The sequence below is a fragment of the Kribbella sp. NPDC050241 genome, from assembly GCF_044459685.1.
Classification (GTDB): Bacteria; Actinomycetota; Actinomycetes; order Propionibacteriales; family Kribbellaceae; genus Kribbella.
On record NZ_JBITJE010000002.1, the window covers coordinates 503,931 to 734,616 of the forward strand.

The window sequence follows — 230,686 nt, forward strand, 5'->3', positions numbered from 1 at the left end:
CATGAGCGCCCGGATCCGCGCGGTCTTCGAGGACGCCGGCGTTCGCGGCTGGATGCACGCTGTCGCGCTCGACTCGCCGGATTCGACGGTCGAGGTCGACGCGGACACCGTCGTACCGATGGCGTCGGTCTACAAGGTGCCGTTGCTCGCGGGATTCTGCCGGCTGGTCGATCTGGGCGAGGTCGATCCGCGGCGGCAACTGACACTGGACCCGTCGACGCGGACGGCCGGACCGACCGGGCTGTCGATCCTGGCGGACCCGGTGACCATGTCGCTGCGGGACCTGGCGGTGTCGATGATGACCGTGTCCGACAACGCCTCCGCGGATGCGCTGCTGGACGTGGTCGGTTTGCAACGGCTGGCGGAGCTACTGGAGTCCTTCGGTTTGCAACGGACCTGGGTACGACGGGGGACCGCGGGCAACCTGCGTGACCTGCAGCGCCGCACCGGGGTGGACGATCCGGACGCGGCACTCGCCGTACTGGCCGACAACGATCAGACCGATCCGGCCGGCGTCTATGAGGCGGCGAACGCGTCGGCGAGCAGCCCGCGCGACCTGACGACACTGCTGCGGCGGTTGTGGACGGGGGAGTTGCTCTCGGAGGAGCAGACGGCGTTCGTCCGGGCGACGATGCATCGGCAACTGTTCATGCACCGGCTGGCGTCCGGCTTCCCGCACGACGGCGTACGCGTCGCGGGGAAGACCGGGACGTTCGGAGCCTTGCGGCATGAGGTTGGGGTCGTGACGCTGCCGGGCGGCGCTACCTTTGCGATCGCCGTGTTCACGCTCGCTGCTCGCGGCGACTTCCGCCAGCCCAGGGTCGACGCCGCGATCGGCGAGGCCGCTCGGGTCGCCGTTGACCTTTTGCGTTAGTGCCCTGAGTCGGACTCAGGACACTAGACGATCGCGTAGGCCTCGACCTCGAGCATGGCGTCGGGGCTGAAGAGTGCGACCACCTGGACCGCGGTGCTCGCGGGCGGGTTGGTGGTGTCGACGTACGCGTCGCGGGCAGCGCGGATCGCCGGCAGGTAGGCGATGTCGGTGACGAAGAAGTTCAGCTTGATCACGTCGGCGAAGGTGGCACCGGCGGCCTTCAGGCACGCGTCCAGATTCGCGAACACCTGCCGCGCCTGGGCGGCCGGGTCGCCGACGCCGACGAACGCGCCGTCGGCGTCCAGTGCGACCTGCCCGGCGATCGCCACCCACTGTCCGGGGCCGGTCACGACATGGCTGTAACCGTTGCCTGGGGCAACACCTTCCGGTTGCGGGTGTGAGAGCTTGCTCAAGAGTTCCTCCAGAGTCGGGTCGTCCGCACTCAGGTATACAACGCCTTGGTGAGGAAGTCGCCGACGAGTCGCTGCATCCCGGCGTCGAAGCGGTGCCGGCCGGGGAGCCAGACGCCTTCGTAGCTGCCGGGGCCGTAGTGGAAGTGTTCGGTGAGTTCACGGTCGGCGTCGTGCATGCCGGCCGGGCTGAACAGTTCGTCGTCCTCGGCGTACACGACGAGTTGCTGGTGGCGGGCGCGGCCGGCGGCGAGGGTCGGGTGATCGAGGTGCCGGGCCAGGCCGGGAGTCGAGAACAGCCACGAGTGGACGTCGACGTACGACGGAATGAGCCCGGCGAAGGTGGTCATCATGCAGACCACGGCCGACGCCTCGATGCCGGGATCGAGCGCGGTGAGGATCGCGGCGCGGCCACCACCGCCGGACAAACCGAAGACGCCGACCTTCTCCACGCCGTCGATTCCGCGCAACACGCTGAGCGCGGTCAGGTCGTCGTACGCGACCATGCCGGCCAGCGACGTACCGAGAATCCCGGCCGCCTTCGCCACCGTGTGCTCGTGAACGGCCGCGGCGACGTCGTACGACTCGTCGTCCTCGGCCGGCAGCTCGAAGCGGCGGGAACCCCAGGCGAAGGTGTCATGACACAGCACCACGAAGCCCGCGCGGGCGAGCACACCGGCGGCGGCCTGGCCCTCGTACAGGTCCTCGCGGACCCTGATCGCGACCCGGCTGGGCCGCGGTACGTCGACCAGCCGCTCGGCACCGATCGACTTCACCCCGGCATGGCAGTGCAGGCCGAGCAGGCCCGCCCGCGGCGCTCGCCCGGCCGGCCGGAGCAACCACGCACGCGTCGGCGGTCCGAACGGCGTGGTCCACTGGAGTTCACTGGTGTGGACGCCATCGGCCTGCCACTCGTCCATGGTGCGCACGGCAGGCGCGGCGCCGGGCTCCGGTACGCCGAGCAGTCCGGCGACCTTGGTGGTCAGTTCGTCCCCGGTCAGTGGCAGGGTGTCCCGGACGAAGTCCGGCCAGTCGTCGTACCCGCCCAGTGCGCTGGGTCTCACGCCACCTCACAGGGGTTGAGAAACCGGTTTCTTTCCTGAGAAGGTAACACAGTGGCCGAGGCTCGAATAGGCTTCGGAAGGCGGTTTCCCAACCGGGCTGGGTACGAACGGAAGACGGCGCATGGGCAGGACACCGAAGGACTCGATCACGATCGCCGATGTCGCGCGGGCGGCGGAGGTGTCCAGGGCGACCGTCTCGCGGGTGATGAACGGGCGCCTGACCGTCGCTCCGGACATCGCCGAACGCGTTCGCGCCGCCGCCGACCGGTTGAACTACCGGCCCAGCGATCTGGCCCGCAGCCTGTCGCTCGGCCGCACCAACATGGTCGCGCTGGTCGTCCCGGATCTGGCCAACCCGCTGTTCCAGCAGGTCCTGCGCGGCATCACGAACGCCTCGGCCGCGGCCGGCTACCGGGTGCTGGTCGCCGAGACCGACGAGGACCCGGCCGCCGAGGCGGGGATCGCCCTGGCGGCGCGTCGACGCTGCGATGCGTTGATCATGGTGTCGCCGCGGCTCGACGAGGAGAGCCTGCTCGAACTGCTGCCGCAGGTCCAGCCGGTGATTCTGGTCAATCGGCCAGGCCCGGCCGAGATCGCCAGCGTCGCGGTCGACTACGGCCGCGCGGTGCGGATCGTGGTGAACCACCTGGTCGGTCTCGGGCACCGTCGGCTCGCGTTCCTGGCCGGTCCGCCGGCCAGTGCGTCCAACCAGGCGCGGCTGCGGTCGCTGGACATCGCGCAGCGGGAGATCCCGGATCTCGAGCTCGTCCGGCTGGACTGCGGCTGGTCGATCGAGGACGGGTACGCCGCGGTCGAGCGGGTGCTGGAGTCCCGCGTGACGGCCGTTGTCGCGTTCAACGATCTGGTCGCGTTCGGGTTGCTTGCCCGGCTCAACGAAGTGGGCGTCGCCGTACCGGCCGATGTGTCGGTCGCCGGGATGGACGACATCGGGTTGTCGCGGTTCGCCGTACCTTCGCTGACGACGGTGCGGGTTCCGCAGCAGGAGCTGGGGGAGCTGGCCTGGCGTCGGTTGTACGCCGCGATCTCCGGTGCGGATGCCGAAGTGGACGGCGTACCGGATCTTCGGCTGGCGGTGCGGGCGAGCACCGGTCCGGTGCCGCAGGCAACGCAGCCGACCGGGGATGCTCCGGGTGAGCGGGTCGGGTGGCAGCAGCAGGGGGACAGGTTCGTGCTCGGCGGCGATTCCTTGCCGCTCGCGCATTACGAGTTCGGGCGGCGAATGCCGCAGGTGCATTCGCCTCGGCCCTACCTGCACCCCGTGCGGACGCTCGGCGGTCACCCACTCACTGAGGTCAGCCCGGTCGATCACCGGCACCACTACGGTGTCTCGCTGGCCGTTGCCGGAGTCAACGGTACGTCGCATTGGGGCGGACGGACCTTCCTTCCGGACCGCGGACCGACGCTGCTCCCGAACCACGGTCAGCAACGCAGCCGTGGCGTCAGCGTCGACGGCAACACCCTGACCGACGAGGTCACCTGGTACGACGAACAGGGCCGCCCGCAACTCGCGGAGCGCAGGCTCCTCCGCGGAGCGCTGGCCGAAGGCGGCTGGCGCCTCGACTGGGAGAGCGTCTTCACCGCCCGCTACGGCCCGGTGCGCATCGACAGCCCGGCCACCACGGGCCGCGCCGGTGCCGGGTACGGCGGTATCTTCTGGCGCCTTCCAACGGTCGAAACCACAACTGTCCTCAGCGATTCCGGCGAGGGGACCGACGCGGCCTACGGATCGACCAGCCGTTGGCTGGCCTTCATCCAGCAACGTGCCGACGCTTTCACCACGCTGCTTCTGTTCCAGCCGGGTGATGTCCGCCCGTGGTTCCTACGCTCCGAGGACTACGTCGGTGCCGGTCCTGCCCTGGCCTGGGACGGCCCCCTGGATCTGCAGCCAGAGCAGGCGGTCTCGTTCTCCCTGAGCGCACTGCTCCTCGACCACCCGCTGGACTTGTCCCAAGCCCGCACCCTGATGGGTCGCCTGCTCTAGCCGAGAGACGCGATGCCCGTCGCTGGGGAGGACGCGAGGGCGGAGTGCCAGCGGCGGGGGACCCGGCCGGCCAGGCGGGCGGCGCGGCCGGCGGCGACCGCGTCGCGCATCGCGGCCGCCATCAGGGCAGGCTTCTCCGCGCGCGTGACCGGGGTGGCGAGCATGACCGCGTCACACCCGAGCTCCATCGCCAGCGCCGCGTCGCTCGCCGTACCGATTCCGGCGTCGACGATCACCGGGACGTTCGCGGCCTCGGCGATCAGCGCGAGGTTGTGGGGGTTGCGGATCCCGAGCGCGGAACCGATGGGCGCCGCCAACGGCATCACCGCCGCAGATCCCGCCTGCTCGAGGCGGCGGGCGAGGATCGGGTCGTCGTTCGTGTACGGGAGCACGGTGAACCCGTCGGCCACCAAGGTGTCCACGGCATCCAGCAACTCGACCGGGTCGGGCATGAGCAAGTGGTCGTCGGCAACGACCTCGACCTTGATCAGGTCGGTCTGCAAGGCCTCCCGGGCCATCCGCGCGGTGAGCACCGCCTCCGCGGCGGTGTGACAACCGGCTGTGTTCGGCAGCACTTCGATACCGTGCTTCACCAGTACGTCGAGGACTGAGCCCTCGTGGCCGGTGCCGAGCCGGCGCATCGCGACCGTGGTCAGTTGGGTGCCGGAGGCAAGCAATGCCTCCTCCATCACTTCCAGGTTGGCCGAACCGCCCGTACCCATGATGAGACGCGAGGTGTACGTCCGGCCGCCGAGCTCCAGTGGGTCGTCCATGTCAGCCGCCCTGTACCGCGCTGACGATCTCGACCCGGTCGCCCGGTTTGAGCGTGGTACCGGCCCACTCGCTGCGCGTGAGCACGGTCTGGTTGACCGCGACCGCGATCCCGGTGGTGCGGTCGGAGTACTCCTGGATCAGGTCGGCAACGGACTTCCCCGGTGCGACCGTGGTCTCTGTACCGTTCACCCAGACGGATTCCTGCATCGCTTCCTCCCTACGCCGGAATTACCCGATTCAGGTTCAGCGGTCGGCGACGCCGTACACAGTCGCCCTCTCAGCCCGCTCCGGTGCGAGCTCCCGCGGCAGTTCGACACTAACCACCAGAGGCGATCGAGACAACCCAGGCTCAGGCGATGCGGTTGGCCGTGAGCTCAAGGTGGAGGTCCAGTTTCTGGGCGACCATGAGGTTGACGGCCGCGTTCCAGCTCACCGACCAGCGCTTGCGCAGCAGCGGAAGCGACCCTGTGAACGCGACCCCATCGTCGGTGCCCGTCAGCTCCAGCGGTATGACGACCGGCCGCGTGGCGCCACGGATCGTGAGATTCCCCGTCACCGTGAACGTCGTCACACCGGTCTGGCTCACCTTCGTGGACCTGAACCTGATCGACGGATACGTCTCCGCGTCGAGGAAGTGCTCACGCAGCGCGGCATCCCGCCGCCGGTCGCCGGTCTGGATGCTGTCCGCCTGAATCGTCAGATCCGCCGTCGACCGGCTCGGATCCTCCCCATCCAGCCGAAGCACCCCATTGAACACCTCGAACTGCCCAGGAACCCGAGGCCCAACCGTGTGCCGCGCCGTAAACCCCAACCTCGACCGCGCCGCATCCACCGCGTAGTCCCCAGTCAATTCCTTCAACATCGTCGTCGTAGTCATACACGTACGACGAGACCGCCATCCGAACTGTCAGGCCTCAGGACCAGGCGGAGAAGGGCGAGGCTCGCAAGGGCGGCGACGAAGGTCGGGACCGTCCACCAGCCGAGGGCGTGGTAGAAGCGTACGGCGGTCCAGGAGCCGAGGCTGCCGGCGGAGTAGGCGCAGACCATGTACGCCGTGTTCATGGCGCTGCGCCGGCCGGGGTCGAGTTGGTACATCCGGGTGACGTTCGCGACCATCCCCGACTGCATCGAGACATCGAGGACGAGTACGCCGGCCACGAGGAGCGTGAGTCCCAGCGCACCACCGGCGTACGCACCCAGCATGAGTACGGCGGCGAGAACAGTTCCGACCAGGATCCAGGCCGTCACGGCATCCGGCGTACGGCGATCGACGATGCGACCGGTCCACGGGACGACGGCCATGGTGGCGATCGCGACCAGACTGATCCAGCCGAGTGCGCCGGCTCCGAGGCCGAAGGAATCCTGCAGGACGAGGACCAAGGTCGCCCAGGTGCCGGTGAAGCCCGCGAACGTACAGGCCTGGTAGAACGCCGATCGACGCAGACCGCTGCGCAACCTCAGCTGGTCGAAGGGCCGGCGCAGGTACTGCGGGAACTCCGCCGGCTCGACGTGCACCGGCACGGGCAGTCGAGTCCACGCGACCGCGGCGCACACCAGCGCCAGTACGGCGGCACCCAGGTAGGCGTACCGCCATGAATACTCCTCGCCCAGGAACCCGGCGATCGCGCGCGACAGGATCATCCCGGGGATGCCCACGCTGAGCAGGATGCTGTTGATGCTGCCCAATCGCCGCGAACCGGTCATGCCCGCGACGTACGGACCGATCACCGGCGATGCCACCGTCGCACAGCCCATCAGGAACGACGCGATCACCAGGACCGGCAACGACGGTGCCGCCGCGGCTGCGATCGCAAAGACCGCGACACCGGCGAACAGGATGGTCAGCAGCCGCCGCTGCGCCCCGGTGTCACCCAGCGGTACGACGGTCAGGATGCCAACGGCGTACCCGGCCTGCGGCGCGGTCACGACCAGCGCCGCGTCCGACAGCGGTACGTGCAGCGACGCGGCGACGGATGGCAGCAACGCCTGCGGGAAGTAGACAGTCCCGACGCCGACCGCCGAGCACACGGCCAGTACGCCGAGCAACGTCGTGCGCGGTCGCGCGTCGACGGCAATCTCGATACTCATGCCCCCGACTGTCGCGGGGCGTCGCAGCGGCCCGCGAACGATTTAGGATTGGGCTACATCGACAAGGGGGCAGGCGTGCTCACGTATGAGTTGACCTCGCGGGACCTTGAGGATGTCCGGTTCGCGGTCTCGCCGGCGGCCGAGACTGTGCTGTCGCTGCGGGCGTTGCAGGATCCGGGACGCTTCCCGCTTCAGCTGCCCTGGGTCCGGGCGGTTCAGCCACTGCTCGGGCCGTTGGACTTCAGCGTGTTGCGCCGGCTGGTCAACGACACGATGGGCAGTCCGGACTTCCTGACTCCGCGTCCGACGTCACCGCTCACCCAGATCGGCGACGAGCTCGACCTCATCGCCTCGGTCGATCGCGAGACCTTTGAACGCCAGCTCGTTGCGGTCAACGGTGAGGTTCCCGCCGAGCTGGCCGGGCCCGACGGCGTGACGAAGGTGGTCGACGCTCTCCGCGAGTACTGGCAGACCGCGATAGCGCCGTACTGGAATCGGATGCGCACGCTGCTGACCGCCGACATCAGCTATCGCGGGCATGTCGTCACCCAGCGAGGCACGGGCGTGATGCTGAACGAACTCGGGCCGGCGATCAGCTACGGCGACGGCCTGCTTCGCGTCGACCGCGTGAGCTACGTCAGCCGCACCGAAAGTGTCGACGGCCGTGGCCTCGTCCTCCAGCCGACCCTCTTCGGCCCGCACGCCGTGATCCCGATGGACGTCGGCGCCGATCCGATCCTCGGCTACCCGCCCCGCGGCCAGGCCACCCTCTGGTCGGTCGTCGACCCGCCGTCGCGCCGCGACCTGGCCCAACTCATCGGCACCGCCCGAGCCCGCATCCTCGAACTCCTCACCCACCCGCGCACCACCACCGACGTCGCCGCCGAACTCAAGGTCACCCCCTCCGCGGTCAGTCAGCAGCTCCAGCTCCTCCGCCGTACCGGCCTGGTCGAACCCCAACGCACCGGCAAACAAGTCCTCTACAAACCCACCCAACTAGCAGCCCTCCTCACCGGCACCGAAGCCGACTGACCCGGTCAGGTGACGGGTGGCGGGTTGTGTGCCGGCTGGCGGGTTGTTACGCGCCAGCGGTGAAACAACCCGCCACTGGGTCCGGCTATCGCTTCGAGCGGCAGACCTCGCCCTTGATCTCGGTGACGAAGTGGTCCACCTCCCAGTGCTGGCCGAGGTAGGCGTAGCCGGTCGCGCCTTCGTAGCGGCCGGTGCCGCCGGTGAACTGCTGGGTGCCGCCGGCGTGACCGGAGCCGGTGGTTGTGTTGACGTTCCCGATGCTCGTCTCGAGTGCGGTGAGCATCGCCCCGTCCTCGAAGGTGTAGGTGAGCGTGCCGGTGACCGGCCGCTGGTCGGGTGCCGTCGCCGGCGGCTCGCCGCGGGAGCCGAGGATGAACACGGTCGTCCCGTCGAATCCGTGGTCTCCGCGGACGAAGCCGGCCACGCACACCTGGGTCGGCGCCGGGCACCCCACGTCGACGACCTTGTCGTAGATCGTCGCTTCGACCTGCTCGCAGCGAGGGGACGCGTTGGCCAGGGATGTGCCGGCGATGACGCCGGCACAGGCGATGGCGATTGCAGCGATGCGCAGGGATCTCATCAGGCCTCCTGTGATGGATGTCCGCGGCAGCCTAGGAACGGTGCCGGTCCGGTGGCGGGGCCGATTCGAGCTGTTCTGCGCCAGTCCAATCTCGATCAGATAACGCGGCGCAGCGCGGCCAGCGCCTCCGGGATCAGGTCGGCCGGGACAGCGCCGTACCCGAAGACGAAACCGTTCGGTCCGGGACGATCGATACCCCAGCGCGAGATCGTCCCGAGGTTCACTCCCGCGGTGAGGGCGCGGGCGGCGAGCACGGTGTCACTCGGTTGTCCGGATGTCAGCAACGCGGCCATGTGCGTCCCACCGCTGGACTCGATCGGCTCGAGGACATCGGCGAAATCCTCGCGCAGAGTTCCGGTCAGCAGGTCGTGAAGACGTTCGTACGAGCGCCGCATCCGCCGGATGTAGCGGACCAGGTCGCCCTCCTCGATGAAGGCTGCGAGCGCCGCCTGCACGTGGCCGGCGGTGCCGTAGTCGGCGACGAACTTCGCGCGGCGGGCGGCTTCACCCAGCGTGCCCGGTACGCCGAGGAACCCGACCCGGAGCGCCGGCAACAGAGTCTTGGAGAAGGAACCGACGTACAGGACGCGACCCACCGCGTCGGTCGCCTGCAGGGGAGTGAGCGGACGTCCGGTGAAGCGGAACTCCGAGTCGTAGTCGTCCTCGACGATCGCCGCGTCGTGCTCGGCAGCCCACGCGAGCAGCGCAGTACGGCGTGACTCGGACAGCGGCATGCCGAGCGGAAACTGGTGCGACGGCGTCACGTACACCAACCGCGTCTCGGCCGGAAGCCGATCGACAACCAGCCCCTCGCTGTCGACAGGAACCCCGACGACACGCGCTCCATGCGCGAGGAATCCGCGGTACGCCGGCAGGTAGCCGGGATCCTCGATGGCCACCGTGTCGCCCGGTTCGAGCAGCACGCGCGCGGCGATGTCGAACGCCTGCTGCGCACCCGTCGTGATGACCAGTTGCTCCGGCGCGATCCGGACACCGCGGCTGACGACCAGATGTCGCGCGAGCGCATCACGCAGCCGGGCCGAGCCCGCCGGGTCTGCGTAGTTCACGTCGGTTCGAGTGCGCAGCTGATCATTGATCAACGCTCGCCACCGCGCGAACGGGAACTGGGTCCGCCCGGGGATACCAGGCGCGAAGTCGAACTCGGCATCCACGGTGAGACCCGGTACGGCGAACTGCTCGGCGCTCCAGAGCGACCGTGGCCGCAGCGGAGACGCGGGTGGCGCGGGTGTGGCGGGGACACGTTCCCCGGTGACGAACGTTCCGATCCCGGCCCGCGAGCGGATCAGGCCGTGCGCGGCGAGCCGCTCGTACGCCGCAACCACCGTCGCCCGCGACACCGACAACCGCTCCGCGAGCTCCCGCGACGACGGCAACACAGTCCCCGCTGGTAAGGCGTTGGTTCGGATCCGCTCGTGTAACTGTGCATAGATCTGCTCGGCCAATCCGCCCTCCCTGCCCAGATGCAGATGCAGATCCATGTCCGCATTCTCGCCATTGCCCGGCTCAACGGCTAACCTCTCGCCACCGGCAGCAGGCGCTCGACGAGGAGACCTCATGGCAACCTTCACCCAGTCCGACGACCTGAGGGGCGCGAAGTTCGTCGGGGCGGATCTGCGCGGTGCTCGGTTCGTGGAGTCTGACCTGTCCGGCGTGGTGATGCGCGGTGTGGACGTGGGGAAGGCGGACATCGACGCGCCGTGGCTCGCCGACGGTGAGAGCTTCTTCCGCGTCAACGGTGTCGACGTGATCCCGTACGTCGAGGCCGAGCTCGACCGTCGCTTCCCCGGCCGCGAGCTCCGGCGTGCCGAGGATCCGGACGGTCTGCGCGAGGCCTGGGATGCACTCGAGCGCACTTGGGCGGCGACAGTGGACCGCGCCGCGGCGATGCCGGCCGGCACGGTCGACGTGTCGGTGGACGGCGAGTGGTCGTTCGCCCAGACCCTTCGCCACCTGGTTCACGCCACCGACGTGTGGCTCGGTCGGGCGATCCTCGAGCTCGCACAACCGTTCCATCCCATCGGTCAGATGGACACCGCCACCAAGAACGATGGCGCGGACACGTCGGCCCTCACGACGATCGAACCGACGTACGCCGAGGTCCTCGAGGTCCGCGCGGGGCACGTCGCGATGGTGCGCGACTTCGTGGCCGCGGTGACACCGGACTCGCTGGCGGAGGCGCGCAAGAACCCGCACGCCCCCGAATACCCCGAGACCGTCCTCTCCTGCCTGCACGTAATCCTCCAAGAGGAATGGGAACACCACCGCTACGCCGTCCGCGACCTCAACACGATCGAGGCCGGCAGCTGAGGCCGGCAGCTGAGGAAGGCGCTGGCTGTTCAGGTGCGGTAGTACCGTGAGCAGGTGCTGTACGGCCGCGAGCGGGAGCGGGCCGAGCTTGCAACGCTCGTGGAGCGGGCGCGGGCGGGACGCGCAGGGGTGCTGGTTGTGCTGGGGGAGCCGGGGGTCGGCAAGTCCGCCCTGATGCACGATCTCGTCTTGGCGCAGCGAGCGGTTCCGGATGCTGACGCGCTACGGGTGCTGCGTACCACCGGTGTGGAATCCGAGTCGCCGATGCCGTTCGCTGCGTTGCACCGATTGCTGCGCCCTGTGGTCGATTACGAGCGGCTACCGGTTCCTCAGGCACGCGCGTTGCGGTTGGCGTTCGGGCTTGAAGACGGGCCGCCGGTCGAACCGTTCCTGGTCGGGATGGCGACTCTGTCAGTCCTGACCGACGCAGCCGAGGGCGGCACTCTCCTGTGCGTGATCGACGACGCGCAGTGGCTCGATTCGGCGTCGGCGGACGCGCTGTTGTTCGCGGCCCGTCAACTGGACGCTGACCCGGTCGTGATGGTGTTCGCCGCCCGCTACAGCGCCGGCGACGCGGATTTCAGTCCGCAGGGCCTGTCTGTGCTCGAGCTCGGTGGTCTCGAGGAGAGAGCAGCCCGTCAACTGCTGGGCCAGCGCAGCCCGGACGTTCTGCCAGACGAGGTCGCCGATCGGCTGGTTCGCGACAGTGGCGGGAACCCGCTCGCGTTGTTGGAGCTGCCAACCACTCTGAGTCCGGCCCAGTTGTACGGCGCGGCGCCGCTGCCGCAGCGAGTGACACTGACCGCGGGCCTGGAGCGCGCCTTCCTCGACCGGTGCCGCCGCCTGAGCAACGAGGTACAGACTCTGCTGTTGGTGGCGGCGGCAGACGACACCGGCCGGGCTGACACCGTGCGGGCAGCGGCGAGCCGTCTGGGTGCGCAGATCGACGCGTGGGAGGACGCCGAGCGGGCCGGTCTGCTGACAGTCACCGGTGACGCTGTTGCCGTGCGGCACCCGCTGGTTCGCTCTGCGGTGTACCAGGCGGCCACCAGCTTCGCGTGCCGTCGTGCGCACCTGGCACTGTCGGATGCGCTGCGCGACGATGACCCCGACCGGGCGACCTGGCATGCTGCCGCGGCGGCCGAAGGGCCTGACGAAAGGCTGGCCGAGGCTCTGTACCAGGTCGGGGGCCGCGCTGAGCAGCGTGGCGGGTACGTCGCGGCTGCTGCGGCGTTCGAGCGAGCTGCCGCGTTGACGGTCGACGGGCAGGCGCACGCGATGCGCTTGTTCGCGGCCGCCCGCAACGCGTGGGCCTCCGGGCAGGCGGTTCGTGCCCGGGCGCTGTGTGCCTCGGCCCGGCAGCTCGCTGGCGACGGTTTGCTGCGAGCCGACATCGACCGGCTGCGAGCGCGCATCGAGGTCAACGTTGGCTCTGCGAGCGATGCGCATCGCATCTTTGTCCAGGCAGCGCGCGCCGCCGCGGACCTGGACCTGAGCAGGGCCTTGGAGATGGCGGTCGCCGCCGCACTCACGCGCGCGTACGGCGGGGACAGCGGGGCAACCCTTGCCGACGGCACCGAAACCCGCTTGCTGGCCGCGACCTTGGCTGACCTGCCGCGCACTCGGTGCCTGCAACTACTCCTTGGCGCCCTCAGCGCCTCGGCTGCCGGTGATTGGTCGGAGGCGGCGGCCACCCTCGAGCGGGCCGTGCAAGCCGGGCGCCAGATCGACGACCTCGACGTACTGGGCAACCTCGGCAACACCGCCCTCAGCCTCGGCGACGACGAGGCAGCGCACTTCTTCTACGCAACCATGGTGTCCAGCGCTCGCGAAAGCGGTGCGGGCATGGCGGTGATCTACGGGCTGGAACGGCTCGCGTTCGCCCAACTCCTCGCCGGCCAATGGGCTGCGCTGCGCAGTTCGGTCGACGAAGCACTCACCTTGGCGCGCGGTGTCGGTCAACCCACGCTGACTGCCGCACCGCTGGCGTGGTTGACGCTGCTCGCTGCGTTGGCCGGAACCGACGACTACGACCACCACCTCGGACAACTCGACGCAGTGGTCGCGGCGCACTCGTTGGGGATCCTGACCGACCCCGTGCACGACCTCATGCGTTGGGCCAAGGGCACGAGGGCCACTGCCGGGGGAGACTCTGCCGCGGCACTGCACCACTTGGGCGCGATGCGTCTACCGGTGCTCCAGCGGATGGCCGCGGTGGACCGCGTTGGAGCGGCGACGCGAGCTGGCGATCTTGTGCTGGCACGGGCGTGGGTGGACGAACTCGCGCCGTTCGCCACCGCGACACACCGTCCTTGGGCACAGGCCGCTGTGGACCTCGGGCTGGCGCGCTGCGCGGACGCCGTACCGGCAGCAGAGCTTTACGAGCAAGCCCTCGGCCACTACCGGCATGCGGTCCGGCCCTACGACCACGCCAGAACACACCTGCTGTACGGCGAGTTCCTGCGTCGCACCAATCGTCGCGTCGACGCACGCAACCACCTGCGGTCCGCGTTGGAAACCTTCACCGACCTGGGCGCGCAGCCGCTGGCCGCCCGCGCCGCGCAGGAGCTGCGCGCGTCGGGGGAGACCGCTCGCAAACGCGACCCATCCACACTGCTGCGGCTCACACCCATGGAGACGAAGATCGCCCAACTGGTCAGCACGGGACTGTCGAACAAGGACGTCGCCGCTCAGTGCTGGGTCTCCCCACGCACAGTGGCCTTCCACCTGCGGAACGTCTTCGCCAAAGTGGGGGTCAGCTCGCGCGGAGAGCTTGCTCAACTCGGGCTCAGTTGATCGAACCCGGTCATTTGGCCGGCGCGAGGCCCTGGCCTGACGAGGACGGTGGAGACACCACCGAACCTCACTCAGGAGCTCGACATCATGACTACACAGACCCACCCGCATCACCCGGCGTCACAGTCCACCGGCCCTCGCAGGCGAAGGGCAAGCGTTGGTTGGATCGTGGCCGGCTCGTTGGCCGCCGGACTCCTCGCTGCCTTACTCCTCGTCGCTGCGCCATTCATCGCGCCAGAGCAAAGCGAGATCACCGGCGCAGTCCTGTGCGGATTCGCACTCGGCTGGGCCGTATTGGCCGTGCTGTCGGTGCGCTTCACCGATCAGCCACAACGCTGGGCCTCGGCTCCCGCACTGTTCATGGGACTGGGTGGTCTCGTCCTAGTCACGTTCGGCTCCCCGGCGTACGACGTACTCCGCTGGATCTGGCCTCCCACGCTGTTGGCGTTGGCGGTCTGGATGATCGTTCGCATCCGTCGACAGCTTCGTAGCCCGAGCAGACGCTGGCTGCTCTACCCCGTGATCGCAATGCTGGCTCTTGCCTCGATCGGCGGCGGCTACGAGACCCTGCGGGAAGCCGCGGATGTCACGGCGTACCCGATGCCCGGTCAGTTGATCGACGTTGGCGGACACAGCCTGCACCTGAGCTGCACCGGCTCGGGCACTCCCACGGTCGTGCTCGAAGCGGGCGGTGGCGAGATGTCTTCGAATCTCGGGTGGATCGCGCCGGCCGTCGCACGTGATACCCGGGTCTGCGTCTACGACCGTGCGGGCCGCGGATGGAGCGAGCCTGCTGACACGGCCCAGGACGGCTTGCAGGTAGCGACCGACCTGCACACGTTGCTTCAGCGTGGACACGTCCCAGGTCCCTACGTGCTGGCGGGCCATTCGTTCGGCGGCCTCTACGTGCTCACCTTCGCTGCTCGCTACCCCGCCGACGTCTCCGGAATGGTGCTGGTCGACTCCACCGCACCCGCGACGGCGGCGAAACCTCGGGCAGCATCGTCCGGGGACGTCATGGGTCGTGTCTCCGCACTGGTCTCGGTCTCGGCTCGAGTTGGTCTTGCCCGGCTGTACGGCCAGGGTTCCTTCGGCAGCCTGCCACGGCGTTCCCGGGACGAGGTACGCGCCAGCGGCGCGACCGAAGGCACTCTTCGCAGCACGATCGACGAGTACGTCCAGGCGGCCGCCTCGGTGCAGCAGGCAGCATCTCTGCGTGACTTCGCAGGCAAGCCCTTGGTCGTCCTGACCGCCGGTACCGGATCCGATGCCGCCTGGTCAGCAGCACAGGACCACCTGGCCACCTTGTCGACCAACAGCGTGCACCGCGTCATCGATGGTGCTACCCACGAGGCACTGGTCGCGGACGAACAGTACGCCGCCACCACCACACAAGCGATCCTCGATGTCGTCTCATCGGTCCGCGCGAAATGATCATGAATTGTCAGGACGATCGTGCCAGGATGCTCGGCATGTCTGGTCGCGCGTTGAGCTTCGGAGCAATGGCGGAAGCGTACGAGCGGTTCCGGCCGGGATATCCCGTCGAGCTTTTCGACCGGGTGATGACGTACGCCGGTCAGCCGGTCCGGACTGCCCTCGAGATTGGTGCTGGGACCGGAAAGGCAACCCGCCTGTTTGCCGAACGAGGGGTCGCGGTCACCGCGACCGAGCCCGACAATGCCATGCTCGCCGAGTTGCGTCAGCATGTGCCGGCGAACGTCACGCCACTGCGAGCCGCGTTCGAGGACCTGCGACCAGGCGAGCGCTACGGGTTGGTCTATGCGGCCGCGGCGCTGCACTGGACGAACCCGGAGGGCCGGTGGTCGCGGATGGCCGCGCTGTTGGAGCCGGGTGGCGTCTTCGCGTCGTTCGGTGGACCGGTCGGTCTGGCTGATCCGGCGGTGGAGGAGGCGGTTCGCGTGGCCCGGGCGCCGTTCTTGGAGAGCGACGACATTCCGTCTCCCGATGGGACGCCGCCGGAGCATGCCATGCAGTGGCCGGGTACGGAGCTCCAACGGTCTGAGTGGTTCAGCGACGTTCAGCAGCTGGTGATCGAGCGGCGCTGGACGATGAGTGCGCGCGACTACGTCGGCCTCCTGTCGACGATCTCGGCGTACCTCGAACTGCCGGCCGCAGTCCAGGAACAAGCCTTTCGCCACATCCTGCAGGTCCTGCCAGAGACGGTCGAGATCGCCGCCGACCTGACCATCCATCTCGCGCGGGCGGCAACTGTCCGTTAGGTGCGTCAGAGTGGGGAGATGAGAACCGCGAAAGATGGAGCAGGCCGATGAGCCGCGAATTCCAGGTCACCTTCGACGCCCACGATCCGCGGGCGCTGTCGTTCTTCTGGCGCGACGTGCTGGGCTACGTTCACCCCGGCCCGCCCGGTGTCGAACTGCCCGAGGGCGCCGACCCGCTGGCGGCGTGGGACGAGTTCCTCGAGCGCGTCGGCGTACCGGTGGATCAGCGCAACACGCGTTCGGCCCTCGAAGACCCCGATGGTGACGGTCCACGGTTGTTCTTCCAGCAGGTGCCCGAGGGCAAGGTCGCCAAGAATCGCGTCCACCTCGACGTCCGCGTGGCCCCCGGTCTCGAGGGCGACGAACGGATGGCAGCCCTGGAGTCCGAATGCACCCGCCTGGTCGCCCTGGGAGCCCACCGAGTACGCCGCTTCGACCCCCAGCCACCACTGGCCCTCGGCACCATCACCATGACCGATCCCGAAGGCAACGAATTCTGCCTCGACTGATCCAGTCAACGGGGACACAGTCCTAGCCGCCGCCGGCCGCGGGTGGTAGTTCCATCGAGGCTCGTAGTTCTGTCAGTGGTGTGTAGGGGACGGTGATGATGCCGCGGGTGGGTCGGTCGAGGTCGAAGGTGACCAGCAGCAGGAGGGAGACGAAGACGGCGGCGAGCATGATGGGTAGCAGGCCACGGCCGAGCACGGTGAGGTAGAGGCCGAGCAGTCCGAGTGCTACTGATGCGCCAACGACTTCGAGGATCAGGACCGATGTGGGGACGCGGTTGCCGAGTGCTGCGACGCGTGAGGTTTGGCTGTCGATCATCGAGTTCAGGCTGTCGACGTACAGGCGTGGGGCGCTCGCGACGGGGGCGTCTCGCAGCGCGTCGTCGGCCAGTGCCCACAGTTGACGCTGGATGGCCCCGCCGGCGGCGACGACGCGTTGGGCCTCGGCAGAGCCCGGCCGGGTGGTCGACAGGCGGATTTCCAGGTCGGTGTAGCGCTTGAGCAGTTCCAGTGATTCGCTGCGGACGGGCTCTGACAAGGTCTGTGCCCGGAGGTAGGTGGTGCCGATCGCGTTCGTCTCGGTGACCAGTTCGACCCGCCGGGTCTCGTAGCGGCCTACCGCCATCGTCAATCCGAAGGCGAGGATGAGCGCGACGAACCCGAGCAGTGCCGCTTGGGTGACTCCGATCGGCTCTCGCCAGGACTCGTGGTGACCGCGCAACCGCCGCCCTACGAGCACACCGATGGCGCATGATCCCAGCACGATCAGGAACAGGATGAGAGCGAGCAGCGGGCTGGGAAGGGTGAAGAACATCCGTACCCCCAAACAAGGCGGCCTCGCTGGACGCGCGCCTTGAGTGTGGCCTCGGCGAGCGCGCCGTCACATCCTCCAGGCCGGATGACCGGGAACAGCTTCAGATGCCCTCAGCGAACGCGCTCCGGATGCTGTCCCCTCACGAATGGTCGCGTACGCGGTCGAGTCGGGCGGGCTGGTCATACGGGTCCCATGAACGAGAGATGTGACGGGATGTCGAGACCGGCGGGCCGGCTCCGTCTCAGAGGTAAATGCGGTCAGCGTGACCGCAGCATCGCACGGGACGGAAGGACAGTCATGCGAACGCTCATAGTCCAGCAGTGGGTTACCGTCGACAACATCGCCGCGGAGGAGGACGGTGGCCTCAGCTTCGTGTCGGGGGAACCGTTCGGCGACGAGATCACCGAAGACCCCTTCAGGGACAGCCTGATGGGCTTCATCGACTCGGTCGACACGATGATTCTCGGCGCGAACACCTACGCCCAGTCCAAGGACTACTGGCCGTACGCCGGGGATCAGGGCGTGTACGGCGAGAAGCTCAACAACCTCACCAAGTTCGTCGTGTCGTCGAAGCTGGATGACGCGCCCTGGGGCGACTTTCCCGCCGCGACCGTGACGCGGGCCCCGGTCGCCACCATCGGGGAGCTCAAAGAGCAGACCGGCAAGGACATCTGGCTGTGGGGGAGCCTGAGGCTCATGCACTCCCTGCTGGAGACCGGCGTCGTCGACGAAATCCGGATGCTGGTCTGCCCGGCGACCCGCGGCAAGGGAACGCGCGTTTTCGAGGATCGTCAGAACCTGAGGCTGGTCGAGGCCACCTCGTTCGACAACGGCGTGGCGCTTCTGCGCTACGACATCAAGAAATAGGCGGAAAGTCCGCACTGTCGAAGAGTCGGCCGCCGGCGATGCCGCTCGTTCGGGCATCGGCCGGCGTCCACTCTTCAGCTACCGAATACCGGTAAACGGAGTCAGACGTGATTTCGTGGCACGAACCATGGCAAGCGGGTGCCGCCCGGGCGCGCGTGAGCGATCCCGCTGGTTCGCTGTGAGCCGTTACCTGCGGCGGGACACACGCCGCGCTGTGCGGCGCCCGGTCCGGCGCGCGACCCTGCGTGATCCAAGCATCGGGTTCTCCTCCTCCCTGTGCGATGGCGAACGACGGCCGCCCGGTCAGCCGGCGGCGCCCGCGGTTTCCATCTCGTGCAGTTCCTTGGCTTCTTCAGCCGATACCAGCCCGATCTCGACGAGGTCCAGTGGGCTGATGAAACCGTCGCCGATGCGGAAGCCTCCGGCCCGAGCGATGGCATCCCGCAGCGGCACGGCCCAGTGGTGCTCCAGCAGGATGAGCGCCGCGGCGGAGTCGTTCGGGATGTCCTCGAGCACATCCCAGGCGTCCTCCTCGCTGAACACGCCCATACCGCCCTGCTCGGCAACCGCTTCCGCGCCGGCTTCGGCGCCGGCCTCCATGCCCTCTTCGCCCTCGAAGCCCAAGCCGATGAGCGCCCCGATCTTGCTGCCCAGCTCGATCGCTTCCTGCTCGGTCAGGTTGCTGAGATGCTCGGCCTCGATGTCGCCGTCCGCGGTCTTGTAGACCGCCAGCGAGTCGATCACGCGGACGGTGTCGCTCGCCCGGAGCCGTTCGAGTTCGGCGATGACCTCACCATGGAAGTCTGGGTGCTGGAACCCCAGCACGATGAGCTGTACTGGCCCGATTGCCATGTTCCACTCTCCCTCTCCTCTCCTGAGCACCCGCTCACAGCCGCAAAGCCAGCTCGGGTAGCGGTCCATGAGCACTGTCAGGAGGAATCCATTGGCTCCACCCCACACTGGTGCGCGCGTCACCATTGCGCGTCATCCAGGACGGATGAGCGGCCTCGCCACTGTTCCGGACACACCCCAGCCGCGGCCGCACCGACTGCACCGGAGTCGTCACGCTCAGACTCTCCGGCTCAACCATCGGTGGGGCCTACGTGGTGCAGACGGGGGCTGGTGTGGACTGTTTGGTGAGGAGGAACTGGTCCGTCGCGTCCCGGGCGCAGTCGGAGCTGTAGTAGGAGGTGTGCCCGTCGCCGAGGCGGGAGAGGACGCTGCTGCCGTGGATCTGGGCGGCCAGGCCGAACGCCCACTGGTAGGAGACGGACGGGTCGTGCGTTGCGTGGACGATGAGGGTGGGCACGCCCTTCACGTTCAGGCTGCGCACCGGGTTGGCGACCTTGAAGGGGTAGCCGATGCACAGGCCGCCCTGCCAGAACTCCGAGGCGCCCTGCAGGTGCGGCGCCAACTGCCGGCCCATCTCGATGCGCTGCTGCATCTCGGCGAAGGTGTGGATGTCGGACACGTAGTCACCGCAGTGATTCGCTATCCGGGAGAACAGGAAGTCGGTCGGTCCCGCAGGTGGCGGGAAGGCGAAGAACTGCGCGTCGCCGGCGACGGCTCGCCTGAGGACCTCCGAGAAGACGGGCCAGGACAGCTCGCCCGCGAGTACGTTGGGTGTCTTCGCGGCGAGCCAGCCGGGGGTGTTCATTCGGATGTCGTCACCGGTGACGGGGCGCAGGGCTCCTTCGACCGGGATCGGATTCCGGTCCGCGCTCCGGACGAGGTTGTCGTAGACCGCGCGGACGTCTTGACCCCGCAAGACGCAGTCGTCGGCGGTGTCACACCAGTCGGCGAACCGTTCGAACGCCTCCTCCACGGTCTTGGCCGCATCGGCGATCAGTTGCACGTCCGGGCTGCTGTGGTCGAGAGCAGCGTCCAGGACCATTGCTCGCGTGCGCTTCGGGAACAACTGGGCGTACTGCGCTCCGACCTGCGTGCCGTAGGACAGCCCCAGCCAGTTCACCTTCGAGACGCCGAGCGCGATGCGGACCGCCTCGTGGTCGCGTGCGACGCTCACGGTGTCTGCGTGCAGGAACAGTGGTCCGGTCTGCTGCAGGCAGCTCTTCGCGAGCGCGCGATTGTGTGCGACCATCGCGTCGAACTCTCCCTGCGTGCGCGGGAAAAACGCGTAGTCAGGGGTCAGCGCCGGTACGCCGCAGCGGATCGGCGTACTTCCACCGACGCCTCTCGGATCGACGCCGACGATGTCGAAGCGAGCCCGCAGCGTCGCGGAGAAGAACGTCTCGGCGGCAATGACGTTGTCGACAGCGCCGTCGCCCGGGCCACCGGGGTTGTAGAACAGCGTGCCGATCCGGTGCGCAGGATCATCCGCGGGACGGCGAGCCACCGCCACAGTGATCTTCGGACCCTTCGGAGCCGCCCAGTCCGCAGGCACTCGCAGCGTGCCGCACCGGACCACAGCCGATCCCGGACAAGGCTTGAAATCGATGTGGTACGGCGACGTCGCGGTATCGGACTGTGCCGCCGACACGAACGTCGTCGAAAGAAGTAGCCCTGAACCCAGGACGGCCAGCATTTTGCGAATTCGTCGGATATCCATTGGAATCCCCACCCCCGTTTCGACCCTCCTCGCCACCCACGACAGAGTCAAGACGAAGGTGCAGTCTGGTTATTGCCCCGACATTTGAACCAAGGAGCTCTCATGGATGTTGGTATCGGTCTGCCGTCCACGATTCCGGGTATTCGCGCCCGGCTGATCCTGGATTGGGCGCAGGCTGCCGAGCAGGCCGGGTTTTCCACCCTGGGGACGCTCGACCGGTTGGTGTACGGGAATCTGGACGCAATACCGGCGCTGGCCGCCGCGGCGGCGGTGACCAGCCGGATCGGTCTGACGACGGCCATCATGATCGGCCCGTTCCGGGGCAACGGCGCCTTGCTGGCCAAGCAACTGGCCACCGTGGATCGGCTCTCCGACGGCCGGTTGACGGTCGGTATCGCGGTCGGAGCACGGCCGGACGACTTCGAGGCGACGGCGTCGCCGTACGAGAAGCGTGGAAGGGCGTTCGACTCGCAACTTGCGGAGATGCGGGCGGTGTGGGCCGGTGAGCCGCGGGGGTACGCCGGTGCGATCGGGCCGGCCCCGGCACAACCAGGCGGTCCGCCGCTGCTCATCGGTGGTGGCTCGCCCGCCGCCTTCCGCCGGATGACGCAGTACGGCGCCGGCTGGATCCTCGGCGCCGGCGGTCCGGACGCCTTCGCGGCGGCAGCTGACACGGCCAGGGGCGCTTGGCGCGAGGCGGGACGGGAAGGCGAGCCGCGCCTGGTCGCCATCGGCTACGTGAGCCTCGGCGACGACGCCGAGGAGCACGCACGGCGCTACCTCGGCGACTACTACAGCTTCGCCGGCCCGTACGCCGAGCGGATCATCGCCAACGCCCTCACCACCCGGCAAGCAGTCGCCGACGCCGTCACCGGCTTCGCCGCCGCAGGCTGCGAAGAGCTGATCCTGTTCCCCGCCAACCCCGACCTCCACCAGATCGACCTGATCGCCGCCGCAACCGGCCTGACCTGAAGGCCGGCCGGGATCAGCGGGTTCGGGCTACCTTGCGGGAGGCAACGGCCAGGTAGGGGCTCACGACCTCGCGGAACAGGTCGCTCGGTGGGAGGCCCAGTTCGCGGTCGAGCATGTCCCGGAATCGTTGGTAATGGTTGATGGCCTCAACAAGGTCGCCGTTGTCCAGGTGGATCTCGACGATGGTGCGGTGCGCGCTCTCGTGCAGCGGCTCGATGCTGATCGCGGCCCGCGCGGCCTGGAGGGCCTCGTGGGTACGCCGTTGCCGTCGGCGCCGGTTCGCGAGGGCGTCGAGCGCGCCCAGCCGCAGGTACTGCAGTCGCTCGCGGGCGGCCAGCACCCAGTCGTCGTACCACCCAGGGAGCAGTTCCGAGGAGTGCAGTACGACGAGAGCGGCGTCTTCCGCCTCGTCGGTGCCGCGGTCCGGGTCGTCGCGGATCAGCAACTCGGCGCCGTCGAGGAAACGGTCGACGTCCACGACGACGTCGACCGCCAGAGACAGCGACGAGTCGCCGATCTCGAGCACCGGCGGTACGCCGGCATGCCGGTGCCGCAACCGCCACAGGACCGCGCGAAGGCGGGCGGCCGCGACCATGTCGGTGCAGTCCGGCCACAGCGTCGCGGCCGTGTGGGTCCGTGCGCAGCGGCCGTTGAGGGCCAGGAGCGCGATGAGGTGCTGCGGACCGGCCGGCAGATCGATCGGTTCCACCGTCTCGGCCGGCTGGTCGGCAACGGTCAGGAGCCAGTCGCCGAGCAACTGAAGTCGAAGATCACTCTCTAACAACGTCCGCACCGCACGGCCTCCCCTTCGGGGTGCGACGGCGCGCGTCAAACGAGCCTGCCCCCCGGCTGTGTTGCTCGCAGATGTCCCCGCTGTGGGTGACGGCTGAACCACCAACCGCTACGCACTCCCTGAAACATGGGACAGGAATGGCCAGATGTCAAGACTCGCCGCCCGTTCGGCTGACGAACTCTTCGAGCCAGGCGCGGACCTCGCGGTAGACAGCCTCCGGTGAGGCCACCACCGACGTCGTCTCGGCGTCGGCGCTCAGATCGGGCCGCTGGGTGATGCGCGCCTTGATTCCGGCCTCGTCGGCCGGCTCCCGCCAGACCCGGATCACCAGTGCCGCCGCGTCGGGCACGGGCTCGGACTGCGCGTGATCGGTCATGATCCACCCCCCCGGGAGTCATCCGACCGGCTGTCTGGTGTCGTGCGTGCACGGACCACCGGGAGACTCACGATGAACCCAACGATCCCCGAAGTGGGCCGTTACGTCGACCACTGTCTTCCTGACAACGCTGTGACAACGCCGGGACAACGCTGTGACAACACCCTGAGCATGCTGCCAGGCATCCACTGGCCCTGAGCACCGAACACGGCGGAGGGGGTGACTCATGAACGAGAAACTGACGGCGGTCGAACTCGACCTGGAGGAGATCCAGGTACTGCCGGAGCGGGAGGCGTTGGGTGGTTTCAACTACGCCAACATCTACGCGTCCAACACGGCGGTCGCGCTGAACGCGGCGTCGTACTGGTCGGTGGCGAAGGCCGCGGCCATTCAGACGATTGTGGTCAACCAGCGCTAGGCCGACCGAATCGGGTGTGCGGGCGGTGATGACCGAGTGCGCCGCTCGCACGCCTTAGGAACGAGGGGGTATCGATGACGGATCTCGGCAGGATCTCGGGTACGGACGTGGCCGGCCAATCGGCCGAACTGCTGCCCACGCGCGAGGCACTGGCACTGATCAACATCACCAACATCACGGCCGTCAACCTGGCGATCGCGGTGAATGCGGGGACGATCGGCTCGACTGCCACGGCCGCCGCACTGCAGCACCTGGCTGCGTTCCAGCGTTAGCTCCATCGGCGCACGGAACTGGCGGGGGGCCTGCGCCCCCCGCACTGGGGGGACGACCGCATCGTGACAACGACAGAAGACCACCTCCGCGCGGTCCCGGTGCGCGGCGGACCCAGGCCGAGCCGGGTGGGCGGCGTACGCCTGCTCGGACGGTACGAGGGGTCCGGGTTCCGGGAAGAGCGCTATCTGGTCGAACGGGCCGACCGACAGATGGTCCTGCTGACCAAGCTGCTCTATCTGATCGTGGACAACGCCGACGGGCGCTCGTCGACCGATCTGCTGGCCGACCGGGTGAGCCGCGCGTACGGTCACCGTCTCGATCCCGACGACCTGGTCCGCCTGATCAACGACAAGCTCGGTCCGTCCGGATTGGTCGCCCTCTGGAACGGCGCGCCGGTGGGACAGGAGAAGGCGGATCCCCTGCTCGCGTTGAGCCTGCGCGGCGTGCTGCTGCCGGCCCGTGCCGTCCGGACGATCGCACGGATCTTCGCACCGCTGTTCCACCGGCCCGTGATCGTGGCGGTCCTGGCGGCCGTGATCGCCTTCGACATCTGGGTGCTGGTCACCCGGTCCGCCTCGGACGTCTTCTCCGCCCTGGTCGATCCGGCCGGGGTGCTGGCCGTCCTGATTTTGCTGCTCATGGCAACGGTCTTCCACGAGTTCGGCCATGCGGCCGGCTGCCGGTACGGCGGCGCCAAGCCCGGACAGATCGGCGTCGGGCTCTATCTCTGGATCCCTGCCTTCTACACGAACGTGACCAGCGCCTACCGGCTCAACCGGGCCGGCCGGCTGCGGACCGATCTGGGTGGCGTCTACTTCAACGCGGTCTACATCGTGGTCGCGGCCGGGATGTACCTGTGGACCGGATGGTCCCCCCTGCTCGCGGTGATCGCGCTGTCCCACCTGGAGATCATCCAGCAGCTGCTGCCGGTGGTCCGGTTCGACGGGTACTACATTCTCGGCGACCTGGCCGGCGTACCGAATCTCTTCGGGCACGTCCGGCCCATCCTGCGGAGCCTTCTGCCTGGCCGCCGGAACGATCCCGGTGTGGCGACGCTGCGGTTCCGTACCCGGATCGTGGTCACGACCTGGGTACTGGTCACCGTCCCCGCGCTGCTCATCGGTCTGGGACTCCTGACCTGGAACGCCCCTGGCTACCTCGCCGGGTTCTGGGATCGCTCGAGTGAGTTGTGGGGCGGCGTACGAACACTCGTCGCGGCAGGGCAGATCGGCGCAGCGGCGCTCGCGCTGCTGTCTCTGCTGGCGATCGCTCTCCCGATCGTCGGGCTGAGCGTCGTACTCGTCCGATCCGTGCTCCACCTCGTACGCGCGGTTCGAACCCGGCAGACCCCGCCGTCGCCGGCCGAGGAGGAACCGATGGACCACATCAGCGGGGCGACCGGTGCTGCCCTGTTCACCGAGGACAAGATGCTCCGCCGGCGGCTGACGCCGCCTCGGAACGGATGGCGGCACGGCCTGTACTTCGTCTCGAGTGGCCGGATCAACGTCGGCCCCAGCCTCGCCGAGCAGCGCGAACGGGAGCGGATCGACCGAGTCCGTGCGACCGTGCGAGGCCCGCGCAGAGTGGTCACCTTGAGCCGTAAGGGCGGCGCCGGGAAAACCACGACCACCCTGATGCTGGGTCATACGCTCGCGATGCACCGCGGCGATCGAGTGGTCGCGCTCGACGCGAACCCTGACGCGGGCTCGCTCATCTATCGGGTCCGCCGGGAGTCCCCGGCCACGGTGACCAACCTTCTCGGCGAGCGCGATCTGATCACGAAGTACGCCGATCTGCGCGAGTACACCTCGCAGGCACCGAGCCGGCTCGAGGTGATCGCGTCCGACGACGACCCGACCATCAGCCAGGCGCTCGGCGACCGGGACTACCGCACTGTGCTCGACCTGCTCACCCAGCACTACAACCTGATCCTGGTCGACACCGGCACCGGCATCCTGGACGGCGCCATTCAGGGCATCCTGCGTGAGGCCGACCAGATCGTCGTCGTGATGCCACCGGCACTCGACGGCGCCCGGGTCGCGGCGGGGACGCTGGACTGGCTGGACCAGCACGGACACGCCGATCTGGTGTCGTCCGCGGTCGCCGTGATCAACACGACCAGAGGCAAGCCGCGCTGGCTCCAGCTCGACGAGATCGAGAACCACTTCAACAGTCGCTGCGCCGGCACGGTCCGCATCCCGTGGGACCCGGCGCTGGACAGCGGAGCAGCGGTCGACCTCGACGACTTGCGCTCCGCGACCCGCGATGCCTACCTGGAACTGGCCGAACTGGTCGCCGGCGGCTTCACCACGAACCGCTGGAGTCCCGTCTCGGTGGTTGATCCGTCCCTCACAGGCGAAGGAGCCTCATGACCATCAGCCGGCGACTCACAACGATCACGATGATCGCGTCCCTCGTCCTGGGCGCGACCGGCACCGCGAGCGTCCTCACGTTCCGGAGCGGCCAGGACTTCGACCTGGTCGCGTCCGCCAACCCTTCGACGCCAGGCAGTTCGGACACCGACCGGACCGCCATGTTCGAACGTGCCCGGGGCAAGCGAGCCCAGGCTGATGCCGTGGCCACCGCATCGGCCACCTGCGACTCGTGCAGTGCCAACGCTTCGGCAGTGCAGGTCATCTACGTGAACAAGGCAAAGAAGCGTACGGCGGACAACGTCGCGAACGCCTGGTCGAGTTGCAGCAACTGCCGAGCGACCAGCGTGTCCGTGCAGGTCGTCGTGGTCCGGCCCGGTACGACGGTCACCGCTCGAAACCGTGCCTTCGCGGTCAACGCGGCCTGTTCCGGCTGCTCGACCTCGGCCGTCGCAGTGCAGATCGTAGTTGTCACCAGCAAGCATCGCGCGTTCTCGCGTCACGGCCGGCAACAGCTCGAGGCGATGGCTCGAGAACTCGAGGATCAGCTGTCGACCCGCAGCAACGCAGCACGCCTCGCGGCGACGAAGAACAGCAGCGGGCTGGCCGATATCGAAGCGCTGGTTCGCAAGGAGCTGAAGCCGACCAGCCTGAAGCCACAACTGACCGTCAAGACCGGATGACCGGAGGCCCCCGATGTCTGCCCGCCGATGGACCGCCCTCGCGGTCGCCCTTGTGGTCCCGCTGGTGCTGACCGGCTGCGAACCGATCAAGACCACGCCCGGCACCGGCACCGGCGCCGGCGGCAGCAGCAGCGGGAGCGGGAGCGGCAAGGGCAAGACCACCACGCAGTCGGGTGCCACCGTCCGGATCACCGCGTCGAAGAAGACCTGCTGGGCGGGCCGGGTCGGCGCGACGAGCAAGAAGGGCTGTGGATCCGCCACGTTCCAGGTCAAGGCCTCGAACGGCTCCTACACCGTCAACCTGCACAAGACGAAGGGCTCCGACGGTCTCAGCGTCGTACTGGTGGTCAACGGCAAGAAGGTCGACAGCGGCAAGATCAGCAGTAGCTCGACCGTCGTCTCGATCAGCTACGCCGGCAACTGATCCGTGGCCGGCGCCGCCGGCGTCGGCTGCGGTGGGGCAGTAACGGTGGTGAGTGCGTCGGCGAGCGAGCCGCGCCAGCAGACGTAGTCATGGCCGCCGTTGTACTCCGTGTACGTCACGTCGTAGCCCTTGCTGCGCAGGATGGTCCGGAAGTGGCGGTTCGCGACCACCATGGATGGGCCGTCGTCGGGGGTCGGACCGCGTTCTTGCAGGCCGACCTCGAGGTAGAACCGCACGGGCTGTCGCTCGGCCTCGGCGTACTGGCGGGTCAGCCACTCGTGTTCGTCGTCGTCGTCCGGGCTCCACCAGAACGATCCCGACTGCGAGATCACGGTGCCGAAGAGGTCCGGGCGATTGAGCCCCGCGAACGCGGCGGCCTGACCGCCATGGCTCTGACCCGCCACGATCGTCCGCGCGGGATCGGTCGTGATCCGGTACCGCTCGCGGACCCAGGGCAGCAGTTCGTCGGACAGGTACTCCAGGAAGGGTCCGCCGCAGGGGAGTTCGCGGTTGCGGACTTCCTGGCTCAGGCTGTCGACGAGGACGGCCACCATCGGCGGGATGCGGCGGTCGTCGATGAGGTTGTCCAGGATCGTGGGGAAGGGGATCGGGCCGCGTACGACGTCGCCGTCGAACAGCACGAGCAGCGGATACGGCTCGTCGTCCGGTCGATAACCGGGCGGGGTGTAGACCCAGATGCGACGCTCGTTGCCGAGGATCTCACTACGGTGCAGCTGCCGGACGAGCTCGCCTGGGTTGCCGTCGGACCGCGGAGCGAGCCAAGGCTGCGCTGGCGCGGCCGGTAACTCGATCAACGACACCACGGTCTCGTCAGTGCCAAGGAATTCGTCCTCGGGATAGACGAATGTCGCCGGGTTGAGCGGATCGGTGAACCAGTGCGCCGTACGTTCCTGCCAGTCCTCCGCCTTCGCCGCGGCACTGTCCACGTCATCGACGGCCAGACGGTAGGTGCAGCGCAGATCGGCGCGGACCCGGCAGGTGAGATACCAGACGTCGGTGCCGTCCAGGTGGTGCATCTGGTTGTCTGGTGCGTCCCATCCTGGTGGGCCGCCGAACACCGAGGCGCCGGCGATAGGTTCGCTCGACCGGTAGAGAAAAGTCAGCCAGACATCGTGGTCGTCATCCAGCACGGGCTCCACCAGTGGCGCACCCTGCTCGGTGACTTCGGCCCAGAACTCGTCAGTTCCGGCCGGATCAAGTTTCTGCAGACGTGGGCTGTTGATCTCTTCGGCCATGCATCATCCCTTCGGCGTCGTCCTACCGTAGGACAATCCCGGACCACTGGCGCCCCGACCGAGCGTCGCCCTCGGTTCACAACACTGGATTGAGGGTTATGCGCCGCGGACCAGGCGGTCGCCGAGGTCTGAGCGTCGGTAAAGGACCGAGCGGCCGTGCCGTGCGGAGATGAGGAGACCGGCCGCGCGCAGTGCACGTAGATGCTGGTTGACCGCGGTCGGCGTGACGTCCAGGCGCACAGCGAGTTCGGTCGACGACGTCGGCGTCTCGAGGAGTCCCATCAGCCGGGCGCGGACGCGGCCGATCAGGCCCACCAGGGCAGTGGCCGGCGTGTTCGTCTCGGTCTCCCAGAGCGTGGCGAGGCCGCGTGCCGGGTACATGATGTGCGGTGGCTCGTCGGGGGAGATGGGCGCCGTCGCGCGCCTGCTGAACAGCGAGGGGGCGAGCGTGAGGCCGCGGCCGGCGGTGGAGGTGCGGTACGAGAGGTCGCTGCGCAGGCGCACGTACACAACGCTGTCCTCGAGGCGAACATGCCGGTCGAGGTCGGCGAACATCACTGCGAGGCCAGATTGCGCTGTGACCCGGCCGCGGTGGACGACGTCGGCCTCGAGCACGGTCCGCATGCGTTGCCAGTGCGGCTCGAAACATGCCTCCCAGTAGTCTCGGAGCGCCGCCAGGACGCGGCTGAGTACCCTGTCCGGCCGGCCTCGAAGTACCGGGGGCAGCGCGGCCGGGTGGACCTCCGCCAGATCCGCGCGTACGACGCCGCCCGGTGTGCCGGTCAGGGCCGCGAACTCGTCGTCGATCCTGCCGAGCGGGGTGTACGGCCGCGGAGTGAGGAAGTCCGGCGTCCACAGCGACTCGTTCGTCAAGGCGCGGAGCAGCTCCAGGTCGAGCCGGGCGCGCGCCGCCTCGGTGGCCCGCAGCCAGGGCAGCTGCAGCGGGAACCGGCCCGGATCGCGCAGTGTCCGCAGTGACAGGACCAGCTCGTTCAGCGGCGAGATCGCGAAGCGCACCTCGCCGAGGTCGTTGCCGACGAGCTCGTACTCGATCATGAAGCAATATGCTATATCGATGGTGTCGCCGAGCACCTGGATGCGACAACTGACGCGTGCCTGCACTCCTCCACGATCCCGTCGAACGCGCGCTCGCCTCCGCCGTGGCCGCGTTGTCCCTGTCCCGTGGGATGTTCTTCGCGGTCAGCGCGCTGTACTTCACCCGCGGAGTAGGACTGTCTGCGGCCACCGTCGGGATCGGCCTGGCCATCGCCGGAGGAGTCGGCGTCCTGGCGTCGTACGCCGGTGGGTGGCTGAGTGACCGGTGCGGTGCCGATCGGCTGCAGCAATGGGCCCTCGCCGCGAACGGCGTCGCGCTGCTGGGATACGCCCTGGCCCGCGACGTCGGCACCTTCGTACTCGTCGCGGCCTGCGTCTCCGGCTCCCGCGGCCTGCAGAGCACCGCCCAGATGACGCTGCTCGCCCGATGGTTCGTCGGCCCGGAGCGGGTTGCTGTCCGCGCCCGGCTGCGCGTGGTGATGAACGTCGGTATCGGCATCGGCACCCTGCTTGCGGGACTGGCCCTGGTCGCCGACACGGCAACGGCGTACCGCCTGACCGTGGTAGTGGTCGGCGCCATCACCATCCTCGGCACGGTCCCACTGGCCGGCCTGCGCCGGAGAGTATCCGGGCTGGCGGAGCGAATGGACGCCTCCGCCGGCCCTGAGGCGCCACGGGGACCTTCGCCTCTCAAAGATCGGACGTACGTCGTCTCGACCGCTCTCAACGCCCTACTCGCAATCCACTTCGGGCTGACGTCGGTTGGCATCCCGCTGTGGGTGGCGGATCACACCGAGGCTCCGACCGTCGTGGTATCGGCGCTCCTCGTGGTCAACACCGCCTACGTGGCGCTCTTCCAGGTCCGCGCGTCCCGCGGCACCCAGGACCTGCGCACGGCCGGACGCTCGGCGCGCCGAGCAGGCCTGCTCCTCCTCATCGCCTGCTTGCTCTTCGCCGTCGCAGGTCACCTCGGCGCCGCTGCGGCGACCGGCGTCCTCTTGCTCGGCGCGCTCGCCTCCTCCGCAGGCGAGACGCGCGGCGAAGCCGGCAGCTGGGGTATGGCGTTCGAGCTCGCCGACCCGGCCCGCGCCGGCGCCTACCAGGGGCTCAGCCAGACTGGCCTCGCGCTGGCACTGATGCTCGGCCCGGCAGTCGTCACCACAACCGCCATCGACCACGGCACAGCGGGCTGGGTCGCGCTCGGTGCGCTCTTCGCGGCCACCGGCACCACAATCGCGGTCGTCGCGAACCGCGCTGCAGCGAGCAGAACCAGGACCGCCGTCACCCCGGCCGCGATGTAGGGTCATGCCAGTTCGGCGGGCCTCGGTGCCTTGAACCGCGTGACCGGAGGGGTCGATGCTGGGATGACGGCAGGGCGACCGATGCCCACACAGGACGACGTACTCGGGTACTTCGACACGCTGTCGAACTGGGGACGGTGGAGCGACGACGACGAGCTCGGCACTCTGAACCTCATCACCGACGACGTCCGGCTGGCGGCGGCGCGGGCCGTGCGCCACGGCAGGAGCGTGTCGTGCGGATGGGAGGTCGCCGTACCGGACGAAATGGAGCGGTCGACGACGGCGTGCCCGTGCGCCGCCGAGATGCCGGGCGCCGAGCACATGCCGGCGCACTTCCGCAACGACCGGCGCTGGGGTTTCTCGAACGAGCGTCTCGGCATCATGTTCCACGGCAACACGATCACTCACCTGGACTCGCCGTGCCACATCTTCTGGGACGGCACGATGTACAACGGGCGGTCGCATTCGCTGGTCGACGCCGCGACGGGATCGGCGTGGGCGGCCGTCACGGCGGCGGCGAACGGGATCATCACGCGGGGTGTCCTGCTGGACATTGCGAGGGTCCGCGATGTGCCGTGGCTGGAACCGGGTGAGGGTGTGTTTCCCGACGATCTCGAGGAGGCCGAGCGTCGCCAGGGTGTGCGGGTGCGATCCGGCGACGCCGTACTCCTGCGGACCGGCTATGGCCGCAGTCGGCACGAGACCGGTGCGGGCGGCGGTTTCACGCAGGCGGGCTGGCACGCGTCCTGCCTGCCGTGGCTGCATGAACGGGGGGTCGCGCTGATCGGCGCTGACACCCCCCAGGACGTTCAGCCGTCGGGGTACGACGACGTGTTGATGCCGGTACACGCCGTGAGCCTCGTCGCGATGGGTCTGTGGATGCTCGACAACTGCGACCTGGAGGAATGCGCGACGACGGCCGCCGAGCTCGGCCAGTGGGACTTCCAACTCGCAGTCGCACCAGTCCGTTTCGCCAACACGTCCGGCAGCCCGGTCAACCCCATCGCCACCTTCTGACCGGGGCGCTCACGGTTGGCGGTCTGGCGCGTTGATCGGCGGGCCCGCCGCGGGCGCGCTGGTGGCGGCATGTCGTGCGTGGCGCCAGCTGAGGATGACCCAGACGACACCGATGAGGGCAACGACGGCGAGCGTGCCGTCGTACGTCCCCTGGAAGACCCACTGCTCTCGTTGGGTCGGGGAACCCTCCCAGTAGGTGCCGTCCGGCCAGTCGGCGATCCATCCGTTGCCGGTGACTCCCTGGGTGATCCAGATGCCCCAGCCGTACGACGCGTCCCACGCTCCATGGAGCGCCGAGACCCCCAGGAACGTCCAGATCACTCGCCGAGTGACACGGAACCCGCCCTTGGGTGGCGCGGCAGCGGCGAAGAGGGCACCGCCGAGCAGCGCGGTCCAGGTCAGGTGGCCGAAGGGTGCGAGCATGGCTCGCGACACCTCGGTTTGCAGAATGCTCAGCTCGGGGTGGTCATTGGTGTGCTGAATGTAGGCCCAGAAGGCGTACCCCGTGCTCTCGAAGGCGGCGAAGCCGGCACCGACCGTGGCCCCCAGGACCATTCCACCGTGCACCGTGCGTTGGGGGACCCGCCAAGCGACGGCCACCAGCACCGCACCCTTGGAGACTTCCTCGATCGCGCCGACGCCGAAGAAGCCGAGCGCGTTCCCCACCGGCCCGGCTCCGGTCGGCAGCAGGTAGATCTCCGTCACGGCGGACACGACTACCCCGATCGTCCCGGCCGCGAGGAACCCCTTGAGGACCACGTTGGTGGTCAGGCGACAGTCGTCCAGACGAGCCAGCGCGAAGGTCACGACCGTGACCGGCACCAGAAAGCTTCCGATCAGGAACAGGGTCGGAATCAGGATCGCGTCCCCGGTGAGCGCTGTCACGCCGGCCGCCAGCACCCAGACCAGCGCGCCGGTCGCCAGCACCGCGATCCACGCGCGCTTCCCAGCAGCGATCGGCAACCTCAAGGATTGATCGGCCACGGTAGGACGCTGACACGCAAACAGCCACGCCGCCTCCTCCCACGAGGGTGATTCCTCCGCGCCCCGCCTCGCGGCCGAGCGAGCCGGCTTTGCGATCCATTTCCGGACGTCGCGCTGCTGATCGTTCACCGGGCGGTGGTCGAGCCGGCCTTCGATGTTCCTGCAGTGGTAGCGGCGGAGTTCGGCCACTCGTCACCCAGCAGGGGTGATGCCGCGCGTCCCTCTCGGCTTCAGGGTAGGAGCGTGGTCCAGGGAACGACCCCCACGCTCCCCAGTCCTCCGGGCACTCTGCGTGCCCGCTGCTCTTGTTGGTCCAAGAACTCCACGGCCCGTTCGAGCTGGTTCGGCACTTCTCGACGGCGTGGGCGGAAGGGGAGCTATGACTGTGACGACTGGGGGCGGCAGATCGGCGAGCCCTGCCACGCGGGCGTTCCGTAGAGATTCGAAGCGGGCTGGGACACACGGGCAGCTCAGCCATGCGGACCGGGTCGCTCTGGGGAAGGACGCCCGCAGGGTCACTCCGCGGGAGTCGCAGGCGGAGTTCCAGGCCGACGGGCCGCGGGATCCGGTGGGGCTCTTGCTGGAGCAGTCGAAGTCGCGGGTGCCGGAGCTGGTGCCGATCCGGCACGGGCGGATGCTGGTGTCGGCGTTCACGTTCTACCGCGGGGCTGCTTTGCCGATGGCGGCTGACCTGGCCACGACGCCTACGTCGGGGCTGCAGGTGCAGTTGTGCGGAGATGCACATCTGTCCAATTTCGGCGCGTACGCCTCTCCGGAGCGGGAGTTGGTCTTCGACGTCAACGACTTCGACGAGACGCTGCCCGGCCCGTTCGAATGGGACGTCAAACGGCTGGCGGCGAGCCTGGCAGTGGCGGGACGGGACAACGGGTTCCGAGGCAAGCACCGCCGCAAGATCGTCCTCGCGGCGGTGAAGGCGTACCGAAAGGCGATGCGCGGGTTCGCGGAGCAGACATTCCTGGAGGTGTGGTACGCACACCTGGACATCGAAGAGGCCATCTGGCAATTCCGGTCCCAGATGAAGGCCAAAGGGTTCAAGGCCACGGAGAAGATGCTGGCCAAGGCCCACACCCGCGACAGCACCCAGGCGCTGCGCAAGTTGACCAGGGTGGTCGAGGGCCGTCGGCGAATCATCAGTGACCCTCCGATGGTCGTTCCCGTCGAGGAAGTCTTCCCCGACGTGCAGGCCAGTGCGGTGTATGAGGAGATCCGCGCGGTACTGGGCAAGTACCGGCGTACCTTGCAGTCGGACCGGCGGCACATGCTCGAACAGTTCACGCTGGTCCAAGCGGCTCGCAAGGTCGTAGGCGTGGGCAGCGTCGGCACCCGCGCCTGGATCGTGCTGATGGACAGCGGGGACGGAGTCGAACCGGTGTTCCTCCAGGCCAAGGAGGCGCAGCCATCGGTTCTGGCGGAGTACTGCGGGCGCAGCAAGTACACCAACGAGGGCGAGCGCGTGGTCGCCGGACAGCACTTGATGCAGGCCGAAAGCGACATCTTCCTCGGCTGGACCCACATGCCGAGCTCGGACGGAGTGGACCGCGACTATTACGTCCGCCAACTCAAGGACTGGAAGTTCTCCGTCCCGATCGAGCAGAGTGCCCCCTCGGGCATGGCCGTCTATGCCCGCGTCTGCGGCCGGACCCTGGCCCGGGCTCATGCTCGCTCCGGCGACCGCGTCGCACTGGCCGCCTACCTCGGCGGATCGGACGCCTTCGACCAGGCAATCGCCGACTTCGCCGAAACCTATGCCGACCAGAACGAACGCGACTACACCGCGTTCCAGAGCGCCGTCGAAGACGGTCGAGCCCAAGCGACCACCGACATCTGACAACCGAACCCCGGCCGTCCAGCCCGGGCGGCCGAGAAGGAAAGGGTTGCGCCATGGCAGAACCCGCCATCGATCCCGATGCTGAGCAGAGGGCGTCACTCGGGCGCCGGTACTTCATCCGATTCGAAGAAGACACCCTGCGGCAACGGCCGTTGTGGATCCGGCTGATCATCGAGTTCCTGGGCACCTTCGTCCTGGTGACGGTGGCGGCCGGATCAGGGGTGATCAACCAGTACGTCGGCAACGAGCCGATCAGCAGGACCGCGGCGGTGATCGCGCCCGGGGCGGTGGTCATGGCGATGATCTACGCCTGGGGCCCGCTGTCAGGACTCCACATCAATCCCGCGGTGACTTTCGCCTTTGCCGCCCGGGGAGTCTTTCCGACCAAATGGGTGCTGCCGTACTGGGTGGTCCAGATGGCCGGGTCAATCTGCGCCGCGCTGTTCCTGCAGTTGATGTTCGTCAACGCCAGCGCGGGCGGGAACTACCCGATCAAGACTCCCGGCGGGGAGTGGAAGTCGATGGTGATGGAACTCGTCCTGACCGCGATCTTGGCCAGCGTCATCCTCAACACCGCGACCGGCGGCCGCAGCATCGGCCACAACGCGGCGATCGCGGTCGGCTCGACAGTCGCCCTGCTCGGTTTGTTCGCCAGCCCGATCAGCGGCGCGTCGATGAACCCGGCCCGTACTCTCGGACCCGACATCATCGGCAACGACTACACGGGCTGGTGGGTCTATATCGCGGGCCCATTGATCGGGGCCGCCATCGCCGTGGCGATCATCGGAGCGGTGCGCGGACTGCCCGACAAGGACGAGCGTGACGCCGCCGAAGGCGACGCCCTGCCGATGACCAGCACCTCGGAGTAGGCAGCTTTCGCATCCGGCCAGGGTCAGGAGCGTGTGTCGATGACGGCTGAACCGCGTGAGGGCCGGCCCGGCGAGGCAGAGCGCAGCCTGGAGGTGCGCTGGATCTTCCCGGGCCGGCTGGAGACCGCTGTGACCGAATGGTTCGGGCGGTTCCCGATCGAGACAGAGTCACGCGAGGACAGCTACCTGCTGGAACCGCAGTTGCCCGGCCTGTCGGTGAAGGTCCGCGGCGGCATGGCACTGGAGGTCAAGAAGTACCACGGGAGCCCGGGAATCCTGGAGGTCGCCGACTGCGCCCGCGGACGCCTGGAGTCCTGGCAGAAGTGGTCCTTTCCGTTCAGCCGGGCCGGCCAGAACAGCGACCGCCAGGCCGGCTGGCGGCCGGTAGGCAAGAGGCGACGCATCAGCCGTTTCTCACTGGACGGAGGACAGCTCGTCGCGCGCGCCGCGATGCTCCACCAGGAGCCGCAGTGCGACGTGGAACTCACCGAGGTCCGCACCATCGGCCAGGACTGGTGGACCCTGGGGTTCGAGGCGAGCGGTCCCGCCGATCTGCTCCCAAGCACACTCGAGGCCACCGCCCGGCTCGTGTTCAGCCGCCCCCTGCCCGGTGATCCGGACCCCGATCTCGACCAATCCAAGTCCTACCAACGCTGGCTCTCCCCGCCCCAATAGTCAGCGTGGGCAGCTTGGACACGCCTTCTATTGCCGTGCGAACGCGGCCCGTGCCTCGAGAGCGAGATCCTCGAAAGACTCGCCGCTGACGTCGATGACGACCCGCTTGATGGTTGCGCCAACGAATGGCCAGGGCCGTTCGCCCGGAAGGTCGTCGGTGACCGGTTCGGCGCCCGATCGGCCGACGACGAGCCCTCCGCCGCCGAGGCCGAACTTTCCGGGTTGAGTCCGGATCCGTCCCTCGCCCACCTTGCGATCCCGGATGTAGAGACTGAGCGCGCCCTCGGTGGGCATGGATTTGCCCTCCCTCTCGAACGACGCCGAGACGACGACGTGACCGGTTGGGATCGTCTCGTCGGATTCGACGACCTGCACCAGCTCACCCACCCAGTTGTAGACGTAGCGGAGTTTTCCTTCGTTGATGTACAGGGCGTGACCACCGAACCTCGAACCTTGAGAGAAGATCGCGCCGCCGACGTCCGGCGTCTCGATCTCGAGCTCCGCGGCGATGGTGTACGAGCGGTTGCGGATGTTCGGGGCGACCGACTCGGGGATTTCCGCGCCACCCGCGTAGTAGACATAGCGGGTCCGCGGTTTCGACAGCTGGGGGCGCTCGGTGGTGAGAATCTCCACGGCGCCGCGAGACTCGAGCGGGAGGGCCTGGAGGCGTCCGGCTTCGGCCCACCACAGTGCGATCAGCTGCTGCAACTTCTCCGGGTGCTTGTCGGCAAGATCCTCGCATTCGCTCGGATCCGCCTCGGTGTCGAACAGCTCCCACTTCTGCTGGTGGAAGTCGCCCCACGACTCGGGCGCGGCCGGCACCGCGGTGGCGGCCTTCCAGCCCTGGTGCCAGATGGCCCGCGTCCCGAGCATGGAGTAGAACTGCGTGTCCTTCTGGGTCGCCGCGGTCGCGTCGTCGAAGGTGTACCGGAAGCTGGTTCCTTCCAACGGCGTCTGCGTGTAGCCGTTGACGACGTCGGGAAGCTCGAGTCCGAGGCATTCGTACAGGGTCGGCACGATGTCGACGGCGTGGGTGTACTGGTGACGCGTCTCGGCGGTCGCGGTGAAACCACGCGGCCACGAGACGATCAGCGGGTCGGCCGTGCCACCCTCGTAGTTCGCGTAGCGCTTCCACATCTTGAACGGGGTGTTGAAGGCCCAGGCCCAACCCGTCGGATAGTGGTTGTACGTCTCCGTCCCACCGAGCTTGTCCAGCGCCTTCAGGTTCTCCTCGATCGTGTCGGGGACGCCGTTGAAGAACTTGTTCTCGTTGACCGAGCCGTTCGGGCCGCCCTCGCCAGAGGCGCCGTTGTCGGAGACGAGTACGACGATGGTGTTGTCGAGCTGGCCGGTGTCGTCCAGGTAGTCGAGCAGCCTGCCCAGCTCGTGGTCGGCGTGGCTCAGGAATCCGGCGTACACCTCCGCCATCCGGGCGAACAGCCGCTGCTCCGCGTCGGACAGCGAGTCCCACGGCCGGACCCGGTCGACCGTCGACCAGGGCTTGCCGTCGTGGCTCGTCGTTTCCGCGTACGGGTCGATCGGCGACAGCTCACCGCTCTCGGGCAGGATGCCCATGGCCTTCTGCCGCTCGAACACTCCCTCCCGGTACGCCTCGTATCCCATGTCGAACCGGCCGCGGTACTTGTCGGCCCACTCCTTCGGCACGTGATGCGGTGCGTGGGCCGCGCCGGGGCAGTAGTAGAGGAAGAACGGCTTGTCCGGCGCGATCGCCTTCGCATCCTGAACGAACTCGATCGCCTTGTCCGTCAGGTCGACCGTCAGGTGATAGCCGTCCTCCGGCAACGCCGGCTGCGGCACCGGGTGGTTGTCGTAGACCAGGTCGGGATACCACTGGTTCGTCTCGCCGCCGAGGAACCCGTAGTACCGCTCGAACCCCCGGCCGAGCGGCCATTGCCGCTTCGACGAGGCCAGGTTCATCTCGTCCTCGGCACACAGGTGCCACTTACCGACCATCAACGTGTTCCAGCCGTTCTCGCCCAGTACCTCGGCGACATTGGCGCACTCGAACGGGATGTGACCGTTCGCGTTCGGGAACCCGGACGTCGCTTCCGTGATGCAGCCCATCCCGTTGGTGGTGTGGTTACGTCCCGTCATCAAGCAGGACCGCGTAGGGGAGCAGAGCGCCGTCGTGTGGAAGTTCGTGTACGTCAGCCCCTGCTGAGCGATCCGCCCGACATTCGGCGTCTCGATCAGACCTCCGAACGGCTCCATCGCGGAGAAACCCACGTCGTCCAGAACGACGTACAACACATTCGGGGCATCATCCGCCGCGATCGGCTGGGTGTACGGCTCCCAATCGGGAACCGAATCCTTGATGTCAATGTCGATCTTCCCTCGGAACGGCTTGCTCACGCCGGCCCTCTCCCCTCGCACAACGCCTGCTGACGACGCCGAAAGCCCCGGCGCGGGCCACCGCGTCCTGCCGCCGCCAGTCTCGTTGCAGCCCAACCACCCGTCCTCATCCTTCGGGGGTGAGCCCACCAACCCCCCGCCCAGCGCCTCGCCCACGCCGCCACACACGCGCTTCCCGAGTCCGTCCGCCCGCAGCCGACTACTGCCTGTCGTCTCAATTGCGCTTGGGCTCAGGGCAGCCAGGAGGCATAGAAGATCCCGAGCCCGGTCGCGACGAAGATCCCGGCGACGACCCAGAAGCGGATCACCACGGTGACCTCGTCCCATCCCAGGTGTTCGAAATGATGGTGAATGGGAGCGATTCGGAAGATGCGACGGCCGGTGCCCGTGAGTCGCTTGGTCAGCTTGAAGGAGATCATCTGCAGCAGCACGGACATGGTCTCGAGCACGAACAGTCCGGCGATGACGGCCATCAGGAGCTCGGTTCGAGACATGATTGCCAGCCCGGCCAAGGCGCCACCGATGGCGAGGGAGCCGACATCGCCCATGATGATCCGTGCGGGCTTGGCGTTCCACCAGAGGAAGCCGACACAAGCTGCAGCGATGGCGGCCGCGAAGACCGCGAGGTCGAGAGGGTCGCGCACCTGGTAGCACTGTGACACCACCACAGTGGGCCGCGCGGAGTCGCACAGCTGGTTGTTCTGCCAGACATTCACGATGGTGTACGCGCCGAAGATCAATGCCGTGGCGCCGGCGAGCAGCCCGTCGGCGCCATCAGTGAGGTTGGCGCCGTTGGAGGTCGCGGTGACGAGGAACCAGATCAAGAGCAGGACCACGATCAGGGGCAGCTTGATCCCCCAGTCATGAGTGGTGGAGATGTACTGCGACGCCGGCCTGACACCGCGCTCGTCGGCGAAGAACTGCGTGGACAGGACCCCGAAGACGAGTGCGACCAGCGTCTGACCCGCCATCTTGGCCCGACTACTCAGACCCTGGTTGTTCTGGGTGTAGACCTTGATGAAGTCGTCGAGGAACCCCACCACCCCGCAGCCGAAGAACAGCAACATCAGGAGCCAAGCGCTCGCACTCGGCCACCCGCCGGTCAAGATCGTTGCCACCAAATATGCCGCACTGGCACTCAGCAGGATCACGAGACCGCCCATGGTCGGCGTACCCCGCTTGACATGGTGTGTCCTCGGTCCGTCCTGCCTGATCGGCTGTCCGAAGCCGCGACGGGCGAACCATCCGATCGCGATTCGGGTCCCCAGCAGCGAGCAGACCGTCGCCAGCGCGCCGCTCAGGAGTATTGCCCGCACAACATCCAGCCCCCCTCGGCCATTCGGGTGGTCGATCCCTTCGAACCAAGAGGGACTCGTCCCGCCGATTCTGCAGTACGAGAACCGGCAAGCCGGTCAAACATAGCGAACAGTCAGGTCCCAGCAGACCCCGCCATAGATCGATCCACCCCAGACCCCGGCCCCCGACCAGCGAACGCCAACCGGAGAGCCCGCGCCGACTCGCCGGCCGCGACCGCGCTGCAGCACGTGGTGCGAACCCCCTGGAAACTCGAGTGTGGTGCGCCGCGCCGCGCCGCGTTCGCGCCTCTTCCCGGCCTTGCCATGGGCGTCAGTGCAGCGAACTCGCACCACGTTTGATCCCACGGCACCGAAAGTGGTAACGGCACCCGCTCTCAGGAAGATCAGAATCACCTTGCTAGACGTGATTCAGGCTCGGTAGGCCCCGTGGGACTCGAACCCACAACCCGCGGATTCCCCCCGCTTCCGTCGCGACGTTCCCCGTTGCTTCCCGACCTGGCTGCTGACCTGCAGGTATGCGCAACGAGGCCTGCCATCAGATCTCAACAGTTCCGATCACTTCCTGTCGAAAACCATGGGGTAAGCCATGGTTCATGTCCCGGCAGTACGAGCCGAGTGGAAGCCTGAGCAAGAACCGTCGCAGTGCGTCCCAATCGTCGAGATCCTGGGCGATTTCAAGCTCGGCCAGATCGACGGCGATCTGTGCTGCCCTCCCGACGTCCGCGAGCCGGCATAGCCTCGGGCTTCGCCGTAGGTGCCTCTGCCTGAACGCCAACGGATCCGGACGATGGGTATGTGACTAAGGCTCAGCATGAGTGACTTAGGCAAATCCACCCACAGACGACCGCTCGCAGGGGCCGAACGCCGTGCGCAGCCCGACCGGGGCATGTGTCGACGGCTACGCCGTTGCACGCAACGTGGCAATTGCCATGGCGACCTGCAGGCGCGCGACAAACGTATCGCCCCAGCCGCTGTTGATGCCGAGGTGCGTGTCGCCACCACCATTTGTTGTGACCATGAAGCCCAAAGCGGCATGCACGTTAGCGATCTGCGTTAGATCCCAGGCGAGGACTTGCGGCAGCGGGTTGATGAACAACAAGCGAAGGTCGGTCACGACCAATGCACAGTTCTCCAGAGTTCTCAAGGGCTCAACACCGGCACTGATGATGTGGTGAACACGCTCACCCTGTGGCAGATGCTCATCTAGGAACTTAAGGGCGCCGAGCCCGGAGCTTCCAAGCGTGGCCTGCACGTTGGCGGGGGCCGCCTCGACAGCTGCGGTGATGTCGTCTCGCACGACAGGTCCTTTCTGGTGCCCTGATCGGGTCATGTCATTGGCGTGTGACGCAGATCGGTCCGAGAGCAGGGGGCGAGCGTCATCGCTTGCCTCAGCTCGCAGTGAAGCGGAAGGCAAACGCGCCGGGCCTTCTGCCAGGCGGGAACTCGAAGACTCCGCTTCGGCCTCCCGACTTGGACGTGATGGGGCCGGCTTGGGAATTGGTGGCTTCGGCGCGAGGTAGGTGTCCCAGTCCCGGGTTGATTGCGGAGGTGGTACGTGCCTGTATTCCGGTCGCATGGCTCGTCGGACCAGAGACAAACCCGCATAGGCTCCGGCGATGACCAGGGCCCAACAGACGAGTGCTTGCACTTGATGTGTTGCCGTGGCGGCGGCCACCACCAGTCGCGCCGTGACCAGCCAGCAAAAAACGCCCAGTCCTATCAGCGTTCCCCTCACGTGTCCCCCCAAGTACTACCCCTGCATTACATTGAACCCTTGACCGCTGCGCTTGAACAGGGGTGATCCGGTATCGCCCATGAGCTACGAACACAGCTGTGGTTGAGCGTGGTCGACCGGATGCCGTATGAGACATCTGCCCAGGGGATGCTTCGACACGACGCCTTTGTTGGCACCCGGCGGAAGCCGAGCGCGTCGCCCAGCCAACGCGCTCGCCGGCGCCTGTAGGTTCACTCTGTGGGCGCCTCTGAGGTGACTAGCGCAGGTGCCGCTCGTCAGGTTCCGCGGCCCGACTGGTGCGGCCGAGAGTCCGTCCCGGTCCCGACGCAGAAGCCGCAGACCTTGGCGACGCGGCGAAGCCGGTTCGAGCCCTTCGAGCGCGCGCTGTTCCCGGTTCTGAACGAAACGGTTATCTAGGCCACGTACCCGGATGAACAGACGCTGATGGAGGTTGGGCGTGCGACCAGTAAGGGGTTCCTCCGTCGGGTGATGTGCGACAGTCGAATGCACGGATCGCGGCGGATCCGTGCGTTCAGTGGGCACCGCTGACAAGATCGATCCATGGTCGAGTTCGCAGGCACGATGACTCGGAGCAGGCTCCACCGCATCCTGGCTAACCACGGGTTCGACCCGAGCGCCTACTGCCTCCTCGGAGGGCACCCTCCTGAGGCGTATGTGTTGGACGACCGGGGATCTGAGCGGGTCGTGTACTACTCGGAGCGCGGCCTCGAGTCCGGCATTGCATCGTTCCCTACGGAAGACCTGGCGTGCCGCAAGCTGGCCGACCTTCTGTGGCGGGACGCCACGACACGAGCGCCGTAGTAGATGGGCCTCGGGCGACGCACGCTCACATCAGCGCGCGGATCGCGGCAGGTCCGGTCGTTCTGAGACGTCACCTAGCGATGTCTGGAAGAGACTCGGCTCGGAGGGTGCTGCCGTACTCGTAAACCAGGCGGAGGCGACCGATGGCGTCCGCCGCCTGTGGGAGGACTGGATGCGACCCCACCTTGTCCACCGCCATCGATCGAATGGCGCGATTCAACCGGCCTGAAGCCCGGGTTACCGCCGCCCAATCCCAGTCGTCGGGAATCCCGAGTTCCGGGTACACATCCGCCCACTTCTCTGCCCGCTTCTGGGTGTTGTGGTTCGTGTGGCAGCGGCCAAGCTGGCCATCCTTGACGAGGCCCTCGATCTGTAGCTGGATCAGGCCCCACCCCCGGCACGAGAATCGGAAGGACGCAGGGGCGCCCAGGTGAGGACGCAGCTCGATCCGATCGATCACCGGCGCCGGACCAGAGTCCTCAGCGAACAGCATGAGTTGCGAAGCCGTGCGCTGCCCTGACATCAGGACTTCACCAGGTCCTGCGAACTCCCTCAGTTCCGTACCTTCGTCGGAGTACGCCTCGAACACTCGAAAGTCGAGCCTGAACACGGCATCGAGCACCGCCGTGTGGTCCTCGTCGACGGCGTAGAAGTCAAGGTTGGGCACGCGCTAACTATGCCCACCCTGACGTCGACCAGCCAATGATCTCTCATCGGCATGACCGCGCCTTACTATCTGCGGCATGTTCGAGCGTTTGTCAGCCGTCCCAGGGCAAGCGGTGCATCAGTTCGTCGTACGTCGGTGTCATCCCTCGGGCTGCCATGACGCGCACCTTCTTGAGGTTCGAAAGTGACAGGAGCGGCATGTAGTCCAGGTCGTCGACGATCAGGGTGTGGAGTAGAAGACGTTCGAGTTGGGGTATCTGGGCGAGGAAGGCGACCGACTGAAGACGGACGTTCCGTGGAGTCATCCAGTCTCCACCGAGTTCCAAGTCTTTGACTGCTCGCATTTCCCCGACAGGACTGGCATCGACGAGACCCTGTAGGCCGTCGACCTGAAGGGTTTCCACGCGTTGGAGATCTGCAAGATGAGCTAGGTTTCGGACCTTGGAGGCCCCGGCGAGGCGCAAGGTGTGCAGCTGAGACATGCTGCTGAGAACGGAAAGGTCGTCGTAGTCGCCCCACTTGACTTGGAGCGAAGTCAACTGGTGCTGATCGGACAAGGCGTCGAAGAGCCGCTTAGGTGTCCGAGTCGTGAAGCGGAGCGACCGGATTGGAGTCGGCCCCGATCTGAAGAACTCGACCCATTCGTCGACGATCTGGCGCTTGCGCCGCTCTGGGTAGGCAGAACCAAGCTGAGTCGCCGCAATCATGACCGAAACCTCGGCGGAGTACTCGCCAACCTCAACGAGCTGCCGCCCGTCAGCCGCCCGATCCCGTGACATGGCGACATTCTTGCACCGGGCAACAGGGATAGCCGCGCCAACCAGGCATCCCGCACATCGGCGTGTGCGTGGGTTGGCCGGCGTCCCAGGTGATCGCCAAGCTCCTAGCCTGTCGCGAATCAGTTGGCGGACGAGTGTCGCGGATCTGTTGGCTGTCACAGATGAAGGCGTTCCTGCAGGATACGTGCGCCGCATCCCTATCGCGCAGGATCGGACACATGGATGTAGTACGACCGGTCCGGGGCCTCTTCAAAAGTGGTGGGTAAGTGGTGGGCCAAGGATGGCCACCATGGTCACGTGCGCTCTGACCTGTGGTTTTGGTAGGCCCCGTGGTAGGCCCCGTGGGACTCGAACCCACAACCCGCGGACTCTGACAAAAATGCACTCATCGTTCGTCATCAATTGCCAAACCTACCCGTGACCTGCGGATTCACAGCACCAGGCTTCTCATCGGTCAGCATGCTCAGTCAGCGTCTTCCATTGATTTTGCTGAGTAAAGACGGACTGTCCGGACCCATCGGTTGTCTGCGAACGTATTCGATCGATCGCGGGGCGTGCGGCGGCAAGGCAAACAGGTGGAGCGATGGCATCAGTAGAGCAAGAGGTTCGGCCCGAGCCGTCTGGGCTTCCGAGGATCTCCCACGAGCACAATTTCGCCAGCACCAACGGCTTCGGCTGGACGGAGAAGCGTTGTAGCCGGACATCGAGCTCGAGACAGCGACGTGAGCGGGATCGTCCACCTGTCACCGGACGTCGTGCACCTCTAGGTGCTTCCTCGCCACTTCGATCCATGGACCAGCTTGTACACCGATGACCTGCGCAGCAGTTGCGGGATCGCTGACCGTCGCCTTATGCCGGTACAGGAGGGTGAGTACCGCATCTGGGTTGTCATCGAGGATCGTAATCGGGAGCACCGTCCCAAGGCTGCCCGACATATCCCGACGGCATGATGCGCAATAGACGAGCAAACGCCCGGCCACCTGAGATTCGTCGTAGCGGGCGGTAACGAGCCATTCTGCAGAGGCTCCACAACGGGAACATGGCCGTTCTCGCATAGCGCGGGCTCGTTCCCTGGCAACCAGGTCGCCCTCCGACATCACGGAAGGGGCCGCCTGCCACCGGCGTGGTACTGCGTTCCAATGTGTCCAATCGCGGCTTGTCGGAAGCCCTTCTTCGTCACAGCGTTGTACGGCGAAGCGCATACCGGGATCGCTGATGGAGAGAAAGTGCGTGTGGGCACCCGGCCGGGTCCAATCGGGCCAGTCGTCGACGTTCAAACCCTTGGCGGGTGCTGGCCCCGCGAGAAAGAGATGGACGTCGACCTGGTCTCGAAGCTCCTCCGTGAAGATTGCACCAAGACGCGTAGTCTTCCGCTTCATCTGTGCGTTGCTCCAGCCAGTAAAACCTTTGGCCTCGATGAGGACGAGGTGAGGGCCCCGCAGGTCTTCCCAAGCGATCAGCAGATCAACGTCCTCTTGTGACGCGGCGAGCTCGCCGTGGGCGGGCCACGGGTGTGGCTGAACCCGGTTGTCGTCCAGGGCCCCGTGGACAGCTGCGTATAACCAGTCCAAGGTGTAATCCATCGCGACGAAGGCGTCCTTCGGCGGCTGGGTACCTATGGCCTGCAACACAGCCGAGCCTAAGGCTGCACCGAGCTGAAACGGTCGATCGGCAGCCCACTGAAGAAGCAGCCCGCGCTCGTGGCTGTCGAAGCTGCGAAGACTCTCAACAAACCTGGACGCCCCCATGGCTACACCGCCCTCGTTCGACCTTAATGCGTGCACATCGTGGCATGGCCCGCCAGCACCTCGAAGCAGATGGATCTATCATGTCGGAAAGAGCGAACGATATGGTCACTCGCAGCGGCGTCCGCCTGCGCTAGGCCGAACAGCGTAGATGTCGAGGCCTGCCGATCGCCAGACCAACGCCTGGATTCTGGTCGACAAGTGGCGATACGAGGCTCTCGGGGGTCTCGCTTGCCGAGGCCTCCTGGCAGCATGCTCAGTCGGCCTCGTCCGCGTCGTCGTCGGCATCGTCGACTTCGACCTCCTCAACCTGTAGATCTGCGGCATATCGTTCGCGAAGCTCCGTAAGTCGGGTACCGTCCACGGTCGCCCAAAAATGCCAGCCATTTGTGGCTCGTTTGCGGACTGATCGCCCGGCGCCGGAAGGCGTTTCGAAGACCCGCTCGCCAACCTGAAGGCTTCCGTCTTGAAGCACCGTCGCTCGACCATCGGCAAACTTGCCCTGCCGAGCTCGCAGCTCCTGGCCTGCCTCGAGCAAGCCCTCGCGCAGAAGGTCGGCCACGGTCACGGTCACGGAGCTCGCCCCTCGATCTGCGCCCAACGGCAGCGCGCCGACGTGTCCCGCGGGAACCGGCCAGATGGCCAGGATGGCGTCGGCCATCTCGCGAGTGCGGGCTCCGATTCGCGGCTCGTCCCAAGGTCCGTCGAGTGCTTTCACCGACTGATTCATCAGCATCACATCGTGCGCCTTGAGGTGGTTGAGCTTGCCTGTTGCGCCCAGCCACGGTCCGTTGGACACCTTGCTGTTGAGCTGGCTTGTGAGCAGAGTCAGGTTTCCCATCAGGTGGACCGAGCCGGCGCGAGCAGTTCGGGCCGTCAGATCAGTGCCGACGCTCCAATTGCTCTCCCACTGTTGCGGGAGGAGATGCTCGATGTGATGGGTGTCCCGTGCAACACGTTGGCCGGTCAGGCTGGGCTTGCCGGAGTCGTATCCGCGCGTGTGGTCCTCGATGGCCTCGAGAATCATCCGCAGGCGCCCGCGACGCATCCGCTTGTACACGGGCATGATCTCAAGAGCACGCCGCAGTTCTTCGTCGCCAGGCCAGTACGTTCCGGGTGCATCGAGCTCGCGGAGGAAGCGGGTGACCACGTCGACGCAATCAGTCCGAGGGTGTGCGTTGAGCTCGTCGAGCATCTGGGCGACGGCACTACCCAGGCTTTGCGTCGAGAGCCGAAGCAGCGCCCGTCGTACGAGCCAGCTCTCCAGGCAGGCGAGGACAGCGCCGATCTTGATTTCGGGTATGGGATCTCGGGCTGGGTCGGTCAGCCACAGCAGCACCGACTTGGTGATCTCGGAATCGAGTGCACCTGTCCGGTAGACGAAGAGCTGAATCCGATCAAGAGCACCGTCCTTGAGCGCGGCGGCTTGACTCCATCCCTGGTAGCGAACCGCAGACTCATGGATCATTGGCAACAGCTCGTTCATCGCCGGAAGCACACCGTGCTCACTCAACGCCTTGAACGTGCCGAACAGCTCACGCGTACCGATCTCCCGGCTGGTCTGCGCGACCAACCATTGGTTCAAGAACAGGGAGCTCCGCGCGATCGCATTACGTCCCGTGCCTACCTCCCGCTCCCAGAACGCCGTCTCGAAAAGGTGCCAGTAGTGCTGGTACGCCTCCTCGGCCGCTGAATCCTCAAGAGACAGACGCTGGAACACAAAGTTCTTGATGAGGTCGGCGGCGGTGAGAGGGGTACCCCGCGCGTTGAGGGTCTCGAAGATCTCCTGGGAATCCTCATTAGCCTCCAGTTGGATCACCACCAACTGAAGTGCAGTTAGCAGGATGTGGGCGAGAACTTCGCCGCGGTTCGGCTCGGATCCACCCTCCAACCACGAGCTCATCTCCGCAGCGAAGAATTGGTGGCAGCTGACCATGCGGCTTGCCCGATTGGTGAGCTGGTCGTAGTCGACCGGCAGCTCAGCAGCCATGACCTCATTGAACGCGGGACGGTCACGGTTGGTGGGCCAGACTTTGAACCGGTCTTGTTGCGACTTGCAGAAGTGAGCAGGATTTACGACGAGGTCCTCAACCTGCTTGGCGGGTATGACGTCGCCGGCAAGCGTCAACACCTGGTGGGCGGCGTCGTACGCCAATTGGAGGGTCGTCAGACGTTGCTGGCCGTCGATAATGGTCCACTGCGGCAGGTTGCCGATCGTCACCGGCTGGGTTTGGATGACGACCGCGCCCAAGAAGTGGGGCGTCGGTGGAAGACCCGTAGCAACCATGCGGTCGGCCTGCCTGCGGATATCGTCCCAAAGCATCTGCCACTGGCCTTCCTTCGACCACACATATGGCCGTTGGAACAGCGGAACGAGAAGTCGCTGCGGGGCGAAAAACACATCGTGCGGGGTCCGGACCCTGGTCTCCAATGGTGCTCCTCGCTCGGATCTATATCTGGCGCGCCTACACGCTCACGAACTTACTTTGCACCACTGCTGGCACCTGCACACCCTTCCAATCGGCCTTCACCGGTGCCGTCGAGCCACGCGGGATGTGACACAGATGGCGCCGAGCCGACGAGTCAGCGACGCTCAAAGGAACCGACGCCGCCGGCGCGCCAGGCGACGATGTCGAGTGCGCGTAACAAGCTGATCCTTGGGCTGGTGGCGACATTCGCGATCTCGGTCCAGATGTCAAGCTGATCGACCAGATCCTTACGCATAGCCATCGCGAGGACGACGAAGAACTCGCCCCACGGCCGACCGCGTCTGACGGGAAGCGGCGCTCCCTGACCGACTTGGTAACAGCGCCGAACACGTTCGTCGTAAAGCGGGATCAAGCCCGGCCGTTTGCGATGCAGGACCTTGGCCAGAATCGTTCCCTGCACACCTGGAATTCCGGGGTCATCAAGCACACCGAACAGGAGCCGGATCGGCTCCAGGTCGTCGTCTCCGGCTGATGTCAGCTCCGCATCCTCGGGGATTGCAGCAAGGCACTCCTGCAGTCGGGCCCTCTGCTCCTGCAAGCCGTAGTAGGCCTCCAGAGTCAGACGGTTGACGTTCAGAAGCACAGGTGCCAGGAGATCAGAATCGTCGATCCTGTTCGGGGCGGACCGAGCATCGTACGCGTCATACGCGGGATATGCCCAGGCCGATGCTCCGGTCAGGTATTCGCGAGCCCATTCGATCGCCTGCTCCCGCCCAACAACCACACCACCCACCCGAACGCAGTTCGGATCGATGGCAGGCACATCCATGATTGCCGTCTTTCCGCGGGTCTCAGGGTGCGCTCGCTCGAGCGCGCTGACCAGCAGTGTCGCCACCTGCTGCACGGTGACATCGAGCGGAACGGCGACCTCGTACTGCATCGCCGAGCGCCGCCCGACGTGGGTCAGCATCATGCTGAGCCGGCCGAGCCCATCCGGCACCACCGTGGCCTCGATATCTTCGACTCGAGCCCGCATCGCTCCGAACTGACCGCTCGGTCTGAACCCGGCCGTCTCGAAAGTACTCTGCCAGCTCGGCCCCGAGTCAGCATGGCTCATGAGTTTGTCCTTCCAGATGACTTTGCATTCCAATCCTCCGCAGCGTCACCGAAGACTTTGCGCGCAGAGGCAATGACACCCCGACCGATCGCATGGTTGCCGACACGCCTTAGTACTGCGCCAACTCCTAGTGTCGCGTAAACGAAACTCATCCAGGCGACACGACTTGTCATTGGCTCAGGCCTCGGGCTCGGCCGACGCAGCCGGCTTGTCAGGGGACGTCTCCATGGCGTTCGACTTGGTACGGCGGGGCACCCGGGCGCTCACGGCGCGTCCGATCCGATCGCCGCCGGTACGGATGATCGCGGAACCTTCCCGCGACGCAACTCCACCCAACGCGCGGGCCACTTGAGCAGCCTCGACCGTCCGGGTCAGCGCCGCGTCCCGTGCGTCTGCAAGGGTTGGGTCACCGGCCGCCGTCAGTTCTTGCGGCGGTGTCGACCTGGTGGCTGACGCGAATTCGCGTATCAGTCCGTGGAAGATGGTTGCCTGCTTGTCAAGACCGTTCTTGCTGAGGACCCGATGGATTTCCAGCGGGTCGATTCCACGGCCCCGCTCGACCGCGGCCACCAGCGCCTCAATCAGCTCCTCATCGAGAACATGCTGCGCAACCAACGACGCGCGCGCGTCGGCGAGCGCTGAGCTGATGTGCTCGGGCTCCCGTTGCCGAACCTGCTGCAAGCGTAGGTACTCGTAGAGATGCACCGACTGTTCCGCGATGAGGATCAGCTCGAGCAGGTCGCGGACGTTCCCCGTCTCATCGTTGAACTGCCGGAATCTCGCCCTGCGATCCGGGACGTTCAGCTCGCGGGTAACCTCCCCCGCCTTCATCCTGACGAACGCGCGCAACGTGTCGAGGTCTCGAGCAGTCAGGGCGCGCGTTCCCGAGACACTGTCCCAGTCGGCGTCCAGCAAGTGGCCCCTGTCCCGTGTTGCAGCCACGACGGCTGTGAGATGTCGGTAGATCCCGATGATGTCGCCACGCAGCCGGCTGTCCAGGTGACGGTTGATCTTGTCGACCTTGCCTTCAACGCGCTCAACGGCCTTCTGCACGTTCGCGATCGCGGAGCGCAGAGCCAGGGACACAGCTGCAGTTTGCAGAGCCAAAGCCTGCTCAGCCACCAAGGACACCGGTTCGAAGGTCAGTTGGCCGGCGAACCTCCCACCGTCGAGCACGTATCCGCGCAGCGCGCCCGACCCGTCGAATTGCGCGCCGAGCGCCTTGACCTTCGCCAGGCTGTCCGCTGTGAACCGGAGGTACTCGCCGGAGGTGGCAGCCAGCGCGGCGCCAGTGGCGCCTACCGCCGCCAGATCGGACAAGGACAGACGCATTCGCGAAGCCGGCGCGACGTCGGCCTCGCCCAGCAACCGGTCTATCGCGCGCTCCACCACGTCCTGCTGTCCCTGGACGAAGATCCCGAATTCGTCGATGTTCACGAGGATGGCGTCATCCTCTTCGGGCTGCGCTCCAGGCGACAACTCGGTCATGCGGTCCTGCCTCTCTGAACTCCACGAGATCGCGCGCGCCGCTGTCGTAGCGCACCAGTCGTGTCTATTGCGGCCCGCGGCGGTCAGTCAATGACCTCGACGATGTCCGCCTCCTGGGTGCCTGATGCCGTGTCGTAACGAATGCTGTCGCCGAGTTGCGCATGCTCGAGCGCCTTGCTGAGTTCTGTCATCGGACTCAGAGGTGTTGCACCGACGGGGATCCAGGCGCCGTGCCGAAGAGCAGAGACGATCAGTCGCTCGATGTCCGACTCACCGCGGTAGCGAAGTCCAATGATGCAGCCCGGCGTCACCCACCGACTGCCCTGGTTCAGCTGCTCCACGACCGACTGCGCCAGCACCCAGCCGAGATAGTCCAGACGGTCTTCCAGTTCTTCACGGTGCTGCTCCTGCCTTGCCAGTTCGACGGCATGAGACCGCGAGTCGACCGCGTGGACCGATGGTGGATCGGCCAGCCATTGCCTGACCGCCTCGGCCTCCTGCCGTACTCGGTCCCGCGCAGTAGCGGACAACAGCATCTTCCCGTTGCGGAATCGCTGCTCCCCGGGCATCACCGGTTCTTCGACAACCGATGCTGCCGACGCAGACGTCACGGGCACAGCTGCGGTCGGCGCATCGGAACGCGGGGAGTCGAGGTCCAGATCGAGTGGAACTGCCAGCGCCGCGACTTCCGAAACTGAGTCGGTCTCGGCAGCCGGGTCGTACACCAAGGGCTGGATATCGAGCGCTTCGAGTAGTTGCCACAGCGGCTCGAGTGCCTGCTCCGGATCACGGAAGAAGGTACTGCCGCGGACGCGCCAGAACGTCCAGCCGACCCGTTCGAGGTCCCGCTGCCGGGCTGCGTCGCTGTCCGCGGTCTCGGTGTCATGGAACGCATCGCCGTCGCATTCGACCGCGAGGCGTTTCGTTCCACCCTCGACAACCAGATCGATCCGGTAGCCGCCAACCTTGACCTGCGGCCGGACACGGAACCCGCGTTCGCGCAGGGCTATGAACACCCTCTGCTCGAAGAGACTGTCGAATGCGGAGTGCCGGCGATCCGGCATGACCTCGCCGATGTCGAGGGCATCCTGCTCGACCGGTGGCTTGAGGAGATACTGCAGGTAGCGCTGTCGCAGATCCTTCCCGGACAGGTCGCCGGGCTGCACACTGTGGAAGAGCCAGACCTGGTCCCGTGCCCTGGATGCAGCCACGTTGAGCCGTTGCTGGTCCGACTCCTTGCTGAGAGTACCGATCCGGACAGGACCGGTTGTGGACTGCAGACTCGACACCATCGACATGAAGATGACATCTCGCTCGTCGCCCTGGAACGCTTCCGCGTTGCCGGCACGCAACCTGCGTTCCTCGACGACCCGGACGCCGAGCACGTCCACCAGTCGCTGAATGATCAGCCGATCCTGGCTGTGCCCCAGTAGCGTGATGACCCCCATGGTCTTGCCGTCGTACGCCGGGTCTGCGCAGCATTTCTCGATCTGGCTGACGATCTCGTCGGCCTCGCGCTCATTGACATAGTCACGCGATCCCGAGACCACTGCACCGTTGATGTACGTCGTCCGCAGCGGAGGCAGCCGCTCGGCACCGTATTGACGCAACGGCACGAGCTCCCCGCGGTAGCACAAGTCGTTCGAGAAGCCGATGATCTCCGGCATGCAGCGGAAGTGCTCCCGCAACATGATCCGAGATCCGGACATGCCGACTGCCTGATCGAAGAAGCTGCTTCGCGGACCGTACAACGAACGGTGCTCCAGCGGACCCAGATAGCTGTCCAGCAAGGTGAACACGGCCTCGAGATCCAGACCGACGTTCGACGGACTGACCTGCTTGTCGTCGCCAACAACCACCATCCGGGGCGCGAGCCAGGACAACAGGAGCCCTTCGGGGCCGGACTGGCTCGCTTCGTCGACGATGACCACGTCGAAGATGTTCGGCCGGTCGACCGGGACCGTATCGAAGACCCGATGCATCGGCATGATCCAGGCAGGCACCGCGCTCTGGCACTCCTGGAGGTGCTTGCGCGCATCCTCGCGATACCTGTTGGCGTACTTGCCGGTGGCCTTCCCGATCTTGCGCACCGCCTGCGAGTACATCTTCAGGTGGGTCGACTCCCGTGATGTCATCCGTTGCAGCGCATAGACCCAGCCACGGTTGGTCGCAAGCCGCTTCAGTGCGACCTGAACGTCGTCCGTCGCAACGTCGAGGCGGTCCCGCCACCGCTGCTCGGCCTCGGGGTCGTTCTTGTCACGCAGCCGCTTGTCCCAGACCGACCATGCCCACGCCTCGATCAGCTTCGGAAGCCGTTCGTCCCAGATCGGGTCGGACGCTGTCTCCTCGATCCTTACGGCGAGGACCGGGGCAGCCTGTGCCACGCGATTGCGTGCGCGATCAAGCTGGTCGAGAACTGTATTTGCCGCGTGTGCGGTCTCGAACGCGTGGAATGCCGCACGATATTCAGCCGTATCCCAGTGCCCGAGCGCCCCGGCCGCCTGACTCACCGCCGGTACGGCACCGACTGCTGCTCCGAGGTCGGCCAGCGATTCCTTGGTGCGCTCTGTCCTGGCTTGCACATCGTCGTGCAAGGACTGCAGGTCCACTGCCTCCAGCGCCTTCTGCAAACGAATGAGTCCGTTGCCTTCGCGCAGATCGATGGCCGGCATCGCGGCGACCGATCTCAGTCGTTGGTCGAGTGCCGACACTACGTCGGCATACGTCAACACCTGTTCCAGGACGATGTTCTCGTCGGTCAGGACGGCAAGTCGCTGTTCCTGCGGCCCGAACGGAGTATGGCTGTACCCCCAGAGATCTTCCAGGCGAGAGAGTTCGAGCTCGGCCATCACCCGACCACGCGCTGGTTGCAACTGTTCCAGGCCTTCGATCGTACGACCGTTCACCCGGACAGATTCGAGGAACAGCGCTGCAGTCTTCGCAACCTTGGAGCGGCCGAGCAGACCCTTGATCTTCCCGCCGTTGGCGAGGTGTTCCTCCAGCATGGTCACCTGTCCGACGGCATCGGCGAGTTCCAGGCGCTCAATCCCTGTAACGAGCGATCCACCGACAGCCTGGAGCCAGGACTGTGCTCCACCGATACCTGCAGCAGTCGCCTCCGACCGCTGCCGCCAAGAACGCTCGCGTCCACCGGTCACATCGCGGACGGCGTCTGCAATCCAGGGCTCAGGTCGGCGGCCGAGATCCTGCCGTCTACGAGTCAGGTCCGTGACACCGAAACGGATCTGGTCACGTTGTGCAGGATCACATCTCATCAGCGCGGCGAACTCGTCCGTACGGCGTGCATCCGCCAGCTCTTGCGCCCGCACCGTCAGCTCGGCACGACGCTCTGCCAGGTGTTGGAAGTCGGCCGGCTGAACGATCTCGCTCAGGTCAGGTACGCGGCCACTGAGCGCACGCAGCTCCGGTGTTGCCCGTCGGAGAAGCTGCAGGTACGTCGCTACGTCAGCAACGGTCAGTGAGAGCGTCTCGTCCGGGTCCTTGTCGAACCATCCCAGGGCGTCCTGCTCCTCGGCCAGTCTCTGGGCGATCTGTTGCAGCGTTCCTGAGTAGTCGCCGATGTCCCGCCCGTAGACGTACGTCTCCCGCTCGCGGATGCTGCGGAGCTCGGTTAGGGCTTCGTGCTCCCGGGCTCGGGCATCGTCGAGCTGCCCTCGTAGTCGTGATTCCTCGCGTCCTGACGCCTTCGGGTTCGCGCGATCTGCCTCAGTCAGAATGGTACTCACAGATCGCTCGAGATCTGCTTGGCCCTTGCCTGCGTCGTCGGTGACGCTGACGCAGAGGTCCCTGATTTCGTCTGGGAGCTGCTCTTTCAGGACCGTCAGCGCTCGTGTCGTCGTGCTGGTCACCAGTACCCGTTGCCCGTGAGCCAGCAAGTCGCTGATGAGATTGGCGATCGTATGCGTCTTTCCGGTTCCCGGTGGGCCCTGGACCACGACGGTCTGATGGTCGGCCAGTCGCTGCCGGATCTGCCGCTGCTCGTCGTTCGCCAGCTTCGGGAAGTACACCTCGGTATCGGCGTACGCCGTGTTCCACAGACCGTCCTCCGCCTCTGAGACGCGGCCATCGGTGATTTCCGCGAACTGCCTTACCCCGGACGGCACGTCTGCACCGGCTCGCAGCTGCGCGATGATCTGCTCGCACGCCGCGACCAACGATCTCTTCGTGCGTTCACGGAGGATCAGCGCCGGCGCGAACCTGACCGTCGGCTGGCTGTCGGTGCGGGTGGCTTCGAACGACGGCTGCATTCCGGGATTGAAGGCAGCATCCGGACCGGCGCCGTTCACCCAGGTGCGCAGCACCGCAGCAATTCCGTCCGGCTCGGGCGCCCACGGGTCGTCGAGGCTGTTCAGGCTGGCGCGGATCGCCTGGCGTACCTCATCCGAGGCCGTGTCGGCGGGGGTCAACATGTCTTCCTCGAGCACCGGCGCTCTGCCGTCCGGGGACGGTAGTACAGTCAATCGCCCCGAATCGAGATCGAGCTCGATCGTGGCAGGCACGGTGATCAGATGACGCGTCACGTCCTGGCCACCCGATCTCGACATCAGGCAGCCGAATCCGACGACGACCTCGTACGTCTCTGCGAGCGCTTTCGCGTCCTGGTAGATCTCGTAGAGGTCGTGATAGGCCTCCCCCACAGCGGCACGCGGCCGGTCATCCGCGGCCCAGGCCTGCCACTCTGGAGCCCATTCGCGCAGCGCAGACTCGACCTCGGGGTGGTCCTCGAGCAGCAGTTCCTCGGTCTGCGTCTCGTGGTCACCCTCAGGCGTTACAACCTGGACAGCCCGAGCCGCCCTACGGCTCAGCGTTGGCAAGGTCTGGGACGACTCACGAAGTGAGCGCTCGGTAAGCCAAGGCCGGACAATATCCGGCGGGACCGGTGGAGCGATCCGCTCGACCCGGTCGATCGCGAGCCAGACTCCAGGCTCATCGGTCTCGACCCCGAATCGAAGCGCGTGGGACGTCGGTAGCTTCCCCAGCCACATCACCGCGCGATAGGCATCCACCGAACGCACCACACGAGTACGAAGCTGCTGCACCTTCACCAAGTACTCGAAGATCCGAGCCGCCCGATCGTTCAACGACCCGTCGGCTACGGTTCCCAGCGACGCACCGATATTCAATGATCCCACCGTCTCTCCCCCCGAGAACAACCCGCTCCCTGAATCGTCGATGCCGTAAGCCCGCCGACAACGTCAGCACGACCCTCCTCACCGACCACACAGGAGAGGGGCAATCCCCCTTGTTGATCGCTATCGGGTCCAGACCGTTACATCAGCCCGGACATCGTGGGCGAGTGATGAGGCCCGAGCCGTCCAGCGGCCAGCAGACCACCTTCGGCTGTGCGCCCTTACTTGCGCTCGCTCGACCGTCTGATTGACTCCGGATCGTCGAGGGCATGTTGCACCGCGTCGTGCAGCTCCTGGATCGTCTTGTTCACGTCCCCGTAGTACGTCGCCGTCTCCGGATCCAGGTCCTGCTCCTCGTTCTCCGGCTTCTGGGAGTACAGCAGCTCGCTCAGGACCAGCTCCTCGGCCCGAGCCCGGGCGGCGTTCAGCCGACCGGTCTTTGCCATAAAGCCCTCACCCGGTTGATCCGGCCCGGCGAGCTGGGGCGTCAAGTCGACTACTTGGTCTTGAATCTGCTCACCCAGGTCCCGGAAGTACTCGGCGGGGCCGTCCAACTCGGCATACCAGGTCGGCAGGTAGTCGCGGTAATAGGCCATCGCCGTCGTCGTGTACCGGTTCATCGTTGCGCTCCAGATCCAGCGAGAGTTGATCAGGATTGTTGCAGTCCGCAGGAGACCGGATCCCTCCCTCCGCGAAGCCGGTCTCCTGGCCATGGACATCAGCTCGACAACCTGCCCTCGAAGTGGCTGCCCTCGTAGTCCCAGCCGGGCGCGACTTCGACCTGAAGCATCGAGTTGACGTGCGTCTTCGGAATCGCGAAGCCGTACTTGGCTGTCTTCTTCTTGCCCGGCAGGATCGAGCCCTCGAACCCGCCGCCCAGGTTCTGTTCGGAGTCGAAGACCGACTCGGCCTGGTCCCCGTTGGGTCCGCTGGCGAGCTTGACGTCGACGAGGCCGGTGTCGAACGTGTTCGAGGACCCGTTCTGGAGCGTGATCGTGACGACGACTCCCACGTCGCCTGGCTTGCCGCCGGCGGCGTACTGGCTGATCCGGAACCGCTTGACACTGGTGACCTGGACCTTCATTCCGTCGCTGTAGTCAAACCACTGCGTCGCCCCGACCTTCGCCACCCGGTCCTCCTCAGTCGGCGTCTCAGACGGTTCGGCGCTGGCCGGCGGCTCACTCGCCGGTTCGGACGGCTGGGTCGCCGGCGACGAGACGACCGGCGCCTCGGCCTTGGTGGCCGTGCTGTCCTTCGCGGCTTCGTTCACCCCGTTCGCCAGCACGGCGACGCAACCGCCGGCAAGCAGTACGAAGCCGACGGACAGCGCGATCATCGCGTTGCGGACGATGTGACGCTTCTTGACCGGCTGCGGCGGCAGACCGGGCTGGTACTGCGGATTCTGCGGATGGTGCGACATTTCGTGATTCCCCCACCGGTTCTAGCTGAATGGATTGGTCGTGAGTTGTCAGGCCGCGCCGGACGCGATGCCGGTCAACGGAGCGGGCGTGGCGGATGATCCGGCGAGAGCGACGAGAGCCTCGTCTAGCAGGCGGCGGATGGAGGCGTTCAGGCCGGTGCACTCGCTGTCGATGGTTCCGGCGTTCTTCTGGATGCCGTTCGCAAGCTTCTTGACCTTCGCGATCCTGTCCAGCTGTGTGAGTGCCTCGCCGATCTTCTCCTCGGCGGTGGCGACCTCGCTGCTACCGGTACGCGAGGTCGCAGCGAGTGCGACCGTGCGGATCAGCAGTACGACGGTGCGCAGCAGCTCGGGGTCGTCGCCGTCCGGGTCGAACGCCAGGACGATGCGCCGCGGCCCGAGTACGCGGATCGACTGGCCGTCGTTCTGCTCCGGCCAACGGACGATACCGACGGCCGCGACCGCGCCGCGATTCCGCTCGGCCTCGTCGAAGTACTCGCCCCAGCCTGTCCGAGGCGAATCGGTCATCTCGAGTACGACGTGAGCACTGCCGGCCGCTGTGAGGACGCCGTCGCCCTTCTTGCACCGCGGAATGTGACCGACCTTCGCTGTCGTGTCGACGTACTCGTCGCCGAGCGCCGCGGCCATGCCGCGCAGCAGGTCATGGATCTGCTCCTCGAATGAGTCGCCCTTGATCGGGGTGACGTTGATCAGCTTCGTCTTAGCCTGCTGGACCTTGAGCATGGTCGTCAGCTCGTCCACCTTTGTCGCGAGCTCTCCGTGGTTCTTCTCGAGCTGCAGAGTCACCTTTTCCTGCTGCGCCGTCAGGGCGGCGGCGTGCTTTGCCATTGGCGACGTCGGGTCGGTCGGATCGAACTGCTTCGCGGCCCTCTCCAGCAGCTCGCGCGTACTCGTCCGGACCTGTGCATCCAGGCCGGTGCCGAACTTGTCCAGCACCGGCTTAAGACGTTCGAGAAGTTCCGGGTTGTCGCCACCGACAAGGCGCCTGACCTCGGCAGTCAGGTCGTTCTTGGCACCCTGAACCGCCGCGGTGAACTCCTTGCGGCTCTGCTGATCGGCTTCGGTGATGGCCTTCTTCGCGTCATTGGCGACCTGGACGACAGCTGTCGAGGCCTCCTTGACGGCGAGTTCGGTCAACTCGGCTGCCTTCGAGCTCGCGGCCTCCGTCTTCTCACCGACCTCCTTGAGCATCTGCTCCAGCAGGCGCGCTTCGGAGGTCTGCGCGGTGGCGGCCAGCGCCCGCGCCCCGAGCAGGACAGCCTCGGTGGCGAAGGCCGACAGGTCGGCGCCGGCCAGCTGGTTCGGGTCCTCGACGACCGGGCCACGGCGGCCGGCGATCCAGTGCTGTGCTTCGCAGACGACATCGGGTCCGGCGACTGTCAGCGACTCGATGACGATCCCTGTCATGGCGGCGTCGAAGTGCGCCGCGTTCTCACCTCTGGTCATGGGAAGGCTGTGCTCCTCGGTTCGGCGCCGTCCCGCTGACGGCGATGAGAGGAGCATGGAAGAGATCGTTAGCTGCCACCATCCAGATAGCTGATAAGCCGGGTTATCAGTGAATCGTCGCCAGGTTCGTCAGGCTGCTGCCGTACTATCGGCCCATCGACGAGCGAGGAGGTGCGGGATGGAGCAGCGGCCGACGCTGACGCTGACGGATGTGGCGCTTCTCGCCCGTGTCAGCCGTCCTGCAGTCTCGATGTGGCGCCGGCGGCCACAGGTTCGGGGACAGCATGTACCGTTCCCGCCGGCGGTAGCCACCGTCAGCGGAGTCGAGCGGTTCGATCGCGACGAGGTCGTCACCTGGCTCGAGCAGACGGGCCGTGGTAACAACCCCGAGGCACGGCAGGACGCACCCGCGCTTTCGATTCCTGAATCCGCGAACGCGGAGGACGTCGTAACGCTCCTCTGCCTCCACGCGATGTGCGGGACAGAGCTGGCTGGACTCGACACGACAGAGCTGCACGGACTCGCACAGCAGGTCGATCCTGCCGGCGAAATCCTGCAGCAGGAGATCTCCCAGCTTCATGCCGACGCCGACCTGTTCAGGTACGTGGACGACTTGGTCGAGGCGTCGTACGGCGTGTCCGACGCGCTGGCGCGGTTCGAATCTGGTCGCCTGCAGAGGCAGACGGCTGAGCGGGGGCTCTCCGAGGGGGTGATCGAGTTGCTGTGCACGATTGGCGATGCCGTTCGGACGCACCTCGGCGGCGAATCGGTCGCGCTCGTGCCACCGTCCGACCACCGACTTGCGAGCCGGATGGCCGAAGGGTTCCCCGGGATTCTGGCCGGTCCCGCCGCGTCGGGGCGCGAGTTGCGGCGCCGTGCCGTGATCGGCGGCTTCGAGGTGATCACCAACGCTCGCTGCACTGTGCGGGTCGTGTCTGTGGTGGGAGAGCCCGAAACGGTCGCGCTCGACGCCCTGGACGAGCTGGTCGTCTCGCTGGGGCCGACCGATATCGGAATCGCTGTGGGTTCGGCCGCTGTACTCTGCGACGAATTGATCGGCGACGCCGAGCAACGGCGCTCACGGACTCTCCGCGCCGGAAATCTCGCGATGGCAATCCGGCTGCCTCGAGGGCTCTGGAAGGCCGCGCACAGGCAGAGCCTCGCGGTGTGGATCATCCAGGGAGGGCGGCACGACCAGTCACTCCGGATGGCGGACCTGGCCTCGGAGACCATCGACCTGACGGATCTCGCGTCCGACATTTCGGCCGCCCTCAAGCTGACCGAAGCACGCGCGTATCGGTATGCACGCGCCGGCGAACTGGCTCCGGTCCTGGCCGGCGGGCCGGTCGTGCCTCGCGGTGTGCGGGCGGTCCGCCTCGGAACCGCGAGCTCAACCAGTCACCTCAACCGGATCCACACCGCAACCCTGACGACAAGCGAACCTGTTCCCGGGTACGACGTCACAGCTACATCCGCGCCCGGGCAGGTCCTGCTGAAGCAGCGTTCCCTCGGCGAACTCGTTGCAGCGGGTCAACTGGCGATGAAGCGCGGCAGCCGTATCGACATTACCGGGGATGACGGCGACGGGACCGTACGGGTGCTGACGGGCGACGCGAGCGTCGAAGACGCCCGGCTCGACCCGTTCGACGCCGTGCGGCTCTACCCTCGCGCAACGCGAACCGAGCCAGGCGACGTTGTCTTCCTTCAGCGGCCACGCCCGCGGGCCCGCGTCGACCTCGAGGGCGGGGCCTTGGTCGCATCGCCCAGCCGGATCCTCCGGCTTCGGCCCGGCGCGACCATCGGTCCACAGGCGCTGGCAGCGATCATCAACCTGCTGGCCCAGCCCGGGACCGACTGGCAGACCTGGAGCGTGCCGGACCTTCACGCAAGTGAGGCCGAGGCGCTCGACACCGCGCTGTCGGGCGCGGCGGAGCACCTTGCAAATCTCCAGCGCCATGTACAAGCCACCTACGACCTCACCACCAGCCTCATCCGGGGCGTCGCAAGTGGTGCGGTCTCGATCGATCCCATCAACACCAAGAGAGCAGGCTGACGTGCCACCACGTAAGAAACAACCAGAGGCTCCTTCGACGATGAAGGAATTGAAAGACACGCTCTGGAAGGCGGCCGACAAACTCCGCGGTTCTCTCTCGGCCAGTCAATACAAGGACGTCATCCTCGGCCTGGTCTTCCTCAAGTACGTCTCGGACGCGTACGACGAACGTCGCGAGGCGATCCGGGCCGACCTGGCGGGCGAGGGTTACGACGAGGAGCAGATCGCCGATCTCATCGACGACCCGGAGGAGTACCAGGGGTACGGCGTATTCGTCGTACCGCCCGAGGCCCGTTGGTCGTACCTCGCCGAGAACGCCAAGGGCAAGCCGGCCATCGGTGATCAGCCGGAGCGATCGCTCGGTTGGCTGATCGACCACGCGATGGAAGCGATCATGAAGGAGAACGAGAGCCTCAACGGAACGCTGCCGCGCCTCTACAACCGTGACAACATCGACCAGCGTCGACTCGGTGAACTGATCGATCTTTTCAACAGCGCCCGGTTCAGCCGGCAAGGCGAGCATCGCGCGCGCGACCTGATGGGCGAGGTCTACGAGTACTTCCTCGGCAGCTTCGCTCGCGCGGAGGGCAAGCGGGGTGGCGAGTTCTTCACGCCGCCCAGCGTGGTGAAGGTGATCGTCGAGGTCCTGGAACCGCACAGTGGCCGTGTCTACGACCCGTGCTGTGGGTCGGGTGGCATGTTCGTGCAGACCGAGAAGTTCATCTACGAGCACGACGGTGACCCCAAGGACGTGTCGATCTTCGGCCAGGAATCCATCGAAGAGACCTGGAGGCTGGCGAAGATGAACCTCGCCATCCACGGCATCGACAACAAGGGCCTGGGCACACGGTGGGGAGACACCTTTGCCCGCGACCAGCACGCGGAGCACCAGATGGACTTCGTGATGGCCAACCCGCCGTTCAACATCAAGGACTGGGCCCGCAATGTCGAGGACCCGCGCTGGAAGTACGGCGTACCACCAGCCAACAACGCCAACTACGCCTGGATCCAGCACATCCTGTCCAAGCTCGCCCCGGGCGGCCGAGCTGGCGTCGTCATGGCCAACGGCTCCATGTCGTCCAACTCGAACGGTGAAGGCGATGTCCGAGCCCAGATCGTCGAAGCCGACCTGGTCTCCTGCATGATCGCCCTTCCCACCCAACTCTTCCGCAGCACCGGCATCCCCGTCTGCCTGTGGTTCTTCGCCAAAGACAAATCCGCCGGCAAACAGGGCACCATCGACCGCACCGGCCAGGTCCTCTTCATCGACGCCCGCAACCTCGGCTATATGATCGACCGAGCCGAACGAGACCTAACCACGGAAGAGATCGTCCGGATCGGGGACACCTACCACGCCTGGCGCGGCTCCGAGTCTGCAGCCGCCAAGAACCTCAACTACGAGGACATCCCAGGCTTCTGCAAGTCAGCTGTCCTGGCCGACATCAAAGAAGCCGACTATGCATTAAGCCCAGGCCGCTACGTCGGCACCCCTGAAGCCGAGGACGACGGCGAACCCATCGACGCCAAGGTCGCGCGCTTAACCTTGGAAGTCCTCAGATCATTCGATGAATCCGCTCGCCTCGAGAAGCGGGTGCGCGAACAGTTGGAGCAACTGAGATGAGGGCGTCAACGCGGACCGGCGGACGTGATGCAACAAAAGGGGTAATTCCAGGGCGCATTGCACTGAGCGTAGGTAGGCCTACGCTGCCAGAACCGGAAGGATTCCGTTGGCGTCTACTCAGCGACCTCGCCCGACTCGAGAGCGGACACACCCCAAGCAGATCGAAGTCGCACTATTGGGGCGGCGAAATTCCATGGATCGGTATCCGTGATGCCACAGGAAATCACGGCAAAGTTATCTCCGAGACGCTGGACAATGTCACGCAAGAAGGGATCGAGAATTCTTCGGCTCGACTCCTACCCCAAGGAACGGTGTGTCTTTCGCGGACTGCTTCGGTCGGGTACGTCGTCGAGATGGGTCGGCCAATGGCGACGAGTCAGGACTTCGTGAACTGGGTCTGCGGTCCGGAGCTCAACCCCGGATACCTGCGCTACGTACTTATGTTGGAGCAGGAGAGTGTGCGCCGCTTCGCTCACGGAACCACACACCAAACGATGTACTACCCGGAGGCAAAGGCGCTCAACGTCCTTGTACCAGAGCGGACGACGCAGGATGCAATCGCGGAGGTGCTGGGGGCGCTCGACGACAAGATCGCAGTGAACCTACGTGCAGCCGATCTAATGGAAAGTCTCACGGTGGCGCTATACCGCCGGGCGACACAGGGCCAACTGAATGAGCAGGCGCTGTTTGACGTCTTTGACTTCGATTTTGGTGAAGCTTTCAGGGGTGAGCATTTCGCCGAACCCGGCGAGGGACGTCCCCTCATCCGTATCCGAGACTTGAAGACCTTTCGCCCCCAGGTCTGGACGACAGAATCGCGGTTAGGTGAGGTTACTGTCCGTCCCGGCGATGTGGTCATCGGCATGGATGCTGAATTTCGGGCAGTGCCATGGCTAGGGGAGGAGGGTTTGCTCAATCAGCGCGTCTGCAGGGTCCGAGGAAAAGTCGTCGGCCCAGCCTTTGCTCTCTCCTCGTTGCGCGAACCCCTGAGCGCGCTCGAAAGTGAAAAGTCAGCCACAACGGTGATCCATCTGAACAAGTCCGACCTGGCGCGATCTGTTATCAGGATTCCCGATACGCCCCGGCTTGAAGAGTTTGAGGCAGTTGCCGAGCCGATGCTCGCGAGCCGAGTTGCGCTGGCGCTGGAGAACGCGCGGCTAGCCGCAACTCGCCGTGAACTGCTGCCGTTGCTGATGTCGGGGAAGGTTCGCGTGCGGGAAGCGGAGAAGGCTGTGGAGGGGGTTGTGTGATGGTTAGTGAGGCGGAGTGGGAGAAGGTTGCGCTGGATCAGCTCTTCGAGCACGGGTGGGAGCCGCTGCATGGGGTGGAGGTCGCGCCTGGGGTTGAGGGCGGGCGAGCATCGTGGGATGACATCGTGTTGCGGGGGCGGTTGCTGGAGGCTATGCGGCGGCTGAATCCGATGGTGCCTGGCGAGTACGTCGAGCAGGCGATGGCGGAGATCGTCGCACCGAAGTCGCAGGATGCGTTGGCGGAGAACTATCGGCTGCACGACATCCTGGTCCACGGGTACCGCGGGATCAGCTACATCGACGCCGATGGGATCGAGCAGAATCCGACGATCCGGCTCGTCAGTCATGTTGTCGAGGACAACGAGTTTCTCGCGGTCAACCAGGTGACGGTCCGGTCGTCGGAGTACGAGCGGCGGTTCGACGTCGTTCTGTACCTGAACGGCATGCCGGTCGTAATCGTCGAGCTCAAGAAGGCCGGCTCCGAGCACGCGGACGTCGCGGCGGCCCACGCCCAGCTGGCGACGTACCTGCGTGAGTTCCCGCTGACCTTCCGGTTCTGTGTGCTCTCGATCATCAGCGACGGCATCACGGCCCGCTACGGCACGCCGTTCACTCCACTCAACCACTACTCGCCGTGGAACGTCGACGACGACGGCGAGCCGATCAAGCTCGGCGAAGTCGGGCCCGACGATGGCCTGGGCATCGAGCTGGAATACCTGCTGAACGGGGTCTGCAACCAGGAACGGTTCCTGCAGTTGCTGCGCAGCTACGTCGCCTTCGACGCGGGCGCCGACGGATATGCGAAGCGGATCGCCAAACCGCACCAGTACTTCGCAGTCACCAAAGCCGTCGCCACGACAGTGGACGCGGTCGAGAGCGACGGCAAGGCCGGCGTCGTCTGGCACACGCAGGGCTCTGGCAAGTCGATGGAGATGGAGCTCTACACGCACGCGGTCAGCCTGCAACCGAAGCTGAAGAACCCGACGATCGTCGTCGTCACTGACCGCAACGAACTCGACAGCCAGCTCTTCGAAACCTTCAACAGATCCAGGCTCCTCGCCGAGACTCCGGTCAAGATGACAACCCGCTCGCAACTGAGGGCCGAACTGTCCAACCGCACCACGGGCGGCATCTACTTCACAACCCTGCAGAAGTTTGGCCTGACAGAGAAGGAACGGCACGCCGGCCTCGATCACCCGCTGCTGACTGACCGGCGCAACATCATCGTGATCGTCGACGAGGCACACCGCAGCCACTACGACGACCTCGACGGGTTTGCCCGGCACATCCGCGACGCTCTCCCGAAGGCCGCGTTCATCGCGTTCACCGGTACGCCGATCTCGTTCGCGGACCGGAACACGCAAGAGGTGTTCGGCTCGGTCATCGACACCTACGACCTGACCCGCGCAATCGACGATGGCGCCACCGTGCAGGTGTACTTCGAACCTCGCATCATCGGCGTCAAGCTCGCCGGCGACGTGAGCGAGGACCAGCTCGATGAGGCTGCCGACGAGGCGACGCTCGGGCTCGACGACGTCGAACGCGAGCAGATCGAGCAGTCCGTTGCCGTTATCAACGCTGTCTACGGTGCACCGGAACGCCTCAAGGCGCTCGCGGCCGACATCCTCGACCACTGGGAGAAACGATCCGAGGCGATGGTTCCGTTCATCACCTCCCCCGGCAAGGCCTTCATCGTCGGCGCCACCCGGGAGATCTGCGCCAGCCTGTACGAAGAGATCATCAAGCTCCGTCCCGAGTGGCACGACGACGCCGTCGACAAGGGCGTCATCAAGGTCGTGTATTCCGGTAACGCCACAGACACCGGCCTGATCGCCAAACATGTACGACGCGACGGTCTGAACAAGGTCATCCAGAAGCGGCTGAAGGACGCCGAGGACCCGCTGCAGCTCGTCATCGTCAAGGACATGATGCTGACGGGCTTCGACGCGCCGCCGCTCCATACCCTGTACCTCGACCGTCCGCTCAAGGGAGCACTGCTGATGCAGACGCTCGCACGCGTGAACCGCACTTTCCGAGGCAAGCCGGACGGCCTCCTGGTCGCGTACGCGCCCCTGGCCGACAACCTGAACCAGGCCTTGGCCGAGTACACCAAGACCGACCGTGACAAGAAGCCGGTCGGCAAGAACGTCGGCGAGGCCGCCGACCTCGCCCGCACACTGATTGCCACTCTGGACCAGCTGTGCGCAGGGTACGACTGGCGCAGCAAGATCCAGCCGAACACCACGAGCTGGATCAAGACGACTCTCGGGCTCACGAACTACCTTCGTTCGCCGGCCACTCCGGGCAATCAACCGGTAGAAGGCGAGGAGACTCTCAACCAGCGCTTTCGGAAGCTCGCGAACCAGCTCGCCCGCGCCTGGGCGCTGGCGTGCGGTGGAGACAACCTGACGGACGTGCGGACTGAGGCGAAGTTCTACGAGGAAGTCCGCGTCTGGATGGCGAAGTTCGACGCTCAGGAGCGGCAGGCCTCCGGCCGGCCCGTACCCGAGGAGGTTCAGCGGCTGCTGTCGAACCTGGTCGCATCCTCGACCGCGACCGGCGAGATCGTCGACATCTACGAAGCCGCCGGCCTGTCCAAGCCGTCGCTGTCCGACCTCGGACCCGACTTCCAGGTCAAGGCGCAGCAGGCCGAGAACGCCCACCTCGCGATCGAGGCCCTGCGAGACCTGCTGACCGAGGAATCCAGCAAGGTTACCCGCAACAACCTCGTCCGCCAGCGTGCGTTCTCCGAACGCATCCGCGAGCTCATGAACAAGTACACCAACCAGCAACTCACATCAGCCGAGGTCATCGCCGAACTGATCGAGATGGCCAAGGAAGTCGCCGCCGAAGCCAATCGGGGCAAGCACTTCAGCCCGCCGCTGTCCGAGGACGAGCTGGCGTTCTACGACGCCGTCAGCACCAACGAGTCGGCCGTCGAAGTCCAGGGCGAGGACGTCCTCGCCCAGATCGCCCGTGAACTGGTCGAGGTCATGCGCCGCGACATCAAAACCGACTGGACCGTGCGCGACGACGTACGCGCCAAACTCCGATCCTCCATCAAACGGCTGCTGGTCAAGTACAAGTACCCGCCGGACAAGCAGCCCGGCGCCATTAAGCTGGTCATCGAGCAGATGGAGGCCATGGCACCACGCTACTCAGCTTGAGGTATAGCCCCCTCGATCCTCTGTCCGATCACGAAACGCATATCATCGAGACGGCCGCGGAGAGCCATGGCCCTCTGCGGCATGCGCTTGGCCGACCTCGCCCGGGTTCAGGGCTGCTGGCTGGACGCCGTTCTGGCGATCGGTCACCCATACCCACCGTGGGAAGCGCAGTCGTTGACGATCCAGGGCATTCCGCAGCTCAGTCATCCAGCCACTCCGCGCCAGCCATGTCGCATGTCGATCACGAGTCAGCTGACGGTTGCTCGGCCTCGCCGGCTTGCTATGTGGGCTCTTGCTCCGCACGTTCGGCCGCTCGGCGTGCGCGTGACTCCTCGGCCCTGATCCGTTCCATCTCGTCCACCTCGTCCAAGCTAGCGGCATCGATCGGGAACGGCGGCTGAGCGAGCCGTTCGGTGATGCCGAGATACGGAACCGAGGCTGCGAGGAGCTCGATCGATCCGTGGCCTGGATAGATCTCGCCGCCGCGCTCGAACACCTGCACCATCGGCTCGTACGGATGGTCGAAATCAGGAAACCGTTCCTTCGGGCGATCGCCCAAAGAAGCCCACCGGAACATGTCGGTGAGCACCTGTTCCGTCCGGGTCCCGAGCTCGCGCCCAACCTTGGCCTCGAGGCGCCGGAGCCAGCCTGCGTCAGTCTCGACCGATGGATCGAACACCACCGCCAACTCGAAGAACGGCCATCGCCTCGGCACATCAAGCGCCTCGCCCCAGATCGCCATCCGCCGCAAGTACTCCTGCGTAAGCAGTCCTCGCGATCTGGCGTGCCGTTCCTCGGCCTCCTGGTTGTCCCAGCTCGCCGCCGCAAAACGCACCGCGCTGGTCAGCCTCGGACATCTGCGTGTCGCGATCGCCCAACTCAACGTCCGTCGGAGAATCTCCCCGTTGGGACGTCGACTCCGCCTGCGCGTCTGGCGGGCTGAGGTTCTGGAGACGGGCCGAGGTGTCGTCGTGAAGCATGTGGGCCCGAAGCTCTGGTGAGTAGGAGGCGAACGGGTCCTCCGGCTCGGGCCGATCATCGACCGGCGTCGTCGCCGGGGCCGAGAGAGGATCGACCGGTCGTCGATCGGCCGACTCGTCATCGCTCCGCTCGGCTGACGACCACTTGGAGTACCCCGGCCAGTACATCTCATCGAGACGTTGCTCGAGCTTTTCGCGAGCAGTCAGGTGCTGTGAGGATCGACGGCCCGCGGTCTCGTCTTCGTCGATTGAGTCTGCCTCGGATGCCTGCACTTCCCCTCAGCCGAGGGTCAGCGGACGCCCGCGAGTCCTCTTGTCTGCTGTCCGACGCCCGGGCCACGATAGTGGAGGAGTTCGGGGCGGTTGAGTCATCACGTTGCTCAGCCGATGCCCCGCGCGCGTTGCCCGGCCAGTAGACGTCATCGAGGGGCTGCTCGGACTTCTCGCGAGCAGTAGACGGACGCGGCGTCTCATGATGTGTAGCGTCGTGGCGATCCTGCGTCGGAGCATCTCTACGGCTTGCCGGCTGATCACGCACGCCGCCGTCGGACTGCCAAGACGTCTCGTTCTCACGACGCCCGGTTTCGCCAGCCTGATCCCCTGGCGTGTTGCCTTTGCTCGGGTCATCGCCGCCACGACGACCTCCCAGCTCGGACACAGCCATCTCCTATCCACGCCAACGCGATCCCGAAGTAGCAGAACCATCACGAACAGTATCCGTCGCGGGGGCACACACGGGCAGTACTCGCCCGTTCGTTTGGCAGCACGGCCTGCACAGATGCCAGCGGGTGTCAGTTGACGCCTTCGATCCGTTCAAAGATGTCTGCGTCAGTCTCTCGCTGCCAGCCTGGCAGGTCGGCCCAGTCGGCGACGTAGCTGGGTTTGGGGTCGGGGATGTGACGGTAGATCTGCGCGATCCAGCACAACGCCACAAACCGGCCCTTCTGCTCTCGGCTGAGCTTGCTCGTGCTCCCTTCAGAGACATCGACGAACGCCCGCACCTGCTCGTACACGGCTGCAGCGCTCTCCCGCTCCCAATCGGGGGTCTCTTCCCACGGTGCGACGTACCCGGGCTTTGGTTCGCCGGGGTAGTGCTTCGTCACGCCAGCGATCCATGCGTCACGGAAGATGCGGCCCTCTTCGTTCGACAACAGCGTTGCTCCTTTGGACGGGTGAGATTCCTACAGCCGTGAGCGCTCGACGGACAGGCGTGCCGAGACGGTCCTGTCCGTCGCCTTCTGGTCGACGGTGGCCGGCTCTAGGTCTGACATGCCGAACGGACGGTTGCTCATGATCGAGGCCTTATTCGAGGGTCAGGCGGACTAGCTGTCGTGCAACGGGAGGACGTCGATGTCCTCAACGGGCCAGTGTGCGTACGTCTGCGTGGTGCCGACCTTCTTCCAAGCCCAGCGTTGATACATCGCGTGAGCCTGTGCACCTGGGCGGGAGATGAGACTTGCGAAGGGCTCTGGTCTGCTGGCGAGGAGGGCGTCGACGAGCTCGCGGGAGAAGCCGCGGCCACGGAAGTCCGTGTGTACGCCAAGCTCGATGACCGCGAAAAGGGGGCCTGAAGCAACGTCGGCCGGAGGCGGGTCAGTCTTGACACCGGTCCACCATCGTCCAGGCAGAAAGGTGAATCCGTACGAGAACCCTACAAGTCGCCCATCGAGCTCTCCAGTCACCAGGACGAATCCTTCCAGGCCGGCGTGCTTCGTGATCCGGATCTCGAACTGCTCGATGTCCTCATCCGACATCTCGTACGGAGGTTCGGAGTACGCATTCGCATACAGCGGCTTGAGTTTCGGGACGAGCTCGAGCGTCTCGTTCGCCGCGTGGGGGGTCAAGATCATGCTTCTCCCCCGGAGCAAGGCGCTGACGTCCTCGGGTCAGCATCAATGGCTGGGCCAGAAGGCAGACATAACCCCACAAACCGAGCAATCAGCGTATCGCTGCCAACGAGCGGCGGTAGTTGGACGGGACGAAGCCTCGACCGGCCACGCCAACGACACGCATGATCCATCTTCGCCATGTGCGCGCTTAGTCGACTGCCAACTCCCAAGCCACCAGCTCAGGACGTCTACCACTGGTGAAGAACTCAGATGCCGCCGCACGAGCCTCCTTCACGGTGATCGCGCTGCCTTTACCCATGGTCGTCGGCACGCCGCCATAGTCGAAGGTGGCGTCCTGCGGCTCGTCGAGGGTGCCGGCTGAGCGGTACTTGGCGGAGCCTTCGACGTCGTCGTAGAGCGTCAAGGAACTGAAGGCCGCCCCTAGTCCAATGTTCATAGTGGCGAGCTCGTCCGCACTGACCAATTCGACCCAGGCCGGCCGGGGCAGACTGGCGACTCGGTCAAGCAACTCGTCGAGCTCGGCCTGGCTGCCGATGCGCTGCTGTCCCGCGTCATCGTCGTAGTAGGCCGTCAAGAAGTCGTTCATGCGAGTCCTCTCCCATTACCGATGTAGACCTTATAGCCGCCTGGCCAATAGACCGTCAGCTTGGCACCGGGTGGCAACTGCCACGGCAACGTGTTGTCGCAGCCGTACCGCCCACCGCAGGGACGCTTGTTCACGTACAGGGTCATTTCTCGAGGCATTCCCGCGCGGCGCATGAGTGCCGCTGCGTGGCCCTCCGCGTGTTCTCGCGCAGCGTCAAGGCTGGCGGTTCGGCCGCCGAGACCTGGCGCCGTACCTCCGGGTCCCCGCGTCCCGCTGCGCACATGAATCAGGCCTCCACCGTCCGGCCTGGTCAGAATTCCGGATGTCGGCCCGACGTCTCCCGGCCGCTCGGGTAGTCGCCGGAAGATCTGTTCGATGAACGGAGCGGGCGCCGGCTGATCTCCAATTTCATCACTGTCGCCAGTGTCCTGCGGCCGATCGTCGGCGGTGCCCCGCGAAGGCGGTTCATCTTCCTCCGAACTCGCCTCATCGCCAGCCCGCGCGGGTTTGTCGGGCTTGTTGCCGTCCGGTTCGTTGTCATGGTCCGCACGCCGGTAGGCCATAGGATGCGTGCTGCCGCCAGGCCCTTGCGACCGTTCATCCCTCGAGCCGCCGCTTGGCTCGGCGGTTCGAATGCCGCTGATCATCTGCTCGACCCACTGCTTCGCTCGAGCCTCCGCCTCAGACAAGTAATGGGCTGCCTCTTCGCAGCGCCTTGCCGCATCATCAAGCTGCATAGCGGCCATTCGGGCACTTGGGTTGTTACTGGTGCTCCCGATCCAGGCCGCGGCTTCGCGGCACTTTCTGGCTCGGTCATGCAGGTAGCCGGCCGCCCGCGGGGCCTCATTCAGGCACGCGAGCAGATATTCGGCGACCCGCTGGAGCTCGGAAGGCATGCGCTGCCTCGGCCAGCTAAATCTGGTCGGCGTAGCTGCGACATCCGGCTTCTGCGATTTGCAGTGACTGGACGGCTTGGTCGACCGATTTTGCGGCGGCGTCCAACATCGTCGCGATGTCCTGGTCCGCACGGGTTGCTGTGCCGCGGATGAGGGCCTCTACCTGCTGGCTGGATTGTTCGAAGCGCTGCTTGAATCCAGCCAAACTGGCTGCGCCTTGCCTCGACTGGTCAGCCAAACCGTGCAGCTGCATCCTCATCTGTTCGACTTGGGACATGTACGGCTCCTCACTTGGTTAGACAGTCAGCGATCTGCTGGTCCGATTGACAAGCCGCGCAGTGGCGCGGCAATGATGGTCCCGATACGGGAGGACGATCAGGCACATGATTCGACGCAGGAACGCCTTGTTGGACACGGCTCTCGCATGCGTGGAGCGTGGTATTCCGGTGCAGGCGGCAACTATCGCGGGTACGCCGGACGGCGGCTGGATCACCGATGTCGATGCAGCCCGCGTCGTCTGGGACGTCGCCGAGCCGCCGAACCTGGCTGTGACGTCGTGCCCGACCGTGGCGATCTGGCGCCTGCCCCGGATCGCCGGCGCTTACGGCAAGCGGCTGTATGAGCAGGATCGACCTGGGATCTGGCCGCCGACGATGAAGCTGCCGAGCGGCGACTGGATCACCTGCACGTTCCAGCCCGAAACCGACCTTGGCCCGCTGGCTAGTGGCGTTCAGTACGTCGAGCCGGGGACACCCGTGGTCATCCCGCCTTCGACGACCGTAGACGGCCGGCTGAGGTGGGACGGGTCGAACTTCCCGCTCCATCCATTGCCGAGCGCCGATGCGGTGTTGTCGAAGGTGCTGCGTGCCGAAGAGGAGTACGTCGAGCTGCACGGCCAGCTCGGCTGAGATCTCGCCGACCGCGCAGCAGGACACAATGGCTCAGCCCTTCTGGGCCACGGCCAGGAACAGCGAACTAGCTGCCACCAGCTCGGGCATCCGGTCTGCCAGACGAGAGCACTCCAGCGCCGTGTCGAGCGGGTCGTGCTCGGCCAGCTTGTCCGTGTAGGGCTGGTGCTTGAAATGGGCATCGATCATGACCGTCAGCCAGCCACCGGGACCAGTGAGACCGAAGATGTTGACCGGCCGCAAACCAGCACTCACGAGTTCGCTGCGTAGCTCGGTCTCGCGGTGGTAGTAGCAGTGCGCCATCCGCTCGTTGTCGGCACTGTGGCCGGTCTCCAGGATGTCGCGCACGATGCCGTGACGCGTCAGGAGCGTGTTGGCCAGCGTCGAGCCAATCAGGTTCGCTGCTCGGTTGATCGCTACCGCAGCCAGCACGCCACCAGGGCGCAACACCCGCAAGGCCTCGCGAAGCGCCAGGCGACGGTCGCTTGCCTCCGGCAAGTGGTAGAGCGGTCCCGCCATGAGCACGGCGTCGAACGATTGGTTCGACCATGGGAGCCGACGTCCGTCTCCAAGTTCGGCGGTGATACCTGCTGCGTTGGCTTGGTCGACGTGACGCTGAACTGGGTCGAGTAGTACGACGTCGTGCCCTTGATCGCGGAGCCAGCCCGCGTGCACAGCAGGACCGCCGCCGATGTCGGCCACACGAGCCGGAGGCGGCGGGAACCACTGGCCAAGGAAGTCGTAGAGCCGGGCCTGTTCCAAACGGCCCTTTACGGTCGAGCTCAGTCGGGCCGCTTCGTCCCAGCGGCTCGAGTAGTGGGTTTCGATCGCTGGATCGACGGTCGGCGGATCCAACGGGATTACAGGCGTATCCACTGCGCTCCTATCATCGAGGTGGAACAGCGGGCGGGCGTTCGCTCTGCAGGCTGTGCGCCCGCCCGCTGGTCTTGAACGGCGGTGGCTGAGTGGCTGCTCGCCCGGGCGCGCACGCCCCAAACCACCCAGCCCACCGGAACCGAGGCACCGGTCCGTGCCTCGGCTCTTGAGCGGCTGACACGGAACGGACTCGCTTTCGCGTCCCGTGCCAGCCAGCATCTGAGCAGCTCCTGGCCGATCCTCCACAGGGAAAGGAAGATGCGAGCAGGGACCGTGAGGAGGCGGCACCAGCAACTCACAGCGATCGCTCCGCGAGTTGACGGCTGAGGAGGACCGTTGCCGGTTCCGCCAGATCATTGACCGTCCTCAGATTGGTTGTTATCCGAGGCAACTTCGTGCGGCATTGCGAGCTCGTTGGAGATCCGAAGACTGATGAATCGCCCGCGCATGCCCGACTCGTAAGCGACCGCAGCGTCCGGGTCACCAACGAACTCCGCGATGAGGTGCGTACCGAACCAGACGCACACGCGGCGATCGGACGGATGCGGCCGCGGGCTAGCGCTCATTCGTCACTCACCTCCTCGCACGCAGGCTCGTCGGCGTCACGCGAGCCTTCCTGGGGCCTGTCGGAACAGCGGGCAGGCGCAGGTGCAGGGTCCGGTACGCCGCCCGCTGGCTTGCGGGAACAAGGTCAAACGACGAGCCGACCGGCACTAACCCGTCAGACGGAGACAGATAGACGACCTCGCTTGCACCACGGTGGCCGTGCACGGCAAGCACCGCGCGCACCCCCGCCTCGTAGAACGTCGTCGAGGCATGCTCGCTGCGCCATCGGAGAGAGACAGATCCGTCTGTCCACTCAGTTCCCTCCGCGACGATGCCTGTGCCGGTCACGCCGGACACATCAACGTGTCGCACGAGCAGGAACACCCTGGGAACTCTTGATCGCATGTCCGCAGTCACCATCCGCAGATCCAGATCCATCGGCATGTCGACAACGATGACGCGGCGCTGACCTATCCTGAACTCACTGTGAGTACGGGTGGTTCGCGTGATGCAGCGCGGCTTGAGGGAAGGCTCGCCGGTGCGTGGTCCTGAAACACCGACCGATATGCCGGGTTTCTCGATGTCCGGGGATTACCACGGTGTGATTTCGGGCTATGTCCTCAAGATGCTCCGCGGCTCGATCCGCATGACTCAGACGTCGCTCGCGGAATGCCTTGGGGTCGACGTCAGCACCGTTCAGGGTTGGGAGACCGGTCGCCGGTCCTTGACCTCGCTGCGAGTCTCTGACTTCCGGCGGCTGCAGACACGTCTGGCAGCGCTTGGAGCACCCGCCACGGGCGTGGTCTCGTTGCACGATGCCGTCGAAGCGGACGAACTGCTCGGGCAGATCGTAAACGGCGAACTCGGCAACGCCGACATCCGGCAGCATCCGCTGGCCTCGACCGTGCACCGGCGGCGACTGGTAAACCTCGTGACCTGGCCCTTCACTGGAATCACGCCTCCGCAACTCCGCGACTTGCCGGCCAAGCCCGGCCGTGGACCGGTCGCATCGCATCCAGTCCTCACCGCTGCCGCACAGCACAGCTTCTTCGATCAGCTACTGAACGTGGCGGAGAGGGCATCTCCCGAGGACATGCCCGTCCTGCGACGGCAGGCGACCTACCTAGTTGGATTCGACAAGCGCAGAGAGTCCGCCGACTGGCTCACAACGCAACACAAACGCGCATTCACTGGCAGCGTGGCGGTAAACCTCACCAGCGGGATCGCCGCACGTTCAGCGGCAGTCGCGCTAGCCAGACACGGCGACGCGGATCCGCTGCGTTACTTCATCGACAACACGCTGAGCGACGAACGACATGCAGCCGCGAACCTCACCTACTGGGCCTACTGGCTTGGAGAGATCAACGAGCCGCATGCTGATGACTCCTACCTGATCACCGCACCGTCGAGTCGGAGCTGGTCAGGAGTGCGGCTAGCAGACCACCTGCTCGAACATCTGACGGATCAGGTGAATGCTCCGCTGAACATCCACAGCCTCTGGCAGCTTGTGCTCGCACGTCCGGAGCTCTTGGAGTACGACCGAGAACTGCGGGAACGAACCGGCCGGCGAGTCGAAGCAGCGCTGGACGACAACCCCGCTGTTGGCAGCACCGTAGAGTTGAACAATCTGCGGTGCGCTGTGCAGTTGGCCAACCGATGATCGAAACGGAGTAATCGTGACCGATGACGCTACCGACCGGGACGCAACAGGAGTCGTCGCCTTCGCCTACGAGATGGGCGTACTCAAGCGGCTCCGTCGGGCCGGATGGTGGCACGTCGGAGTCCGCGACCCCGAGTCCGTCGCAGAGCACAGCCTGCGCGTTGCACAACTCGCCGCGCTGATCGCCAGCGAGGAGGGCGGCGATCCGGCGCGGGCGGCGTACCTGGGGATGTGGCACGACTCGCAGGAGACCCGCATCGGCGACATCCCGCACAGCGCCAAGCCGTACATGGATGTCGCGAGCAATGAACGCATCACCGAGGATCAGGTCGCCGTACTTCCAGAGGCGGCCGCTAAGAGCATCCGGGAAGCCGTGACCGAGTACGAGGCCGCCGAGACGATCGAGGCTCGCTGCGCCAAAGACGCGGACCGTCTCGAGTGCCTCATGCAGGCCGTCGAGTACGGCGAAGCCGGCTACAAGCGAGTCTCTGGCTGGATCGAGTCGTCCCGCGCCCGAATCCAGACCGATTTCGGTCGACGCCTCGCCGAAGCAGCTCTTCAAACCTCACCACTCGCCTGGCGCGACCGCTGACGCTCCTCAATTCCTGAGGCGCTGACTCCAAACGCAGCAACACCGCCCGGGGTCGACGAGCGCCGCTGGCCGTAAAACGGCGTGCTCGGATCCGAGCAAACGGCGGCCCCGATCCGAGCACACCTCTTGCATGCTCGGAGCGATCCCACGGGAGCCGTCGCGATCAGACCTGTGAGCGCTCGGCCGTTGAGCTTGTATGAGCGATCTGGCGAGTGTGCGCAACTGCCACGTTCCGGGTGGGCGACCGTGCTGAGTATCCACCGGATGAATGCCGGGGAGGGTTACCTGTATCTGCTTCGGCATGTCGCTGCTGGGGATGTCGATCGGCGGATGGCGACGCCGTTGACGGCGTACTACACCGCGTCGGGATACCCGCCTGGCCGTTGGATGGGCCACGGCCTTAGCGGCCTCGGCGATGGCGAGTTGGTCCCGGGGAGCGAGGTGACCGAGGCGCAGATGGCCGCGCTGTTCGGGCGCGCGGAAGATCCGCTCACCGGCCGGACACTCGGCGAGCCGTACCGCGTTTTCAAGCGTCCGGAGGAGCGCATCCGGGACCGGATCCGCGACCTCGACCCGGCCCTACCGAACGCCGAACGCGAACCTGCGGTCGGGCGGATCCGGCAGGAAGAGATGCGCAAGAAGTCGCGGCAGGCGGTCGCTGGGTTCGACCTCACGTTCTCTCCGGTCAAGTCGGTCTCGGCGCTGTGGGCAACAGCCGACGTTGGAACGCAGGAACAGATCGTTGCTGCCCATCACGAAGCCGTCGCCGGTGTGTTGTCGCTGATCGAGCAGCACGCGGCGTTCACCAGGAGCGGCGATGGCGGTATCGCGCAGCTGGATACCCGCGGGTTGATCGCGGCGGCGTTCGATCACTGGGACAGCCGCAGCGGCGATCCCCAACTGCACACCCACATGGTTGTAGCGAACCGCGTACAGGGCCCGGACGGTGCTTGGCGGACCCTAGATGGGCGGGTGCTGTACCGGGCCGCGGTGGCGATGTCGGAGATCCACAACGTGCTCCTGGCCGACCACCTAACCAGGCGTCTGGGCGTGAATTGGGAGCTGCGGGAACGCGGTTCCCGGCGGAATCCGGCGTTCGAAATCGACGCAGTTCCCGACGAACTGATCCGCGAGTTCTCGGCCAGAACCGCACAGATCGAGGCCAACCTCGGCGCCCTTCTCGACGATCGCATCGACCAGATCCGCCCGCCCGGCCCCCGCGAAATGTACGCGCTCCGGCAGCAAGCGACCCTCGTGAACCGCCCATCCAAGCACCTCGCTCACCCCCTTGCGGTGCTGATGGCGCAGTGGCGCAAACGCGCCGACCAAGCGATCGGGCATGACGCCGTCGCCGCCATCCAACGGTCTCCCAACGCAGCCGGCGAGCGTCCGTTGGCAGCGGCAGACCTGAGCCCGGAAACGATCGAGGCGTACGGCGCCGCGGCCGTCCTGACACTGCAAACCAAGCGCGCGACATGGACGCGCTGGAACCTCCTCGCCGAGGCCGCACGCCAAACCCGGCTGCTCCGTTTCGTCTCCACGAACGACCGGTTCACCGCGCTGCAGGCGATCGTCGAACGCGCCGAGCAGCACTCGATCAGCCTCACCGCACCCGACCTGGTGACCATTCCCGTCACCCGCGCCAGCGGCGAGAGTGTGTTCACCATCCACAACGGCCAGATCTACACCTCACCCGTCATACTCGGTGCCGAAGCGATCCTGCTCGACCAGGCTCGCGACACCAACGGACCCACCATCGCCCTCGCCACTATCCACACGGCCGGTCTCAGCCCCGACAAGGCCGCCGCACTCCGCAGGATCGCCACCAGCGGCCAGAAGCTCGAAGCCCTGATCGGCCCAGCCGGCACCGGCAAAACCAGCCTCTTGTCCGCCCTCGCCGCCAGTTGGGAAGCCGAGTACGGCGACGGATCTGTCATCGCTCTCGCACCATCGTCAGCCGCCTCGACAGTCCTGGCCGACGCCATCGACACCCCTGCTGAGAACATCGCGAAATGGATCTACGAATCCGCCGGGCTCGGAGCCGAACAACGCCGTGACCAGATCCTGCAGACCGAACACGCCGCCAGCCTCGCCCACCGAACTCATCGCCGTCTTCGCGATCAGCGATTGATCGGGCAGCTCGCAGCCCTGAGAGCCGACCACGATCGATGGAGCTTCCACAAGAACCAACTCGTCATCATCGACGAAGCCTCCATGGCAAGCACCATGGAACTGGCCACTCTCGCCCGCGCCGCCAACACCGCCGGCGCCAAACTCCTCCTAGTCGGCGACGACGCCCAACTCTCCGCCGCCGACACCGGCGGCGCCTTCCGCCTCATCGCCAAAGACACCCAAGCCGCCGAACTCACCGACGTCTGGCGCTTCACCAACCCCTGGGAACGCGACGCAAGCCTCGCGCTCCGGCGAGGTGACATCGCCGCCATCGACATGTACGACGACCACAACCGACTCACCGCCGGCTCGTCAGAAGAGATGGAAGACGCCGCCTACAAGGCCTGGCTCGCCGACACCCGAACCGGCCGAACCAGCCTGCTCATCGCCGCCGACAACACCACCGTCACCCGCCTCAACGCCCGCGCCCGCCTCGACCGCATCACCACCGGCGAAGTCGAACCCGACGGCATCGAACTCCACAACGGCAACCACGTCGGCCTCGGCGACCACATCGTCACCCGCCTCAACAACCGCCGCCTCCGCCACGGAACCAACAACCACGTCAAGAACGGCGACCACTGGACCGTCATCCACCGTTGGCACGACGGCTCACTCACCGTCCAAAACGCCACCGGCGACACCGTCACCCTGCCCAGCAGCTACGTCCAGGAATCCGTCGAACTCGCCTACACCACCACAGCCCACCGAGCCCAAGGCGCCACCGTCGGCACCGCCCACCTCATCGTCACCGACCACCTCACCCGAGCCCTGCTGTACGTCGGAATGACCCGCGGCCGCCACACCAACAACGCCTACGTCGCCACCCACCAGACGAGCTCGGATCTGCACGAACCCCACCCCGAACAGACCATGCAAGACGTCCTCGAAGCAGTCCTCAACGACCCAGGCGTCGAACAATCCGCCCACGAAGTCATGCGCCAAGAACTCGACAACGCAACGCGTCTCGACCGCCTCGTACCCATCCACGAACACCTCTGCCAACTCGACGCCAAGAAGCGCTACCAACCCGCCATCAGCATCTCCGGCCTCGACCCAGCCGACCAAGCAGCACTCCAAGCCTCCCCGGCCTACGGTCCCCTCATCGCCGAACTCCGCCGCGCAGAAGTCGCCGGCCTCAACCCCACCGACCTACTCCACCGCGCCGCCAACCAATCACCGCTCACATCCGCCAACGACGTCGCCGCCGTCCTCCATCACAGAGTCCACCGCCTGACCGCCCGATCACTACACACGGCAGGTCACCACCCCGTACAGATCGTCGGCCTCATCACCCCAGCTACCCAGATCAGCGACCCCACACTCGTCGCTCCACTGCGCGAACTCGAATCCCAAATCATCGAACGCGCCAACATGCTCAGCGACGACCTACTCGCCAATCCACCCGCCTGGTATGGCGAATTGCGTCGCACAGCAAGCACGACACCGGACCACAAACTCCGCGAGCTCTCCCGCGACATAGCCGCCTACAGGGAGTGCTACCAGATCCAGGGCGACTCGATCCTCGGAGACGCGCCACCAGCCGACGCCAGCGAGCGATACCGTCAGCGCTCCCGAATCAACAAGGTGCTGGCCGACTTGTCAGCGCAGCCTCCCGAACAATTGACAAACGAGGCTAGCATCGAGGATGCGCCAACCCAGTCCGTCTCACCGCTACCAGACTGACATCACCATGACTGGCTCAAGGCGCAGGTAAAAGCCGCACGAGCATGCCTCTCCTGCATGCGGCGAGCCTTCGACAGACATCTCGGATCGCCATGTGGTGATCAGAAGCGTACAGCGCGAGCAACATGCCGAGCGCTCGCATTGGCACCCGGAATGCACGCCCTGCGCCACTACTACACCAGCGTCACTCTCCAGGATGGGGGTGAACATCAAGGAACTCTCCGAATTCCTCGGCCACCACGACCCAAGCTTCACCCTTCGTCTCTACACCGGTCTCCTACCGTCATCACACGACCGCACCCGGCAAGCCGTCGATCGTCGCCTGGAGAGACTGCGAAGGTAACCGCCAGACCAGTCGGCGAGCAGCCGCGGTGGAGACAGATCATTGTTCTGTGCAACGAGAATGCTAGATTTAGCACTATGCGAGCCGCGAACCTGGCGCCGATAGGCCCGAGGACGATCACTCGGTTCCGGCGGGTAACGCTGCCACGAACGATCCGGGATGCGGCCGGCTGTCACCCCGGTGTGACCGTTGAAGTTGGTGTGATCGATCGACGGCGTCGACTCATCGGCGTCCGAGCGATGCGGCTCGAATCGGCCAACCGACAGCGCGGTGTACTTCGTCACGCACGCCAGGTCACCGAGGTGGGCCAGGTGTCGATTCCCCAAGCTGTGCTCGCTAAAGTCGACGTCGAGGCGCTGGCGAACGTGTACTTCATCCAGCCGACCAGGCCGACGGGCATGGTGTGGATCGTGCCGGCGGAAGGGCTCGGCGCACTGATGCGCACAGACCTCTCTCGTCTTGATGGCATCGACACATTTCTCGGGGAGCAGCTATGACGACCAAGCTCGCCGACGCGCTCCTACAAGCGAGCCCGACGAAGAGCTTGTCCCGTTACTGGCGAGGCCTGGACCTCGAGAGCGTTGCCACCGTTGTCCTTGACCTCACCCAGCAAGCTGGACATGTCTTGCCCGCGATCCGTTACGACGGATCCTTGGTCTTCCCTGTCGTCACGCTCCACCACGACGCCGTCGCATCTCGTCGGGAGAGAGAGCAGCCACCGGTTCTCGATGTCCGGTTGCTCCGGGATCTGGCCCGTGGCGCTTCTGTCGTACAACAAGTACGACCAGCCGTCACCATGCGTGCCTTCATCACGATGGACCGAATAGCGTCCGTCGGTTCCACGCTGGGACGATTGGCCGGGTGGTCGCGAGTGATCGCGGCGGTTCCGAGCTGGACCAGGCTATCGAGCCTGTCAGCGGCCAGGTGTGACTACTACGGGTACACGGTCGTCTCCAGCGACGGCGCCGCTGGAGAGGTCCTAGTCAATGGGCACGCGGGAGCTAAACCAGGAGCGTCGACCGAGCGAGATCCTTGGCTGTTGCGATGGGAGGAGCAACTGTTCGATCTCGCGATCAGGGCCGGCGCTGTTGATTGGACTTGATGGTCGTCCATGCCTTAACCCAGGCAGCCTGGAAGCGGGGCGGCTCCCACGGCACACCGGTCTCACCTTCGATCTCCAAGTTCACGCTCTGCGCGAACTTGCACGTCTCGATCCAGGACGTCATCTGGTCCTCGGGCTCCGGGGAGGCCAGCACATGGGCGGCGACGATGCTCAGGCTCAAGTACGAGTGGACGAACGCGTCCTTCTCCCCGGCCAGCCAGTTCAGCGTGTACCCCATGCACTGGCTGCACGGGCAGCGCCAGTACGCCTGTCCTGGATCGCTACGATATGCATCAGCGATCCTGTCCAGCTGCCGATAAGACAGAGCCTGCGGCACGACCGCAGCCGGAAGGCCTCGTCTCGGCCCACCGCCCCCTTCCCGGTTCGGATAGAAGTGCCGAAGGCTGGTGGTCACCCCAACAGCACCCGCTTCTGCCCCGAAGGCGACTGCGCCGATGGCTGAGATGTCATTCCGCAGGCTGAGAACCGGGACCTCGCTGCTGACGACGTGAATCAGCCCTTTCACCGCCGCCGGCGTAGCGAACGGATCGTTGTCGTCCTCGACCATCAGTGCGATCGGAACGCCCGCGGCATCGATCGCATCCCGCAAGGCCGCCGCACGCTGCGTCAACCAGCTCTTGTGGACCGCGACGACCACGATGACCTGCGGGCCAAGCCGCGCGCCATATCCGAGGACGTCGCGGATTCCCGCGACATCACCCTCGGCGATGTATCCGGAATCAGTGAGAGCCCAGGGAATGCCCGCCCGATGCTGTTCTCTGATCCAATCGGCGTCCAGCGGAGTACTGGCGGGCACGCGCCGCTTTCCCGCGTACCGCCCCGCGTCGATCAGCACATCGGCGAGCTGGAGCCCGGATGCTGCATGCCGACGGACCAGGTCTTTCATCGTCCTGCGGGTGGGGCCCTGAAGCGAATACACGGCGCCGAGGCCAACACCGAGATCATCAGCACCGGCCAGACGGAGGACCCACGGCTGATGGACCGGACCTGCCTGCACGAACAGCCGCACACCTAGGCCGTCCAGCCGAACTCTCGACCGGGCGCTCGCGGCCGTCATCAGCGTGGAGTTCTCCATGTCAGATCACCACCTTCAACTTGGTGCGACTTTCGTCGACAGTCGGGTAGTAGTGGCGAACGAACGCGGCAGGAGTCATCAACGCCCGCGCAGCGATCTGCTCGACACCCTCGCCGGTTCCGTCGAGCCGGGCCTGGATCGCTCTCCTCAGCAACACCGGTGTCTCACGCTCCACTCCGCCCGGCTCGCTGAGGTTCCATCCCATCCGTGACAGGCGGATCCGGAACTCCTTGAACTGGCGGTCGCTGATGCACCCGAGATCCTTGGCGCGCTGGACGAGCATGCCGATGGAGACCCCCCAACGCACCTTGAGCTCGAGCAGGCGACGGAAGTCGCGGGTCTGCAGCCCCTCGAGCGCGGGGCGCAGCTCAGCCGCAGGCGTCAGCAACTCCGCCGCGAACTGGTTGGCTTCCTGCTCCTGGGAATCTGCCGGATACTCGTGCAACAGCAGGTGCCCCAGTTCGTGCGCGACCGTGAAGCGTTGCCGGTCCGCCGAGAAGCCGTCGTTGACGATCATCAGGGGAGCCTCGGCCGCTTCGACCGGTCGCATGCTGACCGCGTCCTGACTGCTGGTTCCGATCGCGCGTACGACGATCACAACTCCGGCACCTTCGAGCAACTCGATCAGGTTCGGGATGGGGTCACCGGACAGATTCCAGTGCGCCCGCAGGCTCTGAGCTGCTGCGGCCGGCTGCAGTGCGTCAGCGAACCCGATCGCGGGGAGGGATCGCTCAACGACGACATCTATCCCCGCGAGCAGGCGATCCACGGTCAGCCGGGTCAGGTGCGCCATCGCCTCGACACGCTTGACCGCACCGGCGTTCATCGTCGACTGTCGCCGCCGGTGATGGAGGCACGTCACCCCAAGCCCGCCCACAGGCTCACTGATCAGTAGACCAACGGGGCAGCCCAGCGCTTCGGCGACCCGCTCGAGCCGATCTCCTGTGAGGTCGACAAGGCCGTTCTCGACCTTGGACAGGTGCCCCTGCGACACATCAGCTGCATCCGCAAGCTGCTTCTGCGTCCATCCTTTCGCCTCGCGGACCAGTGCCACCATCACCCCACCAGCCATGTCGGTCTCCGATCAGAATCCGTGTGACATGACCTGATCATACCAGGAAAATATTCTGACCATAGATTGGACGGCCTGGAGTGTCGGTTAGTAGATGCTCAGCGATCGAAATGGCGATGCACCCAAGAACATCAACGGCTTCAAAGCCGCGGACACCACCGTGCGATCTGCACCCAACTGCGCCTCGTAACACGGCACAAAATCAAGGTTGGGTCCGGACACCTGGCTGCTCTACGGCGTCGAGCGTTGTCACCACCACGTCAGGCTCAACACAAACGGCAACTCTCCGCCCACGATGATCGATGTCTGAGCCACCCACGCAACGGCGACAGTTGCACCAGGTCGACGGCGTACCCCAGCGGCAGCCGCGACCACTCTCGCCGCCGGCGAAACAGCGCCGGCCACTCGCAGCTTCATGAGAACCTACGCCTTCGGCCCCCGCGGAACCCGGCGGAAGCAATCCAGGACACCCACCGCCATACTCGGGTGCATGCTCCGCCGAGTCCACGCGCCCCGTGCTCGTCTTCTTGTGACAATGCTGCTGATCGGCACGGCGTGGACAGTTGCCGTTGTCTGGTGGCCGCAGCTCCACCTGCAGGACGATCCGGACGCTCTTGGCTGGCAGTCGCAGGTCACGATCGGACTGGCGTCCATCGTCGCAGGGCTGATTGCCTTGCTGCTGACTGTCGGGCTGGCCGCGATCCAGCTGCGGGCATCACTCTCCTGGCGAGTCATGCGCGGCATCTTCGACGTTCCTGCGAGGGTCGGACTCCTAACGACCGTGAGTATCGGCGTTGCGGCTCCGCTCTGGGTAGCGATGTCTCCGTCCGCTCGATGGAGCCGGTGGGCGTTCGCCGCTTTCGGCTGGTCACTGATCCTGGTGGCGGTCATGGTGTGGATCGGCATGGAACGAGCAGCGCCGGAGTGGCTGGTCAATCGCGCCATTCGACGCGCAGTACGAGCGGCCTGCCGAGCTCGTCGTACCAATGGAAGCGATCTTGTGGATCGCACTGACATCGTGATCGAGCTCGGAAGTCATGCTGCGCTCGGTCCTGCCCAGCGCCGGCGAGCACTTGCCGCCGCAGCCTTCCTCCTGGCGTCACGTGCCCACAGCAACGAACACCAGGCAACGACGGCAGCAGCGATCGGTCGAATCGCTCAGATCTCGACCAACAGCAGCGCGGACCCGTCAGGCACATTGGACACCGTGACCGTACTCACGACGCTCGGGAACACCCTCACACACAACGCCACTGCACACAGCGCGATCCGAGCTGCGCTCACCGGTATCGCCCAACGTGCCCGGGCCGGTGGGCATCACGCCGTTGGCAACGAAGCTCTGGATGGCCTTGCCGAGGTGACGATCGCGCGGCTGACGGAGCTGCTGCCTACTTATGAGTCGATGCAATCTGCGCGACCAGGGAGTCGACAACTCCGACCAGCCGAAGTCGTCGAGAAGATCACCTCGGCGGCGGCCAAGGACCTGCTGCAGGACACCGATGTCGACGACATCGTCTCAGCTGCACACAAGGCGGATGACCAAGCAGAAAGGTCGAAACGGGGCGACCCACATGAGCTGCTGGAGACGACGACAGCTGATCTGGTCGGGATGCTAGCCTCGCCCCGGCCGGACGCGAGCCGCTGGCCAGGCGGCTGGCAGGGGCCAAGTGCACTGGCGAACGATGTACGCCGAATCGGCGACCTCGTGAAAACGCTGTACCAAGACGGCCGCTACACCGCTACGGACACGGTGGAGAAAGCACTCGAGGGCGTCGCGGCCTCCCTGCAGTTCGAGTCCGGCTCGCGAATCTCCAGGCCGCCCGACCGGACCGGATGGCGTGACGCGAGTGACCTCGAGGACACCGATCCCGTCAAGACGGTTGGCGAGGTCCTCGGTGCGCTTATGGTTGCCGCCTTCGAGGCAGGGTTCGACAGGCGGGCCTTGCTGACCGGGCGGCGACTGTTGGCCACCATCACGTCCACTGCGACATCCGGTGACATCCAGGCCGCTGTTGCCCTTGAGGCTTCCTTCCGGCGGGCGATCCTGCAACTCACCAGACACCAACCGGACCAGACATCTGCGCACCGCGTCCGCGAGTCGAGACTTCTGGCCGGCCTGATCGCCGAGCTAGATCCGCTCCTGGCCGCATGCCAGGCTGACGATCGATTCAATGATGTCGCCGACGACGCCGTCGTCTCGCTCGTATGGTCAACGAACGGCAACCCCGTCCCATTGGCTAGCGCCGCTTGGAAGGCTCGGCTCAGGGCCGCAGGATGGATCAGCTCGGGCTTTCAGCGCAGGCGCGGCGGCGAACAGAGCATCCGAACGCGCCCCCTTCCGGATCAGCTCGTCGCCGAGGCCAAAGACGAGCTGAGAACTGCCCTCATTCACGGCCCAAAGGACCCGACGTATGCAGCCGCTCTCATCAGCAGCCTGTGGGCTCATGCCATCGCTTCTTTGCGCCAAGACGGCGACCCTGCGCCAGCGCGCCACCTTCACGAGTTGCTCTCACGCTGGCGCAAAGAACTCGTCATCACGCTCGAGGAGGTAGATGAGTCACGCCTGGAAGAAGACGGCGCTCCGCACCCACCCCGCCTGAGCAGGAAGCTGGATGAATTAATGGCGGCAGCCTCACGCTGGCTGGCCAGCACGCGTCGAAAGGCGACGTATCCCCGCCCTGAAGGTACCTTCGCCATGCGGGTGCGCGATGCACTTGACAGTCCTCGATTCGTCGATTGGTCCTATGCCGGTCTGCGAGGGCCCGAAACGCTGGTCCGGGTCGATACGCAGGACGGCAGTCGACGCCTGCTCCGCGACCTTGAGTCCCGAGCACGAGGCGAGTTCGAGTGGGGTTACGGCGGCACCGGACCGACGACCCTCGCCGAAATCATCTCCCTCGACGCGCTGGACGACCTCGTGTGGTGCCAAGCCTGTTTGGGCGGATCGGCCTGCGCGGGCGAGCTCATCCGTTGCGCTGAGTGCAAAGGAACCGGCTTCACCGCCCAGCTGTGCGACTTCCAGCTCGCGGTTGCTGAGAGAGTTGAATCGCTGCCCAGGTCGAACGACGGCTGGCTGTGGACACGCCGCGAAATTCTCGACCACGCGCTGGACACACTCGCACGCTCCAAAGTCAGTCGCTGACGGCTGGTCTGCCGCCTTCCTCAACCAGTGACAGGATCCGTACGTCGTCGCCACCGTCAAGCCGATCGAGCACATGCACGAGGGCAGCCTGGGACCACAGGATGATCGTGTAAGGCACGTGGACACGATCGAGGTCTGAGGCAACTGCCACCGTTCCGATCACGAGTTCTCCCGGCCCGAGCGTCTCGAGCGCGCCTTGCCTCTCGGTAAGATCAGTCGCCTCGGTGAGAGACGCGACTGGTGCGCGCCCGACTGCGACCAGGTGCGCGACGACATAACTGACATCTGCCGCCTCGACCGCCATGACCACGCATCGCTGCCCGCGCGAGAGCTCGATCACGATCGCCTCGTCAAGCGCCGAGAGTCGGGCGTCGATGACCGATGCGGCTTCGACCTGCTCTACCAGCTGCCAGATGCGACGTAGCAGGTGCCGCGATGTGGAGTCGACCGAACCACTCGACGCTGGGACGGCTTGGAGTTCAGCGGCGACATCCAGAAGCACCTCGTGCAGCCCCGCGAGGCCCCTTCGCGGCGTGCGCTCCCTCGTCTGAGGGAAGTCTGCGGCGTAATCGTAGAGGAGCCGACCGACGTCGCGTTCGAGGTCCCTCTCGGTCTGGCCGAGGGTATACGGGACCGGCTCGAAGAGCCTCCGGCCGAGAACGGCCTCGAGCTCTGGGAGGCGGACGTCGACGACGATGGGCCAGCCCGGAGGAGCGGTGTGATGTGATGCCAAGAGTACGACTCGCTGAGCACGGTCGTTGAGGCTCTGCAGACTGCCCAGTGTCATGACCGACGCGTCGTCGTAAACGATCAGACCGAAGTCGAGCTCCGCAAGCACTCGGGCGATCGGGCCCCTGAGCGCACGGCTGGTCGTCGACGTCAGGATCTCGCCGGCCCCTTGCTTGTCCGGCGTCGCTTCCAGGAGGCGCAACGCGACCTCAGCGGTCGCGAGGTGGGTGACAGCGAAACCGCCGTCCGCTTCGAGCCGGTGGCGCCATTGCTCGGCCACGACGCCGCGTTCGGTCAGCACAAGTACCCGCCGTGAGGTCGCGATTTCGCCGATGAGCGTCTCGAGCACACGTCGGATACCGGTCCCGGTCGGCGTCTGAATCACTGCGTACCGCGGGCACGACGGATCGATCAGTTGGGCGTATGCGCTGTTGTGCAGGTCCACGAGGGACATCCCCGTCATGCCTCCTCCGCAATCATTGTCCGGTGGCGAAGCCAGGCCGAGGCACGTAGCAAGGTGTTGACCTCGTCCTCCGAGACCGTCCCGCGAAAGTGCACGATCTTGTTCCTGATCTCGCTCACCGGCTCCAGAGTGCTCTGGACGAGTTCGCGACTCTGGCCGAAGGTCCCCCGGAAGTGCCGACCGTAGCTGGTCTTGTTCAGGAGCACGGAGTGAAGTTCCCTCATCGTCAGCTCGTCGAGTTGAGCCGACGACCTATGTCCGTCTTCGTCGGGAAGGGCCGCGACCACACACTGTGCGAGCTGAGCTCCGGAACACGCCGACCGCATCAGCTCCCGCGTCGCCAATTCGATCTCCTGGACCAGAACGAACGGCCGCGTCCGCTGCCAGAGGAACCTGCTGACGTCGGCGGCGGTCACGATGGCGAGGAGGAGTTGCTCGTCGCCAACAAGAACTGCGTTGTCCTTGTCGATCCAACGCAAGGTGTCTTGGAGACTGTCGGCGAGAGGCACGAACCGCAGAGGTTCGACCAGGTCGTCGACAAATGCCATCCGCGGGTCGTCCTGCCTGCGCAGAAATCTCAGCTGGTTCGCGAACGACCGATGAGTAAAGGTCCCAATCACCCGGCCGCGGCGGTTCACGACCGGAAGTTGATCGAACTCGTGCTCCGCCATCAGCTCGAGCGCCGCCCCGGCGGATGTCCCGATGGGCACCGTCAGCACTTCCTGATCGACCGGTATGAGCTGAGCGATTCGGACGAACCCGACTGATGCGTAGGTGCGACCGTCGGACTGGCCGGCCGCGACCGAAGCAACTCTCCCAGCCACCTACAGTCCCCAATACCCGTCTGGCAGTGGCTGAACAGCGTACATCAGCCGATCCGGTCCGTGCCCGCAAGGAACCGCCCGACCGCTTGATCCGAACTGCCGAAGCCCGCGCCCTCGACCAGATGGCCGAATCGGCCCTGGCCACACGCTCCCCAATCTCCGCATAGAGTTCGCAGACCGACCCTTGACGACTCGCGACCACAACTGTCGCACGACTCATTCATTGCCGGCCGAGGCTACAGATTCCCGACCCCGAGCAATCGTCGTCGACCCAGCAGAGCTCCGGCCGGGTCCAGCGGAGGCAAACCGCCCTCCGAGTCAGTCCACGACACTAAATTCCAGACGAGCGCCACTCGAAGCGTCAGAGATACATGATCTCCCCCAGCCAGGCCGCCTTCAGCACGACCCTGGCCGATGCATACGAGGGCACCCGGCTCCGGCGCGCGTGCTTGGTCGACGGCCGGCGCGAGCTTGACCCAATCTCCAGCGACCAGTGCACGGTGCTGTTCTCACCAGACGTCGAGGTCTGCGAACTCTTGATCCAGGGCGGTTGCGGCGGAGGGGTTGTGGATTCGGCGGCCCATGTAGACGTCTTGGGTTATGGAGACTTGGGCTTGGCCTAGGTGGTCGGCTATTTGGCGGGCGGATTGGCCTCGGCGGTCTAGGGCGGTGGCGGTGGTTTTGCGGAAGGTGTGGGAGCGGATCCAGGTGAGGGCGTCTGAGGGTGAGGGCTGGGCTGCTTGGTCGACTTGGGCACTGAGGGTGGGGGATGCGTCGAGGTTTATGCGGTAGGTCTTGACGAGGATGGCTACGAGTTCGCGGTCGAGCTTGATGCGGCCGTTCTCGATGAGTTCGAGTCTGGTCTTTGGCCAGCCGAGCTTCGTGACGACCTGTTTGCGGGTGAGGCCGGCTTGGAGGCGGGCGGATCGGAGGGTATTGCCTAGGTCGCGGCGGGCGGTGCTGGCTACGGGGGACAAAGCGCGGCGGAGGGCTCGGCGGACGTTGGAGGGGTCTCGGAAGCCTCGGAGGGAGTCGGCGAAGATGGGTTCGTCGAGGCTGACGCCGGCTGCGTGGCGTCGGCGGAGCATGGTGACGGCCCAGTCTGGGAGGGGTAGGGCGCGTTCGCCGGCTTTGGACTTCGGGGCTTTGCGGATCAGGCCTTGGCCTGGGACGCGAACCATGGTGTGAGTGATCTCGACTGCGCTGGCTTCGAGGTTGACCTGTGACCAGAGGACTGCGAGCGACTCACCGATTCGGACTCCGGTGCCGAGCATGAAGAGGACGAGGTCCGGGAGGTCGGCGCGTGAGGCGGCTTCGTCGGTGGTCAAGAGTTGGCGTAGGCCGGCGATCTCCTCGTTGGTGAGCGAACGGGGCGGGTTCTTCGGGCGGGACTCGACCGGTTCGACCTCGCGGACCGGGTTGACGGTCAGAGCTCCGTACCGGACGGCGAGTTGCATCATCCCTGAGATGACCGCACGGCAGGTCTTCGCGGTGGGGCGGCCGGCGTTGCGCTTGATGGTTCCGATCACTCTGTCGATGCGGGGCGTGGTTGCCTCACCGATCAGGAGTTCGCCGAGCGCAGGGCGTACGTAGTTGTTGATGGCCGTGCGGTACGTCGTCAGCGTCGTCGGTGATCGACGGCCGTCTTCGATGCGTTCCTCGAACTTCTCGATCCAGAGGTCGATGAGGTTGTTGATCTTGTCCGTCGGGCTCAGCTCGCCGTACTGCGTGAGCTTTGCCCGGTCTCTGAGCTTCGTGAGGAGGCGGTGCTCGGCTGCGCCCTTGGTCTTGGCGGACGCGGTGACCTCACGGGTACGTCCGTCGTGGTCACGGAAGTAGGCGGACGCGCGCCAGGAGACCACCTTGCCCTCGGCGTCCTTCCTCTCAGCACGGGTTCGGACGTGGCCCCACGTTCCGATCGGAAGGTGCGGTCTGCTCATCTCGGCCCTCCCCAGTCCAACTGCACGTGGCAGCTCAACGGCTGGGCGGGCCGGAGATCGGGCGAAACGAGACCAGTGCGACGCGATGCGATACGTCGCTCAGGAACGCGCCGCCAGCTGGTTGCGCGGAGCCGCCGATCCCTCTCAGACGGGCATGTATCGGCCACTGTGAGTATTGGCAGAGTTTGCGCAGACCCGACTTTCACGGCCGAGGCGCCGATCTGCGCCTGACCTGCGGAAACTTGTAGGCCCCGTGGGACTCGAACCCACAACCCGCGGATTAAAAGGGGCAATGATTGCCTAGTAACCAGCCTCTCTAGGCGGCACGCCTCTCATTTCGAAGGGGTTCTTGCCCCACTACCCGACCCTGTTTGACTCCATTTCGCACCACGTTTGATCCCACGATCTGCGAGGCGAGCGCGACTGGGTGGTCCGAATCGCGCATGCCCGCGTCGGCGTCGCCCGCTCGATGCCATGCAGGCTAGGGCGGCCGGGGTATCCGGTAGCACGGCACAAGTCCGGCGCACTGCCTCTTCAATGCATCAGGTCTGAGCGTGCGCTGCCCAAAGTTCGGTCAAGCGCTGCGCTGACACCTTCGTGGCGTAGCTTCAGATCGGCGTGGTCCACTGCGTCGTTCAGATCTCCGACTGCGTCGCGCACCGCCTCAAGCTCCCGCCGCAGATGGTCAGTGCCGCTGAGTATTGCCGCTTGTCCTAGAGCTGATCGCGCACGTGTGTTGCAGCGATACGCCTCTTGCCGAAGCTCTTCTCGCTGTGTCTCAGGAAGCGCCTCCAACGTGCTTAACACGGTTGTATGTGGCTCGCTCGTATTCGTACAGAGTCGCGGCACAGTCGCCGTAGGCGCGCAGCTTGGCGGTAAGAAGCTCGCCCTCGCGGCTCGCCCGACGCTGCCAGTAGGCAGCCAACCAAGCTCCGAGGAGCGTCGATGCGAAGCCCATCGCGCGACCAAGACCGTGGCGTTCATTGTGCGACTCTACGACCCGAGGTGACACGGATCAGCGCAACGCGCAGCTGGTTTGTCCTGCGGCGAGTCGTCGAGCATCGTCCCCGGACTAGTTTCGATAAGTTGACGCACGGTTTAGGAAACCGAGCCGTTCCGCCTACGTTGGCCCCGCCAGGCGTAACCAGCCAACCGCAGATCGCTGGTTCTTGAGTTCGGTCGCCTCGACGCGATCCTTCTTCGTTCCCAGAGTGTTCCCACGCTCAGCTGGTGAGCGTTAGTCCAGCTCGCGCAGCTCGGAGCGACCGAAATTGGGCCGCGAAGCCGAGCACGATCGTGGCGGCCAGGAGGGTGCTCATCAGGCGACCTTAAGCTACCGCTGAGGTCTCGCCCGCCTCGTCTGGCCGGGTTTGACAGTCTTGAGGTCTGCGAGAGTGAAGTCGGTGCCGCGGCCGGACCACTCGTGGCGTTTGCCCCAGGCCTGGATCAAGTATTTGCCCTCGGTACGCAATGCCGGCGCTTCTCCGACGATCTGCCAGGCGTTCCCGCCGGTCTGGATGGGGACCTGGGACTTGGCCCGGCGCGGGTTCACCTACGTCACGACGGGCGTGGGTGCGGTTTCCTCCAGTCGCGGTCGAGCCTGGTCGTAGAGCTCGAGCTGGGTGAAGTCGCCGCGGCAGTTCTGCAGCACGATCACCGGTGTCAACACCGCTCGATGCTGACCCAGGAAGGCGGTCAGGGGGTAGTGCCAGTTCACCGGTCGGAGGCGGGGCAGGCGGTGCTCAGGGTAGGAATCAGGCGAGAAGGATTGGTGACGTTTGCTGTAACGTGCCGACGGGATGCAGGTCAGGTCGGATATGGAAGATGGCTCATGTTCGGGGATGTGTTGGCAAGGTGACGTTCATTGCCTCGGTACTGCCGGGACTTCGTGATCTCAGAGCTCCGTTCGCAGCGGGCACGATATGGATACTGACGGCCCTCACCGTCGTCTACCCGTACCGGGAGTCGATTCAAAGTGCATTCTCGGACCTCTGGGGTCTTTCAGGATTGATCGGCCACAACGCTGCCATCCTCGCGGCAGTTGTGCCATTTGCTGCCTACATCGTGGGGCTCATGCTCGTGGGTCTGCTACAGGGCTTGGCCAGCTTTGCAATACGACCGCTGCGGGCAGTCGTCAGGAAGGGACGGCACGACATGCGGCTGTCGCAGACCCGCAGTCGTGCTGCAGCCCTCTACCTCAAGACATCCCGCGTCCGAGAGCGGGTGGCTCTGCTCTCCCCTGAGGGCCGAGGGCGGTTGAAGTTGGTCATCGGCAAAACCCTTCGGGAAGTTCCTGAGGAAGTACGGCGGATGTTTCCCCCGGTCGCCGTCGTCCGTGATTTGCCCGCCACCTTGCTCCGCCTCTCGAAGGAGAGTCCCGAGCAGTTTCAGAGCATTGATCGGTTGCGAGGTGAGGCAGAGTTCCGGTTGTCGATAGCTCCGCCACTCGCCGCATTGGTTGTCATTTGCGCGCTACGCGGGCCATGGTGGACGTGGCTGCTTGTCGTCGGTCCGCTACTACTTGTGTGGCAGGGCCTTCGGGTCCGTCAGAACAGTAATGATCTCTTGATTACTGCCGCGTACCTCGGCTATGCAGAGCCGCCCATCCTCTCGGCAACGCGCGAGGGGATCATGCGCTACCTCGAAGGAGAACAAGACGACAGGCAAACGCTTGGCGATTGGCTGTGGTGGTTCTTGTATGAGAATGGACTTGAGCCCGATGAGCTAAGTTTCCTTGAGCCCGATGAGGACCCTGCTTGAGTCTCTTCATAGTGGATTCGTGATTCCAGGCTTGCAGCGTTCGGGATTCGGCAAACTTGGCTGATTGCCGCAGCGGGATGCTGCGCCGGGGTCCCGTCGTTCCGTGCAACCTGCCTCGTCTACCAGCCACTGTTCCAGGGAGAACCGGTCGTCGTACGGCGCAGGCCCTGCCCGTCGATATGATGGCCCCCACGACGCCCTGGGTGGCGCGTCCGGCCGCGTGAACGGAGCACAGCGAGCATGACCACGCAGTGGCGACGCCGTCACCCGCGCGGGAAGAAGACATTCGACGCGGAGATGGTGAAGGTCGCGCCACAGGAGCAGCGGTGACCGACGATGGCGTGGAGCAGCCCGTCGGCGACGATGGAAACGAGCAGCGCATCGAGCTCGCTCCCGAACAGACGGAGAACCTCCGTCGCGCGATGGCGAGAGTCCAGCAGTCGTTGATCCCGAAGGTCAACCTCCCGACGTTCACACTCCCTGAGTCCGTGCTCAGAAACTTCGCCGCCATGGCTGGGATCCAAGCACGGCAGGAGATGTTCGCCAACGCGATCAAGCCGATGCTCGAGGCCCAGGCGGCGTGGCAGAAGCAGATGTCGGGCGTCGTCGCCACCGACGCCCTCAAGAACATCGCGCTGGCCCAGGCGGACCTCGGCCGGATCGCCGAGCAGGTCAGCCGGAACATCGACTTCAGCGGCATCGCGCAGTCGCTGGACATCGTGGCGAAGATCGGCGCGACTTTCGCCGAGCAGCAGTCCGCCCTGTTCAAGAACCTCGCGCCGGCGCTCGAGGCGATGCACGCGAACTTCCACCCGCCGAACCTGCGCGCGATCGAGGATCTGAGGTTCGAGGCCGTGGAGACGGTCGTCATGGCCGACGGCATCCCGCTCTACGGTGTGCCGCGCACCGACATCGCGGAGGCGCTGATCCGTGCCGACAGCGTGAGCAAGCGCCGGGAGATCCTCGGCCGGCGAGGAAAGGCGATCTCGGCCGACTGCCGGGCCGCGGTCGAGGGCTGCGCGTCCGAATCCGTCGCTCCCTACCTCACCTTCGCGGTGGCTGCCCTGAACGCGCTGGACGCCGGCCATACCGAGGCCGCGCAGGCTCTCGCCGGATCTCTCGTCGACACGCTTGTCACCGGCTACTTCGGCGACGACCGGTACAAGTACACGCCGAGCAAGAGGAACGCCACCACCGACGCCTACAACGAGTTCACCATCCGTGAGTTCATCGCCTTCGCGCCGATGTGGAAGACCTACCAACAGTTCTTCGTCGCCAACGGCGACAGGGTGCCGACGACGTTCAGCCGCCACGCCACGGCGCACGCGGTCAGCACGCGCCAGTACAACCGGCGCAACGCCGGTTCAGGGCGTCATGCTGGTGTGCAGCCTGCTGTACCGCCTGGACGAAGAGGCCGCAGCGCTGGAGGCGCGGACCTGACCGGCGCGCGGAACTTCGCCGGGGTGGAGCTATTGGTCACGGTGTGCGAGCTTCTGCGCGTTGGCGTCGTAGACGAAGCCGACGATGTCGCCCGAGATGATCAGGTTGATCGCCTGGTCGATAACATCCCGCGGGACGACGAACCACTCCGACGGGTCGTAGTCGCGACCCTTGCGGTTGGCCTGGGTGACGTCCAGGCGAACGTCCGCGAAGATCCGGTGGAGCAGATTCTCCAGGGCCGATGCCTTCACGTTGTAGGTGCGATAGCTCGCCACCACGTCCACCGGAGCCATCAGGTACGTGGGCGACTTCTCGGCGCTCTTGATCCGCCTCTCGACGGAGTCGCGGGTGAAGCCGATCTTGTGTAGGTCCTCGATGCCAGCGATCTGTGGGTCTTCGCTGCGGGACCGCAGCACGTAGATGTAGCCGCTGACCACATCATCGGTGAGGATCTCTGGGATCTCGGTCTGGACGATGATCTGGCCGTCCTCATCGCTCAGCCTGATCCCAAGGGATTGGCGATACATCGACGACTCCGTGCCGTTCTCGAAGACGCACCGGAGCCGTTCGCGCTTGTTCTCTCGCACGGTCGTCTTCTTGTACTCCGTCTCGCCAACCTCGGCGATGAACAGCATGACGCCGTTGAGGACGAAGAACGCGCCCGGCACGATGTGGGTCATCCCTGGGTACGGCAAGAGCTTGCTCGTGCCGTCTCGGAGCTCGGCATGCTTCTGCTTGAAGAGCGGCTCGAACTGCTGGAAGTCCGGCGCCTTCTCTCGTCGGGCAACCTCACCGCTGTCGTGGACCTGGCGGCGCACCGGCAGGTCCGAAACGTCCAGCAGGCCCGACTCGTCCCCGAGCAGGTTGAAGTCGTCGCTTCCGATCAGGTCGTCGATCGACGCCGGTGCATTGGGTGTCTCCAGCAGACCGAACACGTCGAGCTCTTTCAGCGCCGCGATCTTGTCGTCGTTCGCCAGGATGCCGTCCAGACGCGCGCCGAGCTTGCGCTCAGCGATCGCCCGCGTCGACGAGCTCGGGACCCGGCCGTGAGCACGCCGGAACTCCACGACCTCCAGGAAAGCCCGCTCGAGTCGCTCTCTGGCGGTAACCTTCGCCGGCTTCTCCTGGACGTCCAGGAGGCCGTCGACGTCGGAGTCGAGGACGGCCTCGATGCTGGCCGGGAAGACCACGTCGACCGGTTCGATGTCTTCGTTGGCCGTCACGACTCGTCCGCCATCTGCGTCGCCCGCGCCGCTGCGTCGCGTTCCTGCTTCTTCCGCTGCAGGAACAGCAGCACCTCGGCGTAGCGCTTCTCGGTCGGCTCATCTGACCGCACGTTCGGCTTGCGGCCGTTGACCTTGGCCCACTGCTGGATCTTCGGCCATGCCGCGAGAGCCTCCTCTTCGGTGATCTCCACCCGGGTCGCGGTGATCGCGTCGGAGATGATCCGAAGCACCGACGGCGTGACCGACTTCGAGATGACCTCGAAGGCCCGCTGGAACGGGTTGACCGAGTCGATGAGGTTGATATTGATGTCGTCGATATTGACGAACTTCTCGGACATCTTGATGAACCGCTTGTCGCCGACCTCGCGGACCTCGCCGTTCTTGATAACCGAGTCCACGACCACCTGCTGACGCAGCTCCTCGACCTGCGACTCGTCCAGATCGGGGTACCGCTCGCGGATGATCTTCGGGATCAGAACCTTGTTCGTCGTCTCCGGGTCCACGGAGCCGGCGGCGGCCTTCGCAAACGTGTCGTCCTGCAGGATCGTCGCCTTGAGATCGTTGAGGTCGGTCTCCACGATCTGCTTCACACGCTCCGTCGTCGGCTCCTTGAAGCCCTTGATCTTGATGACGCCCGGCGGGCTCGGCTCGTCCTCGTCGGTGCGCTTAGTCTTGAACTCGAAGTTCTGCGCGAGCACTTGCTCCATCAGCAGTGACGCGGTGATCGCCTTCAGCATGTTGTTCACCGACACCTTCACCTCGCTCTGGGAGGCGTCCGGCTCGGCGATCAGGTTCGTGAACTGGGCGTGCTCCTTGCCGGGGGAGTCGCGGGTGACGCGACCGATGATCTGGATGACCTCGGTTAAGGATGCTCGGTAGCCGACGGTGAGGGCGTGCTCTGCGAACGGCCAGTCGAAGCCCTCCTTGGCCATCCCGAGCGCGACGATCACGTCGGCGGCGTCGCACTCCTTGGACGCGACTGTTGAGAGGTAGTGCAAGGTGTCGGCGCGCTTCTTCTGGTCCGTGTCGTCCACCAGGTCAGCCAGGCGCAGGATCGAGCCATTGTCGGACCGGCGGATGCTGATGATCCCGGTATCGGGGTCGGTCGACTCAACGTGGCCGATCGCGTCGATGATGAACCCAACCTCCTCGATCTTGTCCTTAGTGGACTCACCCGAGTTCACATTCGGGATGTGGAGGATCGTCTTCTTGTCCAGGTTGAGGACCTCGCCGATCGCGTCGGTGTACCGGCCCTGGTAGAAGTGGTGGCCGATGCCTAGTGAGTGGAGGTACTCGTACCCGTTGAGCTGGTCGTAGTAGTTGAACGTGACCGGCGTGAACCGCGCCTCGTCCTCGGCCGACAGCACGGGAACGGAGTCACCGCGGAAGTACGAGCCCGTCATCGCCACGATGTGTACATCCGAGCCGTTCATGACCTCCCGCAGCAGCGCGCCGAGGCGGCTGGCTTCGATGTCGGCGGACACGTGGTGGAACTCGTCGATGGCCAACACGGTGTCGTTGAACGCCTCGGGGGTTAGCTTCTCGAACGCGAACCGCAGCGTCGCGTGCGTGCAGATCAGGACCGCGTCGGGGCCGTTCAGGAAGTCGATGAACGCGCCGACCTTGCCCTGCGACGAGCCCGGGTCGCACAGGTTGTGCTCGGGCTTGACCTCCCAGTCGGCGAAGAACCCGAACTTGGAGAGCTCAGTGGACGAGAACGACGCGCCGATCGAGCGCTCGGGGACGGCGACGATGACCTTCTTGCGGCCCTGGTTGTAGAGCTTGTCCAGGGCGACGAACATCAGCGCACGCGACTTGCCCGAGGCCGGCGGGGCCTTGACCAGGAGGTGCTGGGCGTCCCGCTTGGTGAAGACGCGCTGCTGCATCTCACGCATGCCCATCGCGTCGGTGTTCACCGATCCGCCCGTGCGGGCGTAGGTCACGTCGACGATGTTGACCGGTTTCTTGATCACGCTCACTTCTTCGTCCCCCTCGTCCTCTTCACCGGAGCCTTGGCCGCCTCCGCGGCAGTCATCGCCTCATACATACCGAAGAGGTCCGACAGTCTCTGCTCGTCGGTTTCGTAGCCGCGCTTGGAGTAGATCGAGTCGACCAGCGCGTCGACCTCGGCGTGCGCTGCTCGCAGGTCATCCGGCATCAGGTCCGGGTCGTACAGCTCCGCCAGCGTCTTCTCGCAGTGGTACTCGCGCACGTCGAGGATCCGCAGCGCAGCGTCCGCAAGTCTGTCCTTCACCGCTTCGGAGAGAGCGGGTACTGGGAAGTTATTGTAGACGATCGTGCCGGAATACCGATAGTCGGTCTTCATTTTGCCGCCAACAGCCCTCATCCACACCATGTGAGACTTCGAGGTAAGGAGGCCAAATACCCAAGGGGCGGCCCCATAGGCAGCATTCGCAAGATTAGAGATGACAGTGTCCGGGCCAAGGTATCCGATGGGGATGTACACGCGCCGTTCCGAGGATGTCGCTGGAACAATCACGGACTCCGCGTCCTGATGAGCCCAGTAGTAGAAACGATTGGGTGAATCAGCCATCGCTTTCGTGGACTTTTCCGTGCTCTTCTCACGGTGTGCCCGCACTCCGGCGAAGCGCGTCGCGATGGCTGGGATTGTGCAGACCTCGTCAACCGCGTCATCGGGCACCACGAGGCACCAGCGGGTCTTCCCGTTGATGAACTCGTCAGCGCCGCTAAACCGGCGCACGAAGTCGCCAAGCCATGGATGGGCGTGGATCAGGTCCGTCCTCTCGGCATCGCTGAGGATGAGGTTGCCCCCGTCGTTCGGCATAGACCCGAAGCCGATCTTTGGCAACGCTGAGAGAGGGCTGCTACGCCGGCCGATCCAGAGGTCCGGCGCGTCAGCGAGGTACGGGTTGATCCGCTTGGCATCAATTCGAAGGTCGTCCGTGAAGATGAACTTTGGAGCCGCGGAAGTGTTTCGCAGCCCGAGCACCACGCACGTGACGCCCGCGGAGTTCTTAGCGTTGTTCGACCAGCGGAACGAGGTGTAGGCGTAGCCGATCTCGACCTCGTCGCCAAGCACTTGCGGCCACAGGATGCCGACCTGCTCGCCTTGCGTGATCGAATTTGTGGTGACGAAGGCGAGTTCTGCAGCAGTACCTCGGATGTAATCCGACCCCTTGATTAGCCACGCGGAAACGTAGTCGAGGCTCTTGTACCTGGTTGTCACTGTCGCCAGGTCGCGCTTGTGCTCCGCCTTCTGGTTGCGGCTCCCGAGATATGGCGGGTTCCCGAGAAGGTAGATCTCATCGGTCCCGTTGTTCGGGCACACCGTCGACCAATCCAGGGTGATCGCGTTGCCTTGCTGGACCTGTCCCGTCTCTTTGAGCGGGATCAGAGGGATGGAGAGGTTGAACTTCTCCTTGAACTCGGTGTTCATCTGGTGCTTGGCGATCCAGAGCGACAGGATCGCGACCTCCGTGGCGAAGTCGCCGATCTCAATGCCATAGAAGTTCTCGATGCTGATCCTGGACTCGGCGAATAGCACCTGGTGCTTCCGGTCGAGGTTGGCGAGGCGCTCCAGGATCGCGTGCTCGAGCTTGCGCAGCTCCTTGTACGCGATGACGAGGAAGTTGCCGGACCCACAGGCAGGGTCGAACACCTTGATGGTACTAATCCGCTCCAGCAGCGCCTCGAGCTTGCGGACGGAGTCGAAGCCGGCGTCGAGCTGCTCTCGCAGGCCGTCGAGGAAGAGCGGCTCGATCGTCTTGAGGATGTTCGGGACCGACGTGTAGTGCTGACCAAGGTTGCTGCGCTCGTCCGGGTTGACGACCGCCTGGAACATCGACCCGAAGATGTCTGGGTTGATCTCGCTCCAGTTCAGCGTCCCCAGCGAGATCAACAGATCGCGGGCAGTCTTGGTGAAAGCCGGCACCGGCTGCTCGGGCCCCATGGTGAACAGCCGTCCGTTGACGTACGGGAACGAGGCCAGGTGCGTGGGCTTATCGAGCGCGTCCTCGGTGTCCAGCGCTTTGAACAGCGCCGCCAAGAAGTCGTCCACGTCCGACCCATCGGCCTGGGTCTGGGAGCCGACTGCGTTCGTGAACTGGCCCTCGGCGAAGATGCCGGTATCTTCAGCGAAGAAGCAGAACAGCAGCCGGGTGAAGAAGATGTTGAGGGCGTGGCGGCCGCGCGGAAGCTCGAGCAACCCCGGGTTGGCGGCCAGCAGCTCGTCAAAGAGTTTGCCCATCCGCTCGGCGGCCTTGACGTCCGCGTGGGCCTCGGAGACGTACTGGGCCTTCTCCATGCCCGCCCAGGGCAGGAAGAACGTGAAGTGCTGGTCGATGTCCCGGATCAGGATTATCAGGTTCTCGCCGGTCTTCGTGTCGACCGCGAGCAGCTCTTTGTAGTCGGTGACGATCACGAAGCGGGTGCGGTACCGCACCACGGTCGGCGACGACTTCAGCTCGTCGATCACGGCGAGAGGGTCGCCGGTCGTCTCCTTGAAGTAGACGACGTTCTTCTGCGCGACCTCCGTGGTCTTGTCGTCGGCGACGCTCAGCGAGCCGTTGCGCAGGCGTGTGACGTTGCTCTGCGGCTTCCCGTATGCCAAGAGCAGATCGAAGATGAACTCGCGGTCGTACGACTCGCGCCCTCCCAGAGGAGCGACGCGCTCCTCGACGGCTCTCAGGTTGAGCCTCACCATGGCAGATCCTCTTTCACGAATGTGATCCCTCATCGGCCACTGACACTCCGGGCGTGCGCGTCGGTCCCGCGGTCCGGGCGTCCTATGCGGTGAAGGGGCCGACGAGGTCGACGCAGAGCCGGTTGCCGAACCTGTAGTCCATCAGCCGCCTCCGGTGCATCTGGTGCACGACCACGCCCGCAGCCGCCAGGGACAGTATGCCGGTATCGGGGCCGCGAACTCCGTCGCATGCACCCCGAGGTTCAGTCTGCCGGAGAGAAGGCATAGTCGTCCCGACACGCACGGATGCGGCACAGTGTCGGGCCGCCGGTGAACACTGGGCAGCGTGATTACCGAGGACAATCAACCCGACCGCCTACCACCCGCGAGGACGTCGGGGAGCTGGACGCCTGGATCAGCGAGGGTGGCCGATGGGTCGGGCGGGTCTGGCATCCCGACGGCCGCGTGTCTTTCATCGATCAGGACGACCTCAGGCCGGCGGGCGATCGCCCGCGGACCGCAGGCAGCGGACCAGGAGCGCTGTGATGCCCGGTGCACTCCGCGAACCAGTGATCGTGTTGGCTGGCGGCCCGTGGGACCGGCAGGCGTTCTACGTCTCCGACTGGGAAGACCGATGCCAGGCTGCGCGGCGCATGGGGCGAACCCGGGCGAACTCTGTGGCTGCGCACTCGGATATCGACCCGAAGCACCCGGCAGCCTTCGCTGGATCTGGACCGCTGGCGAGAACTGGCCGACGAACGCCGCAGCCCGAAAGGCGGCTTAACGCGCGACCGACACCACCCGCTGCGCGGCGCCAGTTACGGATTGCACACCGCGCGGAAGGGTTGACCCACAGTTAGCTTGCCCAGGGCAACCGTGACAGGCACTGTGGTGGGATGCAGCTGGATCCGGTGCTGGAGCTGTACGGGCTGCCGCCCGAGCAGTTCACTGCTGCCCGCAACCAGCTCGCCAAGACGCTCCGCGACGCCGGCGACACCCGCGGCAGCGACACCATACGAGCGTTGCGGAAGCCAACCATCGCAGCCTGGCTCGCCAACCGCCTCGTGCGAACCGTACCGGATCAGATCGCGGAATTGACCGAGTTCGGAGAAGAGCTCCGCGAGGCTCATCGCCTCGGCGATCGGGCGCGGCTCAAGATGCTCACGGCTCGCCGCCACGAACTGGTCAACCGCCTCGTGGATGTCGCGAGAGCGGACGCGGCTGGCGACGGGCGCTCAATCACCATGAGCACTGCCGAACGGCTCGCGGCCACCCTCGACGCGGCCCTGGTGGACCCCGGTGCTGCCCAACTGCTGCGTAGCGGACGCCTCACCAGCGGCCTGCGCCACGTCGGGTTCGGCGTCGTGGACGAGACCGGTACGCCGATTCCCGTCACTGAGCCGGTCCGCGACCGGCCGACGCCCACGGCGACTGCTCCTAAGGCGCCTCCGCGCAAGGCAAGCTCGAGGAAGAAGGCGAGCACACCGAGGACGGGAGGGCTCACGCAGGACGAGCTGCTGCGTAGACAGCGCGCCGAGCTGCAGGAGCGGCTGCGAGAGGTCGCGGCTGACTACGAAGCAGCCGAGCACGAGCGAGCAGCGGCCGAGTCCGAATTGGACGCCAACGAGCACCACATCGCAGACATGCAGACGGCGATCGAACGACTGACCAACGAGCTAGAACAAGCCCGCCGCGAACTACGCCAGGCTCAGAGCCGAACCCGAAAGCTCGAGCGCGCCCTCACTCGTTCTGCACGAGTTGCCGCCGCGAGCCGCCGGCGCCTCGACGCGCACCAACAGCGCCTCGAAGCCTTCAAGGGGTGAGCCAGGCCAGGCGAGCACCGACGCTCGCGCCGTCTGGCTTCACCGCACCTTTGCGGGGTGTCGCCAGTCCCGGGCCTGCCTGCCGACGGGGCCTCGTGCCTCGACACCATGCGGGCGGCGGCTCCACCCGCCGGTGGCTCCGGGCCGGGGACTGACGACTTTTAATAGCTTGGCAAGATCAGCCAGCCCGCGTCGGCAGTTATCCACAGCTCGCGCGTGGGTGCGGATGCGCCGGGCACGGCGGCGTGAAATCAACCGCTGACGTGGCTCCGCGACTGTACGCCAGACGCCCGCGCGGTAGACCCGGGGCGTCCGACATCGCGTCAGAAGTTCTTCGTGATTGTGTCACCCCAGTCCGGTCGGTACATCTCGACCCACGACTGGTGGTACCCACCCATTGAGGTGCAGTTCACCGTGATCCATGCCCATCCACCGCCGCTTGGGACGCGTCCTGATCGAACATTCGTGAATTTGATCTGGTATCTGGGGGTGCCGCTTGTGTCCGAATCAGAAACGAATTTCGTTCCATCGAGGCTTCCCTCGGCATGAATGTGCTGTATGCCGCCCGAATTGCTGCAGCCAGCAGTCCCCTTGACGTAGACCGTGCTGCTATACGACCAGGCGGCGGCTGATTGGGTAGCGACCAAGGTACCTCCCAGCAACGCCGCGACGGCGCCGAGCGATGCGAGCGCTTGACGCACACCTCTCTTCTGCATGAGCTTCATGAACCGACTCCTCATCTTCGGTGGCAGCGCCGCGTGGCGTGTTCTCCGGCACTCCGCTGTTGGTAAAAACAGCTTGAGTCGGCAACTCGTTCGGCACCATTAGACCGAGGCTGAGCGCGCGGGCGCCCGTTGTACGACAAAGTCGTAGAACCGAGGCTTGGCGAGGTCGAAACTATCCGTATGGATGGAGTTTGGCGGCCACCGCCGCCCGCTGTCGTACCCCGAACTTGTCCAAGATACGAGTTACGTGGGCCTTCACTGTCGGCACCGTGATTCCCAACTCACTCGCGATCTCGTTGTTGGTGAGGTCGTCGGCCAGCAGGAGCGCGACCTCCTGCTCCCGCGAGGTGAGCTTGTCCAAGAAGCTCTGAGCTTCGGCCGACGGCCTCATTAGCAGGTCGTTGATCTCACTCTGCGCGCGCTCGCACATATCCCGCAATTCGCCGAGCTCACGTCGTACAGCCTCAGGGTCAGGTAGGTCGTTCTCAGTGATACTGATGATCTTGCTGCGCAGTTGTTCCAATCGGTGGCCGGACGCCTCGACGACATCCACGACAGACATGGGGCCGGCGCCCGGGATATCGCCGCCGAACAGCCTGGACTCACGAGCGGCATCTTCCCGTTCCCGCGCTAGTGCTGTGACCACGCTCTCGGCTAGCCACTGAAAGGCTCGGGCGATCTCCTCGTTGTAGACGCCGGACTCGTAACTCTGCATCGAGGCGAGCCCGATGACTGTTGGTCCGTCGAGGGACGGCTCAAGGAGAGGAACCGCGATGGCATCACGCGACAGCCGTTCGTCATCACCGAACGAATGCCCGCGGTGAAGCAACCGTCCGTCGTCCATGCTGTACAGGTAGGGCTTCGAGTTCTTCTTTATCCAGGCCGCAAGACGATCCGGTCCATATGTTTGGTGGCCTGGAGGCAACTCTTTTGGGGTGTCAAACATATAAGGGATGACGAGATATTGGTTGTCACGGAAGAATGCGACGTAGAAGCTATCGACCGGCGCGATCGTCCCCATCGTCACTCGCCACTGGTTGTAGAGCTTGCGGCGCTGGCCCGTAGGCAAGTAGCTGACGGTCCGGTAGGCATCACGGAGAATCTCGGCCAGTTGGGGCGAGAACTGGTTGAGCTCGGACATAGGCACCTCCTCCGACGCTTGATCGATCGTCGTAGGCAACCCGACACTCGCGGGCTTGTCACTGCGGCCCTGGCCCCAGACGAGCGGAGAACAACGAGTACATTATCGTACGCCTCCACTGTGGAGGAACCGTTGGCTTGGCAGTAAGTACCATGACGCCATGCCTTAGGGGGAGCATGTCAAAGAAGAATCGAAACCGGAGTCGAGCAGCCCGACAGAACACATCGCTGCGCCAGCACAAGCAGGTCGGCAAGACGCTCAGCCCACCTCTACAAACGCTTGACATGACGCAGGTGCCATGGCTGCGAGACACCTTCCCTGATCTCATCTGGGTGGGAATGCTGGTGTCGGAGCACGGCACGCACGGGATGCACCTCGTTAGAAGGACACTCGATCGTGCGCGAAGGGTGCTGGACGAAGCTAACGCCGCGCCCGGCTTGGTTCTTACCGGTCAGCTCACATCGTTCGAACGGGTCCCAAGTGAGTTTCAAACAGCCGTTCTCGATGCCCTTAAGGCTGATGACCTCTACGAAGAGGCCTTCCCGTGGACGTTCGTTCGCGCCATGTCGAAATACCCAACCATGCCCGGACGGTGGCTGCTTGATGGCTGGCTCGGCCGAGAAGAGGTCGTTGCAGCGGATTTGCCTGAAAAGCTGCTCGCACGAACTATCAGAAATCAGTCGCACGGCCAAAGCCCGATCGCAACACGAGTCAAGTTCATGGTTCTGACCGCGTTCGCGGCGGCTGGAAAGATGAAGTTCGCCCGAGGTGTCATGGATGACTTGCTCGAGGCTTTCCCTAGATACCCTGATCAGATCACCGAAGAAGAGCGACGGCGCGTCGAACCGTCGATCCGTTCTATGTTTCTGATGTTCTCTCCCGGCGCACCAGGAGAACAATCCAACGACGGTGCGCCCTTGCAGTGGGCGAAGGATTTCTGGCGCACGAATTGGTCGCTCTACCAGTGTCTACCTGAGCACTCGCCACACCCCTTGGCGGACCAAGAGGCAGAGGAGTCTCGCACCGCAATCGCGCAGGCTCGTGAGGCGTGGAGTACCGAGCTCGATCAGCTGATGGACGAAGTTCGCAACCTGGCCGCTGAGACTGATCCGGATCTGTACCAACCCGATCGGCACGAGGTTCTCACTGGTATCACGTACCACGTGCTGCGAAGCCTGGAGGCGATGATCAGCTACCCAGGCCTATGGACGATGGAGCACGCCTCAGGGTTCATCCGCGGAATCATCGATGCGCGGATCACCTTGAAGTGGCTGGTACTGAAGGACGACCTGGCGCTGTACGAGAAGTTCAAGGCGTACGGCCGCGGCCGGCTCAAGCTGCTGAAGTTGCACCTAGAAGAGTATCGGGATGGGCTCGCTGAGGCTCCGGATGACCTGGACTCGGCGATCGAGTACCTCGACGCGCTCGTCAATCGTGACATCTGGGAAGAGTTCCAGGACATCAGCATTCAAGGTAGCTTCTCCGGCATAGACACACGCAAGATGGCCGAGCAAGTTGGCCTCCTGCACGAGTACCGATTCGTCTTTGCACCTTCAAGCGCCAACGTCCACGGCGAGTGGAGCGCGCTCGACCGATTCGCCCTGACGGTCTGCGGGAACCCTCTCCACCGGCAGCACAGGATCCCGCGGCCGAAGGACGACCCGAAGCTTCTCGGGCCCGAACTGGTGGATTCTGCCCTCGGCCATGCTCAGAACCTCGTGGACGATTACCGCGAGGCGATGACTCGAGGAAACAGTCTGGCAGATAACCCATGAGCGATCCACGCAGTTGACCGCGCTTGACGTCTCCGGATCTGGATAGCGGCGCGGTGGCAAGTCGTGTGACCATCTCTCGACTACGCCGAACGGATTCGCAGGAGTCATGACCAGGGTAAACGATCAGCGTGACCCATCCGCAGGTCCGCGCATACCCGCACGAGAAGCGTCGATGCTCGGACGCATCCTCAATGCTGGTCGTCATGGCACAGCCTTCGACGCGCCAGTGTTGAACCAGCCAGGCCGCTGGCTGCTACGTGCCGTCCTGATGGGCGCGTGGTGTGTATCTCTAGGCTCGGCGGCGTCCTTGGTCCTGTTCAGCATGACCGTCGGTTGGTTTTTACCAGTCGGCGCGATCGATGCTATCGGTCAGCTCCTCGCGATCTGCGGCTTCGCCGTCGTTCTGGTCGGGATAGCGACGTGGTTCCTCGGCATGTTCAAGTTGCACAAGCCCACACCCCTTGCAGCCAGGGCGACCGACAAGATCGGTCGGCCGAGGTGACACAGCTCCTCGCCGGACTTTTGCTCCTCATTGTCTTCGCCGTGTGCGCCGGCATGTCGTACTGGACTGGGCGCGAGGCGATACGCGCTATCCGGAAATGGACGGCAGGACGGGACCAGCCTCTGATCTCGTTGGACCCTACGATCGCTGATGGGATACCGGCGCACTGGCCACTCAACTCTGTGCGCTGGCCGCAGCCGTTTGTCGACGGCCGCCGCGCCCTGAGCCGCGAACTGTGTGCGTTGTACGCACATGAAGCGTGGCGCAAGTACAACCGCGCTCGTGCTGCGTCCGAGTTGGCTTTGGTCATCGGCGGTGCCTGGCTCGGGATCACTCTGCCGAAGACCATCAAGACACTTTTCACAGCTGATGGCGGGTTCGTCCTCGGTATCATTCCGGGCGTCATGGGCGACCCTGAATGGTGGGTCGTGATGGGGGCGCCCGCGGTCGTCTGGTTAGGTCTCTCCCTGCAATCGGAAGCGGAAGGAATCGCGCTCGTGCGGGCCGCGTATGCAGAGGCTGTCGACTGGGACGAGGAGGAGTCCACGGGATCGCCCCAGGAGGGACTCGAACTTCATGATCAGCCTCGTGGCTTCGGCGCTAGTATTCGCCGCCGACTGCGAGATTCGGTCCGGTTGGTCCGCGAACTACTCGTTCACTGACTAGTACGAGTGAGGCACCTTGAGCTCTCTGACGGACCCCAACAGCTGCCCGTCGCCCGCGGCTACAGTCGCACGCTTGCCACGAGATGCGGTGACCCCTCGTCCTCGCATTGCCGCCAGCGATGGATCAATCACTTGCGAACCGATTCGCGCGGCTTGTGAGTCGCATGCCTGCTCGCGTGTGGTCAGCGGACCATGCCCAGCGCGCCGCGGACCGCGCCGATCATGATCACTGGGAGCTCAAGTACCCGCTGCTGGCCGCCGCGGGCCTGCAGATCCAAGCAGTTCGTCAACGCCTAATCGCCGAGGCCGCAGATGGGAATCTTGAGGCATTTGAGTCACTCGGGGACATCCGAGACCTTGATCAGGACACCGTTGCGCGCATCGTCTCCGACATCGCGGCCAAGGTGCAGACCCAGGTCGACGAATGGCGCCGGGTCGAGTTCGGAATGGGTGGCCACGACGTTGGCCGCAGCCTGACGATCCTCAACGTTTGGCACCCCAACGAGGCGAACTGGGAGGTACTCTTCGAGCTACTCGCCTCGAGTCCACTTGGTGACTATCTGTATCGTGCCTTGCACGTCTTGGCCCTCAAGGCCGCCGACCTGCCCGACGAGGTCGCCGAGCGTCTCGTTCCTCTGGCTGAGGCCATCGCGAATCGGCCAGACCCGCCCACAAGACTCTTCGCTCCCAACGATGCTCGGCCGACAGCCCGTCGACTGATCGCGGCTATCAACGCCTGAGCTGGCGGAACGGCCGGCGGGGGCCCGATCGCGAGCGGCGTCACTCAGTGTCGAATGCTCCCTCGTGCCGCGAGCTAGCGACGCATGCTGGTCGGCTCAGCGCTTGCCCAGCGGAGGCCCGCGGATGGAAGGCGCAACGATGTCCAAGGACCGCCACGTTGGTCGGCACAATCTTCAGCTGGTAACGGTGCTAGCCCCCGCCCCGGCATCGATTGTGAACTCAGGCTAGTTCCTGGAACGTCTCAACCATGAGCCGCGCGGAACTACCGTGATGGCTTCCCGCGGCGTGATCGCGGGCTCCCGGATGAACCCCTTGCGCCCGGCCGTTTGCATCTGAGTCGCGTACCGCCTCGGTCTCACCGCCTCCGCGATCGGCGGGCAGCCCGTCTAGGTAACGAGATGCGCACAGCCTCCACCTGGTTATCGGCTACCGCCGCTTCGCACTACGCCTTGCGTGTGCGACGTGCCTGCGGGGAACTGGTCGGGCACGAGCCGAGACAGCGGCTCAGGACAGTCCGAGCAACTGGTCGCGGTGCCGCCACGCGAGCGTGAGACAGGCGGCGCTCGTTTGTCCGAGAGGCTCACGCGTCGTCAGACGCTTAACCGTGGGTTCGTCAAACGGAAGTCCTCGGATCGACTTGTTGTTGTCCAGGGACAGTATGACTTCACCCTCTGGGTTCGAAGCCACTAGCTCACGAAAGAGGTCGTCGAAGACGGTGTCGTCAATGACGGTTGTCGTGGCGATGGACGAGTTGAGGCTTAGGGCGTCGAGGATGATTCCGAGCGCGAAGGGGCGAACGGTTCCGGCCTCGCGAGCGATGGTCATGTCTCGGTAGAACGGCCAGATGTCGTAGTCGACGGGGACGCCGCCGCTGCCGTCGTGCTCTGGCTGCCCGAGCATTTCCTCGGCGTACTCGCGGACCATGTTGCGCCAGATGTCGAGGTCGGCCTCGATGCTCTGGGGCGAGATGCTGGCAGGCTGGAACTCGCCCGCCGGCAGCAGGCTGTAGTGCCGACCGTTCGTGACCTGTGTTGGGTCGCGTCTGAGCAGGAAGAATGTTCCGGTGCCATCGGACGTATTTCGGCGGATCGTCAGTGTGCTGATGCCTGGATTGACGAACCGGGTCGACAAGTCGAACGGATCAGAGACCAAGCCCCTGAACGGCAGGTGAGGCCAGTCGAGGTGGCCAGCGATTTCGGCTGCCGCAGCCTCATGACCGAGTGGCTCGGAGACGTCGAGTTTGTCGAAGAAGGTTGCGAGACCGAATGTCATGCGGCCGGCGCCGTCGCTCCACTCGACATCGGTGAGTCGGTAGCTGTGACGGTTCTCGAATAGCGCCGGTTTCCGCAGGTATCGGATCGCGGCGGTGTAGCGGGTGAATGCGTGACCGGGCGCACGCAAGGGCAGGGTGGGGCGAGCCTCTGCCTCAAGGCCGGTGATCCGCACCTTCCTTGGACTGTCGTCCCAGGTCAGATCGAGCTTCTCAAGCGGTACTGGTGCGCTGGGAAGCCAAGCAGCTGTGCTGATTGCTGGCACGTGCTCCACGCGGAGCGCTGGATCGTACAAGTCGGCCGTTCGCGCAGCTAGACCGATGCCGCTTTCGATCAGGTACTGCCGTACCTCGCGCCAGTGTGTCTGGCTGGCTTCAACGGCGCCGTCGGGCGATGGTCTCTCGCCGGTTTGGATTGGCCGAACTGACGTCTCGGCCGGCGTCTGCGAGTTGGTGCCTTCATGGCCTGCAAGCAGCATGCCGAAGCGTCGTTGGACGCTCTCGTCAGCGTCCTTCAGTGCGGCGTCGAGTACCTCTTGCATGCCCGGTGACAGCACCATGTCTGGATGCGCCTCCCAGTTCGCGACGGTGCGGACTCCGGCGCCGAGGCGGCTGGCGAAGGCTTCATTACTCATGCGCAGGGACGCTCGGAGCGCCGACGCTCGTCGGCCTGTCCACAGGTCCACTACGTCCATCGTGTGAGTCCCTTCGCAAGGTCGAGCCAGACAGACTGCACGGTCGCTGCACTGTGGATGCATCGTCGCGGCATGTTGAGCGAGTCACCTTCAGTATTCACTGGTTCATGTGGCAACCAGGGGCACCGGAGATTCGCGGACTCACTCGGCTTGCGATTGCCGGGATGAATCGGTCACCAGTTGCTCAAGGTGCTCGACTCGCTGCCGCAGCGCGTCGACGTCGGCGCGCAGACTTGCCAGCTCCGAACCGTTGTTCTCTGCAGTAGCAACGAAGACGCCGACACCTGGCGCGGAGCGGAGGAGGCCTTCTGACTGGAGAGTCTCGATCGCGCGGCGGACGGTCATGAGCGCCACACCAAAGGTCGTAGCGAGCTTGGGCCCGGCGGGCAGCTTCTCGCCCGGCTCGAGTTCGCCGCCGGCAATTGCTTTGCGGATGCCGGAGGCGACCTGGAGATAGGCGGGTCCGGCGACCTGATCGTCCAACTTCATACCTGAACGGTAGTCCGGGCTAGATCAGCTAGTCATGTCTACTCGCGAGCCGTTGTCGACAGAATCAGACTAGACTAGACTAGACTAGTCTGGACTAGAGTTACTTCGAGAGGAGAACGGAAATGCAGGAGTCCAACGAGGGCAAACGCCAATGGCTGAACGTCGCGGAGATGGCGAAAGAGCTGGGCATCGCAGAGATGACGCTCTATCGCGCGATCGCAGCGGGAGAGTTCCCGGCAGTGCGGATTGGCAGGCGTCTCTTCATTCCCGCCGGAGTTCTAGACCGCATGGCAGAGACGGCGATCGCGACTGGACGCGTCGTGACAGCGGCTGAGTTCTGCGGTGAAGCCTCATGACCGCAGTCGCGCACGGCGCGACCGACCAACAAGCGATCACAGACCGGCCCCGCCCAGGCGCCAACCAGAACAGGGCCGGTTCTCCCTTCACTCAGGTACGAGTTCGAGAGGTCTACAGCATGACTGACGAAGTGCGGGGCGGCATGGAGTGGGTGCCGCGGTTTGGGATGTTGGAGGTTCCGCGGCAGCGCGCGGAGTTGATCCGTGGGTTGTTCGAGTTGGCGGCGTGGGTGGCGGATCACCCGGAGCTGCCGGTGCCGGCGGTGCGGGCGGTGGTCTGGCCGTCGAGCCGGAACGCGGACTTTTCGGCTGCTTGCAGCGAGGTCGATCAGGTCGGTGCCGCGCTCGGTGTTCAGCCGGAGTTGCGCGGCGGGCATTACGACGTGAGCACGGAACTCGGTCCCGTCGAGATCACGTCGTTCGCGATTTCTAGCGAGACGATGGCCGCGCACACCGCACACATGTCGTACGCGGAAAACGTACAGCCCGAGCCGATCGCGGCTGAGGCGACGGGTGGTGCGCGATGAGCGAGAACGTACGGCTCGAGCTGGCGTGGCGGATGCACGACTCGGCCGCGGGTGCTATCGACCGGGCTGACACGAAAGCCGGTTTCGCTGCGACGGTCGAGACCGCGCTAGCTGCGGTTGTTCTGTCCCTGGTGTCGCAGTCACACGGCGCGCCTCTGGCTGTCCGCGTGCTGTTCGGTGTCGCGCTGGCCGCGCTCGCGGTGGCGCTGGGCTGCGCGTTGCTGGTGGTCGTGCCGAGGCTGCACCGTCCGGGCTACAAGCTCGTGGCGGGGGAGTTCCTGTACTTCGGCGCGGTCCGTCTGCGTTCGATTCGCGAGCTGCGCCGGCACATTGACCCCGAGGTGTACGGCGAGCTGGTCGCGGAGCCGTGGGAGGCCGTCAGTCACCACGCGAAGCGGCTGGCCGATATCGCCTGGGCCAAGCACCGCTGGCTGCGGATCTCGTTCGCGGCTGCGACCGCGGGTGTGTTGTTCGCGGTGGCGGGTGTGCTGATCGGGGGTGCGCGATGATGCGCCGGCCGACGCGGACCGAGGGCGTGATGGTGCCGCGGTTCACGGCGCTGATGGTGACGCTGACCGGCGCCGGTCTCGCGGCGCTCGTGTGGGGTCGGACCCCGGCTCTGATCGAGGCCGGCTACTGGGTCGCCGCGATCGGCGTGGTTGGTCTCGTGACCGCGGGGTTGCTGTTTTGGCGGCTGCTGCACGGCGTCGTGATCGCGATGCCACTGTGGGTCCTGCTCGCGGGTGTGGTCGCGATGCGGATGCGTGCGCCGGGCGGCGTGGCGGGGTGGTTGGTCGCGGCCGGCGTGCTGCTGCTGGTGACTCTGGGTCTGGTGGCGGTGAACCGTCCGGTCGGTGCCGGAGTGGCCGCCACAGCATGGCTGGCGTACGCCGGGTTCGTCCTGCACGCGCTGCCGGAGTCGGTGCGGGCATCGCAGCGGTGGTGGCAGATGCTGGTCGCCTCGACGGTCGCGTTGCTGGTGACGGCCGGGTTCACGTTGCGGTCGCGCTCGAGCTCCCGTGGACTGCTGCGCCGGCTCGGGCGTGCCGGTCGGGTGACCGACGGGCTGGCATCGGGCTGGGACGTGCGCCGGGTGTCGTCGGCGCGGACCCTGCGCAAGAAGGCCCGCATCATCCGCCCCTCGCTGGCCGAGGTGCCGGCGTGGAAGCGGCGCTTCGTGCCCCTGGCTCAGCTGGGCGCGACGGTGGCGACGGTCGGCTGGGTCAAGGTCCGCTCCAGCGCGGAGGACCACACCGCGTGGTTCGCCGGACCGCGCGCGGGCAAGACCGGCGCGCTGATGGGGATCCTGCTCGATGCGCCGGGCGCGGTGATCGCGACCTCGACCAAGACCGACATCCTCGACACCACCCGCACCCTGCGGTCCAAGCGGGGCCCGGTGTGGGTGTTCGACCCCGACGGCCTCACCAGTGACGGGTCGACGATTACGTTCGATCCGTTGACCGGGTGCACGGACCCGGGTGTGGTGATGGACCGCGCCTCGGATCTGCTCGACGGGGTCGGCGCCAAGAGCGACGACGCCGAGCACTGGCTGAACCTGGCCCGGCAGGCGCTCACCGCGTTGATGCACGCGGCCGCGCTTGGCGGCTATTCGATGGCCGATGTTCAGCGCTGGATCGCCCATCCCGACGACGCCGCCAAGGGCGACGTGTTGTGGGAGCTGCGCGCCGCCGGCGCGACCGGGTTCGAGCAGCAGGCTACGCAGTTCTTCACCAACAACGAGCGCACCCGTTCCAGCATCTCCACCACCATCATGCCCGCCCTGTCCTGGTTGTCGGTGCCGAGCGCTGCCGCGGCGGCGGCGCCGGGTGGGGTTCCGTTCGACGTGGCGCGGCTGCTGGCCGAGACCGGCACCGTGTACCTGCTGGGCGCGGACGACAAGAAGACCGCCCCACTGGTCACGGCGTTGACGGCGCACATCGCCCGCCAGGCCAAGTCCCTGGCGGTGCGGACGCCGGGGCGCCGGTTGGATCCGCAGCTGACGATGGTGCTGGACGAGGCCGCGCTGATCTGCCTGATCCCCCTCGATAAGTGGACCGGTGACTTCGGGTCGCGCGGGATCACCCTGCACATCTCCGCGCAGTCCCGCGCGCAGCTGCGGGACCGGTTCGGCGAGGCCGCCGCCGGCGCGTTGATGACGAACGTCTCGACGAAGGTGCTGTTGGCTGGCACCGCCGACGACGACGATCTGCAGTTCTGGTCCACGCTGTGTGGGGAGCGGCTGGAGCAGGTCACCACCCGCGACCGCACCACCGGCGGGGTGTCGATCAGCGACCGCCGAGTCGCCGTTCTCACGCCGGGCCAGGTCGCGCAGCTGCGTGCTGGGCAGGCGTTGATCATCACCCGCGGCATGCCGCCCGCGATCGGGCGCGTGAAGATGGCCTGGACCCGCCGCGACCTGCGCCTGGAGCGGTTCCACAACCACCGCACCGTCCAGTGGACTGCCCGCCACCTGGCTGCGCTCGAGAACCGGGCCGGTGCCCGGCTGCTCACCGACACCGCCTGGCTGCGCGGCCAGGCCCTCGCCGGAATCGAACAGGCTGGGACTGTGCGGCGGCGCATGACCGCGCCCGTGCTGCGGCACATCGCCGGGCGCCTCGACGCGACTGTGTCACGGTTGGAGGCCACCGACCCCGCCCGCGAGCTCCTCGCCCGGCTTCGACTGGCCGGTGCGATGCGCAGGGCACGCGCGGCCCTCGCAGCCCGCGACACCGGACCCGCCGATACCGCGGAACTCGTTGCCTTTGACAACGCAGACGGTGACCGCTCATGACCGCCGAGCTTGCGCCGCCGTTCGCCTACTACGGCGGCAAGACGACCAAGGCAGCCCAGCTCGCGGCACTGCTGCCGCGGCACCGGCATTACGTCGAGCCGTTCGCCGGATCGTTGGCTGTCTTGCTGGCCAAGGCCCCGGCTCCGTTCGAGACCGTGAACGACCTGGACGGCGCGCTAATGACGTTCTGGCGGGTCCTTCGAGACCGGGGCAACGATCTCGCGCGGGTGTGCTGGCTGACACCGCACAGCCGTACCGAGCATGCCGCCTCCTACATGTTGACCGATGACGGCGGCAACGACCTTGACGAGCTGGAACTGGCTCGCCGGGTCTGGGTTCAGCTCAGCCAGGGCATGGGCGGAACACGCCGCCGCACCGGGTGGCGGCATTTCCAGGACCCGGGCGACCGGACAACGGTGTCGATGCCGGACTACCTGCACGCCTACGTCGAACGGATGACGCCGGCCCTGCGCAGGCTCCGCCGGGTCAGCCTGGAAGCCCGCCCGGCCCTCGAGGTGATTGCCGCCTACGGACGCCACGAACACGTGTGCATCTATGCCGACCCGCCCTATCTGGGCAGCACCCGTTCGTCTCGCCAGTACGCCGTCGAGATGAGCAGCCAGGCCGAACACGTCGAACTCGCCGAGACGCTGAAGGCCTGCCGCGCGGCGGTGGTGCTGTCCGGCTATCCCAGCGATCTCTACGACGCCCTCTACGCCGACTGGCACCGCCTCGACCTGGCCGCCTTCACCGGCCAAGCCGGCACCAACGGCCACCGCACCGAAGCGCTGTGGTCCAACCGGCCAATCGGCACCCAACCCACGCTCTGGCAGGAGAAGCACTAATGCGCTACGACGACGACAAGGACCCCGGCACCGCCGCGCTCGCGGCGGTCGCCGGCCTGGCCCGCTCGGTCGAAGCCCTGACGCGGGACCTGGCCGCGATGAAGACCGGGCTGCAGCAGACCGCCTCGAAGACTGCGGTGGCGTCGCTGAGCAAGACGATCGCCTCGCTGGGCGACACGGTCGCCTCGTTCGAGGACCTGCTGACCCGGATCGCGGCCAAACCCACTCGTGGCACCGGCCGCGGCGCCGGTGAGCTCGAGCCGGTGCAGTCGTGGCTGCGGCTGCCCGAGAACGACGAGAGCGCCGTGCAGGCGGTGCTGAGTGAGTTGCTGCCGTGGATGGAGAGCACCTACCTGCGGTACGCGTCCGCGCGGGAGACGCTGCCGCCGTGCTGGCTGTGGCACCCCGAGATCGTCGAGGAACTGCTGTGGCTGATGGACGCCTGGACCAGTGCCTACGAGGGCGAGGAGGCGTCGAACAAGCTCGTCGGTGACTGGCACGACCGGCAACGCCCCGGCGTCACGCGCCGCATCGGCGAGTACGCCCCGGCCTGCGATGTCCTCGCGCACCGCGACACCGCCGGACAGCGGGCCGTGGTCGTGCCGCTCGCGGCCGACGCCGACCCGTTCGTCACCTGGTGGGCCACCGACCGCGACTCCCTCGGCCCCGCGCCGACCGCCGAGCAGATCAAGGCCGGTCGCCGCGGCGGCCTGACCGCCGTCCCCACCACCGCTGGAGGAAAGCGATGACCGCCCAGATCCTCACCCACGCGATCTACCTGCCCAGCTGGGCCGACGCCGGCACGCTGACCTGGCCGGTGATCGCCACCGGCCTGGCTGGTCTGCTGATCCTGTGCGGCCTGCTCGCCGGACTGGTCTGGACGATCCGGCGCGCGATCCGCGCCGTCACTGCTGCGATCGCTGCCGGGCGGCTCACGACCCGCCGGGTGCTGATCACGGTCGCGGTCGTGGCCGCGCTCGGCGTCGCCGGTATCGGCGGCGCCCGCTCGTTCACCGCGGTCTCGGTGAAGTTCGACAGCCCTCTGGTGCCGTTGGTTGCCGACGGCATGATCGTCGCTTGCACCGCGCTGCGCCTGGCCGCGTTGACGCGCGGGTGGCGGATCCCGGGCGCCCTGATCACGACGTACGTGTTCATCGGCGGCACCGTATGGCTGAACATCGACACCGCCCACGGGATCGCCGACGCCCTCGCTCACGCGCTCGCCCCGGTCGCGTACGCGGTCTTGGTCGAGATGCTCGCGCATCTGCTGCGCCTACACATGAAGCTGGCCCAGCCCTCGAAGCCGCGGTTGTCGGCGCTGACCTGGCTGACCTCGCCGGTGATCACGACGCGTGTGTGGCTGCATCTGTCCAGGTCCGGCGCCGATGACCCGGCCGCTGCGCGGGCGCTGGTCCAGCAGGTCGTCCGGATGGCGTCGCGGCTGGCGACGCTGTGCCCGAGCCGCACGCTGTGGCCGTTCGATGCCGCCTACGCGGCGCGGACCGCGGCCTTGCAGACGATCCGGGACGGACTGCTGTCGGCCACCGACCTGGCCGCGCTGCTGCCGGCCACCGGGGCATTGACGCCGGGGGAGTTGCTCGCGCTGGTCGACTCCGCAGCGCTCGCCCTGCCGAGTTCTGGCGTGGGCGAGACGGTGGGCAACTCGCACGCCGCGCGGACCCCGGAAGCCAGCCCCGATGGTGCACCGGTCTGGGCGGTCGCCTACCTGCTCGGTGCACTCCGCGCCGCAGCCACCGGCGCACCAGTGCAGCCCGGCACCCGCACCGCACCACTCGCACCAGTGCACCCGCCGCACCGCACCATCAACCGCACCGATGTGACCGCGAACCAGGCCAGCGACGACCGCACCGACGACGAACTCCTGGCCGTGGTGCGCCACCACTCCGCGACCGAACACGGCGGTGGCCCGATAAGCCAGCGCGCGATCCGCCGCGTCACCGGCGTCGGCACCCCACGCGCCAAGCGCCTGGCGGAACTGGCCGGTTGGACCGAGCCCACTGACGACACCCCGGCCCTCGCGCCCGAGGTCCAGGGACAGCTCCAGCTTGTCACCGAACCCGGCGAGAACGCCGACGACAACACCAGCAGCACCGACAGCGGAACCGACGAAGACAGCACGACCAACCGCGAACTCGAAACGAGCAGCAACCGATGACCAAGTCGATGAGCACCAGATCCGCAGTCGATCACCAAGACACCAACGCACCCGCAACGACCAGGAACCAGGCGACGATCCAGCAGCCGCCAGCAGGCAGCAGTAAGACCAAAGAACTCAGATCACACCCAGGCATCACGATCAGATGGAGCCTCGACTCCGCTTCGCGTCGTCGTTTCGGCTTGCCGCCTTCGGCGACGGTTGGCGCTTCCGCGCCGGTGACGGCAGGGGGTGCGGCATGGCGGTGATGAGCATCCACAGCGGCCACCGCGCGGAGTACCTGACCGGCGCGGTCGCGTCCGGCCGGGAGAACTACTACACCGGCGCGGTCGCGGCCGGCGAACCGCCGGGGCGCTGGTTCGGCAAGGGCGCCGAGGCGCTCGGGCTGTCCGGTGAGGTCGAGACCCAGGACATGACTGCGCTGTATGAGCGGTTCATCGACCCGCGCGATGCAGCGTTCCGCGACCCGGCCCGGTGGGACGGGGCCGAGACGCTGGGCCATACCGGGCGGGGGTACAAGACCGAGGATCGGGTGTACGCCGATGCACTGGCCATGGAGCCCGGTGCGGACGCGGAGCGGCGCGCCGAACTGCGTGCACTGGCGGGCAAGTCGGTGCGCAAGAATGTCGCGTTCCATGACGCGACTTTCAGTCCGCAGAAGTCGGTGACGGTGCTGCACACCGCGTTCGAGGCCCAAGAGGTGCAGGCCCGCGGTGCAGCCGAGGCGGCCCGCGGTGCACTGGACGAGGCGCACCGCACCGGTGACCGGGCAGCGGTGCACCGGCACCGCAGTGCGGTGGGCCGGGCCGAGGCCGAGGCGGTGCACTGGGCCGAGCATCGCCAGGCCGTCGAGGACGCGATCTGGGCCGGGAACCATGCCGCGCTGAACTATCTGCAGGACAAGGCCGGCTACACCCGCGTCGGCCACCACGGCGGTGCCGCCGGTCGATGGGCCGACACGCACGACTGGACGATCGCGTCGTTCTTCCAGCACGACTCGCGCGAGCACGACCCGCAACTGCACATTCACAACGCGATCCTCAACCGCGTGCAGGGACCTGACGGCAAGTGGCGAACGATCGACTCCAAGGGTCTGCACCGGGTGCAGCCCGCGGCGGCGGCCGTGGGGGAGCGGGTGATGGAACAGCATCTGATCCGGTCGCTCGGCGTCCAGTTCCAGACCCGTCCCGACGGCAAGTCCCGCGAGATCGTCGGGATTGACCAGGGCGTGATGGACCTGTTCAGCTCCCGCCGCCGCGCGATCACCCAGAAGACCGCCGTACTCGTCCGCGAGTTCGAGACCCAGTTCGGCCGCGATCCGAACAACCTCGAACTCGCCCGGTTGCAGCAGACCGCGACACTGGCGACCCGCAAAGCCAAGTCCCACGACGGCGAGACCGTCGCCGACCGGCTCCAGCGCTGGGATCAGCAGTTGCGCGCCGAGGTCCGCGGGGGACTCGGCACGGTGGCGAACGACGTTCTCGCGTTGCGGCAACGCGAGCTGCTGCCGGGCCGGGTCAACCAGGCCAAGGTGCTCGAGACAGCGCTGGCGGAGGTGCAGTCCAAGCACGCGACGTGGCGTGCAGCGGACCTGACCCGCGCAATCAGCAACGCGCTACCCGACAACCTCGGCAACATGCGGCCCAACAAGATCGCGCAGCTGCTGGACGAGCTGACCGAGCGCGGTATCGCGCTGGCTCAGCCGGTCGATGCCCGGCACTTGGGCCACACCGGCGCGCTACCGGATGAGCTGCGCCGCGCCGACGGATCGTCGGCCTACTCAGCCCCCGGCGCGGCACGGTACGTGACGCCGGATCACCTGCGGGCCGAGCGGCAGCTCGCCAAGGCCGGGTATGCCCGCGGTGCGGTGGCGATGACCGCGGCCGACACAGAGGCTTTCTTGAAGGGTCTGGCCGCGACCGGGCTGGAACTCGGCGACGATCAGGTCGCCGCCGTGCGAGGCATCCTCGCCTCCGCCGCGAAGGTCGAGACCCTGGTCGGCCCGGCCGGCACTGGGAAGTCCCGCGTCGTCGGCGCACTCGCGAGGGCGTGGGAACACCCGGAGCTGTGGGGAGGGCAGCAGCACCGCATGGTCGGGTTGGCCGCGTCCCAGGTCGCCACCGAAGTCCTGGCCGCCGACGGTGTCACCGCACAGAACATCACCCGCTGGCTGACGACCCAGCAACGCCTCACCGACGGCTCCGCCGCCGCCGCCGATCAGGCCTGGGTGCTGCGCGAGGGCGACCTGGTCGTCGTGGACGAGTCGGCCATGGCCAGCACCAGCGATCTGGCCCGCATCCAGGCGCACTGCGACGCCGCGGGCGCGAAGCTGCTGCTGGTCGGTGACCACCGCCAGCTCGCCGCGGTCGGCGCCGGCGGCGGAATGGAACTGGTTGCCGCGGGCGCGCTGACCCACGAACTGACCGAGACCCGCCGCTTCAGCAAGGAGTGGGAGGGTCCCGCGTCGCTGCGGCTGCGCGAGGGCGACGAGTCGGTGCTCGAGGAGTACCACAAGCAAGGCCGCATCCTCGACGGCGGCCACCTCGAAGCCGCACAGCGCTCCGCGGCCGACGCCTGGCTGGCCGACCACCTCAACGGGCTGCACGCGCTGCTGATCGTGGACTCCAACGCCCAGGCGGCCGAACTGTCCGCGCAGCTGCGCGCCCGGCTGGTCGAGTACGGCCAAGTGGACGACGAACGCACCGCCTGGCTCGCGTCCAGCGGCAACCGGGTCGGCGCCGGTGACCTGATCCAGACCCGGCTCAACGCCTGGCACCTCAACGGCTACCGCGGCAATAAGCGCGCCGCGTTCAACCGCGACGAATTCAAGGTGACCGAGGTACTGGAGGACGGCGGGCTGCGGGTCGCGCCGCTGATCCGCGGCACACGTCAACCCGTCCCCGGCGAAACGATGGTGCTGCCGGCGAGCTATGTGCGCGACTGGGTCGCGCTCGGCTACGCCGCCACCGTGCACTCCTCCCAGGGACTGACGGTGGATTCCAGCCACCTGGTCGCCACCCAGAACACGTCGGTGTACGCGCTGTATGTGGCGATGACCCGCGGGCGTGACGCGAACACGGCGCACGTCGTCACTCAGGCGCTGGCGAGCCAAGCCGAGTACGGGGAGACCGGCGCGGCTGCGAAGCACTCGCCCCTGTCGGTGCTGCGGGGCGCGTTCGAGCTGGACGACCCGCAACTGTCGGCGTTGCAGGCCGCGGCCGAATCGGCCGCCGAAGCCGACCGGCTCCGCACGCCCGCTGAACTGCTGGCCGACGGCATTGCACTGGCTACCGCCGGGCGCACCGCCCGGTGGCTGGACGAGCTCACCGATACCGGCTTGCTCACCGCCGATCAGCGAGCCCAACTGGCGATCGAGGACGGCGCCGGAACCCTCGACAACCTGCTGCGCCGAGTCGAGCTGGCCGGGTATGACCCGCGCCAGGTGCTCACCGAGGCGATCCAGCGTCGATCGCTGCACGACGCCCGCAAGATCAGCCACGTTGTCCAGGACCGGATCAAGAACACCACTCATGCCGACCCGGTCGGCGACGCCTTCACTGATCGTCTCCCGCGCATCGAGGACCCGCGCTGGTCGGACTACTTGGCCAGCCTCGCAAGCGCGGCCGACGCCCGCGCCGACCAGCTCGGCGAGCAGGTCGCCGAGACCCAGCCGCAGTGGGCCGTCGAAGCCTTCGACCGTCCGCCCGCCGAACCGGGGGAAGAGCGTGACCGCTGGATACGTCGGGCCGGCACCGTGGCCGCGCACCGCGAGGTTGTCGGTCACGAGGACAACGAAGACGCCCTCGGCCCGGCCCCGAAACCCGGTCAGGTCGAGCAGTACGCCTCGTGGCGAGCCGCCTGGCGCGCGCTCGGCCGGCCTGAGGCCGACCGCGTCGAGACCGAGCTGTCCAACGGGCAGTTGCGGATCAGGGTCCGTGCCCTGGCGCGCGAACAGGCGTGGGCACCGCCCTACGTCGGCGAGGAACTCGCCGGCACCCGTCAGGCCGCCGAACGCGAACGCCGTACCGCCGCCCTGCGCCTGGCCGAAGCCGAGGCCAGCAGCGACGCCGCGACGCGAGACCGACTGCGCACGGAGGCCGAGCAGGCCAAGGCCCTCGCTCAGGCACTCGAAACCCGCGCCGACGAGCTGACGATCGCCGACGAGGCACGGGCGGTCTGGTGGGCGCACACCGCCGAAACCCGCGCCGCCGCCGAACGCGCCGAGGCCGAGCTGGAGGCGCGCGGCCTCGACAACAGCGACGACGGGCCAACTCCCGAGGAATGGCTCGACATCACCGCGAGCGAGCCTGCCGACGACGAGCACCGCGAGGTCACCGACGAGCACGAGCTGACCGACGTCGCCCGCCAGCGAGACGCTGACACCATCGACGCTGTCACCGCCGGCGATGTTTCCGAAGCAGAGATCATGGCCGACGGCAACAACTACAGCAGTAGCGACGCGCTGGCCGAGGAGCAGGCGGCTGTCCGAGAGGGTCAGGCGCCGGCTGACATCCGCGAGGTCGCCGCGGGTGAGAAGCGGATGACGGAGTCGGATACACCGCGGGTTCCGTCGGCGAACGAGACGGCCGAAGCGGTACGCCGCGCACAGCGGGCACTGATTGAGATTCAGCACCGCCGCCATGCCGAAGAAGCCCACGCCGCCGCCGAGGTCGAAACCCGGGTCGAGGAACTCACTCGGTGGCACACCGATGACGCCACCGCCGAACGCACCAGCACCGTATCCGCTACCGATCAGACCGCAGCCGATCACGGGCCAGTGATGGAACTCGGTCGCTACGACGACGAGTAACGAGCAGCCCAGGCTCTCCCGCCCTCGGGGGTGGGAGAGCTTCCCGGCCTCCGGCCGGTACGAAATCCCTTCTGTGGCTGAGGTTGGTGGGCGGCTACCGGACCGGCCCCCTCCACCCGAACCGGTCCCGAAAGTTCTCGCCTGATGGACGGCGGCGCTGCGCTTATTTCCTTGTCCATCAACCGAGAACTTTCGGGACCGGTCCGCGCGGAGCCTCTAGCCGGCCCGGTAGGCGGCAGTAGCCGGCAGGCCCCAAAGGACGGGGCTGCCGCCACACAAGCCCACCAGCGGGCAACGGACCAGTCGCAAGGAGACAACCGTGCAGAACCAGACCAACACCCAACTGCTCACCGAGTCAGATGCCGAAGGCAATGACATGGGGTGGCCGGAGCACCGCGACATCACCCCGGCACCACAGCCGATCCGCAACGGCAAGCTCCTGAGCGTGTGCTCGTGCGGCCGCAAGTTCATCGGCATCGACCCCGACCACGCGGACTGGCAGCTCAACGACCACATGGACAACAACAACTAACCACCGGCTCGGGGAGCGTCGTGGTGAAGGAGCACGCACCCACGGCGCTCCCCGCACCACCTCTGAGAGGAGCTGAACCGATGACGTTGACCGTGACCGATCTGTTCTGCGGTGCCGGTGGATCAAGCACCGGAGCTGTCCAGGTGCCCGGCGTGACCGTCCGGATGGCCGCGAACCACTGGGACCTGGCCGTCGAGACGCACAACAGCAACCACCCGACCACCGACCACGACTGTGCCGACCTGTCCCAGGTCGAGCCGCGCCGCTACCCGCGCACCAACATTCTGTGGGCCTCACCGGAATGCACCAACCACTCCCAGGCCAAGGGCAAGAAGCGCAACGTGGACGCGATGCCGGACCTGTTCGGCGACACCCTGCCGGACGAGGCGGCCGAGCGGTCGCGGGCCACGATGTGGGATGTGGTGCGGTTCGCCGAGCACCACCGCTACGACGCGATCGTCGTGGAGAACGTGGTCGATGCGGCGCTGTGGGTGCTGTGGCCGGCGTGGCGCGCCGGGCTGGACGCGCTCGGCTACTGCGTGCACGTGGTCTACCTGAACAGTATGCATGCGCAGGCCGGTGGCCTTCCGGCGCCGCAGTCACGCGACCGGTTGTACGTCGTGGCACACCTGCGTAAGACGAGCTGCCCGGACCTGAACCGATGGACCCGGCCGAAGGCGTGGTGCGAAGGCTGCGGCCAGCTGGTGCGGGCAATGCAGGCATGGAAGAAGCCTGAACGGACCTGGGGCCGCTACCGCGCTCAGTACGTGTGGCGCTGCCCGAACGTGGCCTGCCGCAACCAGGTCGTGGAGCCGGGCTGGCTTCCGGCGGCGGCTGCGATCGACTGGAGCCTGACCGGGTTACGGATCGGGGACCGGGCTCGGCCGCTGGCCGACAAGACCATGTCCCGCATCCGCGCCGGACTTGCCCGCTACGTGAAGCCTGAGCTGCTGGTTCCGGTCGAGGGCCGCGACGGCAAGACCGCCGCTCCGCTGTCGGAGGCGATGCGCACCATGACGACCCGCAACGAGACCGGCCTGCTGGTCCCGGCGGGCGGCACCTGGAACGAGACCGCGACCACGCTCACCCATGTGATGCGGACCCGGACCACACGCGAGTCCGAGGCGCTGGTGGTGCCGCTGCGCAACAACAACACGACGAAGAAGGCGACCGACCCGTTCGACACGTTCGCTGCCGCAGGCAACCACCACGGCCTGCTGATGCCCTACTACGGCAACGCCACCAGCCGCGCCACGAGCGAGCCGCACGGCACGTTCACCACCCGCGACCGATACGCGCTCGTCATGCGCAACAACAACGGCTCCCGCTCTACCGGTGCAGGAATGTGCACACCTGCCACCGAGACACTGCGAACCCTCACCACCGCAGGACACCAATCGGTGCTAGAGCCGCAGACCATCGCGGTCGAGGACTGCCTGTTCCGGATGCTGGAGCCGCACGAGGTCGCGGCCGGGATGGCCTTCACTAACGGCTACCTGGTCCTGGGCAACAAACGCGAAAAGGTCCGCCAGCTCGGCAACGCCGTCACCCCACCCGCCGCACGCGACCTCATCGCCGCCGTCGCCGAATCCCTTGGACACGACCTCAACGACCTGAACGCCGCCTGACGAGCCGCTGGAAGGCGGCCCGCGCCGCCTTCCAGCACCCAAGGCAAACCAATGCCGAAGGCGATCAACCAGCTACGAGAACCTCACCGTGACCGATGACTCGGACACACGCAAGCCCAGCCAAAGCCCAGCCAAAGAGTGCACCTGAACCGAAAGGAGATTGAACCGTGAACACCACAGCACATCGCAGGGCAAACCGGGGACGAATCGGGTCCCGGACAGCAGGACCCGACCGGCTCGCACGCGCGGCCCACTGGCACGCCGCCCGCGGCCTGACCGTGTTCCCCCTTCGACCAGGATCCAAAGCCCCAGCGATCGAAGACTGGCCACACAACGCAACGACAGACGCCGAGCAGATCACGCGGTGGTGGCGGCAGGCCCCATACAACATCGGCCTCGCTACCGGCCCGTCCCGGCTAGTGGTGATCGACCTAGACCAGCCCAAAGATGGCAGCGAGACCGTACCCGAACCGTGGGCCTCCCGTGGCATCACGTGTGGACGTGACGTCCTCGACCATCTGGCCGCCGACGGCGGACACATCCTGCCCCGGACCTGGACGATCAGCACCCCCAGCAAGGGACAACACCTGTACTACCGCCAACCCGATGGAGCCGAACTCGGGAACACCGCCGGGCGGCTCGGCTGGAAGATCGACACCCGGGGCCGCGGCGGTTACGTCGTCGGCGCCGGATCCGTCATCCAGGGACACCGCTACCGCGCCGACGTGATCCGCCGGCCAGCCACACTCCCCGACTGGATCATCAGCGCACTGACCGCAACCGAGCCGGCGCCCACCGCAACAGCGGCAAGCAGCCCGAGCAGGTTCGGCGCCGCGTACGGGCTGAAGGCGCTCACCGCCCAGCTCGACAAGCTATTAGCCTCCACACCCGGCCAGCGCAACGACGACCTGAACGGATCGGCCTACGCACTTGGCCGCGTCGCAGCCGTCGGCGCGCTCGACGCTCAGACCGTACGAGACGAACTGCTGTCCGCCGCACTGCGGATCGGGCTCGGCCGGCGCGAAGCTCAGCGCACGATCGAGTCGGGCCTGAGCGCCGGGCTCCGACGACCGCGTGGCACGAAGTAAGGGGAACCCCGACAAGACCATGCTCGATGCAGGATCTATGAAGGTCGACCTGGAGTAGACGATCAGAACTAGTGGATGGTTCTTGGCAAGACCCGAGTCATCCTGCTTGGGCGCGCTCTACATCTATCGGTGGCATGCCCGATCGGCGCCACGCCCACATCAGCGTCGCCAGCGCACCGTGAACAAACCCTGGCTCACTAGGAACGCTGTCGGCAATGGTCCGCTCGGCCGCCCGCGTCTCTTCCGCGATCAGCTCCTCATGCGCTTTCGACTGCAACCCGGTCAGTGGGGACGGCCTGAACACCGACAGCGATTGCCCATCCGCACCGCGCACCTGGATGATCACGCCTCCAAGCCACTCGCAGGTCGCACACACTCCGCGCAGGTATGCGTCTTCAGGTTCGCCGGCGGCATTCATCGCATCGTCACGACGCTCGGCCGTCAGCCAGAGCCGCGCGAACTCACGTACCGGTATCCGCAGGTTCCGCTGCGGTATCCGCTCGAAATCCCGGGCAGTCAGCTCCATGCCACACGACGATCCCAGCAGACACCGACAATTTCCACGCCATCTGGGGGCGGCGAGTGCACCCCAGCGGCCGACCGCACACTATGTCGGATGGCGATCTAGCAGGCGTGCCGTGGCTCTGGCACGCAGGTACAGCGCCAGATGGTCCTCGCGAAACCAGTACCGGCCACGTGTGTCACGGTCGCACGGAACTCGATCGGACCTGGCTAACCGTAGAAGAGTGGAGACGCTGCGACCCAGAACCCTGGCCGCGGCGGCGGCGTCTAGTTGCCCGGCCCGATCGTCGGGCGGCGGATGAGACTCGGCGTACCGTTCCACGTCACGCCGGAAGACCGGAAACGTCGCATTGGACGAAGAGCACAGTTCACCAGCGGCGATCAGATCTCGGACCGCCGTCCTCGACCGATCGATGATGCCGGCTGCCTCACCGATCGAGATCGCTGCACCGCGATCGCGCAGCGCCTCCAACGAAGCTCGGGAGTACCTGCGATACCCGGACCCACGCTCGAGCAGGCCCCGACGCGCCATTCGATGAACCGTGCTCTCACTTACGCCGAGAACACGGGCGGCCTCCTGCGCCGAGACCCACTCGGTCTCTCGGAGGTCATAGGCACTGCGATCCTGTGTGGTCAAGACGCCGGGAGCGGGTCGAGAAGGTGCGGGCCGTTGTTGCGGCGGACGTCGTTGACCGCCGTGGACACGGCGTAGATCTCCAGGCCCGTCGGCGGACTCATCAGCGCCTTGACGTCGGCGGGGTCCTTGACCGTGGGATCGAGCCACAGGTCCCAGTCGTCGGGAGCGATCGCCATGGGCATTCGGTCGTGGATGCGGCCGATCTCGTCGGTCGCGGTGGTGGTGATGATCGTGTAGGACCGCAACAGGGAGGCTGGGTCGTCTTCGGGTAGGGACTTGTCCTTCCACACCTCGTACACGCCGGCGAGCGCGAGTGAGGAGCCGTCGATGGGCCGGAACGCAAAGGGCTGTTTGAAGGGCTTGTGGGTCTTCTCGCTGAGCTTGTCGGTCTCGAACCATTCGTAGAACGCATCGACCGGGATCAGGCAGCGTCGGGACTTGAACGCGGCCCGGAACGCTGGCTTCTCGTGGACGGTCTCGCTCCGGGCGTTGACCAACCGGTTCCCGATCCTGGTGTCCTTGGCCCAGAACGGGATCAGGCCCCACTTGAACAGCCGTAGCTGCCGCACCGCGGCGGCGTCCTTGGGTCCGTCAAGTAGGGCTCTCGAGATCACGACCGGGGCGAGCTTGGTCGGCGCGACGTTGTAGTCGGGTCCGTTCGGTTCGTCGGCCTTGTCGTCGTCGATCTGGAACTGTTCGAGCAGGTCAGCTCGGCGGGCTGTTGACGCATAGCGACCACACATGCAACCAGCCTGCCACGCTGCCAGCTCGCGCCCGGTGAGTGTGTGCGGTGGCCGAGCTACCTCCAGAAGTTCTGCTGGATTCCGCAGAACGGCGGCGTGGTGTCGTTCTCGCACAGCTGTACGCGGATGCGGTTGATTCCTCCGACCAGGTTCGGGTCGCCGATCGTGAATGCCGGGAACTCCTGGCGGTCGGCGGAGGTTCGCATCGTCCGGGTCTGGGTGTCGATCTTCGTGGTACCGGCGAAGGCGTCGAAGATGGCGGTCGCCGAATAGTCGACGCCCTCGGGCTTGAAGATGGTGACCGACAGCGTTGCGGTTCGGTTGAGCCAGGTGATAGATCCGGCCGTCCACGTCCCCTCGCAGGAGTCCTGGACACAGGCCTGGAAACTGGTGTCGGTCGCATTGGCGGGCACAGCGTTAAGAGTGGAACCAACGAGCAGAGTGATGGCTGAGGTCAGAGCTAAGACCCACTTGCGCATGGGTAATCCTTCCGGGACGGGCGGAGTGTTCCCTGAGCGATCTTGCCGGGAGCGACTGAACGCTAACCCAGGGTTGTCAGCGGGCGGTAGATGCCGTCTCACCGTTCGCGCTGCCCAGGATCGGCAAGAGACCGCCGGCCGAAGGACCTGCTCGGCGTCGCGTCCCGCGAGAGCCACCACGGCGGTGATCGCGGATCTGGGAGTCTCGGTTTGGCGGCTGAGCCGTCTCCGTACCCATCACCGCCCTGAACTGTCGCTATCGAACATGTGTTCTAATCTAGGCTAATGGGTACCAATCGGCGCTACCCCAGGACGCCGCCTCCCGACGCGCAGCGGCGTCATTGTTGGGTGCTGCGGACGGCGCGCGAGCAGGGCCCTTGGCCCGGGCTGATTCTCGAGTGGCGCCGTACAGCGTCTGGGGACTGGCAGGCGCGCGTTGTGTACGTGCCGAACCCCAGCCGGCCGGAGTCGGTGGAGGCGTGGTTCGCCGCCGCGAACCTACGCCCGCTGGACACAAAGGACTGAGGCGCTCGCAGGCCCTGTGGCCGTTATTGGTGTTCGGTGACGGCCGGGCAGGCTGGCCGCGATGTAAGTTGCCCCGCCCGCCCCCGGCAGAGGCGTGGTCAACTCCGGTTGTGAGTTCAGTCAACTGGCCGGGTCGCGATCGTCCGCGGGAGCGACCGGGCGCGGTTGTGGACCCGCAACCGCAACGACATCAGCGACCGCTTCCCCGACATCGTCGCCGCCGCGGTGCAGCATTTGCCTGCCGGTGTCGTGCTGGACGGCGAACCGGTGATCCTCGGCGCCGACGGCCGCTTGAGCTTCGACGCGCTCCAGCAGCGCCTGGTCACCAGCCCGGCCAAGGCCCGGGCGACGGCGGCCGAGCTCCCCGCCTCCTACGCCGCGTTCGATCTCCTCGGGGTCGGCGGCGTCGATCTGCGGACGCAGCGCTGGACCGTCCGCCGGCGCAGGCTCGAGCAGCTGTCCAAGGACTGGGGGCCGCCGCTTCAGCTGACCCCAGTGACCGATGACCTTGACGAGGCCACGGAGTGGTTCGAACTGCCGCCGGCCGCAATGGGCGTGGGAGGGCTCGTCGTGAAAGGAGCAGCCTCGCGCTACACGCGAGGCCGCCAGGACGCGTGGGTGAAGGTGAAGCACCGCGAGACCCGCGAGGTCATCGTCGGGGAGTCCTCGGACCGATCAGCCGACCCGAAGTCGTGATCGCCGGCCTATACACCAGTGAAGGTGACCTGGTAGTCGCCGGCCGCACGGTCGCGCTCAAACACGGGTAGACCTGGGCCAGCGATCCATGGGTGTGTTGTGTGAAACGAGAGGGGTGACTGTCGCGCCGGTTCATCAGCTCTAGCCCCGCCGGCTGGAGTCCAGGTGCGCCCGCTGCGCAGGTCCACTGAAGGCGCCCATTCCGTTCTGCTGAATCGTCTGCGCTAGCCGCAGACGTCGCCATGCCGTCGTGGCATGCCGCACCACGGCCGAGTCTGAAGGACTTCTAACCACTCGGCGTCGCGGGAGACGCCTCAGCGCCGCTGAGCGCTACCACCACCCGTACTGGGAAGACCGAAGAGCCCACGAGCGCACGGTTGTCACCGACCCGGAACATGATCTGGCTGCCCCGCGGCCGAGGCATCGCCGACCTTGGTCGGCGCGGCGCAACCCCCCGGGTTTCCGTCGCCTCCTGGCCCTCCAGTCTCGCCCGCCGCGACCTTTGCGCAACTTCCGCGCCTGGCGGCGCCGCCCTCGCCGTAGTTCGAGCACGCCGTGACTTGGACGCGATGGACGGATGGTTGCCGCCGGCTGCGATGGCGTTCCTGCGGTCCGGTGCGAAGATGCGGCAACAGTTCCAGCGTTTCCCCGGCGCGGTGGAGTACTCGGTGCGGCTGGACGACCAGCTCGGTTTCGACCTGCGCCGCACCAAGCCGCGGTTGCCGCTGCGGGATGGCCGGAGGGCCAGTCAGGCATGGATTCCACCCGGATCCGGACGGTTAAGTAGCGATTCCAAATCCCTATTTGAATTGGCTATCCATATTCGCAATGGGAACACAGCCGAGTTCTACACACTTCGGGCGCTTCTTCCGGCGCGGCTCACCGCGGGGACTCCCCTTCTGTACCTTCAGTCGGCAGCGGACAGTCCTCTGCGGAGTGCGGGTATCCCTTGCCAGCAAGGGATAAGAGGGCTGCTGCCCCGCTCGTTGTGTGGCGCGCGTCGGCACAACACGACACAACACGACACAACACGGGCAAGCTCGACCGGCGTACCCCGGACTGCATTTCCGGCGCGTCGAGGTATCCCGGCGCAAGTACGTCCGGAATGGGTGTAATCTCGGCTGTTACCTGGACACCTTGTGTCCAACCGCAGGTGTGTCAACGCCGAGTCCTGCCAGGCGCACCCGCTCCCCTCGAACAACCATGGCAGGAGTGGGGGCCCCAGGAAGTTGGGTCCCGACCGTGAGTGGTCGGGACCCTGGGGTGAAGTCCGCGGGAGCGGACCGGGCTATTGACTCTCAGCCCGAACCCGACAGCTAACTTCACAGGCGTCGGGAGACAACCATGCCCAAGAACGAGCGTCGTCAGGAGACGACGCCCACGTTGCTGCCGGCCGGGAGCCAGCCGGCAGGACAGTTAGCGCGCCGCCCCTGGAGGGCACTACTGCCCTTCTGGTGGTTCGCGCTCAATGGAGTAAGTGCGGTGCTCACCGGCGTCGGCTGGTGGACGCAGGTCAGAGCGCCAGGCGCCCAGGGCGATGTGGGCGTGTTGTTCGTTCACACCACCCGGGAGACCTTCCTGACCTACCTCGGCCTCGCCGCCGTGGTAGCTGGGGCCGTGCTGAACGTGGCCGCGCAGTGGGTGCAGTATCGGACCTCGGCCGCCGAGATCTCTCACCAAGAGCAGGAGCTTGCCGATCGAGAGGATCGGCTCGCGGACCGTGAGCGCAAGATCGGTCGCCAGCAGGCGGAGCTGGCGGACGCGCTGCGACTGATCGCCCGCAAGAACGAGCAGCTCGAGGAACAGATGTTGCTCTCCAAGGTCGTCTTGCGGCCTCTCATCGGAACGTTGATCAGCCTCGGTGGCCTCGACCCGATGACGCTCCCGGACGACCAGAAGAGCCGGCCGGCCCAGCTGTACGGGCAGGCTCTGGTGACGATGCAATCGGGCATCGTCGAGTACCTCGGTGGGAGCGTCTCCGATGTCCGCGTCATCTACTGGGCGGTCGAGGGTCGCGCGCCCCACCGGCTACTCCGAGCCGTCGACAAGCGCGGTGAGCGCAAGAAGCCGGCCCTGGTCATGCGGGAGGGCGACGGGGCCCGCGGTGACGAGGCGTTCCGAGCGCTTGACGGGCAGCAGCCCCGGATCTGGCATCTGGGCGAGGCTGGCGCGCCGTACGCATGGACCAAGCGGAAGATGTGGAAGGCGTTCGCCGCGCTTCATGTTTCTGGCGAGGAGGGGGACGTTTTCGGCATGGTGACCATCGACAGCCCCGACCCCGAGGCGATCACCGAAGATCATGTGCGCACCGCGCAGGTGATCGCGGATGCTTTTGCTGCCGTCTGTGCGAACTACACAAGGTTCTCTGACTACCCGACGGGCTAGTCTTCGGCCTTCCGGGGCGCCTTGCTGGTTGCGGGCCGAGGTCTACGGGCCTCGGCTTGCACTTCGGCTCGTCCACGCGCGAAGTAGTCGGTCGGGTTCCTGGCTACTTGTTTGGCACGCTCGACGCTGCTGGTGTCCTTGACGACCTTCACGATTTGTCCCCCACTCGGTCGGGTATAGACAGACTTACATGTCAGGCAGCTCAGCAACAGGCCAGTGGGGTGTGTGCATATACACAGACGCAACGAGCAGGGGTTCGGTCAGCTATCCCCGAACGTGATCGTTGCCGAGCTGTGACCTCTCCTGCACGATCTACGCGACGCGAGCAGCGACGGCAAGCGTCGCGCGCCAACCGCCCCTGGCTCAGTCCTCAACGGGCGGATTGATCACCCAGGTGTAGACATCTAGCCGCGGGTCGTACTCGCATACGTAAAAGATGTCGTTTGCCTCGTCATGCTCAAATTTGCCCAGATCCTCTGGTCCCCGGCAAGCGTCCGGGTCGGGAAGTTGCGGCACAGAACTCATCCCTCGCCGGCGAACTCAAGCTGTTCAGACTCCGGAACGGTCCCGTGGTCCGACGCAGCGGGGGCAGGCGGGATCTCGCCTCTCTCTATCCTGAAGTGCTTGCCGAGCGTCTCGGTCTGTCCTTGGTAGTTCGATCCCAAGCCGCCTTCGCCGTACAGCATGGTCGGCGGCTCTTGCATTCGCTCGAAGGTCAGCTTGCAGACGGGTTGCCGATGTTCGATCATGAAGGCGACATCGTGGGCGCGGACTTCCAGCGCAGCGGTCGACCCGGCTGCACGCTGTTCGGCGTTGTATCCAAAGCCCGGGTCGAAGAACCCTGCGTAGTGAGTCCGTAGCTCGCCGCTCGTGGGGTCATACGCGGCCATCTCTGCGGCCAAGTGAGGTGGGATGGTGACTTCCTCGTGCGACATGAGCAGGTAAAAACTGTTCGGTTGCAAGACGATGCGGTCCCCCTCTTCGCGGGTCACCTTGTCCCAGAACAGGTGCGGGTCGGACGCGCCGGATCTGCTCAGGTCAAGCAACGGAGCACTGCCCCGCGCCCGCCATCCGACGCCCCTGCCTTTGGGGCCACGCAGATTCAGGCCCAAGAACAGACCTGAGGACAGCTGCAGTTTTGTCGGGCCTACCGGCTTCCCATTGACAGACAGCAACGGACTCTTAGCGTGTTCCTTCCGGATGTCCGTGTCGGAGAGTGCCGATTCGCCGACGGACAGGCGCAGTTGGTTGAGGGTGAGCCCGCGTCGAACTCTGATCGGAAAAGAGAGAGGAACAACTTCCAGATAGAGCCGGCCGGCATAGCCCGTCCGGATGTCATCGAAGCGGGGACCGTGATCTGTGATCACGCGAGTGAACACATCGGCACGCCCGGTCGAACTCTTCGGGTTCGCTCGTGCTCGCATCCGATTCGGTAGATGAAGCCGCTCCATGAGCGGGATGACGTACGGGAGACCGACCTCGAGCACCGCGCCGTCCGGGTCAGTGAGATCAAGTTGGTACTTGCCCAACTCGCGCAGTCGATCCTCCACCTTGTGTTGTCCGGGAAGGAAGCTGCACTGGATCCGGTGCGCCACATCGCCAAGGCGTAGGTCGAGGCTCGCGGGCTGGATGTTGGCGGCCGGGATCTCCTCGTCGGATGCACTGATGATGCCTTCCGAGATCGCCTTCTCAAGGTGCTGATTTGGCAGCACGCCATCCTTGTCCGGGAATAGGTCTACCATGACGCCCAGTCTCCTCCTCCGTGGTTCGTCGGAGTCTAGCGACACGGCGTGAGCATGGTCCCGACGGAGCGAGGATGCAGGCTCGGTAGCGCCGCCGGCCCGCCTAGTGGAACAGGCTGACATCACGCGGGTTACCGGCTGCCGCGGAACGGCTTCCAGCGCTGGTCACGATGCGACCCGCGCGGAACTTGCCGTGCCGGCCGAGTCCCAGATCCCTTCTCCCAGCCCGTAACCGTCTGCTCAACGGCCTGCTGCTGCGTCGCGGTGTGTCAGTCCGTATTCCATCGCGGGCTCTCATCAAGTCTTGGGGCAGGGCCGTAGCCTCGCGGGTCCAGGGCGCTTGCACTGCCAAACTGGCTGGGTGACTTGGTATGAAGATCCTTCCCAACGCAGGTCTGGTCGAGCGGCTTCGCGAGCTCTTGGCTGACCCAGGACGTCTGCTCGTGTTCCTGGGCGCCGGTCTCTCCTTCGGCGCAGCCAGGCTGCAAGGCCGTGCGCGGTTCGACTACGACCGTCCTCAGCGCGCGTGGTGGCCGGACCAACCTCGCCTCGTCGACGACGACGGACTACCACTGCCCTCATGGCCATGGCTGGTTAGCCGCATGTACGACGAGTTGGCTGGGATGACTTCGGAGGATGAGCGTGGCGCCCTGTGGGGGTTCTTCGCGGAGGAGCGCCCGCTCGACTGTGCTCAGTTGTTCCGTCAAACCGTTGGCGAAGCGAACTATCGCGAGTTTCTAGAACGTCAGTTCGACGCCGGACGCCACGGCTTCGTGAACGTCACTCCTGGCCACCGAGCCCTCGTGGCGATGCGGCTCCGACGACTGTTCACCACCAACTACGACGAGCTGATCGAGTTTGCCTACCGGCAGGCTGGGCGAGACCTTACGCGTCAGCGTCACCGAGGCCCAGTTCACGGCTCACCGCCGAACCGACGACGCGCATCTTGTGAAGCTGCACGGTGCCATCGGCCAGCCCGACACGATCGTCCTGACCGGGTCCGACTACGCGCGCGCCCGAGCCGAGCGGCGCGCAATGATGGACAACCTGCGAAACGAGCTCGCCGGCGGCGGCTTCCTCTTCGTTGAATTCAGCCTCAGCGACCCGAACTTCAACACTATCCATGATGACTTGAGGCTCGTGCACGGGATGAACATGCCAGCCTCCTACACGGTGCAGGGGAGACGAAACTCCATCAAGGAGCGCTACCTCCGCTCCCTCGATGTGAACACCGTCTGGCTCGACGGCTGGAATCAGCTTCCCGACTTTCTGACCCGCATCAATCCGCGCTCGGAGGAAATCTAGGCAAGGGTCACTCCACTTCTCATGAGCTCCCATCCTCACCGGTAGACCGACGGGGTGTTTCCTCAGGACGATCGGAACTCCCTGCACTCCAAGACCCGTCGGTACCAGTTCAGACAGGTTGTCAGATCTTAGTCCGCCGCCTCGGGCTTCAGGTCTTGCGGGCCATCCAGCCAGCGCCCTGACCCGTGTCGGTAGGCCAAGCCGCCTTCGCGGGCCAAGGCGCGTTCGTGGTGCCGGTCGTGGTGCGAAGTGGTGTCAACCCATGCGGGGCATGTGGTCGTGGTGCGAACAGGATAAGAGCAAAGTTGCTGGTAGAGGCCAGGTGAGACGGTGTCGTTCCTCCTCATAATGAGAAGGACGTCGATTCGATTCCATCCCGCGGCTCCATCTCGGCCGGTCTCCGCAAAGGAGTCGTGCCGTTGTCAACTGCCCCGCGTCGGTATAACCAGCTTTGCGTGGCCCTCGTCATCCGGAACCACTTGACCGCCCACCGCCTCTACTGCCCGGAGGTCGCCTGCTGTGAGCGGCTGGCCGTCAAGCATCTTCGTAGTGATGCAGGCTGCGGTCGCGGGATCCATTCCAAGCCCCGTCAGCGTCTGCTGCCCAGCGGCCTCAGCGCGCCTGCGGGCAACCTCAGGTGACGTCCCTCGTACCGTGCCGCGCAACTCTGCATGTTCCTCTGGCGCGTAGCGCATCAGGTCGATTGGCCGCCGAGATGCGCCGACTGAGACCACGGTGCTCAAGGCCGTTAGCCACAGGAGAAGCGCGTTAGGCGTAGGGATGTCGAGCAGAGTCGCCAGCTCGGTGGCGACCGGCACAAGTGCGGCAGCACCACCTGAGAGGTCGGCATGAAGGGAGACCCCTCGATCCAGATAGCAGACACTCCCGATCCGATCTTGCAACGCGTGCGACGACAGCAGTTCGTTCAGCTCGGCCGCGTACATGCTGTCGCTCTCGTAGGCGAACAGGCTGTAGTAGACCGGGAGTTCGTTCCACCTCGACCCATAGGCATCGATGGTCTGGACAGCGTGCCCGATGTAGGCGTCACGGCGTAGCTGCATCACACTGTCGCAGTTGGCAACGACGCTGGGTATATCCGCCGCGGTCAGATGCATCTTCACTTCGATCACGGCGACCACCCCTTCGGCGGGAACAACATCCCATCCATCCAGGGCGCTCTCGAAAAGAATCGGAGTGCGTAGTGCGTCGTAGATGATGACGTCTGCTTGTTTACTCAGTCCGCCGTTCGCGTCGACCACGTGACCTGTGGTGATGCCGAGCGAGCCCGGGAGCCGCTGCTTCAAGAACTTGGCCAAGACCTCCTCGGCAGCCCCTCCCTTCAGCCCAGCGTGCTTAGTTGCCAACCTGATCCTGGCCAGGTCCAGCTTCATAATCTGCGCGGCATTCGCCATCAGGTCGGCGAGCTTGACCACTTGGTCTCCTTGCAGGTTTGTATGACCTGGCGCGGCGCCGAGGTCGCCGATGAATCTGTGGGCCCGCGATAGGTCGAGGGTAATCGCTGACGCGCGCAACCACATTCGGCACGGAGGCCCACGTACTTGAGGGGCCGATCCCTACGACAGCCAAGACTGTGAGTTTGAGCCGCTGCCGGCTGTGTCAGTCCGGCGTCTCCGCCGGCCAGGACTGTATGGACTCAAACAGGTTGGCTGGCAGCCGCGCGCCCTCGGCGCGGCGGTCGGCGGCGTCTTCGTGGTCGTGTTCGTTCCAACCGAGTCGTCGCCAGAAGCCGTCGGAGGTCGCGTCCAGCGACAGCGCAACCAGCGGTCCGGGAAATGCCTCCTCGAGCATGGCGACGACGGCCCGCCCGATGCCGCGACCGCTGCGGCGCAGGTCCTCACGTACCTCAAGGAGATCGATCTCGGTCGTCCCACCGACGGGGACGCGTCGGGTGGGGTACGCCACGCCTACGAAGGAGCGCGTTTTGACCTGGGCCCGAGCGACCTCCCCCATTGCTGCGTCCGCGACGCTGCACCAGACAACAGGGCTCTTGGCAGAGCCAACCCACCAGTTGGGGTTGAAACCGGCGGTGTTGCCGAAGGGCTTCTGCACCCACCGGGCGGATTGGGCAGCGGAGTCGATCAGCGTCATTTCGAGGTGCACGGTAGCGATCCTGACATGTGAACTCGCAGCCCGCGACACTCGGGCCTCAGCATCCTCATGTCCCGCTCTGCTGGTCGCCTTGGCCGCTCCAGCCCCGGCAGCGGGATGACATCGGGGACGCTGACTATGCTGATCAGGCTGCGACTCTCACCCCGCGGTTGCCGTCGCCCTCCCGTGACACAGTTCGTGACGCGAACTGGAGTCAAATCGTGCTGGTGGATCTGCCTAGAGGTGCCTGCGGAGACACTGCTGACGCCTAGGGATGGCCAAGTTCATGCCATCGCGCAGGCTTCTAATCCGCAGCACGGGAGCCGGCGAAGGAGGAAAGCCTTCCCGAAGTGCGCGCAATGTCAGGCCCGAGCGGAGTGGACCACTCGGCCGGTCGGCGCTGGCTGACCCCGGGCTCTACTTCGCCGGCAGCCGGGTCGGCAGGACCACGCCAGTTTCCTCGACTGCCTGTTCGAGGGTCAGGCAGTCCGGCGGGTCGCCGCGCAGGCTCCAGTCGAGCTGGAACACGTAGTGGTCGCCCCACCTCTCCAGGCCCGTGGTGATGGTGTCGACCAGTTTCTGCAGCTCTCCGTCGCTGTCCGTGGTGCTCTGTGAGGAGCCTTTCAGCCACCACTCGGCACTCCAGGTCACGTACTCGTCCGGCTCGTACTCGAGCTCGGCGGGATCGCTGACGTAGTCGGCTGGGTCTTCGACGTACCGGTTCAACTCGATCTCGATGGTGCGCATGACTGTGGGCTGTGGCGGTCGCCGGGCCGCTTTGGCTTCGGCACGTTCTCGCGCTCGGCGTACTTGCCGCGATTCGCTCATATTGACCAAACGACCCGGCCCACAGTCTCGTCACAGATCTGGGAACAGGTCAGTCGGTGGACTCGCCCGGTGCATGGATCTGGCTGCGCTGGGTGTGGAGGGGTTCGAGGTAGTCGTCGTTGCTGCTGGAGACGGGAACGACCTGGCCGGTTGCGGTGACCAGCCAGGCCGCGATCGGCGCGACGAAGGTCGATGTGTCGGGAGCGTCCCTCTCCCAGATCTTGAGGTTCCAGCCGGGAGCGGCGGGGATTGCCGCCACGATGCGGCTGGTCTCCTCGAGGCGCTTGAACCCCTCTCGCTTGGCCGCGAGGACCAGGCTGCCGGTCTTGCGGTCGACGATCAGAGCGTTGCCCTCGTTGTCCCAGGAATGGACATCTTCGGAGGTCTCGTAGCTCCCGGCCTTCGCGTCGCGGTCGTAGACCACCACCCAGCCGGTGTCGTTGTAGTCAGGCATCCCGTTATTGTGCTCGATGGTGGCGCTCTTGCCCGGCAACGCCGGCATGCCGACGTTGATTGCCCGGTGAGGAGGTCTGAGAGCGTTTTGTACGGCCGCGGGTGATGCTCGTCGGCACGGGGAAGCGACAGGATGTAGCCGATGCTGGCGCTGGTACGCGGCCAGATTGTTGGGCCTTGAAGACATCCGGGAGACTTCAAGGAAGGCGGAGCGGGATGGCCGAGTCCCCACCCACAAGACGCGGTTACCTGACCGTCGAGGAGGTCTGCGCCGAACTCAGGATCGCGCGGTCGACCTTCTATGAATGGCGCACTGCCAGGAAGGCGCCTCCGTGCATCAAGCTCCCCAACGGAGGCCTGCGCATCCGCCGCGGCGATCTGGATCGCTGGCTAGACGGGTTGCTAGAGCCGCCACCGGGCCGGGGTTGAATCGAACGGGGCGGTCCCGATCGCTTATCCCGTCGAGCGAGTACGAGGTTCGGCTGCGGAAGTACAACGAGCTCGACCAGTGAAGGCCACAGCCGCCTGCCGTCCATGGCATGTCAATGGCTCTGTCAATGAACCGCAGTCATCGGAGGCCAGCTGAGACGCTACAGACAGCAAGTTGCACACGAGTTACACCGGGATGCAGCACCGTCGATAACAGCCGTCGCACTTTTAATCCGCGCATTATGGGTTCGGTTCCCACGGTCCCTACTAGTTTCTGACCTGCAGGTGGTGGCAGGTCACAGGGTCCGAGCCCTGGAACCAGCGCGGGTTCATCCTGCAGTCGCGCTAGCTCGGTCGCCGATCGCAGGTCAGACGCTTGAATGATCTATGCGCCCGTTCGAGTTGCGGCGCGAGCCGTTGGCATCAACGGGACGCCCGTGGTCGTTGGCGCTGTTCACCACCCTGTCTGACGAGCCCCGCAACGTGGAGCGCGATTGGCGCCGACGCTGCCCGGTCGCGCCATACTCGCCGCCGGGCTCCGGTGGGATAGTGGTGACTATCCGCAAGGTGCCCGAGCACACAGACGTGGGGGGTGCGATGCCTCGGATCGTGGCGGTGCATGGAATTGGGCAGCAGGTTCGTGGGCCGGAAGTGTTGCGTCAGGTATGGGTTCCGGCGCTGCGCGATGGGATCGCCTTGGCCGGTGGGCAGCGACCGGCGGAGTCCGACATCGAGGTTGCTTTCTACGGCGACCTATTCCGTCAGGCCGGACGGAAGGGAGCAGGCGAGGCGCAGTACGCCGCCCACGATGTCGAACCCGGGTTTGAGACTGAGTTGTTGCAGGCGTGGTGGCGAGAGGCGGCGACAACCGATGCATCCGTGGTCGGCCCCGACGAGCAGACCAAGCTCCGCACGCCACAGACGGTGCAACGCGCGCTGAATGCATTGAGCTACTCCCGCTTCTTCACTGGCATGGGTGAGCGGTTGGTGATCGCTCTGATCAAGCAGGTGCATTTGTACCTCACCGACGGTGCTGTTCGTGCGAAAGTCCAGGACCGGGTAGCGAACCTGGTGGACGACGACACCATGGTGGTGGTGGGTCACTCACTGGGTTCGGTGGTGGCCTATGAGGCGCTGTGCGGCCGGAATGACGTCGGGGTTGCGCTGGTGACACTCGGATGCCCGCTGGGCATCCACAACCTAGTCTTCGACCGGCTGCGTCCGCCGCCGGTGAACGGCCGAGGTCAGTTCCCGGCCGGGGCGGCGTCGTGGACCAACATCGCTGACGGTGGTGATGTCGTAGCCCTGGTCAAGCAACTGCGTCCTTTGTTCGGCAACCGGGTTCAGGACGTCTCAGTCGACAACGGCAGCAAGGCGCACGACGTGTCGCCATACCTGACGGCTGCTGAGACGGGGCGGGCGATCCTGGCGGGCTTGACCGATGACCGGTAACTCCTGGCGGCGGTTCGTAATCGCGTCCGGCACCGAGCACTACTCCCAGGGTCAGGACCGTCTGGAGTCTGTGCCTGCGGATCTGGCCACGATGGTGGCGTTTTTCACTGGCCAGGGATATCTCGAGGAGCTTCCCGATCTGCGCCACGATCCGACCAGCGCCGAGTTGCGGACGATGCTGTCGGGCTGGCTGAATGACCAGCGTCGCCAGGACTCCGACGTCGCGGTGTTCTACTACTCCGGCCACGGAGACTCGCTGGCAACCTTCCACTACTTGTTGGCCGCGGACACGCTGGAGGGCCAGTATCCGGCGACCGCGCTGCGCGCGGACTTCCTTGTCGAGGCGCTTGGTGACCAGCCGAGGGTGCGGCGCTTGCTACTGATCTTAGACACTTGCTATGCCGGACAGGGCGCGTTCAACGCCGCGGAGGTGGGCGCCCGGATGGCGGCTGCGCAGAATCTGACCGGGAAGTACGAGGGCGTCTGGGTCTTGACGGCGTCTCGCAGCCGGGAGGAGGCCGAGCAGGCGACATTCGCGACCGCGTTTGTGCAGGCAGCTCGGGATCTCCAGCAGTCAACGGGCGCGCTACAGCGCTACATCGGGCTCGAGTCACTGGTCGACCGGATCAACACCATCCTCGAAGAACAGGGTTTCCGGCAACGGGCTAGCTGGACCCCGGCGACGCTGTCGACGGGGCTGGCGCCGTTCCTTCCGAACCCCGGCTATCAGTCCGACGCGCCGCCAGGCGTGGACTTGGAGACCCGGGCTGGGCTGCAGCGCCGGGCGGAGGAGTTGTCCGCACATTGGGCGCCCAAGGCCCGCGGTGTGGAGGTGGCGGCTCAGGCCGGCTCGTATTTCACCGGCCGCGGGCTGGCATTGCGCGAGCTGGCCGGGTGGTTGGCGGACCCGGTCGCCGACACCCGACTGCGGGTCGTGACCGGAGACCCCGGGTCGGGCAAGTCCGCTCTACTGGGTCGATTGGTGATGCTGTCCAGCCCCACGTCGGTGTCACCCGTGGTTCCCCTGGGTGACATTCCGCCTGGCACGGTCCCTCCGGGGTCGATCACCGCGGCTCTGCTGGCCCGAGCCAAAACCGCCACAGACCTCCGCGCCGAACTCGCCGACGTACTGGGATGCCCCCGCGGGGCGAACGTGGTCGCGGTGCTCCGGGACCGTCGACCACCTCCTGTGCTGGTGCTGGACGCTCTTGACGAGGCCGCTGACCCTCTGGAGGTCATTGCCAACCTCATCAATCCGTTGCAGGCGGCCACGGCGACAGGCACTGGACCGCGGCTGATTGTGGCGACCCGCCGGCCACAATTGGCTGCCTTACCCCGCGACCGGGTCGAGATTGACCTGGACGACACGACGCATCTGAAGGCAGAGGATGTCGCCGACTACGTAACAAGCATCCTGCTGGCAGAGGACGACCCGGCTTCACCGACCCCTTACCGGGGCCATCCGGATCTGGCCGGGGCCGTCGGTATGCAGGTAGCGACGATCGCCGGGCCTAGCTTTCTGATCGCTCAGATCGCGGCGCGCACCTTGGCGACCGCACCCAATATGCTGACGGCGCAGCAGGTTGTGGCCGATAGACACCGCTGGCGCGACGTGGGGACTGCCTTCGACCGCGATCTTGCCCGCCACGGCGACCAGGTAGGAAGAGTGCATGACCTGCTCGACGCGCTGGCCTGGACCGAAGGAGCGGGGCTGCCCCGCGAGCTTTGGCCGGCCGTCGCCAGCGCCCTCGCCGGTCACGACTACACCGACGGGGATGTCGCCTGGGCGCTCGACCGGGTTGGCGCCTACATCGCGGAAGCGGTCGAACTGGACCGGTCGGTTTACCGGCTGTACCACCAGGAGCTCGCCAATCACCTAAGGGCAACCCGCGACAAGGCTGGCGCTCAGCAGGCGATCACCAACGCATTGCTGGGGCACGTACCCGTCCCGCCTGGCGGGACCCGCCGCGAGTGGTTCGCTGCTCACCCGTACATTCGCACCCATCTAGCTACCCACGCTGCTGACTGCGGTGCGCTGGACGAGGTTGCGCAAGACCCCGGTTTCCTGATCGCTGCCGCCCCAGAGAGGCTGCTCGCAGCCTTATCTTCCGTCACCGACCCGGCCGCCGACCTGGCTGCAGCCGCCTATGAGACGGCCCGGCACCTGCTAGACGACCAGAGCGCTGGGCGGGCGGCTGCGCAACTACAACTTGCAGCCCGTCAACGGGGTGCCACCGCGCTGGGAGATCGCATCTCGGAACTGCCCTACGAGATGCCGTGGACAGTGCCGTGGGCGCAATGCTCATCCGAAGCTCGTCACCTCATTCTCGGACGCCACACCGGGCCGATCTATGGGGTCGCTGTTGGGGACGTGGACGGCCTGCCGATCGCGGTCACGGGTGGCTTCGACGCAACGGTGCGAGTGTGGGATCTGCGCACAGGCCGTCAGCTCGGCGAACCGCTGAAGGGCCATGCCGAGCTGGTAATTGTCGTTGCGGTCGGGGACCTGGACGGTCGGCCGATCGCGGTCACGGGCAGCTACGACGCGACGATGCGGGTGTGGGATCTGCGCACAGGCCGTCAGCTCGGCGAGCCGCTGGTGCGGGATGACGTAGGGGTGGTACTTGCCGTTCTGGTCGGAGAGCTTGACGGCAGGCCGATCGCAGTCAGCGGCAGCATGGACCAGACGGTGCGGGTATGGGATCTGCGCACAGGCCGTCAGCTCGGTGAACCGCTGAAGGGCCACACCGGGCTCGTGTCTGCAGTTGCGGCCGGGGACCTGGACGGCCTGCCTATCGCCGTCACCACCGGCGCCGACGCAACTGTGCGGGTGTGGGATCTGCGCACCCGCCAGCAGCTCGGCGAACCGCTGAAGGGCCACACCGGCCTCGTGTCTGCGGTTGCGGTCGGGCACCTGGACGGCCTGCCGATCGCCGTCACCACCGGCGCCGATGACGACACCGTGCGCGTGTGGGATCTGCGCACCCGCCGTCAGCTTGGCGCGACCCTGATGACCTACACCGGGCCCGTGTCTGCGGTTGCCGTCGGGGACCTGGCCGGTCAGCCGATCGCGGTCACGGGCAGCCACGACGCAGCCGTGCGGGTGTGGGATCTGCGCACCCGCCAGCAGCTCGGCGAGACGCTGGTGGGACACGTTGGGCCGGTGCGGGCGGTTGCGGTCGCGGATCAGGAGGGCCGGCCGATCGCAGTCACCGGCAGCACGGACCAGACGGTGCGCGTGTGGGATCTGCGCACCCGCACTCAGCAGGCCAGGAGTGGGGAGGAGCAGGCTGGCTTGGTGCGCGCCGCTGCAGTCGGGGACCTGGACGGTCAGCCGATCGCCGTCACGGCCGACGGCGACGGGAAGATGCGAGTGTGGGAGCTGCGTACCGGGCGTCAGCTCGGCGAGCCACTGCACGGCCGCACCGCACAGGTGTCTGCGGTTGCGGTCGGGGACCTGCGCAGTCGGCCGATCGCCGTCACGGCTGGCGACGACCGAGAGATGCGTTTGTGGGATCTGCGCACCCGCCGTCAGCTCGGGGAGCCGCTACGGGGCAGGACCGGGCTGGTGCGCGCGGTTGCGGTCGGGGACCTGGACGGTCGGCCGACTGCGATCACCTGCGGCAGCGAGGACTTGGTGCGGGTGTGGGATCTGCGCACCCGCCGTCAGCTCCGCGAGCCACTGGAGGGTGACAGGCCCATGTCTGCGGTTGTGGTCGGGGACCTGGACGGTCGGCCGATTGCCGTCACCGGCGGCGCGGACTTAGCAGTGGTATGGGACCTGCGCACCGGCCGCAAGCGCAGGCGTCCTCTGAAGGGCCATACCGGGGTCGTGTCTGCGGTTGCGGTCGGGGACCTGGACGGTCGGCCGATCGCCGTGACCGGCGGCGCCGACGCAACTGTGCGGGTGTGGGATCTGCGCACCGGCCGTCAGCTCGGCGAGCCGCTGAACGGCCACACTGCGCGCGTGTCTGCGGTTGCGGTCGGGCACCTGGACGGCCGGCCGATTGCCGTCACCGGTGGCGACGACGCGACAGTGCGAGTCTGGACGCTCGAACCTCACGCAGCCCTCGTCGAGATCGGGACCGGGGTCGCCGTCAGCAGCGTCACGATCGGTCCCAACAGAACGCTCGTCGTCGGCAGTGCACGCGGGTTGTTCATGGTTCAGATGAGGACGAGAAATCCAGTCCCGACGTCGTCCTAGATTTCCATGTCCGATGCCAGTGGGCTTCGCCATCAGAACCGACGAGCCTGTGCCGTCGGTGGGTCGCCGCGGGAACCAGGATCGACAGGAGAGCGAGGTTGACCCGCCGCTCTGTCAATGGCACTGTCAATGAACCCGAGCCCTAACATGCCAAGACAGGCAGCCCAGACGCTCGAATATGCACTAATCCAAGCCTCAGACAGTGTGATCTGGACGGAGCGTGCAACTTGTAAAGCGATGGCTTGTTTTGGTGCCGTGTCTGGTAGGCGAGCGAGTTCGTGCGACGGGGTTTGCGCTCTGAAGCGCGGCAGACTGCCGCTGGCGGCTCAGTTGCTATCGCAGACCGCCGCCTCGTACTCGCGCTCGCTGTCATTTGGGACACCCGGTCAGTGCCACGTGACTGTGGCGACGTCACCGTCTGCTGAGATGGCGGTGAACCGGCGCTGGCCGATCCGGGGTAGCACATGGGTGACCGCGCCGGAGAAGAGTTTCCCGCGGTAGGTCTGCCGACTCGCCCATGCCCTGACTGTTCCGTTGGCGAATCCGGTGACGACCGTGTCGGCTTCGTAGGCCAGCGAGGTCACCGCGACATCGCCACCGAGCAGGTACCACTCGGGGAACCGGATCTGACCGTTGCTCCATCCAGTGACCAACTCGTTCGGAGAGACGAACGCCGCGGCTGTCATGCCGAAATCGGCGCGCATCCGTCGCAGGTCGGCGCGCATCTGTCGCAGTGCGCCCAGCGGGGTCGGCCGGTGCGGATCCCACTTGGCGATCAGGCGCACTGCGTCGGCTTCGACCGTGTACAGGGTCACCACCCTAGCGTCGTCGGTTAGCGCGAGGGCTCGCCCGTAGGGATGGGCTGCAAGGATGCGCGCGCCGGGGCGCTTGGTATTGAAGGTGGACTCCGTCGTCCCATCGGCGGCCAGCCAGATCAACACACCTTCCGGGTCGAGACACAGGAAGGAGCCGTCCATGAGGCCAGCCGCTGAGGCGATCGTGATCGGAGGTGCAATGGGAGTGCGACCGGTCAGGTCCGGCCGGGTGATGCCGGTAGCGGTGAGCAGCGAGCCGTCCGCTGGTGACAGTGCCAGAACGGATTCGGCAATTCCTACGTGCCGAGTGCGGAGATCGTCAGAGCGCACGTCGACGATCGCGCCGTCGTCCAGCACGAGGCGATCGATCTCGGACTGCCGCAGGGCCCGTGCCCGGGTGACCGCCCGGCCCAGCGAGGTCGACCGCACGGTCACGCACAGTTCCGGTCGAGTGATGCGCCATCGGAGCTCGAATTCCGGCCACGACCAGCAATGGATCGAGGTCCGATCGATGAGCATGACGCATTCACCCGCCGGACTGAACCGCATGTCGGTGACCGCAGCCCAGGATCTCTCGTCCTCGGCCTCGTCCTCGAAGTCGGGAGCGCCGTTGGGGTGAAGAAGGCGTGCCTCTACGGTCTCATCGGGCTGGGCGCCTAGTAGGGCGCTAAGCGTGGTCACAGCCAGCCACCCGTGGTCGACATGCTTGGTCGTGTACATCGACAGCACCAAATGCTCGCCGGACGGATCGACTATCGGCGGCGCCTCGAGGGTGCGCCGGCTGTACCAGCCGGGATCGAGGAACACGTCCGGACGTCCGTCCCGGACCAAACGGAAGTATTCGTATTCCCAGAGGAGGCTCACCTTACCGCCGTCCGGCAGCGTCACGGTGTGACTGATATGGCCGTCTTCGGAGGACGTGGCGAAGGACGCTGGTGGATCGGCCAGCCGGATGTCGGACGGCTCGGCGGGATAGCAGGCCGGAGCAGCAGTCGAGGTCCCGACCACCGGGCCGTCCGCGTCGCCCGTTGGCGTGGCGCCGACATGCCACGTCACGACGTGGTCGGCGAACTGCGCCCATACCTCTTCCTGATCGATGCCCAGTGCCGTGGGGACATCCTGTGCGTGGTACGGCATGAGCAGCTCCACGCTGACTCCCGGCCGACGGGTACGGCTCATCAACAGGCGGCCCGAGCCGCGTTCCAGGCACACCACGATCTCACCGTCCAGCGAGATGACGTACTCCCTCCCGAAGCCGCCGCGGCGGACCAGCCGTACCGCGGTCTCCGAGTATTCCTGCTGCTCCCGTGCCGTCGCCCGACACAGATGCTGGATCACCCGATGCACATTGAACGCGGTCATCCCATCGTCCGAGGTCTCCGCTGGCTCGATCAGTGCGAAGCTCTCCAGGGCCGCGAGCGACTCCCGGATCACCATCTCGTCGCCGAACGCGAGCAGTTCCTCATCGGTGGCGACGGGTGGAAGAAACAGCTCAGTGCGGATGTTGGTCGCTGGCAGGTAAGCAGAGATACGCAGGATCTCCGCGGCCCGGGATCCCTCCTCCGTCGCCGCGGCGAGCGACGTCTCTAGGACCGCCCGGATGGTGAAGTCAGCGTCTGCGCCGATGCCCCGCTGAAGGCGCGCCGGGTTCCGGGCATACAGCTCGGCGGCATTGGTGTGCAGGAGCCGCTCGTACGCGCTGAAACTTATCCGTTGCCGTTGGCAGTAGACAGCGGCCTGCCGCAGCGCCAGCGACAGCCCGCCCAGGTGGCTAGCCAGGCTCTCCGCTCCAGCGCGGTCGTCGTTGCCTGAGGCCTGCACCAGCAGCTCTACCGAGTCGTCCAGGGAGAGCGTGCCCAGGGCAACCGTCCGCATGCCGTGAAGATTCCACCGCTGGTAGCGCGAGGTAATGATGATGGCGATCGAGTTCCCGGCTGGCAGCAGGTGCTCCAGCCAGCCCGGCTGGTCGACATTGTCGAAGACGAGCAGCACTCGCTTCGCGCGTTCGGTAAGGATCTGACAGACCAGCGGCACCACGTCCGCCAGCGTCAGATCGGTGTGCGAAATCCCCAGCAGCTCTGCGAAGGAGCGCAGGTTCTCCAAGGCTGCGTCAGCGGAGTGTGCCGGAACCCACCGCACCACGTCGAAGTCGGCGCGGTGGCGATGGCAGAACTCGGTGACGGTGGCAGTCTTGCCGACGCCACCCAGACCATGCACGACCTGGGTCACGGCCGTCGCGTGACCACTCTCCAATGCGGCGCGGAGCTGACCCAATTCGTCCTCGCGGCCGATGAACTGTGCTGTCCGGGCAGGTACCCCAGAGAAGCGAGGCATCGGCAGCGTGACGGCGGGCGCGGGCTCAGGAACGATCGGCGCTGGGTTGCGCCGTCGAGCGAGCGGCTTCCCGTCCTGCGGGAATCGAAGTCGCCGCCACTCCTGGACCGATCTCCGCTGGTGTCCGGGGACCTGAACTGCCCTGTCCTCGAGGAGCTGAATGAGCTTGTCCAGGCGCCCTGGCAGCCGAGATTCCGTCACCTTTCCGGTGAACCAATCGCTCACCGTCTTGTTCGATACACCGACCCAAGAGCCCATCAACGTCTGCGTAGGACTTCCTGCCGCTACCAACAATTGCTGCAGCGCGTCGTGAAACGACACGGGCCTATCCTCAGCGACCACCAGACTCCCCCGTCTCCGTTCCGGATCCGCGCGGACTTCCCGGAACGTGCCCCTGACCTGCGTGTTCTGGCACCGTAGCCGACTCAACCCGCGCCGGACACCCCACTGGCACGGCACAACAGTCACCACCAGCCACACCGACCTGAAACCCAGGTGACACCATGACACTCCCCCAGCTTTTCCACGACGGCGTACTCGCCACCGGCGCGGCGACCCTCCTCTACACCACGACCATCACCCTGGCCACCATCACCGCACTCGCCGCACCTAATCCCGACCAGCGCCGCAACGCTCGCCAGGTCCTCGCCCTCCTCCTGCGCCGGCGAAGCACCAACTAGCCATACACCCCGCCGCAAGACAAGGGCCGACGGTTTAGGAAACCGAGGCACCCACCGACATGCACCCCTCCACGCCTAACAGTTCGGCCGGTCTTGACTCCAGTTGACTCGGATCGACCCTCTTGTTCCCACAGTGTTCCCATGCTGAACTGTTGAGCGGCCGGCGCAGATCGCGCGTCGCCAGGCTGAGCTAGCGAGTGCCTGTCGCCGACCCTGAGACACTTTGCCGCATGGGATCCAAGTACACGAGCGCAGTTCTTGCCGCCAGCTTTAGTTGGAACAACGATGCGATCGCTGCGTGTCCGCCCGCGGAAGATCACGAGGATGTCGCACAGGAAGCGCTTGAGTGGCAGCAGCTAAGCCACGAAGGTGCACAGGCTGAGTCGTACGCCTATCCGGTGCCGATACGTCGCCGCGTTACATGGAGAGGTCTCACGCACGTCATCGAGCCGCGGCAGGGCACCCCGCCGCGTGAGCCGAATCGCATACTGGAGCTGCATGGCCTCATGGGCGCGATTGGAGAACAGGTGGGCCTCGCGTGGACGGCCGAGCAGGACGTCCAGCGACTCAGCCAGACACGCGCCGGACGGGAGCCGATCCACCATCGACTCGTTGCGCGGGCGCAAGCAGAACTGGCCGGCCACTTCGTGCTCGGTGCCGCGCACAGCCTCGGCAACCTAGCCGTACGGGTGATAACGCTGAACGCGGTCGCAGCCGCAATCGTGGAAAGGAAGTACAGTCGCGCAGGCGGATTTCCTCCCGGATCAGATTCTCGAGATGCCTGGCCAACGCTCAACAGCGGACTGCTAAGCACATTGAGACGAGCTGCCGACGCAGCTCAGAACCGCGGGATCCACAAGGTCGTCTGCGCGCTGGCCGAGCTGCACGCGGGAGAGCCCTTCGACGCCCTCGACGGCCGAAGGGGAATGGATTACCACCGCCGGCGGCCTCAGTCCCTTCCGCACGCATCTCCACGGGGCGGCACTGTCCACGGTCAGAATGGACTGACGACGATCTCCGTGGTTGCGCCGTCCCTCGAAGTCGAGGCTGACGAGGATCTCGTGCACCAGGTGGTCGTAGCCGCGATGCGGTCGGTGAGCAGTTGTATGTTCGACATCCGGGCTGCTTTGCCGGCCGCAGTGCGCGAGGAGGGGATCAACTACCCCTACGGCCCATGACGGCCCCCGTAGCACTGATCCTTCGCCCAGCCCAGTAGCCGTCTCGACGGTGGCGCGGATTGCTCGCCAGGGGAGTCCCATGTTGGGGCACTGCGGGGTCTGTGCAGAGGCCAGACATCCTCTCCATAGACGAGATAGAAACCAGCGCCAGCAACGGCGGCGATGTGGTGTTCCCAGCCCGGCTGGCCGGCGTGGGTGCGTTGACTCGAGGAAAGACGACGACGGGTGGCCGCGACGAGTTCGTTGCCCGCCAACCCGATCAGCCCGGCGAGCAACCCCGACCGGATTCGACACCGGTTGGGGGTCGAGCAGACGGCGGACTGACTCGTAGCCGGCGACGATATCGGACAAGGCCACGACGAGCTAGGCCAGGCGCTCCTCTTCGGGCCGGCCTGGCTGGGATACCGTCACTTCGTGGAAATCACGCTTAGCTCAAGCACATGGACATTAGGGGAACCGCTCGTATCCGATGCCAGCGGTTTTGGCAAGGTGTACATCGTGCGGGACGGCCAGGGACGCGAGGCTGTCGCAAAGTTCGTACCGAAGGACCCGGGCGCCGAGCGCGAGCTCCTGATGGGCGACAGCCTCAGCGCCGCCCAAGCTCGAAATGTAGTGCCAGTACTGGACTCTGGTGAGCACGAAGATCAATGGGTCATCGTCATGCCGAAGGCCGACATGTCTCTCGCGCAGCATCTCGCCCAGGTAGGAAGAGGTGCGCTGCATCCCGCCGAAGCCCTTGAGGTCCTCACAGATGTCGCGACGGCGCTAGCCGATCTCGCGGCAGACGGCCTGGCGATTGTTCACCGTGACCTCAAGCCCCAAAATATTCTTCGGCTTGATGGCTGCTGGTGTCTTTGCGACTTTGGGATTGCGCGCTACGCCGAAGCGACGACCGCGGCAGACACGCGAAAGTACGCCATGACCAAGCCGTATGCGGCTCCAGAGCAATGGAGGCTTGAACGGGCAACGAGTGCGACCGATGTGTACGCCTTCGGCGTTATCGGGTATCAGCTGCTGTCCGGGCAGCTTCCGTTCCCGGGACCGGACTTCAGAACACAACACCTCCATGAGCATGCACCCGCCCTCGCAGCAGGAACCGCGCGACTCCGCACCCTGATTGAAGAATGCCTCTGGAAGGCTCCGACCGCGCGACCGACGCCTGCCGGTCTGGTAGCCCGTTTGGCGGCTACTGGTGCTGAGCCATCGAGCCCCGGAGCTGCCAGGCTTGCCCAAGCAAATCAAGCCGAGGTCGAACGCCTATCCGCCGAGCACGCCGCCGCGGTCGCCAAGGTTGAGCGGCAGGCGGCACGACATCAACCCTTCGAGGTTGCCGCGCAGAGCATCGGAGCCATCGTTGAACCACTCATCGAAGCAATCGCGCTCAACGCGCCTTTAGCGACAATCGAGCGTGGCGGCGTGCGGGGAACCACGGGCTTCGTAGCGACGCTGCGCGGGGCTCGGATCGTAATGAGCAACCCGAAGCCTGCGGACTGGGACGGACCGTTCACAGCCATCTCATCTGCGGCGATCACGGTCACCATGTCCAAGCCGAGTTCGAGCGGCTACGAGGGCCGGTCGCACTCGCTGTGGTTCTGCGATGCTCAGGAAGCTGACCGCTTCGCCTGGTATGAGACCGCGTTCATGGATGTCCTAGTACAGCGGGCTCGTTCGGCTGTGCCCTACGCGCTCGAGCCGCGTGAGGCCGCGGGCGCTGTCGGTCCCGGCATGGCCACGGAACAAGTGGCCTGGCCGTTCGAAGAGCTTGATCGTGCCGACCCCACGGAGTTCGTTGACCGGTGGATCAACTGGTTTGCCCTCGCCGCAGACCGTCAGCTCGGGCACCCATCGCACATGCCCGAGAAACCTACGGGCGGATCCTGGCGCAAATGAGCGGCTCGTTAACTCCGCCGGAGCACAGCAACAGGACGCTTCGCCACCAACGCGATCCCATCCGCCATGAGTCGCCGTGCTCGCGTTTGACCGCCGTTAGCCCCGCCCCCGGTCACTCGATCGTACGGCTAGCATGACCCATATCAAGAGCGCCTGCGGCATCGGCAAGCCGACTCTTGACGTGTGAATCGCCCCGGGTTTCGTGGAGGCTCGTTTACTTGGTTCCGGCCTCGGTGAGGACGGGGATTCCACTGTAGTGGTTGGCTTCGAACTCGGTGGGTGGGATGTGTCCGATCTCGCCGTGCAGGCGTCGGTGGTTGAACCAGTCGACGTATTCGGCGGCGGCGATCTCGACGTCGGCCACGCTCTTCCAGCCGCCGATCGGACGGGTGACGGGGTTGCGGATCAGCTCGGCCTTGACCAGTGAGTTGAACGCCTCGGCCATCGCGTTGTCGTAGCTGTCAACCTTGCTGCCGATGCTTGCGACGGCGTCGGCCTCGGCGAGCCGCTCGGTGTAGCGGACAGCTCGGTATTGCACGCCGCGGTCGCTGTGATGGATCAGCCCGGTGAGGTCGTGGCCGGCTCGCTGCCGGGCCCACAGTCCCATGTCGAGGGCGTCCAGGGCCAGGTTGGTGCGCAGGCTGGTCGAGACCTGCCAGCCCACCACCAGGCGGGAGAACACGTCGATGACGAACGCGGCGTAGACCCACCCGGAGTGGGCGCGGATGTAGGTCAGGTCCGCCACCCACAGCTGGTTGGGAGCTTCGGCGACGAACTGCCGTTCGACGAGGTCGGCGGGCCGCGGTGTCTCAGCACCCTCGGCCTGGGTGGTCTTGCGGGTCTTGTCCCGCCTGATGCCCTGCAGGCCCTCGGCGCGCATCAGTCGCTCGACGGTGCACGGGGCGACTTCGATGCCGCCACGGTTCAGCTCGGCGTGGACCTTCCGCGCACCGTAAACACCCAGGTTGTCCTTGTGTACTTGGCAGATCACCGAGACCAGCTCGGCGTCCCTGACCGCCCGGGCAGACGGCGGCCTGCTCTTGGCGGCGTAGTAGGTGCTCGGGGCAATCTTGATCCCAGCAGCGGCCAGGACCTTGCAGATCGGCTCGACCCCGAACCGGTCGCGGTGCCGGTCGATGAACTCGACCAGCACCGCCACCGGAACCTGGGCTACTTGATCTTGCGGTCGAGCTCCGCCGCCGCGAAAAAAGCCGACGCCGTCTTGAGAATCTCGTTGGCCCGCCGAAGCTCACGGTTCTCCCGCTCCAACTCCGCGATCCGCTCCGCGTCGCTGGTGGTGGTCCCCGCACGCGTCCCCTCGTCGATCTCGGCCTGCCGGACCCACCCACGCAATGTCTCACGGTGCACACCAAGCTGCTCCGCGATCCGCGGGATCGCCCCCGCTCTCGTCGCCGGATCCTTCCGCGCATCCACCACCATCCGAGTGGCCGCTCACGCAACTCGTCGCCGTACTTCCTCGGTGCTGCCACAACTCTCATCCTCCATAGATTGAGAGCCTCCATCAGACCCGGGGCGATTCAGTGCGCCGCGCTGGACTGGCTCGCGCTATCGCAACATCCACCGCATCTAGTCGGCCCGACCAGGCAGGCGCCGCGACCGCGGGTGTCGAGATGCATGGCATGACTCGTGGCACGAAACGACGGATACCCATGGGGAATCTCGCGCTCGCTGGGGACGGCCGTGTTGCTAGAAGCGCTGGTAGAGAGCAGATGCGACGGTGTAGTTCTTCCTCGTAATGAGAAGGTCGTCGGTTCGATTCCGGCAGGCGCTCCGGCTCCCCCGCTCAAAGCTCAACGCCTTGGTCGCGGTCAAGGCCGACGTTGTGCGCGCACCCACTCGCGTCATGCAGCTGTCGGCACGACTTACGTCACTTGGGCGATGATGCAGGCGTTGATGAACGGCAGCCACAGCCGGTGGAGGCCAGGGATGGCGTCGGGTACGACAATGTGGGCGCGCTCGCGCGCACGGGTGAGGCACACGTACAACAACCGCGAACCCGTTGGATACGGCTCGTCTTCGTAGCCGTGGAACTCGTCGGGTTGGAACAGCAGCACCGTTGCGTCGGCTTCACGACCCTTGGTCTGGTGCAGGTTCATGACCTGTACGGATTTGGGGCGGTCCGAGCGCGACCCGACGAGTGTGCCCACACGGAGTTCCTCGACCGACCTGGTCACGGCCTCCAGCGACCCGCCGCGCTCGAGCAGACGTGCGGCGCGGCGAAGCTGCCCGTTGGAGCGCAGCCAGGTATCTTCTCCCCGCGGGAAACCCAGACGCTGGTGTGTCCCGGCGAGGATGACGAGGAGCTGGTCGACGTTGGGCGGCTCCTTCGCTGTGGCCTGGAGTTCCCGCGCGATCGTCGTAAGTTCCGCCTCGATGACGGGATTGGTCTTGCTCAGGATCGCCTCCGCGATTCTCTTCTCGGCGACACCGCGCCCGATCGAGCGCATGTAGACCGCAAGAGCTTCCCGCGCACCGGCCTGGCCGGCGAAAGCCCAGCGCAGCAGGGTGAATTGCGCCTGCAGGCCGTCGCCGAACGCCTCGGTAAAACCAACTTGCTCGTGGTCCATCCCAGCTTCCGAGAGCGCGGTCGACAGTTCGGCGGTGGCGGCGTGCGTGTGAGTGAAGACGCTAACAGTCTTGCCAGCGGCGCGCTCTGCGGCGATGACTTGGGAAGCGGCCTCAGCAGGGTTCGCGGCCGGGGCGAGGTGCAGGACGATCCTCGCGGTGGCGACGGCGTGGGCGATCGCCGGGTCATTGAACCGGCGTCCGAGCGCTGCAAATGCGGCGGCCGGGAGGACACCGGAGGGGTCCCGGAAGCTTTGGGGCGGCAGATCGATTCTCACCGCACCGGCAAGCACAGACGCTTCGGCGATCCGTGCCTCAGGGTCGATATTCTTCATGCCGGCGTAGATGCACTGATTCGGGTCGCCGAGCAGGATGCGCTGTGCGCTGGGCGCAACGGTCTGGACGAAGGCCCATTCCGCGTTGCTCGTGTCCTGGAACTCGTCGCAGATCACGGTCCCGTAGCGACGATCGTAATAGTCCCGGACCGTCGGCACGGCCAGGAGTAAGGATGCGGCAGGGACTAACTCGTCGTAGCTCATGCCGGGGAACGTGGCGGACAGTTCGGACTCGGCGCGTGACTGCACCCGCAGCGGATGCGGGTGGCCGTAGAACCGTCCGAAGTCGTTGAGGATCCGCCAGGCGAGGCCGTGGAAGGTGACCACATCGACGCGGTCACGCAACGACCCCAGGACGTCGGCGGACCGGTCGAGGATCTGGCTGACGGCCGTGCGGGAGAACGACACGAACAGCACACGCTTGCGGCGCGGAAGTACTGCAGGGGTGCCCGGCGGTGTGGCCGCGCGAGCTTCCGTCCTGCGATGGTCGATTTCGGCCAGCCGGTGGGCGGCCGCTGCCGCAGCGGTTGTGGTCTTGCCGGCGCCCGCTCCGCCGATGACGATCACCACCGGGTTCTTGGAGGTGATGACCGCCCGCTGCTCGGCCGAGGGCATGTACGCCACGCAGGGCCTCTAGACCGTCGCGGTCGGGTCGGTCATATTGATGCGCTTCAGCCCTGAGTACCCTGGAGCGCTAGCGAGCGCGACGACGATCAGCGCGCCGTTGAGCACCGGCGGGAGGGCGCCAGCCGCGGCACAGAGCGCGACGAGGAACTGCTCGTGCAACCCGTTGCCGTGCAACGCCTTCATGACCGCCTTTGCCACTTCGCTGTCCTGCTTGCCGGCGGTCGGGTCAGGCTGGCCGAACTCCGCGAAGATGGCGGACGCAGTCCGAAGTTGGGCGGTGGTCGCACCGGTGAGGATGGCACGCTCGATTGCCATGCTGTCGGGCAGCCGGACGACCACGTCGCACGCGTCCTCGATCTCCTGCACCTTGTCCGCAGAGGTTTTCTCTGGGTCTCCGTCGATGAGCGCGACGACGCGATAACCGAGCTGCTTGGCCAAATTCGCCACCCGAGGGATCTGCGTCGTGCCGCCGCCGGACCCCGTGTCGGCAGAGACGATCCGGACGCCATAGGCAGCCAGGGGGAGTTCGGGCGCAGCACGACGACGGTCGGCGGCACTGAAGGCGACAAGGTCATGCCGGCCCTCACAGATCACTACTGTGGTGGCCGTGAGCGCGGGCAGGAGCTGGCCCTGGACGTGCCGGTGGACGGCAGCCTCCTTGCGGTCCGCAGGCGGATCGACGACGTGCACGGCGCGGACACCGGTGTGCCGGGTCAGGCGCACGATCTCCCCGACCTCGAAGGCCCGGGCAGCATCTGCGCGGCGCGTGGTCAGCCAGACCTGCGCGGACCCGGCCCGGAGCGCGCCGGCCAGGTGCTCTGTTGCCGGGCCGTCGAGCCCTTCGCCGAGGTCGTCTCCGACGATCAGCGCGCCTTGGGTGGAGGAGGCCATGATGAGCGCCTCTGCGGCCGCCAGGACCGCCGAGGTCGTCGACCCGTGATTACCCAGAGGCAACGGTCCGGCCTGATCGAGAGTCATCACCGGTTGTAGAGCTCGGAGCAGGCCCGCGAGCGAGCCGTCTTCGGGCAGAAACTGCACGTCGGTTGCGGACACGGGTCGGTCGCCGATCCGACGCGCGGGACCGGTGTCGCTCAGCACCGCGTTCAGCACGGTCGAGATCACCGGGGTTCCGGACAGCGCGCCGGCGGCCGCGACGATCTGGGCTTCCAGCGCACGGAGTGCCGTCGTTGCAGCCTCGGGGCCATGACCGGCGACGAGCCGGCGCAAGAGACCTTCCGCGCGCAGCTGCAGGGGTCGTGCGGCATCTAGGAATACCACCGGGATCATGAGCCGGACAGCAGTCGGCACTCGCACGTACTTGTCCGAGGTCGGCTCGCTCAACACCGGGTAGTACACCCGGTGCTCGAGCGCGTCGGTCGCGGCGTCGTAGGTGACCCGATATGCGAGGCGCAAACCAAGAGGTGCCGACCTATTGGCGTTCCCAGACTCATCGACCGTCCCGTCGGGCAGCAGCGGCTCGAGGACACCGTCCGCCTCCTGCTCGAGATCAACATCCAGGTCGGCCAGCGTCACCTCTACCTCGCCGAAATCGGCGTGTCTCACCGATGCGACAGGCGGTGCGACCGTGGGAAGTGCTGGAGCGGGAACCTCGTCAGGAGTCTGCTTCGTGTCGTTGGTTCCGCCAGGTTCCGCGGTTCCCGTTTTGCTCGCCAGGTTGCTCTGCCGCGCGACCTGCTGGTGGATGTCGGCAACCGACGGCTGAGATCGGGTGGAACGCGGGTCCAGGACGCGGGTCAGCGCCAGTACGAGATCGGTGCGACCCGCACGCGGCTCACCCACCACGAGAACATGGCCTTTGGGTCGAAGATCCAGTGCATCCCACCCGCGGAAGTTCGTGGCACGGAGCCTCGTAATCCGCACAGACCCTTCCCTTCCGCGCCGGCTGGGCGCGACGACAAGTACTGCAGATGACTCTAGTAGTCAGTCCTTCGCACCACGAATGGCCCCACGCGGTGTGGGTGATCGAACTGCTGGCCTAAATCATATGCTCGTGACCTGCGCATTTGGTCGGTGCCCCGGCAGGATTCGAACCTGCGACGCAGGGTTTAGGAAGCTGGCCTTCGCAGCCACCCGGTCGAGGTCCTGACCGACGCCGCAATGCAGGTCGGCCAATGGCGCCACAGACTGCGGTACATGCGGACCTGCCGTCCGACGTCGTTCGACACTGCCTGATGCCGCTGTCGGCCGAAGCTTCTGACCCCACCTGCCGGATCTGAGACTTTCAGTGTGGCGCGAGGCTGCGAACAAACATGCAGTCGCGAGTGTGGCTCAAATTTCCCAAGTCGGGCATGATCTGCGGATGGACCTCCGGATTGCTGTCGCCAAAGGATACCTGCCCAAAGAGGTGCCACCGGTGTTCTCGTCCGCAACCTTGGGGCACGTGTCCTCCAAGTTGTCCGTGCCGCGGCCTACGCGGCCGAGTGGCGCGACGAGGTTCAGCCTTGCTCGAGCAGGTGGGTTGCGCCGTGCGCTCGCGACGCCGAATCCCTTTGCGCACTTGGAGTTGGTGGACCTCTGCGCCAACAATTGGACGAAGTTGCGGACCCTCACGGCGCGAAGTCCCATTTCAGCGAGTCGTCCATATAGGGCCACTCGCGGCGACCTCAGGTCTCTGCGCTTCTCGGGAAGCAATGACCGATTTGAGCGCGTGCGCCTAACCCATGGGGCAAAGTATACACTCCAAACGGACGTCAGTGAATTTTACCCCAGTATCTACACTCACGCGGTTGACTGGGCTATTCGAGGTAAGAAGGTCGCCAAAAGAGATCGGTTCCGTGGCGGGTCTATCGGAGCAAAAATCGATAAAGCCCTTCGCAATCAGAGTGAGGGGCAAACCTCCGGAATCTGCATTGGTCCTGACACGTCATGGCTGATCGGAGAAATTCTGATGGCCAGGGTCGACGGGGATCTATGCCGTATGGTTCCCTCGGTGGTCAACCGTGCATACCGGTGGTTCGATGACCTGACCTTCTATGCTACCTCGCTCGGAGAGGCAGAACTAGTACTGGGAACTTATGAGCGGCTGCTGGCCGAGTATGAGTTGTCGCTAAACCCTCTAAAGACATTGATTACCCCCGGCGTTAAGCTGCATGACAATAGTTGGCTCATCCGGTTGCGCCAAGCGCGTTACCGTGACGATAGAACACAGCACCTAGCAGGCGATATCATTGACCTATTCACCATTGCGTTTGAGATTGCCAGCGAACACCCGAACGCCGGCGCTATCAGCTACGCCATAAAGCGATGCAATCCGTTCCCTGCTGGCGACGCCTGGTCGGCGTATCAACATCTCCTGCTCACATCCGCATCTCTTGAGCCCAGTTGTTTGCCGCATGTCCACGACACCCTGTTGTTTGCGGAATCTGTAGGCCTTCCTTTGGATCGTGACGGAATTCAGCGAGAGATGAACAATATTTGCCGCAGCCATGCGCAAAATGATCATGGTTTTGAAGTGGTGTGGGCCCTCGCGATCCTTCGGCGACTCAGTCTGCCGCTAGACTCATTTGCAGCTCTCGAAATTGTGGGAATGACAGACAATTTCTCGCAACTGCTGCTGCTGGACGCTTGGAGGACTTCATCTTCCCTGCAAGCCTCAGTAGACGTTGACCCCGTTATTCGGCGAGCAGAGAGTCCCGGCGCGTTCGAGACTGAGGACTGGCTTCTCGCTTACGAGGCTCGAGCTCGGCGCTGGTGTCGCTCCACGGGGTGGAAGAACGCTCCTGCGTGGAAGGAGCTGCGCGATGCGAAGGTGCGATTCCTGACTCTGACCACGTCCACCCGGCGCCGCAGCCTCCGGAGGCTTCGTCCGGCGTTCCTGCCCTCTTGGCCCTATCCGTAGGGCAGTCCGGGGAGGCTGGCTGGGCTGATCTGGTCCACTTCCCCATCCGCATCGGCCTGACCGTGGTGCGAAGTCTTCGAGAGCCGTTGCGTCCTGACGAGGGACGCGACGATCCGCGCGGGCCATGACGCTCATGAGGGGCGTGCGACACGCTTAGAGTCCTCCTCGTACTGAGGAGGTCGTCGGTTCGAGTCCTACACCTGACCTACATCCGAGGTCCCTGGGCGCCCGCAGCTGGGGTCGCTGACCGTGTCACGAACCTTGGTCAGCGCCAGCCGAAGCCGTTGTCCGGCCCGTAAGGCGACAGGCCACGCATGTATGGCTTGATCGCCTCCGGACTCGGATCAGGGTCGGCTGGAAGTGCCAGACGCTGGTTGAGCGGATTCGACTGCTGATGGCGCTCTTTTGCCCACTCCACCCACTCACGTGCCGCGGCCTGCTCGTCGCCGTCCAGCGAGGCGACCCGCTCCTGCATGGCGGCGATGTAGTCACCAAGCAGTAGGTTCTGGTGCCATTGGGCGGCCTGCTCGGCCAGGGTAGTGGCGCGGTTGTGCTCGCGCAGGGCGATGACTGCCTCGTCTCGGACCTGTTGCCAACGCCGCCGGCGTTCGGCTTCTTGCTGTTCGCGCTCCAGACGGCGTTGCTCCGCGGCGGCCGCGCGGAGTTCCAGTTCCTGGACGAGGACTGGTAGGCGGTCGTCGAGGTTCATCGTTTTCGTGTCACTGAAGGCGGACTGTCGGACCGGGACGCCGCCGTCGATGGAGATGGTTAGCCGCCCTGAAGGAACCTTGTCGTACGTCGGAATCCGCGGGTAGCCCCACCTCTCGAAGTCGCGAAGTTCCTTCGCGGTTGGCTCATGCGGGACTTTGTCGTCGTTCTCGGAGACACGCAAGCCGTACGTGTGCCCAGTGATGGAGACAGCGAGGTCGGAGGGATGGTGATCGTCCCGGTTCCGCGCCGGGCAGCTGAGTTCCCACCCCCGTGCTGAGGCGCTTCTGGCTATCGCGTCGAGCAGACGTAGTGCCCGTTGCCGTACGTCGGGCTTGAATCGCAGTCGATGCTGCTTGTCGGCGCGGAGTGCGACGATCGCGGAGTGGGGTTTGATGAGCCGGTCGGAAACTTCGATCGGCTCCAGGGCGGCGGTCATCCAGGCTGGCTTGTCTACGAGCCGCAGCACCCTCTGGGGCCAGCTACGGCGCACTATCTCCAGCAGCTTGCCCTCGGGGACCTTGCCGTGCCGTATGGCTGATGACACGAGGTTGTCGTAATAGTTCTGGAAGTCCTCGACTTCCAGTCTCCCGCCTGCGGCCACAATGTCGGCGATCATTTGGTCAACCGGGCGCAAGGCAGTGACCTTCCGCTCTGCGCGTGCCGGGATGGTCGGTCTCGCCGGCGATGATGCCTTCGCGCTCCTTGCGCCTGAGGTGTCCGAGGCACTCGTCCAGTGTCCGGCAGGGTAGGAACCGTGCTCGGCGAAATGCCGACCAGCCTCCGTTGCCTCCGCCTTCCACACGCCGCGCTTCCTGGTCACGGTCGCCAGGCGACGATTCTGGAGCGCGATCGCAGTCGTCTTGTACGTCGTGTCGTCCATCACTCCCTCGGGACATCCGGCAACGACCCACTTCAAGACCTCAAGTTGACGTGCGTTCACAGTCCGCTGAGCCACGCAAGCCACCGTAGCGATGTATAGGGCCGATTGGTCCCACGTGAGGTCGGGAGCTGTGGCGCTCTCGAGCGCGAAGCGCGAGCGGGCGGGCCAGTCGATGTCCCTGCTATGGCGAGGGGCAAGGAAGCGTCACGTCGTACCCGGCGACCGTCGGGGCACCGCCAGATCATCGGCTACGCCCGCGAGAGCGGTACATGGTGAGCAAGTCGATGCTAGTGCATGGGTCTGATCTGACGGCTGTCGTCGAGGAGCTCCCAGGCCCGTAGCAAGTCGAGCGCGCGGCGCACGGTTCCCTCCGACACTCCGTGCTGTTCGGCAAGCTTCTTCGCCGGTGGCAGCGAGGTGTGCTCGGGCAGCAGGCCGGACTCGATGGCAGCGCCAAGCTTCGCCGCGATCGCCTCGTAGGGTGCCCGCGGGTTGCGCATGATCCGCTCGCGCTCGCTGAGCCGTTCTGGGCGGCTCGGGAGACGGTTGAAGAGCGCGGTCGCAGCCCGCTGGTCGGCCTCGGAGACGAATGCGGTGTAGACGCGGAGCGTAGTAGTGCCGCCGCCTCCGTGGCCAAGGCGTCCGGCGACGGTTCGGATGTCGACGCCGGCGGCGATCAGTTCGGTGGCCGAGTAGTGGCGGAGATTGTGCAGGTGGGTATCAATGCCGAGGCGGGCCGCCAGCTTGCTGTAGCGCTGCGAGACGCTGTCGGGTACCAGGTGCTCGCTGTTGTCTGGGGCAAGGGAGAACACGAACGCGTTTGGGCCGAGCTTGGTCTTCAGCTTCGTCGCGTTCTCGTCGCAGATCTCGCGGTGTTTGCGCAGAAGTGTCACGCTTTCGGCGTCCAGCGTAAGGCGCCGTTGCTGGTGGGTCTTGGTGTCCTTGAGCCACTTCTTGCTGCTGTTTTGAGCCACGCTGGTGTCGATGACGATGGTGCCTTGGTCGAGGTCGACCTTGGACCAGCGAAGGCCGCACAGCTCACCACGCCGGGCGCCGGTGACCATCGCAAGCCAAACAAAAGTGCCCCACGCCGGGTCGGAGAAGGCCTCGCCAAGAATTCGCGCGGCCTCGTCGGCGGTCGGGGGACGAGGATTCGGCTTTGGCGCAGATGGAGGCTTGCCGGTGGGCATCGGATTGACCGATACCCACTTCCACCGGACGGCCTGCCGAAAGGCACCGCTCAGGATGAAGTGAATCTGGCGGACTGTGGACGCGCCGAGCGGACGGCACTCGTGAGGACGGCAGCGTTGGTCGCATTCGTGCTGAGTCTTGGTTCGATGCTCGGTGAATGGCCTTCGGTCGCAATGGTGACGACAGCGACGGAGTTCGGCGTAGTAGGAGTCGAGGACATCGGCGTCGACTGCGCCGACCTTGACGTGGCCAATCAGCGGCTCGATGTGATTGCGTACGTACCCGCGGTAGGTGCGTCGGGTGGTCTCGTCCAGCTCGGCAAGCTCCAGGTGGCGCTCGATCAGTTGGCTCACACTCGCGTTGGTTCGAGGCTGCCGCCGTTCGTCGACCTGGCTCTGGAGTCGCCGGATGGCGCGCTCGGCCTCCTCTGCCGCCTTCGGCGTGTTCGCCGCGATCGTTTCACGGAGGTAGTGGCGGCGTTTCGTCACCGGGTCGATGCCGGCGTAGACGACAACTCGGAGCGCGCCGCTAGGCAGCTCCTCCACAGAGCCGCGGGCGCGCTGGCGCCTCTTCGGGGCCTTTGCCATGGTCCCAAGTCTAGCGACTCGCACCACGTTTGATCCCACGGACGGATACCGCGGCTGACGAGGTTCTGACGCTCACCCCGGAACCGCCTTGTTTTAAAGGCGATTCCGGCTGGTAGGCCCCGTGGGACTCGAACCCACAACCCGCGGATTAAAAGTCCGCTGCTCTGCCAGTTGAGCTAGAGGCCCTCTCACGAGGGGTGAGGGGAACAGTGTGTCAGGTTTGTCCAGGTGGTTGCTCGGTGGGGGCCGAGGTGGTTACGGCTGGTGACTGTTCGGGTGGGAGTGGTGGGCGTACTCTCGGCCTAGGGGAAGGGCGTGCGTGGGGGCGTGCGCTGGGGTCAGGGGGACTCGATGGGGGTTGTGGAGCGGGCGGCGATCGCCGGGTTGCATGCGGAAGTGGTGAACGCCTGGAAGGGGATCGTCAGCGAGGCGAGCACGCTCGGGCTGGCGGACCGGATCGTGATCTCGGTGAAGCTGAAGGCACGGGCGGACGCGTTGGCGGCGTACGAAGGGCTGGTCCGGGACGCGGGGGACCTGGCCACTGACGTACGGGCGTTCGCGACGGCCGTGAAGATGCAGAATCCGCTGACCGGGGTGGTCTGGGGGACCGGGCTGGCCTCTGGGGTGCTGGGGTTCTTCGGGTGGTGGTCGTTCGTCGCCTTGCGGACCGCGTGGTCCGACACTGAGGGCGGTATGGCGCAGACGACCGCGGCGGTGATCGGTGTGTTGACCGTGGCGTCCGGAGTCGTGATCGTGGCTGTGGTTCGCGCCGCGGTGATCGCGGCGCAGGCGGCATTGCAGACGCTCGACGACTTCAGTGCTAAGGAGCACCCGTCCGCCGAGCTGCTGCGCGAGGTGCGGCCCGCGGAGGAACGGTTGTTCGCCGTGTTCCGGCAGCGGGTGCCGGAGCCGCCGATCACCGCCGGGCCGTTGATCGTGCTGGGAGTCGTCGGGCTGCTCGCCGGCGTCCTCTTCGCGGCGATGACGGGCGTCGGCGCGCCGTCGGCCTGAAGGGTGACCCCCGAGCCGATTACGCTGTGTATTGCACAGTAGTCAGAGCGGTCGCGCTGGGGGTGTCGACTGGCGTGCTCGCTTCCTCGGGGGAGGAAGACGATGGGTTTCCGGATCCACTTCGGCTGCGCCGACCTGGCGCGTACGACGATCGGCCGCACGCCCGATCCATTGTGGGAAGTGCTGCTCGGTATGCACATGCTGCAGACCGAGGACGAACCGTCGGTCTTCGGGGCGTGGCGGCAGCGGGCCAGGGCGAAGCTCACCGAGCTCGAGCGTGAACTGCTCGTACTTGTACCACCGATCGGGTACTCGCCGGACTTTCTCACTCCGGCCGCGTCGGTGAACGGTCTCGACGCCGGGCTGGCCGCTGTGGCTGCAACCCCGCAACACCAGTTGGAGCAGGAGCTGCGGCGGTTGTCGGGCGAGGTTCGCTTGCCGGGCTGGACGCGACGCCTTGCGGCCGGGGATCCCGGCGTACTCAAGAAGGTGTGCGAAGGCCTGAAGCACTTCCACCGCACCAAGATCGCGCCGCAGCTGCCGACGATCGCGCGCGACGTGAAGCTGCACAGCGACACCGTGACGACCGGCGGCTTCGAGAAGCTGGCGAAGACGCTGCATCCCGCGATGCAGTGGGGTCCGCCGGTGCTGCACGTCGACATGCGCCACATCAACCGGGATCTGTACCTGCGCGGCCGCGGCCTGCGGCTGGTCCCGTCGTTCTTCTGCTGGCGGCATCCGATCATGCCCGCCGATCCGGACCTGCCGCCGGTCCTCGTCTACCCGGTGACGCATGACCCGGCCTGGTCCGAGCCGAGCGGGCAGCCCGCCGATCCGGAACGTGCCCTGGCCGACCTCCTCGGTCGTACGCGGGCGCCGTACTGCGAAGCATCTCGGTAGGCGCATGCTCCACCAGCGAGCTGGCCGCACGCGCCGGCATCTCACTGGCATCGGCCAGCGAACACGCACGAGTCCTGCATCGCACCGGCGTCGTCACCACCCGCCGGGCCGGCAACGCGGTCCGCCACACGATCAGCCCGATCGGCACCCACATCCTGACCGGCACCCAGGCCTGAACCCGCTACCGGACGGTCACGTCACAAAACCGAGTCGGTTCGGCCGTTGCCTCTCGCGGCGCGATCCATCGCAGTGGTATGGATCAGTCTTCGCCCGGGAAGTCCGGGTGCTGACAATCCCGCCGCGGGGGGAACCGACGGCGGGTTGGGGGGAATCGTGCATTTGTATCGTGCTGCGCTGGCAGCCGGCAGCGTGCTGGCTATCGGCGTACTCGCCACTGGTTGCGGACCGGCCCCGAGTACGACGGAGGTCGCCCAACCAACTGTGGTCGTGAGCACCGAGGCGACACCAACACCGGAGGCCACAGCCACACCAACTCCCACGGTCACGGCGCCGAAGCCACCGACCACCACGAAGACAACGGTGACGACCAAGAAGACCGTCGTCGAGTTCCGCACCATCCCGTTCAAGAAGAAGACGGTGACGGATTCGTCGATGGCGAAGGGCGAGACGACCATCCGGACCACGGGTGTGAACGGGGCCCGCAAGCTGACCTACCAACTCACCTACGTGAACGGCGTCCAGACGGACAAGGACCTGCTGCGGGATCAGGTGTCGAAGGAGCCGCGCTCGCAGGTGACCGCGGTCGGTACCAAGGTCGAGCAGCCGGAGTCGTCCGGCTGTGACCCGAACTACAGCGGCTGCGTCCCGATTGCCAGTGACGTCGACTGTTCAGGTGGCAGCGGCAACGGACCGGAGTACGTCGCCGGCCCGGTCCGCGTGATCGGCAGCGACATCTACGGCCTCGACAGCGACGACGACGGCGTCGGCTGCGAGGACTAGCGGGGACGGGGGAGGCTTAGGTCGTCTGGTTGTGATCGCGGCGGGCGCTGAGAATGCTCGCCGCGATCGCCCCCATGATCAGCAGGACTCCGATCAACTGCAGTCCCGGCGAGTCGTCCGATGCTCCGTAGATGACACCGGCAGCGCCGAGCGCGACCGTCACGACAGCAACGACGTACTTCATCAAGACCTCCCGACACCCGACAGGAACTCATCGAGTATCACCCGAATCCTATCGACTATCAATAGGCTCCCAGGAGAATCGGGGTCCACGCCAGTGCTTGTAGACGAGCGTCCGCTCCGAAGGTGCGTCGCCGGAGAAGCTGAGACCGACCTCGCCGGTGGAGCTGCTGACCACCAGGCTGGCCAGCGATGGCTCGTCGCGGCGGTGGCAGTCCTCGGAGAGCAGGTCGAGGAGGCGCCCCAGCCCGTTGATGGCGTGCGGGATGCCGAGGTCGGTCTTCATGGAGCCGTAGGTTGCCGTGCCGCCGGTAGTGGCTACCCCGATGAGGTAGGAGCGCATCCGGGGTAGCCACTCGACGTCGGCCGGGGTGACGGTGACGTTCCGGCCCTTGATCGGGAGGATCTCTCCGCGGTTCAACAGCAGGTCCATGGCCCGATCGTGACACGGCGGGTCCTCCAGCGCAGCAGGCTGGAACCGGTGAGATCAGTGCGGCCAGGAGGGGTTGCGGCCGAGGTGGGCGACGATCTGGTCCAGCGGGCTGTCGCCGTTCCATGGCAGCGCGGAGGAGAAGGGCGTGCCGGGGGCCAGGCGGATTTCGCCGGTGGGTACGACGTTGGCGACGGTCTGCGCGGCCGACAGGACCTCGGGGGTGAAGGTGACGGTGGTGCCGAGGGTTGCGGCGACGTCCCAGGAGTGTACGACGTAGTCGATGAAGTGGAAGCTGATCGCCTGGTGGCCGGGGAAGTCTGCGCCGAACTCAGTGAGCGGGAACGTCCGCTCGGTCACGCCCTCCTCGGCGAACGCGGCCAGCACGTGCTCGGCCGACGCGATGTAGGCCTTGGCCGGCTCGTCGCCCAGGTCCCGAAGCTTCCACAGTGCTTCGCCGCTCTCGCCCCGGGAGGCGGCGGCGAAGCCGTAGTGCTGCGTCGCCATGTGGGCGAGCAAGCCGTACAGAGTCCAGGCCCGGCAGGGCGTCGGCTTGGACAGGTCGGCATCGGTGATCCGCGTGGCGAGGTCGATGCTGGCCCGGACCGCCGCGGCGTCAAGGGATACGTAATCAACAGTAGGCATGCGCACATCATATGCGCCAGCGTATGATTGCGCCAGTGCTATCTTCGGCAGCGTGACCGCTGCGGACGAGCGCCCCGATCTCGCCGCGATGCTGTATCCGTTGGTGCGGACGCTCATCGCGGAGGAGATGCCGGTGCTCGCCGAGCACGACGTCTCGATGTGGGGCTACTCCGTGCTCGTCGCCCTGGACGAGACCCCGGTGCGCACGCAGTCCGCTCTGGCGGAGGCGATCGGCGCCGACAAGTCCCGCATCATCGGCACCCTCGACGAACTGCAGGATGCCGGCCTGATCGAGCGGACGCCGGACCCCGACGACCGCCGGGTCCGGCTGTTGTCGATCACCGCCAAGGGCCGTCGGGTACGACGCTCTGTCCGCAAGGGCATCCGGGTTCGCGAGGACCGGCTGCTGGCCAAACTCCCGGCCGCCGACCGACAGGGCTTCCTCCGCGCCCTCCGTGCACTCCACACCTCGAAATAAGGCTTCCCTTACCAAGCGTGAGGCGGGATCGCAACCGATTCGGAGTGTGATCTTCTCGTCACGATCCGTTGAATCGAACGCGGCCGTCGATCGTGGAGAAGAGAGCACCACCCCCGCCCCAACATCCTCGAGAGTGAGGCCCGATGAAGGTGCTCGAGCGTTATCAGTCAGAAGTGGTGCCGGCGTTCGCTTGGCCGTCCTGGTGGGCGTCCGCGATCCAGTTCGCCGCCGGTGCGCTGGTGATGATCGGGCTCGCCACCCGGTACGCCGCGCTGCTGTGTTCCGGATCGATGGCGTACGCGTACTTCACTGTTCACCAGGTTGATGCTTTGCTGCCTGTGCAGAATGGTGGCGAGAAGGCGGCACTGTTCTGTTTCGCCTTCCTGCTGATCGCATTCCTCGGCAATGGAACGTGGTCGGTGGGGCGACCGACACCTGTACGCGAGAAGCTGGCAGCAGCGGCGGAGTGACCGGAGCAGCCGGATCATGAGCACTCCGCACGACAGAGCAGGAGCGCCGATGGCCGATGACCGCGCGGCGCTGTTGCGTGAGCTGCACGACGTGCATGCTCCCGCGCTGTGGCGGTTCGTGGTCCGGCTGACCGGCGACGACCGGCTGGCCGAGGACGTCGTCCAGGAGACCCTGCTGCGGGCGTGGCGCCGGCCGCAGATCCTGACCGAGGACGAAGCCGGGGCCCGGGCCTGGCTGTTCACGGTGGCGCGCAATCTCGTCATCGACGACCGGCGCAGTGCCCGGGTCAGCCGCGAGGTGGCCAGCGACGACCTGCCGGAGAACCCGAGCGCCGACCACGCGAACGCCGTACTGGACGCCTGGCTGGTGGCCGAGTCGCTGGCACAGTTGTCCGAGGAACATCGGCAGGTGATCGTTCGCGCGTACTACGGCCGTCGTACCGTCACCGACATCGCCGCGGAGCTGAACATTCCGTCGGGCACCGTGAAGTCGCGGCTGCACTACGGACTGCGGGCGTTGAAGCTCGCGTTGCAGGAGAGGGGGGTGACGAGCCAGTGAGTGATCCGTACCGCGAATGGGATGCGGCGTACCTGCTGGGATCGTTGTCGGCGAAGGACCGGCGCGAGTACGAGGAACATCTGAGCACGTGTGACGACTGCGCGGCCGAGCTCGCGTCGCTCGCCGGCGTCCCCAGCGCGATGGCCGCGCTGCCGGACGACCGCGCGCTCGCGACCATCACCGAGGCGCCGCCGAATCTGCTGCCCGACCTGGTGCGGACTGTCCAGCGCGATCGCCGCAAGCAGCGCATTCGGCTCGGCGCGGTGATGTCCGGAGTCGCCGTCGTCGCCGCGGTGATCGGCGCGGTGATCGCGATCCCGCTCACCCACGAGGAGCCGCAGGGGGACTACGTCGTACTCGCGCAGACCGTGGCCAGCAAGCTGTCCGCCGACGCGCGGCTGGTGCCGGAACGCTGGGGTACGACGATCGAGATCAGCTGCCGGTACGACGAATTGGCCACGCCCAGCGAACGGGCGCGGGGCTACGAGTTGTACGTCACCGACTCCTCCGGGAAGGCCCAGCTGATCGCGAGCTGGACCGCGTCTCCGGGGACGACGGTCAAACCGGCCGCGACCACGAAACTGCAGCGCGACGAGATCCAGGCCCTGGACATCCGCAGCTCGGAGACCGGGCGGGTTCTGCTCGCTGTGCACTTCTGATCACTGTCGGCACGAATGAGCCTCCGGTGACGGGGCACCTGAAAGTCACGAGCGACGGTCGCTCGAGAGGCCGCCGAATCGAGACCCCGGTGTTCAGGGACGTGCACCGGGGTCGCGGCGTTTCCGGCGCCGCAGCGCCGGACCGTGAGCTGTCTGGAAGAATTTCGCCGGATTCCTGTAACACTCAGCACGTCACCAGCGATACACCGTGTGTAACGCCACTGAGGATCCCGTCCCAGGTCAACCGCCCGAAGGGCCTGGGGCGGGGTTTTCTTCGCCGCCAGGCGCCCCGGCAGCGTTACGCACGAAGGCCCCCGGTGAACCACCCCGGGGGCCTTCGCGCTGTTATCCCCTCCTCGGAAATTCAGCGCCTCCGCGGACTACGCGGCGCGCTATGACGCTCGTTCGGTTGGGCCGTCCGACTCCGGCAGTGCGATCCGGTCCGCCGGCAGGCGTTCCGTCCGCTCTGTCCCGTCGTCGCCCTTGTACTGCACCAGACCGGTCCATCCCGTCTCCTCGTGCTCACGGCCGATCAACCAGCCGTGACGCCACTGGTCGTCCGCGTGGACGACCACATGGCTGGGTAGCGGGAGGCGGGACACCAGGTCGGTGTCGGGCTCGAACTCAGTCATGGCCGAAGGCTAAGTGGTTTCGGCGCCAGGCGCCTCCCCCGCCGCGTGTTTCTCACACTGTTCTCAAGGCTGTAGTTCGCGGATCACGCCGACGCCGAGACCGAACTCACGCACCGATCCGGTCACCTTCAGCGCCCGACCGCCCGGGATGTGGGTGACCCACCCCTCGTGCAGTGCGTGACTGCACAGGGCCGCACCGACCGCGCCGGCGATGTGCGGCCGGCGTTCGGTCACGTCGAGGCACGACCGTACGGCGGGCCGGCCGTGGCGCCCTTCGAGCACGATGCCGAGATCGTCCAACCAGGCAAAGCCCTCCGGCGTCAGCGTGATCCCGTCCGACCAGTCGAGCAGCCCGCGCTCGGTCATCGCATCCGCGAGCGCGACGCCGAGCTTGCCGGCCAGATGGTCGTAACAGGTCCGCGCCCGCGCGAACGCGTCCCGTTTGCTGACCGCGGACAAGCTGTTCGCGACCTCGGTACGACGTGGCGCGAGTGCCGCGAGGCCCTCGATCAACTCGGCCGTATCCGGGCCGGCGAGCTTCACGTACCGGTGCCGTCCCTGCCGGACCTCGCTCAGCAGTCCGCCGTCGACGAGCAGGTTGAGGTGCTCGCTGATCGTCGGCCGCGAGACCTTCGCGAACCGGGCCAGCTCGGTTGCCGTCCACGCACGCCCGTCGAGCAACGCGAGGCAGACCGTCGCCCGGGTGGCGTCGGCCAGCATCCGGGCCCAGGAAGCCAGCTCCTGTCCTTCCGTCTGCGTGCTCATGACTCCATCATGCCGCTCCGACAGTTCGGTCCCGGCCTAACTGACCGCCGCCTAGCGTCGGACCCATGACGCATCTGACCATCGAACCGTCCATCCTGTACGTCGGTACGCCGGTCGCGCTGCTGAGCACAGTCAACGACGACGAGACCTTCAACCTCGCCCCGATGTCCTCGGCGTGGTCACTCGGGGATGTCGTCGTCCTCGGCGTCGGCGCCTCCGGCCAGACCGCCGGCAACCTGCGGCAGCGGCCTGAACTGGTGATCAACTTCCCGTCGCCGGACCAGTGGCAGGCGGTCGAACGGATCGCCGGACTGACCGGCCGCAACCCGGTGCCGGAGCACAAGCGTGCCCGGTTCCGCTTCGAGCGCGAGAAGTTCGCCGCGGCCGGCCTGACTCCGGTCGACTCCGAGCTGGTCGGCCCACCCCGCGTCGCCGAATGCCCGTTGCAGTTCGAGGCAACCGCCGCCGACGTACAGTTCGATGCTGACGGCAACTTCCTGATCATCCAGGCCAAGGTGCTCCGGGTGCACGCCGACCACCGGATCGTCGTACCAGGGACGTCGTACGTCGATCCGGGCGCGTGGTCGCCGTTGATCTACAACTTCCGGCACTACTTCGGCCTCGGCGGCGAGCGCGGTGAGTCGTTCCGCACCGAGACCCCTAGAGCAGCCGGAGCCGATCGACTTCTTCGTCGCTGAGGACGACGTCCAGGCCGGCCAGCACCTCGGGAAGTTCGTCCGCCGGTACGGTGCGGTGCGTGGTGCGGCCGTCGGCGTACTCCGTCGCAAGGTCGTCACCGACCAGGCGACGGACGATGCCGTCGGCAACGCGCATCACCACCGGCCGTCCGGTGAACGGGGAGTCCGGGTGGGTCGAGACGTAGTGGTGGTAGACCCGGTAGTCGATCGGCCGCACCGGCTCGTCGTTCGACGCGTGCTGGGGGATCCAGCCGTCCGCGGTCTTCTTCGCCAGCGTCCACACGTCGCCGTCGAAGGTGAGGCGGTGGTCCCAACCGCCCTGGTCGACGACAACGCCGTCCTTCAGCGGAGTGGGATAGAGCTGACCGGCGCCGAACCCGACATCGGCGAGGAATTCCTGCCCGTCCACACCCACCTTGAGGAGCGCGTGGGTTCGCGGTCCGGACTTGTGCGGTTGTACGCGCGCTACTCGGCGATCCACCGTGAAGCCGAGCCGCTCGAGGGCGGCGCCGAACAGCAGAGCGTGTTCGTAGCAATAGCCGCCGCGTTGCCGGCCGACAAGCTTGGTCTGGATCGCGTCCAGGCCGATGCCGGGGTGCGTGCCGAGGATCACGTCGACGTTCTCGAACGGGATCGCCAGCACATGGGCGCGGTGCAGGCTGCGGAGGCTCTCCGCCGACGCCGCCACCTTGGGATGCCCGATCCGGTTGAGGTAGGCGTCCAGGTCAAGTTCTTCGATCTGCCACATGACGCCTACCTCAACACTTCCAGTTCACTTGAGGTCAAGTTCGGTGAACAGGGTCAGCTGCAGTCCGCCCGGGGCCTCCAGCCGGGCGTTCAGCGAGTTCCACGGTGTGCGGGTCGGCTCCGCGATCACCGTGGCGCCCGCCGCGGCCAGCGTCCTGGTGGTCTCCGCCGAGTCGTCGACCTCGAAGGCGACCCGGTACTTCCCGGCCACCCGCCGGCCGACCTCGACCCGGTCGATGAAGTCGGCCTGGTTCGGATCCGCGATCTCGAGCGTCGCCCGCTCGACCTCGAGAATCGTCACCCGGCCGTCCTCCGACTCGTACGACTCGCGTTCGGCCAGGCCGAGCACGTCCCGGTAGAACGCCACCGCCTCGTCGTAGTCGTCCGCTGTCACGACCAACCGCAGCTCTTTGACCGTCATGACCTCAGTATCAGCCCTGCTGCACCCACGCCCGGCTGATCTTCGCCTCCGCGAACCGCCAGCCCTCGTCGGTCCGGACGGCCCTGTACTTCAGCCGCAGCCCAGCCTGCTGATGCGGCGCCTCGCCCTCGCGATAGAGGAAGGTCAACTGGTTGGCTGACACCTCCGCCCGGTCCCCGTCGATGCTGACGAGGATGTCGCTGTGGAAGTGCTGGGCCAGTTCGCCGTCGACCGCCGAACCGCGCAGGAACTCGATCACCGCGTCGATGCCCTGCAGTTCGCCGGCACGCGGAGACCGCACCAGCACGTCCTTCGTGTACACCAGCCCGATGTCCTCCGGCGTCCCTTCGTCCAGGACCCGCGCCAGTCGCGTGAACAGATCCTGGATCTCCCACCGGTCGGTCGTCTCAGTCATCCCGATTCCTCTTTCATTGGTTGTGCCAACGTTGGCCTCACCAACTATAGCCGGGAAACCTGATAATGGTCGATCAGCCAGGATTCGCCGGTCCGCCGCAGTACGACGCTCAGGTAGACGGACAGTGCCGGCCGGTCGGTGAACGCGAAGTCCACGGCGACGTACCCGAGGATCAGGTCCTCGCTCAGTCGCCGGTGCTCGAGGATCCGGTACGACGGCGACAGCCCGAGCGGCTGTGAGTCGTAGTACTCGGCGACGGCGTCCCGGCCCACGCCGTACGGGTGCAGACCCTGGAAGATCGCGTCCTCGGTGAAGTACGACGCGACCCGCTTCGGATCGTGCTCGATGATGGCGTCCTTCCACTGGTCGAGAACGCTGTGCAGGATGTCGAGATCGTTCATCGGAATCAGTGGCCTGCCTGCTGGCCGCCGTCGACGTGGAGGATCTCGCCGGTGACGAAGGCCGCATTCTCCAGGTAGGTGACTGCGTCGACGACCTCGTCGATCTCACCGAGCCGGCCGACCGGATGCAGGGCGGCCAGGAATTCGTGCGTCTCTTCCGGGTGCATCGGCGTACGGATGACACCCGGCGCGACCGCGTTGACGCGGATGCCGCGAGCGGCGTACTCGGTCGCCAGGGACTTGGTGACCGAGTTGAGTCCGCCCTTGGTCAGCGATGCGAGTGCGGACGGCACGCTGCTGAAGGCGTGGTCGGCGAAGGTGGTGGTGATGGTGACGATGTGTCCGCCGCCCTGCTCGACCATCGCGGCGATCGCTCGCCGGGTCAGATCGAAGAAGCCGCGCAGGTTCACGCCGGCCACGTGGTCGTAGTCGGCGTCGGTGTACTCGGTGAACGGCTTGGCGACGAACACGCCGGCGTTGTTGACGACCGTGTCGATCCGGCCGAACGACTCCAGCCCGGCCTCGACGATCCGGGTCCCGACACCGGCCTCGGCGACGTCGCCCGGCACGGTCAGCACCAGCGGGTCGTCGGCGGGCGTGATCGTGCGGGAGTTGGCGACCACCGCGTAGCCGAGCTTGCGGTACGCGGTGACGAGTGCCGCGCCGATGCCCTGGGACGCACCGGTGACGACGGCGACTTTCTGGGAACTCATGGTTCTCTCTTTCTCGAGGTTGTACTTCGATCGTTGTCGAACCATGTGCTGTTTTCCACGACCGGTTTGCTCCCTGCTGAGAGGCTCGGCCTACTACGATCAGCTGGTGGAGCTGCGGCAGTTGCGGTACTTCGTCGCGGTCGCCGAGGAGCTGAACTTCGGTCGCGCCGCCGCCCGGTTGCACATCGCCGGGCCTTCGCTGTCCCAGCAGATCAAGGCGCTGGAGCGTGATCTCGGGGTCCGGTTGTTCGAGCGCGATCGCCGTACCGTCGCGCTGACCGCGTTCGGCGAGACACTGCTGCCGCAGACGCGGGCCTTGCTCGATCAGGCCGACGACCTTCGCCGCACCGCGGCCGGGTTCGCGACGACCGAGCCGGTGCGACTCGGGTATGTCAGCTGGCGGCCGGCCGATCTGGCCGGGCGGGTCTCCGGGGTCGCGCAGCTGCAGGTCGACGCGTGGGTGATGCCGTCGCACACTCAGGCTGGGCGGGTTGCCGATGGCAGCATCGATCTGGCGATCTGCTGGGTGCGCGCGACCGATCTCGCCGAGCAGGATCTGGACGGGCGGTTGATCGGCGCGGACCGGCTGTTCGCGGTCTCGCCTGGTGCTGACGAGACCGCGGTTCGCGCGCGGGACACCGTCGTACTCGTGGATGCTGACACCGCGACGTGGGCGTCGTGGAACCTGTACGCCGTCGAGTTCGCCCGCGCCACCGGAGCGTCGGTGGCGCGTATCGACGACCACGGGATCACCGGGTCTGCGTTCTTCGATCAGGTACGTCGATTGGGCCGGCCGGTGGTCAGTTCGCCGAAGCGGGACGCGACGCCGCTGCCCCGTGGTCTCGTCCGTCGTCCGGTCGTCGAACCTGTGCCGATCTGGACGTGGGCGCTGGTGTGGCGGCGTGGCGAGACCCGGCCGGCCGTCAGGGCTGCGGTCGAGGCGTTGAGCCGCGACGTTGCCGTTGACCTCGGGCCGGAGGGCGCCTGGCTGCCGGCGGATGATCCGTTCAGGCCTGGTGCTGCACCGCTGCCGGAGTGAGGCGATAGCCGAGGTTCTCGGAGAACTCGGCGGACAGGGCGAAGCGGTCGCCGCGGACGAGGGTGTGACGCCATTCGACCGGACGGCTCTGTGACGTGCCCTGGCGGTTGATGGAGAACGCGGCCGCCTCGGGCGGGCAGCGGAGTACGGCGCGCTCGGCCGGGGTGGGTACGACGGCGCGGATGTCCTCGCGGCCGTGGTCCAGCCGTACGCCGATGCGGGTGGCCAGCTCGTTGTAGAGGCTGGTGTGGGTGAAGTCGGCGTCGAGGAGTGGTTCGGCCAGGGACGCAGGCAGCCAGACGCGGTCGAGCGCCAAGGGCTCGTCGCCGGCGAAGCGGAGTCGCTCCAGGTAGAGCAGTGGGCTCGACGCCTCCAGGTCGAGGCGGCTCGCGATGACGCCGTCGGCCCGGATGTCCAGGGCGCGGACGATGCTGTGCTGGGTCAGGCCGGACGCCTCGACCGAGGAGAACAGGCTGTACAGCGCACCCATCGGCTGGCGGATCTCGGGCGTGGTCGCGACCCGGGGCTGACGCCCGCGTTCGGCCACGATCAGGCCGTCCGCGCGAAGCTTCCCGAGCGCCTGTCGGACCGTGTGCCGGCTGACCTGGTAGTCCTCGACGAGCGCGAGCTCACCGGGGAACGAGTCGTCGAACTCCCCGGACCGCAGCCGCCGCACGAGGTCCTGCTGCAGCTGCTTCCACAGCGGCTGGCCGCCGGTGCGGTCGAGCCTGCGCTGGATCATCAGGGTCCTGCCTCCCGGGAGTGGGCTTGCCAAATGTCCGGTCATCTCCTAGCTTAAATGTGCGTACATTTTCAGCGAGGAGGAACCGGTCCGATGGTGCAGGTCGAGATTAGGCCACCGCACACCCCGGATGCCCCCGTCTCACGCCGCGCCCGCCTCACCGCCGCCCTCCACGGCCCGCACCCCCGCCTCATCGCCGCCCTCCACGGCCCGCACCCCCGCCTCAGCGCTGCCCTCGACGGTCTTCTGCACTCCGTCCGCGGTCGCCTCGACACCGTTCCACCTCACACCCACCATCGCGTCGGCTCCGCCGTGTCGCGGTTGCCCGGCTTGGTCGTCGTGCTGCTTCTCACTGCCATCGCCGTTCCGCTCGGGCGACTCGTACCGGTGGTCGGCGGACCGGTGTTCGGGATCGTGCTCGGGGTGCTGGGCGGTCTCGTGATCCCGGCCTTGCGGGCTGAGCGGTGCCGACCGGGATACGACTTCGCCGCGAAGAACCTGCTCCAGGTCTCGATCGTCGTACTCGGCACCGGCCTGTCCCTCCAGCAGGTGGCACATGTCGGCGCCTCCTCGCTCCCCGTCATGCTCGGCACGCTGGCCATCGCACTAGGCGGCGCGTGGCTCTTCGGCCGCCTCCTCGGCGTACGCGGCGACACCCAGACCCTGATCGGAGTCGGTACGGCGATCTGCGGCGGCTCGGCGATCGCCGCGGCGACCGCCGCCATCGGCGCCAAACGATCATCCGTCGCCTACGCACTCGCGACGATCTTCACCTTCAACGTGGTCGCCGTCCTGGCCTTCCCGCCCCTCGGCCACCTCATGGGCCTCAGCCCGGAAGCCTTCGGCCTGTGGGCGGGCACCGCGATCAACGACACCTCATCGGTGGTCGCCGCCGGCTATGCCTACAGCGCCGACGCCGGCGACCAGGCCCTCGTGGTGAAGCTGACCCGGTCACTGATGCTCGTCCCGATCGTCCTGACCCTGGTCGTGCTCAAGTCCCGCCGTGACGCGCGGACCGCCGACCGCGAGAACCCGGACCGCCCGCGGACACGTCTCCCGTGGCGCCGGCTCGTGCCGATGTTCCTGATCGGCTTCGTCGCCGCGGCGGGCCTGCGTTCGGCCGGGCTCGTGCCGGATGGGTGGCTCCCGACGCTCAGCCTGATCGGCACGTGCCTCATCACCTCGGCCCTGGTTGCGATCGGCCTGTCGCTGCGGCCGCGCGAACTACGCGACGCAGGGCCCCGGCCGCTCCTGCTCGGAGCGATCCTGTGGGCCCTGGTCGCGGTGGGAAGCCTCGGACTTCAGTCCTTCTCGTAAGCCGCCGGGCGGGTTTGCACGGTCTTGATCCGCGGCACGTCCAGCTTGTCGCTGCGGTCGAAGCGGTAGATGCCGTTCTCTTCCTGGAACACGTCGGTCAGCTGCGTGTAGCAGTAGCCGAACATCAGCGGATCGTCGAGCAGCGCGTCGACCAGACCGGTGAAGCGCGCGTAGAACGCCTCCTCGTCGACGACCCGCTGGCCGTAGCCCCAGGAGTCGGTGCGGTTGTCACCGGCCGACTTCGCAGCCTCCTCCGGGTTCCACCAGATGCCGCCGAACTCACTGCAGAAGTACGGCTGACCGGCGTACGGCTGGGAGATCGGCCGCTGCTCGTGCCCACCCGTGTTCCCGTACGGCGCTCCGTCCGCGAGGCCGGCCATTTGCCGGGCGAACTCGGCCGGGTCCTGCTCGTAGTTGTGCGAGTCCCAGACGTCGGTCTCGGGCACGCGGTGCGAGTACCCGGACGCGTCGAGCACCGGCCGGGTCGTGTCGGCCGCCTTCGTGGCCAGGAACATCGCCCGGGTGACGTCGTCCAGCTGGGTGATCCGGTCGTGCAGGAACTGGTGCGTCTCGTTCAGCGGGCACCAGCCGATGATCGACGGGTGGCTGTAGTCGCGCTCGACCGCCTCCAGCCACTGCGCCACGTACGACGCCGTCGGCTGCTGGTTGTCCTCTTGGGTGCCGTCGGCAAGGTTCTCGCCCCAGTCGCCGAACTCGCCCCAGACCAGGTAGCCGAGCCGGTCCGCGTGGTACAGGAACCGCTCCTCGAACACCTTCTGGTGCAGCCGCGCGCCGTTGAACCCGGCCGCCAGGCCGAGCTCGATGTCCGCAACCAGCGCCTCGTCAGAAGGCGCCGTCATCAGGCTCTCGGGCCAGTATCCCTGGTCGAGCACCAGCCGCTGGAACACGTGCTTGCCGTTGATCAGGATCGCCTGGCCGTTGATCGACACCGACCGCAGTCCGGCGTAGCTGTCGGCGCCGTCCACAACGTTGCCGTCAGCATCGATCAGCTCGAGGCGGACGTCGTACAGGTGCGGATCGGTGGTATCCCAGAGCCGGACCCGATCCGCCGGGACCTGCAGCGTCAGCCGCGGGGCGAAGTCGAGATCGGCGCGGACCTCCTGGGTGGTGACCTCGCCGTCGGCGTCCTTCAGGATCGCGCGGACCTTCCAGCCCGGCTTGTTCGCCGACACCGGTACGGCGAGGTGGAAGCTGGAGCCGGCCACGTCGGGGGTGATCCGCGGGCGGCCCAGGTGCACGGTCGGCACCGCCTCGAGCCAGACGGTCTGCCAGATCCCGGTCGTCCGGGTGTAGTGGCAGCCGTGGTTGAAGTACTTGGTCGACTGCTTGCCGCGGGCTTGCGCGCCGTACCGGCTGTCCCGCGCGCGGACGACGATGGTTGCCTCCTCGCCGGGCTTGGCGACCTGGCGGAGGTTGGCGCTGAACGGCGTGAACCCACCGCGGTGCCGCACCACCTCGACGTCGTTCACCCACACGGTCGCATCGTGGTCCACCGCCTGGAAGTGCAGTACGGCGTCCTTGCCGGACCAGTCGGCCGGGATCGTGACGGTCGTCCGGTACCAGACGGCCTCCATGAAGTCGACGTCCTCGATCCCGGACAGCTTCGTCTCCGGCGCGAACGGCACGGTGATCCGCTGCGCGAGCTCTCGCTCCCGGACCCCGCGCTCGAGACCGGAGTCCGACCGGTCGATCTCGAACTGCCACTCGCCGTTCAGATTCACCCACTCCGGACGAACGAACTGCGGGCGCGGGTACTCCGCACGAGGTTGAGTCATGAGCACTCCCGTGACGTGGTTTCTGAGGGTCGGCACGACAGTACAACGTTGGAATGCGCCCAGCAATGGGTCTTCCAGGTGTTGGTTCGAAGGTCCGTGTCGGTCTCGGGCACCCTCGTTCGTCGGGTTGGTGAAGGACAAGCGGAATAGGAGACTCCACATGCAGGTCGAGCCGACCATCGTGACCATTGCCCTGCCGATCGCGGACCGCCGGAGGTCGTACGAGTTCTACCGGTCCGGGCTCGGATTCACCACGCCCGGTGAGCCGGACCGCGACGGCGTACCTGAGCCGCTGCGCCTCACCCTCGGCGACCGCGTCCGGGTCATGCTGATCCCGAAGGTTGGTTTCGGGTGGGTGCTCAGCGGACGGAAGCAGGCCACGGCCGGGCGGAGCGAGTGCGCCGTGTCGCTCAGCCTGCCGACGCGGGCCGATGTGGACGACCTGCTGGCGCGCGCCGAGCAGGCCGGCGCGGAGATCGTCCGGCCGTCGGGCGAGCAGGACTGGGGCTACGACGGCGCCTTCGCCGACCCGGACGGCCACGTCTGGCATGTCGCGGAGGCCGGTGAGTTCACGACCTCCTGGCCTTAGGTGGTGCGTAAGGACAGGAGGTGTTGGGTCGTGGGGTAGTGCACCTACGCGTGGAGAGCTTGGCGTGTACACCGTCTCGTCGGTGTACTACCTGTTGGTCCGTACGCCTCGAGTGTTCCTGAAGAGGGCCGCGTTGAGGAAGTCGGGTCCGAAGGTGCCACTGCGGCCGGGGTGCACGGCGCGGAGTTCGACGGGTTCGAGGGCGGTGAAGACGGTTCGGAGGTCGTCCAGGGAGAAGGCCATGCCACCGTAGGTGTCTCCGCTCATCACGATGTCCAGGTCGGCTGGAGTCTCCATGCGTTCGGCGGCGAACGTCACGATGCCGAACCGGCCGCCCTCACGCACAGTCGGCAGCACGCGGTCGAGGTAGGTGATCCGCCGGTGTGGGGCGATGTGGTGAAAGCAGCCGGAGTCGTACACAACGTCGTACTGTCCGGCCGGCAGGGGATCTCGTAGGACGTCCGTCGCGGTGAGGTTCACCGAGTCGGGCATGCCGGGCCGGACGGATTCGAGGAGCGGCGCGGCGAGGTCGATGCCTTCGACCGTCGCGCCCTGCTCGGCGAACCATCTGCTGTTGCGGCCAGACCCGCAGCCGATGTCGAGTACTCGGGCGCCGTCCAGGTCCCCGAGCAACCCGCGCTCGTGCCAGTCGATCAGCGGTTCGTCCGGCAGTTGTGTGGCGAGCGGGTGGCCCGGTCTCGTCAGCATCTCGGTCCAGAACTCGGCCGCCGACGACTGTGATCGATCTCCGCGGGCGCTCGCCGCCACGACCTGGTCGAGGATGCTGAGCAACTGTTCGGTCGTGTGTATGCGCGCTCCGTTGACCACTCGGGGATTCTACTGAAAAGCAGATGATCGGAGCGGGTGCGATCGCTTAGGGTCCTGGTGATGATGCGTTTCTGAAGGCGCGCGCCACGGTGTGGCACTCCGGCATCGACTTCTCTGTCGTGCCGTCTCTTCGAGCTGCCGTGATGTGCGTGCGCCGCGCTTCGACTGTTCTGTCGATCGCGACTCTTCAGGAGCTTCCGCATGTCAGGCACTTACTCGCCGGAGCGCGTCATCACGCCCGGCCTCGATCAGCATGTCACCGACCGTCTCGTACTCCGCACCCTCGATGGCGCCGCGGATCTCCTCATGGAGGAGCTTCGCTCGCTGCCGTCGGTCCACTCGATCCATCAGCTGTCCAACGACTCCGTCGAATGCACGGTCGACGGCCGGCTGAGCGAGATCGCTGCTTGTTCTCTCTACTCCACGATGGCGATCGCCCTCCACGACGACTTCCTGCGCCCACTCGAGCAGTCGGGGCAGACCGGCGTACTCGCAACCCTGCCGACCCCCATCGGCTTCCGAGTCGGCTGCGACGATCCGGGGCTCAGGTACGCCGTGATCACGGCGATCGAGCGCGAGCTCGGCTGGGTCAATCAGCCTGGCAGCTGGGACGTCAACCTCACCCGAACCGCAGACGGCTGGATCGCGGAGATCGGTCCACTGTCGTGGATGCGGCGCTTCGGGCGGTTGGAACGGTTGCCGTGGTCAACCACCCCGCTCGTCGCGGAAGTCCTTGTGCGCTTGGCGAAACTCCAGCCGGAGCAACGCATCGCCGACCCGTTCTGCGGCACGGGTACCATCCTTCTCGCCGCACTCCGCCGGCAACCAAGCGGCCGCGTCCTCGGGACCGACCGCGACCCGCGGGCACTCGCGATCGCGGACCACAATCGACAACAGCTAGGTGGCCTCGCACAGGCGACAGCAGAAGCCCTCCCGTACGCCGCCGGCAGTGTCGATCGGATCATCACCAACCTCCCGTTCGGCAAGCTGGTCGGCACCCACCACGCCAACCGCACCCTCTACCCAGCAGCCCTGTCCGAGATCGATCGAGTCCTCACCACCGACGGTCGCGCCGTACTCCTCACTGAGGACAAACGCCTGCTCCACAAGGCGATCGAGCACCAGAGGGGCCTCAAGCTGGCCCGCCAACGTCTGCTCAGATACAACGGCGCCACTCCCACCGCCTACGTCCTCGCTCGGCCGCGGGAGCGGCGCTGAAGCCTAGGCTGCTCTGTCTCTCAGCTCTCGCAGCCTGGATGCCGTCAGTGTGTCCGGATCCTTGTCGGGCTCCAGCAGGATCACCGTGCAGGTTGCGGCGTGGGTCACGGCGGAGGTGATGCTGCCGTCGCCGAACTGTGCGATTGGTCCGCGCGGCGACCGGCCGAGTGCGATGACGCGGGCACCGACGTCGGTGGCATAGCGGGCCAGCGCGCGGCCGGCGGCGGCATGATCGCCGACGCTGGTGAGCACCTGCCCGGTCGCGGCGATGTTGTGTGCGGCAAGCCGGTCGAGGTGAGCGACGACGGCCGCGTGGGCCTGCTCGGCATCCTCGGAATCGAGGGCGACTTCCTCGACGACAGCGGTCTCGCGGACGTGGACGACCTCCAGCGTGGTGCCGGCGTTGCGAGCGAGGAGGGCGGCAGCATCGACGACCGCGGCCGCGTCCTCAGTGGCGGCGACGGCAACGATGACCGGCCGGTACTCCGCTGAAGGAGCGTCTCCGACCCGCTGCAGCGACGGCAGCACCGGGGACCCCTCGGCCGGGTTCTGCTCCGCCGCGCTGACCAGCCGATGGCCGGTGGCGAGTACGGCGATGGCGAGCAGGAAGGCAAGGCCGCCGAGATAGAACGGGACGCTGAGGTTGGTGGCGTCGGCAAGCTTTCCGGCGGCGAACGGTGCCAGGCCGCCGCCGATGAACCGGACGAAGCCGTACGCCGACGAGGCGACCGGCCGCTCGACCGGGGAGACGAGCATGACCGCCTGCGTGGTCAGCGTGTTGTTGATGCCGATGAACGCGCCACTGACGATGACCGCGACGATGACCACGGTCGGTGTGTGGACGCCTGCCGCGATGGCGGCCATCACGATGCCGAGCGCGAACAGGTTGACGTACAGCACCGGCGCCGTACCGAATCGCGCCTGCAGGCGTGGGGCGACGAACACCGAGAACGCGGCGACCAGCAGGCCCCAGCCGGTGAACACGAGGCCGAGCCGGTGGGCGTCGAGCTCCATCGGGTACGGCGCATAGCCGAGCATCGTGAAGAAGCCCCAGTTGTACAGCAGCGCCATCAGTCCCATCGTCAGCAGGCCCCGATGGCGAAGTGCCTTGAGCGGCGCCGCGAGCGATGTCTTGTGGTCGGGCTTCGGAAGTGATGGCACGAACACGGCGGTGGCCACCAGCGCGATGGCCATCAGCACCGCTACGCCGAAGAACGGCCCACGCCAACTGATGCTGCCCAGCTCGCCGCCGAGCAGCGGTCCGACCGCGATCCCGAGGCCGAGCGCGGTCTCGTACAGGATGATCGCGCCGGCGAAGCCGCCGCTGGCCGAGGCCACGATGACCGCGAGGCTGGTGGAGATGAACAGGGCGTTGCCCAGGCCCCAGCCGGCCCGGAAGCCGACGATGCCACCGATCGAGCCGGACGAACCGGCCAGTGCGGCGAACACCACGATGAGGGCCAGTCCGACGATCAGGGTCCGCTTGGCGCCGAAGCGGCTGGAGAACCAGCCGACCACGAGCATCGCGACCGCGGTCACGACCAGGTAGCTGGTGAACAGCAGCGACACCTGGCTCGGGGTGGCCTGCAGGCTGGAGGCCAACGCGGGCAGGATCGGGTCGACCAGACCGATGCCCATGAACGAGATGACGCAGGCGAACGCGACGGCCCAGACCGCCCGTGGTTGTTTGAACGGGGTGGAGGTCGTCCCGTGGGGTGAAGCCATGGATGGCACTTCCTAACGTGGGGTTGCCGATGTGGTCGGCTGGTCGTCGTCGTACGCCGATTCGACGAGCTGAGTGAGGACAGGGAGGGCGGCGGAGATGGTGGTCTGGTCCTGCGGGTCGAGCCGGTCGAGGAGCTCCTGCAGCACGTCGGCGCGTTCGGCTCGCATGCGTGTCCAGAGGTCCATTCCGGCCTCGGTCGCCTCCACGAGTACGCCGCGTCGATCGCTGGTGCTCGTCGTACGCCGTACCAGGCCCTCACGTTCCATCCGGGTGACCAGTTGCGTCATGCCGGGTTGGGAGATGCGTTGGGCTTGCGCCAGCTCCGTCATTCGCTGTGGTCCCGCACGCCCGAGGCGGCTCAACGTGGACGAAGCCGCGCTGCTCAAGCCTCCGACGGGGCGAACGAGCTGCACGAGCTGTTCGAGCACCACGAGGAGCTCCATGCCGGAGCCCTCACGATACATAATGGGGTTATGTATCTGCATAACCTCATTATGTATCTGCCCGAGCCGAACCACAAAGTGATCTGAACCTCACCGACTGATTCTGCTCAGTAGGACAGGCCGAGTAGGCGGGTGCCGTTGTCCCAGCAGACGGCTCGTAGCCAGTCGTCGCCGAGATCCAGCGACTCCAGTGCGGAGAGTTGGACGGCGTACTCGTAGGGGATGTTGGGGAAGTCCGTGCCGAGGACGATGCGGTCCTGGAGGTCGGCCAGGCGGGGCGTGAGCTCCCGGGGGAACGGCATGAGGGACTCGGTGAAGGGCGTGAGAGCCATCGTCGTGTCCAGGTGGACGTTCGGGTACGACGTGAGGGCCAGGTGCTCGGCGTACTCGGGCATGCCGAGGTGGGCGATGATCGCGGTCAGGCGCGGGTGCTTGCGCAGTACGTCGCCGAACGGTCCGGGACCCGTATGCCGGCCGGGGATCGGGCCGGATCCACAGTGCACAACCACCGGTACGCCGGCCTCCGCGAGCTGACCCCACACGTCGTCCAGTGCGTCCTCGCGCGGATCGTAATCACCCACCTGGACGTGGACCTTGAAGATCCGCGTCCCCAGGTCGAGCGCCTCGCGCACATAGTCCGCGGCACCCGGCTCGGGATAGAAGGTCCCGCTCGGCACACATCCGGGCGTCGCCGCGGCGAAGTCCCGGGCCCACGCGTTGAGCCACTCGGCCATACCCGGCTTGTGCGGATACACCAGCGCGGGGAAGGCCCGAACCCCCAACGTTTCCAGGGTTTTCAGCCGCTCCTCGACCGAGGTCCGGTAGGTGACCGGCCACTCGGTGCCGTAGTGCTGCGGCGCCTGGTCGAAGTACGCCCAGACCGCGTTCATCACCTGATCCGGCAGGAAGTGGACGTGCACATCGACCAGCCCGTCCAGCCCCAGCCGCCGCCACCACGCCGGTACGTCGCTGTCTCGCACCCGCCCAGGGTAAGGCGCTCAGCGCTACCGGGAAGCGACGTACCTCACGTGCAGGCTTTGCAAGAACTACGTACCTACGTACTATCCACAGTGTGGATATGGCTGTGGATAACCGACTCGCGGAGCTGGAACGGCGGATCGCCGCGCTGGAATCCGCAGCGGACGCGCGGGGCGGAGCCAGGCGGCGGACCTCCGCCGGGCAGGCCGAAGCGACCCGGGCGCTCAGCGAGCTCCGGGCATGGAATGACTGGTCAGATGTCGCGCCGGCACTCGCGGCGCTGGGCAATGCCGTCCGGCTGACCTTGCTGCGCGAGATCGTGCGCGGCCGAGCGACCGTCAGCGCTCTGAGTCAGGTCGACGGTCTTGGCACCAGCGGTCAGATCTACCACCACCTCCGCCACCTGACCGCCGAAGGCTGGCTGCACACCCCCACGCGTGGCACCTTCGCGATCCCGCCGCACCGGGTCACCGCACTCCAGGCGATCCTTGCCGCTCTCGAAGCCGACCAGACCGGTTAGCCGGCCTGGTCGGAGAGCCAGAGGCTGGTCAAGCCCCGGAAATGGGCCATGAACTGGTCCTGCTCGCGCTCGGGGTAGGTGGTGGCGACGGTCGACGTCAGGAGGCGGTCGAAGTCGGGGCCGGCGACCCAGTCGCGGACGCGGGCGTCGAAGTCGGCGAGGTGCTCGGTGCACCACTCGTGGTACTTCGTGGTCTCGAAGTGCTCGTCGGCCAGGGCCAGATAAGCCTCGATTTTCGCGTTGTAGTCGAGCGATTCGTCGTCCGCGATCGCGAAGTACCGCTCGGTCTGCAGGTCGATCGCGCTGCGCCGGCCGGTCGCGAGTGAGAACACCGACCACTTGACCAGCGCGCTGATCGCCCACGGGAAGTAGTAGTGCAGCGAGGTGACCGCCACGTCCGGGCAGGCGTTGGCGTAGTCGATCGGGTGGACCGAGTCGCCCTTCACCAGCATCTCGCAGGAGTTGAACTCCCAGCCGAAGAAGGCGTTCACGATCCGGCTGATCGCCACCGCCTCGTGCCCGGCGGACGGGTTGAGGAAGTCGTGCGAGACGGCGTACCGGTTGTGCATCGGCTCGTCGGGGCGGAAGTCCATCACCATCGTCTCGGCGCCGATCGACAGCGCCCGGGCGAACTTGTCGTACTCGATCGTCGCCTGCAGGTGCATCAGCATCTCGCCCGACTGGTCGTACGCGCGATGCAGGTCGACCTTGTCGTTGATCCGGGACACGCCCCGCCAGCCGCCGCCGTCGAACGGCTTCATGTACAGCGGATAGCCGAGGTCCTCGGCGATGGCGTCCAGGTCGAACGCCTTGTTGTACTGCGCCGAGGTGTACGCCCAGCGCACGTTGTCGACCGGGTTCTTGTACGGCACCAGCACGGTCCGTGGGATCTTCAGCCCGAGCCGGAGCATCGCGCAGTACGCCGAATGCTTCTCCATCGACTGGAACGTGAACGGCGAGTTCAGCAGATAGGTGCCGTTCATCAGCGCGGCCTTCTTCAGCCACTCGCGCGGGTGGTAGTACCAGTACGCGAGCCGGTCGATCACCAGCCCGACCCGGACCGGGTCGTTCAGGTCGAACGGCTCGATGGTCAGCCGCCGGGACCCGAACTCGTGCTCGGTCCCGTCGATGGTGACCGGCCCGACCCGCTGCAGCAGCGCCTCGAACGCCCGCGGCCAGTCCTCTTCAGCCCCGAGCAACAACCCGATCAAATGCCGTGAACGATCAGCCACTGAATCTCCTACAGGTCGGTGTCGGGAAAGGAAGGAAAGAAGAAGGGAAGGGGATCGGTCTCCTAACAGAATCGGGGCAGGTGGTGGGCGAGTTGCTTGCGCCACCAGGGCCAGTCGTGGGCTACGTCGTACCCCCACAGGTCGAGCTCATGCGGGATGCCTTTGGCCTTCAGTACGGCGGCGGTCGCGCGGGCGGACGGCAACGACCCGGTCGGGTTCGTCTCCCAGTCGCCCTGACCGACCGTGAGCAGGATGAAGATCCGGGTGCGCAACCACTCCAGGTGGTCACCGTCCAGATTCGGCAGGTAGTCGGCCGGGTTGTTGAAGTACGTCGCCTCGCCGCGCTCACCCCACGCGTGCCAGCCGGCCGCGTCGTAGTTGCCGGACTGGCAGATCGCGATCGGGAACAGATCGGCCCGTTTGAACGCGAAGTTGAGCGCATGGAACGCGCCCAGGCTGCAGCCGGTGGTGATGATGTCGGCGGTGCCGGGGGAGTCCGCGCCGATCGCCGGGACCACCTGCTCCAGGATCCAGGACTCGTAGAACCCGTGCCGCCGGGCCCGGTCCTCGAGCTGGATGCTGCGATCCGACCAGCTGACGTGATCGAAGGAATCGACGCAGTACAGCTTCACCCGGCCGGCCTCGATCAGGTCCGCGACCGCGTCGACCATGCCGTTGTTCTCGTAGTCCCAGGCGCGGCCCTGCTCGCTCGGGAACACCAGCACCGGGCGGCCGAAATGGCCGTACCGGATCAGCGTGCCCCGCCGGTCAAGCCCCGGCGCCTCCAACTCGACCTGCTCCCGCTCCATCTGCCCCACCCCAGCACCGTTGCAGTAGCTCCGTCAGCTCAGGATCCAGCACATCACGCCATGCTGTGAAGTTGTGCATGTCCGGCGTTTCGTCGAACCTCACCTCCAGCCCGAGCTCGGCCAGCTTCGCGGCCATCACCCGGTTGTTGTGGACGTTCTCCTCCGTCGTCCCCGCGGTCATCCCGATCAGCGGCGTACTCGGCGGCGTGGTTGCCGTCAGCACCTGCGCGACGAACCCGGTGACCTCGGCGTAGAACTCGAACCGGGACTCCTGCGGATCCGTGTCGGCGGTGAAGAACGACCCCGACTGCAGGAACAGCCCGTCGAAAGTGCCCGGATGGTGCCATTCCGCGAACAAGGCGGCCAGCGCACCCAGGCTCGCGCCCATCAGCACGGGCCGCCGGCTGCGGTACTGCGTCTCGATCGCGGGCAGCACGTACTGCGTCAGGGCGTCGGCGTACTGCGGATTCGCGGCGTACCAGAGGTTGCGGGTGGTCGGCCGGATCAGCGCGAGCCGGAAAGGCGGCAGTATGGACCCGGCGACCATCGCGCCGGCGTAGTGGGTCAGACCGGCGTACTTCGCGAGCTCGGGACCGTCGTGGGACAGGAGCAGCGGCAGCTCGAACGTCGGTGCGATGCCTTCCGGCGCCCAGACGTGAACGTCGACCTCGCCGACCGGGGTTTCCACACCGAGCGGAGTCAGCGCCGACGCGATCGGTGGGACGGTGATCCACGCGGGCTCGACGTACCCGGGCAGTGGCAGCCAGGAGTGTTCCCCGAACGCCCCGCCGACGACCCGCGGGTTGGTCGGGTCGATCCTCATCCCCAGGTCGGCGATGTCGAACAGGTACTCCATCCGGCGCACCGACGGCCGGGGCAACCGCAGCTCCCAGCCGTGGTCCACATGTTTGAATTCGAGCAGTTCGGCCGCCAGCCCGAGCTCTTGCCACAGCTTCACCCCGGTGAACGCATGCGAAGGATCGCCGAGGCGGAACACCACCTCAGCCCCTTCGACACCACTCACCACAGCAGGCATCAGACCACCGTACGCCGACCGGTATTCGTAGTGGAAACGGTGGACAGCGAGGCATACTCGAGGTGTCGCTGGCGCGATGGGGGTTGGCGCGATTCTTGGGAGGGGACCGTGCAGCACGGCCCATCTGACTACTCGCTGGCCGTGGAATTCGCGCAACTCGCGCTGAGCCTCCACGACGCGGAACATGTCGACGAGACCGTCGAGTCCGTCGTCCGATCCGCCGTGCAGGCAGTCGGGGGCGACGCCGCCGGACTGGTCCTGAGCCACCGGGGCGGGCGCTTCGAGGTTGCGGCCGTGACCGATCCGGTCGTCGAGACGATCTACCGGCATCAGGTGGAAACCGGCGAGGGAGCGATGCTGGCCGCTGCCGCGGCGGGCAGCCCGCTGCACGTCCGGGACGTGATGACCGATCCGCGCTGGCCGCGGTGGAGCGAAGTACTCACCAGCCTCGGCCTGCGCAGTGTGATCCACGTTCCGATGCTGCTCGGTGGCCGGGGCGCGGGGATCCTCAGCGTCTACGCCGCGCTGCCGAACGCGTTCAGTGCCGACGACGTCGCCGTCGCCCATATTCTCGCTCGGCATGCCTCGGTGGCTGTGGCGACGGCGCGCCGTCAGGAGAACCTGGCCCAGGCGGTCGACGCCCGGAAACTGGTCGGTCAGGCGATGGGCATCCTGATGGAACGGTACGGACTGGACGGCGATCGCGCGTTCGAGGTCCTGAAGCGCTACTCCCAGGACACCCACACCAAGCTGCGCGACGTCGCAGAGCACCTCATCCAGACCCGGCGACTCCCGACCGGCCCGGCCGACGATCAGGTGCCGCCGTCCACAGCCTGATCCCGGAAGGACTGAAAGCCCGGTGAAAGCTTTCCTCGGTAACGTCGGTTCGCACGACTGCGGTTTCTGGAGGGCTCATGGTGGGACTGGACGACATCCGGGCGGTGACGGCGGACCTGCCGCGCAGCTACGAGGTGCTGGTGCGGGACTCGATCAAGTACCGGGTCGGGCAGATCGTCTACCTGGCGGTCGCGCCGGACGAACAGACGATCGGGATCGCGTTCCCCCGCGAGGAACGCGAGGCCGCGCTGGCCGCAGAACCCGACAAGTTCTTCCGCCCCCGCCCGTCCGACGAGCGCTTCCGCTGGATCCAGGTCCGCCTCGACGCTCTCGAGTACGAGGAACTCCGCGAACTGATCCTGGACGCCTGGGCCATGGTCGTACCCAAGAAAGTCCAGGCCGAATACTTCGCACGGTAGTCATTCAGGGGCCTACGGCAACCATCTCATCCTCTGGTAGGAGCCGGTTGCGTCCCTGGGCCTACTGACGTCGCGCCAGAACCGTCCCGACGACCGATGGGTGGGGCGGTTTCTCCCGGCAGCCTGGAAGCATGACCGGAGACTTCCTGCCCCACCGCCGCCAATCGTCGGCCCGAGCCCAGGTACTGGCCATCCTCATCGTGATCGCCGTCGCCACACTCGGCATCTACCTGTTCACGTAGGAACTCTCCCCACGCACCCGCTCCGCGCGCTCCCGTCGTCGAGTGCTCGCGGCCGCCCCGCCCGGTCAACCGATCGTCGAGTCGTGGATTTGGTTCGGGTGTTGCGTGATTTCGGCGCGAGGATCCACGACTCGGCGGCCGCCGAGACGCTGTGAGCCCGCCGCATTCAGTCGGCCGGCAACAAGCGATTGGTCAGGTAGCTGAGGATCTCGTCTCTGGCCTCGACGGTCGGGTGTCCGTCCTCGTCGACGAGATGAGCGGTCACCACGCTGTGGGGTGTCTCGACGACCTCGCCGAAGAACGGCGGCGGGTCGGTCTTCGCGCAGCCGCCAGGAAGGACGCGACCGTCGAAGGCGTCGCCGAGGAGTGCTCGGTACGCCGCGAAGCGTTGGCCGGTGCACCAGCGGTCATTGTCGAACCTGTACGCCAGAACGCTCAGCCCATCCCGGTCGACGCGGTCCCGGATCGCACGCGCGTCCTCGTCGCTCAGCTCGAGTCCGGCCGGGTCGTCCAGCGGCAGGGACGGGTGGTTGACCACCGGCGCGATGACGGCCGGCTCGAGCGCCATGGTGAGGGCGAAGTTGCCGGTGAAGCACAGACCGATCGCGCCAACACCCGGACCGCCGCACTCGGCATGTGCCTGCCGGGCGAGCCCACGCAGCCAGACGGTGACCGGGCTCGTCCCACCCCCGGCGAACGCGCGGAACTCCGCACTGACGCAGGCGCGACGAACAACCTCCGAACCACCGTCGGCCGTGGGATAGGCGCCGTCGACCCCGAAGAGCGACGGGACGTAGACGGTGAAGCCGGCGTCCCGAACCCACCGAGCCAACCGAAGGACGTCCGGGCTGATGCCGGGCATCTCCGGCATCACGACCACGGCCGGCCCGGACCCCGCGACGTACACCGTCTTCACCACCCCGTCGACTTCGATGAGTTGGCGGGAGAAGTCCGCGATCTCGTCGTCACGTGTGCTCATGCCGACAGCGTGCTGCCAGGAACCGTCGTACGACGAGCGGCCAGATCGCCATAGTTGGAGGTAATCTCGCCACGAGCAATGAGGAGCGTGGAGATGGGTGTACTGCGGGTTGGTGTGTTGGCGTATCCGCGATGCTTCGCGTCCGAGGTGTACGGCGTACCCGATCTGCTGACCATGGCCACCCACCTCGGCGGGCCGGACGGGACCGGGTACGACGTGTCGGTCATGTCGCCCCGCCGTCAGGTCAGCGCGTCGGGTGGTGCGAGGCTGGCGGTCTCCGCGGTCCGTGACGTCGACGTTCTCGTCGTACCAGGGTTCGAGCTCTCGCCGGATCTTCTCCTGGACACGACGCTCGCGCCGCTCGCCCCGGAACTCGCTGTGATCCGCTCACATGTTGCCACCGGCAACGCGGTCGTCTCGATCTGTGTCGGCGCGTTCCTGCTTGCGGAGGCAGGTCTGCTGGCCGGCCGCCGGGCGACGACCTCTTGGATCCTCGCGGACGAACTGGCTCGTCGCTGCCCCGACGCCGATGTCTGCGCCGAGGAGTTGGTCATCACCGACGGCGGGGTGACGACGACCGGGTCGTTCAGCGCCATGTACGACTTCGCGCTAGGCCTGATCCGGGAACATAGCGGTACCTTCGTGGCCAGGGCGACCGCGAGACTTGCGCTCGTCGACGATGCGCGGTCCTCACAGACGCCGTACGTCGACACCCGGCTGCTGCCACGGGCCGGAAGCGAGTTCTCGCGAGAAGTCATGCGCCACCTCGACCAGAATCTGGCCGACCGTTACGACCTCACTGCCCTGGCCGCCACCTTCAGAGTCAGCACCCGCACTCTGCTCAGGCGCTTCGCGGACGAGACCCACCGAAGCCCTCTCGACTACCTCCAGGCGTCGCGCGTCTCCCGCGCCCGCCACCTCCTGGAAACCACAGACCGAACCGTCGCCAGCATCTCCTCCACAGTCGGCTACAAGAATCCCGGCACCTTCGCCGCGCTCTTCACCAAGCACACAGGCCAACCCCCCAGCACCTACCGAACAGCCTTCCGCCGATCCACCACCTGACCCATGGATGGGGGATCAGTCCCAGCGGACCTCAGCTTCGCCCGGCCGGACTACCCCGGCTTCGTAGGCGACCACGACCGCCTGGACCCGGCTGGAGAGGCCCAGTTTGGAGAGGACGCTGCTGACGTGGGTCTTCACCGTGGTCTCGCTGACGAAGAGTTTGGTGGCGAGGTCGCGGTTGGACAGCCCGCGCGCCATCCACACCAGGATCTCCCGCTCCCGCTCGCTCAGATGCCCAAGCAACCCAGTCCACCGGCCATCCGGCTGCGCCGGCGCGGGCTCCGCCGTACCACCCCCGACCTGCCGCTCCAGCTCCATGCACCGCTCGAGCAGCACGCGGGTCGACGCCGGATCGACCAGGGAGTCCCCACGATGCACCGCCCGCACAGCCGACACCAAGAGATCCGGATCCGTGTCCTTCAACAGGAACCCGGACGCCCCAGCCCGGACCGCGCTCAGCACATACGCCTCGTCGTCGAACGTCGTCAGCACCAGGACCGCGGGACGCGACCGACCAGCCGCCTTGTTGGCAGTCGTGATCCGTTCGGTGGCGACGAGTCCGTCCATCACCGGCATCCGGATGTCCATGAGTACGACGTCCGGGTCGTACTGCTCGACGAGCCGGAGCGCCTCTTCGCCGTCGCCGGCCTGGGCGACCGTGGTGAGGTCTGGTTCGTGGTCCAGGATCATCGCCAGGCCCATCCGGATCACGCCCTGGTCGTCGACAACCAGGATCCGGATCGGACTGGTGTCCGGTCCGGTCAGTTCTGCGGCGGCAGCCATGCCTGCACCCTCCATCCACCCAGTGGGCCGGCCGCGACGGCCAGTGTGCCGCCGACCGCTGTGGCCCGTTCCCGCATCCCGATCAGTCCGTTGCCGCGGCCGCTTTCGCTCCGCCGGGCGGACTCCAGCACGTTCACCGGCGGTGGTCCGCCGCTGCCGTTGTCGTCGATGGTCAGCAGTTCGCCCTGCGGTCCACTCTGCCAGGTGACCCGGGCCGCGGTCGCCTTCGCGTGCACCATCACGTTGGTCAACGCCTCCTGGATGATCCGGACCGCGGTCAGGTCGGTGGCCGAGGTCAGCTGCCGCTGCCGCGGCGGCAGGCTCATCGACACGTCGATGCCGACTGCCTTCAACCGCTCGCCCATCCGCGCGACGTCGGACAAATCGGGTACGGGCGCGGTCCCGCCACCCGAGTCCGGCGACGCCCCGACCTCGTTCGGTGAGGCTGTGTTGAGTACTCGGACCGTCTCCCGCATCGCGGTCAGCGCTTCCTTGCCGCTGGCAATGATCCAGCGAATCGCCTCCCGCAGTACTTCGGGTCGTTGGTCGGCGACTCGGTCGGCGGCCTGGGCCCGGATCACCACCGCACTGACGTGATGGGAGATGACATCGTGCAGGTCGCGAGCGATCCGGGTCCGCTCGGCGACCGCGGCCCGCTCGGCCTCGACCGCGCGCAGCCGGATCAGCTCGGCGTTGCGCTGCTGCAGCAGGGCGACGTTCTTGCGCCGTCGCCGCGCGTCCGCGCCGAGCAGCACCATGCCGCAGATCAGCGCCTCGGCGAACACGAACAGCGAGACGTCGATGTAGCTGTAGAGGCTGGCCAGGTCCGTGGGCAGGTTCTGGTACCGGTCGCCCCTCAGGATGTCCCGGTTCGCATGCCCGAGCACGATGGCGACCACGGTCGGCAGTCCGATCATCAGCCCGGCCAGGCTGCCCATGGTGAAGAACAGGCAGGTGAACCGCCGTACGCCGCTCGACGCGGCCAGATACCCGACGACGAGGAGCGGGACAAGGTGGATCTCGGACTGCAGCGCGGCGTCGCTGATCTCGGGCTGGCCGAAGACCCTGATCCCGACCTGCGCGGCCAGGCCGGTGCCGACCGCGGCGTACAGGAACGGGTACAGCACCGAGACGACCACGAGCATCGTCCGCGGAATCCGCCGTACGCAGGCGACCGTGGCGACCAGGAAGACGCCGGTGACGACGGACACGGCCGGGTTCTGCGGGCGCAGGCCGCTGTCGTTGATCAGGTTCAGCACCCCGAACCAGACCACGCCGATGATCGCAGCGAGCAGCAGGTCCTGCTGCAACTGCGTCAACCGGCGCCAAAGACTCCACACGTTGCCCAGCGTAGTCAGCTCGTGTTCGCCAAGGCTTCATCTGCCCGGAGGGGCAGCCTCTCCAACTTTTGGAGGAGGCTCGGCGTCCGAATTGATACTCAGGGGCTACTTCCGCGATGTGAGGACGGTCCCTGGGGCCGATGTGGCGACCGCGCCTGATCCGAGAGGCTGTACCCCATGACGAACGACATGCCACCGCGCCGGATCGGCTCGGACCGGCTGCGGTTGCTGTCCGTGACGGGTGCAGGCGTGGCGGTGCTGGCGGTCGGGTCGTTGGTGCTGTGGCACGCGCAACTGGGGGAGATGCTTGGTCTGGCCGCGGACAAGGAGCCGGTCATCTCGACCGTGAACGCTCCGGCGAACTCCGCTCCGCCGACCACGCTGGTCACCGAGACGCCGACGTCACCGCCCACCTGGCCGTCGACCCACAAGACCACTCCGGTCAAGCCCACGAAGACCCCGAAGCCGGAGAAGTCGGCCACGACCATGCCGAAGTACGGCGAGGAGAGCATCAACGGGCTGTCGCTGACACTGCGGACGCGGCTGAAGAAGGCGATGACGGCCGCGAAGGCCGACGGCGTCACGATCAGCATCACCTCGGGCCGGCGCAGTACCTCCAAGCAGCAGCGGCTGCTGAACGAGGCGATCAAGAAGTACGGCTCGTACAAGGCGGCGACGCGTTGGGTGCTGCCACCCAAGTACTCCGCTCATGTGAAGGGCAAGGCCGTGGACATCGGCCCAGCGGCAGCCATGACCTGGCTGAACAAGAACGGCTGGCGGTACGGCGTCTGCCGCCGCTACGACAACGAACCCTGGCATTTCGAGGCGCTCACAACGCCTGGGAAGAAGTGCCCGCCGCGCGAACCGTACGGCGTGGCCGGGCCCAGCTAGGCCGACTGATCCGACAACCCCGAACAGGAGCCGACCATGACCATGACCTACGCCCAGCCGATGCCCCGGCGCTACACCCGGGCCAGGCTCGCTGTCCCCGCGCTCTGGCGGCAGGTGATCCGTGCCAGTGAGAAGGAAGACGTGGCGATCGTGCCCGAACCGGATCGGTCGGCGTACACGCAGTTGGAGATCTACGACGGCGTACTGGCCGCGTTCGAGCGCCGCGACGAGGTGGCCGACGTACTGAACGCCTCCACCGACCGGGTGATCGCCGTCCAGCGGCTGCGGGAGGAGTTCGGATTGAGCCACCTGCAGGCGACCGCGTTGCTCGATCTGCCGCTGACGAACGAGTGCCGGGACCGCATTTCCCACCGTGCCGCCGAGCTCCGTACTGCCCTGAACCGCTGACCCACGCCACGCGCGCGAACCTGCGGGGTTTGCCTGGCGTGGGGAGGATGGAGGGGTGATCACGATTGAGCAGGCTGGGCGACTGCGCAAGGCCGGGGTGCTGTGGGCACCCGCGGCAGGGGATCGTTTCGTCGTACCGGACCGGGAGATGGACGACGACGTGTTCGTGGTGAGCGACATGACCGTCGAGGTGCACGACTACCAGGGCAGCAAGGTGATCGGCTTCAACGGCACCACCGAGTGGGCCCTGGACAGCATCGAGCAGCGTGAGGTCGTCTGGCTGCCGCGCGAGGAACAGTTGCGCGCTCTACTGGGCGAGCACTTCCGCAAGCTCGAGGCGGTCCCCGACGGGTATGCCGTCGAGTTGACCGACAGCGTGCACCGGGCGGACGACGCCGAGCAGGCGTACGCCGCCGCTGTCATCCACCTCCTCGGCGCCTGAATCACCGGCCCTGAATCACCGCGGCGTGGCCGGCCGCCAGTACTGCTTCTTGTCGCTGTCCTTCACCGTGTAGCCGAGCTTCGCCACCTCGCCGCGCAGCTCGCGCAGATCCGCCTTGCCCTTGTCGCCCTGGTCGAACGCCCTGGCCCGCACCTTCAGTACGGCGTTCACCGCCGGCGGCAGGTCGGGTTCATCCTCGACCCAGCGACGGAACCGGTCCGCGTGCGGATCGCCCGCGTCCGACCAGGGATATCCATGGGCGCGGAACGCGGCCGGGATCTGCCGTGCGTCGGACTTCAGCTGATCGTGCTTCTCCCGCGCCAGCTCGCGCGAAGTGGAGTCCTGCAGCACGATCTCCTTGCCGTCCAGGAACGCGACCGTCACCTGCTCCCGCGGGACGGTCACCGTCTTCTGGTTCTTACCGAACTCGACCGACCCGTTGGTGACGGTGACCTTCAGCGTGTCCTCGAGCGCCATCCCGGCCAGGATCACGCCGGCCACCAGGCCGATCACGAGGCAGACCGCGATCACCCACCAGCCGTCCCACCCCGAGATCAGCGTCAGCGGCCCCTGGAACGGCACCCAGTCCTGCCGCGCCGCCCAGTCCGCGATCCGCGGCAGGAAGAAGCCGAGCACCAGTCCGATCAGCGGCAGTCCACCGAACAGCACCACCTTGTCGGTGGTCGAGTGCCCGATCACCGTCCGGTCCGGCGTCCGTGTGGTCGACTCCATGGCCCGAACGTAGCGCAGCGATCCGGAACTTTAGTATCGAATCACAACGACCGAAGGAGGCCGGGTGGCTGACGGGATCTGGTTGCGGTTTCTGAGTGGTCCGGAGATCGACTCGCTCGGGCTGACCAGGCTGGAGATCGTGGACGCGGTCGAGGAGGCGGTCCGCGAACACGGCGAGGGCCGGACCAGCTTCGAACCGCGCGTGCACCTGATGCCGGACAACGGCGGGATCGGTCACTTCAACATCCTGCGCGGGCATCTGGACGGCCTCGGCGAGCACGGCATCAGCGGCGTGAAGGTGGTCGGTGACTTCGTCCCGAACTACCAGAAGGGTCTGCCCAGCGAGCTGGCGATGGCGACGCTGTTCGACCCGACGACCGGCGTACCGCTCGCGGTCCTGGACGCGACGATGGTCACCGCGGCGCGGACCGGCGCCATGACCACGGTCGGCGCCCGCCACCTGGCCCGGCGCGACAGCAAGATCCTCGCCCACGCCGGCGCCCGCGGGACGGCGTGGTGGAACGTGACGATGCTGGACGACCTCTTCGATCTGGACGAGATCCGGGTGACGTCGCGGCGGCCGGAATCGCGGGAGAAGTTCGCGGCCGAGCTGTCTGCGGAGCTGTCCACGCCGGTGCGGGTGGTGGCGACGGCCGAGGAGGCGTTCGACGGCGCCGACGTCCTGGTCGAGGCGACCCGGCTGACCGAGCCCGAACCTCTTCTCCGCACGGCCGCCGTGAAGCCCGGCGCTTTCGTCGTACCGTACGGGACGATCAGCGCGGTCGAGCTCGACCTGCTCGACGTGATGGACAAGGTCGTCGTCGACGACTGGCGCGAGGCCCAGTCCGGCCGGTTCGGAGCGCTGCGTCGGCACGTGGACACCGGCCGGTTGTCGCCGGAGACCCTGTACGCCGAGCTCGGGCAGATCGTCGCCGGGCAGAAGCCGGGCCGGGAGAACGATGCCGAGCGCAACCTTTTCTGGCATCGCGGCCTGTCACTGCTGGACGTCGCGATCGCGCACCTGATCCTGCGCAAGGCCGAGGCCGCCGACGTCGGCGCGATGCTCCGGTTCCATTGACATGCTGATGACATGCTGATCAACCAGCCGTCGGACCTCGACCCCGCGAGCCCCGAACCGGTCACCATCGCGCAGCCGCTGCTCGATCGCCTGGCCGCGATCCGTACAGACCTCCTCGCCACACTTGCCTCCGGTGACGCTGTGTACGGCGTCAACACCGGGATGGGCAACCTGAGCAAGCGCTGGCTCACCGAGGACGAGCAACGCGTGCATCAACGCAACCTGCTGCTCGGCCGAGCGGTCGGCGGACCTCCCTGGCTCCCGCACGACGAGGCCCGGGCCGTTCTGATCGGCCGGCTGCGCACGTTCCTCACCGGTGACGCTGGGGTATCGGTCGAGCTGATCCAGCAGTTGGTTGCCATGATCAACAGCGGGCGGGTTCCCGAGATCCCTGCCGAAGGAGCGGGTTCGGCCGGCGAAATCATTCCGCTGGCCCACGCGTTCGGTTCGTTCGAGGTGGGTCCCAAGGAGGGGATCTCCCTGCTCGCGGGCGTGCCGGGTGCGACCGGGCGGGCTGCTCTGCATGCCAAGCGTGCACACCGTCTCGCCGACCACCTGACCGCAGTCGGCGCCGGCGCGATCGCGGTGATCGGGGCGAACCGTTCCCCGTACCACCCGGCACTGGGCCGGGGTGATGACGTCCTGGCAGCCGAGTTCGCGCGGATCCGCGAGCTGGCCGGTCCGGAGCCCGAGCCCCGAGCGCTCCAAGCACCGGTGTCATTCCGCGTCGCGGGGCACGTGGTCGCGCACGTCCGGCGGTCCATCAGCCAGTTGGATGAAGCCGTCGACCGTGCGTTCACCGGCGTCACCGACTCACCGGCGTACCTCGATGGCGAGTTCATCGGCACGGCCGGCTTTCACGGGATCGGCTTGACGGCGTACTGCGACCACCTGACCGCGGCCCTCGCCCACGCGACCGAGGTCTCCGCGGCGCGGCTGCACCGCCTGCTCGACCCGACCGTCACCGGACTCCAGGCCCAGCTCGCGTACGAGCCGGGTCCACAGGCCGGCCTGGTCGCCGTCCACAAACGCGCGGTCGCCACCACCCACCTGCTCCGCCGCCTGACGTTGCCCTCAGCAATCAGTACGGCGGAGACGTCGAACGGCCAGGAGGACGTGCAGACCTTCTCCTGGGAGGCAGTCGGCACCCTCGCGGAAGCCGTCCGGCTGACCCGCGAAGTCACCGCCTGCGAGCTCCTGGCCGTGCATCAGGCCTTCGCCCTGTCGAAGCGCCCGATCCCGGTCGGCCTCCGCGACCTCCATCAGGCGGTGGCGGACGTCGTACCGCCGATCGAGGCGGATCGCCCGTTCGGCGAGGACCTGACCAGACTGCTGGAGTCCGTGCTCTAGCTCTGGCCGGCATGACGGCCGCAGCGGACCGGAATCGGAACAAGGCCATGGCGGATGCTTCCTCCGAAACGGATGGTCTAAGTGAGGTAAGCAACCTGATTTCTCAGCGACTCAGTCATGGGTTGATCGAAAAATCCAGCGCAACACGCGGACGGTTCGCAAGCCGCAAGTAGCCTGCGGTGGGTTTGTGTCGTTGGCCACTGTGCGGGCAGGGATTCTGAACGAAGAGCTGACCCGACCAGGCTGTCGGCCCCACCGGCCGATCCACTAGCCTGACGTGGTCCGGGCGGAGATGGAGGAATTCGTTGAAGCGGTTCGTGGTCCCTCCGACCTGGCCGTCGCCGCCCCGCCGTAGTTGGGTTCCACCGAAAACCTGGCGTCCCGACCCGTCCTGGCCACCGCCTCCAGAAGGCTGGCGATTCTGGATCGACGGCAAGGGCAACCCGGTCCGCGGTCCGGTCGGCCGGTACGGCGGTCCGTCCCGCCGAGTGCTGTACGCCGGGATCGGTGCGGCGGTGCTGTTCCTCGGGATCAACTTCTGGGCCTTGTCCGCGATCGGCCTGTTCAGCGGGGACTCCGACTCGCAGGCCGTGCCGGTGGTCGACGACCGTTCGGCGACCCCCTCGGCGACCCAGACGCCGGTCGTGCCGCCGCGGACGACGCAGCCGACCTCGGTGCCACCGCCGGTACAGAAGACGACCGTGCCGCCGACCACCAAGACGACCCAGCCGACACAGCGGCCGACCAAGACCCGGACCACCGAGGAGGCGGACGAGCCGGATCCCAAGCCGACCCGGACGACCAGGACCACGAAGCGGCCGCGGCCGAGCACCACCACTCCGAGCCGCGAGGAGATCCTCCGGCAGTACTGCATCCAGCGCGGCTGGGATCCGGAGTGGTGCGATCCGGACAACTGGCCGGACGACCCGGCCGACGATCCCCGCAACGAGCCCTGATCAGACCACGTTCCACTCCGCGCGCCGGCCGTCGTACCGGAAGCGGCGCGCGTCCAGCGGGCTGACGTCGACGAACGGCTCGCGGCCCAGGTAGAGGTCACGGATGATCTCGCCCACCGCGGGCCCCTGCAGGAAGCCGTGACCGGAGAAGCCGGTGGCGTAGAGGAACCGGGACACGCCGTCGGCCTCGCCGATCAGCGCGTTGTGATCCGGTGTCACCTCATAGAGCCCGGCCCAGCCACCGGTCAGGCCGACGTCGAGCAGTGACGGCGCGCGGCGTTCCATCGCGGCGGTCAGTCGCGGCAGCCAGGTCTCGGTGCGGTCCAGACGGAAGCCGGGCTCCTCGTCCGGGTCGGACATTCCGACCAGCAGACCGGGTCCCTCACGGTGGAAGTAGAACGTGCTGCTGAAGTCGATCGTCATCGGCATGCTCTGCGGCAGATCCGGGATCGCCTCGGTCACGACGATCTGCCGTCGCAGCGGGGTGACCGGCAGGTCGATCCCGAGCGGTACGGCGAGCTCCGCCGACCACGCGCCCGCCGCGCAGATCACCGTGCGGGTTTGGACGTCGCCATGGCTGGTACGGACCGCCCGGATGGCGTTGTCGTCCGCCTCGATGCCGAGCACCTCGCAACCGGTGACGAGCGTCGCGCCGAGCCGGCGGGCGGCCGTCGCATACCCGAGTACGACGGACTCCGGCGTACAGTGCCCGTCCGCCGGGGAGAAGCAGGCGCCGGCCAGACCGTCCGGGGCAACGATCGGCGCGAGCCGGACGGCTTCGTCGACGTCGATCATCCGGGTCGGTTGACCGGCCGCGTTCTGCAGCCGGGTGCTCTCGCGGAACAGCTCGAGCTGATCGCCGGTCTCCAGCAGGAAGAGATAGCCGACGCGATGCAGGTCGATCTCCTGCCCTGGCCGCTCGCCGAACCGCGCGAAGGCCTCCAGGCTGCGAGCACCCAGCGCGATGTTGAGCTCGTCCGAGAAGTTGGCGCGGACCCCGCCGGCCGCCTTGGACGTGGAACCGGAGCCGAGCTCGTTCCGCTCCAGCAGCAGCACGCGTTCCACCCCGGCCTCGGCGAGATGGAACGCGATGCTGGCGCCCATCACGCCGCCGCCGACGATCACCACGTCGGCGGCGTCCGGCAGGGCTGCGGCCATCAGAGCAGCTGGAAGGAGAGGTCGGCCTCGACCGTCTCGGTGTCCATCTGCGCCTTCTGCAGCTTGCCCGAGTAGTCCCAGTTCAGCGACTGCCACCGGGTGAACTGGTCGAGCACCCAGATGCCGCTCTGCCGGGAGCCGTTGCCGGACTTCCCGTTGCCGCCGAACGGCAGGTGCGCCTCGGCGCCGGACGTCGAGTTGTTCACGCTGACCATGCCGGCCGAGATGCCCTGCGCGAACCGGAACGCCTTGTTCGGATCGGTGGTGTAGATCGAACTGGACAGCCCGTAGCCGGACTTGTTGCCGAGGGCAATCGCCTCGTCGAGACTCGAGTACGTCGTGATGCCGACGACCGGGCCGAAGGTCTCGTTCATGAACAACTCGTCGTCCGCACGGACGCCGTCGACGATCACCGGATGGTAGAACAGCCCGGCCGCGGCATCCCCGACGAATCCGGACCGTGGGTTGTCCGCGGTGACCCGGCCGGTCGCGCCGATCACCTGGTGGTGAGCCGCGATCCAGCCCAGCGACTTCTCGAACCCGGCGGCGAACTTCTCGTCCAGCAACGGGCCGAACAGCACGTCCTGCGCCGGATCACCCATCGGCGCGTCCGCAACGGCACGGCTGAATCGGGCGACGAAGTCGTCGTGGACCGACTCGTGGACGATCACCGTGCCGAGCGAGGTGCAGCGCTGACCCGCCGTACCGAAGCCGGAGAACAGCGCGCCCTCGACGGCCAGGTCGAGGTCGGCGTCCTCGGTGATCACCATCGGGTTCTTGCCACCGAGCTCCAGGCACGGCGTCTGCAGGTGGCGGCCGCACAACTCACCGATCCGGCTGCCGACGGCGCTCGATCCGGTGAAGCCGACCTTGTTCACCAGCCCGGCCTGCAGTGCCTGCTCGAGTCCGGTGAAGGTGTCCGGCCCGTCGGCGTACACGACGTTGAAGACTCCGGCCGGTACGCCGGAATGCGCGAAGATCTCGTAGAACGCGTCGGACACCACGGCCGAGTACTCCGCCGGCTTCCAGACGACCGTGTTCCCGCACAGCAGCGCGGGCACGATGTACCAGGACGGTACGGCGACCGGGAAGTTGCCGGCCGTGATCACGACGACCGTGCCGACCGGCCGTCGGAACGTGAACAACTGCTTGTCGGGCATCTCCGACGGGACCGTCTGACCGTAGAGGCGGCGGCCCTCGCCGACGAAGAAGTCGCAGGTGTCGATGATCTCCTGCACCTCACCGCGCGCCTCGGCGATCGGCTTGCCGATCTCGCGGGTGACGAGCGCGGCCAGCCGCTCCTTGTTGGCGGTCATCAGCCGGCCGACGTTCGCGATCACCTGACCTCGCTGCGGAGCCGGTGTCGCGGCCCACGCGGCCTGCGCGTCCCGGGCGGCCTCGGTGGCTTTGACGAGAACCTCAGGCCCCGCGCTGCCGACCGTCCCCACCACATCGCTCAGCCGAGCCGGATTGGTCGACGGCGTACGCCGTACCACGTCCGCCACCCGCTCGCCACCGATCACCGACACAACCTCAGTCGCCATGAAGCATCCCTTCGCGCACGTTTGCCCCCACCCTCACCCACCACCCCACCCCCTGCCAACCCACGCCTCCCCGTCTGGTGGGTCAGCCCATGCGCGTGTGGGTTGGCCAGCGGCGTGCGGTTGGCCAACCCGCAGGCGGCTGGGTCAGCCGACGAGCGCGCGCGCTGGGCTGGGCGTGTGCTGGCGGTCTGGTGGGCTAACCCATGCGCCTGTGGGTTGGCCAGCGGCGTGCGGTTGGCCAACCCGCAGGCGGCTGGGTCAGCCCACGAGGCGGGCGTTGGGTGGGTGTGTGCTGGCGGTCTGGTGGGTCAGCCCATGCGCGTGTGGGTTGGCCAGCGGCGTGCGGTTGGCCAACCCACAGGCGGCTGGGTGAGCCCACGAGGCGGGCGTTGGGTGGGTGTGTGCTGGCGGTCTGCTGGGTCAGCCCATCAGACGGGGACGGTCAGGGGTGGGGGGATGGGGGTGGTGGGACTTCGTTCCCCGGGTAGAGATCCGGGATCGGGATCGGCATGCGCCAGAAGTGCGACTTCGGGCTGATCATGCCGTGCCGGATCGCGATGTACCGGAGCAGGCGGAGCGGGCCGGCGATCAGGATGAAGGCCAGCGGGAGCTCGACCAGGAAGGCGCTCAGCAGCGCCTGGGTGAGGTCGGCGCCGCGGTGGCTCGTCATCGTGTCGAACCAGGCGTCGCAGATCAGCAGGACGCCGGTCGCGAACGCGGTCGGGAAGACCAGCTGTTTGCGCTTCCACCCGGCCAGTGCGGTGAGCACCAGCATCGCCAGCAGCAGGATGTCGAAGCCGACCCAGGTGGCGACCCAGTTCCGGGCGACGTAGTGACTGGGCAGGGTCATCGCCAGGTAGACGGTCCAGGGGATCAGCGCGAGCGCGCAGAGCAGCATCAGCGCGGTCCGCCACTTGCGGATCCGCTCGATCGTCCGCAGCGACGGCATCCCGCCCGGTTGGTGCGGTACCAGCCGCAAGATCAGGTCCCGCCGTTCGGCCGGAGTCATTGCCGCGATCTCTTCGTCGGTCAGGTCCACCTCTCCAGTATGTCTTGTGATTGCATTCACAAGCCGGTAGGCTGACGCCCGGAAGCAACTGTCGATGAGACAGATGAGGTGTGTGGGCATGACCGAGCGCAAGCCAGCCAACATGTCGCAGCAGGACTGGGTCGACGTCCAGATCCAGCAGGCCCAGAAGCGGGGCGAGTTCGACAACCTCGCGGGTCAGGGCAAGCCGCTGACCAAGTTGGCCGATCCCCACGATCCGGACTGGTGGGTGAAGGACTTCATCCGCCGGGAACAGATCGACTCCGAAGCGCTGCTGCCGCCCGCGGTGCTGCTGCGCAAGGAGAAGCAGAAGGTCCAGGAGACGGTCGCCCGGATGCGCCGTGAGTCCGAGGTGCGCGACTATCTCGCGGATCTGAACAAACGGATCCTGGTCAGCATTCGCGACACCACCGGCCCGGTCGTTCCGGTCGGCACTGTCGACGAGGAGGCGGTCCTGGCACAGTGGAAGGCGGATCGGCCCGAGCCGGTGCGCAAGCCGTCAGGCGCCAGGTCCGCGGAAGCCCCGCCGAAGAAGTCGCTCTGGCAGCGGCTGTTCACCTGAGCAGTTCGCGGACCGCGATCTCGATCGTCCGCTCGCTGAGCAGCACCTGACGGGACGCGTCGCCGAGCGGGACGAACGAGTCCTCCGACGCCACCCTGGCCAGCCGGCCGGTGTAGCCGTGGTCGATCAGCGCGGCCAGAACGCCTTCGGACACGCCGCCGGACCGCCGGGTCTCGTCGACCACGAGCACGCGTCCGGTGGCGGTTGCCTCACGCAACAGATCCCCGATCGGCAGTGGCGCCAGCCACCGCAGGTCGAGCACCCGGACTCCGGGCACCCGCGCGGCCACCCGCAGACTCATCGGCAGACCGTTGCCGAAGGTGACGAGAGTCAGGTCCGTCCCATCGCCGTACGTCCGGCCGCGCCCGATCGGCACCGGTTGGTCCGGGTACGGCGCCAGCCACTGATCGTCGCCGTCGTCGTACAGATCGCGCCGGTGATAGAGCGCGATCGGCTCGAGGAACACGCTGACCGTGCCGCACGATCGCGCCGCCGCGGCGCAGGCATGCAGCATCGCGGCCGCGTCGTCCGGCCGGGAGGGTGACGCGATCACGAGTCCCGGGATGTCCCGCAGTACGGCGATCGCGTCGTCGTTGTGGAAGTGGCCGCCGAACCCTTTCTGGTAGCCGTAGCCCGCGACGCGCAGCACCATCGGATTCGAGTACTGCTCCTGCGAGAAGAACTTCAGCGACGCCGCCTCGCCGCGCAACTGGTCCTCGGCATTGTGCAGATACGCCAGGTACTGGATCTCCGGGAGCGGCAGCAACCCCGAGACCCCGGCGCCGAGCCCGAGCCCGAGAATCGACTGCTCGTCCAGCAGTGTGTCGAACACCCGGGCCGGTCCGAACGACTTCTGCAGTCCGCGGGTGACGCCGTACACGCCGCCCTTGCGGCCGACGTCCTCGCCGAACACCATCGCCTCCGGGTACGACGCCAGTACGTCGGCCAGGGCGCGGTTGATCGACTGGCTCAGCGTCAACCGTTCCGTCGTACGACTGGGTCGAGGCAGCGACTCCGCGACCGCCTCGGGGTCGGGGAACCGCAGCGGGGAGGCGACGGCCTCGGCGGACGACAGTTGCGGCAGGCCCGACACCTCGGCCGCGATCCGCATCACCTCGGACCGCTTGTCCTCGTACAACTCGATCACGTCGTCCGCGTCCAGCCCGGCGCCGAGCAGGAGCCTCGCCGTACCGAGCAGCGGGTCCAGCTCCTCGTCGGCCACGAGCTCGGCGGGCGATCGGTACGCCGCTTCCACGTCGGAGCCGGCGTGGCCGAGCAGCCGGACGGTCCGCAGCCGGAGGAAAGCAGGCCGCCGGTTCCGCCGGACGAACGTGGCCGCCTCGGTCGCCATCGTCAGCGCCGCGGCCACATCGGTGCCATCGGCATCGAAGTACCGCAGGCCGGGCCGCGATCCGTAGGCCTGCCTGATCCAGCCGTCCGGGGTCCGCACGCTGATGCCGATCCCGTTGTCCTCACAGACCAGCAGCAACGGCATCGGCAGGCCCTGGTACGACGCGTGCAGCGCGGCGTTGATCGCGCCCGTCGCGGTCGAGTGGTTCGCCGACGCGTCGCCGAAGCTGGTCACCACGATCGCGTCGGACGGCCACGGCGACGGTACGCCGAGCTTCGCCGCCCGGGCCAGCGAGAACGCGACACCCATCGCCCTGGGCAGGTGCGAGGCGATCGTCGACGTCTGGGGGATGATCGCCAGGTCGTGCCGGCCGAACACCTTGTGCCGGCCGCCGGCGATCGGCTCACTGGTCGCGGCCGCGACCCCGAGCAGGATGTCGCGCAGCCCTTCCTTCGAGCCGGCTTGGTCCGCGCGGGCGAGGTAGAACGCGCCGGAGCGGTAGTGCAGCAGCGCCGGATCGGTGGGCCGGAGTGCGGCGGCGACCGCGGCGTTCCCCTCGTGGCCGGCGGATCCGATCGTGTAGTAGCCCTGCCCCTGCGACTGCATCCAGCGGGCCGCGAGGTCCGCGTGCCGGCTGCCGAGCTGAGCGTCGTACAGGCTCCGCAGTTGGTCGGCCGTGTAGTCACAAGGGACGGGCTTGAGGGCGCGGACGCGCTCGGCGTACCGCTCGTCGACGGCGGTCACCGGGCGGATCCTGCGTCGACTGGGGCGGGGCGGGCGCGGTCAGAGTCCGCAGTCGAAGCCGGCGTCGTTCGGGTTGGCGTCGGCCAGGACGTCCAGGATGCGACTCGCGCGTCGAAGGTCCTCATCTGATACATGATCGGCGAAGAACGTCGAGACCACAGCTTCGACCACGGGTTGGGCAGCCGCGAGCGCCTCCCGCCCGGCCGGAGTGAGCTCGGCCCAGGTGGCCCGGCGGTCCTCGGGCGTGTTCCGGCGGACCACCCAGCCGTCCTTGTCCTCGAGCTTGCCGATCAGGCGGGTCGCGCCGCTGCGCGAGATCATCAGCTCCTTGGCCAGCGGGGCCATCCGCATCCGGCCGCCGGCCTGGTCGAGGGCCTGCAGGACCTCGTGCTCGAAGTAGCCCATCTTGAGCCGGCTGCGCAGCGTGTTGTCGAGATGGGCATAGAGCAGCGTGTCCGCGCGGTACAGCGCCCGCCAGGACTCGAGTTGCACGGCACTCATCTGCTTCGTCGGCATGGGCAGCAGTCTACGACGATGAGTACGCAATACAACTGTTGACGCGTGAACTGTTCTCCTGTGTATGCTGACCGGACGTTGCCGAGAGGGGGATGTCGTGGGCTCGATCCGTTGGAAGGCCGTGCGCCCGCTGCGGCACCGGGATTACCGGCTGCTGTGGACCGGGCTGGCGGTCGCTCTGCTCGGTAGCGGGCTCTGGCTGGTCGCGCTGGCCTGGCAGGTGATCGAGCTCGGCGGCGGACCGGTGCAGCTGTCGGTGGTGACAACGGCGTACAGCATCGGGCTGGTGGTCTGCGTGCTGTTCGGGGGGATCGCGGCGGACCGGTTGTCGCAGCGCAGCGTGATCGTCGCGGCGGACGGCGTACGCGGTCTGGTCCTGCTGGTCGTCGCCGGGCTCGCGTTGACCGAGCTGCTGGAGGTCTGGCATCTGGCGACTGCGGCAGTGCTGATCGGAGCCGGGGAGGCGTTCCTGATCCCGGCGTACACGGCGCTGGTGCCGAAGCTGTTGCCGGCCGACGAGCTGCTCGCGGCGAACGGACTGGAAGGGACGCTGCGGCCGCTGGCGCAGCAGGCGACCGGGCCGGCGCTGGGCGGTCTCGCAATCGCCGCGATGTCGCCCGGGATCGCGATCCTGATCACGGCGCTGACCTACTTCTTCTCCGCCGGCTGCGTCCTCTCGATGCGCGTGCGGGCGACTGCCGGCCAGGCGCCGGTGGACGACGTGCCGCAGACGATTTTCGGCGACCTGCGCGAAGGATGGGCCTACGTACGACGTACCCGGTGGCTGCTGGCGTCGCTGCTGTTCGGCACGGTGTTCGTGCTGCTGATCCTCGGGCCGCTGGAGGTGCTGCTGCCGTTCGCGATTCGCGACCAGCTCGGTGGTGGGCCGAGCGATTTCGGTCTGGTGCTGGCGGCGTTCGGCGTCGGAGGTGCGGCCGGTGCCTTGCTGATCTCGTCGCGGAGCCTGCCGCGGCGGTACCTGACCGTCATGACGCTGATGTGGGGCGTCGGCTCGCTGCCCTTCGTGCTGCTCGGGTTCGCCCGGGAGCTGTGGGTGATGGCAGCGGGTGCGGCCGTGGTCGGAGCGACCGGATCGGCCGCGATGGTGATCTGGGGCACGTTGCTGCAGCGCCGGGTCCCGGACCGTCTGCGCGGACGCATCTCCAGCCTGGACTTCTTCGTCTCGCTCTTGCTGATGCCGTTGTCGATGGCGTTGGCCGGCCCGGCGGGTGCCGTGTTCGGATTGACGGCGGTGTTCATCGTCGCTGGTGTCGGCCCGGCAGTGGTGTCACTGTTGGTCGTGTACTTCGGCCGGATGCCGTCGGACGAGATCGCTCACCCGCTGGACCATCCCGTCACGCCGGCCGACTCGCCCAGCGCCGCCTGATTGCGCGGCCCCGGGGCGGGGAACGGTGCAGAGGGGCTGTTCGTTCTCCGGGGTAGAAGTGTGGTTACGGGGTGGGTGACACGTGAGGTGTTCTGTGGCGACGAGTGAGTTCCGGTGAGGGGTCATTCCGCGTTGATGCGGCGGATGGCGATCGCGGCCGGACTCGGTGTGGGGACAGCAGGGGTGCTCGCGGGCGTCCTGCTGCTGGGCCCGCTCGCGGCCATGATCCTGCTGACGGTGGTGTTCGCACTGGTCTGGCCGCTGGCCGCGGTGATCCGGCACGTGTCGGACGAAGCGCCGTACCAGTCGTCGGCGACGGTCGCGGCCACTGCGGCCGCTGCTGTGCTGTGTTTGCCAGGGTTGGTGCGTCTGCTGGCCTGGGGCGCGGTCGGGTTCGCGGTGGCGCTGATCGCGGCGACGCTGTTCGTGCTGCTCGACCTGGTCCTGCCGGAGCGCCGGCACCGTACGTCGCGGCGGCGGCGGAAGCTCGAGCGGATGTCCGAGAGGCAGGGGTTCGAGGACGAGGCGCTGATCGCGTCACTGCAGTGCCCGCTCAGCATCGAGGAGTTGTGCGGCGTCTGGACCGAGACCGCGACCCAGCTTGCCCAAGGTGCCGGCCCACGCGACCGCCAGGCAGTCGCCGAGGTACGCCGGATCTGCCTCGACGAATTCGAACGCCGCAACCCCGACGGCTTCCACCGTTGGCTGGAAGCCGGCGCGCCCGCCAACCCGGGCAGCTACCTGCTCCCCACTCCGGGAGACGGCCCGACCGCCCTGTGAGTCAGGCCGCCTTCCTGCTCCTGGCGGACCTCTTGGCCGTCGCCTTCTTCGCCGTGGTCTTTTTCTTCGCGGTGGTCTTCTTCGCAGGCGACTTCCTCGTGCCGCGGGACTTGCGCGCGGACTCGACGCTGGCGCGCAGCGCGGCGACGAGGTCGGTCGGGTTGGTGGCCTGCGGCTCCTCCTCGGCGAACACGACCTCCTTGCCCTTGTGCTTGGACACGACCAGTTCCTTCACCCGCTCGGTGTAGGTGTCCTTGTAGGCGGACGGTTTCCACTCGCCGCTCATCGCCTCGATCAGGTCGGTCGCCATCGACAGCTGCTTGCCCGCCGACGACTTGCCCGGCAGGTCGTCCAGCTCGTCGGCGGGATCGCGGATCTCGTCGGCGAAGAACATCGTCTCCAGCACCAGAACCTTGCCCTTGGCCCGGATCGTGGCCAGATACTCCTTGTCACGCATCACGAACTTCGCGATCCCGGCCCGGTTCGTCTTCGCCAGCGCGTCCCGCAGCAGCGCGTACGACGACGCGTTGTCGCCGTCCTTCGGACCCAGGTAATAGCTCTTCTGGAAGTGGATCGGGTCGATGTCGTCCAGGTCGACGAAGGTGGAGATCTCCAGCGCCCGGGACTTGCCCGGCGCGATCTCGTCCAGCTCGTCGGGCTCGACGATGACGTACTCGCCACCGCCGACGTCGTGACCCTTGACGATCTTGTCGAAGTCCACCTCCCGGCCGGTCCGCTCGTTCACCCGCTTGTAGCGGATCCGGTCCGAGGTGCCCTTCTGGAACTGGTGGAAGTCGAGCTGGTGCTCGTCGGTGGCGCTGTACAGCCCGACCGGCACCGAGACCAGTCCGAAGGTGATGAATCCGCTCCAGATCGACCGCGCCATCCGTCTCTCCTCTCGTACCGCCCCCGCCGGTACCCAGTTCAGAGCCGGTTGTACCGCTTGCGCGCCTCCCGGCTCTCCTTCTGCGCGTCCCGGGCGGCCCGGCGGGCGTCGTCGAGCTCCCCGCCCAGCCGTCGTACCAGCTCCTGTGCCTCGGCCAGAGCCTCGCGCGCGTTGTCGAGCTGGGTGTCGAGATCCTCGACCGTGGATTCGGCCTCCTGGGCCGCGGTAACGGCGTCCTCGAACGCCTTCTTGGCCTTCGCCTTCTCGGCGGCCTCGCGTTCCTCCTCCCTGCGCTCCGCGGTCTCGCGCTTCTTCCGGGCAGTGGCCGACTCCTCATCGGCCTCGGCCTGCTGCGCCTTGCGCCGGTCGCGGGCGGCCTGGCGGCGTTCGTCGGTGAGCGGGGTGACGTTGGTCGGTTCGCCGGCCTCGTCGACGACGCCGAAGCCGACGTGCCGCAGCGCGCTGCTCAACCGGCCTTCGCGTACGGCGTCGCCCGCGGCCGGATCCACCAGCGCCGCATCGAGCGTCTCGCGCAGCTTCTGCCCGACGTCGGCGCTCACCTTCTGACCCTCGTCGCCGGCGACCCGGGTGGCTTCCTTGGCGAGCTTGTCCAGCAACTGATGGCGTCGCGGTGTCAGCTCACGCAGCCGGTCGCCGTCGAGATCGGTGGTCGCCTCGCGGAACTCGTCGCCCAGTGCGAGCAGGTCGTCGAGCTCGTCCGGCAGCTTGCGGGCGATCAGGTTCGTCACCCAGGCCGCGACCGTCGGCTTGCGCATCGCCTTCAGCCGGGTCGACCCGAGCTGGTCGCCGTCCGCCTTCAGCTGCTTGGCCAGCTCGTTGCGAGTAGCAATGAAATCGGCAGCCGGCGCCGCGTAGAGCGCATCCGCCGCCTCCTCGAAGTCCATGGCGGCGACGCTACCCGGAATTACCCTGTGGTGGGACCGGGACGCACGACCAGTTCGGCGCGCAGCCGCTCCAGGATGCCGCGGAGCAACCGGGACACCTGCATCTGACTGACGCCCAGCTCGTGGCCGATCTCCTCCTGGGTCAGCCCGTTGCGGAACCGGAGTTCGAGGATCCGCTTGTCCCGGTCGCCGAGGTTCGCCACGGCCGGCGTGAGGGTGTGGACGTCCTCGACCAGGTCGTAGCCGTCCTCGTCGTCGGCGACCGAGTCGAGCAGGCTGATCGTGCCGTCGACCGTGCCGGGCGCGTCCAGCGACAGCGTGCTGAAACAGCCGCGGACCGAACTGGCCTCGGCGATCTCGGCCGGGTCGGTGCCGAGCGCCTCGGCGGTCTCCTCGGCGCTGGGCACATGTCCGAGCCGCTGGATCAGCTCAGGCTCGGCGGCCGCGATGCTGCCCTGCATCTCCTGCACACGGCGCGGCGGCCGGACAGTCCAGGCACAGTCGCGGAAGTAGCGCTTCAGCTCGCCCCTGATCGTCGGTACGGCGTACGAGAGGAACGCTGTGGACGCGTCCAGCCGGTAGCCGTTCGCGGCCTTCACCAGGCCGAGGTAGGCGACCTGTTCGAGATCGTCGGGGTCCACGCCCTTGCTGCGGTAGCGCGAGGCGATCGAGCGGGCGACGGGTGCGTTCAGAATCACCACCTCGTCGAGCAGCTGCTGGTGCCGCGGATCCGGCACCTCATGGGCTTCGAGCAGGAGTTCATGGGTGGTTTCGGCTATGCGCTGCTTGGAATCCTCAACGCTGACAGCTGCGATCGTCACGGGAGGGACCTCGTCGTGTCGTCGTATCGTGCAGGTCGGGTGGCATCAGGGCTGAACCACTGACTCCACCAGATCAAACTCAGCCGCTGGTTTCAAGTAGCGAGGTGTTACAGGTGTTTGAAACACCTCACGTCTGCGCTCGCTGGGTCGCGACGGCTGGATGATCACATCCAAGGCCTCGTTGTCGTGCAGGACGCCAGGGCGTGCACCGCGGGTCAGGGGAGGTTTCCTACCCCGGTCCAACCCCGGTCCGGGCAGTTGTCCTCCCCGGACCAGGTTGTTGAACTCGCCGAACCGGTTTGGGGAGGCCGCCGAGCCCGCCGACGGCACCCCTCACGAACTGGCGGCACAGAGCCGGTCATCGGGTAACAACCCGCCAGCGGGCAGACCTGCCAGTGAGCAACTCACCTGCCGGCGAGTCCGCTGGAACCTTGGAATCGATGGTCTGGCGGTGCGGGCGAGCGCCGAAGCCTGACAGCATCTGTCAGGTTTCAGTGCTGGACTGGACCCATGGACGACTGTTGCGCCGTGGTGGACCTGCGGCAGTACACGCTGCATCCAGGGGAACGCGACACCTTGATCGAGGTCTTCGACGAACATTTCGTCGAAGGGCAGGAAGCGACAGGGATGCACATCGTCGGCCAGTTCCGCGACCTCGACGAGCCGGATCGGTTCGTCTGGATCCGCGGTTTCCCCGACCTGCCGACCCGCGCCGACGCGCTGAACGCCTTCTACTCCGGGCCGATCTGGCGCGAGCACGCCGCCACGGCGAACCGGACCATGATCGACTCCGACAACGCGCTCCTGCTCGCGCCCGTTCAGCTCGGCGCCACGTATCCCCGGCAGGACTCGCCCCGCTCAGCGCGAGGGACGACGGACGTTCCCGACTCGGTCGTGGCCGGAGCCGTCTACCACCGAGGTGCGGCAGCTGACGGCTTCGTCGAGTTCTTCACCGATCACGTCGTACCGGTCCTGACCGCCACCGGCGCGGAGCCGGTCGCCGTGTTCGAGACTTTGGTTGCCGAGAACAACTTTCCGGGGCTGCCGTTGCGGGACGAGATCGTGCTGACCTGGTTCGCCCGCTTCCCGGACGACGCGGCGTACGACGAGCATCGCCGGCGGCTCGCGGCGTCGGCGGTCTGGCAGCGGCAGGTGCTGCCGGAGCTGGTCTGCCGCTCGGCCGCGCCGGCCCAGGAACTGCGGTTGCGTCCGACCGCCAGATCGCAGTTGCGGTAAATGCGTTGCGCGTCCCCGAGCTGGCGTGCATCCTGAAGCAACCGTGCGGCGACGAACGCTGCCTGGACCTAGGGAGGGCTGACGGATGGCCATCACTGTGCTGCGGCATGTCCGCGTCAGTCTCACCTCACAGTTCAGGAGCACACCGGATGTCTTCCGACGTCTTTCGCACCACCGAGCAAGATCTCACCGATAACCTTTCCGACCTCGACTCCCGCTGGGGCGAACTCACCGGCGACGAGTCCGAACCTGATCCGGCCGACGCGTTCGTCTTCCGCTTCACCGAAGTCGACGAGCAACTAGGCCCGGATCAGCGCTGGTCCACCTGGCTGGACGTCGAGCGCGGCTCTCGCGGCCCGCAACCCCGACCCGACTGGGTCGTGACGGAACAGGCTGCGATCGATACCGAGCTCGGCGTCCTCAAAACCGGCAAGGAAGCCGACGTCTTCCTGGTCGAGCGGGCCGTCGAAGCCATCGGCGCGAACCCGGCCCGTTCCTCGCTGCTCGCCGCGAAGCGGTACCGCACCGAGGAACACCGGTCCTTCCACCGTAGTACGGCCTACGTCGAAGGGCGCCGTACGCGCAACAGCCGCGACACACGCGCGTTGGCGAAGAAGACCTCACACGGTCGCAACGTCGCCGCCGGGCAATGGGCGGGTGCGGAGTGGGGCGCGCTGTGTCAGTTGTGGAAGGCCGGCGTGCCGGTCCCCTACCCGGTGCAGGTGGACGGCACCGAGTTGCTGATGGAGTTCATCGACGACGGTGAAGGCGGGGCGGCGCCACGGCTCGCCCAGGTCCGGCCGTCCAAGGACTTGCTCGGTCAGTACTTCGAGCAGGTCCGCGACGGGATGCGCGAGTTGGCCAGGGCGGGGTTGGCCCACGGAGACCTGTCGCCGTACAACGTCCTCGCCCAGGGGGACCGGATCGTGATGATCGACCTGCCCCAGGTGATCGACATCGTCGGCAATCCGAAGGGTATGGACTTCCTGCTGCGCGACTGCCACAACATGGCGACCTGGTTCACCAACCGCGGGCTGGAGATCGACGAACAGGAGTTGTTCGCCGACCTGCTCACGATGGTGTTCTGATCGCCTGCTGCAGCAAGGGCACGAGTGGTACCAGCTGGTCGGGGTGGGCGTCGACGAGACCGTCGACGTGGTTGCCCGCCTCGACCCGCAGGTACGTGTGCAGTCCGGTGCGCCGAGCCATCGCGGCGTACACGTCGGAGTCCTGGGTGATCGGGAGCAGGCTGTCGTAGGTGCCCTGGATCGTGACCAGTGGCTTGCCGATCCGGCCGGTCAGTGCGATCCGCCGGATCGCCTTGTGTGCTTCAGGCCGGCGCGCGTAGTCGTAGTCGGCTTCACTGCCGGTGTACGACGGATCGAGCTCGGCGGCGTAGATCCGCTGGGTCAGCTTCCAGTAGACCGTGTAGTGGTAGTCCCAGAGGAAATCGGACTTCGGATCGAAGCCGGCGCCGGTGATCAGCTCCGGAGATTGTTGCTCGTAGCCCCTGATCGCCGGCGGCAGGAACGTGAACAGGTTGGGCCCGTTCGCGGTCCACAGCGTCCCTTCGAGGTCGACGCCCCGGGTGTAGAGGTCCGGGTGGTTCTCGAGCTGCCAGCGGACCAGGTAGCCGCCGTTCGAGATGCCCGCGGCAACCACCTCGCGCAGCGCGCGGTCGTAGTACTGTCCGACTGTCGCCCGGGCGGCACGGGTCAGCTGCGTCATCCGCAGGTTCCATTCGACGATCGCGTCGCCCGGTCGCACCCCGTCGGTGTAGAACTCGGCGCCGGTGTTGCCCTTGTCCGTCGCGGCGAACGCGTAACCCAGCGAGAGCACGTAGTCCGAGATCGCCTTGTCGTTCGCGTACTGCGCTCGTACGCCGGGCGACCCGGAGACGACCAGGCCGCCGTTCCACCGATCCGGCAGCCGCACGACGAACTGGGAGTCGTGGTTCCAGCCGTGGTTGGTGTTCGTGCGCGAGTTGTCCGGGAAGTACCCGTCGATCTGGACCCCGGGAATGCCCGACGGCGACGGCAGAGCCGCGTGCGTGAGACCCGCGTAGTCGGCCGGGTTGGTGTGGCCCGAGGCCACGGTCCCGGCGGTGGTCAGGTCGGCGAGACGGGCGACTTCCTGGTGCTGGGCACCGGGAACCCGGACCGGACGATGGGCGCTGGCCGGCACGGTCACACCGGTGAGCAGCAGGACGGCTGAGAGCAACGCGAGGCGGCGCATGGCGTCACGCTAGAAGTCGCCTCCTTCGCCAGACAGAGGGTCGGAGCACACAACCGTGCGCCTCCGGATGGTCTCCTACGACACCGCTTTGGCTGCCGCGCGTCCCGCCGTACGTCCGGTGAACAGGCAGCCGCCGAGGAACGTGCCCTCGAGCGATCGGTAGCCGTGGATGCCGCCGCCGCCGAAGCCGGCCACCTCGCCGGCGGCGTAGACACCGGGCAGCGGCGTACCGTCGGTGCGCAGTACGCGGGAGTCCAGATCGGTCTGCAGACCGCCGAGGGACTTGCGGGTCAGGATGTTCAGCCGGACGGCGATCAGCGGGCCGGCCTTCGGGTCGAGGATCCGGTGCGGTGACGCGACCCGGATCAGCTTGTCGCCGCGATAGTGCCGGGCGCCGCGCAGCGCGGTGATCTGCAGGTCCTTGGTGAACGTGTTGGCCAGCTCGCGATCGCGCGCGACGATCTGGCGCTCCAGGTCGTCGAGGTCGATCAGCTTGTCGCCGGTCAGGTCGTTCATGCTGCGGACCAGGTCGGGCAGGTTGCCCCGGACGATGAAGTCGGCGCCCTTGTCCATGAAGGCCTGCACCGGTGCGGTCGCGCCGCCGCGGGCCCGGCCGAGCACGCCCTTGATGTCCTTGCCGGTCAGGTCCGGGTTCTGCTCCTGGCCGGAGAGCGCGAACTCCTTCTCGATGATCTTCTGGGTCAGGACGAACCAGGTGTAGTCGTACCCGGTCCGCATGATGTGCTCGAGCGTGCCGAGAGTGTCGAACCCGGGGAACAGTGGCACGGGCAGTCGCTTGCCGGTCGCGTCGAACCACAGCGACGACGGTCCGGGCAGGATCCGGATGCCGTGCATCGGCCAGATCGGGTCCCAGTTCTGAATGCCTTCGGTGTAGTGCCACATCCGGTCGCGGTTCACGTACCGGCCGCCGGCCTGCTCGGTGATCGCGAGCATCCGGCCGTCGACATGCGCGGGGACGCCGCTGATCATCCGCTTCGGTGGCTCGCCCATCCGCTTCGGCCACTGCGAGCGGACCAGGTCGTGGTTGCCGCCGATCCCGCCGGAGGTAACGATCACGGCTTGCGAGGTCAGGCTGAAGTCGCCGGCCTCGACCCGCGAACTGGCGACCCCACGCGCGACGCCGCTCGGCTCGAGCACCTTGCCCGCGACTCCGTCGACCACGCCACCGGTGACGGTCAACTCGTCCACCCGATGCCGGAACCGGATCTCCACCAGGCCCTTGGCGGCGGCTTCGCGGACCCGGCGCTCGAACGGCGCGACCAGACCGGGCCCAGTGCCCCAGGTGATGTGGAAGCGGGGCACCGAGTTCCCGTGCCCGTCCGCGTTGTAGCCGCCACGCTCGGCCCAGCCGACCACCGGGAAGAACCGGACTCCCTGGGCATGCAGCCACGGACGCTTCTCGCCGGCGGCGAAGTCGACGTACGCCTCGGCCCATTGCCGGGCCCACTGGTCCTCGTCGTCCAGCCGGTCGAACCCGGCCGAGCCGAGCCAGTCCTGCAGCGCGAGATCGCGTGAGTCGTTGATCCCCATCCGGCGTTGTTCGGGTGAGTCGACGAACAGCAGGCCGCCGAACGACCAGAACGCCTGGCCGCCGAGTGAGGCCTCCGGCTCCTGGTCCAGCAGCAGCACCTTCCGGCCCGCGTCGGCCAGTTCGGCGGTCGCGGCCAGCCCGGCCAGACCCGCCCCGACGACGATCACATCCGCGTCCATCACTGTCCCCTCACCGCTCGGTGGTCCATGTATAGCGGACAACCGAAGGCGATGGACGGACCTGCGCAGACTTGCAAGGATTGGCGTCGTGACGATCCTTTCCGCGCATGATCTCGTTCTGCCCGCCGCCTCGCTCGGAGCAGAGAACCCGCTCGCACCGTTGCGCAGTCATCAGGAACTGCACCAGGTCCAGAACCTGGCCGACGTCCCGGCCGACCTGCGCGAGAACATCCAGTACGGCCGGCTGCACAGCACGCTGCCGTGCCTGAACCAGGACGGCTACGACCGCGACCTGGTCGACACGACCTTCCCCGCGCTGGTGCTGGAGAACGACCATGTCCGCGCGACCATCCTGCCCAGTCTCGGCGGACGGCTCTACTCGCTCGTCGACAAGGCCAGCGGTCAGGAGTTGCTGTACCGCAACCCCGTCTTTCAGCCCGCGAACCTCGCCCTGCGCAACGCCTGGTTCGCCGGTGGAGTCGAGTGGAACGTCGGCAGCACCGGCCACTGGACCGGCACCTGCGCCCCGATGCACGCCGCTCGCGTCGAAGGCCCGGACGGTACGCCGATCCTGCGGCTGTGGGAACTCGAACGAACCCGCAACCTCGTCACCCAGCTCGACTTCTGGCTGCCGGCCGACTCGGAGTTCCTCTACGTCGGAGTACGACTGCAGAACCCGTCCGATCGCGAAGTACCGGCGTACTGGTGGTCGAACATCGCCGTCGAGCAGTCCCCGGAGACACGGGTACTGGTGCCGGCCGATGAGGCCTGGCGGTTCGGGTACGCCGCCGCACCGGCGCCGGGCCGACGGCTTGATCTGGTCGGCGTCCCCGAGTTCGACGGCATCGACCTGACCTACCCGATGAAGCATCCGCGGGCGGTCGACTTCTTCTTCGAGCCGATGCCGGACGAGCGGCCGTGGATCGCCTCGGTGGATGCCGAGGGCAACGGTCTGGTGCAGGCGTCGACGGATCGGCTGCGCGGGCGGAAGCTGTTCGTCTGGGGCGAGGGAGCCGGCGGCCGCCGGTGGCAGGAGTGGCTCGCGCCGGGCCTCGGGGGACACGGGTACGCCGAGATCCAGGCCGGGCTGGCACGGACCCAGCTGGAGCACCTGAAGTTGCCAGCAGCAACTTCATGGCACTGGTTGGAGGCCTACGGCCGGCTGTCGATGGATCCCGCGGCCGCACACTCCGGCGACTGGCGGACAGCCCGTACCGCGGCCGCCTCGGTTCTGCGCCCAGTGGTCGACACGCTCGCCGACCGGGAGCGGAGCTGGCTGACGGTCATGGACGAGGCGCCTGTCGAGCGCCTGGCAGTCGGTTCAGGCTGGGGCGCACTCGAGCTTGCCCGGACCGGCTGGCCGGTTTCCGCCGGTACGCCGTTCGCCGACGACACGATGACCTCGCGGGAGCGCGCGTGGTTGCCGTTGCTCGACGGGCGGTTGCCCGCGGCAGACGACGTACCGGACGGGACGTTGGTGAGTTGGCGGGAGTTGCTGGAGCACGCGGACGACAACTGGCTGGTCTGGTATCACCGGGGTGTCGCTCGGCATTACGACGGTGATCGGGACGGTGCGATCGAGGCCTGGACGCAGGCCGGCGAGAACCCGTTCGCGTTGCGCAATCTCGGGTTCGTGACCGGGGAGCTGTCGTACTACGAGCGGGCGGTCGGGTTGCGGCCTGACCTGGTTCCGTTGGTTGCGGAGGCGGTTGCGCTCGCCCTGGATCTCGACCTGGTCCGGGCCGGCCGCATGCTCGACGACGCTCCGGATGATCCGCGGATCAGGTTGTTGCGGGTCAGGTACGCGCTGGACACCGGCGACGCGCAGAAGGCGCACGAGTTGCTGGCCGACGGCATCCGGTTGGCCACGGTTCGGGAGGGGGCCAACCCGCTGACGGACTACTGGCTTGCCGCGGAGAAGGCGCTCGGAACCAACCGGCCGGTGCCTGCGCAGTACCAGTTCGGCATGGGCGGAAGCTGACTCAGCAAATTGTTATGTCCTGACCTGGAACCGACCGGGTTCGGGTGGCGTCTCACGATTGTGCGGCAAGGGCCGCACAAGGCAGTTCGACTACGACGACCGCGTCGCGCGGGCGACGCGTCGGGGGTGAGTGCCATGTTGACGATCGTTGTGCTCGGCGGGTTCGGCTTGGTGCTGCTGATCACGGCATGCATCGTGCTGGAGGTGCTCGCCGGGGTCCGGCGGGACGAGATCCCTTCGGGTACGGAAGAGAAGACGGCCGGTCAGGTGATCCGGGTTCGTGGCCCGGTCCGCGGTCAGTTGGACGGCGGTGTACCGACGGAGTACACCGAGGTCACCGTCGAGTACTGCACTCGCCGCGGTGAGGGACCCTTCGAGGTCCACCGCCGGTTCCCGGTGGGTGGCAGGATTCCTTACAGCAAGGGCGACCGGGTCATCGTCTGCTACGACGTCCGGATGCCGCGCCGGGCCCGCATCGCCGGCCGGGTCAGCCACTGGCCCCAGCTCGGACCGCGGTCTTCGGACCCGGTTCCACTGCCCTAGAACCAGGAGTCGCCGTACGGCTCCTGGTTCCGCCCCAACCTTCTTCCCTCGCCTCGAGCGGGGGTTTTCCCGTTCAGGAGGGCAGGTGCGGGGCGAGCAGGTTGTAGAGGACCGGGCGGCCCTGAGTCAGGACGTACTCCGCCTCGTCCGCGGGCAGCCGGTCGGCCAGGTGAGCCAGTGACTCGCCCATCGTGATGCTCAGGGTGACCGCCAGCTGGAAGTCCCGGGTGTCGCGGGCGCCGAAGCGGACGGACAGCAGTTCGGCGAACTCGCCCGCGTGCTGGTCGTCGAACTCGCCCGGCTGCATCTCCAGGTCCGGATCGCCGAGCCCGCTCAGGGCGACCGCGCGGAAACCCGGATCGGTGCGGTGCATCTCGCGGAACGTGTCCAGCGTGACGTCCACCGCCTGCCGCCAGGTCGACACCGCTGCCAGCCGCTCCCGGACCGCCTCGGTGTAGCGGGCCTGGTTCCGCCGCTCGATCGCCTGGATCAGGCTCCGCTTGTCCGGGAAATACCGGTACACGCTGCCGACCGCGATCTCGGCCCGCTTGGCGATCCCGCTCGTCGACGCGGCGTCGTACCCCCGCGCGACGACCTCGGCGCACGCCGCGTCCAGGATGCGTTCGACCTGCCTGCTGGCCCGGTCCTGCGTCGGCGTCCGGCGCAGCGGATACGCCCCCGATGTCACCATGTTGCTCATTGTCCATCTTCGAGGGGACCTTCGTTGCCACCTTCCTGTGACAGATTGCCGTCAGATCGGCGTCATCTCCACCGATCGACACTCTGAGGACCCGCCACAGGAGGGGAAGTCTCCGCATGCGCATCAGCAGAACGGTCGTCGCCGGCCTGGCCTCCGCCGCGATCGCCGCGTCCGGCCTGGCCGGTACGGCGCTCGGCAACCACCAGACCCCGCAGTCCGCCGGCCAGGCCGACAACTCGGGGGTGCGGCTCAACCAGATCCAGATGATGGGGTCGCACAACTCCTACCACCGCGAGCTCAGCCCGGCCGAGCAGAAGGTCCAGCAGGCGCAGAACCCCGGTTCGGTCGACCTCTGGTACTCGCACGCGTCGATCCCGTCGCAGCTCGAGGACCAGAACATCCGGACCCTCGAGCTCGACCTGCTCCCGGACCCGGACGGCGGTCTCTACACGTACCCGCTGATCCGGAAGCTGACCGGACAGGGTCCGCTGACCGACCCGGCGATGGCCAAGCCCGGCATCAAGATCATGCACATCCCGGACTTCGACTACAACACGAACTGCGACACCTTCGTGCTGTGTCTGCAGCAGGTGAAGTCGTGGTCCGACGAGCACCCGGACCACGTGCCGATCACGATCAACCTCGAGCTCAAGCAGTCCGACCCGAACGTGGTCGCGGCCGGCGGTGTGCAGTCGCCGCCGTGGGACGCCGCGGCCCTCGACGGTGTCGACCGCGAGATCCGGTCGGTCTTCCCGGAGAAGAAGCTGCTCACCGCGGACGACGTACGCAAGCCAGGTCTGACGCTGGAGCAGTCGGTGCTGACCAAGGGCTGGCCGAAGCTCGACGCGGTCCGCGGCCAGGTGCTGTTCTACTTCGACAACGGCGGACCCGGCGCGATCCGTGACCTGTACCTGGCCGGCACGCCGAACCTGGAGGGCCGGGCGGTCTTCACCCGCGGTCCCGAGGGTCAGCCGGATGCCGCGATCACCCAGGTGAACGACCCGCGTGGCGCCAACCAGGCCGAGATCCAGCGGCTGGTGTCGAAGGGCTACCTCATCCGCACCCGCTCGGACGAGCCGCTGGCCACGATCCGGGACAACGACACCAGCCGGGTCGGTATCGCGCTGGCCAGTGGCGCGCAGGTGGTCACCACCGACTTCCCGGTCGTCGGGATGGCGGCCCGGTACGACAGTGACTTCGTCGCGGATCTCCCGGGGGACGATCCCGTACGATGCAACCCTGTGACAGCACCAAACTGGTGCCACGGAGATGTCGAGGGAAGGTGACCTGAGCATGTCGGAGCACGTGGTCGATGTCAGTTGGAGCCGGGGTGGGCACGAGTTCACCTACGACAGCTACGACCGCGACCACGAGTGGCGCTTCGACGGCGGCATCACCGTGCCCGGGTCGGCCAACCCGCAGTACCTGGGCAACCCGGGCCCGGTCGACCCGGAGGAGGCGTTCGTGGCGGCGCTGTCGTCCTGCCACATGCTGACTTTTCTGGCGATCGCGGCCCGCAAGCGGCTGGTCGTCGACGCGTACGACGACCACGCGGTCGGCGTGATGGCGAAGAACGAGGCCGGCCGGCTGGCGATCACCCAGGTGACGCTGAACCCGAAGATCGTCTGGGGCGGTCCGGAGCCGGACGCGGAAGCGCTCGAGCGGATCCACCACCGGGCCCACCTGGAGTGCTTCATCGCCAACTCGGTCACCACCGAGGTGGTCGTCGCCGGAATCGGCTGAGACAGACAAAAACCACCCGCCGGTCTGGCCTGAGCCTCGCGCAAGCGGCGTCAGGACAGCCGGCGGGTGGTTGTGGGTGCACCTCTGTGGTGGTGCACCGGACGGATCCGGCGGCGCCTCGCACGGGGCGCCTCTGCGTTGGTGCGTTCTCCGCGCGGTCTACCTCGGTGGGGAAGACCGTGCGGGCGGCGCCGCCTGGATCCGTTCGTCCGGTTCGCGCCAGTTACTGCTCGGCGGCGGCGTCGCTCCGGTCGTCGGTGGTCTGGGTCGTGTCGACGGCCAGCAGGTCCTCGAGCCGGCGGACCTGCTCGTTGGCCATCGAGGTCATCAGTCGGTGGATCGTCATGCCAGTGAGACGCACCCGGTCGGCGGGTATGACGGCGATCCGCCCGGATTTCTTCGTGTGACCTACTTCTCATCCAGCCCGTCGAGGCGGAGCGGGATCAGTCGCCGGGCCTCGTCGTACGACGTACCGGTCAGCTCGAGCAGGTCGACGACGGTCGATCGGATCTGCCCGAGCACCACGACGGCCGACAGGCCGGTGGGCAGTGGCATCTGCGCCGTACGGCGGCCGAGCTCGCCCAGCACGCGGTGTGCGGCGACGTCGGCGGCGGGCTCGAACAGCGACTCGGCGATCAGCCGGGTGCCGTCGGCGAGGCGTTCGAGCAGCATCGGGTACTCGGCCGGCATCGCCTCGTCACGCCAGACCGAGACGGCGCAGCGACGGACCAGGACGCGGATGTTCCGGATCGCCCGGTCCAGCGGTACGACGAGGTCGGCGACCTCCTGGACCCGGACGCGGTGCCGGCGGACGAACGGCGACAGCCTGACCACGGCGACGCCCTCGTCGGCCGCGCTGCGGAGGTCGTCCAGTTGAGACTCGCTGGCGCGGGCCCGGCGGAGCGCGTCGGTGACCGCCTCCTCGTCCCGGGCGCGGAGGCCGTCGGCGGTCGCGATCAGGATCTCGGCCAACTCGTTCAGCACCCCGGAGGCTTGTTGCCGGGGGCGTCTGATCGCGGTGGCCGGCGCGATGGTGGCGGCGGCCAGCGCGACCAGGCCGCCGAGTACCGCGTCGAGCCAGCGGCTGAAGCCGGCGCCCGGGTTCGGCAGGAGGGTGGTGACGATCGCGGCCTGGACCCCGGCCTGCGTGGTCATCAGGGTCCCGGCGCCGAGCAGGACCGCGACACTCATCGCCAGCGCGATCACGAACACGATCTGCGGGATCCCGGTGCCGAAGACGCGGACGAACAGGTCGCCGACCGCAACCCCGACCGCCACGCCGACCATCACCTCGGCGACCCGGCGCAGCCGCTGACCGAAGCTGAACCCGAGGCAGACCATCGCCGCGACCGGCGCGAAGAACGGTTGTCTGTGGCCGAGGACGTACCGGGCGAGGGCCCAGGCCACGCCGGCGGCTATCGCGCACTGGGCGATGAAGAAGACGCGGCTGCGCCACCGATCCACCCGGGTCCGGACCGACGCGCGCGAGCGGCGGACGGCCTGCGGCGCGATGTCGTCGCGCAGCTCCCGCAACTGGTCCAACGTCAGCCTGACCGGATCCACGGACTCCATTGTCCAGGCAACTGCCCGCCAGCTTGCTTCCCCGCCCCTAGGAGGTCAGGGTTGAGGCATGAGCGAGCGGAGCGAGCGAACAATCAGCACTGTCGAGATCTCGGTCGTGCCGGAGCCGAGCGCTAGCGAGGTGGAGGCATGAGCGAGCGGAGCGAGCGAACAATCAGCACTGTCGAGATCTCGGTCGTGCCGGAGCCGAGCGCTAGCGAGGTGGAGGCATGACCGAGAACAACCGTGAGGATTACGGCAGCTACAGCGTCGACGACGAGGACCAGCTGCAACCCACGGACACCCTGAACGACCGTGGTGTGGACGACCTGCTCGACGAGGGCTACTCGCCGCCGGAGAAGTGGTCCGCCGGTGAAGGATTCGGTACGACGCCCGACGAGGCGGTGCAAGGGGAGTCACTGGACCAGCGGATCGCCCAGGAGGAGCCGGACTCCGACCCGTACGCCGAGGACGGCGAGGACGTCGGCGGACCCGAGGTCGGCGTGGTCCGGTCCGGCCGCCTGGTCGCGCCGGACGAGGGCGCGCACAGTGACGACGACGATGAACTGGTCGCCGAGGACGTCGGCTTCGACGGCGCCGCCGCCTCCGCCGAGGAAGCCGCCGTCCACGTCGTCGACGACGAGGAGAACTTCGAACTCGACGACGAGGACGAGGAGGACCTCCCCTCCTACGAAAACGTAGACCTGGGCGACGTCACCGACCCCGAAGACTGACCACCGCCGCCTCCCACCACCCGTCTCGCCGGTCCGCCCTGGTCGCCTCCCCAAACCGCTTCGGGGAGGCCGGTTGCCCGGTTCGGGAGGTGGATCCTCCCCAAACCGATTGGGGGAGGGCAGTTGTTGCCCCCGGTGGTCGCGTCCCCGAACTGCTTCGGGGAGGCCGGTTGCCCGGTTCGGGAGGTGGATCCTCCCCAAACCGCCTTGGGGAGGGCTTGCGTGGGCGTGCTGGTCAGCGGGGGGTGACCTGGATCTCGGCTCCTCGGCTGGGGACGAGGGTGACGTTTTTGGGTTGGGCTGGTTCTGGTTTGGGGTGGGGGGCGGTGAAGTTGTAGGTGGCGAGGGCGGCGCGAAGGATCTCGGTGCCTTCCATCAGGGAGAAGCCGGCTCCGATGCACCGCCGCGCCCCACCGCCGAACGGCATCCAGGTCCCCGGCGCCGGCGGGTCGTCGTCCAGGAACCGCTGCGGCCGGAACTCCTGCGGCATCGGGAAATGCTCAGGGTCGCGATGCACCAGCCCGACCGCGGCCATGATCGTCGTACCCCGGGGCAGTCGGTAGCCGGCGATGTCCGCGGTCTCGGTCAGCCGCCGGCCGACCTGGTACACGACCGGATGCAGCCGCATGGCCTCCTTGAGAATCGCCTCCAGCTCATCGTCCGCACCCGAGTCCGCCGCCCGCTGACCGAACTCCAGGTCCTCGCGGCTCCGGGCCAGCTCGTGGAACGTCCACGCCAGCGCTGTCGCGGTCGTCTCGTGCCCGGCCAGCAGCAACGTGACCAACTGGTCCCGCAGCTCCACGTCCGACCAGGTGCCGGCGGCAAGCAACCGGGACAGTACGTCGTTGCGTCCGGCAAGGTTCCCGCGGCGCTCGGCGATCTCCTCGTACAGGATCTCGTCCACCTGCTGTTGCACGGTCAGGTAGGTCCGCCACGGCCGCACCCGGAGCAGGGCCGGGTAGAACCCACCCAGCATGATCACCGGCGAGACCGAGACGATCTTGTCCAGCAGCGGCCGGAGCTGGTTCAGGCGGTCGCGGTCCGTCACGCCGAAGATGACCTGGAGGATGATCTCGAGCGTCAGGTTCCGCATCCGCTGATGCACCTTGAACGGCTTGCCGGTCGGCCAGGTCGCGACGTCGGCGCGGGCCAGTTCGTGCACCATCCCGGCGTACCCGCGCAGGGCCTGACCGGAGAACGCCGGCATCAGTTGCCGCCGCATCCGCACGTGGTCCTCGTCGTCCAGCAGGAGCAGCGAGTGCGCGCCCATGATCGGCTTGAGGACCGTGTTGCCCTCGCCCGCGTGCATCACCGACGGCGGACTGCCGAACACCTCGCGGATGTGGTCGGGCCGGCTCAGGACGACGCACACCCGGCTGGACGGGACCAGGCGGATCGTGAACACGTCGCCGTACTTCGCCCGCATCCGGGGGAAGAACGTCCGGCGGTGACTGGCGAACAACACGGTCTGCGCCAACGTCGGCAACCGTGGACCCGGCGGGAGTGTGCGCGCCGTCTGCCGGTCGAGCGTCCGGCCACCGAGCAAGGGTGTCGAAGCCATACCTTCACGCTACGTCACCCGGGTGAACGACGGGCGTCGTACGAACCAAGGCCCGCGGCCCCGGCAAACCAGTAGACACCGCTTTCCCCGGTCTCTACCGTGACATCCGGTAGCCGCACGTCGGAAGGACCTGAGCGGAGATGCCCGCACCCCGTCGAGATAACGGACGTCAGTTGACTTAGCGTCCGTCGGAGCCACCAGGGCCGCAGCCTTGGGGAATCGCGCACCCGGGAGGAGCCGAGAGGCCCCCCGGTCGATCCAGTTCGACGGTGTCACGGCAGCTCCTGCGCTCAGCGCAGTGACGCTGCCCGGTCCTGTGTTCAGTCGACTCTGGAAGCGGTGCTCCCTTCATGAATTCTTCTTCTGACGTCCCGTCGATGCAGCCGCGGGTGATCGCGGCGCGGGATCTCACCAAGACCTATACGTTCCATCAGCAGCGCGCCGGGCTCGGCGGCGCACTGACCAGCCTGGTCCGGCGCAAGTACGAGACCAGGCTTGCGGTCGACCGGATCAGCTTCGGCATCGACCGTGGCGAGGTGGTCGGGCTGCTCGGCCCGAACGGCGCCGGCAAGACCACCACGCTGAAGATGCTCTCCGGCCTGCTCTACACGACCTCCGGCGACCTCGAGGTGCTCGGCTCCACCCCGTCGGACCGCAAGCACGACTACCTGCGCCGGATCGCGCTCGTGATGGGCCAGAAGTCCATGCTCTGGTGGGACATCCCGGCGATGGAAAGCCTCCTGCTGCACAAGGACATGTACGGCCTGGACCAGGACGAGTTCGAGCACAACGTGGCCGAACTCGCGGAGCTCCTGGACGTACGGGACCTGCTGAACATCCAGGTCCGCAAGGTCTCCCTCGGAGAGCGGATGAAGCTCGAGCTGATGGCGGCGCTGGTGCACGGCCCGGAGATCCTGTTCCTCGACGAACCGACGATCGGCCTCGACGTCGTCGCGAAGGCGCGGGTCCGGTCCTTCCTCGCCGAGGTCAACAAGCTGCGCGGTACGACGATCCTCGTCACCAGTCACGACATGGACGACATCGAGGCGCTGTGTTCGCGGGTGATGATCATCGACCACGGCCGCCTGCAGTACGACGGCGGCCTGGACGAACTCGTCCGGACCACGCGGCCACGCAAACTCGTCCAGGCGACGTACGCGACCACCGTCGACGGCCACCGGCTGACCTCGCTCGACGGGGTCGGCGCGGTCGAGAGCTCCGGGCAACTGGTGAAGCTCGAGGTCGATCGCGAGCGGACCGGCGATGTCCTCGAGCAGCTGACCCGCCTCGGCCCGCTGGTCGACCTCGACGTCGCGGACGCCGATGTCGAGGACATCATGCGCGACCTCTTCGTCCGCCGCAGTACGTCGGGCGACCTGTCATGAACACCTTCGTCCGCAACGCCCGGGTGCTGCGCCGGATGACCGTGGCCGAGATCGTCCAGCAGTCCGTCTACCGCGGCGCCTGGGTCATCTTCATGGCGGCCAACATCTGCGTTCCGGTCATCTCGCTGCTGATCTGGCGGACAGCGATCGCGAACGGGGCCGGGCTCCCGATCGACGAGCAGTACATCACGACGTACTTCGTGCTGCTCAGCTTCGTCACGATGGCGACCTCGTCGTGGCTGACCGGGTTCCTCGCGGACGACATCCGGCTCGGGAAACTGTCCCGCTGGATGGTGCGTCCGGCGTCGCTGCTGCTGGGCTTCGTGAGCAACAACCTGTCGGAGAAGTTCCTGAAGGTGTTCGCGCTGGTGCCGATGATCGGTGGATTGTGGTGGATCTTCCGCGACTCGATGAAGATTCCGGCCGGACCTGGTCGCTGGGTGTTGTTCGCGGTCAGCCTCGTACTGGCGGCGGTCCTGGTGTTCACCATCGACATCCTGATCGCGTCGCTGGCGTTCTGGATGGACGACGTCGCGGCGCTGGCGCAGGCCCGGTTGATCATCGCGAGTGTGTTGTCGGGTTCCGTAGTACCGCTGGCGCTGATGCCGGACTGGTCGCGGACGTTCGTCGACTACCAGCCGTTCCGGTACACGGTGTCGTTCCCGGTCGAGATCGTCGCGGGTGGTCTGAGCCGATCGGAGCTGCTGGCCGGCCTGGGGGTGCAGCTGGCCTATGTGGTGGGCTTCGGCGTACTCGCGCGGTTGGTCTGGTCGGCCGGGATCCGGGCGTACTCGGCGGTGGGCGCATGAGCGAGCTGCGGACGTACGCCGGCGACCGGGCTCCGCTGGATCGCAATCGACTGCACATGCATTGGCGCCACCTGCGGCTGTGGCGTCGGTTCCTCGCGCAGGCTGTCGTTCGGGAGACGCACTACCGGGCGCATTTCGTCACCACCCTGCTGGTCGGACTGGTCCAGTTCGGACTCGGGATCGTGCCGGTCCTGCTGCTGTTCGGATTCACCGGTCAGCTGCACGGCTGGTCGCGGGCCGAGGTGATCACGCTGGCCGGGATGTACCAGATCGTCACCGGGCTGATGGCTGCGTTCATCGCACCGAACCTGAACCGGATGACGTCGTACCTGACCGAGGGTGAGCTCGATGTGGTGCTGCTGCGGCCGGTGTCGAGCCAGTTCTACCTGACACTGCGGTGGATCAACGTGGCCGAGCTGAGCAACGTCGTCAGTGGGCTCGCGGTGGTGGTGATCGGGCTGGTGCAGTCGGGGGCGACGCCCGACCCGCTGGAGGTCGTTCAGGCTCTGGCGCTGGCGGCGTGCGGCCTGGTGCTGCTCACGGCGGTCTGGTCGGCGATGTCGTTCCTGGCCTTCTGGCTGCAGTCGGTGGGGCCGATCGGGAGCATCTACCTCAACCTGGTCGAGGCCGGGCGGTATCCGTTGGTGTTCTTCCCGGTGCCGGTGCGTGGATTCCTGACCTTTGTGTTCCCGGTCGCGTTCGCCTCGACGTTCCCGGTCCAGGCCCTGGGTGGAGATCTCGGGTGGTGGCCGGTCGGAGGTGGCGTCGGGCTCGCCGTGCTGGCGTTGACGCTCGTCCGGCTGCTGTGGCGGCGCGGTCTGCGGTCGTACGCCAGCGCCAGTTCCTGACCACAAGTGCCCGGCGCCGCTGTCGCGGCGCCGGGCGCGAGGTGGGGGGTCAGGAGCGGGTGAAGCGAAGGGTGAGGATCTGGAACGGGCGGAGTTCGAAGGTGACTCCGTTGTCCTGCAGGTCCCGGTCGGCCAGGTGGCGTTCGAGGAGGTCGACCTCGGTCACCGACGCCGCGCCGAACGACGGCGTGACGGTGGCGCGGGAGCGGCCACCGGAGGACTCGTAGAGGCGGACGACGACGTCGCCGGAGCGGTCGTCGGCCAGCTTGAGCGACTCGACGATCACGTTGCCGTTGTCGACGGCAACGATCGGCTCGGCGCCGTCGGCACCCGTGACGACCCGCTCGGGCAGGTTGATCCGGTAGCCCTCCTCGATCGCCTCCGGGATCCCGGCACCGACCACCAGCGCGTGGTTGACGGTGTGTACGCCCTGGTCGGTCTGCGGGTCGGGGAACCGTGGTGCGCGGATCAGCGACGTCCGGATCGTGGTGGTCGTGCCACCGTCCTCGCGTGCGGTCCGGTTGATGTCGTGGCCGTACGTCGAGTCGTTGACGACGGCAACGCCGTACCCCGGCTCGCCGACGTGCACCCAGCGGTGCGCCGCGATCTCGAACTTCGCCGCGTCCCACGAGGTGTTCTGGTGGGTCGGCCGGAAGATGTGCCCGAACTGCGTCTCGGACGCGGACCGGTCGGCGTGCACGTCGACCGGGTACGCCGCCTTCAGGAACTTCTCCGCCTCGTGCCAGTCCATCGTGGTCTCGATGTCGACCCGCTTCGTGCCGGGCCGCAGGCGCAGTGTCTGGTTGACCGTCGACCGGCCGAACGAGCGCTTCACGACGACCGTCGCGACGCCGGAGTCGGTGCTGAAGTCGACACTGTCCACCTCGGTCACGTCGCGGACGTTGTTCTTGTAGAACGAGTCCACGTCCCAGGCGTCCCAGTTGTTCGGGGTGTCCACGTGCAGCTGCAGAAGGTTGCCCACGGCACCCGGCGCGATCACCTCGCGGCCGGCCTCGACGTCGTACAGCGAGGTGATCAGACCGCGGTCGTCGATCGTGACCCGGATCAGCCCGTTGTCCAGTACGCCGTCCTGCACCGACACGGCCTGGCCTTCGCCGGCCGCGACACCAGCGCCGAGCCCGGCGATGCCGTTGCGCCCGTGCGGAGCGGCGTTGAAGACGATCTGGGAGTCGCCGGAACCGGCCAGCGCCTGCTGGGCCGTCGCGATGATCGCCTCGAGTTCGGAAGCCAACCGAGCGTACGTCTCCTCGGCTTCGCGGTGCACCCAGGAGATCGAGCTGCCGGGCAGGATGTCGTGGAACTGGTTCAGCAGCACGGCCTTCCAGATCCGGTCCAGGTCCTCGTACGGGTACGCGTCCAGCTTGCCAGCGACCACAGCCGCGGCGGACCACAGCTCGGCCTCGCGGAGCAGGTGCTCGCTGCGCCGGTTGCCCTGCTTGGTCTTGGCCTGCGAGGTGTACGTCGCCCGGTGGATCTCCAGGTAGAGCTCACCGGACCAGACCGGCGCGTGGTCGTGGTACTCCTCCTCGGCGGCGGTGAAGAACTCGGTCGGGGACTCGATCGTCACCCGCGGCGAGGACTCCAGGTTCGCCACCCGGCGCGCGGTCGCGACGAACTCGCGGGTTGGGCCGCCACCGCCGTCGCCGTACCCGAACGGGACGAGCGAACGCGTTGCCGCGCCGTTCTCGGCGAAGTTGCGCTGGGCGTGCGCGAGCTCCCGGCCGGACAGGTCGGAGTTATAGGTGTCGATCGGCGGGAAGTGGGTGAACACCCGGGTCCCGTCCAGGCCCTCCCACCAGAAGGTGTGGTGCGGGAACTTGTTCTCCTTGTTCCAGGAGATCTTCTGGGTCAGGAACCACTTCGACCCGGACAGCTTCACCAGTTGCGGCAGGGCCGCGGTGTAGCCGAACGAGTCCGGCAGCCAGACCTCCTGGGTGTCGATCCCGTACTCGTCCAGGAAGAACTTCTTGCCGTGCACGAACTGCCGGGCCAGCGCCTCACTGCCGGGCAGGTTGGTATCGGACTCGACCCACATGCCGCCGACCGGAACGATGGTGCCGTCGGCAACGGCCTTCTTCAGCCGCTCCCACACCTCCGGGTAGTTCTCCTTCACCCACGCGTGCTGCTGGGCCTGCGAGAACGCGAAGACGAGCTCCGGGTACTCCTGCGCCAGCGTGGCGACGTTGGACACCGTCCGGGCCACCTTGCGGCGGGTCTCCCGCAGCGGCCAGAGCCAGGCGGAGTCGATGTGCGCATGGCCGACCGCGGACAGCTGGTGTGCGCTGGCGTGGGCCGGCCGGCTGAGTACGTCGGTCAGCTGCGCGCGGGCGTCCGCGGCGGTGGCGGCGACGTTCTCGTAGTCCAGGGCGTCCATCGCGCGGCTCAGCGCCCGCAGGATCTCCCGGCGGCGCGGCTCCTGCACGGACAGCTGCTGCTGCAGGCCGTCCAGCGCCTCCAGGTCGAGGATCAGGTCCCAGACCTCGGCGTTGAAGACGGCGACGTCGGCACGGGCCAGCCGGTAGATCGGCGTACCGCCCGGCTCGGGCTTGCCGCCGACGTCGGTCGGTGCGAACGCGTTCGACCCGAGGACCTCGGGGTTCGCGGCCGCCTCGACGTAGAACTCGATCCGGTCGCCCGCGTGCGCCGGCGTGCCGTCGGGGCCGAGGATCGACAGCGGGGCGTAGGTCTGCCGCGGGTGCAGGCCCTTCAGCGGTACGCCGGACGTGGTGTGGACCAGGCCCTCCGCGGAGAACCCGGGGCCGCCGCTGAAGCCGAGGTCGATGACGGCCTCGATCTCGCTGCCGGCCCACTCGGCCGGGACCTGGCCGCTGAACTTGAACCACGCGGTGCCCCAGGCCGCACCCCACGGCAGCCCGATCGCGGCCGGCTCGTAGGTCTGGGCGAGTGCCTCGGCGGGGGACACCGGCTCACCGGGGGCGTGCCACACCTCGATGTCCAGCGGGACGGAGGCACCGTAGATCGCGGGGCGGATCCGCTCCCGCAGGGCGCGCTGGAGCCGCTCCTCGATGAGTTGACGGTCGTCGTGCACGAAATCATCCTCCGGCCAGGTCTGAATGGGCTGCTCATGCGATCCGCGCGACCGCTGCATGACAACGCTGTCACACCCACCCCGTACCCGTCCAGACGCAGTTCATCGCAGTACCTGCGGGTAGCGGTTCGGTTGCGGGCAGGGTACGTAACTACCCGGAGAGCCGGATGTTGTCTAGGTTGTCCTGCATGGATCGCCCCCGCCTGTTCACCCCCGACAGGAACAGCCTCCTCAGACCCGACGGAATGACCCGGCGCAGCCTGCTCGGTCTGGGGGCCGCGGCGGTCGCTGCGATGGCAGTGCCCGGATGTTCCCGCGGCCGCTCCGACGAGCCGGCACCGGACGGGCCGGGCATCTTCGCGACCGGCAACACGGGCGGCGTCTACAACCAGTTCGGCATCGACCTGTCCAAGCTGATCAGCGAGGTCACCGGCGTCACTCTGCAGCCACTGGTCACCGGCGGTTCGGTCGACAACCTGATCAAGGTGTCCAGCCAGAAGGCCGACATCGGTTTCTGTACGTCGGACACCGCGCTGGCGGCGTACGAGGCGACCGGGGTGTTCGCCTCCGGGAAGCTGAGGTTCAGCGCGCTGGCCCGGGCCTACGACAACTACGTGCACGTGGTCGTGCCGATGGCCTTCAAGGGCCAGGAGCTGAAGGCCCTCGAGGGCAAGGTGGTCAGTGTCGGCCAGCAGACGTCCGGCACCAGGATCGTCGCCGACCTGATCCTCAACACCGCCGGCGTGAAGGTGACGAAGCGGTTCCTCAGCCTGGAGGACTCGGTCAAGGCGCTGGA

Annotated in this window: 197 protein-coding genes, 1 tRNA gene, 1 pseudogene and 2 riboswitches (2 of these 201 only partly in view); of the genes and pseudogenes, 94 read left to right on the forward strand and 105 right to left on the reverse strand. The window is 66.7% G+C overall.

Going from position 1 to position 230,686, the window contains the following annotated elements:
* Positions 1 to 5: the 3' end of a LysR family transcriptional regulator gene (locus ACIBG5_RS10365; protein WP_396391239.1), read on the forward strand. 877 nt of this gene lie to the left of the window's left edge; 5 of the gene's 882 nt are visible here — the last part of the coding sequence; its start codon lies beyond the left edge, outside the window; it ends in the stop codon at positions 3 to 5.
* The gene (locus ACIBG5_RS10370) at positions 2 to 874 is read left to right on the forward strand and encodes a serine hydrolase (RefSeq protein ID WP_396391241.1); all 873 of its coding nucleotides are present in this window, start codon (positions 2 to 4) and stop codon (positions 872 to 874) included. The genes ACIBG5_RS10365 and ACIBG5_RS10370 overlap by 4 nt, the downstream gene beginning before the upstream one ends.
* A 23-nt stretch (positions 875 to 897) precedes the next feature.
* Here ACIBG5_RS10370 and ACIBG5_RS10375 read toward each other — a convergent pair whose 3' ends face one another.
* Both ACIBG5_RS10375 and ACIBG5_RS10380 read right to left on the reverse strand, forming a co-directional pair.
* Entirely contained in the window at positions 898 to 1,287 is a 390-nt protein-coding gene (locus tag ACIBG5_RS10375) for a RidA family protein (protein WP_396391242.1), read from the reverse strand.
* A 29-nt stretch (positions 1,288 to 1,316) separates the two neighbouring features.
* Positions 1,317 to 2,348, reverse strand: coding sequence for a hypothetical protein (locus ACIBG5_RS10380; protein WP_396391243.1), 1,032 nt, complete (start codon positions 2,346 to 2,348; stop codon positions 1,317 to 1,319).
* Positions 2,349 to 2,469: 121 nt separating this feature from the next.
* Between ACIBG5_RS10380 and ACIBG5_RS10385 the strand changes: the two genes are divergently transcribed.
* Complete coding sequence (locus ACIBG5_RS10385) at positions 2,470 to 4,350, forward strand: DUF6807 family protein (RefSeq protein WP_396391244.1); 1,881 nt, start codon at positions 2,470 to 2,472, stop codon at positions 4,348 to 4,350.
* Here the strand turns inward: ACIBG5_RS10385 and ACIBG5_RS10390 are convergent.
* The 4 genes from ACIBG5_RS10390 to ACIBG5_RS10405 form a co-directional block, all read right to left on the reverse strand.
* Positions 4,347 to 5,123 (reverse strand): thiazole synthase, encoded by a 777-nt coding sequence (locus ACIBG5_RS10390; RefSeq protein ID WP_396391245.1) that lies wholly within the window; start codon positions 5,121 to 5,123, stop codon positions 4,347 to 4,349. The genes ACIBG5_RS10385 and ACIBG5_RS10390 overlap by 4 nt on opposite strands.
* Position 5,124: 1 nt before the next feature.
* Entirely contained in the window at positions 5,125 to 5,331 is a 207-nt protein-coding gene (gene thiS / locus ACIBG5_RS10395) for a sulfur carrier protein ThiS (protein ID WP_360442968.1), read from the reverse strand.
* Positions 5,322 to 5,438: riboswitch (TPP riboswitch) on the reverse strand. Its footprint overlaps the gene before it by 10 nt.
* A gap of 35 nt (positions 5,439 to 5,473) precedes the next feature.
* Positions 5,474 to 6,001 carry a YceI family protein gene (locus ACIBG5_RS10400; protein ID WP_396391246.1) on the reverse strand — a complete coding sequence of 176 codons (528 nt, stop codon included), beginning with the start codon at positions 5,999 to 6,001 and terminating at the stop codon, positions 5,474 to 5,476.
* Complete coding sequence (locus ACIBG5_RS10405) at positions 5,998 to 7,212, reverse strand: MFS transporter (RefSeq protein ID WP_396391247.1); 1,215 nt, start codon at positions 7,210 to 7,212, stop codon at positions 5,998 to 6,000. Before ACIBG5_RS10405 ends, ACIBG5_RS10400 begins: the two co-directional genes overlap by 4 nt.
* A 75-nt stretch (positions 7,213 to 7,287) precedes the next feature.
* Here ACIBG5_RS10405 and ACIBG5_RS10410 point away from each other — a divergent pair, with 75 nt between their 5' ends.
* Positions 7,288 to 8,244 (forward strand): DUF5937 family protein, encoded by a 957-nt coding sequence (locus tag ACIBG5_RS10410; protein WP_396391248.1) that lies wholly within the window; start codon positions 7,288 to 7,290, stop codon positions 8,242 to 8,244.
* Between the two features lie 85 nt (positions 8,245 to 8,329).
* Here the strand turns inward: ACIBG5_RS10410 and ACIBG5_RS10415 are convergent, their stop codons facing one another.
* On the reverse strand, positions 8,330 to 8,824 hold the full coding sequence (locus ACIBG5_RS10415) for a hypothetical protein (protein WP_396391249.1): 495 nt from the start codon (positions 8,822 to 8,824) through the stop codon (positions 8,330 to 8,332).
* A 95-nt stretch (positions 8,825 to 8,919) separates the two neighbouring features.
* Positions 8,920 to 10,323 carry a PLP-dependent aminotransferase family protein gene (locus ACIBG5_RS10420; RefSeq protein WP_396391250.1) on the reverse strand — a complete coding sequence of 468 codons (1,404 nt, stop codon included), beginning with the start codon at positions 10,321 to 10,323 and terminating at the stop codon, positions 8,920 to 8,922.
* Between the two features lie 76 nt (positions 10,324 to 10,399).
* Between ACIBG5_RS10420 and ACIBG5_RS10425 the strand changes: the two genes are divergently transcribed.
* The 5 genes from ACIBG5_RS10425 (at position 10,400) to ACIBG5_RS10445 (ending at position 16,697) form a co-directional block, all read left to right on the forward strand.
* Entirely contained in the window at positions 10,400 to 11,152 is a 753-nt protein-coding gene (locus tag ACIBG5_RS10425; RefSeq protein WP_396391251.1) for a DinB family protein, read from the forward strand.
* Between the two features lie 54 nt (positions 11,153 to 11,206).
* Positions 11,207 to 13,948, forward strand: a complete 2,742-nt coding sequence (locus tag ACIBG5_RS10430; RefSeq protein WP_396391252.1) for an AAA family ATPase — start codon at positions 11,207 to 11,209, stop codon at positions 13,946 to 13,948.
* Between the two features lie 168 nt (positions 13,949 to 14,116).
* On the forward strand, positions 14,117 to 15,382 hold the full coding sequence (locus tag ACIBG5_RS10435) for an alpha/beta fold hydrolase (RefSeq protein WP_396391253.1): 1,266 nt from the start codon (positions 14,117 to 14,119) through the stop codon (positions 15,380 to 15,382).
* Between the two features lie 68 nt (positions 15,383 to 15,450).
* Complete coding sequence (locus tag ACIBG5_RS10440) at positions 15,451 to 16,188, forward strand: class I SAM-dependent methyltransferase (protein ID WP_396391254.1); 738 nt, start codon at positions 15,451 to 15,453, stop codon at positions 16,186 to 16,188.
* A 47-nt stretch (positions 16,189 to 16,235) separates the two neighbouring features.
* A complete protein-coding gene (locus ACIBG5_RS10445; protein WP_396391256.1) occupies positions 16,236 to 16,697 on the forward strand; it encodes a VOC family protein in 462 nt (153 codons plus the stop codon).
* Between the two features lie 22 nt (positions 16,698 to 16,719).
* On the opposite strand, the gene ACIBG5_RS10450 is transcribed toward ACIBG5_RS10445, so the two are convergent.
* Entirely contained in the window at positions 16,720 to 17,508 is a 789-nt protein-coding gene (locus ACIBG5_RS10450; protein ID WP_396391257.1) for a hypothetical protein, read from the reverse strand.
* Positions 17,509 to 17,805: 297 nt separating this feature from the next.
* On the opposite strand from ACIBG5_RS10450, the gene ACIBG5_RS10455 reads away from it, so the two are divergent.
* A complete protein-coding gene (locus ACIBG5_RS10455) occupies positions 17,806 to 18,375 on the forward strand; it encodes a dihydrofolate reductase family protein (RefSeq protein ID WP_396391258.1) in 570 nt (189 codons plus the stop codon).
* Positions 18,376 to 18,678: 303 nt separating this feature from the next.
* Here ACIBG5_RS10455 and ACIBG5_RS10460 read toward each other — a convergent pair whose 3' ends face one another.
* The gene (locus tag ACIBG5_RS10460) at positions 18,679 to 19,296 is read right to left on the reverse strand and encodes a hypothetical protein (protein ID WP_396391259.1); all 618 of its coding nucleotides are present in this window, start codon (positions 19,294 to 19,296) and stop codon (positions 18,679 to 18,681) included.
* Positions 19,297 to 19,474: 178 nt separating this feature from the next.
* Positions 19,475 to 20,944, reverse strand: a complete 1,470-nt coding sequence (locus tag ACIBG5_RS10465) for an alpha/beta fold hydrolase (protein WP_396391260.1) — start codon at positions 20,942 to 20,944, stop codon at positions 19,475 to 19,477.
* Positions 20,945 to 21,046: 102 nt separating this feature from the next.
* Here ACIBG5_RS10465 and ACIBG5_RS10470 point away from each other — a divergent pair, with 102 nt between their 5' ends.
* Entirely contained in the window at positions 21,047 to 21,916 is an 870-nt protein-coding gene (locus ACIBG5_RS10470) for an LLM class flavin-dependent oxidoreductase (RefSeq protein WP_396391261.1), read from the forward strand.
* A gap of 13 nt (positions 21,917 to 21,929) precedes the next feature.
* Here ACIBG5_RS10470 and ACIBG5_RS10475 read toward each other — a convergent pair whose 3' ends face one another.
* Positions 21,930 to 22,709: a BTAD domain-containing putative transcriptional regulator gene (locus ACIBG5_RS10475; RefSeq protein WP_396391262.1), complete on the reverse strand. Its 780-nt coding sequence runs from the start codon at positions 22,707 to 22,709 to the stop codon at positions 21,930 to 21,932.
* Between the two features lie 148 nt (positions 22,710 to 22,857).
* Entirely contained in the window at positions 22,858 to 23,085 is a 228-nt protein-coding gene (locus ACIBG5_RS10480; protein ID WP_396391263.1) for a hypothetical protein, read from the reverse strand.
* Positions 23,086 to 23,311: 226 nt separating this feature from the next.
* Between ACIBG5_RS10480 and ACIBG5_RS10485 the strand changes: the two genes are divergently transcribed.
* The 5 genes from ACIBG5_RS10485 (at position 23,312) to ACIBG5_RS10505 (ending at position 27,255) form a co-directional block, all read left to right on the forward strand.
* Entirely contained in the window at positions 23,312 to 23,503 is a 192-nt protein-coding gene (locus tag ACIBG5_RS10485) for a hypothetical protein (RefSeq protein ID WP_396391264.1), read from the forward strand.
* A gap of 74 nt (positions 23,504 to 23,577) precedes the next feature.
* Complete coding sequence (locus ACIBG5_RS10490; protein ID WP_360443025.1) at positions 23,578 to 23,775, forward strand: hypothetical protein; 198 nt, start codon at positions 23,578 to 23,580, stop codon at positions 23,773 to 23,775.
* A 63-nt stretch (positions 23,776 to 23,838) separates the two neighbouring features.
* On the forward strand, positions 23,839 to 26,148 hold the full coding sequence (locus ACIBG5_RS10495) for a MinD/ParA family protein (protein WP_396391266.1): 2,310 nt from the start codon (positions 23,839 to 23,841) through the stop codon (positions 26,146 to 26,148).
* On the forward strand, positions 26,145 to 26,831 hold the full coding sequence (locus ACIBG5_RS10500) for a hypothetical protein (protein ID WP_396391267.1): 687 nt from the start codon (positions 26,145 to 26,147) through the stop codon (positions 26,829 to 26,831). Before ACIBG5_RS10495 ends, ACIBG5_RS10500 begins: the two co-directional genes overlap by 4 nt.
* A 13-nt stretch (positions 26,832 to 26,844) precedes the next feature.
* Positions 26,845 to 27,255 (forward strand): hypothetical protein, encoded by a 411-nt coding sequence (locus ACIBG5_RS10505; protein WP_396391268.1) that lies wholly within the window; start codon positions 26,845 to 26,847, stop codon positions 27,253 to 27,255.
* Here the strand turns inward: ACIBG5_RS10505 and fes are convergent.
* Positions 27,240 to 28,511, reverse strand: coding sequence for an enterochelin esterase (fes, locus tag ACIBG5_RS10510; RefSeq protein WP_396391269.1), 1,272 nt, complete (start codon positions 28,509 to 28,511; stop codon positions 27,240 to 27,242). The genes ACIBG5_RS10505 and fes overlap by 16 nt on opposite strands.
* Before the next feature lie 96 nt (positions 28,512 to 28,607).
* Positions 28,608 to 29,567 carry a DUF5937 family protein gene (locus tag ACIBG5_RS10515; protein WP_396391270.1) on the reverse strand — a complete coding sequence of 320 codons (960 nt, stop codon included), beginning with the start codon at positions 29,565 to 29,567 and terminating at the stop codon, positions 28,608 to 28,610.
* A gap of 56 nt (positions 29,568 to 29,623) precedes the next feature.
* On the opposite strand from ACIBG5_RS10515, the gene ACIBG5_RS10520 reads away from it, so the two are divergent.
* Positions 29,624 to 30,868 carry an MFS transporter gene (locus ACIBG5_RS10520; RefSeq protein WP_396391271.1) on the forward strand — a complete coding sequence of 415 codons (1,245 nt, stop codon included), beginning with the start codon at positions 29,624 to 29,626 and terminating at the stop codon, positions 30,866 to 30,868.
* Between the two features lie 81 nt (positions 30,869 to 30,949).
* The gene (locus ACIBG5_RS10525) at positions 30,950 to 31,885 is read left to right on the forward strand and encodes a cyclase family protein (RefSeq protein ID WP_396391272.1); all 936 of its coding nucleotides are present in this window, start codon (positions 30,950 to 30,952) and stop codon (positions 31,883 to 31,885) included.
* Between the two features lie 9 nt (positions 31,886 to 31,894).
* Here ACIBG5_RS10525 and ACIBG5_RS10530 read toward each other — a convergent pair whose 3' ends face one another.
* A complete protein-coding gene (locus ACIBG5_RS10530; protein WP_396391273.1) occupies positions 31,895 to 32,869 on the reverse strand; it encodes a PrsW family glutamic-type intramembrane protease in 975 nt (324 codons plus the stop codon).
* A 379-nt stretch (positions 32,870 to 33,248) separates the two neighbouring features.
* Between ACIBG5_RS10530 and ACIBG5_RS10535 the strand changes: the two genes are divergently transcribed.
* The 3 genes from ACIBG5_RS10535 to ACIBG5_RS10545 are packed head-to-tail and all read left to right on the forward strand — an operon-like array spanning position 33,249 to position 36,262.
* Positions 33,249 to 34,718, forward strand: coding sequence for a DUF2252 domain-containing protein (locus ACIBG5_RS10535; RefSeq protein WP_396391274.1), 1,470 nt, complete (start codon positions 33,249 to 33,251; stop codon positions 34,716 to 34,718).
* Between the two features lie 53 nt (positions 34,719 to 34,771).
* Positions 34,772 to 35,587 (forward strand): MIP/aquaporin family protein, encoded by an 816-nt coding sequence (locus ACIBG5_RS10540; protein ID WP_396391275.1) that lies wholly within the window; start codon positions 34,772 to 34,774, stop codon positions 35,585 to 35,587.
* Between the two features lie 39 nt (positions 35,588 to 35,626).
* Positions 35,627 to 36,262 carry a hypothetical protein gene (locus tag ACIBG5_RS10545; protein WP_396391276.1) on the forward strand — a complete coding sequence of 212 codons (636 nt, stop codon included), beginning with the start codon at positions 35,627 to 35,629 and terminating at the stop codon, positions 36,260 to 36,262.
* Between the two features lie 27 nt (positions 36,263 to 36,289).
* Here the strand turns inward: ACIBG5_RS10545 and ACIBG5_RS10550 are convergent, their stop codons facing one another.
* The 13 genes from ACIBG5_RS10550 to ACIBG5_RS10610 form a co-directional block, all read right to left on the reverse strand.
* Positions 36,290 to 38,635, reverse strand: coding sequence for an arylsulfatase (locus tag ACIBG5_RS10550; RefSeq protein ID WP_396391277.1), 2,346 nt, complete (start codon positions 38,633 to 38,635; stop codon positions 36,290 to 36,292).
* Between the two features lie 230 nt (positions 38,636 to 38,865).
* Complete coding sequence (gene mraY, locus ACIBG5_RS10555; protein ID WP_396391278.1) at positions 38,866 to 39,951, reverse strand: phospho-N-acetylmuramoyl-pentapeptide-transferase; 1,086 nt, start codon at positions 39,949 to 39,951, stop codon at positions 38,866 to 38,868.
* Positions 39,952 to 40,849: 898 nt separating this feature from the next.
* Positions 40,850 to 41,248, reverse strand: a complete 399-nt coding sequence (locus ACIBG5_RS10560) for a hypothetical protein (protein WP_396391279.1) — start codon at positions 41,246 to 41,248, stop codon at positions 40,850 to 40,852.
* Between the two features lie 1,330 nt (positions 41,249 to 42,578).
* Positions 42,579 to 43,130, reverse strand: coding sequence for a hypothetical protein (locus tag ACIBG5_RS10565; protein ID WP_396391280.1), 552 nt, complete (start codon positions 43,128 to 43,130; stop codon positions 42,579 to 42,581).
* A 136-nt stretch (positions 43,131 to 43,266) separates the two neighbouring features.
* On the reverse strand, positions 43,267 to 43,953 hold the full coding sequence (locus tag ACIBG5_RS10570) for a hypothetical protein (protein WP_396391281.1): 687 nt from the start codon (positions 43,951 to 43,953) through the stop codon (positions 43,267 to 43,269).
* A 743-nt stretch (positions 43,954 to 44,696) separates the two neighbouring features.
* Positions 44,697 to 45,701, reverse strand: coding sequence for a hypothetical protein (locus tag ACIBG5_RS10575; protein WP_396391282.1), 1,005 nt, complete (start codon positions 45,699 to 45,701; stop codon positions 44,697 to 44,699).
* A gap of 253 nt (positions 45,702 to 45,954) precedes the next feature.
* Positions 45,955 to 48,129 (reverse strand): DUF262 domain-containing protein, encoded by a 2,175-nt coding sequence (locus ACIBG5_RS10580; protein ID WP_396391283.1) that lies wholly within the window; start codon positions 48,127 to 48,129, stop codon positions 45,955 to 45,957.
* A 152-nt stretch (positions 48,130 to 48,281) separates the two neighbouring features.
* Positions 48,282 to 49,244, reverse strand: a complete 963-nt coding sequence (locus ACIBG5_RS10585) for a DUF6308 family protein (protein WP_396391284.1) — start codon at positions 49,242 to 49,244, stop codon at positions 48,282 to 48,284.
* A 177-nt stretch (positions 49,245 to 49,421) separates the two neighbouring features.
* Complete coding sequence (locus ACIBG5_RS10590; protein WP_396391285.1) at positions 49,422 to 50,732, reverse strand: hypothetical protein; 1,311 nt, start codon at positions 50,730 to 50,732, stop codon at positions 49,422 to 49,424.
* An 83-nt stretch (positions 50,733 to 50,815) separates the two neighbouring features.
* Positions 50,816 to 55,885, reverse strand: coding sequence for an AAA domain-containing protein (locus ACIBG5_RS10595; RefSeq protein ID WP_396391286.1), 5,070 nt, complete (start codon positions 55,883 to 55,885; stop codon positions 50,816 to 50,818).
* Between the two features lie 218 nt (positions 55,886 to 56,103).
* On the reverse strand, positions 56,104 to 56,502 hold the full coding sequence (locus tag ACIBG5_RS10600; protein ID WP_396391287.1) for a hypothetical protein: 399 nt from the start codon (positions 56,500 to 56,502) through the stop codon (positions 56,104 to 56,106).
* 98 nt (positions 56,503 to 56,600) lie between these two features.
* A complete protein-coding gene (locus ACIBG5_RS10605; RefSeq protein WP_396391288.1) occupies positions 56,601 to 57,302 on the reverse strand; it encodes a DUF4352 domain-containing protein in 702 nt (233 codons plus the stop codon).
* A 48-nt stretch (positions 57,303 to 57,350) separates the two neighbouring features.
* The gene (locus ACIBG5_RS10610) at positions 57,351 to 58,769 is read right to left on the reverse strand and encodes a Fis family transcriptional regulator (RefSeq protein ID WP_396391289.1); all 1,419 of its coding nucleotides are present in this window, start codon (positions 58,767 to 58,769) and stop codon (positions 57,351 to 57,353) included.
* Between the two features lie 109 nt (positions 58,770 to 58,878).
* On the opposite strand from ACIBG5_RS10610, the gene ACIBG5_RS10615 reads away from it, so the two are divergent.
* From ACIBG5_RS10615 to ACIBG5_RS10630, 4 genes are read left to right on the forward strand one after another with little or no spacing between them, the layout of a single operon-like run.
* Positions 58,879 to 60,822, forward strand: a complete 1,944-nt coding sequence (locus tag ACIBG5_RS10615; protein ID WP_396391290.1) for a hypothetical protein — start codon at positions 58,879 to 58,881, stop codon at positions 60,820 to 60,822.
* A 40-nt stretch (positions 60,823 to 60,862) separates the two neighbouring features.
* Complete coding sequence (locus tag ACIBG5_RS10620) at positions 60,863 to 62,443, forward strand: type I restriction-modification system subunit M (protein ID WP_396391291.1); 1,581 nt, start codon at positions 60,863 to 60,865, stop codon at positions 62,441 to 62,443.
* Entirely contained in the window at positions 62,440 to 63,693 is a 1,254-nt protein-coding gene (locus tag ACIBG5_RS10625) for a restriction endonuclease subunit S (protein ID WP_396391292.1), read from the forward strand. The genes ACIBG5_RS10620 and ACIBG5_RS10625 overlap by 4 nt, the downstream gene beginning before the upstream one ends.
* Positions 63,693 to 66,860, forward strand: a complete 3,168-nt coding sequence (locus ACIBG5_RS10630; RefSeq protein ID WP_396391293.1) for a type I restriction endonuclease subunit R — start codon at positions 63,693 to 63,695, stop codon at positions 66,858 to 66,860. Before ACIBG5_RS10625 ends, ACIBG5_RS10630 begins: the two co-directional genes overlap by 1 nt.
* A 280-nt stretch (positions 66,861 to 67,140) precedes the next feature.
* Here ACIBG5_RS10630 and ACIBG5_RS10635 read toward each other — a convergent pair whose 3' ends face one another.
* The 6 genes from ACIBG5_RS10635 to ACIBG5_RS10660 form a co-directional block, all read right to left on the reverse strand.
* Positions 67,141 to 67,695 (reverse strand): hypothetical protein, encoded by a 555-nt coding sequence (locus ACIBG5_RS10635; RefSeq protein ID WP_396391294.1) that lies wholly within the window; start codon positions 67,693 to 67,695, stop codon positions 67,141 to 67,143.
* Between the two features lie 936 nt (positions 67,696 to 68,631).
* Positions 68,632 to 68,991: a hypothetical protein gene (locus ACIBG5_RS10640; RefSeq protein WP_396391295.1), complete on the reverse strand. Its 360-nt coding sequence runs from the start codon at positions 68,989 to 68,991 to the stop codon at positions 68,632 to 68,634.
* Between the two features lie 171 nt (positions 68,992 to 69,162).
* Positions 69,163 to 69,690, reverse strand: coding sequence for a GNAT family N-acetyltransferase (locus ACIBG5_RS10645; RefSeq protein ID WP_396391296.1), 528 nt, complete (start codon positions 69,688 to 69,690; stop codon positions 69,163 to 69,165).
* Between the two features lie 187 nt (positions 69,691 to 69,877).
* Positions 69,878 to 70,276, reverse strand: a complete 399-nt coding sequence (locus ACIBG5_RS10650; protein ID WP_396391297.1) for an Imm1 family immunity protein — start codon at positions 70,274 to 70,276, stop codon at positions 69,878 to 69,880.
* Complete coding sequence (locus ACIBG5_RS10655) at positions 70,273 to 71,172, reverse strand: DddA-like double-stranded DNA deaminase toxin (protein ID WP_396391298.1); 900 nt, start codon at positions 71,170 to 71,172, stop codon at positions 70,273 to 70,275. The genes ACIBG5_RS10650 and ACIBG5_RS10655 overlap by 4 nt, the downstream gene beginning before the upstream one ends.
* A 16-nt stretch (positions 71,173 to 71,188) precedes the next feature.
* Positions 71,189 to 71,449 (reverse strand): hypothetical protein, encoded by a 261-nt coding sequence (locus tag ACIBG5_RS10660; protein WP_396391299.1) that lies wholly within the window; start codon positions 71,447 to 71,449, stop codon positions 71,189 to 71,191.
* Between the two features lie 106 nt (positions 71,450 to 71,555).
* Here ACIBG5_RS10660 and ACIBG5_RS10665 point away from each other — a divergent pair, with 106 nt between their 5' ends.
* Positions 71,556 to 72,080, forward strand: coding sequence for a hypothetical protein (locus ACIBG5_RS10665; protein ID WP_396391300.1), 525 nt, complete (start codon positions 71,556 to 71,558; stop codon positions 72,078 to 72,080).
* Between the two features lie 33 nt (positions 72,081 to 72,113).
* Here ACIBG5_RS10665 and ACIBG5_RS10670 read toward each other — a convergent pair whose 3' ends face one another.
* Both ACIBG5_RS10670 and ACIBG5_RS10675 read right to left on the reverse strand, forming a co-directional pair.
* Positions 72,114 to 72,935: a class I SAM-dependent methyltransferase gene (locus tag ACIBG5_RS10670; RefSeq protein WP_396391301.1), complete on the reverse strand. Its 822-nt coding sequence runs from the start codon at positions 72,933 to 72,935 to the stop codon at positions 72,114 to 72,116.
* Positions 72,936 to 73,529: 594 nt separating this feature from the next.
* Positions 73,530 to 73,946 carry a hypothetical protein gene (locus tag ACIBG5_RS10675; protein WP_396391302.1) on the reverse strand — a complete coding sequence of 139 codons (417 nt, stop codon included), beginning with the start codon at positions 73,944 to 73,946 and terminating at the stop codon, positions 73,530 to 73,532.
* A gap of 52 nt (positions 73,947 to 73,998) precedes the next feature.
* On the opposite strand from ACIBG5_RS10675, the gene ACIBG5_RS10680 reads away from it, so the two are divergent.
* The 4 genes from ACIBG5_RS10680 (at position 73,999) to ACIBG5_RS10695 (ending at position 80,452) form a co-directional block, all read left to right on the forward strand.
* Positions 73,999 to 75,162, forward strand: a complete 1,164-nt coding sequence (locus ACIBG5_RS10680) for a helix-turn-helix domain-containing protein (RefSeq protein WP_396391303.1) — start codon at positions 73,999 to 74,001, stop codon at positions 75,160 to 75,162.
* A gap of 16 nt (positions 75,163 to 75,178) precedes the next feature.
* Positions 75,179 to 75,754, forward strand: coding sequence for an HD family hydrolase (locus tag ACIBG5_RS10685; RefSeq protein WP_396391304.1), 576 nt, complete (start codon positions 75,179 to 75,181; stop codon positions 75,752 to 75,754).
* 246 nt (positions 75,755 to 76,000) lie between these two features.
* Positions 76,001 to 79,612 (forward strand): MobF family relaxase, encoded by a 3,612-nt coding sequence (gene mobF / locus ACIBG5_RS10690; RefSeq protein ID WP_396391305.1) that lies wholly within the window; start codon positions 76,001 to 76,003, stop codon positions 79,610 to 79,612.
* Positions 79,613 to 80,032: 420 nt separating this feature from the next.
* Entirely contained in the window at positions 80,033 to 80,452 is a 420-nt protein-coding gene (locus ACIBG5_RS10695) for a hypothetical protein (protein WP_396391306.1), read from the forward strand.
* 576 nt (positions 80,453 to 81,028) lie between these two features.
* On the opposite strand, the gene ACIBG5_RS10700 is transcribed toward ACIBG5_RS10695, so the two are convergent.
* Both ACIBG5_RS10700 and ACIBG5_RS10705 read right to left on the reverse strand, forming a co-directional pair.
* The gene (locus ACIBG5_RS10700) at positions 81,029 to 82,153 is read right to left on the reverse strand and encodes a hypothetical protein (protein WP_396391307.1); all 1,125 of its coding nucleotides are present in this window, start codon (positions 82,151 to 82,153) and stop codon (positions 81,029 to 81,031) included.
* A gap of 1 nt (position 82,154) precedes the next feature.
* Positions 82,155 to 83,225 carry a helix-turn-helix domain-containing protein gene (locus tag ACIBG5_RS10705; protein WP_396391308.1) on the reverse strand — a complete coding sequence of 357 codons (1,071 nt, stop codon included), beginning with the start codon at positions 83,223 to 83,225 and terminating at the stop codon, positions 82,155 to 82,157.
* Positions 83,226 to 83,760: 535 nt separating this feature from the next.
* On the opposite strand from ACIBG5_RS10705, the gene ACIBG5_RS10710 reads away from it, so the two are divergent.
* On the forward strand, positions 83,761 to 86,367 hold the full coding sequence (locus ACIBG5_RS10710) for a hypothetical protein (RefSeq protein WP_396391309.1): 2,607 nt from the start codon (positions 83,761 to 83,763) through the stop codon (positions 86,365 to 86,367).
* Here ACIBG5_RS10710 and ACIBG5_RS10715 read toward each other — a convergent pair.
* The 3 genes from ACIBG5_RS10715 to ACIBG5_RS10725 all read right to left on the reverse strand — a co-directional run bounded on the left by ACIBG5_RS10715 (position 86,357) and on the right by ACIBG5_RS10725 (position 90,323).
* Positions 86,357 to 87,559: a hypothetical protein gene (locus tag ACIBG5_RS10715; RefSeq protein ID WP_396391310.1), complete on the reverse strand. Its 1,203-nt coding sequence runs from the start codon at positions 87,557 to 87,559 to the stop codon at positions 86,357 to 86,359. The two genes, ACIBG5_RS10710 and ACIBG5_RS10715, sit on opposite strands and share 11 nt — an antisense overlap.
* A complete protein-coding gene (locus ACIBG5_RS10720; RefSeq protein WP_396391311.1) occupies positions 87,556 to 88,383 on the reverse strand; it encodes a CBS domain-containing protein in 828 nt (275 codons plus the stop codon). The genes ACIBG5_RS10715 and ACIBG5_RS10720 overlap by 4 nt, the downstream gene beginning before the upstream one ends.
* A 509-nt stretch (positions 88,384 to 88,892) precedes the next feature.
* Positions 88,893 to 90,323 carry a helix-turn-helix domain-containing protein gene (locus ACIBG5_RS10725; RefSeq protein ID WP_396391312.1) on the reverse strand — a complete coding sequence of 477 codons (1,431 nt, stop codon included), beginning with the start codon at positions 90,321 to 90,323 and terminating at the stop codon, positions 88,893 to 88,895.
* A gap of 1,854 nt (positions 90,324 to 92,177) precedes the next feature.
* Here ACIBG5_RS10725 and ACIBG5_RS10730 point away from each other — a divergent pair.
* On the forward strand, positions 92,178 to 93,083 hold the full coding sequence (locus ACIBG5_RS10730) for a hypothetical protein (protein WP_396391313.1): 906 nt from the start codon (positions 92,178 to 92,180) through the stop codon (positions 93,081 to 93,083).
* Positions 93,084 to 93,346: 263 nt separating this feature from the next.
* Here the strand turns inward: ACIBG5_RS10730 and ACIBG5_RS10735 are convergent, their stop codons facing one another.
* The 4 genes from ACIBG5_RS10735 to ACIBG5_RS10750 form a co-directional block, all read right to left on the reverse strand.
* Positions 93,347 to 94,396, reverse strand: coding sequence for a hypothetical protein (locus ACIBG5_RS10735; protein WP_396391314.1), 1,050 nt, complete (start codon positions 94,394 to 94,396; stop codon positions 93,347 to 93,349).
* 156 nt (positions 94,397 to 94,552) lie between these two features.
* On the reverse strand, positions 94,553 to 95,746 hold the full coding sequence (locus ACIBG5_RS10740) for a GIY-YIG nuclease family protein (RefSeq protein ID WP_396391315.1): 1,194 nt from the start codon (positions 95,744 to 95,746) through the stop codon (positions 94,553 to 94,555).
* Positions 95,743 to 97,722, reverse strand: a complete 1,980-nt coding sequence (locus tag ACIBG5_RS10745; protein WP_396391316.1) for a DEAD/DEAH box helicase — start codon at positions 97,720 to 97,722, stop codon at positions 95,743 to 95,745. Before ACIBG5_RS10745 ends, ACIBG5_RS10740 begins: the two co-directional genes overlap by 4 nt.
* A 2-nt stretch (positions 97,723 to 97,724) precedes the next feature.
* Positions 97,725 to 100,433, reverse strand: a complete 2,709-nt coding sequence (locus tag ACIBG5_RS10750; RefSeq protein WP_396391317.1) for a DNA methyltransferase — start codon at positions 100,431 to 100,433, stop codon at positions 97,725 to 97,727.
* An 875-nt stretch (positions 100,434 to 101,308) separates the two neighbouring features.
* Here ACIBG5_RS10750 and ACIBG5_RS10755 point away from each other — a divergent pair.
* Positions 101,309 to 102,235: a hypothetical protein gene (locus ACIBG5_RS10755; protein ID WP_396391318.1), complete on the forward strand. Its 927-nt coding sequence runs from the start codon at positions 101,309 to 101,311 to the stop codon at positions 102,233 to 102,235.
* Positions 102,236 to 102,558: 323 nt separating this feature from the next.
* Here the strand turns inward: ACIBG5_RS10755 and ACIBG5_RS10760 are convergent, their stop codons facing one another.
* A complete protein-coding gene (locus tag ACIBG5_RS10760) occupies positions 102,559 to 102,960 on the reverse strand; it encodes a hypothetical protein (RefSeq protein ID WP_396391319.1) in 402 nt (133 codons plus the stop codon).
* A gap of 172 nt (positions 102,961 to 103,132) precedes the next feature.
* Positions 103,133 to 104,101, reverse strand: a complete 969-nt coding sequence (locus tag ACIBG5_RS10765) for a LuxR C-terminal-related transcriptional regulator (RefSeq protein ID WP_396391320.1) — start codon at positions 104,099 to 104,101, stop codon at positions 103,133 to 103,135.
* 176 nt (positions 104,102 to 104,277) lie between these two features.
* On the opposite strand from ACIBG5_RS10765, the gene ACIBG5_RS10770 reads away from it, so the two are divergent.
* From ACIBG5_RS10770 to ACIBG5_RS10785, 4 genes are all read left to right on the forward strand, one after another.
* Positions 104,278 to 105,876 (forward strand): DUF5677 domain-containing protein, encoded by a 1,599-nt coding sequence (locus ACIBG5_RS10770; protein WP_396391321.1) that lies wholly within the window; start codon positions 104,278 to 104,280, stop codon positions 105,874 to 105,876.
* 172 nt (positions 105,877 to 106,048) lie between these two features.
* Positions 106,049 to 106,378, forward strand: a complete 330-nt coding sequence (locus tag ACIBG5_RS10775) for a hypothetical protein (RefSeq protein WP_396391322.1) — start codon at positions 106,049 to 106,051, stop codon at positions 106,376 to 106,378.
* Positions 106,375 to 107,040 carry a hypothetical protein gene (locus ACIBG5_RS10780; RefSeq protein ID WP_396391323.1) on the forward strand — a complete coding sequence of 222 codons (666 nt, stop codon included), beginning with the start codon at positions 106,375 to 106,377 and terminating at the stop codon, positions 107,038 to 107,040. Before ACIBG5_RS10775 ends, ACIBG5_RS10780 begins: the two co-directional genes overlap by 4 nt.
* 167 nt (positions 107,041 to 107,207) lie before the next feature.
* Positions 107,208 to 107,783: a hypothetical protein gene (locus ACIBG5_RS10785; protein ID WP_396391324.1), complete on the forward strand. Its 576-nt coding sequence runs from the start codon at positions 107,208 to 107,210 to the stop codon at positions 107,781 to 107,783.
* Between the two features lie 505 nt (positions 107,784 to 108,288).
* On the opposite strand, the gene ACIBG5_RS10790 is transcribed toward ACIBG5_RS10785, so the two are convergent.
* Together ACIBG5_RS10790 and ACIBG5_RS10795 are read right to left on the reverse strand one after the other, a co-directional pair.
* Positions 108,289 to 109,689 carry a hypothetical protein gene (locus ACIBG5_RS10790; RefSeq protein WP_396391325.1) on the reverse strand — a complete coding sequence of 467 codons (1,401 nt, stop codon included), beginning with the start codon at positions 109,687 to 109,689 and terminating at the stop codon, positions 108,289 to 108,291.
* Positions 109,690 to 109,890: 201 nt separating this feature from the next.
* Positions 109,891 to 110,238, reverse strand: coding sequence for a GntR family transcriptional regulator (locus tag ACIBG5_RS10795; RefSeq protein WP_396391327.1), 348 nt, complete (start codon positions 110,236 to 110,238; stop codon positions 109,891 to 109,893).
* Positions 110,239 to 110,360: 122 nt separating this feature from the next.
* Here ACIBG5_RS10795 and ACIBG5_RS10800 point away from each other — a divergent pair, with 122 nt between their 5' ends.
* From ACIBG5_RS10800 to ACIBG5_RS10850, 11 genes are all read left to right on the forward strand, one after another.
* Positions 110,361 to 110,594 carry a helix-turn-helix domain-containing protein gene (locus ACIBG5_RS10800; protein ID WP_396391328.1) on the forward strand — a complete coding sequence of 78 codons (234 nt, stop codon included), beginning with the start codon at positions 110,361 to 110,363 and terminating at the stop codon, positions 110,592 to 110,594.
* 119 nt (positions 110,595 to 110,713) lie between these two features.
* The gene (locus ACIBG5_RS10805) at positions 110,714 to 111,121 is read left to right on the forward strand and encodes a hypothetical protein (RefSeq protein WP_396391329.1); all 408 of its coding nucleotides are present in this window, start codon (positions 110,714 to 110,716) and stop codon (positions 111,119 to 111,121) included.
* Complete coding sequence (locus ACIBG5_RS10810; RefSeq protein WP_396391330.1) at positions 111,118 to 111,630, forward strand: Pycsar system effector family protein; 513 nt, start codon at positions 111,118 to 111,120, stop codon at positions 111,628 to 111,630. The genes ACIBG5_RS10805 and ACIBG5_RS10810 overlap by 4 nt, the downstream gene beginning before the upstream one ends.
* On the forward strand, positions 111,630 to 113,912 hold the full coding sequence (locus ACIBG5_RS10815; protein ID WP_396391331.1) for a type IV secretory system conjugative DNA transfer family protein: 2,283 nt from the start codon (positions 111,630 to 111,632) through the stop codon (positions 113,910 to 113,912). Before ACIBG5_RS10810 ends, ACIBG5_RS10815 begins: the two co-directional genes overlap by 1 nt.
* Positions 113,909 to 114,757 (forward strand): DNA adenine methylase, encoded by an 849-nt coding sequence (locus ACIBG5_RS10820; protein WP_396391332.1) that lies wholly within the window; start codon positions 113,909 to 113,911, stop codon positions 114,755 to 114,757. Before ACIBG5_RS10815 ends, ACIBG5_RS10820 begins: the two co-directional genes overlap by 4 nt.
* Positions 114,757 to 115,506 carry a hypothetical protein gene (locus tag ACIBG5_RS10825; RefSeq protein ID WP_396391333.1) on the forward strand — a complete coding sequence of 250 codons (750 nt, stop codon included), beginning with the start codon at positions 114,757 to 114,759 and terminating at the stop codon, positions 115,504 to 115,506. Before ACIBG5_RS10820 ends, ACIBG5_RS10825 begins: the two co-directional genes overlap by 1 nt.
* On the forward strand, positions 115,503 to 116,933 hold the full coding sequence (locus ACIBG5_RS10830; protein ID WP_396391334.1) for a DUF2637 domain-containing protein: 1,431 nt from the start codon (positions 115,503 to 115,505) through the stop codon (positions 116,931 to 116,933). The genes ACIBG5_RS10825 and ACIBG5_RS10830 overlap by 4 nt, the downstream gene beginning before the upstream one ends.
* Positions 116,934 to 117,078: 145 nt before the next feature.
* The gene (gene mobF / locus ACIBG5_RS10835) at positions 117,079 to 121,743 is read left to right on the forward strand and encodes a MobF family relaxase (RefSeq protein ID WP_396391335.1); all 4,665 of its coding nucleotides are present in this window, start codon (positions 117,079 to 117,081) and stop codon (positions 121,741 to 121,743) included.
* 319 nt (positions 121,744 to 122,062) lie between these two features.
* Complete coding sequence (locus ACIBG5_RS10840; RefSeq protein ID WP_396391336.1) at positions 122,063 to 122,275, forward strand: hypothetical protein; 213 nt, start codon at positions 122,063 to 122,065, stop codon at positions 122,273 to 122,275.
* An 80-nt stretch (positions 122,276 to 122,355) separates the two neighbouring features.
* Entirely contained in the window at positions 122,356 to 123,903 is a 1,548-nt protein-coding gene (locus ACIBG5_RS10845; protein ID WP_396391337.1) for a DNA cytosine methyltransferase, read from the forward strand.
* A 167-nt stretch (positions 123,904 to 124,070) separates the two neighbouring features.
* Entirely contained in the window at positions 124,071 to 124,991 is a 921-nt protein-coding gene (locus ACIBG5_RS10850; protein ID WP_396391338.1) for a bifunctional DNA primase/polymerase, read from the forward strand.
* A gap of 97 nt (positions 124,992 to 125,088) precedes the next feature.
* Here the strand turns inward: ACIBG5_RS10850 and ACIBG5_RS10855 are convergent, their stop codons facing one another.
* The 4 genes from ACIBG5_RS10855 to ACIBG5_RS10870 form a co-directional block, all read right to left on the reverse strand.
* Positions 125,089 to 125,517, reverse strand: coding sequence for a hypothetical protein (locus ACIBG5_RS10855; protein WP_396391339.1), 429 nt, complete (start codon positions 125,515 to 125,517; stop codon positions 125,089 to 125,091).
* 81 nt (positions 125,518 to 125,598) lie between these two features.
* Positions 125,599 to 126,150, reverse strand: coding sequence for a helix-turn-helix domain-containing protein (locus tag ACIBG5_RS10860; RefSeq protein WP_396391340.1), 552 nt, complete (start codon positions 126,148 to 126,150; stop codon positions 125,599 to 125,601).
* Positions 126,147 to 126,893, reverse strand: a complete 747-nt coding sequence (locus tag ACIBG5_RS10865) for an SOS response-associated peptidase (RefSeq protein ID WP_396391341.1) — start codon at positions 126,891 to 126,893, stop codon at positions 126,147 to 126,149. The genes ACIBG5_RS10860 and ACIBG5_RS10865 overlap by 4 nt, the downstream gene beginning before the upstream one ends.
* Before the next feature lie 56 nt (positions 126,894 to 126,949).
* Positions 126,950 to 127,306, reverse strand: coding sequence for a hypothetical protein (locus ACIBG5_RS10870; RefSeq protein WP_396391342.1), 357 nt, complete (start codon positions 127,304 to 127,306; stop codon positions 126,950 to 126,952).
* 729 nt (positions 127,307 to 128,035) lie between these two features.
* Here ACIBG5_RS10870 and ACIBG5_RS10875 point away from each other — a divergent pair.
* Positions 128,036 to 128,593: a hypothetical protein gene (locus ACIBG5_RS10875; RefSeq protein ID WP_396392034.1), complete on the forward strand. Its 558-nt coding sequence runs from the start codon at positions 128,036 to 128,038 to the stop codon at positions 128,591 to 128,593.
* Positions 128,594 to 129,745: 1,152 nt separating this feature from the next.
* Positions 129,746 to 129,938: riboswitch (cyclic di-AMP (ydaO/yuaA leader) on the forward strand.
* Positions 129,938 to 130,978, forward strand: coding sequence for a hypothetical protein (locus ACIBG5_RS10880; protein ID WP_396391343.1), 1,041 nt, complete (start codon positions 129,938 to 129,940; stop codon positions 130,976 to 130,978). It overlaps the preceding riboswitch by 1 nt.
* 521 nt (positions 130,979 to 131,499) lie before the next feature.
* Here the strand turns inward: ACIBG5_RS10880 and ACIBG5_RS10885 are convergent.
* Entirely contained in the window at positions 131,500 to 132,720 is a 1,221-nt protein-coding gene (locus ACIBG5_RS10885) for a 2'-deoxycytidine 5'-triphosphate deaminase (RefSeq protein ID WP_396391344.1), read from the reverse strand.
* Between the two features lie 858 nt (positions 132,721 to 133,578).
* Between ACIBG5_RS10885 and ACIBG5_RS10890 the strand changes: the two genes are divergently transcribed.
* Positions 133,579 to 134,025: an SIR2 family protein gene (locus ACIBG5_RS10890; RefSeq protein WP_396391345.1), complete on the forward strand. Its 447-nt coding sequence runs from the start codon at positions 133,579 to 133,581 to the stop codon at positions 134,023 to 134,025.
* A 422-nt stretch (positions 134,026 to 134,447) separates the two neighbouring features.
* Here the strand turns inward: ACIBG5_RS10890 and ACIBG5_RS10895 are convergent, their stop codons facing one another.
* The 4 genes from ACIBG5_RS10895 to ACIBG5_RS10910 all read right to left on the reverse strand — a co-directional run bounded on the left by ACIBG5_RS10895 (position 134,448) and on the right by ACIBG5_RS10910 (position 137,416).
* Positions 134,448 to 135,458, reverse strand: coding sequence for a DUF6602 domain-containing protein (locus ACIBG5_RS10895; RefSeq protein ID WP_396391346.1), 1,011 nt, complete (start codon positions 135,456 to 135,458; stop codon positions 134,448 to 134,450).
* 184 nt (positions 135,459 to 135,642) lie between these two features.
* On the reverse strand, positions 135,643 to 136,134 hold the full coding sequence (locus ACIBG5_RS10900) for a hypothetical protein (RefSeq protein ID WP_396391347.1): 492 nt from the start codon (positions 136,132 to 136,134) through the stop codon (positions 135,643 to 135,645).
* A 417-nt stretch (positions 136,135 to 136,551) separates the two neighbouring features.
* Positions 136,552 to 136,881: a hypothetical protein gene (locus tag ACIBG5_RS10905; RefSeq protein ID WP_396391348.1), complete on the reverse strand. Its 330-nt coding sequence runs from the start codon at positions 136,879 to 136,881 to the stop codon at positions 136,552 to 136,554.
* 130 nt (positions 136,882 to 137,011) lie between these two features.
* Positions 137,012 to 137,416, reverse strand: coding sequence for a hypothetical protein (locus ACIBG5_RS10910; RefSeq protein ID WP_396391349.1), 405 nt, complete (start codon positions 137,414 to 137,416; stop codon positions 137,012 to 137,014).
* Between the two features lie 215 nt (positions 137,417 to 137,631).
* Here ACIBG5_RS10910 and ACIBG5_RS10915 point away from each other — a divergent pair, with 215 nt between their 5' ends.
* From ACIBG5_RS10915 to ACIBG5_RS10925, 3 genes are all read left to right on the forward strand, one after another.
* Entirely contained in the window at positions 137,632 to 137,844 is a 213-nt protein-coding gene (locus ACIBG5_RS10915; RefSeq protein WP_396391350.1) for a helix-turn-helix transcriptional regulator, read from the forward strand.
* 387 nt (positions 137,845 to 138,231) lie between these two features.
* Positions 138,232 to 139,296, forward strand: a complete 1,065-nt coding sequence (locus tag ACIBG5_RS10920; RefSeq protein WP_396391351.1) for a hypothetical protein — start codon at positions 138,232 to 138,234, stop codon at positions 139,294 to 139,296.
* Entirely contained in the window at positions 139,286 to 143,500 is a 4,215-nt protein-coding gene (locus tag ACIBG5_RS10925; RefSeq protein ID WP_396391352.1) for a caspase family protein, read from the forward strand. Before ACIBG5_RS10920 ends, ACIBG5_RS10925 begins: the two co-directional genes overlap by 11 nt.
* Positions 143,501 to 143,886: 386 nt before the next feature.
* On the opposite strand, the gene ACIBG5_RS10930 is transcribed toward ACIBG5_RS10925, so the two are convergent.
* Positions 143,887 to 147,129 (reverse strand): NB-ARC domain-containing protein, encoded by a 3,243-nt coding sequence (locus ACIBG5_RS10930; RefSeq protein WP_396391353.1) that lies wholly within the window; start codon positions 147,127 to 147,129, stop codon positions 143,887 to 143,889.
* A 23-nt stretch (positions 147,130 to 147,152) separates the two neighbouring features.
* On the opposite strand from ACIBG5_RS10930, the gene ACIBG5_RS10935 reads away from it, so the two are divergent.
* The 3 genes from ACIBG5_RS10935 to ACIBG5_RS10945 all read left to right on the forward strand — a co-directional run bounded on the left by ACIBG5_RS10935 (position 147,153) and on the right by ACIBG5_RS10945 (position 150,397).
* On the forward strand, positions 147,153 to 147,329 hold the full coding sequence (locus ACIBG5_RS10935; protein ID WP_396391354.1) for a hypothetical protein: 177 nt from the start codon (positions 147,153 to 147,155) through the stop codon (positions 147,327 to 147,329).
* A gap of 230 nt (positions 147,330 to 147,559) precedes the next feature.
* Entirely contained in the window at positions 147,560 to 148,507 is a 948-nt protein-coding gene (locus tag ACIBG5_RS10940) for a hypothetical protein (RefSeq protein ID WP_396391355.1), read from the forward strand.
* Positions 148,508 to 148,921: 414 nt separating this feature from the next.
* On the forward strand, positions 148,922 to 150,397 hold the full coding sequence (locus ACIBG5_RS10945; RefSeq protein WP_396391356.1) for a serine/threonine-protein kinase: 1,476 nt from the start codon (positions 148,922 to 148,924) through the stop codon (positions 150,395 to 150,397).
* 214 nt (positions 150,398 to 150,611) lie between these two features.
* Here the strand turns inward: ACIBG5_RS10945 and ACIBG5_RS10950 are convergent.
* The 3 genes and pseudogenes from ACIBG5_RS10950 to ACIBG5_RS10960 form a co-directional block, all read right to left on the reverse strand.
* Positions 150,612 to 151,887: pseudogene (locus tag ACIBG5_RS10950) on the reverse strand (IS3 family transposase).
* A gap of 393 nt (positions 151,888 to 152,280) precedes the next feature.
* On the reverse strand, positions 152,281 to 153,933 hold the full coding sequence (locus tag ACIBG5_RS10955) for a UvrD-helicase domain-containing protein (protein WP_396392035.1): 1,653 nt from the start codon (positions 153,931 to 153,933) through the stop codon (positions 152,281 to 152,283).
* 18 nt (positions 153,934 to 153,951) lie between these two features.
* Entirely contained in the window at positions 153,952 to 155,478 is a 1,527-nt protein-coding gene (locus tag ACIBG5_RS10960; protein WP_396391357.1) for a TOPRIM nucleotidyl transferase/hydrolase domain-containing protein, read from the reverse strand.
* Positions 155,479 to 156,895: 1,417 nt separating this feature from the next.
* Here ACIBG5_RS10960 and ACIBG5_RS10965 point away from each other — a divergent pair.
* Positions 156,896 to 157,804 carry a hypothetical protein gene (locus tag ACIBG5_RS10965; RefSeq protein ID WP_396391358.1) on the forward strand — a complete coding sequence of 303 codons (909 nt, stop codon included), beginning with the start codon at positions 156,896 to 156,898 and terminating at the stop codon, positions 157,802 to 157,804.
* A gap of 265 nt (positions 157,805 to 158,069) precedes the next feature.
* Here the strand turns inward: ACIBG5_RS10965 and ACIBG5_RS10970 are convergent, their stop codons facing one another.
* From ACIBG5_RS10970 to ACIBG5_RS10980, 3 genes are all read right to left on the reverse strand, one after another.
* The gene (locus ACIBG5_RS10970; protein WP_396391359.1) at positions 158,070 to 159,395 is read right to left on the reverse strand and encodes a hypothetical protein; all 1,326 of its coding nucleotides are present in this window, start codon (positions 159,393 to 159,395) and stop codon (positions 158,070 to 158,072) included.
* Between the two features lie 287 nt (positions 159,396 to 159,682).
* Positions 159,683 to 161,074, reverse strand: a complete 1,392-nt coding sequence (locus ACIBG5_RS10975) for a tyrosine-type recombinase/integrase (RefSeq protein WP_396391360.1) — start codon at positions 161,072 to 161,074, stop codon at positions 159,683 to 159,685.
* 209 nt (positions 161,075 to 161,283) lie between these two features.
* Positions 161,284 to 161,359: transfer RNA gene (locus ACIBG5_RS10980), tRNA-Lys, on the reverse strand.
* A 165-nt stretch (positions 161,360 to 161,524) separates the two neighbouring features.
* Here ACIBG5_RS10980 and ACIBG5_RS10985 point away from each other — a divergent pair.
* The 3 genes from ACIBG5_RS10985 to ACIBG5_RS10995 all read left to right on the forward strand — a co-directional run bounded on the left by ACIBG5_RS10985 (position 161,525) and on the right by ACIBG5_RS10995 (position 164,044).
* Positions 161,525 to 162,184, forward strand: a complete 660-nt coding sequence (locus tag ACIBG5_RS10985) for a hypothetical protein (protein WP_396391361.1) — start codon at positions 161,525 to 161,527, stop codon at positions 162,182 to 162,184.
* 102 nt (positions 162,185 to 162,286) lie between these two features.
* Entirely contained in the window at positions 162,287 to 163,084 is a 798-nt protein-coding gene (locus tag ACIBG5_RS10990; RefSeq protein ID WP_396391362.1) for a transcriptional regulator, read from the forward strand.
* A gap of 333 nt (positions 163,085 to 163,417) precedes the next feature.
* Complete coding sequence (locus ACIBG5_RS10995; protein ID WP_396391363.1) at positions 163,418 to 164,044, forward strand: G5 domain-containing protein; 627 nt, start codon at positions 163,418 to 163,420, stop codon at positions 164,042 to 164,044.
* 16 nt (positions 164,045 to 164,060) lie between these two features.
* On the opposite strand, the gene ACIBG5_RS11000 is transcribed toward ACIBG5_RS10995, so the two are convergent.
* From ACIBG5_RS11000 to ACIBG5_RS11010, 3 genes are read right to left on the reverse strand one after another with little or no spacing between them, the layout of a single operon-like run.
* Positions 164,061 to 164,228 (reverse strand): hypothetical protein, encoded by a 168-nt coding sequence (locus tag ACIBG5_RS11000; protein WP_360443096.1) that lies wholly within the window; start codon positions 164,226 to 164,228, stop codon positions 164,061 to 164,063.
* Positions 164,229 to 164,276: 48 nt separating this feature from the next.
* Positions 164,277 to 164,657, reverse strand: coding sequence for a hypothetical protein (locus tag ACIBG5_RS11005; protein ID WP_396391364.1), 381 nt, complete (start codon positions 164,655 to 164,657; stop codon positions 164,277 to 164,279).
* 54 nt (positions 164,658 to 164,711) lie between these two features.
* Positions 164,712 to 165,299: a TIGR03086 family metal-binding protein gene (locus tag ACIBG5_RS11010; protein ID WP_396391365.1), complete on the reverse strand. Its 588-nt coding sequence runs from the start codon at positions 165,297 to 165,299 to the stop codon at positions 164,712 to 164,714.
* 52 nt (positions 165,300 to 165,351) lie between these two features.
* Between ACIBG5_RS11010 and ACIBG5_RS11015 the strand changes: the two genes are divergently transcribed.
* From ACIBG5_RS11015 to ACIBG5_RS11030, 4 genes are all read left to right on the forward strand, one after another.
* Positions 165,352 to 165,777, forward strand: a complete 426-nt coding sequence (locus tag ACIBG5_RS11015; RefSeq protein ID WP_396391366.1) for a MarR family winged helix-turn-helix transcriptional regulator — start codon at positions 165,352 to 165,354, stop codon at positions 165,775 to 165,777.
* A gap of 143 nt (positions 165,778 to 165,920) precedes the next feature.
* Complete coding sequence (locus tag ACIBG5_RS11020) at positions 165,921 to 166,247, forward strand: DoxX family protein (RefSeq protein WP_396391367.1); 327 nt, start codon at positions 165,921 to 165,923, stop codon at positions 166,245 to 166,247.
* A 49-nt stretch (positions 166,248 to 166,296) separates the two neighbouring features.
* Entirely contained in the window at positions 166,297 to 166,806 is a 510-nt protein-coding gene (locus tag ACIBG5_RS11025; RefSeq protein ID WP_131353244.1) for a sigma-70 family RNA polymerase sigma factor, read from the forward strand.
* A complete protein-coding gene (locus ACIBG5_RS11030; RefSeq protein ID WP_396391368.1) occupies positions 166,803 to 167,465 on the forward strand; it encodes an anti-sigma factor family protein in 663 nt (220 codons plus the stop codon). The genes ACIBG5_RS11025 and ACIBG5_RS11030 overlap by 4 nt, the downstream gene beginning before the upstream one ends.
* Before the next feature lie 392 nt (positions 167,466 to 167,857).
* Here the strand turns inward: ACIBG5_RS11030 and ACIBG5_RS11035 are convergent, their stop codons facing one another.
* Both ACIBG5_RS11035 and ACIBG5_RS11040 read right to left on the reverse strand, forming a co-directional pair.
* Positions 167,858 to 168,097, reverse strand: coding sequence for a hypothetical protein (locus ACIBG5_RS11035; RefSeq protein ID WP_131518293.1), 240 nt, complete (start codon positions 168,095 to 168,097; stop codon positions 167,858 to 167,860).
* Positions 168,098 to 168,160: 63 nt separating this feature from the next.
* Entirely contained in the window at positions 168,161 to 168,862 is a 702-nt protein-coding gene (locus tag ACIBG5_RS11040) for an ArsR/SmtB family transcription factor (RefSeq protein WP_396391369.1), read from the reverse strand.
* A 65-nt stretch (positions 168,863 to 168,927) separates the two neighbouring features.
* On the opposite strand from ACIBG5_RS11040, the gene ACIBG5_RS11045 reads away from it, so the two are divergent.
* Positions 168,928 to 169,560, forward strand: a complete 633-nt coding sequence (locus ACIBG5_RS11045; protein ID WP_396391370.1) for a flavin reductase family protein — start codon at positions 168,928 to 168,930, stop codon at positions 169,558 to 169,560.
* Here ACIBG5_RS11045 and ACIBG5_RS11050 read toward each other — a convergent pair.
* The 5 genes from ACIBG5_RS11050 to ACIBG5_RS11070 are packed head-to-tail and all read right to left on the reverse strand — an operon-like array spanning position 169,523 to position 172,257.
* Positions 169,523 to 170,308, reverse strand: coding sequence for an arylamine N-acetyltransferase (locus ACIBG5_RS11050; protein ID WP_396391371.1), 786 nt, complete (start codon positions 170,306 to 170,308; stop codon positions 169,523 to 169,525). The genes ACIBG5_RS11045 and ACIBG5_RS11050 overlap by 38 nt on opposite strands.
* Before the next feature lie 24 nt (positions 170,309 to 170,332).
* Positions 170,333 to 170,728, reverse strand: coding sequence for a VOC family protein (locus ACIBG5_RS11055; RefSeq protein WP_396391372.1), 396 nt, complete (start codon positions 170,726 to 170,728; stop codon positions 170,333 to 170,335).
* A gap of 10 nt (positions 170,729 to 170,738) precedes the next feature.
* Entirely contained in the window at positions 170,739 to 171,143 is a 405-nt protein-coding gene (locus tag ACIBG5_RS11060; protein WP_396391373.1) for a nuclear transport factor 2 family protein, read from the reverse strand.
* A 44-nt stretch (positions 171,144 to 171,187) separates the two neighbouring features.
* On the reverse strand, positions 171,188 to 171,544 hold the full coding sequence (locus tag ACIBG5_RS11065; protein WP_396391374.1) for a YybH family protein: 357 nt from the start codon (positions 171,542 to 171,544) through the stop codon (positions 171,188 to 171,190).
* A gap of 5 nt (positions 171,545 to 171,549) precedes the next feature.
* On the reverse strand, positions 171,550 to 172,257 hold the full coding sequence (locus ACIBG5_RS11070; protein ID WP_396391375.1) for an SDR family NAD(P)-dependent oxidoreductase: 708 nt from the start codon (positions 172,255 to 172,257) through the stop codon (positions 171,550 to 171,552).
* A gap of 106 nt (positions 172,258 to 172,363) precedes the next feature.
* Here ACIBG5_RS11070 and ACIBG5_RS11075 point away from each other — a divergent pair, with 106 nt between their 5' ends.
* Positions 172,364 to 173,296 carry a LysR family transcriptional regulator gene (locus ACIBG5_RS11075; protein WP_396391376.1) on the forward strand — a complete coding sequence of 311 codons (933 nt, stop codon included), beginning with the start codon at positions 172,364 to 172,366 and terminating at the stop codon, positions 173,294 to 173,296.
* Here ACIBG5_RS11075 and ACIBG5_RS11080 read toward each other — a convergent pair.
* Entirely contained in the window at positions 173,265 to 174,038 is a 774-nt protein-coding gene (locus ACIBG5_RS11080) for a GntR family transcriptional regulator (protein ID WP_396391377.1), read from the reverse strand. The genes ACIBG5_RS11075 and ACIBG5_RS11080 overlap by 32 nt on opposite strands.
* A gap of 141 nt (positions 174,039 to 174,179) precedes the next feature.
* Positions 174,180 to 174,335 carry a hypothetical protein gene (locus ACIBG5_RS11085; protein WP_396391378.1) on the reverse strand — a complete coding sequence of 52 codons (156 nt, stop codon included), beginning with the start codon at positions 174,333 to 174,335 and terminating at the stop codon, positions 174,180 to 174,182.
* 15 nt (positions 174,336 to 174,350) lie between these two features.
* On the opposite strand from ACIBG5_RS11085, the gene ACIBG5_RS11090 reads away from it, so the two are divergent.
* Entirely contained in the window at positions 174,351 to 175,355 is a 1,005-nt protein-coding gene (locus ACIBG5_RS11090; RefSeq protein WP_396391379.1) for a YeiH family protein, read from the forward strand.
* Here ACIBG5_RS11090 and ACIBG5_RS11095 read toward each other — a convergent pair.
* Positions 175,340 to 177,151, reverse strand: coding sequence for a glycoside hydrolase family 2 protein (locus tag ACIBG5_RS11095; protein ID WP_396391380.1), 1,812 nt, complete (start codon positions 177,149 to 177,151; stop codon positions 175,340 to 175,342). The genes ACIBG5_RS11090 and ACIBG5_RS11095 overlap by 16 nt on opposite strands.
* A 160-nt stretch (positions 177,152 to 177,311) precedes the next feature.
* Here ACIBG5_RS11095 and ACIBG5_RS11100 point away from each other — a divergent pair, with 160 nt between their 5' ends.
* Positions 177,312 to 177,740 carry a VOC family protein gene (locus tag ACIBG5_RS11100; RefSeq protein WP_396391381.1) on the forward strand — a complete coding sequence of 143 codons (429 nt, stop codon included), beginning with the start codon at positions 177,312 to 177,314 and terminating at the stop codon, positions 177,738 to 177,740.
* An 87-nt stretch (positions 177,741 to 177,827) separates the two neighbouring features.
* Here the strand turns inward: ACIBG5_RS11100 and ACIBG5_RS11105 are convergent, their stop codons facing one another.
* On the reverse strand, positions 177,828 to 178,568 hold the full coding sequence (locus tag ACIBG5_RS11105) for an SAM-dependent methyltransferase (RefSeq protein WP_396391382.1): 741 nt from the start codon (positions 178,566 to 178,568) through the stop codon (positions 177,828 to 177,830).
* 201 nt (positions 178,569 to 178,769) lie between these two features.
* On the opposite strand from ACIBG5_RS11105, the gene ACIBG5_RS11110 reads away from it, so the two are divergent.
* Positions 178,770 to 179,786 (forward strand): TRM11 family SAM-dependent methyltransferase, encoded by a 1,017-nt coding sequence (locus ACIBG5_RS11110; protein WP_396391383.1) that lies wholly within the window; start codon positions 178,770 to 178,772, stop codon positions 179,784 to 179,786.
* Between the two features lie 3 nt (positions 179,787 to 179,789).
* Here ACIBG5_RS11110 and ACIBG5_RS11115 read toward each other — a convergent pair whose 3' ends face one another.
* From ACIBG5_RS11115 to ACIBG5_RS11125, 3 genes are all read right to left on the reverse strand, one after another.
* Positions 179,790 to 181,511, reverse strand: a complete 1,722-nt coding sequence (locus ACIBG5_RS11115; RefSeq protein WP_396391384.1) for an MFS transporter — start codon at positions 181,509 to 181,511, stop codon at positions 179,790 to 179,792.
* A 12-nt stretch (positions 181,512 to 181,523) separates the two neighbouring features.
* Positions 181,524 to 181,997: a MarR family winged helix-turn-helix transcriptional regulator gene (locus tag ACIBG5_RS11120; protein WP_396391385.1), complete on the reverse strand. Its 474-nt coding sequence runs from the start codon at positions 181,995 to 181,997 to the stop codon at positions 181,524 to 181,526.
* Between the two features lie 65 nt (positions 181,998 to 182,062).
* Entirely contained in the window at positions 182,063 to 182,935 is an 873-nt protein-coding gene (locus ACIBG5_RS11125; protein ID WP_396391386.1) for an amidohydrolase family protein, read from the reverse strand.
* 98 nt (positions 182,936 to 183,033) lie between these two features.
* Between ACIBG5_RS11125 and ACIBG5_RS11130 the strand changes: the two genes are divergently transcribed.
* On the forward strand, positions 183,034 to 183,453 hold the full coding sequence (locus ACIBG5_RS11130) for an ArsR family transcriptional regulator (protein ID WP_396391387.1): 420 nt from the start codon (positions 183,034 to 183,036) through the stop codon (positions 183,451 to 183,453).
* Here the strand turns inward: ACIBG5_RS11130 and ACIBG5_RS11135 are convergent.
* The 3 genes from ACIBG5_RS11135 to ACIBG5_RS11145 all read right to left on the reverse strand — a co-directional run bounded on the left by ACIBG5_RS11135 (position 183,450) and on the right by ACIBG5_RS11145 (position 186,530).
* Entirely contained in the window at positions 183,450 to 184,685 is a 1,236-nt protein-coding gene (locus ACIBG5_RS11135; protein ID WP_396391388.1) for a RimK family alpha-L-glutamate ligase, read from the reverse strand. The genes ACIBG5_RS11130 and ACIBG5_RS11135 overlap by 4 nt on opposite strands.
* Positions 184,686 to 184,747: 62 nt before the next feature.
* Positions 184,748 to 185,494 (reverse strand): esterase family protein, encoded by a 747-nt coding sequence (locus ACIBG5_RS11140; protein ID WP_396391389.1) that lies wholly within the window; start codon positions 185,492 to 185,494, stop codon positions 184,748 to 184,750.
* Complete coding sequence (locus tag ACIBG5_RS11145; RefSeq protein WP_396391390.1) at positions 185,454 to 186,530, reverse strand: alpha/beta hydrolase; 1,077 nt, start codon at positions 186,528 to 186,530, stop codon at positions 185,454 to 185,456. The genes ACIBG5_RS11140 and ACIBG5_RS11145 overlap by 41 nt, the downstream gene beginning before the upstream one ends.
* A gap of 141 nt (positions 186,531 to 186,671) precedes the next feature.
* Between ACIBG5_RS11145 and ACIBG5_RS11150 the strand changes: the two genes are divergently transcribed.
* Positions 186,672 to 187,367 (forward strand): GAF and ANTAR domain-containing protein, encoded by a 696-nt coding sequence (locus ACIBG5_RS11150; protein ID WP_396391391.1) that lies wholly within the window; start codon positions 186,672 to 186,674, stop codon positions 187,365 to 187,367.
* Between the two features lie 77 nt (positions 187,368 to 187,444).
* Positions 187,445 to 187,786 carry an MmcQ/YjbR family DNA-binding protein gene (locus ACIBG5_RS11155; RefSeq protein WP_396391393.1) on the forward strand — a complete coding sequence of 114 codons (342 nt, stop codon included), beginning with the start codon at positions 187,445 to 187,447 and terminating at the stop codon, positions 187,784 to 187,786.
* A gap of 408 nt (positions 187,787 to 188,194) precedes the next feature.
* On the opposite strand, the gene ACIBG5_RS11160 is transcribed toward ACIBG5_RS11155, so the two are convergent.
* Entirely contained in the window at positions 188,195 to 189,007 is an 813-nt protein-coding gene (locus ACIBG5_RS11160) for a dienelactone hydrolase family protein (protein WP_396391394.1), read from the reverse strand.
* 93 nt (positions 189,008 to 189,100) lie between these two features.
* Here ACIBG5_RS11160 and ACIBG5_RS11165 point away from each other — a divergent pair, with 93 nt between their 5' ends.
* Complete coding sequence (locus ACIBG5_RS11165; RefSeq protein WP_396391395.1) at positions 189,101 to 190,072, forward strand: GlxA family transcriptional regulator; 972 nt, start codon at positions 189,101 to 189,103, stop codon at positions 190,070 to 190,072.
* A gap of 15 nt (positions 190,073 to 190,087) precedes the next feature.
* On the opposite strand, the gene ACIBG5_RS11170 is transcribed toward ACIBG5_RS11165, so the two are convergent.
* Both ACIBG5_RS11170 and ACIBG5_RS11175 read right to left on the reverse strand, forming a co-directional pair.
* A complete protein-coding gene (locus tag ACIBG5_RS11170; RefSeq protein WP_396391396.1) occupies positions 190,088 to 190,855 on the reverse strand; it encodes a response regulator in 768 nt (255 codons plus the stop codon).
* Positions 190,834 to 192,195 (reverse strand): sensor histidine kinase, encoded by a 1,362-nt coding sequence (locus ACIBG5_RS11175; protein WP_396391397.1) that lies wholly within the window; start codon positions 192,193 to 192,195, stop codon positions 190,834 to 190,836. The genes ACIBG5_RS11170 and ACIBG5_RS11175 overlap by 22 nt, the downstream gene beginning before the upstream one ends.
* A gap of 177 nt (positions 192,196 to 192,372) precedes the next feature.
* On the opposite strand from ACIBG5_RS11175, the gene ACIBG5_RS11180 reads away from it, so the two are divergent.
* From ACIBG5_RS11180 to ACIBG5_RS11190, 3 genes are read left to right on the forward strand one after another with little or no spacing between them, the layout of a single operon-like run.
* Positions 192,373 to 193,086, forward strand: coding sequence for a M15 family metallopeptidase (locus tag ACIBG5_RS11180; RefSeq protein ID WP_396391398.1), 714 nt, complete (start codon positions 192,373 to 192,375; stop codon positions 193,084 to 193,086).
* 36 nt (positions 193,087 to 193,122) lie between these two features.
* Positions 193,123 to 193,494 carry a hypothetical protein gene (locus ACIBG5_RS11185; protein ID WP_396391399.1) on the forward strand — a complete coding sequence of 124 codons (372 nt, stop codon included), beginning with the start codon at positions 193,123 to 193,125 and terminating at the stop codon, positions 193,492 to 193,494.
* A 55-nt stretch (positions 193,495 to 193,549) separates the two neighbouring features.
* A complete protein-coding gene (locus ACIBG5_RS11190; RefSeq protein ID WP_360443208.1) occupies positions 193,550 to 193,936 on the forward strand; it encodes a pilus assembly protein CpaE in 387 nt (128 codons plus the stop codon).
* A gap of 15 nt (positions 193,937 to 193,951) precedes the next feature.
* On the opposite strand, the gene ACIBG5_RS11195 is transcribed toward ACIBG5_RS11190, so the two are convergent.
* A complete protein-coding gene (locus ACIBG5_RS11195; protein WP_396391400.1) occupies positions 193,952 to 194,668 on the reverse strand; it encodes a hypothetical protein in 717 nt (238 codons plus the stop codon).
* A gap of 64 nt (positions 194,669 to 194,732) precedes the next feature.
* Here ACIBG5_RS11195 and ACIBG5_RS11200 point away from each other — a divergent pair, with 64 nt between their 5' ends.
* From ACIBG5_RS11200 to ACIBG5_RS11210, 3 genes are all read left to right on the forward strand, one after another.
* Positions 194,733 to 195,746 carry an ornithine cyclodeaminase family protein gene (locus tag ACIBG5_RS11200; protein ID WP_396391401.1) on the forward strand — a complete coding sequence of 338 codons (1,014 nt, stop codon included), beginning with the start codon at positions 194,733 to 194,735 and terminating at the stop codon, positions 195,744 to 195,746.
* Between the two features lie 12 nt (positions 195,747 to 195,758).
* Positions 195,759 to 197,096, forward strand: coding sequence for an aromatic amino acid lyase (locus ACIBG5_RS11205; protein ID WP_396391402.1), 1,338 nt, complete (start codon positions 195,759 to 195,761; stop codon positions 197,094 to 197,096).
* A 305-nt stretch (positions 197,097 to 197,401) separates the two neighbouring features.
* The gene (locus ACIBG5_RS11210; RefSeq protein ID WP_396391403.1) at positions 197,402 to 198,052 is read left to right on the forward strand and encodes a hypothetical protein; all 651 of its coding nucleotides are present in this window, start codon (positions 197,402 to 197,404) and stop codon (positions 198,050 to 198,052) included.
* On the opposite strand, the gene ACIBG5_RS11215 is transcribed toward ACIBG5_RS11210, so the two are convergent.
* The 3 genes from ACIBG5_RS11215 to ACIBG5_RS11225 all read right to left on the reverse strand — a co-directional run bounded on the left by ACIBG5_RS11215 (position 198,053) and on the right by ACIBG5_RS11225 (position 201,793).
* Positions 198,053 to 199,210, reverse strand: coding sequence for an NAD(P)/FAD-dependent oxidoreductase (locus ACIBG5_RS11215; protein ID WP_396391404.1), 1,158 nt, complete (start codon positions 199,208 to 199,210; stop codon positions 198,053 to 198,055). It abuts the gene before it with no gap.
* Positions 199,210 to 200,754, reverse strand: a complete 1,545-nt coding sequence (locus ACIBG5_RS11220; RefSeq protein WP_396391405.1) for an aldehyde dehydrogenase family protein — start codon at positions 200,752 to 200,754, stop codon at positions 199,210 to 199,212. The genes ACIBG5_RS11215 and ACIBG5_RS11220 overlap by 1 nt, the downstream gene beginning before the upstream one ends.
* Positions 200,755 to 201,196: 442 nt before the next feature.
* On the reverse strand, positions 201,197 to 201,793 hold the full coding sequence (locus ACIBG5_RS11225) for a hypothetical protein (RefSeq protein WP_396391406.1): 597 nt from the start codon (positions 201,791 to 201,793) through the stop codon (positions 201,197 to 201,199).
* An 88-nt stretch (positions 201,794 to 201,881) separates the two neighbouring features.
* On the opposite strand from ACIBG5_RS11225, the gene ACIBG5_RS11230 reads away from it, so the two are divergent.
* Entirely contained in the window at positions 201,882 to 202,364 is a 483-nt protein-coding gene (locus tag ACIBG5_RS11230) for a DUF1992 domain-containing protein (RefSeq protein ID WP_396391407.1), read from the forward strand.
* Here ACIBG5_RS11230 and ACIBG5_RS11235 read toward each other — a convergent pair.
* Together ACIBG5_RS11235 and ACIBG5_RS11240 are read right to left on the reverse strand one after the other, a co-directional pair.
* Positions 202,357 to 204,459, reverse strand: a complete 2,103-nt coding sequence (locus ACIBG5_RS11235; RefSeq protein ID WP_396391408.1) for a thiamine pyrophosphate-dependent enzyme — start codon at positions 204,457 to 204,459, stop codon at positions 202,357 to 202,359. The two genes, ACIBG5_RS11230 and ACIBG5_RS11235, sit on opposite strands and share 8 nt — an antisense overlap.
* A 39-nt stretch (positions 204,460 to 204,498) precedes the next feature.
* On the reverse strand, positions 204,499 to 204,975 hold the full coding sequence (locus ACIBG5_RS11240; RefSeq protein ID WP_396391409.1) for a MarR family winged helix-turn-helix transcriptional regulator: 477 nt from the start codon (positions 204,973 to 204,975) through the stop codon (positions 204,499 to 204,501).
* A 97-nt stretch (positions 204,976 to 205,072) separates the two neighbouring features.
* Between ACIBG5_RS11240 and ACIBG5_RS11245 the strand changes: the two genes are divergently transcribed.
* Both ACIBG5_RS11245 and ACIBG5_RS11250 read left to right on the forward strand, forming a co-directional pair.
* Positions 205,073 to 206,362: an MFS transporter gene (locus ACIBG5_RS11245; protein ID WP_396391410.1), complete on the forward strand. Its 1,290-nt coding sequence runs from the start codon at positions 205,073 to 205,075 to the stop codon at positions 206,360 to 206,362.
* A 114-nt stretch (positions 206,363 to 206,476) separates the two neighbouring features.
* Positions 206,477 to 207,142, forward strand: coding sequence for a hypothetical protein (locus tag ACIBG5_RS11250; protein WP_396391411.1), 666 nt, complete (start codon positions 206,477 to 206,479; stop codon positions 207,140 to 207,142).
* 1 nt (position 207,143) lies between these two features.
* Here ACIBG5_RS11250 and ACIBG5_RS11255 read toward each other — a convergent pair whose 3' ends face one another.
* Genes ACIBG5_RS11255 through ACIBG5_RS11265 form a run of 3 tightly spaced genes read right to left on the reverse strand, consistent with a single transcriptional unit; the run spans position 207,144 to position 209,754 of the window.
* Positions 207,144 to 208,028 carry a Ku protein gene (locus ACIBG5_RS11255; RefSeq protein ID WP_396391412.1) on the reverse strand — a complete coding sequence of 295 codons (885 nt, stop codon included), beginning with the start codon at positions 208,026 to 208,028 and terminating at the stop codon, positions 207,144 to 207,146.
* Between the two features lie 38 nt (positions 208,029 to 208,066).
* Positions 208,067 to 208,933, reverse strand: coding sequence for a hypothetical protein (locus ACIBG5_RS11260; protein WP_396391413.1), 867 nt, complete (start codon positions 208,931 to 208,933; stop codon positions 208,067 to 208,069).
* A gap of 20 nt (positions 208,934 to 208,953) precedes the next feature.
* On the reverse strand, positions 208,954 to 209,754 hold the full coding sequence (locus ACIBG5_RS11265; RefSeq protein ID WP_396391415.1) for a sigma-70 family RNA polymerase sigma factor: 801 nt from the start codon (positions 209,752 to 209,754) through the stop codon (positions 208,954 to 208,956).
* Positions 209,755 to 210,264: 510 nt separating this feature from the next.
* Here ACIBG5_RS11265 and ACIBG5_RS11270 point away from each other — a divergent pair.
* Entirely contained in the window at positions 210,265 to 210,990 is a 726-nt protein-coding gene (locus tag ACIBG5_RS11270; protein WP_396391416.1) for an NIPSNAP family protein, read from the forward strand.
* 149 nt (positions 210,991 to 211,139) lie between these two features.
* Complete coding sequence (locus ACIBG5_RS11275; protein ID WP_396391417.1) at positions 211,140 to 212,078, forward strand: serine protein kinase RIO; 939 nt, start codon at positions 211,140 to 211,142, stop codon at positions 212,076 to 212,078.
* Here the strand turns inward: ACIBG5_RS11275 and ACIBG5_RS11280 are convergent.
* Together ACIBG5_RS11280 and ACIBG5_RS11285 are read right to left on the reverse strand one after the other, a co-directional pair.
* The gene (locus ACIBG5_RS11280; RefSeq protein WP_396391420.1) at positions 212,062 to 213,225 is read right to left on the reverse strand and encodes a tannase/feruloyl esterase family alpha/beta hydrolase; all 1,164 of its coding nucleotides are present in this window, start codon (positions 213,223 to 213,225) and stop codon (positions 212,062 to 212,064) included. The genes ACIBG5_RS11275 and ACIBG5_RS11280 overlap by 17 nt on opposite strands.
* Before the next feature lie 75 nt (positions 213,226 to 213,300).
* On the reverse strand, positions 213,301 to 214,956 hold the full coding sequence (locus ACIBG5_RS11285; RefSeq protein ID WP_396391422.1) for an FAD-binding dehydrogenase: 1,656 nt from the start codon (positions 214,954 to 214,956) through the stop codon (positions 213,301 to 213,303).
* 88 nt (positions 214,957 to 215,044) lie between these two features.
* Between ACIBG5_RS11285 and ACIBG5_RS11290 the strand changes: the two genes are divergently transcribed.
* Both ACIBG5_RS11290 and ACIBG5_RS11295 read left to right on the forward strand, forming a co-directional pair.
* A complete protein-coding gene (locus tag ACIBG5_RS11290) occupies positions 215,045 to 216,937 on the forward strand; it encodes a DUF5107 domain-containing protein (RefSeq protein WP_396391423.1) in 1,893 nt (630 codons plus the stop codon).
* Between the two features lie 135 nt (positions 216,938 to 217,072).
* Positions 217,073 to 217,480, forward strand: coding sequence for a DUF3592 domain-containing protein (locus ACIBG5_RS11295; RefSeq protein WP_396391424.1), 408 nt, complete (start codon positions 217,073 to 217,075; stop codon positions 217,478 to 217,480).
* Positions 217,481 to 217,553: 73 nt separating this feature from the next.
* Here ACIBG5_RS11295 and ACIBG5_RS11300 read toward each other — a convergent pair whose 3' ends face one another.
* Entirely contained in the window at positions 217,554 to 218,171 is a 618-nt protein-coding gene (locus tag ACIBG5_RS11300) for a TetR/AcrR family transcriptional regulator (RefSeq protein ID WP_396391425.1), read from the reverse strand.
* Between the two features lie 125 nt (positions 218,172 to 218,296).
* On the opposite strand from ACIBG5_RS11300, the gene ACIBG5_RS11305 reads away from it, so the two are divergent.
* Both ACIBG5_RS11305 and ACIBG5_RS11310 read left to right on the forward strand, forming a co-directional pair.
* On the forward strand, positions 218,297 to 219,466 hold the full coding sequence (locus ACIBG5_RS11305; protein ID WP_396391426.1) for a phosphatidylinositol-specific phospholipase C1-like protein: 1,170 nt from the start codon (positions 218,297 to 218,299) through the stop codon (positions 219,464 to 219,466).
* A 7-nt stretch (positions 219,467 to 219,473) separates the two neighbouring features.
* On the forward strand, positions 219,474 to 219,923 hold the full coding sequence (locus tag ACIBG5_RS11310) for an OsmC family protein (protein WP_360443285.1): 450 nt from the start codon (positions 219,474 to 219,476) through the stop codon (positions 219,921 to 219,923).
* A gap of 223 nt (positions 219,924 to 220,146) precedes the next feature.
* On the opposite strand, the gene ACIBG5_RS11315 is transcribed toward ACIBG5_RS11310, so the two are convergent.
* Together ACIBG5_RS11315 and ACIBG5_RS11320 are read right to left on the reverse strand one after the other, a co-directional pair.
* Entirely contained in the window at positions 220,147 to 220,269 is a 123-nt protein-coding gene (locus tag ACIBG5_RS11315) for a hypothetical protein (protein WP_272949120.1), read from the reverse strand.
* 62 nt (positions 220,270 to 220,331) lie between these two features.
* Complete coding sequence (locus tag ACIBG5_RS11320) at positions 220,332 to 221,486, reverse strand: aromatic acid exporter family protein (RefSeq protein WP_396391427.1); 1,155 nt, start codon at positions 221,484 to 221,486, stop codon at positions 220,332 to 220,334.
* A gap of 227 nt (positions 221,487 to 221,713) precedes the next feature.
* Between ACIBG5_RS11320 and ACIBG5_RS11325 the strand changes: the two genes are divergently transcribed.
* Positions 221,714 to 222,217 (forward strand): DUF5709 domain-containing protein, encoded by a 504-nt coding sequence (locus ACIBG5_RS11325; RefSeq protein ID WP_396391428.1) that lies wholly within the window; start codon positions 221,714 to 221,716, stop codon positions 222,215 to 222,217.
* Positions 222,218 to 222,452: 235 nt separating this feature from the next.
* Here the strand turns inward: ACIBG5_RS11325 and ACIBG5_RS11330 are convergent, their stop codons facing one another.
* Positions 222,453 to 223,778: a cytochrome P450 gene (locus tag ACIBG5_RS11330; protein WP_396391429.1), complete on the reverse strand. Its 1,326-nt coding sequence runs from the start codon at positions 223,776 to 223,778 to the stop codon at positions 222,453 to 222,455.
* 350 nt (positions 223,779 to 224,128) lie between these two features.
* On the opposite strand from ACIBG5_RS11330, the gene ACIBG5_RS11335 reads away from it, so the two are divergent.
* The 3 genes from ACIBG5_RS11335 to ACIBG5_RS11345 are packed head-to-tail and all read left to right on the forward strand — an operon-like array spanning position 224,129 to position 226,820.
* A complete protein-coding gene (locus ACIBG5_RS11335; protein WP_396391430.1) occupies positions 224,129 to 225,163 on the forward strand; it encodes an ATP-binding cassette domain-containing protein in 1,035 nt (344 codons plus the stop codon).
* Positions 225,160 to 225,972, forward strand: coding sequence for an ABC transporter permease (locus ACIBG5_RS11340; protein ID WP_396391431.1), 813 nt, complete (start codon positions 225,160 to 225,162; stop codon positions 225,970 to 225,972). Before ACIBG5_RS11335 ends, ACIBG5_RS11340 begins: the two co-directional genes overlap by 4 nt.
* The gene (locus tag ACIBG5_RS11345) at positions 225,969 to 226,820 is read left to right on the forward strand and encodes an ABC transporter permease (RefSeq protein ID WP_396391432.1); all 852 of its coding nucleotides are present in this window, start codon (positions 225,969 to 225,971) and stop codon (positions 226,818 to 226,820) included. Before ACIBG5_RS11340 ends, ACIBG5_RS11345 begins: the two co-directional genes overlap by 4 nt.
* 49 nt (positions 226,821 to 226,869) lie before the next feature.
* Here ACIBG5_RS11345 and ACIBG5_RS11350 read toward each other — a convergent pair whose 3' ends face one another.
* Positions 226,870 to 229,890, reverse strand: a complete 3,021-nt coding sequence (locus tag ACIBG5_RS11350; RefSeq protein WP_396391433.1) for an alpha-mannosidase — start codon at positions 229,888 to 229,890, stop codon at positions 226,870 to 226,872.
* Between the two features lie 188 nt (positions 229,891 to 230,078).
* Between ACIBG5_RS11350 and ACIBG5_RS11355 the strand changes: the two genes are divergently transcribed.
* Positions 230,079 to 230,686, forward strand: the 5' portion of a protein-coding gene (locus ACIBG5_RS11355) for a TAXI family TRAP transporter solute-binding subunit (protein ID WP_396391434.1). 427 nt of this gene lie beyond the right edge of the window; the window shows 608 of its 1,035 coding nt (coding positions 1-608); it begins with the start codon at positions 230,079 to 230,081; its stop codon lies off the right edge, out of view.

Coding starts and splice junctions, on each gene's coding strand:
- ACIBG5_RS10370 (WP_396391241.1), top strand. CDS start 2: ATGAGCGCCCGGATCCGCGCGGTCTTCGAGGACGCCGGCGTTCGCGGC.
- ACIBG5_RS10385 (WP_396391244.1), top strand. CDS start 2,470: ATGGGCAGGACACCGAAGGACTCGATCACGATCGCCGATGTCGCGCGG.
- ACIBG5_RS10390 (WP_396391245.1), bottom strand. CDS start 5,123: ATGGACGACCCACTGGAGCTCGGCGGCCGGACGTACACCTCGCGTCTC.
- thiS (WP_360442968.1), bottom strand. CDS start 5,331: ATGCAGGAATCCGTCTGGGTGAACGGTACAGAGACCACGGTCGCACCG.
- ACIBG5_RS10400 (WP_396391246.1), bottom strand. CDS start 6,001: ATGACTACGACGACGATGTTGAAGGAATTGACTGGGGACTACGCGGTG.
- ACIBG5_RS10405 (WP_396391247.1), bottom strand. CDS start 7,212: ATGAGTATCGAGATTGCCGTCGACGCGCGACCGCGCACGACGTTGCTC.
- ACIBG5_RS10415 (WP_396391249.1), bottom strand. CDS start 8,824: ATGAGATCCCTGCGCATCGCTGCAATCGCCATCGCCTGTGCCGGCGTC.
- ACIBG5_RS10420 (WP_396391250.1), bottom strand. CDS start 10,323: ATGGATCTGCATCTGCATCTGGGCAGGGAGGGCGGATTGGCCGAGCAG.
- ACIBG5_RS10425 (WP_396391251.1), top strand. CDS start 10,400: ATGGCAACCTTCACCCAGTCCGACGACCTGAGGGGCGCGAAGTTCGTC.
- ACIBG5_RS10440 (WP_396391254.1), top strand. CDS start 15,451: ATGGCGGAAGCGTACGAGCGGTTCCGGCCGGGATATCCCGTCGAGCTT.
- ACIBG5_RS10445 (WP_396391256.1), top strand. CDS start 16,236: ATGAGCCGCGAATTCCAGGTCACCTTCGACGCCCACGATCCGCGGGCG.
- ACIBG5_RS10450 (WP_396391257.1), bottom strand. CDS start 17,508: ATGTTCTTCACCCTTCCCAGCCCGCTGCTCGCTCTCATCCTGTTCCTG.
- ACIBG5_RS10455 (WP_396391258.1), top strand. CDS start 17,806: ATGCGAACGCTCATAGTCCAGCAGTGGGTTACCGTCGACAACATCGCC.
- ACIBG5_RS10460 (WP_396391259.1), bottom strand. CDS start 19,296: ATGGACCGCTACCCGAGCTGGCTTTGCGGCTGTGAGCGGGTGCTCAGG.
- ACIBG5_RS10465 (WP_396391260.1), bottom strand. CDS start 20,944: ATGGATATCCGACGAATTCGCAAAATGCTGGCCGTCCTGGGTTCAGGG.
- ACIBG5_RS10470 (WP_396391261.1), top strand. CDS start 21,047: ATGGATGTTGGTATCGGTCTGCCGTCCACGATTCCGGGTATTCGCGCC.
- ACIBG5_RS10480 (WP_396391263.1), bottom strand. CDS start 23,085: ATGACCGATCACGCGCAGTCCGAGCCCGTGCCCGACGCGGCGGCACTG.
- ACIBG5_RS10485 (WP_396391264.1), top strand. CDS start 23,312: ATGAACGAGAAACTGACGGCGGTCGAACTCGACCTGGAGGAGATCCAG.
- ACIBG5_RS10490 (WP_360443025.1), top strand. CDS start 23,578: ATGACGGATCTCGGCAGGATCTCGGGTACGGACGTGGCCGGCCAATCG.
- ACIBG5_RS10500 (WP_396391267.1), top strand. CDS start 26,145: ATGACCATCAGCCGGCGACTCACAACGATCACGATGATCGCGTCCCTC.
- ACIBG5_RS10505 (WP_396391268.1), top strand. CDS start 26,845: ATGTCTGCCCGCCGATGGACCGCCCTCGCGGTCGCCCTTGTGGTCCCG.
- fes (WP_396391269.1), bottom strand. CDS start 28,511: ATGGCCGAAGAGATCAACAGCCCACGTCTGCAGAAACTTGATCCGGCC.
- ACIBG5_RS10515 (WP_396391270.1), bottom strand. CDS start 29,567: ATGATCGAGTACGAGCTCGTCGGCAACGACCTCGGCGAGGTGCGCTTC.
- ACIBG5_RS10525 (WP_396391272.1), top strand. CDS start 30,950: ATGCCCACACAGGACGACGTACTCGGGTACTTCGACACGCTGTCGAAC.
- ACIBG5_RS10535 (WP_396391274.1), top strand. CDS start 33,249: ATGACTGTGACGACTGGGGGCGGCAGATCGGCGAGCCCTGCCACGCGG.
- ACIBG5_RS10540 (WP_396391275.1), top strand. CDS start 34,772: ATGGCAGAACCCGCCATCGATCCCGATGCTGAGCAGAGGGCGTCACTC.
- ACIBG5_RS10545 (WP_396391276.1), top strand. CDS start 35,627: ATGACGGCTGAACCGCGTGAGGGCCGGCCCGGCGAGGCAGAGCGCAGC.
- ACIBG5_RS10570 (WP_396391281.1), bottom strand. CDS start 43,953: ATGTCACGGGATCGGGCGGCTGACGGGCGGCAGCTCGTTGAGGTTGGC.
- ACIBG5_RS10575 (WP_396391282.1), bottom strand. CDS start 45,701: ATGGGGGCGTCCAGGTTTGTTGAGAGTCTTCGCAGCTTCGACAGCCAC.
- ACIBG5_RS10585 (WP_396391284.1), bottom strand. CDS start 49,244: ATGAGCCATGCTGACTCGGGGCCGAGCTGGCAGAGTACTTTCGAGACG.
- ACIBG5_RS10590 (WP_396391285.1), bottom strand. CDS start 50,732: ATGACCGAGTTGTCGCCTGGAGCGCAGCCCGAAGAGGATGACGCCATC.
- ACIBG5_RS10600 (WP_396391287.1), bottom strand. CDS start 56,502: ATGAACCGGTACACGACGACGGCGATGGCCTATTACCGCGACTACCTG.
- ACIBG5_RS10605 (WP_396391288.1), bottom strand. CDS start 57,302: ATGTCGCACCATCCGCAGAATCCGCAGTACCAGCCCGGTCTGCCGCCG.
- ACIBG5_RS10610 (WP_396391289.1), bottom strand. CDS start 58,769: ATGACCAGAGGTGAGAACGCGGCGCACTTCGACGCCGCCATGACAGGG.
- ACIBG5_RS10620 (WP_396391291.1), top strand. CDS start 60,863: ATGAAGGAATTGAAAGACACGCTCTGGAAGGCGGCCGACAAACTCCGC.
- ACIBG5_RS10625 (WP_396391292.1), top strand. CDS start 62,440: ATGAGGGCGTCAACGCGGACCGGCGGACGTGATGCAACAAAAGGGGTA.
- ACIBG5_RS10630 (WP_396391293.1), top strand. CDS start 63,693: ATGGTTAGTGAGGCGGAGTGGGAGAAGGTTGCGCTGGATCAGCTCTTC.
- ACIBG5_RS10645 (WP_396391296.1), bottom strand. CDS start 69,690: ATGATCTTGACCCCCCACGCGGCGAACGAGACGCTCGAGCTCGTCCCG.
- ACIBG5_RS10650 (WP_396391297.1), bottom strand. CDS start 70,276: ATGAACGACTTCTTGACGGCCTACTACGACGATGACGCGGGACAGCAG.
- ACIBG5_RS10655 (WP_396391298.1), bottom strand. CDS start 71,172: ATGCCTTCCGAGCTCCAGCGGGTCGCCGAATATCTGCTCGCGTGCCTG.
- ACIBG5_RS10660 (WP_396391299.1), bottom strand. CDS start 71,449: ATGTCCCAAGTCGAACAGATGAGGATGCAGCTGCACGGTTTGGCTGAC.
- ACIBG5_RS10665 (WP_396391300.1), top strand. CDS start 71,556: ATGATTCGACGCAGGAACGCCTTGTTGGACACGGCTCTCGCATGCGTG.
- ACIBG5_RS10675 (WP_396391302.1), bottom strand. CDS start 73,946: ATGCCGATGGATCTGGATCTGCGGATGGTGACTGCGGACATGCGATCA.
- ACIBG5_RS10695 (WP_396391306.1), top strand. CDS start 80,033: ATGCGAGCCGCGAACCTGGCGCCGATAGGCCCGAGGACGATCACTCGG.
- ACIBG5_RS10700 (WP_396391307.1), bottom strand. CDS start 82,153: ATGGAGAACTCCACGCTGATGACGGCCGCGAGCGCCCGGTCGAGAGTT.
- ACIBG5_RS10705 (WP_396391308.1), bottom strand. CDS start 83,225: ATGGCTGGTGGGGTGATGGTGGCACTGGTCCGCGAGGCGAAAGGATGG.
- ACIBG5_RS10710 (WP_396391309.1), top strand. CDS start 83,761: ATGCTGCTGATCGGCACGGCGTGGACAGTTGCCGTTGTCTGGTGGCCG.
- ACIBG5_RS10715 (WP_396391310.1), bottom strand. CDS start 87,559: ATGACGGGGATGTCCCTCGTGGACCTGCACAACAGCGCATACGCCCAA.
- ACIBG5_RS10725 (WP_396391312.1), bottom strand. CDS start 90,323: ATGAGCAGACCGCACCTTCCGATCGGAACGTGGGGCCACGTCCGAACC.
- ACIBG5_RS10750 (WP_396391317.1), bottom strand. CDS start 100,433: ATGGTGAGGCTCAACCTGAGAGCCGTCGAGGAGCGCGTCGCTCCTCTG.
- ACIBG5_RS10755 (WP_396391318.1), top strand. CDS start 101,309: ATGCAGCTGGATCCGGTGCTGGAGCTGTACGGGCTGCCGCCCGAGCAG.
- ACIBG5_RS10760 (WP_396391319.1), bottom strand. CDS start 102,960: ATGAAGCTCATGCAGAAGAGAGGTGTGCGTCAAGCGCTCGCATCGCTC.
- ACIBG5_RS10765 (WP_396391320.1), bottom strand. CDS start 104,101: ATGTCCGAGCTCAACCAGTTCTCGCCCCAACTGGCCGAGATTCTCCGT.
- ACIBG5_RS10770 (WP_396391321.1), top strand. CDS start 104,278: ATGTCAAAGAAGAATCGAAACCGGAGTCGAGCAGCCCGACAGAACACA.
- ACIBG5_RS10775 (WP_396391322.1), top strand. CDS start 106,049: ATGCTCGGACGCATCCTCAATGCTGGTCGTCATGGCACAGCCTTCGAC.
- ACIBG5_RS10785 (WP_396391324.1), top strand. CDS start 107,208: ATGCCTGCTCGCGTGTGGTCAGCGGACCATGCCCAGCGCGCCGCGGAC.
- ACIBG5_RS10790 (WP_396391325.1), bottom strand. CDS start 109,689: ATGAGTAATGAAGCCTTCGCCAGCCGCCTCGGCGCCGGAGTCCGCACC.
- ACIBG5_RS10795 (WP_396391327.1), bottom strand. CDS start 110,238: ATGAAGTTGGACGATCAGGTCGCCGGACCCGCCTATCTCCAGGTCGCC.
- ACIBG5_RS10800 (WP_396391328.1), top strand. CDS start 110,361: ATGCAGGAGTCCAACGAGGGCAAACGCCAATGGCTGAACGTCGCGGAG.
- ACIBG5_RS10805 (WP_396391329.1), top strand. CDS start 110,714: ATGACTGACGAAGTGCGGGGCGGCATGGAGTGGGTGCCGCGGTTTGGG.
- ACIBG5_RS10810 (WP_396391330.1), top strand. CDS start 111,118: ATGAGCGAGAACGTACGGCTCGAGCTGGCGTGGCGGATGCACGACTCG.
- ACIBG5_RS10815 (WP_396391331.1), top strand. CDS start 111,630: ATGCGCCGGCCGACGCGGACCGAGGGCGTGATGGTGCCGCGGTTCACG.
- ACIBG5_RS10820 (WP_396391332.1), top strand. CDS start 113,909: ATGACCGCCGAGCTTGCGCCGCCGTTCGCCTACTACGGCGGCAAGACG.
- ACIBG5_RS10825 (WP_396391333.1), top strand. CDS start 114,757: ATGCGCTACGACGACGACAAGGACCCCGGCACCGCCGCGCTCGCGGCG.
- ACIBG5_RS10830 (WP_396391334.1), top strand. CDS start 115,503: ATGACCGCCCAGATCCTCACCCACGCGATCTACCTGCCCAGCTGGGCC.
- mobF (WP_396391335.1), top strand. CDS start 117,079: ATGGAGCCTCGACTCCGCTTCGCGTCGTCGTTTCGGCTTGCCGCCTTC.
- ACIBG5_RS10845 (WP_396391337.1), top strand. CDS start 122,356: ATGACGTTGACCGTGACCGATCTGTTCTGCGGTGCCGGTGGATCAAGC.
- ACIBG5_RS10855 (WP_396391339.1), bottom strand. CDS start 125,517: ATGGAGCTGACTGCCCGGGATTTCGAGCGGATACCGCAGCGGAACCTG.
- ACIBG5_RS10865 (WP_396391341.1), bottom strand. CDS start 126,893: ATGTGTGGTCGCTATGCGTCAACAGCCCGCCGAGCTGACCTGCTCGAA.
- ACIBG5_RS10880 (WP_396391343.1), top strand. CDS start 129,938: ATGCCCAAGAACGAGCGTCGTCAGGAGACGACGCCCACGTTGCTGCCG.
- ACIBG5_RS10885 (WP_396391344.1), bottom strand. CDS start 132,720: ATGGTAGACCTATTCCCGGACAAGGATGGCGTGCTGCCAAATCAGCAC.
- ACIBG5_RS10900 (WP_396391347.1), bottom strand. CDS start 136,134: ATGACGCTGATCGACTCCGCTGCCCAATCCGCCCGGTGGGTGCAGAAG.
- ACIBG5_RS10905 (WP_396391348.1), bottom strand. CDS start 136,881: ATGCGCACCATCGAGATCGAGTTGAACCGGTACGTCGAAGACCCAGCC.
- ACIBG5_RS10910 (WP_396391349.1), bottom strand. CDS start 137,416: ATGCCTGACTACAACGACACCGGCTGGGTGGTGGTCTACGACCGCGAC.
- ACIBG5_RS10915 (WP_396391350.1), top strand. CDS start 137,632: ATGGCCGAGTCCCCACCCACAAGACGCGGTTACCTGACCGTCGAGGAG.
- ACIBG5_RS10920 (WP_396391351.1), top strand. CDS start 138,232: ATGCGCCCGTTCGAGTTGCGGCGCGAGCCGTTGGCATCAACGGGACGC.
- ACIBG5_RS10925 (WP_396391352.1), top strand. CDS start 139,286: ATGACCGGTAACTCCTGGCGGCGGTTCGTAATCGCGTCCGGCACCGAG.
- ACIBG5_RS10935 (WP_396391354.1), top strand. CDS start 147,153: ATGACACTCCCCCAGCTTTTCCACGACGGCGTACTCGCCACCGGCGCG.
- ACIBG5_RS10940 (WP_396391355.1), top strand. CDS start 147,560: ATGGGATCCAAGTACACGAGCGCAGTTCTTGCCGCCAGCTTTAGTTGG.
- ACIBG5_RS10955 (WP_396392035.1), bottom strand. CDS start 153,933: ATGCCCTCGGCCGAGCAGCGGGCGGTCATCACCTCCAAGAACCCGGTG.
- ACIBG5_RS10970 (WP_396391359.1), bottom strand. CDS start 159,395: ATGGACGACACGACGTACAAGACGACTGCGATCGCGCTCCAGAATCGT.
- ACIBG5_RS10985 (WP_396391361.1), top strand. CDS start 161,525: ATGGGGGTTGTGGAGCGGGCGGCGATCGCCGGGTTGCATGCGGAAGTG.
- ACIBG5_RS10990 (WP_396391362.1), top strand. CDS start 162,287: ATGGGTTTCCGGATCCACTTCGGCTGCGCCGACCTGGCGCGTACGACG.
- ACIBG5_RS11000 (WP_360443096.1), bottom strand. CDS start 164,228: ATGAAGTACGTCGTTGCTGTCGTGACGGTCGCGCTCGGCGCTGCCGGT.
- ACIBG5_RS11005 (WP_396391364.1), bottom strand. CDS start 164,657: ATGGACCTGCTGTTGAACCGCGGAGAGATCCTCCCGATCAAGGGCCGG.
- ACIBG5_RS11010 (WP_396391365.1), bottom strand. CDS start 165,299: ATGCCTACTGTTGATTACGTATCCCTTGACGCCGCGGCGGTCCGGGCC.
- ACIBG5_RS11020 (WP_396391367.1), top strand. CDS start 165,921: ATGAAGGTGCTCGAGCGTTATCAGTCAGAAGTGGTGCCGGCGTTCGCT.
- ACIBG5_RS11025 (WP_131353244.1), top strand. CDS start 166,297: ATGGCCGATGACCGCGCGGCGCTGTTGCGTGAGCTGCACGACGTGCAT.
- ACIBG5_RS11035 (WP_131518293.1), bottom strand. CDS start 168,097: ATGACTGAGTTCGAGCCCGACACCGACCTGGTGTCCCGCCTCCCGCTA.
- ACIBG5_RS11040 (WP_396391369.1), bottom strand. CDS start 168,862: ATGAGCACGCAGACGGAAGGACAGGAGCTGGCTTCCTGGGCCCGGATG.
- ACIBG5_RS11045 (WP_396391370.1), top strand. CDS start 168,928: ATGACGCATCTGACCATCGAACCGTCCATCCTGTACGTCGGTACGCCG.
- ACIBG5_RS11050 (WP_396391371.1), bottom strand. CDS start 170,308: ATGTGGCAGATCGAAGAACTTGACCTGGACGCCTACCTCAACCGGATC.
- ACIBG5_RS11055 (WP_396391372.1), bottom strand. CDS start 170,728: ATGACGGTCAAAGAGCTGCGGTTGGTCGTGACAGCGGACGACTACGAC.
- ACIBG5_RS11060 (WP_396391373.1), bottom strand. CDS start 171,143: ATGACTGAGACGACCGACCGGTGGGAGATCCAGGATCTGTTCACGCGA.
- ACIBG5_RS11065 (WP_396391374.1), bottom strand. CDS start 171,544: ATGAACGATCTCGACATCCTGCACAGCGTTCTCGACCAGTGGAAGGAC.
- ACIBG5_RS11070 (WP_396391375.1), bottom strand. CDS start 172,257: ATGAGTTCCCAGAAAGTCGCCGTCGTCACCGGTGCGTCCCAGGGCATC.
- ACIBG5_RS11080 (WP_396391377.1), bottom strand. CDS start 174,038: ATGATCCAGCGCAGGCTCGACCGCACCGGCGGCCAGCCGCTGTGGAAG.
- ACIBG5_RS11085 (WP_396391378.1), bottom strand. CDS start 174,335: ATGGTGGGTGTGAGGTGGAACGGTGTCGAGGCGACCGCGGACGGAGTG.
- ACIBG5_RS11095 (WP_396391380.1), bottom strand. CDS start 177,151: ATGACTCAACCTCGTGCGGAGTACCCGCGCCCGCAGTTCGTTCGTCCG.
- ACIBG5_RS11100 (WP_396391381.1), top strand. CDS start 177,312: ATGCAGGTCGAGCCGACCATCGTGACCATTGCCCTGCCGATCGCGGAC.
- ACIBG5_RS11110 (WP_396391383.1), top strand. CDS start 178,770: ATGTCAGGCACTTACTCGCCGGAGCGCGTCATCACGCCCGGCCTCGAT.
- ACIBG5_RS11115 (WP_396391384.1), bottom strand. CDS start 181,511: ATGGCTTCACCCCACGGGACGACCTCCACCCCGTTCAAACAACCACGG.
- ACIBG5_RS11120 (WP_396391385.1), bottom strand. CDS start 181,997: ATGCAGATACATAACCCCATTATGTATCGTGAGGGCTCCGGCATGGAG.
- ACIBG5_RS11130 (WP_396391387.1), top strand. CDS start 183,034: ATGGCTGTGGATAACCGACTCGCGGAGCTGGAACGGCGGATCGCCGCG.
- ACIBG5_RS11140 (WP_396391389.1), bottom strand. CDS start 185,494: ATGGAGCGGGAGCAGGTCGAGTTGGAGGCGCCGGGGCTTGACCGGCGG.
- ACIBG5_RS11145 (WP_396391390.1), bottom strand. CDS start 186,530: ATGCCTGCTGTGGTGAGTGGTGTCGAAGGGGCTGAGGTGGTGTTCCGC.
- ACIBG5_RS11155 (WP_396391393.1), top strand. CDS start 187,445: ATGGTGGGACTGGACGACATCCGGGCGGTGACGGCGGACCTGCCGCGC.
- ACIBG5_RS11160 (WP_396391394.1), bottom strand. CDS start 189,007: ATGAGCACACGTGACGACGAGATCGCGGACTTCTCCCGCCAACTCATC.
- ACIBG5_RS11165 (WP_396391395.1), top strand. CDS start 189,101: ATGGGTGTACTGCGGGTTGGTGTGTTGGCGTATCCGCGATGCTTCGCG.
- ACIBG5_RS11170 (WP_396391396.1), bottom strand. CDS start 190,855: ATGGCTGCCGCCGCAGAACTGACCGGACCGGACACCAGTCCGATCCGG.
- ACIBG5_RS11180 (WP_396391398.1), top strand. CDS start 192,373: ATGACGAACGACATGCCACCGCGCCGGATCGGCTCGGACCGGCTGCGG.
- ACIBG5_RS11185 (WP_396391399.1), top strand. CDS start 193,123: ATGACCATGACCTACGCCCAGCCGATGCCCCGGCGCTACACCCGGGCC.
- ACIBG5_RS11195 (WP_396391400.1), bottom strand. CDS start 194,668: ATGGAGTCGACCACACGGACGCCGGACCGGACGGTGATCGGGCACTCG.
- ACIBG5_RS11205 (WP_396391402.1), top strand. CDS start 195,759: ATGCTGATCAACCAGCCGTCGGACCTCGACCCCGCGAGCCCCGAACCG.
- ACIBG5_RS11215 (WP_396391404.1), bottom strand. CDS start 199,210: ATGGCCGCAGCCCTGCCGGACGCCGCCGACGTGGTGATCGTCGGCGGC.
- ACIBG5_RS11220 (WP_396391405.1), bottom strand. CDS start 200,754: ATGGCGACTGAGGTTGTGTCGGTGATCGGTGGCGAGCGGGTGGCGGAC.
- ACIBG5_RS11230 (WP_396391407.1), top strand. CDS start 201,882: ATGACCGAGCGCAAGCCAGCCAACATGTCGCAGCAGGACTGGGTCGAC.
- ACIBG5_RS11240 (WP_396391409.1), bottom strand. CDS start 204,975: ATGCCGACGAAGCAGATGAGTGCCGTGCAACTCGAGTCCTGGCGGGCG.
- ACIBG5_RS11255 (WP_396391412.1), bottom strand. CDS start 208,028: ATGGCGCGGTCGATCTGGAGCGGATTCATCACCTTCGGACTGGTCTCG.
- ACIBG5_RS11260 (WP_396391413.1), bottom strand. CDS start 208,933: ATGGACTTCGAGGAGGCGGCGGATGCGCTCTACGCGGCGCCGGCTGCC.
- ACIBG5_RS11270 (WP_396391416.1), top strand. CDS start 210,265: ATGGACGACTGTTGCGCCGTGGTGGACCTGCGGCAGTACACGCTGCAT.
- ACIBG5_RS11275 (WP_396391417.1), top strand. CDS start 211,140: ATGTCTTCCGACGTCTTTCGCACCACCGAGCAAGATCTCACCGATAAC.
- ACIBG5_RS11280 (WP_396391420.1), bottom strand. CDS start 213,225: ATGCGCCGCCTCGCGTTGCTCTCAGCCGTCCTGCTGCTCACCGGTGTG.
- ACIBG5_RS11285 (WP_396391422.1), bottom strand. CDS start 214,956: ATGGACGCGGATGTGATCGTCGTCGGGGCGGGTCTGGCCGGGCTGGCC.
- ACIBG5_RS11295 (WP_396391424.1), top strand. CDS start 217,073: ATGTTGACGATCGTTGTGCTCGGCGGGTTCGGCTTGGTGCTGCTGATC.
- ACIBG5_RS11300 (WP_396391425.1), bottom strand. CDS start 218,171: ATGGTGACATCGGGGGCGTATCCGCTGCGCCGGACGCCGACGCAGGAC.
- ACIBG5_RS11305 (WP_396391426.1), top strand. CDS start 218,297: ATGCGCATCAGCAGAACGGTCGTCGCCGGCCTGGCCTCCGCCGCGATC.
- ACIBG5_RS11310 (WP_360443285.1), top strand. CDS start 219,474: ATGTCGGAGCACGTGGTCGATGTCAGTTGGAGCCGGGGTGGGCACGAG.
- ACIBG5_RS11315 (WP_272949120.1), bottom strand. CDS start 220,269: ATGACGATCCACCGACTGATGACCTCGATGGCCAACGAGCAGGTCCGC.
- ACIBG5_RS11325 (WP_396391428.1), top strand. CDS start 221,714: ATGACCGAGAACAACCGTGAGGATTACGGCAGCTACAGCGTCGACGAC.
- ACIBG5_RS11330 (WP_396391429.1), bottom strand. CDS start 223,778: ATGGCTTCGACACCCTTGCTCGGTGGCCGGACGCTCGACCGGCAGACG.
- ACIBG5_RS11335 (WP_396391430.1), top strand. CDS start 224,129: ATGAATTCTTCTTCTGACGTCCCGTCGATGCAGCCGCGGGTGATCGCG.
- ACIBG5_RS11340 (WP_396391431.1), top strand. CDS start 225,160: ATGAACACCTTCGTCCGCAACGCCCGGGTGCTGCGCCGGATGACCGTG.
- ACIBG5_RS11345 (WP_396391432.1), top strand. CDS start 225,969: ATGAGCGAGCTGCGGACGTACGCCGGCGACCGGGCTCCGCTGGATCGC.